The 230,686-nt window shown below is 60.7% G+C and carries 184 protein-coding genes, 2 tRNA genes and 13 pseudogenes (2 of these 199 cut by a window edge); 94 read left to right on the top strand and 105 right to left on the bottom strand.

Going from position 1 to position 230,686, the window contains the following annotated elements:
- Positions 1 to 85 carry the 5' end (the start) of an MAPEG family protein gene (locus K1X80_RS13085; protein ID WP_057959585.1) on the bottom strand. Its footprint begins 347 nt before the window's first position, so only the first 85 of its 432 coding nucleotides appear in the window; the start codon lies at positions 83 to 85; its stop codon lies beyond the left edge, outside the window.
- Complete coding sequence (locus K1X80_RS13080) at positions 82 to 393, bottom strand: DUF2834 domain-containing protein (protein WP_169960860.1); 312 nt, start codon at positions 391 to 393, stop codon at positions 82 to 84. The genes K1X80_RS13085 and K1X80_RS13080 overlap by 4 nt, the downstream gene beginning before the upstream one ends.
- Before the next feature lie 112 nt (positions 394 to 505).
- On the opposite strand from K1X80_RS13080, the gene K1X80_RS13075 reads away from it, so the two are divergent.
- Positions 506 to 1,315 (top strand): helix-turn-helix domain-containing protein, encoded by an 810-nt coding sequence (locus tag K1X80_RS13075; RefSeq protein WP_220172937.1) that lies wholly within the window; start codon positions 506 to 508, stop codon positions 1,313 to 1,315.
- A gap of 10 nt (positions 1,316 to 1,325) precedes the next feature.
- Here the strand turns inward: K1X80_RS13075 and K1X80_RS13070 are convergent, their stop codons facing one another.
- From K1X80_RS13070 to eutH, 6 genes are all read right to left on the bottom strand, one after another.
- Complete coding sequence (locus K1X80_RS13070; RefSeq protein ID WP_186626206.1) at positions 1,326 to 4,163, bottom strand: TonB-dependent receptor; 2,838 nt, start codon at positions 4,161 to 4,163, stop codon at positions 1,326 to 1,328.
- Positions 4,164 to 4,260: 97 nt separating this feature from the next.
- Positions 4,261 to 5,226, bottom strand: a complete 966-nt coding sequence (locus K1X80_RS13065) for a FecR domain-containing protein (RefSeq protein ID WP_057959581.1) — start codon at positions 5,224 to 5,226, stop codon at positions 4,261 to 4,263.
- Positions 5,223 to 5,729 carry a sigma-70 family RNA polymerase sigma factor gene (locus K1X80_RS13060; RefSeq protein ID WP_057959580.1) on the bottom strand — a complete coding sequence of 169 codons (507 nt, stop codon included), beginning with the start codon at positions 5,727 to 5,729 and terminating at the stop codon, positions 5,223 to 5,225. The genes K1X80_RS13065 and K1X80_RS13060 overlap by 4 nt, the downstream gene beginning before the upstream one ends.
- A gap of 275 nt (positions 5,730 to 6,004) precedes the next feature.
- Positions 6,005 to 6,850 carry a DUF1989 domain-containing protein gene (locus tag K1X80_RS13055; RefSeq protein ID WP_057959579.1) on the bottom strand — a complete coding sequence of 282 codons (846 nt, stop codon included), beginning with the start codon at positions 6,848 to 6,850 and terminating at the stop codon, positions 6,005 to 6,007.
- Positions 6,851 to 7,041: 191 nt separating this feature from the next.
- A complete protein-coding gene (locus K1X80_RS13050; protein WP_120732854.1) occupies positions 7,042 to 7,398 on the bottom strand; it encodes a DUF1937 family protein in 357 nt (118 codons plus the stop codon).
- A 56-nt stretch (positions 7,399 to 7,454) separates the two neighbouring features.
- Positions 7,455 to 8,699: an ethanolamine utilization protein EutH gene (gene eutH, locus K1X80_RS13045; protein WP_057440016.1), complete on the bottom strand. Its 1,245-nt coding sequence runs from the start codon at positions 8,697 to 8,699 to the stop codon at positions 7,455 to 7,457.
- A gap of 386 nt (positions 8,700 to 9,085) precedes the next feature.
- Between eutH and K1X80_RS13040 the strand changes: the two genes are divergently transcribed.
- A complete protein-coding gene (locus K1X80_RS13040) occupies positions 9,086 to 9,865 on the top strand; it encodes a DeoR/GlpR family DNA-binding transcription regulator (RefSeq protein ID WP_057959577.1) in 780 nt (259 codons plus the stop codon).
- A gap of 4 nt (positions 9,866 to 9,869) precedes the next feature.
- Here K1X80_RS13040 and K1X80_RS13035 read toward each other — a convergent pair whose 3' ends face one another.
- Genes K1X80_RS13035 through K1X80_RS13025 form a run of 4 tightly spaced genes read right to left on the bottom strand, consistent with a single transcriptional unit; the run spans position 9,870 to position 13,944 of the window.
- Positions 9,870 to 11,285, bottom strand: a complete 1,416-nt coding sequence (locus K1X80_RS13035) for an FGGY family carbohydrate kinase (protein WP_057959576.1) — start codon at positions 11,283 to 11,285, stop codon at positions 9,870 to 9,872.
- A gap of 25 nt (positions 11,286 to 11,310) precedes the next feature.
- A complete protein-coding gene (locus K1X80_RS28180; RefSeq protein ID WP_258571560.1) occupies positions 11,311 to 11,814 on the bottom strand; it encodes a hypothetical protein in 504 nt (167 codons plus the stop codon).
- Positions 11,766 to 12,548 carry an NAD(P)/FAD-dependent oxidoreductase gene (locus K1X80_RS28175; protein ID WP_258571559.1) on the bottom strand — a complete coding sequence of 261 codons (783 nt, stop codon included), beginning with the start codon at positions 12,546 to 12,548 and terminating at the stop codon, positions 11,766 to 11,768. The genes K1X80_RS28180 and K1X80_RS28175 overlap by 49 nt, the downstream gene beginning before the upstream one ends.
- A complete protein-coding gene (locus tag K1X80_RS13025) occupies positions 12,535 to 13,944 on the bottom strand; it encodes an NAD(P)/FAD-dependent oxidoreductase (protein ID WP_186626243.1) in 1,410 nt (469 codons plus the stop codon). Before K1X80_RS13025 ends, K1X80_RS28175 begins: the two co-directional genes overlap by 14 nt.
- Positions 13,945 to 14,755: 811 nt before the next feature.
- Here K1X80_RS13025 and K1X80_RS13020 point away from each other — a divergent pair.
- The gene (locus K1X80_RS13020) at positions 14,756 to 19,732 is read left to right on the top strand and encodes a glycosyltransferase family 32 protein (protein ID WP_198818318.1); all 4,977 of its coding nucleotides are present in this window, start codon (positions 14,756 to 14,758) and stop codon (positions 19,730 to 19,732) included.
- A 19-nt stretch (positions 19,733 to 19,751) separates the two neighbouring features.
- Here K1X80_RS13020 and K1X80_RS13015 read toward each other — a convergent pair.
- A pseudogene (locus K1X80_RS13015) lies at positions 19,752 to 21,073 on the bottom strand (PLP-dependent aminotransferase family protein).
- Positions 21,074 to 21,165: 92 nt separating this feature from the next.
- On the opposite strand from K1X80_RS13015, the gene K1X80_RS13010 reads away from it, so the two are divergent.
- The 3 genes from K1X80_RS13010 to yghX are packed head-to-tail and all read left to right on the top strand — an operon-like array spanning position 21,166 to position 23,536.
- Positions 21,166 to 22,056, top strand: coding sequence for a DMT family transporter (locus K1X80_RS13010; protein WP_120732846.1), 891 nt, complete (start codon positions 21,166 to 21,168; stop codon positions 22,054 to 22,056).
- Between the two features lie 51 nt (positions 22,057 to 22,107).
- Positions 22,108 to 22,602 (top strand): PaaI family thioesterase, encoded by a 495-nt coding sequence (locus K1X80_RS13005; RefSeq protein ID WP_220172936.1) that lies wholly within the window; start codon positions 22,108 to 22,110, stop codon positions 22,600 to 22,602.
- Between the two features lie 46 nt (positions 22,603 to 22,648).
- Positions 22,649 to 23,536 carry a YghX family hydrolase gene (gene yghX, locus K1X80_RS13000; RefSeq protein WP_220172935.1) on the top strand — a complete coding sequence of 296 codons (888 nt, stop codon included), beginning with the start codon at positions 22,649 to 22,651 and terminating at the stop codon, positions 23,534 to 23,536.
- Between the two features lie 291 nt (positions 23,537 to 23,827).
- Here the strand turns inward: yghX and K1X80_RS12995 are convergent, their stop codons facing one another.
- Entirely contained in the window at positions 23,828 to 24,706 is an 879-nt protein-coding gene (locus K1X80_RS12995; protein WP_057439722.1) for a LysR family transcriptional regulator, read from the bottom strand.
- Positions 24,707 to 24,838: 132 nt separating this feature from the next.
- Here K1X80_RS12995 and ampC point away from each other — a divergent pair, with 132 nt between their 5' ends.
- A complete protein-coding gene (ampC, locus tag K1X80_RS12990) occupies positions 24,839 to 25,981 on the top strand; it encodes a class C beta-lactamase (protein ID WP_169990238.1) in 1,143 nt (380 codons plus the stop codon).
- 227 nt (positions 25,982 to 26,208) lie between these two features.
- Here ampC and K1X80_RS12985 read toward each other — a convergent pair whose 3' ends face one another.
- The 7 genes from K1X80_RS12985 to norR form a co-directional block, all read right to left on the bottom strand.
- Complete coding sequence (locus K1X80_RS12985) at positions 26,209 to 26,676, bottom strand: SCP2 domain-containing protein (RefSeq protein WP_057439724.1); 468 nt, start codon at positions 26,674 to 26,676, stop codon at positions 26,209 to 26,211.
- The gene (locus tag K1X80_RS12980) at positions 26,670 to 27,560 is read right to left on the bottom strand and encodes a U32 family peptidase (RefSeq protein ID WP_120732840.1); all 891 of its coding nucleotides are present in this window, start codon (positions 27,558 to 27,560) and stop codon (positions 26,670 to 26,672) included. Before K1X80_RS12980 ends, K1X80_RS12985 begins: the two co-directional genes overlap by 7 nt.
- Before the next feature lie 10 nt (positions 27,561 to 27,570).
- Positions 27,571 to 28,566: a peptidase U32 family protein gene (locus K1X80_RS12975; protein WP_057959567.1), complete on the bottom strand. Its 996-nt coding sequence runs from the start codon at positions 28,564 to 28,566 to the stop codon at positions 27,571 to 27,573.
- Between the two features lie 64 nt (positions 28,567 to 28,630).
- A complete protein-coding gene (gene glp / locus K1X80_RS12970; protein WP_115128087.1) occupies positions 28,631 to 29,866 on the bottom strand; it encodes a gephyrin-like molybdotransferase Glp in 1,236 nt (411 codons plus the stop codon).
- Positions 29,863 to 30,417, bottom strand: coding sequence for a molybdenum cofactor biosynthesis protein B (gene moaB, locus K1X80_RS12965; RefSeq protein ID WP_057444821.1), 555 nt, complete (start codon positions 30,415 to 30,417; stop codon positions 29,863 to 29,865). The genes glp and moaB overlap by 4 nt, the downstream gene beginning before the upstream one ends.
- Positions 30,418 to 30,509: 92 nt before the next feature.
- Positions 30,510 to 31,157, bottom strand: coding sequence for a pyridoxamine 5'-phosphate oxidase (gene pdxH / locus K1X80_RS12960; protein ID WP_057439727.1), 648 nt, complete (start codon positions 31,155 to 31,157; stop codon positions 30,510 to 30,512).
- 99 nt (positions 31,158 to 31,256) lie between these two features.
- Positions 31,257 to 32,774 carry a nitric oxide reductase transcriptional regulator NorR gene (gene norR / locus K1X80_RS12955; RefSeq protein WP_186626247.1) on the bottom strand — a complete coding sequence of 506 codons (1,518 nt, stop codon included), beginning with the start codon at positions 32,772 to 32,774 and terminating at the stop codon, positions 31,257 to 31,259.
- A gap of 178 nt (positions 32,775 to 32,952) precedes the next feature.
- On the opposite strand from norR, the pseudogene K1X80_RS12950 reads away from it, so the two are divergent.
- A pseudogene (locus K1X80_RS12950) lies at positions 32,953 to 33,402 on the top strand (hemerythrin domain-containing protein); the annotation flags it as partial.
- A gap of 40 nt (positions 33,403 to 33,442) precedes the next feature.
- On the opposite strand, the gene K1X80_RS12945 reads toward K1X80_RS12950, so the two are convergent.
- Both K1X80_RS12945 and K1X80_RS12940 read right to left on the bottom strand, forming a co-directional pair.
- Positions 33,443 to 33,874, bottom strand: coding sequence for a hypothetical protein (locus K1X80_RS12945; protein ID WP_057959566.1), 432 nt, complete (start codon positions 33,872 to 33,874; stop codon positions 33,443 to 33,445).
- Between the two features lie 10 nt (positions 33,875 to 33,884).
- A complete protein-coding gene (locus K1X80_RS12940; protein ID WP_408980323.1) occupies positions 33,885 to 34,991 on the bottom strand; it encodes an NnrS family protein in 1,107 nt (368 codons plus the stop codon).
- 593 nt (positions 34,992 to 35,584) lie between these two features.
- Between K1X80_RS12940 and K1X80_RS12935 the strand changes: the two genes are divergently transcribed.
- Complete coding sequence (locus tag K1X80_RS12935; protein WP_120732832.1) at positions 35,585 to 36,304, top strand: Crp/Fnr family transcriptional regulator; 720 nt, start codon at positions 35,585 to 35,587, stop codon at positions 36,302 to 36,304.
- Positions 36,301 to 36,501 (top strand): hypothetical protein, encoded by a 201-nt coding sequence (locus K1X80_RS12930; RefSeq protein WP_057959563.1) that lies wholly within the window; start codon positions 36,301 to 36,303, stop codon positions 36,499 to 36,501. Before K1X80_RS12935 ends, K1X80_RS12930 begins: the two co-directional genes overlap by 4 nt.
- On the opposite strand, the gene K1X80_RS12925 is transcribed toward K1X80_RS12930, so the two are convergent.
- From K1X80_RS12925 to K1X80_RS12915, 3 genes are all read right to left on the bottom strand, one after another.
- Entirely contained in the window at positions 36,495 to 38,336 is a 1,842-nt protein-coding gene (locus K1X80_RS12925) for a nitric oxide reductase activation protein NorD (RefSeq protein WP_120732830.1), read from the bottom strand. The two genes, K1X80_RS12930 and K1X80_RS12925, sit on opposite strands and share 7 nt — an antisense overlap.
- 72 nt (positions 38,337 to 38,408) lie before the next feature.
- Positions 38,409 to 39,830 carry a cbb3-type cytochrome c oxidase subunit I gene (locus tag K1X80_RS12920; RefSeq protein WP_057959561.1) on the bottom strand — a complete coding sequence of 474 codons (1,422 nt, stop codon included), beginning with the start codon at positions 39,828 to 39,830 and terminating at the stop codon, positions 38,409 to 38,411.
- Between the two features lie 3 nt (positions 39,831 to 39,833).
- Entirely contained in the window at positions 39,834 to 40,274 is a 441-nt protein-coding gene (locus K1X80_RS12915; protein ID WP_057439734.1) for a cytochrome c, read from the bottom strand.
- A 216-nt stretch (positions 40,275 to 40,490) separates the two neighbouring features.
- Here K1X80_RS12915 and K1X80_RS12910 point away from each other — a divergent pair.
- Positions 40,491 to 41,853, top strand: a protein-coding gene (locus tag K1X80_RS12910) for an IS3 family transposase (protein ID WP_220172934.1) whose coding sequence is annotated in 2 segments (ribosomal slippage) — positions 40,491 to 41,003 and positions 41,005 to 41,853 — 1,362 coding nt in all. Because the reading frame shifts where the segments join, the coding sequence is not laid out codon by codon here.
- 880 nt (positions 41,854 to 42,733) lie between these two features.
- On the opposite strand, the gene K1X80_RS12905 is transcribed toward K1X80_RS12910, so the two are convergent.
- The gene (locus K1X80_RS12905; protein WP_057439736.1) at positions 42,734 to 43,201 is read right to left on the bottom strand and encodes a GNAT family N-acetyltransferase; all 468 of its coding nucleotides are present in this window, start codon (positions 43,199 to 43,201) and stop codon (positions 42,734 to 42,736) included.
- A gap of 224 nt (positions 43,202 to 43,425) precedes the next feature.
- Here K1X80_RS12905 and K1X80_RS12900 point away from each other — a divergent pair, with 224 nt between their 5' ends.
- A complete protein-coding gene (locus K1X80_RS12900; RefSeq protein ID WP_170045163.1) occupies positions 43,426 to 44,676 on the top strand; it encodes a ribonucleotide-diphosphate reductase subunit beta in 1,251 nt (416 codons plus the stop codon).
- Between the two features lie 52 nt (positions 44,677 to 44,728).
- On the opposite strand, the gene K1X80_RS12895 is transcribed toward K1X80_RS12900, so the two are convergent.
- Positions 44,729 to 45,028 (bottom strand): putative quinol monooxygenase, encoded by a 300-nt coding sequence (locus K1X80_RS12895; protein WP_057441906.1) that lies wholly within the window; start codon positions 45,026 to 45,028, stop codon positions 44,729 to 44,731.
- Positions 45,029 to 45,111: 83 nt separating this feature from the next.
- A complete protein-coding gene (locus tag K1X80_RS12890) occupies positions 45,112 to 46,122 on the bottom strand; it encodes a zinc-binding alcohol dehydrogenase family protein (RefSeq protein ID WP_186626175.1) in 1,011 nt (336 codons plus the stop codon).
- Between the two features lie 112 nt (positions 46,123 to 46,234).
- Between K1X80_RS12890 and K1X80_RS12885 the strand changes: the two genes are divergently transcribed.
- Together K1X80_RS12885 and K1X80_RS12880 are read left to right on the top strand one after the other, a co-directional pair.
- Positions 46,235 to 47,125, top strand: a complete 891-nt coding sequence (locus K1X80_RS12885) for a LysR substrate-binding domain-containing protein (protein ID WP_057959539.1) — start codon at positions 46,235 to 46,237, stop codon at positions 47,123 to 47,125.
- A 36-nt stretch (positions 47,126 to 47,161) separates the two neighbouring features.
- Complete coding sequence (locus K1X80_RS12880; RefSeq protein ID WP_057441896.1) at positions 47,162 to 47,650, top strand: DUF1289 domain-containing protein; 489 nt, start codon at positions 47,162 to 47,164, stop codon at positions 47,648 to 47,650.
- 67 nt (positions 47,651 to 47,717) lie between these two features.
- Here the strand turns inward: K1X80_RS12880 and mdeB are convergent, their stop codons facing one another.
- Positions 47,718 to 50,396, bottom strand: a complete 2,679-nt coding sequence (gene mdeB / locus K1X80_RS12875; RefSeq protein WP_057959538.1) for an alpha-ketoglutarate dehydrogenase — start codon at positions 50,394 to 50,396, stop codon at positions 47,718 to 47,720.
- A gap of 192 nt (positions 50,397 to 50,588) precedes the next feature.
- Between mdeB and K1X80_RS12870 the strand changes: the two genes are divergently transcribed.
- Together K1X80_RS12870 and pcsA are read left to right on the top strand one after the other, a co-directional pair.
- Positions 50,589 to 51,527, top strand: a complete 939-nt coding sequence (locus tag K1X80_RS12870) for a class I SAM-dependent methyltransferase (RefSeq protein ID WP_057959537.1) — start codon at positions 50,589 to 50,591, stop codon at positions 51,525 to 51,527.
- A 150-nt stretch (positions 51,528 to 51,677) separates the two neighbouring features.
- Positions 51,678 to 52,400, top strand: coding sequence for a phosphatidylcholine synthase (gene pcsA, locus K1X80_RS12865; RefSeq protein WP_057441892.1), 723 nt, complete (start codon positions 51,678 to 51,680; stop codon positions 52,398 to 52,400).
- A 58-nt stretch (positions 52,401 to 52,458) separates the two neighbouring features.
- Here pcsA and K1X80_RS12860 read toward each other — a convergent pair whose 3' ends face one another.
- A complete protein-coding gene (locus K1X80_RS12860) occupies positions 52,459 to 53,244 on the bottom strand; it encodes a sulfite exporter TauE/SafE family protein (RefSeq protein WP_057441891.1) in 786 nt (261 codons plus the stop codon).
- Positions 53,245 to 53,447: 203 nt separating this feature from the next.
- Here K1X80_RS12860 and K1X80_RS12855 point away from each other — a divergent pair, with 203 nt between their 5' ends.
- The 6 genes from K1X80_RS12855 (at position 53,448) to K1X80_RS12830 (ending at position 57,724) form a co-directional block, all read left to right on the top strand.
- Positions 53,448 to 53,969, top strand: coding sequence for a DUF3455 domain-containing protein (locus tag K1X80_RS12855; protein WP_057959536.1), 522 nt, complete (start codon positions 53,448 to 53,450; stop codon positions 53,967 to 53,969).
- Between the two features lie 91 nt (positions 53,970 to 54,060).
- On the top strand, positions 54,061 to 54,600 hold the full coding sequence (locus K1X80_RS12850) for a sigma-70 family RNA polymerase sigma factor (RefSeq protein ID WP_057959535.1): 540 nt from the start codon (positions 54,061 to 54,063) through the stop codon (positions 54,598 to 54,600).
- Positions 54,597 to 55,289, top strand: coding sequence for an anti-sigma factor domain-containing protein (locus K1X80_RS12845; RefSeq protein WP_057959534.1), 693 nt, complete (start codon positions 54,597 to 54,599; stop codon positions 55,287 to 55,289). Before K1X80_RS12850 ends, K1X80_RS12845 begins: the two co-directional genes overlap by 4 nt.
- Before the next feature lie 84 nt (positions 55,290 to 55,373).
- Complete coding sequence (locus K1X80_RS12840; protein WP_057441885.1) at positions 55,374 to 55,931, top strand: UPF0149 family protein; 558 nt, start codon at positions 55,374 to 55,376, stop codon at positions 55,929 to 55,931.
- 102 nt (positions 55,932 to 56,033) lie between these two features.
- Complete coding sequence (aroA, locus tag K1X80_RS12835) at positions 56,034 to 57,290, top strand: 3-phosphoshikimate 1-carboxyvinyltransferase (RefSeq protein ID WP_169990554.1); 1,257 nt, start codon at positions 56,034 to 56,036, stop codon at positions 57,288 to 57,290.
- A 32-nt stretch (positions 57,291 to 57,322) separates the two neighbouring features.
- Positions 57,323 to 57,724, top strand: coding sequence for a hypothetical protein (locus tag K1X80_RS12830; RefSeq protein WP_057959531.1), 402 nt, complete (start codon positions 57,323 to 57,325; stop codon positions 57,722 to 57,724).
- A gap of 41 nt (positions 57,725 to 57,765) precedes the next feature.
- On the opposite strand, the gene K1X80_RS12825 is transcribed toward K1X80_RS12830, so the two are convergent.
- Positions 57,766 to 58,446: a GNAT family N-acetyltransferase gene (locus K1X80_RS12825; protein WP_057959530.1), complete on the bottom strand. Its 681-nt coding sequence runs from the start codon at positions 58,444 to 58,446 to the stop codon at positions 57,766 to 57,768.
- A 27-nt stretch (positions 58,447 to 58,473) separates the two neighbouring features.
- On the bottom strand, positions 58,474 to 59,379 hold the full coding sequence (locus K1X80_RS12820; RefSeq protein ID WP_057441905.1) for a LysR family transcriptional regulator: 906 nt from the start codon (positions 59,377 to 59,379) through the stop codon (positions 58,474 to 58,476).
- A 119-nt stretch (positions 59,380 to 59,498) separates the two neighbouring features.
- Between K1X80_RS12820 and K1X80_RS12815 the strand changes: the two genes are divergently transcribed.
- The 6 genes from K1X80_RS12815 (at position 59,499) to K1X80_RS12790 (ending at position 67,434) form a co-directional block, all read left to right on the top strand.
- Positions 59,499 to 60,719 (top strand): MFS transporter, encoded by a 1,221-nt coding sequence (locus tag K1X80_RS12815; RefSeq protein ID WP_186626178.1) that lies wholly within the window; start codon positions 59,499 to 59,501, stop codon positions 60,717 to 60,719.
- A gap of 54 nt (positions 60,720 to 60,773) precedes the next feature.
- Positions 60,774 to 61,484 carry a FadR/GntR family transcriptional regulator gene (locus K1X80_RS12810; protein WP_057959528.1) on the top strand — a complete coding sequence of 237 codons (711 nt, stop codon included), beginning with the start codon at positions 60,774 to 60,776 and terminating at the stop codon, positions 61,482 to 61,484.
- Between the two features lie 109 nt (positions 61,485 to 61,593).
- Positions 61,594 to 62,787: an L-2-hydroxyglutarate oxidase gene (lhgO, locus tag K1X80_RS12805; RefSeq protein ID WP_057959527.1), complete on the top strand. Its 1,194-nt coding sequence runs from the start codon at positions 61,594 to 61,596 to the stop codon at positions 62,785 to 62,787.
- A gap of 172 nt (positions 62,788 to 62,959) precedes the next feature.
- Positions 62,960 to 64,288, top strand: a complete 1,329-nt coding sequence (locus K1X80_RS12800; RefSeq protein ID WP_057959526.1) for an MFS transporter — start codon at positions 62,960 to 62,962, stop codon at positions 64,286 to 64,288.
- Between the two features lie 80 nt (positions 64,289 to 64,368).
- Entirely contained in the window at positions 64,369 to 65,220 is an 852-nt protein-coding gene (locus K1X80_RS12795; protein WP_186626179.1) for a CAP domain-containing protein, read from the top strand.
- A 27-nt stretch (positions 65,221 to 65,247) separates the two neighbouring features.
- Complete coding sequence (locus K1X80_RS12790) at positions 65,248 to 67,434, top strand: response regulator (protein ID WP_220172933.1); 2,187 nt, start codon at positions 65,248 to 65,250, stop codon at positions 67,432 to 67,434.
- A 3-nt stretch (positions 67,435 to 67,437) separates the two neighbouring features.
- Here K1X80_RS12790 and K1X80_RS12785 read toward each other — a convergent pair whose 3' ends face one another.
- From K1X80_RS12785 to K1X80_RS12765, 5 genes are all read right to left on the bottom strand, one after another.
- Positions 67,438 to 68,565: a GGDEF domain-containing protein gene (locus K1X80_RS12785; protein ID WP_186626180.1), complete on the bottom strand. Its 1,128-nt coding sequence runs from the start codon at positions 68,563 to 68,565 to the stop codon at positions 67,438 to 67,440.
- A gap of 191 nt (positions 68,566 to 68,756) precedes the next feature.
- Positions 68,757 to 69,320, bottom strand: a complete 564-nt coding sequence (locus K1X80_RS12780) for a nucleotidyltransferase family protein (protein WP_186626181.1) — start codon at positions 69,318 to 69,320, stop codon at positions 68,757 to 68,759.
- 54 nt (positions 69,321 to 69,374) lie between these two features.
- Positions 69,375 to 69,854 (bottom strand): VOC family protein, encoded by a 480-nt coding sequence (locus K1X80_RS12775; protein ID WP_169990558.1) that lies wholly within the window; start codon positions 69,852 to 69,854, stop codon positions 69,375 to 69,377.
- A 71-nt stretch (positions 69,855 to 69,925) separates the two neighbouring features.
- Complete coding sequence (locus K1X80_RS12770; RefSeq protein WP_220172932.1) at positions 69,926 to 71,140, bottom strand: EAL domain-containing protein; 1,215 nt, start codon at positions 71,138 to 71,140, stop codon at positions 69,926 to 69,928.
- 168 nt (positions 71,141 to 71,308) lie between these two features.
- Entirely contained in the window at positions 71,309 to 73,363 is a 2,055-nt protein-coding gene (locus tag K1X80_RS12765; RefSeq protein ID WP_057959522.1) for a TonB-dependent receptor, read from the bottom strand.
- Positions 73,364 to 73,615: 252 nt separating this feature from the next.
- On the opposite strand from K1X80_RS12765, the gene K1X80_RS12760 reads away from it, so the two are divergent.
- The 3 genes from K1X80_RS12760 to K1X80_RS12750 all read left to right on the top strand — a co-directional run bounded on the left by K1X80_RS12760 (position 73,616) and on the right by K1X80_RS12750 (position 75,911).
- Positions 73,616 to 74,836 carry a multidrug effflux MFS transporter gene (locus tag K1X80_RS12760; protein WP_186626182.1) on the top strand — a complete coding sequence of 407 codons (1,221 nt, stop codon included), beginning with the start codon at positions 73,616 to 73,618 and terminating at the stop codon, positions 74,834 to 74,836.
- 15 nt (positions 74,837 to 74,851) lie between these two features.
- Positions 74,852 to 75,463, top strand: coding sequence for a TetR/AcrR family transcriptional regulator (locus K1X80_RS12755; protein ID WP_057959520.1), 612 nt, complete (start codon positions 74,852 to 74,854; stop codon positions 75,461 to 75,463).
- Between the two features lie 361 nt (positions 75,464 to 75,824).
- Positions 75,825 to 75,911, top strand: a tRNA-Leu gene (locus K1X80_RS12750).
- 180 nt (positions 75,912 to 76,091) lie between these two features.
- Here K1X80_RS12750 and K1X80_RS12745 read toward each other — a convergent pair.
- Positions 76,092 to 76,742 (bottom strand): NAD(P)H-dependent oxidoreductase, encoded by a 651-nt coding sequence (locus K1X80_RS12745; RefSeq protein ID WP_057959519.1) that lies wholly within the window; start codon positions 76,740 to 76,742, stop codon positions 76,092 to 76,094.
- A gap of 93 nt (positions 76,743 to 76,835) precedes the next feature.
- Between K1X80_RS12745 and K1X80_RS12740 the strand changes: the two genes are divergently transcribed.
- Complete coding sequence (locus K1X80_RS12740) at positions 76,836 to 77,465, top strand: TetR/AcrR family transcriptional regulator (RefSeq protein ID WP_057959518.1); 630 nt, start codon at positions 76,836 to 76,838, stop codon at positions 77,463 to 77,465.
- 175 nt (positions 77,466 to 77,640) lie between these two features.
- Here the strand turns inward: K1X80_RS12740 and K1X80_RS12735 are convergent.
- A pseudogene (locus tag K1X80_RS12735) lies at positions 77,641 to 77,787 on the bottom strand (phage holin family protein); the annotation flags it as partial.
- A 161-nt stretch (positions 77,788 to 77,948) separates the two neighbouring features.
- On the opposite strand from K1X80_RS12735, the gene K1X80_RS12730 reads away from it, so the two are divergent.
- On the top strand, positions 77,949 to 78,290 hold the full coding sequence (locus K1X80_RS12730; protein WP_057959517.1) for a hypothetical protein: 342 nt from the start codon (positions 77,949 to 77,951) through the stop codon (positions 78,288 to 78,290).
- Positions 78,291 to 78,413: 123 nt separating this feature from the next.
- On the opposite strand, the pseudogene K1X80_RS28400 reads toward K1X80_RS12730, so the two are convergent.
- Both K1X80_RS28400 and K1X80_RS12720 read right to left on the bottom strand, forming a co-directional pair.
- Positions 78,414 to 78,995, bottom strand: a pseudogene (locus tag K1X80_RS28400) (hypothetical protein).
- Positions 78,992 to 79,117 (bottom strand): annotated as a pseudogene (locus K1X80_RS12720) (recombination protein NinG); the annotation flags it as partial. The pseudogenes K1X80_RS12720 and K1X80_RS28400, both read right to left, overlap by 4 nt.
- 499 nt (positions 79,118 to 79,616) lie before the next feature.
- Between K1X80_RS12720 and K1X80_RS12715 the strand changes: the two are divergent.
- Complete coding sequence (locus tag K1X80_RS12715; protein ID WP_057959515.1) at positions 79,617 to 80,180, top strand: isochorismatase family protein; 564 nt, start codon at positions 79,617 to 79,619, stop codon at positions 80,178 to 80,180.
- A gap of 595 nt (positions 80,181 to 80,775) precedes the next feature.
- Here K1X80_RS12715 and K1X80_RS12710 read toward each other — a convergent pair.
- The 8 genes and pseudogenes from K1X80_RS12710 to K1X80_RS12675 form a co-directional block, all read right to left on the bottom strand.
- Entirely contained in the window at positions 80,776 to 82,605 is a 1,830-nt protein-coding gene (locus K1X80_RS12710) for a hybrid-cluster NAD(P)-dependent oxidoreductase (RefSeq protein ID WP_128593930.1), read from the bottom strand.
- A gap of 36 nt (positions 82,606 to 82,641) precedes the next feature.
- Positions 82,642 to 83,403, bottom strand: coding sequence for a chitin disaccharide deacetylase (gene chbG / locus K1X80_RS12705; protein WP_057959512.1), 762 nt, complete (start codon positions 83,401 to 83,403; stop codon positions 82,642 to 82,644).
- 200 nt (positions 83,404 to 83,603) lie between these two features.
- Entirely contained in the window at positions 83,604 to 85,310 is a 1,707-nt protein-coding gene (nagE, locus tag K1X80_RS12700; protein ID WP_198831139.1) for an N-acetylglucosamine-specific PTS transporter subunit IIBC, read from the bottom strand.
- A gap of 25 nt (positions 85,311 to 85,335) precedes the next feature.
- Positions 85,336 to 87,847 (bottom strand): annotated as a pseudogene (gene ptsP / locus K1X80_RS12695) (phosphoenolpyruvate--protein phosphotransferase).
- Between the two features lie 36 nt (positions 87,848 to 87,883).
- The gene (locus K1X80_RS12690) at positions 87,884 to 88,906 is read right to left on the bottom strand and encodes an SIS domain-containing protein (protein WP_220172931.1); all 1,023 of its coding nucleotides are present in this window, start codon (positions 88,904 to 88,906) and stop codon (positions 87,884 to 87,886) included.
- Positions 88,887 to 89,024 (bottom strand): annotated as a pseudogene (locus K1X80_RS28165) (hypothetical protein); the annotation flags it as partial. The pseudogene K1X80_RS28165 and the gene K1X80_RS12690, both read right to left, overlap by 20 nt.
- A gap of 140 nt (positions 89,025 to 89,164) precedes the next feature.
- Positions 89,165 to 89,287, bottom strand: a pseudogene (locus K1X80_RS12680) (type VI secretion system contractile sheath small subunit); the annotation flags it as partial.
- A gap of 396 nt (positions 89,288 to 89,683) precedes the next feature.
- Positions 89,684 to 89,896 (bottom strand): annotated as a pseudogene (locus K1X80_RS12675) (DUF4113 domain-containing protein); the annotation flags it as partial.
- A 176-nt stretch (positions 89,897 to 90,072) separates the two neighbouring features.
- Between K1X80_RS12675 and K1X80_RS12670 the strand changes: the two are divergent.
- Positions 90,073 to 90,684: a hypothetical protein gene (locus K1X80_RS12670; protein WP_128593602.1), complete on the top strand. Its 612-nt coding sequence runs from the start codon at positions 90,073 to 90,075 to the stop codon at positions 90,682 to 90,684.
- Between the two features lie 43 nt (positions 90,685 to 90,727).
- On the opposite strand, the gene K1X80_RS12665 is transcribed toward K1X80_RS12670, so the two are convergent.
- From K1X80_RS12665 to K1X80_RS12655, 3 genes are all read right to left on the bottom strand, one after another.
- Positions 90,728 to 90,874 carry a hypothetical protein gene (locus tag K1X80_RS12665; RefSeq protein ID WP_186625849.1) on the bottom strand — a complete coding sequence of 49 codons (147 nt, stop codon included), beginning with the start codon at positions 90,872 to 90,874 and terminating at the stop codon, positions 90,728 to 90,730.
- 117 nt (positions 90,875 to 90,991) lie between these two features.
- The gene (locus K1X80_RS12660) at positions 90,992 to 92,311 is read right to left on the bottom strand and encodes a HAMP domain-containing sensor histidine kinase (protein ID WP_057441967.1); all 1,320 of its coding nucleotides are present in this window, start codon (positions 92,309 to 92,311) and stop codon (positions 90,992 to 90,994) included.
- The gene (locus K1X80_RS12655; protein WP_057441969.1) at positions 92,304 to 92,978 is read right to left on the bottom strand and encodes a response regulator transcription factor; all 675 of its coding nucleotides are present in this window, start codon (positions 92,976 to 92,978) and stop codon (positions 92,304 to 92,306) included. Before K1X80_RS12655 ends, K1X80_RS12660 begins: the two co-directional genes overlap by 8 nt.
- A 171-nt stretch (positions 92,979 to 93,149) precedes the next feature.
- Between K1X80_RS12655 and K1X80_RS12650 the strand changes: the two genes are divergently transcribed.
- A complete protein-coding gene (locus K1X80_RS12650; protein WP_162947681.1) occupies positions 93,150 to 93,293 on the top strand; it encodes a hypothetical protein in 144 nt (47 codons plus the stop codon).
- Positions 93,280 to 93,879, top strand: a complete 600-nt coding sequence (locus tag K1X80_RS28160; protein WP_225923858.1) for a hypothetical protein — start codon at positions 93,280 to 93,282, stop codon at positions 93,877 to 93,879. The genes K1X80_RS12650 and K1X80_RS28160 overlap by 14 nt, the downstream gene beginning before the upstream one ends.
- A 27-nt stretch (positions 93,880 to 93,906) precedes the next feature.
- Here K1X80_RS28160 and K1X80_RS12640 read toward each other — a convergent pair whose 3' ends face one another.
- Positions 93,907 to 94,515 carry a LysE family translocator gene (locus K1X80_RS12640; RefSeq protein ID WP_057959778.1) on the bottom strand — a complete coding sequence of 203 codons (609 nt, stop codon included), beginning with the start codon at positions 94,513 to 94,515 and terminating at the stop codon, positions 93,907 to 93,909.
- Positions 94,516 to 94,717: 202 nt separating this feature from the next.
- Complete coding sequence (locus tag K1X80_RS12635) at positions 94,718 to 95,113, bottom strand: MerR family transcriptional regulator (RefSeq protein ID WP_057959779.1); 396 nt, start codon at positions 95,111 to 95,113, stop codon at positions 94,718 to 94,720.
- A 73-nt stretch (positions 95,114 to 95,186) separates the two neighbouring features.
- On the opposite strand from K1X80_RS12635, the gene K1X80_RS12630 reads away from it, so the two are divergent.
- Together K1X80_RS12630 and K1X80_RS12625 are read left to right on the top strand one after the other, a co-directional pair.
- Positions 95,187 to 96,251: an SDR family oxidoreductase gene (locus K1X80_RS12630; RefSeq protein ID WP_200657223.1), complete on the top strand. Its 1,065-nt coding sequence runs from the start codon at positions 95,187 to 95,189 to the stop codon at positions 96,249 to 96,251.
- 95 nt (positions 96,252 to 96,346) lie between these two features.
- On the top strand, positions 96,347 to 97,231 hold the full coding sequence (locus tag K1X80_RS12625) for a LysR family transcriptional regulator (RefSeq protein ID WP_220172930.1): 885 nt from the start codon (positions 96,347 to 96,349) through the stop codon (positions 97,229 to 97,231).
- A 46-nt stretch (positions 97,232 to 97,277) separates the two neighbouring features.
- Here K1X80_RS12625 and K1X80_RS12620 read toward each other — a convergent pair whose 3' ends face one another.
- The 3 genes from K1X80_RS12620 to K1X80_RS12610 all read right to left on the bottom strand — a co-directional run bounded on the left by K1X80_RS12620 (position 97,278) and on the right by K1X80_RS12610 (position 99,981).
- A complete protein-coding gene (locus tag K1X80_RS12620; RefSeq protein WP_057959782.1) occupies positions 97,278 to 98,372 on the bottom strand; it encodes an alkene reductase in 1,095 nt (364 codons plus the stop codon).
- A gap of 161 nt (positions 98,373 to 98,533) precedes the next feature.
- Positions 98,534 to 99,199 carry a TIGR02466 family protein gene (locus tag K1X80_RS12615; protein WP_128593615.1) on the bottom strand — a complete coding sequence of 222 codons (666 nt, stop codon included), beginning with the start codon at positions 99,197 to 99,199 and terminating at the stop codon, positions 98,534 to 98,536.
- A 164-nt stretch (positions 99,200 to 99,363) separates the two neighbouring features.
- Positions 99,364 to 99,981 carry a LysE family translocator gene (locus K1X80_RS12610; RefSeq protein ID WP_057445077.1) on the bottom strand — a complete coding sequence of 206 codons (618 nt, stop codon included), beginning with the start codon at positions 99,979 to 99,981 and terminating at the stop codon, positions 99,364 to 99,366.
- A 66-nt stretch (positions 99,982 to 100,047) separates the two neighbouring features.
- On the opposite strand from K1X80_RS12610, the gene K1X80_RS12605 reads away from it, so the two are divergent.
- Genes K1X80_RS12605 through K1X80_RS12595 form a run of 3 tightly spaced genes read left to right on the top strand, consistent with a single transcriptional unit; the run spans position 100,048 to position 102,201 of the window.
- On the top strand, positions 100,048 to 100,965 hold the full coding sequence (locus tag K1X80_RS12605; protein ID WP_169990569.1) for a LysR family transcriptional regulator: 918 nt from the start codon (positions 100,048 to 100,050) through the stop codon (positions 100,963 to 100,965).
- A 35-nt stretch (positions 100,966 to 101,000) separates the two neighbouring features.
- A complete protein-coding gene (locus K1X80_RS12600; protein WP_057959786.1) occupies positions 101,001 to 101,528 on the top strand; it encodes an AAA family ATPase in 528 nt (175 codons plus the stop codon).
- Between the two features lie 52 nt (positions 101,529 to 101,580).
- Positions 101,581 to 102,201 (top strand): LysE family translocator, encoded by a 621-nt coding sequence (locus K1X80_RS12595; RefSeq protein ID WP_057959787.1) that lies wholly within the window; start codon positions 101,581 to 101,583, stop codon positions 102,199 to 102,201.
- Positions 102,202 to 102,288: 87 nt separating this feature from the next.
- On the opposite strand, the gene K1X80_RS12590 is transcribed toward K1X80_RS12595, so the two are convergent.
- Positions 102,289 to 103,869 (bottom strand): sensor domain-containing diguanylate cyclase, encoded by a 1,581-nt coding sequence (locus tag K1X80_RS12590; RefSeq protein ID WP_220172929.1) that lies wholly within the window; start codon positions 103,867 to 103,869, stop codon positions 102,289 to 102,291.
- Positions 103,870 to 104,190: 321 nt separating this feature from the next.
- Positions 104,191 to 104,646, bottom strand: a complete 456-nt coding sequence (locus K1X80_RS12585) for a tautomerase family protein (RefSeq protein ID WP_057959789.1) — start codon at positions 104,644 to 104,646, stop codon at positions 104,191 to 104,193.
- Between the two features lie 96 nt (positions 104,647 to 104,742).
- Here K1X80_RS12585 and K1X80_RS12580 point away from each other — a divergent pair, with 96 nt between their 5' ends.
- From K1X80_RS12580 to K1X80_RS12560, 5 genes and pseudogenes are all read left to right on the top strand, one after another.
- A complete protein-coding gene (locus K1X80_RS12580; RefSeq protein WP_057959790.1) occupies positions 104,743 to 105,702 on the top strand; it encodes a GlxA family transcriptional regulator in 960 nt (319 codons plus the stop codon).
- 161 nt (positions 105,703 to 105,863) lie between these two features.
- Entirely contained in the window at positions 105,864 to 106,733 is an 870-nt protein-coding gene (locus tag K1X80_RS12575; protein WP_057959791.1) for a GyrI-like domain-containing protein, read from the top strand.
- Between the two features lie 128 nt (positions 106,734 to 106,861).
- Positions 106,862 to 107,947: an FAD-binding oxidoreductase gene (locus K1X80_RS12570; protein ID WP_198792811.1), complete on the top strand. Its 1,086-nt coding sequence runs from the start codon at positions 106,862 to 106,864 to the stop codon at positions 107,945 to 107,947.
- Positions 107,948 to 108,053: 106 nt separating this feature from the next.
- Positions 108,054 to 108,257, top strand: a pseudogene (locus K1X80_RS12565) (chlorhexidine efflux transporter); the annotation flags it as partial.
- 50 nt (positions 108,258 to 108,307) lie between these two features.
- Complete coding sequence (locus K1X80_RS12560; RefSeq protein WP_200661065.1) at positions 108,308 to 108,838, top strand: hypothetical protein; 531 nt, start codon at positions 108,308 to 108,310, stop codon at positions 108,836 to 108,838.
- On the opposite strand, the pseudogene K1X80_RS28155 reads toward K1X80_RS12560, so the two are convergent.
- A pseudogene (locus K1X80_RS28155) lies at positions 108,798 to 109,107 on the bottom strand (transposase); the annotation flags it as partial. The gene K1X80_RS12560 and the pseudogene K1X80_RS28155 overlap by 41 nt on opposite strands.
- A gap of 270 nt (positions 109,108 to 109,377) precedes the next feature.
- Complete coding sequence (locus K1X80_RS12555) at positions 109,378 to 109,848, bottom strand: hypothetical protein (RefSeq protein WP_189691268.1); 471 nt, start codon at positions 109,846 to 109,848, stop codon at positions 109,378 to 109,380.
- A gap of 406 nt (positions 109,849 to 110,254) precedes the next feature.
- On the opposite strand from K1X80_RS12555, the gene K1X80_RS12550 reads away from it, so the two are divergent.
- Complete coding sequence (locus K1X80_RS12550) at positions 110,255 to 112,249, top strand: methyl-accepting chemotaxis protein (RefSeq protein WP_057959795.1); 1,995 nt, start codon at positions 110,255 to 110,257, stop codon at positions 112,247 to 112,249.
- Between the two features lie 406 nt (positions 112,250 to 112,655).
- Here K1X80_RS12550 and K1X80_RS12545 read toward each other — a convergent pair whose 3' ends face one another.
- The 7 genes from K1X80_RS12545 to K1X80_RS12515 form a co-directional block, all read right to left on the bottom strand.
- The gene (locus tag K1X80_RS12545; protein ID WP_128593608.1) at positions 112,656 to 114,401 is read right to left on the bottom strand and encodes an ABC transporter ATP-binding protein; all 1,746 of its coding nucleotides are present in this window, start codon (positions 114,399 to 114,401) and stop codon (positions 112,656 to 112,658) included.
- Between the two features lie 55 nt (positions 114,402 to 114,456).
- Positions 114,457 to 115,404 (bottom strand): acetamidase/formamidase family protein, encoded by a 948-nt coding sequence (locus tag K1X80_RS12540; RefSeq protein ID WP_057959797.1) that lies wholly within the window; start codon positions 115,402 to 115,404, stop codon positions 114,457 to 114,459.
- Between the two features lie 75 nt (positions 115,405 to 115,479).
- The gene (locus K1X80_RS12535; protein ID WP_220172928.1) at positions 115,480 to 117,099 is read right to left on the bottom strand and encodes an ABC transporter substrate-binding protein; all 1,620 of its coding nucleotides are present in this window, start codon (positions 117,097 to 117,099) and stop codon (positions 115,480 to 115,482) included.
- 29 nt (positions 117,100 to 117,128) lie between these two features.
- Complete coding sequence (locus K1X80_RS12530; RefSeq protein WP_057959799.1) at positions 117,129 to 118,055, bottom strand: ABC transporter permease; 927 nt, start codon at positions 118,053 to 118,055, stop codon at positions 117,129 to 117,131.
- A complete protein-coding gene (locus tag K1X80_RS12525) occupies positions 118,056 to 118,904 on the bottom strand; it encodes an ABC transporter permease (RefSeq protein WP_120732765.1) in 849 nt (282 codons plus the stop codon).
- Positions 118,901 to 119,494, bottom strand: a complete 594-nt coding sequence (locus tag K1X80_RS12520) for an ANTAR domain-containing response regulator (protein WP_057959801.1) — start codon at positions 119,492 to 119,494, stop codon at positions 118,901 to 118,903. Before K1X80_RS12520 ends, K1X80_RS12525 begins: the two co-directional genes overlap by 4 nt.
- Positions 119,491 to 120,630 (bottom strand): transporter substrate-binding protein, encoded by a 1,140-nt coding sequence (locus tag K1X80_RS12515; RefSeq protein WP_057959802.1) that lies wholly within the window; start codon positions 120,628 to 120,630, stop codon positions 119,491 to 119,493. Before K1X80_RS12515 ends, K1X80_RS12520 begins: the two co-directional genes overlap by 4 nt.
- Before the next feature lie 1,142 nt (positions 120,631 to 121,772).
- Here K1X80_RS12515 and K1X80_RS12510 point away from each other — a divergent pair.
- The 5 genes from K1X80_RS12510 to K1X80_RS12490 all read left to right on the top strand — a co-directional run bounded on the left by K1X80_RS12510 (position 121,773) and on the right by K1X80_RS12490 (position 128,469).
- Complete coding sequence (locus K1X80_RS12510) at positions 121,773 to 122,237, top strand: hypothetical protein (protein ID WP_258571558.1); 465 nt, start codon at positions 121,773 to 121,775, stop codon at positions 122,235 to 122,237.
- Positions 122,238 to 122,514: 277 nt separating this feature from the next.
- A complete protein-coding gene (locus K1X80_RS12505) occupies positions 122,515 to 123,351 on the top strand; it encodes an MliC family protein (RefSeq protein WP_057959803.1) in 837 nt (278 codons plus the stop codon).
- Positions 123,352 to 124,419: 1,068 nt separating this feature from the next.
- The gene (locus K1X80_RS12500) at positions 124,420 to 124,905 is read left to right on the top strand and encodes a sigma-70 family RNA polymerase sigma factor (RefSeq protein ID WP_057959804.1); all 486 of its coding nucleotides are present in this window, start codon (positions 124,420 to 124,422) and stop codon (positions 124,903 to 124,905) included.
- Positions 124,902 to 125,843 (top strand): FecR domain-containing protein, encoded by a 942-nt coding sequence (locus K1X80_RS12495; RefSeq protein WP_057959805.1) that lies wholly within the window; start codon positions 124,902 to 124,904, stop codon positions 125,841 to 125,843. Before K1X80_RS12500 ends, K1X80_RS12495 begins: the two co-directional genes overlap by 4 nt.
- A gap of 100 nt (positions 125,844 to 125,943) precedes the next feature.
- Complete coding sequence (locus tag K1X80_RS12490) at positions 125,944 to 128,469, top strand: TonB-dependent receptor (RefSeq protein ID WP_216312478.1); 2,526 nt, start codon at positions 125,944 to 125,946, stop codon at positions 128,467 to 128,469.
- A 300-nt stretch (positions 128,470 to 128,769) separates the two neighbouring features.
- On the opposite strand, the gene K1X80_RS12485 is transcribed toward K1X80_RS12490, so the two are convergent.
- On the bottom strand, positions 128,770 to 129,039 hold the full coding sequence (locus tag K1X80_RS12485; RefSeq protein ID WP_220172926.1) for a hypothetical protein: 270 nt from the start codon (positions 129,037 to 129,039) through the stop codon (positions 128,770 to 128,772).
- Positions 129,040 to 129,341: 302 nt separating this feature from the next.
- On the opposite strand from K1X80_RS12485, the gene K1X80_RS12480 reads away from it, so the two are divergent.
- Both K1X80_RS12480 and K1X80_RS12475 read left to right on the top strand, forming a co-directional pair.
- Positions 129,342 to 129,782: a hypothetical protein gene (locus tag K1X80_RS12480; protein ID WP_120732757.1), complete on the top strand. Its 441-nt coding sequence runs from the start codon at positions 129,342 to 129,344 to the stop codon at positions 129,780 to 129,782.
- Positions 129,783 to 129,839: 57 nt separating this feature from the next.
- Positions 129,840 to 130,730 (top strand): tetratricopeptide repeat protein, encoded by an 891-nt coding sequence (locus tag K1X80_RS12475; protein ID WP_115128044.1) that lies wholly within the window; start codon positions 129,840 to 129,842, stop codon positions 130,728 to 130,730.
- Between the two features lie 191 nt (positions 130,731 to 130,921).
- Here the strand turns inward: K1X80_RS12475 and K1X80_RS12470 are convergent, their stop codons facing one another.
- The gene (locus K1X80_RS12470) at positions 130,922 to 131,434 is read right to left on the bottom strand and encodes a lysis system i-spanin subunit Rz (RefSeq protein ID WP_169990500.1); all 513 of its coding nucleotides are present in this window, start codon (positions 131,432 to 131,434) and stop codon (positions 130,922 to 130,924) included.
- Positions 131,434 to 131,562: pseudogene (locus tag K1X80_RS12465) on the bottom strand (cell wall hydrolase); the annotation flags it as partial. The pseudogene K1X80_RS12465 and the gene K1X80_RS12470, both read right to left, overlap by 1 nt.
- A 337-nt stretch (positions 131,563 to 131,899) precedes the next feature.
- Between K1X80_RS12465 and K1X80_RS12455 the strand changes: the two are divergent.
- Positions 131,900 to 132,160: pseudogene (locus tag K1X80_RS12455) on the top strand (integrase); the annotation flags it as partial.
- A gap of 100 nt (positions 132,161 to 132,260) precedes the next feature.
- On the opposite strand, the gene K1X80_RS12450 reads toward K1X80_RS12455, so the two are convergent.
- Together K1X80_RS12450 and ggt are read right to left on the bottom strand one after the other, a co-directional pair.
- Positions 132,261 to 132,334 (bottom strand) — tRNA-Cys (locus tag K1X80_RS12450).
- Between the two features lie 229 nt (positions 132,335 to 132,563).
- Positions 132,564 to 134,288 (bottom strand): gamma-glutamyltransferase, encoded by a 1,725-nt coding sequence (gene ggt / locus K1X80_RS12445; protein ID WP_057959811.1) that lies wholly within the window; start codon positions 134,286 to 134,288, stop codon positions 132,564 to 132,566.
- Positions 134,289 to 134,431: 143 nt separating this feature from the next.
- Between ggt and K1X80_RS12440 the strand changes: the two genes are divergently transcribed.
- The gene (locus tag K1X80_RS12440) at positions 134,432 to 135,718 is read left to right on the top strand and encodes an MFS transporter (protein ID WP_220172925.1); all 1,287 of its coding nucleotides are present in this window, start codon (positions 134,432 to 134,434) and stop codon (positions 135,716 to 135,718) included.
- A 206-nt stretch (positions 135,719 to 135,924) separates the two neighbouring features.
- On the opposite strand, the gene K1X80_RS12435 is transcribed toward K1X80_RS12440, so the two are convergent.
- The 6 genes from K1X80_RS12435 to nosR form a co-directional block, all read right to left on the bottom strand.
- A complete protein-coding gene (locus tag K1X80_RS12435; protein WP_258571557.1) occupies positions 135,925 to 136,458 on the bottom strand; it encodes a nitrous oxide reductase accessory protein NosL in 534 nt (177 codons plus the stop codon).
- The gene (locus tag K1X80_RS12430) at positions 136,455 to 137,285 is read right to left on the bottom strand and encodes an ABC transporter permease (RefSeq protein WP_120732632.1); all 831 of its coding nucleotides are present in this window, start codon (positions 137,283 to 137,285) and stop codon (positions 136,455 to 136,457) included. Before K1X80_RS12430 ends, K1X80_RS12435 begins: the two co-directional genes overlap by 4 nt.
- Positions 137,282 to 138,193 carry an ABC transporter ATP-binding protein gene (locus K1X80_RS12425; RefSeq protein ID WP_128593619.1) on the bottom strand — a complete coding sequence of 304 codons (912 nt, stop codon included), beginning with the start codon at positions 138,191 to 138,193 and terminating at the stop codon, positions 137,282 to 137,284. The genes K1X80_RS12430 and K1X80_RS12425 overlap by 4 nt, the downstream gene beginning before the upstream one ends.
- Positions 138,193 to 139,440 (bottom strand): nitrous oxide reductase family maturation protein NosD, encoded by a 1,248-nt coding sequence (locus tag K1X80_RS12420; protein ID WP_115128038.1) that lies wholly within the window; start codon positions 139,438 to 139,440, stop codon positions 138,193 to 138,195. Before K1X80_RS12420 ends, K1X80_RS12425 begins: the two co-directional genes overlap by 1 nt.
- Positions 139,441 to 139,630: 190 nt before the next feature.
- A complete protein-coding gene (nosZ, locus tag K1X80_RS12415; protein WP_057439642.1) occupies positions 139,631 to 141,553 on the bottom strand; it encodes a TAT-dependent nitrous-oxide reductase in 1,923 nt (640 codons plus the stop codon).
- Positions 141,554 to 141,591: 38 nt separating this feature from the next.
- Positions 141,592 to 143,772 carry a transcriptional regulator NosR gene (gene nosR, locus K1X80_RS12410; RefSeq protein ID WP_128593613.1) on the bottom strand — a complete coding sequence of 727 codons (2,181 nt, stop codon included), beginning with the start codon at positions 143,770 to 143,772 and terminating at the stop codon, positions 141,592 to 141,594.
- Positions 143,773 to 143,993: 221 nt separating this feature from the next.
- Here nosR and K1X80_RS12405 point away from each other — a divergent pair, with 221 nt between their 5' ends.
- Entirely contained in the window at positions 143,994 to 144,785 is a 792-nt protein-coding gene (locus tag K1X80_RS12405; protein ID WP_057959828.1) for a MipA/OmpV family protein, read from the top strand.
- 246 nt (positions 144,786 to 145,031) lie between these two features.
- Positions 145,032 to 146,156, top strand: coding sequence for an IS481 family transposase (locus K1X80_RS12400; RefSeq protein WP_057961168.1), 1,125 nt, complete (start codon positions 145,032 to 145,034; stop codon positions 146,154 to 146,156).
- A 470-nt stretch (positions 146,157 to 146,626) separates the two neighbouring features.
- Here the strand turns inward: K1X80_RS12400 and K1X80_RS12395 are convergent, their stop codons facing one another.
- Both K1X80_RS12395 and K1X80_RS12390 read right to left on the bottom strand, forming a co-directional pair.
- On the bottom strand, positions 146,627 to 147,907 hold the full coding sequence (locus K1X80_RS12395; protein ID WP_057439651.1) for an ATP-binding protein: 1,281 nt from the start codon (positions 147,905 to 147,907) through the stop codon (positions 146,627 to 146,629).
- A gap of 4 nt (positions 147,908 to 147,911) precedes the next feature.
- A complete protein-coding gene (locus K1X80_RS12390; RefSeq protein WP_057439652.1) occupies positions 147,912 to 148,619 on the bottom strand; it encodes a winged helix-turn-helix domain-containing protein in 708 nt (235 codons plus the stop codon).
- 157 nt (positions 148,620 to 148,776) lie between these two features.
- Between K1X80_RS12390 and K1X80_RS12385 the strand changes: the two genes are divergently transcribed.
- Complete coding sequence (locus K1X80_RS12385) at positions 148,777 to 149,976, top strand: MFS transporter (protein ID WP_057439653.1); 1,200 nt, start codon at positions 148,777 to 148,779, stop codon at positions 149,974 to 149,976.
- Here K1X80_RS12385 and K1X80_RS12380 read toward each other — a convergent pair.
- Positions 149,932 to 150,534 carry a tRNA-(ms[2]io[6]A)-hydroxylase gene (locus K1X80_RS12380; RefSeq protein ID WP_057439654.1) on the bottom strand — a complete coding sequence of 201 codons (603 nt, stop codon included), beginning with the start codon at positions 150,532 to 150,534 and terminating at the stop codon, positions 149,932 to 149,934. The two genes, K1X80_RS12385 and K1X80_RS12380, sit on opposite strands and share 45 nt — an antisense overlap.
- Positions 150,535 to 150,691: 157 nt before the next feature.
- Here K1X80_RS12380 and K1X80_RS12375 point away from each other — a divergent pair, with 157 nt between their 5' ends.
- The gene (locus K1X80_RS12375) at positions 150,692 to 151,558 is read left to right on the top strand and encodes a universal stress protein (protein WP_057439655.1); all 867 of its coding nucleotides are present in this window, start codon (positions 150,692 to 150,694) and stop codon (positions 151,556 to 151,558) included.
- 490 nt (positions 151,559 to 152,048) lie between these two features.
- Here K1X80_RS12375 and K1X80_RS12370 read toward each other — a convergent pair whose 3' ends face one another.
- Positions 152,049 to 152,519 carry a DUF1289 domain-containing protein gene (locus K1X80_RS12370; protein ID WP_057439656.1) on the bottom strand — a complete coding sequence of 157 codons (471 nt, stop codon included), beginning with the start codon at positions 152,517 to 152,519 and terminating at the stop codon, positions 152,049 to 152,051.
- 395 nt (positions 152,520 to 152,914) lie between these two features.
- Between K1X80_RS12370 and acnB the strand changes: the two genes are divergently transcribed.
- The 5 genes from acnB to K1X80_RS12345 all read left to right on the top strand — a co-directional run bounded on the left by acnB (position 152,915) and on the right by K1X80_RS12345 (position 159,481).
- On the top strand, positions 152,915 to 155,524 hold the full coding sequence (gene acnB, locus K1X80_RS12365) for a bifunctional aconitate hydratase 2/2-methylisocitrate dehydratase (protein ID WP_057439657.1): 2,610 nt from the start codon (positions 152,915 to 152,917) through the stop codon (positions 155,522 to 155,524).
- A gap of 315 nt (positions 155,525 to 155,839) precedes the next feature.
- Positions 155,840 to 156,733 carry an alpha/beta fold hydrolase gene (locus tag K1X80_RS12360; RefSeq protein ID WP_057439658.1) on the top strand — a complete coding sequence of 298 codons (894 nt, stop codon included), beginning with the start codon at positions 155,840 to 155,842 and terminating at the stop codon, positions 156,731 to 156,733.
- A gap of 25 nt (positions 156,734 to 156,758) precedes the next feature.
- Complete coding sequence (locus K1X80_RS12355) at positions 156,759 to 158,030, top strand: glycosyltransferase (RefSeq protein ID WP_057959819.1); 1,272 nt, start codon at positions 156,759 to 156,761, stop codon at positions 158,028 to 158,030.
- Positions 158,031 to 158,149: 119 nt separating this feature from the next.
- Positions 158,150 to 158,875 (top strand): autoinducer binding domain-containing protein, encoded by a 726-nt coding sequence (locus K1X80_RS12350; RefSeq protein ID WP_057959820.1) that lies wholly within the window; start codon positions 158,150 to 158,152, stop codon positions 158,873 to 158,875.
- Positions 158,876 to 158,902: 27 nt separating this feature from the next.
- Positions 158,903 to 159,481 carry an acyl-homoserine-lactone synthase gene (locus K1X80_RS12345; RefSeq protein WP_057439660.1) on the top strand — a complete coding sequence of 193 codons (579 nt, stop codon included), beginning with the start codon at positions 158,903 to 158,905 and terminating at the stop codon, positions 159,479 to 159,481.
- Positions 159,482 to 159,523: 42 nt separating this feature from the next.
- On the opposite strand, the gene K1X80_RS12340 is transcribed toward K1X80_RS12345, so the two are convergent.
- Positions 159,524 to 160,801 (bottom strand): HAAAP family serine/threonine permease, encoded by a 1,278-nt coding sequence (locus K1X80_RS12340; protein ID WP_057439661.1) that lies wholly within the window; start codon positions 160,799 to 160,801, stop codon positions 159,524 to 159,526.
- A 237-nt stretch (positions 160,802 to 161,038) separates the two neighbouring features.
- Here K1X80_RS12340 and K1X80_RS12335 point away from each other — a divergent pair, with 237 nt between their 5' ends.
- The 7 genes from K1X80_RS12335 to K1X80_RS12305 all read left to right on the top strand — a co-directional run bounded on the left by K1X80_RS12335 (position 161,039) and on the right by K1X80_RS12305 (position 167,246).
- A complete protein-coding gene (locus tag K1X80_RS12335; protein WP_057959821.1) occupies positions 161,039 to 161,233 on the top strand; it encodes a hypothetical protein in 195 nt (64 codons plus the stop codon).
- A 316-nt stretch (positions 161,234 to 161,549) separates the two neighbouring features.
- The gene (locus tag K1X80_RS12330; RefSeq protein WP_057959822.1) at positions 161,550 to 162,044 is read left to right on the top strand and encodes a DUF4822 domain-containing protein; all 495 of its coding nucleotides are present in this window, start codon (positions 161,550 to 161,552) and stop codon (positions 162,042 to 162,044) included.
- Between the two features lie 79 nt (positions 162,045 to 162,123).
- Positions 162,124 to 162,555: a hypothetical protein gene (locus tag K1X80_RS12325; RefSeq protein ID WP_057959823.1), complete on the top strand. Its 432-nt coding sequence runs from the start codon at positions 162,124 to 162,126 to the stop codon at positions 162,553 to 162,555.
- Positions 162,556 to 162,711: 156 nt separating this feature from the next.
- A complete protein-coding gene (locus tag K1X80_RS12320; RefSeq protein ID WP_057959824.1) occupies positions 162,712 to 163,665 on the top strand; it encodes a 2-hydroxyacid dehydrogenase in 954 nt (317 codons plus the stop codon).
- Between the two features lie 129 nt (positions 163,666 to 163,794).
- Entirely contained in the window at positions 163,795 to 164,862 is a 1,068-nt protein-coding gene (locus K1X80_RS12315; RefSeq protein WP_120732624.1) for a phosphotransferase family protein, read from the top strand.
- 17 nt (positions 164,863 to 164,879) lie between these two features.
- Positions 164,880 to 165,647: an SDR family oxidoreductase gene (locus K1X80_RS12310; protein ID WP_057439666.1), complete on the top strand. Its 768-nt coding sequence runs from the start codon at positions 164,880 to 164,882 to the stop codon at positions 165,645 to 165,647.
- Between the two features lie 165 nt (positions 165,648 to 165,812).
- Entirely contained in the window at positions 165,813 to 167,246 is a 1,434-nt protein-coding gene (locus tag K1X80_RS12305) for a PLP-dependent aminotransferase family protein (protein ID WP_057959825.1), read from the top strand.
- 29 nt (positions 167,247 to 167,275) lie between these two features.
- Here the strand turns inward: K1X80_RS12305 and K1X80_RS12300 are convergent, their stop codons facing one another.
- A complete protein-coding gene (locus K1X80_RS12300; RefSeq protein WP_057439667.1) occupies positions 167,276 to 167,905 on the bottom strand; it encodes a DNA-3-methyladenine glycosylase I in 630 nt (209 codons plus the stop codon).
- A 232-nt stretch (positions 167,906 to 168,137) separates the two neighbouring features.
- Here K1X80_RS12300 and K1X80_RS12295 point away from each other — a divergent pair, with 232 nt between their 5' ends.
- The 3 genes from K1X80_RS12295 to K1X80_RS12285 all read left to right on the top strand — a co-directional run bounded on the left by K1X80_RS12295 (position 168,138) and on the right by K1X80_RS12285 (position 170,933).
- Positions 168,138 to 169,448: a C4-dicarboxylate transporter DctA gene (locus K1X80_RS12295; protein WP_057439668.1), complete on the top strand. Its 1,311-nt coding sequence runs from the start codon at positions 168,138 to 168,140 to the stop codon at positions 169,446 to 169,448.
- A gap of 90 nt (positions 169,449 to 169,538) precedes the next feature.
- A complete protein-coding gene (locus K1X80_RS12290; protein ID WP_057439669.1) occupies positions 169,539 to 170,240 on the top strand; it encodes a FadR/GntR family transcriptional regulator in 702 nt (233 codons plus the stop codon).
- A gap of 15 nt (positions 170,241 to 170,255) precedes the next feature.
- Complete coding sequence (locus K1X80_RS12285) at positions 170,256 to 170,933, top strand: GntR family transcriptional regulator (protein WP_057959826.1); 678 nt, start codon at positions 170,256 to 170,258, stop codon at positions 170,931 to 170,933.
- Positions 170,934 to 172,238: 1,305 nt separating this feature from the next.
- Here K1X80_RS12285 and K1X80_RS12280 read toward each other — a convergent pair.
- Positions 172,239 to 177,098, bottom strand: a complete 4,860-nt coding sequence (locus tag K1X80_RS12280) for an NAD-glutamate dehydrogenase (protein ID WP_057439671.1) — start codon at positions 177,096 to 177,098, stop codon at positions 172,239 to 172,241.
- 527 nt (positions 177,099 to 177,625) lie between these two features.
- On the opposite strand from K1X80_RS12280, the gene K1X80_RS12275 reads away from it, so the two are divergent.
- The 11 genes from K1X80_RS12275 (at position 177,626) to K1X80_RS12225 (ending at position 192,902) form a co-directional block, all read left to right on the top strand.
- Positions 177,626 to 179,230 carry a dermonecrotic toxin domain-containing protein gene (locus K1X80_RS12275; protein ID WP_220172924.1) on the top strand — a complete coding sequence of 535 codons (1,605 nt, stop codon included), beginning with the start codon at positions 177,626 to 177,628 and terminating at the stop codon, positions 179,228 to 179,230.
- A gap of 94 nt (positions 179,231 to 179,324) precedes the next feature.
- Positions 179,325 to 179,678: a hypothetical protein gene (locus tag K1X80_RS12270; RefSeq protein WP_057959831.1), complete on the top strand. Its 354-nt coding sequence runs from the start codon at positions 179,325 to 179,327 to the stop codon at positions 179,676 to 179,678.
- A 247-nt stretch (positions 179,679 to 179,925) separates the two neighbouring features.
- Positions 179,926 to 180,885 carry a MoxR family ATPase gene (locus K1X80_RS12265; protein ID WP_057959832.1) on the top strand — a complete coding sequence of 320 codons (960 nt, stop codon included), beginning with the start codon at positions 179,926 to 179,928 and terminating at the stop codon, positions 180,883 to 180,885.
- A gap of 5 nt (positions 180,886 to 180,890) precedes the next feature.
- A complete protein-coding gene (locus tag K1X80_RS12260; protein WP_057438643.1) occupies positions 180,891 to 181,823 on the top strand; it encodes a DUF58 domain-containing protein in 933 nt (310 codons plus the stop codon).
- Positions 181,820 to 182,314 (top strand): DUF4381 domain-containing protein, encoded by a 495-nt coding sequence (locus tag K1X80_RS12255; RefSeq protein ID WP_057438644.1) that lies wholly within the window; start codon positions 181,820 to 181,822, stop codon positions 182,312 to 182,314. The genes K1X80_RS12260 and K1X80_RS12255 overlap by 4 nt, the downstream gene beginning before the upstream one ends.
- On the top strand, positions 182,307 to 183,395 hold the full coding sequence (locus tag K1X80_RS12250; protein WP_057959833.1) for a VWA domain-containing protein: 1,089 nt from the start codon (positions 182,307 to 182,309) through the stop codon (positions 183,393 to 183,395). The genes K1X80_RS12255 and K1X80_RS12250 overlap by 8 nt, the downstream gene beginning before the upstream one ends.
- Positions 183,392 to 185,128, top strand: a complete 1,737-nt coding sequence (locus K1X80_RS12245) for a tetratricopeptide repeat protein (RefSeq protein WP_057959834.1) — start codon at positions 183,392 to 183,394, stop codon at positions 185,126 to 185,128. Before K1X80_RS12250 ends, K1X80_RS12245 begins: the two co-directional genes overlap by 4 nt.
- The gene (locus K1X80_RS12240) at positions 185,125 to 186,765 is read left to right on the top strand and encodes a BatD family protein (RefSeq protein ID WP_220172923.1); all 1,641 of its coding nucleotides are present in this window, start codon (positions 185,125 to 185,127) and stop codon (positions 186,763 to 186,765) included. The genes K1X80_RS12245 and K1X80_RS12240 overlap by 4 nt, the downstream gene beginning before the upstream one ends.
- Positions 186,766 to 187,423: 658 nt before the next feature.
- Positions 187,424 to 188,665: an exonuclease SbcCD subunit D C-terminal domain-containing protein gene (locus K1X80_RS12235; RefSeq protein WP_057438646.1), complete on the top strand. Its 1,242-nt coding sequence runs from the start codon at positions 187,424 to 187,426 to the stop codon at positions 188,663 to 188,665.
- A complete protein-coding gene (locus tag K1X80_RS12230; RefSeq protein ID WP_169990653.1) occupies positions 188,662 to 192,300 on the top strand; it encodes an SbcC/MukB-like Walker B domain-containing protein in 3,639 nt (1,212 codons plus the stop codon). Before K1X80_RS12235 ends, K1X80_RS12230 begins: the two co-directional genes overlap by 4 nt.
- Positions 192,297 to 192,902 carry a glutathione S-transferase gene (locus K1X80_RS12225; RefSeq protein WP_076965179.1) on the top strand — a complete coding sequence of 202 codons (606 nt, stop codon included), beginning with the start codon at positions 192,297 to 192,299 and terminating at the stop codon, positions 192,900 to 192,902. Before K1X80_RS12230 ends, K1X80_RS12225 begins: the two co-directional genes overlap by 4 nt.
- A 13-nt stretch (positions 192,903 to 192,915) precedes the next feature.
- On the opposite strand, the gene K1X80_RS12220 is transcribed toward K1X80_RS12225, so the two are convergent.
- The 3 genes from K1X80_RS12220 to K1X80_RS12210 form a co-directional block, all read right to left on the bottom strand.
- Positions 192,916 to 193,095 carry a hypothetical protein gene (locus K1X80_RS12220; RefSeq protein WP_076965178.1) on the bottom strand — a complete coding sequence of 60 codons (180 nt, stop codon included), beginning with the start codon at positions 193,093 to 193,095 and terminating at the stop codon, positions 192,916 to 192,918.
- Positions 193,096 to 193,250: 155 nt separating this feature from the next.
- Complete coding sequence (locus K1X80_RS12215) at positions 193,251 to 194,426, bottom strand: lactonase family protein (RefSeq protein ID WP_057438650.1); 1,176 nt, start codon at positions 194,424 to 194,426, stop codon at positions 193,251 to 193,253.
- Positions 194,413 to 194,703, bottom strand: coding sequence for a DUF5629 family protein (locus K1X80_RS12210; RefSeq protein WP_057959839.1), 291 nt, complete (start codon positions 194,701 to 194,703; stop codon positions 194,413 to 194,415). Before K1X80_RS12210 ends, K1X80_RS12215 begins: the two co-directional genes overlap by 14 nt.
- Positions 194,704 to 194,844: 141 nt before the next feature.
- Between K1X80_RS12210 and K1X80_RS12205 the strand changes: the two genes are divergently transcribed.
- Genes K1X80_RS12205 through K1X80_RS12195 form a run of 3 tightly spaced genes read left to right on the top strand, consistent with a single transcriptional unit; the run spans position 194,845 to position 204,411 of the window.
- Positions 194,845 to 195,993 carry a hypothetical protein gene (locus tag K1X80_RS12205; RefSeq protein ID WP_220172922.1) on the top strand — a complete coding sequence of 383 codons (1,149 nt, stop codon included), beginning with the start codon at positions 194,845 to 194,847 and terminating at the stop codon, positions 195,991 to 195,993.
- Complete coding sequence (locus tag K1X80_RS12200) at positions 195,945 to 199,706, top strand: DUF6543 domain-containing protein (protein WP_220172921.1); 3,762 nt, start codon at positions 195,945 to 195,947, stop codon at positions 199,704 to 199,706. Before K1X80_RS12205 ends, K1X80_RS12200 begins: the two co-directional genes overlap by 49 nt.
- A gap of 43 nt (positions 199,707 to 199,749) precedes the next feature.
- The gene (locus K1X80_RS12195; protein ID WP_220172920.1) at positions 199,750 to 204,411 is read left to right on the top strand and encodes a hypothetical protein; all 4,662 of its coding nucleotides are present in this window, start codon (positions 199,750 to 199,752) and stop codon (positions 204,409 to 204,411) included.
- A 50-nt stretch (positions 204,412 to 204,461) separates the two neighbouring features.
- Here the strand turns inward: K1X80_RS12195 and K1X80_RS12190 are convergent, their stop codons facing one another.
- Positions 204,462 to 206,837 carry an RND family transporter gene (locus K1X80_RS12190; RefSeq protein ID WP_198800244.1) on the bottom strand — a complete coding sequence of 792 codons (2,376 nt, stop codon included), beginning with the start codon at positions 206,835 to 206,837 and terminating at the stop codon, positions 204,462 to 204,464.
- A 15-nt stretch (positions 206,838 to 206,852) separates the two neighbouring features.
- Positions 206,853 to 207,893: a YCF48-related protein gene (locus tag K1X80_RS12185; protein WP_057959843.1), complete on the bottom strand. Its 1,041-nt coding sequence runs from the start codon at positions 207,891 to 207,893 to the stop codon at positions 206,853 to 206,855.
- Positions 207,894 to 208,221: 328 nt separating this feature from the next.
- Here K1X80_RS12185 and K1X80_RS12180 point away from each other — a divergent pair, with 328 nt between their 5' ends.
- Entirely contained in the window at positions 208,222 to 209,337 is a 1,116-nt protein-coding gene (locus tag K1X80_RS12180; protein WP_057438653.1) for a Gfo/Idh/MocA family protein, read from the top strand.
- Between the two features lie 950 nt (positions 209,338 to 210,287).
- Here the strand turns inward: K1X80_RS12180 and K1X80_RS12175 are convergent.
- The 10 genes from K1X80_RS12175 to K1X80_RS12130 all read right to left on the bottom strand — a co-directional run bounded on the left by K1X80_RS12175 (position 210,288) and on the right by K1X80_RS12130 (position 223,983).
- Positions 210,288 to 211,991: an AMP-binding protein gene (locus tag K1X80_RS12175; protein WP_057438654.1), complete on the bottom strand. Its 1,704-nt coding sequence runs from the start codon at positions 211,989 to 211,991 to the stop codon at positions 210,288 to 210,290.
- Between the two features lie 27 nt (positions 211,992 to 212,018).
- Complete coding sequence (locus K1X80_RS12170; RefSeq protein WP_057959844.1) at positions 212,019 to 213,317, bottom strand: acetyl-CoA C-acetyltransferase; 1,299 nt, start codon at positions 213,315 to 213,317, stop codon at positions 212,019 to 212,021.
- Complete coding sequence (locus tag K1X80_RS12165) at positions 213,314 to 214,216, bottom strand: MaoC/PaaZ C-terminal domain-containing protein (RefSeq protein ID WP_057438655.1); 903 nt, start codon at positions 214,214 to 214,216, stop codon at positions 213,314 to 213,316. The genes K1X80_RS12170 and K1X80_RS12165 overlap by 4 nt, the downstream gene beginning before the upstream one ends.
- A 2-nt stretch (positions 214,217 to 214,218) precedes the next feature.
- Positions 214,219 to 215,562: a 3-oxoacyl-ACP reductase gene (locus K1X80_RS12160; RefSeq protein WP_186626300.1), complete on the bottom strand. Its 1,344-nt coding sequence runs from the start codon at positions 215,560 to 215,562 to the stop codon at positions 214,219 to 214,221.
- A gap of 143 nt (positions 215,563 to 215,705) precedes the next feature.
- Positions 215,706 to 218,231 carry an acyl-CoA dehydrogenase gene (locus tag K1X80_RS12155; protein ID WP_216312688.1) on the bottom strand — a complete coding sequence of 842 codons (2,526 nt, stop codon included), beginning with the start codon at positions 218,229 to 218,231 and terminating at the stop codon, positions 215,706 to 215,708.
- Between the two features lie 295 nt (positions 218,232 to 218,526).
- Entirely contained in the window at positions 218,527 to 219,969 is a 1,443-nt protein-coding gene (locus tag K1X80_RS12150; protein ID WP_076964899.1) for an outer membrane protein transport protein, read from the bottom strand.
- Positions 219,970 to 220,094: 125 nt separating this feature from the next.
- On the bottom strand, positions 220,095 to 220,610 hold the full coding sequence (gene praB / locus K1X80_RS12145; protein ID WP_076964898.1) for an alkane oxidation protein activator PraB: 516 nt from the start codon (positions 220,608 to 220,610) through the stop codon (positions 220,095 to 220,097).
- Positions 220,611 to 220,739: 129 nt separating this feature from the next.
- A complete protein-coding gene (gene praA / locus K1X80_RS12140; RefSeq protein ID WP_057438657.1) occupies positions 220,740 to 221,234 on the bottom strand; it encodes an alkane oxidation protein activator PraA in 495 nt (164 codons plus the stop codon).
- A gap of 146 nt (positions 221,235 to 221,380) precedes the next feature.
- A complete protein-coding gene (locus K1X80_RS12135) occupies positions 221,381 to 222,658 on the bottom strand; it encodes an alkane 1-monooxygenase (protein WP_057959850.1) in 1,278 nt (425 codons plus the stop codon).
- Between the two features lie 326 nt (positions 222,659 to 222,984).
- On the bottom strand, positions 222,985 to 223,983 hold the full coding sequence (locus K1X80_RS12130; RefSeq protein WP_253207685.1) for an alpha/beta fold hydrolase: 999 nt from the start codon (positions 223,981 to 223,983) through the stop codon (positions 222,985 to 222,987).
- Positions 223,984 to 224,282: 299 nt separating this feature from the next.
- Here K1X80_RS12130 and K1X80_RS12125 point away from each other — a divergent pair, with 299 nt between their 5' ends.
- Genes K1X80_RS12125 through K1X80_RS12115 form a run of 3 tightly spaced genes read left to right on the top strand, consistent with a single transcriptional unit; the run spans position 224,283 to position 227,577 of the window.
- Positions 224,283 to 225,839 (top strand): NAD(P)/FAD-dependent oxidoreductase, encoded by a 1,557-nt coding sequence (locus K1X80_RS12125; protein ID WP_169990650.1) that lies wholly within the window; start codon positions 224,283 to 224,285, stop codon positions 225,837 to 225,839.
- Positions 225,836 to 226,732 (top strand): SDR family oxidoreductase, encoded by an 897-nt coding sequence (locus K1X80_RS12120; protein ID WP_076964895.1) that lies wholly within the window; start codon positions 225,836 to 225,838, stop codon positions 226,730 to 226,732. The genes K1X80_RS12125 and K1X80_RS12120 overlap by 4 nt, the downstream gene beginning before the upstream one ends.
- Positions 226,732 to 227,577 (top strand): metal-dependent hydrolase, encoded by an 846-nt coding sequence (locus K1X80_RS12115; RefSeq protein WP_057959854.1) that lies wholly within the window; start codon positions 226,732 to 226,734, stop codon positions 227,575 to 227,577. Before K1X80_RS12120 ends, K1X80_RS12115 begins: the two co-directional genes overlap by 1 nt.
- Positions 227,578 to 227,641: 64 nt before the next feature.
- Here K1X80_RS12115 and hemN read toward each other — a convergent pair whose 3' ends face one another.
- The 3 genes from hemN to K1X80_RS12100 form a co-directional block, all read right to left on the bottom strand.
- A complete protein-coding gene (gene hemN / locus K1X80_RS12110; protein ID WP_225923855.1) occupies positions 227,642 to 229,027 on the bottom strand; it encodes an oxygen-independent coproporphyrinogen III oxidase in 1,386 nt (461 codons plus the stop codon).
- Positions 229,014 to 230,339, bottom strand: coding sequence for a coproporphyrinogen III oxidase (locus K1X80_RS12105; RefSeq protein WP_220172919.1), 1,326 nt, complete (start codon positions 230,337 to 230,339; stop codon positions 229,014 to 229,016). The genes hemN and K1X80_RS12105 overlap by 14 nt, the downstream gene beginning before the upstream one ends.
- A 93-nt stretch (positions 230,340 to 230,432) precedes the next feature.
- Positions 230,433 to 230,686: the 3' portion of a CopD family copper resistance protein gene (locus K1X80_RS12100; RefSeq protein WP_057959857.1), read on the bottom strand. 190 nt of this gene lie beyond the right edge of the window; only the last 254 of its 444 coding nucleotides appear in the window; its start codon lies off the right edge, out of view; its stop codon occupies positions 230,433 to 230,435.

Raw genomic sequence — 230,686 nt, 5'->3', positions numbered from 1 at the left:
AAAACCCCTGGTAACAGGAAATCGCCAGCATCTTGGCAAATAACACCAGCACGCACAGGGCAAACACATGCAGGCTGCTGCTCATTGCCGGTCCCTGGCAAAGCCGTTGACCACGATGTACAGCAGCGGGCCGACTGAGACAAAGACCGCCGTCAGCAGCCAATAAGGCAACACACTGGCCAGCGACCGACCCTTGGCCCGGGCGTCGCGGTACATCCACACACACGCCAGGGCCGCCATCAGGTACAGGTCGATCACCACCTGGGCGGTATCGGGCCGGGATAGCAGCTCAAGGCCGAACGCCAGCAGCGACTGCTCGGCCCAGAGCAGGGTGCCCAGGGTGTACAGGGAGAACGCCATTAGGCTGGCAAGGGCGATGTAGGGTCTGTGCATAGGGTCCACCACGCAGGATTGGGCAAGCCGCAGATTAGTGATAACGTCGCCGCCATCTCAATGACCTGCGAGGTCATGGACGCCCCCCGCCCCGCCCTCCCAGAGTCCATCCATGAACCGCCCACCCTTCCCCCGCGCCAACCCCGAGACCGACGCCGGCACCCAACTGAGGCTGTTGCGCCGTCAGGCGAAGTTGAGCCAATTGCAGCTGGCGCTGATCAGTGGCATTTCCCAGCGCCACTTGAGCTGTATCGAAACCGGCCGCGCCAAGGCTAGCCCGGGCACCTTGCATAACCTGCTCAGCGCCCTCGAGGTGCCCCTGGAGCAGTGCAACAGCCTGTTCCTGGCCGCCGGCTACGCCCCGCGCTACGAAGCCACGCCGCTCGCAGCACCGGCAATGGATGCCATTCGGGATGCCATCAGCCATGTACTGAAGGCCAACAATCCGGCGCCGGCGATCGTGCTGGGCAGTCACTGGGAAGTGCTCGCCGCCAATGCCAGCACCCAGGTCTTGTTCGACCTGGTGGGTTTGGCGCCAGACGCTGCACAAGGCCTGAACCTGCTGAGCACCCTGCTGCAACCGGGGGGCCTGGGCGACCATCTGCTCAATGCTGACGAGATCCGCAACCTCGCCTGGCAACGGGCTGCCCGTGAAGCACTGGGCAACCCGACCCTGGCCACGCTGCTGCAAAGCCTGCCCGTGCCGCACGGCTCGACACCCCTGGCCAATCAACTGCCGCCGCTGGTGCTGACCCGCGTGAATTCACGGCATGGCCAGCTGGATTTCATGTCCACCTTCACCACGTTCGGCATGCCCCAGGACATCACCGTCACCTCATTGCGCATCGAGCACCTGATCCCGGCCAATCCCCACACTTGGCAGGTCATGACCGCAGCCTACGAACACTTCCTGAACCGCTAGGCGTCGCTGATCAGAACTTGGTCACCACGCCCATGCGCAACGTGCGCCCCGGCGCCGGCATAAAGCTCTGGGCCAGCGGGTCCAGGTAGTAACGGTTCGTCAGGTTGTCCAGCGACACGTTGAACTGGGTGTGGTCTTGCCATTTGTAGTCGAGGAACAGGTCCACCAGCGCCACTTCGCGATAAACCAGCTGCGGCGTGGTGGCGCCGGTCTGCCAGGATTTGTCGGCGGTGACGGTCGGGCCCGAGGTGTAAGTCAGGCGCCCGCCCACGGTCAGGGTCTGGTCAAAGAAGCGCAGGCCCGAGGTCAGGTTACCGGCGACCCGTGGTGGGTTCTGGGTGTTGGTGTACGAGCCCATGAAGCTGCCCGCGGTGCAGTTGGGGGTGTCGTCAAGCTTCCGCCAAGGGTTGGAACTGGCCCGCAGGCGCGCGGCGAAGGCCGAGTCACAGGTTTCGGTCTTCAGGTAGTAGGTCGAGGACAGGTCGGCAAAGACCCAACCGGCATCGTATTTCGATTGCAGTTCCAGGCCGCTGGTCTTGAAGCTGTCGGTATTGCTGAAGTTCATCAGGCCCATCAGGCCAGGGCTTGGGTCGTAGTAGCGGGTCACGTAGTTCTTGATGGTGTTATTGAAGTACGCCAGCTTGATCGCCGCCGTGTCGTTGTCCGCCAGCAGACCTTTTTGCAGGGTGCTCGCGCCGATTTCCCAGTTGCTCGAACGCTCCGGTTTCAGGCCCTTGCCAGGCATGGTCTGCAGGGTGCCCTGGCTGGTTTCGAACAGCGAGGGCATGCGCAGGCCCTGGGTGTACGAGGCATAGATGAAAGTATCCGGAGCGATCTCGTAGTTGATGCCGATGGCCGGCGAAAAGGCGCCCTTGCTGTCGCTCTGCTTGCCCGAATAGGTGTAGCCGGTGACCACTTCGCCCACCTGCGACGGATAGACGAGTGTGCCAACGCCCCCATAGTCGTTGTAGCGCGGGCCATCAAACGGGTTGTTGGTGTCGCTGAACACAATCCCGTTATTCAGGCGCGGGTCGGTGGCGTCGGTGTATTGGCCGTTGGCGTCGGGGAACCACAGCATATTGCCGTAGCTGCCCGGCTTGATCACGTTCACGTAGCGCAACTCACGCTCCTCGCGCTGGGCGGTCGCGTGCGGTACATGGTCCTTGGTGCGGTAGTAGGTATAGCGCCCGCCGCCCCACACCGTCAGCTCATCCACCGGTTTGTACTCCAGCTTGCCGTTGAGGCTGAATTCCTTGCGCGAACCGTCACGCAGGCTGCGGTTGGCGTTGATATCGTTCTGTGTGGTGACCACGCTCTTTTGCGGCTGCAGTTCCTCGAGCTGGAACGAGCCGCCCAGGTCCAGCTTGAAATCGCCATAGTGCGTATCAAAACGCGAGGTATTGGCCAGTTCACCACCGATGCGTCGGTCATCCTGGCGCGTCCAGTTGCGGTCCGAACGATAGGCCTGGGATTTGGGCGCCAGCACCGAGGTCAACTGGCTGGTCTTGGCATCGGTCATCCACAGGCTGGTCGTCAGGTCCACCAGCATATTGCCCGTGGGCAGGTAGTGATAGCGGGCGGTGTAGGTGTCGATCTTGGTGCTGCCGCGCGGGTACTGGTAGATACCGCCGGTGCCGAAACGGAAGATGTCCGAGGGCATGATCTCGCCTATGCGCCCATCGTAACGGATGTAGCCGAAGTCGAAGGTGTGGTCATCGGCCGGGCGCAGGGTGGTCTTGAGCAGGATCGACTCGGTCTCTGCCGAGGAGTTGAGCACCTCTTCGCCGGCGTTGTAGGTAGTGGCCACCGTCATGTTTTCCTGGCCATAGCGGTCAAAGGTGCGGTAGCGGTCCTGGCCGTGCTTGCCGGAGAAGTAGTTGCCCTGGTTGCGATGGGCGTAGGCGGCCACCACATCAAACAGGTCATGGGTATAGGCAAACGCCGCGCTGCCCGATTCCGAGTCGGAACCGAACAGGCCGCCACGGTTCTGGTGCGGTTCGGAGTACAGGTCCTCGGTGGTCGAATGGCTGTTGCGCGAGGCCGGCTCGACGCCGTTGTTCCACAGATCGCCCTTCAAGCGCAGGCCCACGTTCTTGCCGTCGCGCAGGATGTCATCGACACCCAGGGTGCGGATTGCCACCGTGCCGCCGATGGCGCTGGAGGTCAGGCTGGGGCCTTTGTCGATGGACACGTCGCTGATCAGGTCGGGGTCGATGTAGCTGCGCTGTTGCGTGCCCGCATAGCCGCGATAGACATCCAGCGCCTGCTGCGAACCGTCAACCGTGACCGCGACCCGGCTTTGCCCCTGGATCCCGCGGATATTCACATCCAGGCCACCGCCATTACGGCTGTCACCCACCTGCACCCCCGGCTGGCCCTTGAGCAGGTCGCCGGCGGAGATCACGCCAAAGCGGCGCACTTCTTCGTTGGAGATATACACCAACGAACGTGGCTCGGTGTACACCGCTTTTTTCTCAAGGTCATCGCCAGTGACTTTCTGCGACGGCAGCACCACGGCACTGGTCGCCGGATGCAGCTCAAAGCTGCCATCGGCCTGGCGCTGAAAACTCAAGCCCGTGCCCGCCAATAACTTTGCCAGGCCGGCTTCGGTGCTGAAATCGCCGTGCAGGCCGTTGCTGCGCTTGCCCGCCGTCAGCGTCGAGCTGCCCGCCATGCTGATACCCGCCTGCACGCCGAAGCGCGAGAGTGCCTGGTCCAGCGGGCCAGCTTCGATGCTGTAGGGCTGGCGCTCGGCCTGGGCGAAAACCGCCGTGCTGTACAGCGGTTGCAGGCTGAGTAACAACAGACCCAATGTGCGGGTGCGCAAGACACTTGCGGGAGAAATCATGCAGGGCTCCTAGAGGTGAAGGCCCACCTGTTTCGGTGGGTTATTCCTAGAGGCCAAGCGAGTCTGGAAAAACTACGGGGGGAACGTAAAAAAATATTCAGACCGGCACCACAGTCACCCAATAGCGGGTCCGCCGCTCGATACGCACGGGTAATGCATGGGCGACCAACGCCAACGCCGCATCGGTATCGTCCAACTGGAAGCTGCCAGTCACGCGCAACGCCGCGACCTGCTCGCTGCATCGCAAGACGCCCGGCCGGTAACGGGACAGTTCGGCCAGCAGCACATCCAGGCGCATGCGCTCGGCAGGCAAAATCCCGCGCAGCCAGGCCTGAGCCAGAAACCCATCGGTTTGCCGTGGCGTGCCCACACCCTGGCGATCGACCTGGGTCTGCCAACCTGCCGCCACTGATACCGGTGCCGAGTGGCGCAGCGAACTCACCTCGACCAGCCCGCGCAATACGGTAATCCACGTGCCCTGCTGATCATGGCGCACCAGCAGATTGGCGTCCTGGCTACGCAGCAGCGCATCCGGTGTGAGCAGTTGCAGCGGGCGCGATTCAACCCGAGCATCCAGCGCCACTTCGCCCTCGATCAACTGCACGCGACGCAGCTGCGCGCTGAAGTCCAGGCTGACAGCGCTGGCAGTGTTCAACCACAGAGAGCTGCCATCGGCCAGGGTCCAGCGGCGGCGCTCGCCGGTGGCCGTGCGGTACGTGGCAAAGGCTGCGCGCACCAGGGTCGATTCCGCGCCCTGCCAGGACAAGCCACCGAGCAGGCCCAGGCCCAATAAGCACTTGAGCACCTGCCGGCGCCGTGCCGGATCGGCCCCGGCCGCCTCCAATGCCCGCCGCGCGGTGACATCGGCCAACAGGTTGGCCCCGGGCTGGAGCATCAGCGGCAGACTGGCGACGCGTTGCCAGGCGTATTCGTGCTCGGCGTTTGCCTGGCGCCAATGCTGCAACGCCTGCTGCTCGGCCGGGCTCATCATTCCGGACTGCACGCGGACGATCCAGTCGATGGCCGTCTCGCGGACTTTCGGTGCAACCGGCTTACCAGTCATTCAAAACGGCTCGCGTAGCACACGCTGAAAGCCTTGCCCATCGCCCGTTGCACCTGGGCCACGCTCAAGCTCAACTGCGTGGCGATCTGCGGGTACGTCAGGCCATCGAGCTGGGACAGGAAGAAGATCTTGCGCACCTGCATCGACAGGCCCACCAGCAGCGAGTCGAGCTGCAGCAGGGTTTCGATCATCAGGTAGCGGGTCTCGGGCGATGGCTCCTCACCTTCCGGGCGGGCGGCGAGTGCTTCCAGGTAAGCCCGCTCAATCGCCTGGCGGCGCCAGCGGTTGATCAGCAAGCCATTGGCAATCGCCGCCAGAAACGCCATGGGCTGGCGCAACTCCCGCACATCCTGCTGCGTGCGCAACACCCGGATAAACGTGTCGTGGGCCAAGTCTTCGGCATCGGCGCAGTGCCCCAGGCGCCGCTGCAACCAGCTGCGCAACCAGGGGTGATGACGGGTATAGAGTTGTTCGACGGGCGAGACGAGACTGTCGTCGTACATGTCAGGTCCAATGAGCAGCGAATGATAATATTTCTCATTTTAGTGTCTGGACCTGATGCTTGTACAGCCTCGACTGCTCCCATAGGGGATCTCTAACCTTACACACACCACACATCAACTGTGGGAGCTGGCTTGGCTGCGATGGCGGTGTGTCAGATACCAGAAGTAGCGCCTGAACCAACGCCATCGCGGGCAAGCCCGCTCCCACAGGGGGGGGGCGGCTGGGCACGCAATTTCCGCCACATAAAGCACTACCGCCGCCCTTCCCGGCTCCATTATTTTTCCCACGCTGCCTTGGGAATCAGCAAACCATGGTTGCCGTTGTACGCCGCGCGCGCAGGCGATTCCCAGCCGTGCAGCAGGGCCGCGTCGAGCCGATAGATCTCCACGCCCAGCGGGCGGCACACGGTCAGCGGATCCTGGGCATCCGGGCCCCACATCGGCAGCGACAGGTCGCCGCCCGGGCAAGTGGACAGTGCGCACAGCAAGTCGATCTCGGCAAAAAACTCCAGATAATCGCCCTGTTTGGCCGGGCATGCCTTCATGAAGTACATGTCGTCGTGGTTCAGGCCGGTGCACTGGAAGATGTTCAACACATCGTGCACATCGAACTCGGTCAGGCCGTGGGGCAAGATGGCGCGGGTCAGGTTGGAGTGGCAATGGTGGTGGAAGTCCTCGCCGGTGAGCATCTTGTTCACGTATGGGTCGCAGCGCGTGCCCAACAGGTCGTGCAGGCGCCCGCCGTGCTCGTCGATGCCGTAGCCGGCCAGGCTGTCATCGGTGATGGTGACCATCGGCCGCAGGAACGGCAGGTTCGACCACAAGCGGTCATAGGTGCTGACGTGGGCGCCTTGCAACTGGCGGGTGCGGGCCGCCCACATGCGCTCGCGCGGATCATTGGCATTCCACACATTGAAGTCGCCAACCTGCGGGCCGACCGGGGTGGTCACGCGGAACACGTGACCTGCCGGCACTTTCCAGGCGCGGCCGGTGCGGATCGGCACTTCAAACTGCTCGACCAGGGTGCGCTCGGCCTCGCGCACGCGATCATAAAATGCCTGGTCGACCTGCAAGGCAGCACCTTTGCTGACTTGGTAGGCGGCGGGATAGTCCTTGTACATGGGGGGGCTCCGTTGCAGGGTTTTGCAAGACCATACAACGTGGCATGTGGCGTGCGCCATGCACACAACCCGAAGTGGGAGGGCTTTTGTGGGAGCGGGCTTGCCCCCGATGGCGGTGTGTCAGTCAAGTAGTTTTAACCTGACACACTGCTATCGCGGGCAAGCCCGCTCCCACAAGGGGATCTGCGTTGTTAGCTGAACTCGCCAGAAACCTGCGACCACAGGCTGACCTTCTGCCCGCGATTCTTGAAGAATTCAATCTCACGCTTGATCCCCGAACTCAAGTCCCAGCCCGGCAGATCGAGGATGATCAATTCTTCCATCATGTCCATGAACAACGCATCCACCGGCGCCCACAGCTTGCCGATGGTTGCGTTGTCCTTGCCTTCGAACGCCAGGTTGATCGGGTGCGACATCGACACCTGACTGAACACCCCATGACCCGCCTCGATAATCGTGGCCGCCACCTTGTTGCACTGGATAAAGCGCTCGTGGGTGACGGACGCATCGGCATGGCTGTAGGGGCAGGCCAGAAAGATCTTTCTCATTGTTACCTCAGGGCAATGCAAGGGCTCGCACCCTTGCGATGGTTGAACAGTGGGCGTCAGACCGCCTGGGCAGCGGGCACACCGGGAGCATCGGCCTCTTCGCGCTCGCGTTCCTGCGCTTCATAACGCTGGGCGGCGGGCACCGAGATCTTGATCGCGATCGCCACGGCGAGCAGGCCGCCAAACAGCTTGGCGAGCAGGATCGGCATGATCAGCGTCGGCTGGAAGTTCGCGGTAAAGGCAAGGTGATCGCCAATGGTGGCCTGGGCACAGACACCCAGCGCCACACACAGGACCTTATCCCGGGCATTCATTTTCTTGAACAGGTGGTAAACCGCGATGATGTTGGCAAACACCATGACAAACGCCGCCGCACCATCGGCCGACAGCCCGATGTGCTTGCCCAGCACTTCCATGGGTTTCTTGCAGTAGCGGTTGAACAGGTAGCAGATCGGGAACGTACCGGCGAGCATGATGCCGATATAGCCAGCAATCTCGATGGCACGGAACAACTCCTTCTCGTCGGCGAACATCGGGTCAAAGCCCCACACACCGAAATTCTTCATGAAGAACCCGGTGAAGTGCTCAACGATGGCCAACGCCAGGACGATCTTGATAAAAGCGTCCATCAACTTACCGAACACCAGGAACCCGGCCACCATCCACGCCGCCCGGTAGCGCAGGCCGGCAGCCAGCAGGAAGCAGAACACAAACAATGGCGCGAGCAAGCGCACGCAGTCGACAAAACCCAGGCTCAGGTAATGCAACGCCGGCGACGTGGTGGACACAATGTCCCGCACCGGCAGGTTGAAGGCGGTGATCATCATCAGCGACGCAAGCACCGCGAACGGGATGCTGATCAAGCCCGCCATGGCCCCCAGCGCCAGGTACTTGTGGTCCTTGCGTTCGAGCATCATCAGGCCGACCGGGATCAGGTAGACAATGGTCGCGCCGGAGGTGTAGCCGACGATCATGGCGGTGATCCACATGTCGCGGTTCGCCGCCAGGGCATCGGCCAACTGGTAGCCGCCCATGTCCACGGCAATGATCGACAGCGCCGCAATCGACACATCAGACCCCATCGCACCAAAGTACGGCCCCAGGGCGACCTCGATGAATTTGGACAAGTACGGGATCGCCACCATGATGCCCGCCTGCGCCAGGAACACCGGGCCGATGGAGTGGATGCCGTTGACAAACTCCTTGCCCAGGCCGCTGTCCGGCTTGATCACGGATGCAAACGCGCCAACCACCGCGCCGATCATGATCAGGTAAATAACGTAGTTGCCAAATTCCGCCATTGCTTTCGCTCCATCTGTACTGAATCAATTATTTTTGTAGGAGTACGCCCCAGTTCGGTCGCTCCATTGGCCAAACGCGTTTACAGCTCCATTTGCGGTGTTTTCACACCCTATTACTAACCACTTCCCATGCCAATCGTGTGTTTTATGTGGTTTTGCGGGTTAAACACACTGGAATCGGTCAATTGTATTGCGTAATCTCTGGTCACACCTTTCAAGGCAGCGGACTTTACGGCCGTGAACGACAAACGCCAATACCACGTTCACCTCCCTGCCGCTGGCGCTCAAACGCCCCAGCGCTAGCGACTGCGGCATCATTTGAGTGCCTCGGTAACAGCGCCGCGCCCCTGTGGCGCATTCACGTAGCATCAAGAGGATGATTACCCATGCGCCCCAATGAAAGACGCCAACATATCCTTGAGTTACTACGCCAACGTGAACGCATTTCGGTCGACGAGTTGGCGCGCACCCTCGGCACTTCGCAAGAAACCATACGCCGCGACCTCACGGCCCTGGCCGAAGACGGCCAGGTCACCAAGTTCCATGGCGGTGCCTCACTGCCCCCCAGCGGAGAGCACGAGAACGCTTTCCAGACCCGAATGAATGAGTTCTCCCACGAGAAACGCGCAGTGGCGCGCTTCGCCGCCGGGCTCTACGCGCCGGGCGACAGTCTACTGATTGATACTGGCACCACTACCCTGTTCTTCGCCCGTGAACTGGCAAAACTCAACCGCATCACAGTGATCACCAACTCCTTGTTGATCGCCGCCGCCATTGGCGCCAGCGGCAATCGCGTGTTCATGATCGGCGGCGAATACCGCCCCGAATCGGAACAGAATATCGGCGCCCTGGCCATGGAGCAGATCGCCCGTTTCAACGCCGAACATGCCGTGGTCACCATTGGCGCCCTGAACACCGACGGCGCCTTCGATTTCTCCATCGAAGAGGCGGAAATCACCCGCGCGATGATCGCCCGCACACGCTACCTCACGGTGATTGCCGACTCTTCGAAGATGGGCAAGCGTGCGCTGTTCCAGGTGTTCCCCCTGGAGCGCATCGACCGACTGATCATCGACCGCGCGCCCCTGGGCGAACTGGCCAAGGCCCTGGCAGAAGCCCAGGTTGAAGTGCTGCAAGCCCCTGCCCTGACCCGCCCGGAGTGGTGACTGGTTAACGCCAGTCGCGGCACCGCGTCACCGCGTCACTGAACGTGGCACGCCACTGCTGGGCCTGGGCGGCACTGACTTTCGGGTGGAAGCTGGTGCTGGTATTGCGCGGCGGCTTGAGCGCCACGCCAAGCCCTTTGGCCGCCAGCGCGGCACAGCCGAACGCGGTCAACTCATCGAAACGCTGAGTGACGATGCAACGCTGCAAGGCATCGGCGAGGAACTGCGCAAAGTACGGGCTGCGCGCCAGGCCGCCATCAATCGACAGGTGATCGGTGACGCTGAGAAACCCGTCCATGGCCGTGATCACTTCAACACTGCGTAACGCCACGCCCTCCAGCACCGCCTGGCACATATCCTGGCGTGTGGTGCTGCCGTTCATACCGACCCATAGGGCGGTCGCGCTGCGGTCCCAATGGGGGCAAGCCAGCCCGGACAGCGCCGGCACAAACGCCAGTTGGCGGCCAATGGCCGGAGGCTCGTCAAACGCCGCCAGCTCCGAAAAATCCGTGAACAAGCCGAGCCGCCCGGCCCACTCCACCGCCGCGCTGGCATCGTAGACACCACCGTCCATGGCATAGGTGGGCTTGCCGTCGATCTGCCAGGCAATGGTTGCCAGCAGGCCCTTTTCCGGCGCGCGGATGATCTGCTCGCCGGTCAAGGTCAGGGCAAACGCGCCGGTACCGTAGGTGATCTTGGCGTCGCCTTCATTGCGGCAACCATGGCCATAGAGCGAGGCCTGCTGGTCGACAATCGACGCGGTGACCGGGGTGGCACCAATCTCGCCAAAGTGCCCAACGGTGTCGCGGATCTGCGGCAGGGTTTCCATCGGCACGCCAAACAGCTCGCAGAGCTGGCTGTCCCACTGCCCGGTCGCCAGGTTCATCAGCGAGGTGCGCGAAGCGGTGGTGACATCGGTGGCAAAGACCCCGGTCAGACGGTCGAGAAAGTACGCATCGGTGGTGCCCAGGCGCAGCCGCCCGGCGCGCAATGCGCTCTGCGCGGCCGGCAGGTTGCGCACGATCCAGGCCAGCTTGCTCGCCGAAAAATACGGGTCGAGCGGCAAACCGGCGCGCTCCAGGGTCAGGGCCTCGCCACCGTCGCCGCGCAACTGGGCGATCTCGGCCGAGGTGCGATTGTCCTGCCAGACGATCACCGGGGATAACGGCTCGCCGGTCTGGGCATCCCACGCCAGGCAACTCTCGCCCTGGTTGGCAAGGCCGATGGCGTCCACCTGGCCGGTGGCCTCCAGGCAACGCTGCAGGTTATTGAGCAATTCCAGTGGATCATGCTCCACCCAACCAGGATGGGGATGGTGTTGCTGATGGCGCAACGAGAGCTGGATATCAGCAGACCCATTGTCACTCACCACCAGCACACGGGTGCTGGTGGTACCTTGATCGAGCGCGGCAATGCGCATGTTAAAGACTCCTCGGCAGGTCTTGTTATGGGCCGACAAAGTCGACTTCGAGTTGCTGTACGCCCTGGGGCAGGTTCAGGCTGGCGATGGGTATCAAGATCCGCCGCTCGGGCAGCGAACTGTCGGCGCGCGACCAGATCTCCTTACCGTCGGCGCGAACCACCAGGCGCCCTTTCACCCCACGACGAACCCGCAGCTGCAGGTGCTGCAGCCCCGCCACGGCAGACGGGCTCAGGCGCTGCGGTACGCAGAGTTTCAAGTCGCCCCTGCAGGCAATTTCGATACTCGACGCAGCAGACGGTAATTGCCCCTGCAGGTCACGGGCGATCATCGTAGCGATCTTATGGCCTTCGCGAAACGACCAACCTGCCGTCTCGACGGGGCGCAGCAGGTTACCGGCGGCAAAGTACGCCGGGTCGGAACAGCGCCCGTACTGATCAATATGCGGGCCGCCGCTGTTGGGGTCCAGGCGCAACTCGCTCAAACGCACCAGGCTCGATTCGGGGGTGAACTGGCCGGTGAGCAGCACGCCGTCACAGTCAAACGTCTGGGTCTGCCCGTTGGCCAGGCGCACCGTCGCGCCCTCGACCCGCCCGGTGCCGTGGATTTGCAGGAGTTGCGCGCCAAAATGCATCGGCACCCCGCACAGCCGGGGAACAGCGACAACGGCCAGCGCGCCGTGGCCCGTGGGTTGACCTCGATCATGGCCACCGGCCGGATCCCGGCACGCCGGCAACTCATGACCGCCGACAGGCTGACCAGCTCGGTACCGACGATCAATGGGCGTTCAAAGGGCTTGAGGTGCTCCAGGTACAGATAGGATTGGAACGCACCGGTATTGATCACCCCCAGCGGGCGGTCGCCACCCACCAGGCGCGCCGAGCGCGGCGTTTCCCGGGCCCCGGTGGCGATCAGCACCCGACGCGCCTGGATCACCTTGGCGCCCTGCGGGCTGACCACCTCCAGGCGTCCGCCCTGGCCCATCTGCGTCACCGAGTGCTTGACGCGGATATCCACGCCCGCCTTCACCGCCTGCGTGACATTTTTGCGCGCATACGCCGGCCCCGTGTAGACCCGGCCATATTCACGCAGACCAAAGGGTGGATGCCCGCAATGGCGCGGAATACCGCCAGCCTCGGGCTCACGCTCGAGCACCACCACCGTGCCCACACCCAGCTTGCGCAGGGTGATCGCCGCCGACAGTCCCGACGGCCCGCCACCGATAATCGCGACATCAATGTTTTCGACTTCAATGGGCTGCATGACAAACACCTGTTGCAAGGGGAATGGCCAGATGGCCAGCGCTCAGCTCGGCCACCCGCGCCCCACAATAAAAACCCTGGCAGCGCCCCATGCAGGCCCGCGTGCGCCGCTTCAACCCGCCCAGGTCACCGGGCGGCAGCGCGCTGGCCAAGGCATTCTGGATTTCCCGCAGGGTCACCATTTCACAGTGGCAGACGATTTCGCCGTAGCCCGGCCGGTGGTAGTCGCGTGGCAAATGTTCGGCGAGGTTAGGCAGCGTCGGCCATTGCAGGATGGACGCGGGGACTGGCGTGTGCTCGCGCTGATATAGGCTGAACACGTGCCGGGCGATGCCCAGCGCCGCCGTCAGGCCGGTGGAACGGATGCCGCCGACGCTGATCCAGTTCTTACCTTCGACCCGCTGCACCCGATACTCTTTCTTTTCCGTGGCCGGGCGCAACGCAGCATAGGTGGCAGTGACCGGCATGCCATCGAGCGCGGGAATGCGCTCGACGGCAGCGTCCACCAGTTGGCGCAATACCTCGCTGTCGAGCCCCGCGTGCAGGCGGTCTTCCTGTTCTTCGGCGGTAGGCCCCACCAACAGGTTGCCGTAGACCGTGCGCGTCAGGACGATGCCCTTGGTGCGCTCATTGGGCACCGGCAGGATGATATTGCCCAGATAGCGCGCGGCCGCCTTGTCGAACACCACGAACTGGCCTTTGCGCGGGTGAATGGAAAAGCTCGATGCGCCCAGCAACTGTTGCTCCAGCACATCGCCGAACAACCCGGCGCAGTTGATGATCGTACGGCCGCGGATAAACCCGTTGGTGGTCTCCAGGGCCCAGAGATCGCCATCAAAATAGCCGCCGTTGACCTCGGTGTTGAGACGCACCTGCGCACCATGCATCATCGCCTGGAGCAGGTACCCCAAGGGCGCCGACCACGGGTCGATAAGGAATTCGCCAGGCACCTCGACCGCGCCCAGGGCATTGAGCGCCAGGTTCGGTTCCAGGCTGCGCAGCCGCTCGCGGCCGATCAGGCTGACATCGGCAATGCCATTGGCGTGTGCCTGCTCGACGATGCCTTGCAGCTTGCCCAGGTCGTCCTCGTTCCAGGCCACCACCATCGCGCCGCTCTTGAGCAGCGGCAGCGACATCTGCTGGTGGATCTCCAGGTATTCCTGGTAGCCATCCTTCATGCACTGCAGCTCCAGGCTGCCGGTGGGCGCATCGAAGCCGGTGTGCAAGATCGCGCTATTGCCTTTGCTCGCCCCAGACAGGATATCCGGGCTCTTTTCCAGCAACAGCACCCGCGCCCCCTCCAGGGTAAAGCGCCGAACCATCGCGCATCCCACCACGCCACCGCCCACAACGATGACGTCGTAGATACCGCTCTGATTCGGGAAGGGTTTCGTCATGATCAAGCCTATGGGTGAAGTGAACGCATGGAATGCCTTGAAGGGGTGCAGGGCATATGCCACTGACCGAACCGGGGTTGGAATGACCGATTGGCCATGGCGTTTCTCGCAGTGCCCAAGGGCTCTGCGCCAGGACAAGCAGTCACAGCCATGCCAGCGCCTAATGTTTATGGGGATCCGAGCTTTAAACACAACGTGGAAAAGGCTGACCGGATCGGTGCGCACAGAGCGGACTCTGTCAAAAAGACGTTACTGTGGATTCGGTCAATACGCGCAAAAGCGCTACCTAAATACACATAAATCTTAAGTATGGTTACTTTTCAACACCTACCAAGCATGACCCAGACCGCTTTCCCACGGCCATATCGCGCTCTACCAGCGCCGATCAGTCAATAAAACCAACAAAAAATGACTGATACCCAAAATTAACCACATGAAATCCGCGCATTAACGACGTGAAGCCATCTTTCTTCGAGTCCTTCTATTAAAGACGTTGAAAGGGGCTGCGCTGAGACCAAGGTGCCCCTCGCCCGAGCAGATTCTGTAGGCGGCACAGGTGCTCAAAGCGATTGACCGGGCGCGCCAACAGCCGAAGGCGACCGCAACAACCAACTGCTGGAGCCCTCCGAAGGCAAGAACCGTGATGCTGACTACCCGCTGGGATTTCTGATCCGTAGCTGATGGAAATAAGAGGTAAATCAACAACTGCAGACGCAAGGGAATCATCCGGCGTTAAACCGCTACACAAGGCTAATGCCACGGTCGCTGTTTAACCCCGGACCCATTTCCAAACCTTCAGGCAGTCGCCCTTATGCTCAGTATTCCCAAGCACGTGAACCCGCAACGTCAGCCAATTCTTGCCTCCAACATCCTCCCCGTACCGCCGCCCTCCCGGCAAAAACGTGAAGCCCCCGACCCCGAAGGCCCCAACGAAAACCCGCGTATCGCAGGTGATCGCGAGCTGGCGATGGAGTACCACTCGGCGCTGTTGCTGGCCGCCAATGGCCAGAGAAACGTCACGATCAACACCCTTGCTCCCGAGTCCACGTTCGGCCAGTGGTGGGCGCAGCTGTCAAATGCCTTCAAATCGCCCGACATCCGTCAATGGATGCAAGACAAAGGCATCAATCCCCGCTCGATCGAACTGCATCCGCAATCCGGCAAAATCTCCTTCAAGCTCCAGCAGCACCTTGATCCCGAGCAGAAGCGACACACCGTCGGGCAAGACGACGCCCGCTGGGCCGCCATCAGCGGGCCCGTGCTCAAGGCCGGCCAAGTCATCGCTGCGGGCGACAGCGATACGGCCTTCTCGCCGCCGGCAAGCGACCTTATCGAGCCCGTTCCCTACTGGTTGGTCGGGCGCTTTTACAATGAGCGGCTGGACCTCACCGCCCCCTCAATGCGCCAGCGTGCTGCGCAAATCGACCAGAACCAAGGCTTCACACCGCTCGATCCAGCCACCTCGGCCCCCTTGATCAAGTCGCGCAGCGAAGATGAACTGCAAAACCAGGAAGCGCATCTGGGCGACATTGACCACCGGCACCAGGCCATCGCCGAGCTTCGTCACCTGGCAACGTCGGTCGAGCACGACATCGACTATGCCGGGCAGATCAGGAACCAACTGCACAAAAGCATGATCGAGCTGTCCCCCAACAGCACCTACCAGGCCAACCACACCGAGCAATCGAACAAGGTCAGCCTCCTGCAATTCATCGAAGACCATGGCTGGGACGTGCCCACCACTCACGAGCAGTTGGCAAACCTTGCAACCGCCCTCGCTACGCCAGCCCCCAAGGCACCGGCCAATGGCAACCTGGGTGGAGCGCTGGCCTGGCCCGAACCCCTTGACCGCGCCAGCCAGGAACAACTGCACTCGGACCTACGCGCCGGCAAGTTCGGCGATACCACGCTGAGTCCGTTTAACCATGTGCTGGATTATTTGCTGAACGGTAGGCAAATCTCGGCCGAGGAACAAAAACACCCACGGCAGTTGATCGATACCTTGCTCCATTCGCCCCGGGGCAAGGCACTGGGTAGCGCCATCCAGGCCACTTTCGAGGCGCGCGGCGTCAAAGGCAGTGCCACGGACTGGCTGTTGGCGGCCTTGAACATCGAGAGCGGCAAGCACCTGCATAACCCGTCACCCGGACAGATCGAGGGCTATCGGCTGGTCTCGGAGAACAATACGGGCAAGCCCGCCTCGGCGATCATCAAGGAACTCGCCGCGCACTTGCTCGCCCAAGGCAGCGCTTCGTCCCCTGAGAGCGCGGCAGTCAAGGCCCATCTTTTGCTGGCCAGCCGGGCACCGGAGTTCCTGGTCAAGGGCATTCCGAATCAGGTGACGCCGGGCACCCATAGCTGGGTCAGCCTGGTCACGGCAACCGCGCGCCTCGAAGCAAAAGCGCCAGGCAGCACGGCGACGATGAGCTACGCGCAAATCATGCTCGACGCCGCAACCGCCCCCATCACTGACGAAGAACGTCGTATTGAGTACACGGCGCAGAGCGAGGCGATCAAAGACTGGGGAGCAGCCAACGGCATGGGTTACCCGGCAACACCCACGGCCATAAATACCGTGCGCGAGGAGTTCAGTGCGCAGATTCGCGAGCTGAAAGAGGCCTCCGAAACCCAACTTGCGCAAATGCCTACCACCAAGGCAATTGCCCTCGAGCAACTGAAGAAAGCCCTGCCGGACATGGACCCGGCACTGTTCGACAAGAAGTGCATTACCTCGCAACCCTCCAGCCGTTATTTCCCGGGCCCCTACTCGATCCTCGACCTGTATATCGATGGTCGCGCGCTCAGCGGGGCTCCCGACTCGGCCGACAATTGGGGGGAGCATGGCCGTGCTTTTGTAAAAGACCTGACGTTTGGGGCGATCACCCTCGAGCCTGATGGCAAACCTGCGGCATGGGTTTCCTCATCTGAGGCGATCAACATCAGTGCTGTCATACCAAAGCTTAAAAACCTGGCGCGCCCGGTGGAGGCCTTCAACGAGACATTTGCGGGCTACGCCAATACGGTCAAGAAAGCCACGGCCACCCAGATCAAGCTGCTTATTTCAAAACTGCCGCCGCAAGACCGGGAGAACCTCGAGTTTGGCAAAATATCCATCAGCAAGGAGGTTCGCTACACCCGGGCCGATCACCCCATTCTCGTTGAACCGGGTGTGCTGCTGGTCAAGACCGAGCGCAACGGTAAGGTCATGACCTATGCCATTGACCGATTGAAAGGCACGGTGACCAGGCGACCGAACCAGAGTTACCAGGAGTACGCCCCCACCAGCGGCTTTTTACACGCATCAGGCGGCAAGAGATTCGATGCAGTAAAACCGGCGGGCCCGCACCCGCCTGGCATAACCGATGAAAACAAGGGGGCACAAGGCGCGCCCAACAGCTTCAACAGTGCCCGGACCCGCTACATTGCTGACGCAGTGATCGAGGCCATGGACCTGCCTGCTGTAGAACGCTACGCCAAGGGCGCCACCACCTTTGACACTGAACTACCGTTCTATAAGGCGCTTGAAGAAATCGCCCTGAACCTCATTCCATTTCGCTCAGCCATAAAGAACTTTATAGACGGCAACGTTGGCGAGGGCATTACCGACCTGGCGTTTGATATCTTCGGTTTTGCAATTGGCCTGGGCACCGCAGCCAAAGGTGCCAAAGCCCTCGCAGCCGGAGCATCGGCCCTTTCAAAACTGGGGCGTGCCGGCAAGATCATCGGGCGCGCGGCGGTTGGCGCACTGAATCCCGTCGGGGGGCTTGATGACCTGGCGCGCTCGGTAGCGAAGCTGGGGCGTACCGCCTACAAGGGGGTCAAATCCTTGCGTGGCTCCTACCGCAGCGTGAACCTGCTGGAGTTGGCGAAAAAACCTGATATCGCCGAAGGCACCTACAAGGCAGCCAATAGCGCACTTGAAAACAAAGCCTTGGCCAAGTTCGATGAGGCGAGCCAAAAATGGTATGCCTTTGACCCGCACACCCAGCGGGCGTACGGCAAAGCCCTGGACAACTTTGTGGTTACCCCCGACAACCCGATTGCTCTCGGCGGCGACACAACCCAGATCGCCAGCCAGCGGCACGGCCTGGCAGCAACCGGCACGTTCAAGGTTGGCCAGGAGACGACCGAAGGTAACGTCGTCATGTTTCAAGGCAATTGGCATCAATACGACCCACTCAAGAAGCGAGCCTTTGGCCCCCCGATAAAGGAGTTCAAGCCGCACCGGGTAGCGGCCAATGGAGAGGTGAAATCCCTGAATGCCGATTTATCCGGGTATGAAGTCAAACATATCGCCCTGTCAGAACTAAAGATCAAGGGCCGACAGGGCAATGTGTATGTCGGGGGCAGCAATAAAGAGTATGTAAAGGTTGACGGAGCGCTGTATGAGTCACGCGTGAAAGATGGCCAGCGCGTGATCGTGCGCGCGGGAGGCGCAAGCCCCGATATCCCCGTCAAGGATCTGGGCGTTGCTGGCTGGGAACCCGTGTCCAGGGGTAACCGTCTGCTGGGCGGTGCCGGGAGCCCGCCCACGCCGTGGCGGCTCGACGAACATACTTATGTCGTGCCGATAGACGATGTCAAAACAACCGGGCGCCCACCCTCCCCCTACACGCTCAATTACATGGGCGTGGAACATAGCGTCACGTTCAATAGTTCACTCGGTGCCTGGAAGGCAACGAATACCTCTACCGGTGTTGAAGGGGTTACTGACCAGTATTTCTGGAGAACCGGCAAAGGCAAGTGGCAGCGGGGAACCCTACAACAACTCGGCAAAGCCAAGAAAATCGACGCCCATAGATTCCAGTTCGTGGATGTCAGCCCGCCGATCTCCATACATGTCCCGAGAGATGCGAGGCCATTACCCAAACAACTGCATTATTTCTGGGCAGGCCAGGACATCCCCACCAACCTGGTGGAAAACATGGCCAACAATGCCAAGAAAGCCCCAGGCTACCAATCTGTTCTCCACGTAGATGCCGACAACCCAGCCATTTTCCAACAGATAAAAAGCAAGCTGCAGAGCAAGGCTCCCGACCTGACGGTGGTGAATCTCAATGAGGACGAGGTTTTCAAACAGTTGAAAAATGGCGAAATGTACGACTACTTTCGCCAAGGCCAGGGGAAAAACCTGGCCGCCGCATCGGACGTCGCACGCTATCCGATCATGAATAAATACGGCGGCATCTATCTTGATACCGATGATGTGATTCAAGCCGATATCGGCAATGTAGTTTTAAAAGCCGGCGCCAATGACGTTCTTCTTAACAAGCCTGTTGCCCATAGCCTGACCGGCTACAACCCGTTCTATAACACCAGTAACTTTGCTACGCAGCCGGGCAATCCCGTGCTGACGGACATGATCACAGAAATGAACCGACGCTTTTCCGCCAACAAGTCGTACTTCGCCGCCAATCGACCCACGGTTTCCAGGGGCCCCAATGGACAGGTCCAATTCACCCCCGAGTTCAATGCCTATGAGCGCAAGATCTTTGAGACGGTAGGGCCCAACCTGTTCAATGACATACTTAAAGCGAAACGGCCCGACATGTACGACCTAGGGTTTGACGGCATTGCCAAAGAATCAAAAGTCGTCGGCAACAAAGTTGTTTCATCCGGACCGAGCGTCAATATCGAAGACGGTCTACGCGAGTTTTACGTGAGCAAGGGCATTGTTCCATCCAACCTGCTGGGTGTGAGGATCAAGGAAATGAAGGAACACTACCTCCCGCTGTTTCACAAATTCAACATCAAGGTGGGTGCTGAGCATTCCTGGATCGACGGCTGAGCCCTCACTCGGCGGATGGTCATTCGACCACCCGCCGCACCTTGAGCAATGCCGCGCGCAACGCCCCCTTATCCACCGAGCCCAGCGCCAGCCGGATCGCATGGGGCACCTGCCCCGACACCGAAAACGGCTCGGCAGTGGACACTGAAATCCCCTCCCGCGCCAGGGCCATGGTGACCTGGTCCGCGCGCACCTCCTCCCCCAGAGGCAACCAGAGAAAGTACGAGGCGGGATGGCTGATGTACGCCAGCCCGGCCAGCACCTCGGTCGCCAGCGCCTGGCGGGCCCGGGCGTCCTGGCGTTTTTGCGCCTCCAGCTGTACGACCGTGCCGTCCTCGATCCAGCCTACCGCGATGGCCGTCATCACCCCGGGGGCATTCCACACCGTGGCCATGAGCGTGCGCTCCAGCGCCGGCACCCATTCCAGGGGCGCTGCGACGAAGCCCACACGCAGGCCGGTGGCGACGCTCTTCGACAGCCCGCCCACATACACGGTGCGTTCCGGCGCCAGCTGCGCCAGCGGTGGCGGCGCGTGTTCGGCGAGGAAGGCATAGGCGGCGTCTTCGATGAGGATCAGCCCATGTTCGCGGGCGATGCGTACCAGTTCCTCACGCTGCTCGAGCCCCAGTACCCAGCCCAGGGGTTGTGCAGGGTCGGCATGCAGTACACCGCGCGCACCGGGCGCCGGCGACAGACCTGGCGCAGCGCGGCCAGATCCGGCCCGTGCGGCGTAACCGCGATGGCGACGATCTCCAGGTGCAGGGCCTCGGCCAGCACCTTGAAACCGGAATAGGTCAACGCATCCACCGCCACCACATCGCCCGGCTTGAGCAATGCCATCATGCTCACCGCCAAGCCATGCTGGGCCCCGCCGACCACCAGCACCTGCTCGGCCGCCACGCTCAGACCACGGTGCAGCAGATGCCGCGCCATGGCCGCCCGCTCGTGGGGGCGCCCGGCATGGGGCTGGTAACGCAGCAGTGCTTCGAGGTCGCCGGACAACGCCAACTGGCGCAAGGCGGTGCGCAGCAGGTCGGCCTGGCCCGGCAAGGACGGGTAGTTGAAGTTCAAATCGAGCATGCCCGCCGCCACCGCCATCTGACCAATGCCCTGCCCGGGCGCCAGGGCAATTTCCCGCACAAAGGTGCCGCGCCCGGTCTCGCCGCTGACCAGGCCCATGGCCTCCAGCTCGCTATACACCCGGCTGGCCGTGACCAGAGCCAGGCCATGGCTGGCCGCCAGTTGGCGGTGGGTGGGCAGGCGGGTGCCGGGCACCAGGGTTCCAGCGCGAATATCCCGGGCAAAGGCATCCACCAACGACTTGTAACGGGCACGGGGCATAGGTGATGTATCCATGACAATTTTTTGATTGTCCCAATCTTCAGCCCTAGGATGCGCCAAACACAACCCCGCCCCCTACGAGCACACCCTGCATGGAACAGACCTCTCGGATTATCACCCCCGCGCACAGTCGCAGCGGTTGGATCAATGGCTTGATTGGCGTGCTGATTTTCAGCGGTTCGCTGCCCGCCACCCGCGTGGCGGTGCTGGAGTTCGAGCCGGTATTTCTCACCGTGGCCCGGGCGAGCATCGCCGCCGTGCTGGGCCTGTGCCTGTTGTGGCTGTTCCGGGAACAACGCCCCGCGCGCCACCAGTGGCGGCCGTTGCTGATTGTTGCCCTCGGTGTGGTGATCGGTTTTCCGCTGCTGACCGCACTGGCCTTGCAGTACGTGACGTCGGCCCATTCCATCGTATTCATCGGCCTGCTGCCCCTGGCCACCGCAGTGTTTGGCGTACTGCGCGGCGGCGAGCGACCGCGCCCGGTATTCTGGCTGTTTTCGATCCTCGGCAGCCTGCTGGTGATGGGCTATGCCCTGACCCAGGGCCTGAGCGCCGCCCCCGCCGGCGACCTGCTGATGCTGTTGGCGGTGCTGGTGTGCGGGCTGGGTTATGCCGAAGGGGCCACGCTGTCACGCACCCTCGGCGGCTGGCAGGTGATCTGCTGGGCGCTGGTGGTGTCGCTGCCGGTGGTGGCGCCCCTGACCTTGCTCCTGGCCCCCGCCTCCTTCAGCGGGATCAGCCTGCCGGCGTGGCTGAGCCTGGGTTATGTGGCGCTGTTCAGCATGTTGATCGGCTTTGTATTCTGGTATCGCGGCTTGGCCCAGGGCGGTATCGCGGCGGTCGGTCAGTTGCAGTTGCTGCAACCTTTTTTCGGCCTGGCGCTGGCGGCCGGCCTGCTGCATGAACAGGTGAGCCTGGGCATGCTGGCGGTGACTGGCGCGGTGATTGCCTGTGTGGCCGGGGCGAAGAAGTTTGCGCGTTAGGGGGCTGCGCCATTAGGCTCATGGATTGGCCAAAAACAATAAGGATCCACGATGCACAGCCCTTCCCTGCAAGACACCACCGCGCCGGACGGCGTCTGTTACGGCTGCGGCCCACGCAATGCCCACGGGCTGCAGATCAAAAGCCGCTGGGATGAAGACGGCGTGCATATCGTCGCCGAGCACCTGCCCGCCGCCCAGTATTGCGGCTGGCCCGACCTGGTCTACGGTGGCCTGATTGCAATGCTGGTGGATTGCCATTCCAACTGGACCGCCATGGCCTATCACTACCGTGCCGAGCAGCGCGAACCTGGGGAGGCGCCGCGTATCAACTGCGTGACCGGCAACCTGGGCATCAAATTTATCAAGCCCACCCCCATGGGCGTGCCACTGACCCTGCGCGCCAGGGTCGAGGGCGAGGTCGGGCGCAAGAGCCGCGTGATCTGTGAGGTGTACGCAGGCGATGTGCTGACGGCGATTGGCGACTCGATCTTCGTACGCGTCGATACCGGGCAGCTGGCGGCGTCGGCCCATGGCCGGCCCGCCTGAGAATGGTCTACATTCAACGCCACGTGCCGAAAAAAGGAACCTGACGATGACGCGCCTGACCGCCAAAGACTTTGCCCCCGAACTGCTGGAACTCTACGACGGCTATGCCCACGGCAAGATCAACCGTCGCGAGTTTCTCGACCGCGCGGCCCTGTTCACCTTTGGCGGCCTGACCGCCTCGGCGCTGCTGGCCTCCCTGAGCCCCAACTACGCCCTGGCCGAACAGGTGAAGTTCACCGACCCGGACATCGTTGCCGAGTACGTCACCTACCCTTCGCCCAAGGGCAACGGCCAGGTGCGTGGTTACCTGGTGCGTCCGGCAAAGGCCAGCGGCAAGCTCCCGGCGGTGGTGGTGGTCCACGAAAACCGTGGGCTCAACCCCTATATCGAAGATGTCGCGCGGCGCCTGGGCAAGGCCGGGTTTATCGCCCTGGCACCCGATGGCCTGACCTCGGTGGGCGGCTATCCCGGCAATGATGAAAAAGGCGTGGCACTGCAACAGACCGTCGATCCGACCAAGCTGATGAATGACTTCTTTGCCGCCATTGAGTGGCTGATGAACCATGACGCCAGCACCGGCAAGGTGGGCATCACCGGCTTCTGCTATGGCGGAGGCGTGACCAATGCGGCGGCCGTGGCCTACCCGGAACTGGGCGCGGCGGTGTCGTTCTATGGACGCCAACCCGAGGCCAAGGATGTACCGAAGATCAAGGCACCGATCATGTTGCATTTCGGCGAGTTGGACACGCGGATCAACGAAGGCTGGCCGGCCTATGAGGCGGCGTTGAAGGCCGCTGGCACGACCTATGAAGCGTATATCTACAAAGGTGCCAACCACGGTTTCCACAACGACTCGACCCCGCGCTACGACGATGCTGCGGCGAACCTGGCCTGGGAGCGTACCTTGGGCTGGTTCCGTAAATACCTCGTGTAATTGCGGCGGTGGTTTCTCGGACGCCATCGCGGGCAAGCCCGCTCCCACAAGGGATCTTTGCCGGGCACACATTTGCGCCGCATCACAATTCAAATGTGGGAGCTGGCTTGCCTGCGATGGCGGTATACCAGCCACCAAAAATAGCGCCTGAACCATCGCCATCGCGGGCAAGCCCGCTCCCACAGGGGACTTTTGCCGGACACACATTTGCGCCGCATCACAATTCAAATGTGGGAGCTGGCTTGCCTGCGATGGCGTCCGAGAAGCCACCGACACCAGCAAGCCAGGCGCCTACAGGCCCTTCACCTGCTCCAACAGCCATTGCTTGAATGCCAGCATCGCCGGGGTTTCGGCGCGTGACTGCAGGCGCGTCAGCCAGTAGCTGCCGGTGCTGATGCCTACATCGAAGGGCTGGCGGATCACGTCCTGGGCCAATTGCCGCGAGAACATCATCGCCGGCGCCAGCGCCACGCCACTGCCCTGCAACGCCGCTTCCATCATCGCCAGGGACGAATCGAACACGATACTGCGCGGCACCAGGGTGTCGGCGGGCAAGCCTGCGGCCTGGAACCAGAGGTTCCATTCATCCGCCCGGTAAGAGCGCAGCAATGTGTGCTTCAACACATCGTCCGGGCCTTGCAACTGGCGGGCAATCGCCGGCACGCACAACACCGTCAGCGGCGCCTCCAGCAACTCACAGGCATGGGTGCCATGCCAGGCGCCAGCGCCGAAGCGGATCGCGTAATCCAGGCCCTCGGCCGCCACGTCCACGCGGTTGTTATGGGTCGACAACCGCAGATCGATAAACGGGCAGCGCGCCTGGAAATCCGCCAGGCGCGGTAGCAGCCAGCCCACCGCAAACGTGCCCACCGCCCCCACCGTGAGCACCTCACGGTAATGCCCGGCCTGGAACTGGCCGAGGGTCTGGGCGATACGGTCAAAGGACTCGCGCAGCACCGGCAGCAGCGTCTCGCCCTCGCGGGTGAGCATCAGGCCACGGGGCAGGCGCTTGAACAGGATGACGTTGAGTTGTACCTCCAGGCTCTTGACCTGATGGCTGACCGCCGCCTGGGTCACGCACAGCTCGATGGCCGCCCGGGTAAAGCTCAAATGCCGGGCGGAGGCTTCGAAAGCACGCAATGCATTAAGGGGTAAATGGGAACGCAGCATGGTCTAAGGCCAAATTTTTCTAATGACTGGGGCGAGATATCATCGGTTGTCCGGGGCCGGCAAACTGCCTATCTTGGCGGCGCCTGCGCAGGCAGTGATTAACCCGACCCTCCTCAAGGAAGCGACCACATCATGTACCAACATGTGCGCAACGTCACGATTCTCAGCCTATTGCTCGGTGCCGGCAACTGCATGGCCGCTGCCGACCTGCGTCAGGTGGTAGACGCCACCGTCAAGCCGCTGATGCAGCAGCAGGCAATTCCCGGCCTGGCGGTCGCCATCGTGCAAGATGGCAAGGCCCGATACTTTAACTACGGTATTGCCGCCAAAGACAACCAGCAACCCGTCAGCGAGAACACCCTGTTCGAGATCGGCTCGGTGAGCAAGACCTTCACCGCTACCCTGGCCGGCTATGCCCAGGCCACTGGCAAGCTGCAGCTCGCGGAGCCGGCCAGCCACTACCTGCCAGCCTTGCGCGGCAGCCTGTTCGATCACATCAGCGTGCTCAACCTGGGCACCTACACCGCTGGCGGGCTGCCGTTGCAGTTCCCCAGCAAGGCGGACAATGCACAGCAAATGATCGGCTACTTCCAGCACTGGAAAGCCACTTTTCCCCCTGGCACCCACCGCCAGTACTCCAACCCCAGCCTGGGCCTGTTCGGCTACCTGGCGGCGCAGAGCCTTCAGCAACCGTTCGATGTGGCCATGGAAAAGACCCTGTTGCCCAAGCTCGGCCTCCAGCACACCTATCTCACAGTGCCCAAGGCGCAAATGGGTCTGTATGCCCAGGGCTACGACAAGGCCGGCAAGCCGTTGCGTGTCAGCCCGGGGGCGCTGGACAGCGAAGCCTACGGGGTGAAGACCAGCCCGGCGGACCTGGCCCGCTACATGGCGCTGAACATGGACCCGACGCCGTTGGAACAACCGTTGCAACAGGCCATCGCCGCCACCCATACCGGCTATTACACCGTGGGCAACACCACCCAGGGCCTGGGATGGGAGATGTACCCTTACCCGCTGAGTGTTGACGAACTGCTCGCCGGTAATTCGACGCTCATGGCCACGGAGCCGCACCCGGTCACCTGGCTGAAACCCGCCCAGCCGCTGCGCGCCAACACCCTGGTAAACAAAACCGGCTCGACCGGTGGCTTTGGCGCCTATATCGCTTATGTGCCGAGCAGAGGCATCGGCGTAGTGATCCTGGCGAACAAGAACTACCCCAATGCCGAGCGGGTGAAAGCGGCCCATGCGATCCTGCAGGCCATGGAGCAATAGCCCAGCTTTTTTGAACCCGGCATGTTCCCAATGTGGGAGTGGGCTTGCCCTAAAGCCGGTCAGTTAAGCGAACGCAATGCTCAAAGCAGTGAAGATCAAATGTGGGAGCGGGCTTGTCGGATCGCCGCATCGCCGCGAAGACGTCGGCCCAGCCAACATTGATGTTGACTGACCCACCGCTTTCGCGAGCAAGCCCGCTCCCACAGGGGATCTGCGCCAGCGCTATCTCACGCCGCCAAGCCTTTACCGGCCCGCTCCAGATTGCGCCACAACCAGGGCGGCAGCACATCCGGGTCGAGGCTGTCGATCAGGTTCTTCAGGCCCAGCCCCAACTCCGTATCCCCTTCGATCACCAACCGCCGACGAAAGAACAAGGTGTCCGGATCTTCCTGACGGCTGGCCAATAACAGGAACTCGCGCCAGTTGCCGCTGATGGTCACCTGCGCCTCGGCCTTTTCGGCAATGCGCAGTCCGTCCCGGCCCAGGGTCAGGTACCAGCGCAAGCCCAGGTCGGGAATGCGCAGGCACATCCAGCGCCCACGCAGCAGTTCAAAACCGCCATCGCGCAAAGGTTCGGCCAGGCAGCGATTCAGCGCCTGTTGCAACGCCAGGCGCTGCACCACAAAGGGCACCTTGCGCATCAGCGGCAGTAAGCGGTCGGCGCCCTTGAGCAGCCATTGTTTGCGATTCAGCACAGTCCCACCTCCTCGACCCGCAACATCCCCGCCTGGCCGTGCCAGTAGCCATTGCAACCTTCGACAAACAACGGCGGCGTGGCCCCCTGGCGGACCCGGTCAAAGGCTTCGACGATGCCCACCATGCCCTGGGCCCGTGGGCTCAGGCGCAGCAGGTCGGCGCCGCAACTGACCAGCCCGGGATAGTCGGCCAACAGGTTGGTGACATCCGCCGACATGGTCTGGATGCCATTTAACGTAAACAGCGCCTGCCCTTCCTGGCTGGTCAAGGCCATGCCATCCGGGTAGTTGAGGCAGCAGAACTGGCAGTCATCCTTGGGCCGGTTTTCCGCCCGCGCCGTAAAGCAGCGCGCCGAATAGGCCAGGGGCAGATGCCCATAGGCGAACACTTCGACTTCAGGCAACGGCCGGCCCAGTTCACGCACCTGCTCCAGCACATCGCCAATCAGTGCGGCCGAACATTCCACCGGCGGCACCCAGCGCATCATCCCCGCATCCAGCAATTGCACGAGAGCGTGGCCGTTATACAGATTCAGCGCCGGGCCGCCGACAAAGGGCAGCTTGCGTTCGGCGAGCAGTTGCACGGCGCCCATGTCATTGGCTTCCACCAACACCTCGCCGTTGTCACATAGGCGACGCAGGCTCGACAGCTCCGACGCGGCCTCGATCAGAGTCAGGCTCGACAGCACGATTTGCGCGTTACCCGCCGAGCGCAATTCGCGGCCCAGGCCCAACCATTGATCGAGGTTGAACGCGCGGCGTTTGGAGCACACGGTTTCCCCCAGGTAGATCACATCCAGCGCCCGGCTGGCCATCTCGGAGTAGAACTGCCCCAGTTGTTGCTTATCCCAGTAAAACAGCACCGGTCCCAGGCTGAGTTTCATGTACGGCTCCTCATTGCCACGAACGATGGTAGGCGCCCAGGGTGGTCTGGCTGCCTTCGGATAGACCGGCCAGCACACTGCGCCACTGGTCCTTGACCACAAAGCGTTCCGGCGCGCTGCGGTGGGCGTCCAGCGCGGCGCGCCAGACCCCGGTGACTTGCTCGACATACGCCGGGCTGCGCTGGCGGCCTTCGATTTTTACCGCAGCGACGCCCATGGCGATCAACTCGGGGATCAGGTCCAGGGTGTCGAGGCTGGTGGGTTCTTCGAGGGCATGGAAGCGCTTGCCATCGACCATGAAGCGGCCCTTGCACAGGGTCGGGTAGCCTGCCGGTTCGTCAGGGGTGTAGCGGTCGATCAGCACTTCGCTCAGGCGCGCACTCAGGCCGTCGGCGTCTTCACTCCAGCGCACCGCCTTGGCCGGTGAGCACACGCCACACAGGTTCGGCGATTCGCCAGTGATGTACGAAGACAGGTGGCAACGGCCCTCGGCCATGATGCACAGGCTGCCAAAGCCAAACACCTCAATCGGCACCGAGCTGCTGGCGGCCACATGCTTGACCTGGGCCAGGGACAACACCCGGGGCAAAACCGCACGACGGATACCGTAGCGCTCGGCGTAGAACTGCAACGCTGCCGCATGGGTTGCCGAGCCCTGAACGGAAAGGTGCAAGGCCATTTGCGGATGGCGGCTGCTGGCGTACTGCAGCACCCCCGGATCACCTGCGATCAGGGCATCCACGCCATGGTCGGCAGCGCGGTCCACCGCCCGTTGCCAGCGCTCCCAGCCCTTGGGCTGCGGGTAGGTATTGACCGCCACATACAGCTTGCGCTGGTGCTGGCGGATATGGGCGACGGCACCGTCGAACTGCTTGTCGTCCATATTCAGCCCGGCAAAATGCCGGGCATTGGTGTCATCGCGAAACCCCACGTACACCGCATCGGCACCTTGGCGCACGGCGGCTTTAAGCGCAGGCAGATTGCCTGCCGGGCAGACCAGTTGCATGGTTGATCCTCATCAGAAAATTCATCACCAACACCGCCCCCACAGTGATTTCCATCAAAGGGGGTTACTGCATCAGTTCGGCAAAAGACACGAACCGCACCAGCCCGCCCTTCTCCACTAGCTGATCACGCTCCACAATCGCCAGGCCATCGGCCCAGCATGCGGCGCTGAGCATCGCCGAGCTTTGCCGGGGGTGCAGCGTGACCCGCGCCTGGCCGTCGAGACCCGGGGTCAGACGTGCGCGCAGGTATTGGCGACGGCGGTTGCGCTGGGCCCAGATAAAATCGGCCGGCACCAGCAGCGGCACTGACGTGACCTCGGTCACACCCTGGGCGCGCAACAGAAACGGACGCACCACCACCAACGCGGTAATCAGTGCGGCCGAAGGGTTGCCGGGCAAACCGATCCATGGTTTGCCGGCTACATCGCCAAACGCCAGGGGCTTGCCCGGCTGAATCGCCAGGCGCCAGAAATCAACGTGGCCCAGTTCCTTGATGGCTTGCTTGAGGTGATCTTCCTCGCCCACCGACACTCCGCCGGAGGTCAGCAGCAGGTCGCATTCCGAGGACGCCAGGCTCAATGCATCGCGGCTGACGGCCAATTCGTCGGCCATCACCCCATAGTCATGCACCTCCACGCCCCAGCCTTGCAGCAAGGCCGCCAGGCAGTGGCGATTGCTGTTGTAGATCTGCCCTGGAGCCAGGTGATCGCCCGGCTCGCGCAGTTCATCACCACTGCTCAACAGGCACACCCGCAACGGTCGATAGACTTTGACCTGGGCCAGCCCGGCAGCCGCCAGCAGGCCCAGTTCCTGGGCGCGCAGGCGCTTGCCGGCCGGCAGCAGCAAGGCGCCCTGGGTCACTTCTTCGCCTTGCTTGCGCACATGCTCACCCGTGCGCATCGGCGGGCACCAGATGCGTTGGCCATAGACCCGGCAACGCTCCTGGGGCACCACGGTGTCGGCCCCGGCCGGCAAGGGTGCGCCGGTAAAAATGCGCATGGTCTGCCCGCTGCCCAACGCCGTCGCGGCCTCCTCGCCAGCGGCAATCCGCCCGGCCAGGCGCAGGTAACCGCCCTCGGCCGGCAGGTCGGCAGCGCGCAAGGCGTAGCCGTCCATGGCGCTGTTGTCCCAGGCCGGCAGGTTTACCGGGGAAAAGATGTCGCCGGCCAACACCCGGCCCAGGGCCTGGGCGGTTTTCACCTGCTGCGTGGACGGCGGTGGCGGTGCCTGGGCCAACAGGCGTTCGATGGCCTCATCCACCGGGATCAGTTCGCCGCTTTCACACACCGATGTAGTCATGGCCGAGCCTCACAAGGTTCCAGCACTTGCGCGGCCTGGGGCTTGAGGTGCGGGGCGAAGTTACAGGGCCCGGTGCGGCTGTCCAGTTGCCCCAGGAGGATCTTGTCCCAACCGGTGCGGCAGGCGCCGGGCGAACCGGGCATGCAGCACACCAGCACGCCATTGCTCATGCCGGCCAGGGCGCGCGATTGCAGGGTCGACATGCCAATCTCTTGCAGGGACACCTGGCGGAACAGTTCGCCAAAGCCTTCGACATGCTTGTCCAGCAGTGGCAATACCGCTTGCGGGGTGTTGTCCCGCGCGGTAAAGCCGGTGCCGCCGGTGGTGAGGATCACTTGCACCTGGGGGTCGGCGATCCATTGCGAAATCTGTGCGCGGATCTGGTAGATATCGTCCACCACCAAGGCCCGGTCAATCAGCGCGTGACCAGCGGCTTGCACGCGGTCGCACAGGGTTTGCCCCGAGGTGTCGCTGTCAAAATTGCGCGTATCGCTGATGGTCAGTACGGCGATATTCAGTGAGACGAAATTGCGTTGAGTCAGATGTGCCATGGTGAAAATCCCGGAATAAATGAGCAATGGCGCCAGCCTGCACCGCAAAGGCCGGCGGGCCTATTCCTCCGAGGAGGTACCTCTAGGTGAATTCAGGGGGCCAGGCGGCTGCGCTGCCAGGTGCCGTCGTGCAGGCGGTAATCGAGGCGGTCGTGCAGGCGATCGGCGCGGCCCTGCCAGAACTCCACACGCTCGGGTTGCAGGCAGTAACCGCCCCACTCCGCCGGGCGCGGCGGTGGTTGCCCGGCAAAGCGTTGGGTGGCATCGCGCAGACGGCCTTCCAGCTCGGCGCGATGGGCCAGGGGCTGGCTTTGCGGCGACGCCCAGGCGCCGACCTGGCTGGCCAGGGGCCGTGAGTTGAAGTACTCATCGGACAGCTGCGGCGCCAAACGCACGACCGTGCCTTCGATGCGCACCTGGCGTTCCAGGCCCGGCCAGAAAAAGGTCATGGCCGCGCTGGGATTGCTCGCCAGCTCCTGGCCCTTGGCGCTCTGGTAGTGGCCGAAAAAGGTGAAGCCTTCAGCGCTGAAGCCCTTGAGCAAGAGGATCCGGCAATGGGCACGGCCCTGGGCATCGACGGTGGCCAGGGCCATGCTGTTGGCCTCCACCGGCGCCACTTCAGTCTTGCGCGCCTGCTCCAGCCACTGGCCGAACAATACGAGGGGATCGTCCTGTACCAGGTCATCCCGCAAACCGTACAGGGTGTAGTTGCGGCGCATCTGCGCCAGGGAAAGGGGCATGGGGCGAACCTCCGGTCAATTCGCCACAGTCTGATCAGCCGCCGCCCTGCGCACCTTGATCGCGATCAACTGCGCGCCGCGGCATGGCGTCGCAGGCCGTTACTTGAGCCCCAGGCGCCGCGCCAGTTTGTGCAGGTTGCTGGAGTCCAGGCCAAGCATGCGCGCAGCGCTGGCCCAGTTATCGCCGGACAGGCTCAACGCCTGGCGCACCTTCTGGCGCTGGCAGTCGTCCACCGCATCGCTCAAGCTCTGGAACGCCGGCGCCGGCACTTCAGGCACAGGGGCCTGGGCCAAGGTGGCGCTGTCGAGATCCAGCAGCTCGGCTTCCAGGGTCATGATCTGGTTGCGATTGCCACCCCGGCTCAACTGCTTCAGAGCGGCGCGGCTGATCACGTGTTCCAGCTCGCGGACATTGCCCGGCCAGGCATAACCGAGCAGGGTCTGCTCGGCCGCCGGAGACAGACGCAAACCGCGCAGGCCCAGGCGCGCCCGGTTGAGCTCCAGGAAATGCCCGGCCAGCAGCAGCACATCGTGGCCACGCTCGCGCAGCGCCGGGATCGGTACCGGGTACACCGACAGTCGGTGGTACAGATCGGCGCGAAACAATCCTTGGCGAATGCTCTCGGGCAGGTGGCGGTTGGTCGCGGCGATAATCCGCACATCCACATGCAACGGCTTGTCGGCGCCCAGACGCTGGATCTCGCCGTTCTGCAAGGTGCGCAGCAATTTGGCCTGCACACTCAACGGTAGCTCGCCCACTTCATCGAGGAACAGCGTGCCGCCGTTGGCCGCATCAAAACGCCCGGCGCGGTCGCTGGTGGCGCCGGAAAACGCACCTTTGACATGCCCGAACAACTCGCTCTCAGCCAACGACTCCGGCAACGCCGCGCAGTTGACCTGGATCAGCGGCTTTTTGCTGCGCCGCGACAGGCGATGCAAGCGGCGCGCAAACAACTCCTTGCCCACCCCGGTTTCGCCGAGCAGCAGCACCGGCAGGTCCGAATCGGCGAGCACATCCAGCTCGTTGAGCAGTTGATGCAGCACCGGGCTCTGGCCGAGGATTTCGCCATCTTCGACGCTGGGCAAACCCGCCAGTGGTTCATTGCGCGACAGGCGCAGGCTGCGGTTTTCCTGCTCCAGGCGTGTGACCCGCACCGCGGCTTCGATCTGCAAGGTGCAGCGCTTGAGTTGCTCGCGGGCATTGGCGTCGAAGGTCCCGGCATGCAGCGCGTCCAGGGTGATCGCGCCCCAGGGCCGGCCTTCGACGAACAGGCTCACGCCCATGCAGTCATGCACCGGCAGCGGTTCGCCGACCTGGGTATCGAGTAACCCGTCATACGGGTCCGGCAGGCGGCTGTCGGGTTCGAACCAGGTCGGCTCGCGGGACGCCATAATCGCCGCCAGCCGCGGGTGCTGGGCAATCACAAAGCGTCGGCCAAGGGCCTCATGCACCAGCCCCACCGTGGCCACCGGGCGCAGACTGTCGTCGCCGTCCAGGCGCAACAGGCCCACGGCGCCGCTATGGAAATACTCGCGCAGGGTCTGCACCAGGCGTTGCAGGCGCACAGCATTGGGCAGTTCGACAATCAGATCGGCCGACAGACTTTCACGCAACATGGTCATTACTACCCTTGTATGGTCGGTTCTACCGTGCAGCATCAGGGTGTTCCTGACCACTACAAAAAATTAATCGCTTTTTTTCAATGACTTGCCGGTGGCACAAGGCATGCAATCACCGGTTTATCTGTTCACTTGATGAGGAAACCCGATGAACGCCATCGCCCCGGACAGCCTGCCCCAGGCGCAATTGATCGAGCATTTGCTGCAGCGTTACCACGCCCGCCACCGCGAACAACTGCCGGAACTGATCCGCCTGGCCAGCCGCGTCGAGCAGGTCCACGGCCATCACCTGGCCTGCCCCAATGGCCTGGCCGACTTGTTGCGGGATATCGAGCAGGAACTGGAGGGCCATATGCTCAAGGAGGAACAGGTGCTGTTCCCGATGCTGCAAATGGGCATGGGCCCCCAGGCCGCGCCGCCGATCCAGGTCATGCGCTATGAGCATGAACAACACGGCCAGGCCCTGGAGCAGTTGCTGGCGCTGACCCATCGCATCCAGCCGCCGGCTGACGCGTGCAATACCTGGCGCACCCTGTATCAAGGGCTGGAAGCGTTTCATGCAGACTTGCTGGAGCATATTCATCTGGAAAATGACGTGTTGTTTGTTCGTGCGCTAACAGCCTGACCCCTCTCCGTAGGAGCGAGCTTGCTCGCGCCTACAGGACTCAGCGCAGCATCAGCTTGGCCAGGATCACGATCAGCACCATATGCCCAAGGATGCTGCGGCGAATCCATACCGCTCGCAACGGGCTCAGGCGCTTTTGCGTCAGCCAGTACGCGAGCAACAGGTAATGCCCGATGATGCTCAGCGCCAATACGATCTTCAGGCTCAACATCGCCGAAAAATGACTGGCCCAGGGCGCGCCCAGCACGCCGCGGTAATGCCAGGCCAGGCCGACGCCCGCGCCATACAACAGCACCACCACCCCATGCAGCACCTGCCGCGAACGCCGGGCAATGGCTTGCTCGCTGGTGAACTGCGCCGACCAGGCCAACTCTTCGCGGGCGCGGTGCCAGATGAAAACCTCGAAGAACAGCGTGCCGATAAAGGCGATGGCCGCCAGCAGATGCACAATCAATAACCACGAATAGAGCATTGCCGTTCTCCTAGCCCGGATGGCCGTCAACCCGCGCACGCCACAGCATTGGGGCATAGCGCCATAGATACAGGCCCAGGCCCAGGGTCCAGCACAGGCCCGCCAGCCACAGCGCGGCATACGGCCAGATCAGCACCAGCAGCACCCGGCTCAGGCAGGCCAGGTTCAACAGCGCGAAAGCCAGGGTCATGCCCTTGGGCGGCGTCAGAGGCCGGCCGGTATGACCGAGGCTGACCCGCGCGATCATCGCCAGGATCAACCCGCCCATTGCCCCGACCGTCAGCGCATGCACCGCCAGGCTCGGGCTCAGTGGCACGCCCACGTGCCACAGCGCCATACCCAGGCAGGCCACAGCCAGCCAGGCATAGGCCAGGTGCAGCGACCACAGCAGCGGCACGCGCCACAAGCCTGGGTCGTGCCAGCGCACCAGGCGCAGCAGATGACCGAGCCCCAGCAGGGCAAACAACAGGCCGACCCAAAGGCTGGGCATCAGCGCCACGCCGCTGGCATACAGCAGCGCCACCAGCGCCGAGCCTGCCAACAGCAGGTAATCCAGCCACGGCCAGGGCTTCACTGCTTCAGTGCGCCCCAGGCCTCGCTGGGTGAAGAACGGAATCACCCGCCCGCCGATCAAGCCCATCATCGCCGCCACCAGCCACAACCCGGTCAACACCGCCTGGCGCTGCCAGCCTTCGTCAGCGCGCAGCAGGCCATACAGGGACAGGCCATCGGCCAGGGCCAACAACAGCAGGACCAGCACAATCGGGTAGTTGCGTTGTTGCCGCACTTTCCACAGGGTCCAGCCCATCAGCCCGGCGACCGCCAGGGGAAAGCTCAGCTCCAGCACCGCCAGCAGCGGCCACGGCAGGTTGAACAGCCAGGCCAGGCGTGCGGCCAGCCATACCCCGGCCAGCACCGCCAGGGGCATGCCGCTGATGCCGGGGCGGCCGGTCCAGGTCTGCACCGCCGTCAGCAGGAACCCGCCGATGATTGCCAGGGCAAAACCGAACAGCAGCTCATGGCGATGCCACGCCAGCCAACCGCCCGCCGGCTGCCAGCCCGCATCGCCGGCCAGGGCCAGCAGCCACAGGGGATCGCCAGCAGCGCCAACAGGCAGCCACCGAGGAAAAATGGCCGGAAAGCCAGGCGAAACAACGGGGTAATCGACATAGCCTTGCGTCGATCCAGCACTTGCATACCACCACTCCTCAAGTCATTGCCGGCCCGATCATCCGGGATTGCCCGCCCCTGGCCCTTGTCGCAGATCAAGCGGGGTCCAGAGGCGGCGCACTATCCTTGGGGCCGTCGCGCAATCAGTGTTGCAAGGGCCGGGCCGAATTCCCCGGTGCGCCGCCCCACCCCTGTGGGAGCTGGCTTGCCTGGGATGCAAACACCTCGGTCTGGCGGTTACACCGCAGCGATGCCATCGCAGGCAAGCCAGCTCCCACAGGGGGGCGGTGTTGTATATGAGGGTTTAAATAACCATTAGAGGGTTAAAAAAACCCTTATAGGCCAGGTCATTTTGACCCTCAAGGCGCTACAGCCCAGGTTTTACAAGGCCCGTGCCTTGGCCCAGCTCTTGCTCTACTCGGTTATCCCTTATTACCGCCCCCACGGAGTCACCATGAAAAAAGTCATCCAGCCCCTCGCCTGGTTCGTGATCCTCGGTTCGATGATGGCGGCGGCCAGCGGCCTGTCGTTGTGGCTTGTATGATCCCGTCCCTGAGCTGTTCCAAGGATGCACCCCGGGTTTTGCACCGCGTGCATCATCAGATCCTGCGCAGCCATCACCTGTTCGAGCCGCTCAACGAAGAGCAGATGGATGAGTTGATGGCCAGCAGTCAACTGCTGAGTGTCGACAAGGGCGAGCCGTTGTTCCGCCAGGGCGAACCGGCCGATGCGTTTTACTTCGTGATTGCCGGCGCGGTGAAGATCTACCGCCTGACCCCGGACGGCCAGGAAAAAGTCTTTGAGGTGATCGGCGAACGACAGACCTTCGCCGAGGCGATGATGCTGATGGACACCCCCAACTACGTGGCCTGCGCCGAAGCGGTGTGCCCCACGCAGTTGTATCGCCTGTCCAACGCCACCTATATGCGCCTACTTCACAGCAACAGCCGCCTGACTTTCGCCCTGCTGGGCAAGTTGTGTGTGCGCCTGCACCAACGGGTCAACGAGATCGAGACCCTGTCGCTGAAAAACGCCACCCACCGGGTGGTGCGCTACCTGATGACGCAATTGGTGCGCCTGCACAGCGTCGACAGTTCGTTCGAACTGCCCATGGCCAAGCAGTTGATCGCCGGGCACCTGTCGATCCAACCGGAGACGTTTTCGCGGATCATTCGCCGCTTGATCGACGAAAAAATCATCACCCAGGACGGGCGCCAGATCGCCATTCTTGACCGCCTGCGCCTGGAGCAATTCGAATGAACGCCGTGCGGGTCTGCCTGTATTGCCAACATGCCAACCCGCCGGCGCAGACGGCCTGCGAACGCTGCGCCATGCCCCTGCCCGCCTCCACCGCACACCTTGAGGCGCGACGGCTCAAGCGCTTCCAATGGTTCTGCCTGGGGCTGGCCGTGTTCTGCATCGTGATGTTTTTCTGGCTGCCCCGGGACTTCTACTGATCTTCGGTCAACTGCCGGTAGAGCTGCGGCAAGCGTAACGGCAGTTGCTCCGGCTGACGGATCAGGGTGTAGCCGTGGGCGCCGAACATGTACGGCAGGTAATCCCCGGCCTGTTTGTCGATGGTGATGCAGAACGGCACCAGGCCCTGACGCCGCGCTTCCATCACGGCCTGGCGGGTATCCTCCACGCCATAGCGCCCCTCATACAAGTCCAGGTCGTTGGGCTTGCCATCGGTCACAATCAACAGCAGTTTGCGCCGTTGCTTGCAGGCCCCCAGGGTTTGGGTGGCGTGGCGGATGGCTGCGCCCATGCGCGTGTAATAACCCGGTTTCAGGCCCTGGATGCAGCCACGGGTATGGTCGTCGTAGGGTTGCTGGAATGACTTGAGCTGTTGCAGGCGCACCTGCTGGCGACGCAAAGACGAGAAGCCATACAAGGCAAACGCATCGCCCAGGCCCGCCAGGCTTTCGCCAAACAGCAACAGGCTGTCGCGGATCACGTCGATGACCTTTTGCGTATCGTTCAAATGGGCATCGGTGGACATCGACAAATCGGCCAGCAGCAAACAGGCCAGGTCCCGCCGGGTGCGGCGCTGCTCCTTGAACAGGCCACGTTCGGCGCACGCTCCGTGCTGGCGTTCGACATGGAAGTCCAACCACGCCTGCAGGTCCAGTTCTGCGCCCTGGGGCTGTTGGCGCAGCCATTGGCGGTCGGTGCGCAGTTGCTGGAACTGGCGGCGCAAGCGCGCGGCCTGGGGCAACAGGCGCGCCGGCAACGGCTGGGGCGCACTGTCCCGGGGTTGCATCAGTTGCAGGTTGACGAAATTCGCTTGCAGGCACTGTTGGCGGTAGTCCCACTCGGGCAGCTTGATGCCTTCGCCCAGGGGGATATCGTCGACGTCGGCCGGGGGCAGATCCAGGTGCAGCTTGAGCCCGCCGCTCTTGCGCACGCGCTGGCGCGACAGGCTCAACTGGTCGAGGTCTTCGGCGACCCGCGCGGCATCTTCGTCCTCGGAATCGTCGGCCCAGCGGTCCAGATCGACATGCTCGGTCCAACTGAACAGGTTTTCCAGGCGCACCACCAACAGGCCGCCGTCGCGGCTGTTGTCGTCGACCCGGTTGGCCTGTTTAGGCGCGCCCTGCTGTTCGCCGGGCCGGGTTGCCAGGTCGTCGCCCTCTTCGTCCTGATCTGCGGCCTGCGGGCTGTGCAGGTGCAAGGGTGGATACAGCCACAGCGGCAACGGCCAGGCGGCACGCTCGCTGCGGGGTAACTGGCGGATGCTGCCGGGTTCGCGCAGAGCCTTGCGCAAGGCTTTTTCTACGGCAGCTTCGGCGGGGTTGAGGGTGGCGGGATCGGGGCGCAATTGCAGGTGGGCGTCCACCAGGCGCTGATAACTGGGGAGCATGGCCGGGTAGCGCTGCAACAGCAGCCAGGTCCAGCGCTGATTGTCCCGGGCCCAGTGGGTCATCGGCCCGGCGTGCGCGGCCAGCAGCGCCAGCCAGCGGTACAGTTCCAGGTTCAGGGCGGCCGAGGGAAACACCGCCAGGCTTGCCGGCAGGCGCAAGCGATGACCATCGCACGAGGCCAGGGGCGCCTGCCGGCAGGTGCCGGCGATGCGCATCAACAGGTTGCGCCGCAGCAGCAGATCGCGCTCGCTGGCGGCTTCCACGGCTATCCCATGGGCGCCGCCCAGGGCGCGGAACAACAGGGCCAGGCTGCGCTGGCGGTCGACCAGATCGACCCGCGCCTCGGGGAAGTCGGCACTGGCGCGGCGGGTGATAAAGCGGTGCCAGACACTGCCGACCCACTCTTCCAACTCAAGGGTAAAGGCCATGTGAAGTGCTCCAGACGTAAAACGGCCCGCAGAACCTGCCGGGCCGCCCTCTTGGGGATTGACGTTTACCGGTTAAGCCGTCACGGGAGCGGCAGAGTTCAAGCCCTTGCCCCGCTGCCGGAAGCTCCACAGGTAGCAGAGCAGGCCGAGCAGGAACACCACGCCACTGGCCAGGCGTGCCCAGAACAGCACCGTCAGGTGGTCCATGGTGGCCATGAACGGCAGCGCCACACCGTCCACTTGCCAGCGTTGCAGCCAGACCTGCACGGCACCGGCAGCGGTGAGGAACAGGGTGATCATCACCATCGACAGGACCATCATCCAGAAGCCCCAGATCTCCAGGGTCTGCGAGCGTGCATCCGGTGCTTCACCAATACCGCGCAGGCGGGGCATGGCGTAGCTGATCAGGGTCATGACGATCATCGCGTAGGCACCGAAGAACGCCAGGTGGCCGTGGGCGGCGGTCAGTTGGGTGCCGTGGGTGTAGAAGTTGACCGGTGCCAGGGTGTGCAGGAATCCCCAGACCCCGGCGCCGAAGAACGCCGTGACCGTGGTGCCCTTGGCCCACAACGTGGCTGCCCGGTTCGGGTGCTGGCGGCGACGCTGTTTGACCATGGTGAAGGCAAACATCACCATCGCCAGGAAAGGCAGGGGCTCCAGGGCCGAGAAGATCGAGCCGACCCATAACCACACCTCAGGCGCGCCGATCCAGAAGAAGTGGTGACCGGTGCCGATGATCCCGGTGATCAGGGCCATGGCGATGATCACGTACAGCCATTTTTCCACGACCTCACGGTCGACGCCGGTGACCTTGATCAGCACAAAGGCAAGCATCGAGCCCATGATCAGCTCCCACACGCCTTCCACCCAAAGATGCACCACCCACCACCAGTAGAACTTGTCCCGCGCTAGGTTGCCCGGGTTGTAAAACGAGAACAGGAAGAACACCGCCAGGCCGATCAGCCCGGTCATCATCACCATGCTCACGGTGGTCTTGCGGCCCTTGAGCAGGGTCATGCCGATGTTGTAGAGAAAGCCCAGGCAGACAACCACGATGCCCATTTTGGTGATGGTCGGCTGTTCCAGGAACTCACGGCCCATGGTCGGCAGCAGTTCGTTATGGGTCAACTTGGCCAGGGCCGCATAGGGCACCAGCAAGTAACCGAGAATGGTCAACACGCCGGCGGCGGCAAACACCCAGAACAACAGGATCGCCAGCTTGGGACTGTGCAACTCGCGGTCGGCCTCTTCCGGCACCAGGTAGTAGGCGGCGCCCATAAACCCGAACAGCAGCCAGACAATCAGCAGGTTGGTGTGGACCATGCGGGCCACGTTGAACGGGATCAGCGGGAACAGGAAGTCGCCGATCACGTATTGCAGGCCCATGATCAAACCGAACAGCACCTGGCCCAGGAACAGGATCAGCGCGAATACAAAGTAGGGTTTGGCGACGGCCTGGGATTGGAATTTCAGATATGGATTGACGGTACGCATCCCTCAGCCCTCCTTGTTTGGCGGCCAGCCATTGGTGTTGATCTTCGAGCTCCATTTGAGGAACTCGGCCATATCGTCCACCTCCTGATCGCTGAGGTTGAATTGCGGCATCGCGCGCCGGCCCGGAACGCCCAAGGGTTGCATCTTCATCCAGGCGTGCAGGAATGGCTTGAACGCTTCATCGCCGCCACGGCGGTTGAACACATTGCCCAGTTCCGGCGCAAAGTACGCGCCCTCACCCAGCAAGGTGTGGCAGCCGACGCAGTTGTTGCGCTCCCAGACGCCCTTGCCGCGGACCACGGATTCGGTGAGTAGCTCCTGATTACTGCGAGAGGGAAAGGTTTGTTCGGTGTGGTAGGTCAGGGCCAGGAATATCAGGAAGAAGAACACGCTTCCTCCGAAGTAGATATTCCTGGCCATGCCCTTGGTGAAGGTCTCTGACATGGTCGCTTCCTCATTGCTTGGCAGGGACCATGATAGGAAGTGAGGGGGTAAAAGCTGCTTGATGGCGATCAAGAAATGCTGATGGTTTTGGTCGGGTATTGGGTGGGGTTGGGGTTGGGTACATATCCGTTGCTGCGGTAACGGCGGCTATTGGTTCCGCTCTTACATGAACTGCCCCCCGAATGTTGGACACCTGACCCCTCGGGAGGGTGTTCCATGACGAAATACAACCTAGCGCTCAAGCAATCACTGATTGAAGAGTGTCTGTCTGCCAGTAGCGTTCATGAGGTGGCCCTCAGGCATGGCTTGAGTCCATCGCTACTGCGGCGCTGGATCAAGGGTTTTGAAAAGCACGGTTCCTCTGGCTTGATTGCTAAGTACAGCCATTACGATGCCCAGTTTAAATTGAAGGTTTTGCAGTGCATCGAACAAGACGGACTGTCGGCCCAACAGGCCTGTATACAGTTTGATATCCGTGGCCCAAGCAGTATCAGGCAGTGGCAAAAGCTGTACGATGAGGGCGGCGTAGAAGCGCTACAACCGCATCGTCTTCAAGAGTCCAGCATGCCCCGCAAACCTTCCAGACAACCCAAAGCAAGTCCTGCTCTTCCTGCGGACGCAGAGCTGACCCCTGAACAAATGCTCGCAGAACTGGCCTATCTGCGCGCGGAGAATGCCTATTTAAAAAAGCTCGATGCCTTAATCCAAGCGGATCCCCGTACTGCGCAGCCAAAAAACGCAGGCCGTCCAAGGATTGAGGCATGAGCATCCACTTGCTCTGTTGCTACGTGCAGCGGGACTTGCACGCAGCACCTTCTATTACCAAAGCAAAACACTGCTAACCGACAAGCATGCCGACCTTAAAGATCGCATCCGCAGCGTCTTTCACGGGAATAAGGGGCGTTACGGCTACCGCCGTATCACTGCGACCCTTGGAAACAGTGGTGAGTTGATCAATCACAAAAAGGTGCATCGGCTGATGCAGATAATGGGCCTCAAGTCGCTGGTCAAAGTGAAGAAATATCGCTCTTACCGAGGTGCTGAAGGGCTTGTTGCGCCTGATCTACTAAAGCGCGAATTTAAGGCAGAAGCCCCTAACCAGAAATGGGTAACCGACGTGACGGAGTTCAAGGTGAAGGGGCAAAAGCTGTTTCTCTCGCCTCTCATGGATTTGTACAACGGCGAGATCCTGGCCTACCAGATCAACCGACGTCCCGAATTCAGGATGGTCTCGATGATGCTGGAAAAAGCCTTCGGGCGACTGAGTCGAGATGAAAAACCAATACTGCACTCTGACCAGGGTTGGCAGTACAGGCAGCCTACCTACCGACATATGCTGGCCGAAAAGAGCATCGAGCAGAGCATGTCGCGCAAGGGTAATTGCTTGGACAATGCCGCCATGGAAAGCTTTTTCGGCACACTCAAGAGCGAGTTTTTCTATCTGGAATCATTTGAGAGTGTGGAGCAGCTGGCATCAGGCATAGAGGATTACATTGCCTACTACAACCAAGACCGCATAAGCCTCAGACTGAATGGCTTGAGTCCGGTACAATTTCGTATCCAGACGCTGAATCAATAGCGTCCCTGTCCAACATTCGGGGGGCAGTTCAACAGCGGGTCACTTTTGGAAAAGAGCCCCAAAAGTAACCAAAAGGGCTCTTGCCCCACCACTCGGCACCTCGCCCAGGCTCGGTGTGCCCGTCATCCGACATTGATTTGGGGGGCCGCCGCGATGGGCCATCCATGGCCCAGCGCGGCTAAACCGGCGTCCTGCCGGTTTACCCCCCAAATCAATATCGGATGACGGCCAGCGTGGTTTAACGGGGCGCCTCAGATCAAAAGCAAAGCGAGGCGGCCTGACAGCCGACCTGATCGTCGAAGCGTGCGCGGACTCCTGTGGGAGCGGGCTTGCCTGCGATGGCGATGTATCAGTCGATAAATGTATTGGCTGATGAACCGCCATCGCAGGCAAGCCAGCTCCCACAGGGGAAGGCAGCTTCGCACCCCGGCTTTGCTGTTGCTCTGCTTTTGATCTGGCTTTTGATCTTAGGCGCCCCGTTAAACCACGATGGCCGCAGGCAGGTATTGCGCAGTGGGCACCCCGGCATGGATGCCGGGGTAGCCGCGACACGGCCATGGATGGCCGATCGCGGCGGGCCCACGGAGCAATGCCTGACTGCGGGCATGCCGAGCCTAGGCGAGGCACCGAGTGGTGGGGCAAGAGCCCTTTTGGTTACTTTTGGGGCTCTTTTCCAAAAGTGACCCGCTGTAAAAGCGGAACCCTAAGTGGCCGTGACCGCAGCAACGGATATGTACCCAACCCCACCCCTGAAGAACCCCACATTACTGATAGCGAACGTTGCACACACTGGCCTTTGCCTGGATCACAACTCCCGTCTTCCAGAGCAGACGCAGGCAGTCTTGCAGGACCAGCAAGAAGCAACTGGTAGAGCACCGAACTACAAAGCCCGCTCCATCTTGATGATCTCAATGGACACCGGGCTATTGCCCCGGCTGAATGTTCCCTCGCCAATCTTGCGGAAGCCATGCGAGGCATAGAATTTTTCGGCGGTCAGGGTCGCCTCCAGATAGGCCCTGTCATGCCCAGCTGCGGCGATGCGCTGCAAAGCTTCGGCCAGCAGACGCGCACCAAGCCCCTGCCCGGCTGCCTCCCCGCGAATAAACAACTTGCTGACTTCATGGCCGTCGATCTCCACGAAGCCCTGGAGCCTGTCGTTGCAAGCCAACCACAGGTTGCCCGCGTCGATGGCCGAGCGGTAGGTCTCAGGTGAGCGACCGTCGAGCCACATGGCGATCTGCTCGGGACCGTAGTCGGCATTGCACAGGTTTTCGACGGAGTTTTTATGCACCAGGAAGATGCTCTCGGCGTCTTCTGGGGTCGCTGGGCGGATCAGTAGATTTTTCATTCCCTTGAGATTCCGAGTGTGGCCAGTAAACCCAGGCGTTATAGCCGATCTTGCGCCGGGCAGCGACCGAAGACCGCACATGTTGTGCGTTGACCAACTTTCCGACACACCATATAGTGTGCCCACCCAGGCAGCCGACCACTACATAGTGTGCGAAGCCGGTAATCATCGAGTTTTCTGGACGGTTTCATACGCCGCCAGAACAGACCAGGAAGGAGTATTTCATGCTGAGTTGGGACGAAGTCGACAACGAAGACACCGGTGCAGCGGTCATCCGTGGCACCAACGCCGGCCACGCCACCGAAGCCAACATGGACCGCCTCGACGGTGCCGGCGCTGCCGCCGCCATCGAAGCCCGCGCCGTCACCGCCAACGACTCCGCCGCCATCGTGCGCGCCAAGGCTGCCCTGGACAAACTCGACGTCGCCGAAGGCCTCGCCGAACTCGAAGGCGCTTCCGCCCGTGTCGCCGTTGACGAAAAGCGCATGATCAACTGCCGCGCCGACCTCAACCAACTCGTACCCTTCAAGTACGACTGGGCCTGGCAAAAATACCTCGACGGCTGCGCCAACCACTGGATGCCGCAAGAGGTCAACATGACCGCCGACATCGCCCTGTGGAAAAACCCCGAAGGCCTGACCGACGACGAACGTCGCATCGTCATGCGCAACCTGGGCTTCTTCTCCACCGCCGATTCCCTGGTCGCGAACAACCTGGTGCTGGCCGTGTACCGCCTGATCACCAACCCGGAGTGCCGCCAGTACATCCTGCGCCAGGCCTTCGAAGAGGCGATCCACACCCACGCCTACCAGTACTGCATCGAATCGCTGGCCATGGATGAAGGCGAGATCTTCAACATGTACCACGAGATCCCATCGGTCGCCAAAAAGGCAGCCTGGGGCCTGAAGTACACCCGTTCGATCTCCGATCCGAAGTTCGAAACCGGCACCGTCGACACCGACAAAGAACTGCTGCGCAACCTGGTCGCTTACTACTGCGTGCTGGAAGGCATCTTCTTCTACTGCGGTTTCACCCAGATCCTGTCCATGGGCCGCCGCAACAAAATGACCGGCGTGGCCGAGCAGTTCCAGTACATCCTGCGCGATGAGTCGATGCACCTGAACTTCGGCATCGACGTGATCAACCAGATCAAAATCGAAAACCCACACCTGTGGGATGCCGACATGAAGGAAGAAGCGACCCAGATGATCCTGCAAGGGACCCAGCTGGAGATCGAATACGCACGCGACACCATGCCGCGCGGCGTGTTGGGCATGAACGCGGCGATGATGGAGGACTACCTCAAGTTCATCGCCAACCGTCGCCTGTCGCAGATCGGCTTGAAGGAAGAATACCCAGGGACCACTAACCCGTTCCCGTGGATGAGCGAGATCATGGACTTGAAGAAAGAGAAGAACTTCTTTGAGACCCGCGTGATCGAGTATCAGACTGGTGGGGCGTTGAGCTGGGATTGATCCAATGCTATCGCCGGTTTGCCGGCGATAGCGATCTATCAGGCGCCACGCATCAGTTCGAGACTTGCTCAAGAAAGATCAGTTTCAGGGGTTCCTGGAGCAAGTCATCCGCCGTGGCGGCAAAGCGCTGGAAGTACGGCATTGCGAAATGCGCATCGAGGGCCGCCTGGTTTTTGAACGCTTCACGCATATAGAACGTGCCCGGCTCATCACGCAGTTCGAACAACACGTAATCCAGGTTGCCAGGCTCGGTGCGGGTTGGCTCGACCAAGGCCAGCAGGCCTGCCTTGAGTGCTTGTTCCTGGCCTGGCTTGGCCTTGAGTACGGCGATGGATATCAAAGGTTTGGTCATGCTGGCGACTCCGTTGGTAGGTTGGCTGGCACATGCAGCGAGCATCATACACAGCGATAAGCCCATGGCTTTGATCAGGGTGTTCATTGGAAATCCTCAAGCACAATCTTGCCCCGCGCCTTGCCGCTTTCGACCAGGGCATGGGCGCTGCGCATATTGGCCGCGTTGATCGCACCGAAATGTGCGCCCAGGGTGGTGTGCAACACGCCCTGGTCGATCAGTTGTGCAACCCGGTTGAGCAGGTGGTGTTGCTGGATCATATCCACCGTTTCAAACAACGAGCGGGTGAACATCAGTTCCCAGTGCAAGGACAAGGATTTGAGCTTGAGCGGCATCACATCCAGGCTGGCGGGATCGTCGATCAACCCCAGCCGCCCTTGTGGGCGAAGCACTTCGACCAGTTGCGGCAGGTACTCCTCGGTATGCGTGAGGCTGGCGACATGGCTGACCGCGTCAATGCCCAACGCTTGGAGCTGGGCCAGCATCGGCCGGCGATGGTCGATCACATGATGGGCCCCCATGCGCTGGACCCACCCAATGGTTTCCGGGCGCGAAGCCGTGCCGATCACCGTCATGTTGGTGAGTTGACGGGCCAGTTGCACCAGGATCGAACCCACGCCGCCGCCAGCCCCCACCACCAGCAGCACATCGCCCTCGCCGCCGCCTTCGGTCACGCCCAGGCGGTCGAACAGCAGCTCCCAGGCGGTGATCGAGGTCAGCGGCAAGGCGGCGGCGTGCGCCGCATCCAGTGTGCGCGGACGATGGCCGACGATGCGCTCATCAACCACCTGGAACTCGCTGTAGCTGCCGGAGCGGATCAGGGAGCCGGCGTAGTACACCGCGTCGCCCGGTTTGAACAGGGTCACGTCGGCGCCCACCTGGCGCACGATGCCCGCCGCGTCCCAGCCGAGGATTCTCGGCTCCTTGGCAAAGGTGCCGGAACGCACCTTGGTATCGACCGGGTTGACCGCCACGGCCTGCACTTCCACCAGCAGGTCCCGAGGGCCCGGCTGGGGGGCTTCGATATTCACATCAATCAGCGAGCGCGGGTCGTCGATGGGCAGGCCATGCTCGGTAAAGGTAATTGCTTTCATGGGAACTCACGAGTGATGAGGGGCGATGGCCCTCGATGGCTTGCATCTTTACCGTTCCCAGGGAGAAGAAAAATCGACAAAATGCAGCAACACTTTCATTGCTGGAGTGAAAATGATCCGCATCGATGATCTCGGGCTGTTTCTGCGCAGCGCCGCCCTGGGCAGTTTCACCGCCGCGGCCGTGGAGGCCAACCTGTTGCCGGGCCAGGTCGCGGCGGCGATCAAGCGCCTGGAGCGGGAGCTGGAGGTGCGCCTGTTTACCCGCACCACCCGCAGCCTGCGCCTGAGCGCCGAGGGCGAACAGTACCTGCCCACCGCCCGTGGCGTGCTGGAGCAATTGGAGCTGGGCCGCGAACGCTTGCGCGGCGATGACGCGCCACTGCGTGGCACCTTGCAGATCGCCGCGCCGTCGGACCTGGGGCGCAATATCCTGCTGCCGATGCTCACCGAGTTTCGCCGCCAGCACCCTGAGTTGAGCTTGCGCTTTCTGGTGTCGGACCAGGTCACCAACCTGTTTCGCGACCCGGTGGACGTAGCCCTGCGTTATGGCTGGAACGAGGACGCCAATTACATCGCCCTGCCCCTGGCGCCCTGGAACCGCCGGGTGCTGGTGGCATCACCGGACTACGTGGCGCGCCACGGCACACCGACATCCGTCGACGACCTGAGCCGCCACCCGTGCCTGCTCTACCTGCAAAACGGCCGCCTGCATGACCGCTGGGAGCTAGGCGAACAGACCGTGCAAGTCACCGGCCCCCTGTTCAGTGACGACGCCGATGTGGTGCGGCGCTGGGCCGTCGCCGGTGAAGGCATCGCCTACAAGACCTGGCTGGATGTGTATGCCGATGTGCAGGCCCAGCGCCTGGTGGTGCTGTTGCCGGAGATTCCCGGGGATGTGTACCCCTTGAGCTTCGCCTGCCCCCATCGCGGGCAGATGTCGCGGGCGGTCACCCAGTTGTATCAGTGGTTGAACCAGCAGTTCAGCGCTCTGCAGCGCCTGTGAACCCTTTTGTAGTGGATTAGGAAAGACGCGGTTTTTATGCCCAATCAAACCATCAAGACGCCGTGCGTCGGCCTGTGTTCCACCGTGTATGGCGACCTGGTGTGCCGTGGCTGCAAGCGCTATCACCATGAAGTCATTCAGTGGAATGGCTACAGCGCCGAGGAAAAACAAGCGGTCTGGCTGCGCCTTGAGCAGTTGCTGGTGCAGGTCATGACCAGCAAGCTGGAGGTGTTTGACCCGGCGCGCCTGCGCCAGCAACTGGAAGAGCGCAAGATCCGTTTTATGCCGCACCAGTCGCCTTATTGCTGGGCCTATCAACTGATTGCCCGGGGCGCGCGGGTGATTTCCAGGCTGGATGCGTATGGCTTGGCGTTGCTACCGGAGTTTCGCGAGCGGCACCTGGCGGATTTGCGTGATGCGATTGATCGGGAGTTTTTCCTGTTGTCGCAGGCGCATTACCAGCGCTACATCGCGCCGGATTTTTTGCGCGAGGCGTTTGGGCCGGCGTTGATTGCTACCCTCTAAAGCACACCCAAAACCCCCTGTGGGAGCAAGCCCGCTCCCACATTTGGTCCTCATTTACCTTGAGGTGTCAGTGAGTCCACGACGCCGCACGCTCGGTGTGCAGGCCGTATCGCTCAATCGCCCGCTGACACACCTGCGCCTCCAGGCTGCCCTGTTCCACCAGGGCGGCCAGCGCGGCGAGCACGATGTGGTGGCGGTCCACCTCGAAGAAATCGCGCAACGCCGCACGGGTGTCGCTGCGCCCGAAGCCATCGGTGCCGAGCACGGTGTAGTGGGCCCCCAGGTAGGAACCGATCATCTGCGGCACCGCCCGCACGTAGTCCGAGACGGCAATCACCGGCGCGCCGTCGGGCAGGCAGGTCGCCAGGTGGCTGCGCTGCGGGATTTGCAGTGGATGCAGGCGGTTCCAGCGCTCCACCTCACGCGCATCGCGGGCCAGTTCGCTGAAGCTGGTCACGCTGAATACCTCGCTGTCGATCTGCCAATCGTCCGCCAGTAACTGCGCGGCGGCCTGGGCCTCGCGCACCAGGGTGCCGGAGCCGAGCAGGCGCACCTTGGCCCCGGCACTGCCCTCAAGGCGGTACATGCCCTTGATAATCGCCGCCTCGACGCCTTCGGGCAGGGTCGGTTGCGGGTAGTTTTCGTTCATCAGGGTCACGTAGTAGAACTCGTCCACATCGTGCTCAAGCATCTGGCGCATGCCGTGGTCGAGAATCACCGCAAATTCGCCGGCAAACGCCGGGTCGTAAGCACGGCAGTTGGGCACGGTCGCGGCCATCAGGTGGCTGCTGCCGTCCTGGTGCTGCAGGCCCTCGCCGCCCAAGGTGGTACGCCCCGCCGTGGCGCCGAGCAAAAAGCCCCGGGCGCGCTGGTCGGCGGCGGCCCAGATCAGGTCGCCCACGCGCTGGAAACCGAACATCGAGTAGTAGATGTAGAACGGCAGCATGCGCAAGCCATGCACCGAGTAGCTGGTGGCCGCCGCGACCCAGGAACTGATAGCGCTGGCTTCACTGATGCCTTCCTCAAGGATCTGCCCGTCGGTGGCTTCGCGATAGCTGAGGATCGAACCGATATCTTCCGGCTCGTAGCGCTGACCGACGCTGGAATAAATGCCGATCTGCTTGAACAGGTTGGCCATGCCGAAGGTGCGTGCCTCGTCGGCGACAATCGGCACGATGCGCGGGCCCAGGGCCTTGTCTTTGAGCAGGTTGCTGAGCATGCGCACAAAGGCCATGGTGGTGGACATTTCCTTGCCTTCGGCCTGGGTCGCAAAACCGCCGTAGCCACTCACTGGCGGCACAGGCACCGGTTCAGCGCTCTGGCTGCGGCTGGGCACATAACCGCCCAAGGCTGCGCGGCGCTGGTGCAGGTAGCGCATTTCGGCGCTGTCGGCGGCGGGTTTGTAGAAGCTCAGGGATTCGGTCTGCTCGTCGCTCAGGGGCAACTGGAAGCGGTTGCGAAAGCCGATCAGCGCGTCGCGATCGAGTTTTTTCTGCTGGTGGGTGGTCATCTTGCCCTGCCCGGCCTCGCCCATGCCAAAGCCTTTCTTGGTCTGGGCCAGGATTACCGTAGGGCGCCCCTTGACCCGCCGCGCGGCGTGATAGGCAGCATGGATTTTCAGCATGTCGTGGCCGCCGCGCTTGAGACGGTCGATCTGCTCATCGCTCAAGCCGGCCGCCAGCTTGGCCAGGGATTCATTTTGGCCAAAGAAGTGCTCGCGGTTATAGGCACCGTCCTTGGCGGCAAAGGTCTGGAACTGCCCGTCCACGGTCTGGGACAAGGTGCGCACCAACGCGCCGTCCTCATCCTTGGCCAGCAAGGCGTCCCAGTCCGACCCCCACACCAGCTTGATCACGTTCCAACCGGCACCGGCAAACAGTGCCTCCAGCTCGTCGATGATCCGCCCATTACCGCGCACCGGGCCATCGAGGCGTTGCAGGTTGCAGTTGACCACCCAGGTCAGGTTGTCCAGGCCTTCGCGGGCGGCCAGGGTCAGGGCTGACATGCTTTCCGGCTCGTCCATCTCGCCATCGCCGAACACACCCCAGACGTGCCGGTCGGTGGTGTCCTGCAAGCCGCGATGGTGCAGGTAACGCATAAAGCGCGCCTGGAAAATCGAGCTGATCGGGCCTATGCCCATGGAGCCGGTGGGGAACTGCCAGAAGTCCGGCATCAACCACGGGTGCGGATAGCTCGACAGGCCACGGGCGCCGGCCTTGACCGCGCCCAGCTCCTGGCGATAGTGGGCCAGGTCCTGCTCGCTCAGGCGCCCCTCAAGAAAGGCCCGCGCGTAAATACCGGGCGCGGAATGCGGCTGGTAGAACACCAGGTCGCCGCCGACGTTGTCGTGACGGGCACGGAAAAAATGGTTGAAACCCACCTCGAACAGGTCCGCCGCGCTGGCATAGCTGGCGATATGGCCGCCAAGTTCGCCATAGGCCTGGTTGGCACGCACCACCATGGCCAGGGCGTTCCAGCGCACCAGCGAGGCCAGGCGCTCTTCGGTCGCCAGGTCGCCGGGAAAGTGTGGCTGCTGGTCTACGGCGATGCTGTTGATGTAGGGCGTGCCGTGGCGCGGTTTCCAACCGATGGCTGGCGTATTGCCGGCATCGGCCAGCATATCGAGGATCTCCCGCGCGCGCTCCGAGCCGGCATGCCGTACCAGGGAGTCCAGGGCGTCGCGCCACTCGGTGAGCTCCTGCTGGTCAATGGCTGTTTGATTGACTGTCTTTACGAAACCGTTCATGGGCACCTCCGAGCTGTTTTTTCCAGTTTATGTCTGCCCAAAAGGATTTTTTGACTGTTCTGGGTAGGTCAAAGGGCGATTTGCAGCACAAAACGCTTAAACATGGCTGATTAAAAGCACGTTGTGCTTCCTTCACCTGAGTCAACGCAATTGTGTTTAAAATGCCGCCCGTTTAATGATCGACGCTGCCCGATGACCCCAGACGCCCTCGCCCTGCTCCACACTCACTTGCTGACCGCCCTGCGTGACGTGCCCGTGGAAACCCGTCGCCTGTTCCACGGCCGGGGTCGTTGCTGGCCGGGACTGGAGCAGTTGACCGTGGATTGGCTGCAAGGCGTGGTGCTGGTTTCGTTGTTCAAGGAGCCTGAGCCCGCGCAACTGCAAGCCTTGCAACACCAACTGCGCGAGCTCTGCGAAAGCCGCGAATGGCAACAGGCCGGCGCCCACACTCTGGCCCTGCAACATCGCTACTTGCCGCAAAGCACCACCGAATGGCTGTGGGGCGAGAGGGTCGAGGAATTGACCATCACCGAAGGCGGCCTGCGTTATCGCATCGACCTGGGCAAAAAGCAGAACAGTGGGCTGTTTCTGGATATGCGCTACGGCCGCAACTGGGTGCGCGAACACGCCCGTGGCTTGCGAGTGCTGAACCTGTTTGCCTATACCTGCGGGTTTTCCGTGGCCGCCATCGAGGGCGGGGCCGAGCATGTGGTCAACCTGGATATGGCCCGTGGCGCCCTGAGCCGGGGTCGCGACAATCACCGGCTCAATGGCCATGACCTGGGCAAGGTGAGCTTCCTGGGGCATGACTTGTTCAAGTCCTGGGCGAAAGTCACCAGCAGCGGCCCCTATGACCTGGTGATCATCGACCCGCCGTCGTTTCAGAAAGGCAGCTTCCTGCTGACCAAGGACTACCAGCGCGTGCTGCGTCGCCTGCCCGACCTGCTGACACCCCAAGGCACGGTCTTGGCCTGCATGAATGACCCGGCGCTGGGCGAAGACTTCCTGATCGAGGGCGTCACCCGCGAAGCGCCGGGGCTGCGTTTTGAGCAGCGCCTGGCAAACCCGCCGGAATTTCCCGACATTGATCCGCAAAGTGGTCTGAAGGCCCTGGTGTTCCGTCAGGGCTGATGCCGAATCCTTCTGCGCTTGCTACGCTCAACCTAAGGCCTTGGTGGTGAACCTTATCCCCTCCTTCCCGGTCGATACCTGCATCCCTTGGCCAGATTCGACGCTCAACCGCCGTCGGCTGCCCCGTTTCACCTTTTGGAGAACGCCCCTGTGATATCGACCCTGCATGTAGCCAGACTCAAAGCCTGGGGCGCCCATGGCTTTACCGCCACCGGCGTGGTGCTGGCCTTCCTTGCGACGCTGGCGCTGCTGGAGAACCAACCCAAGGCCTGCCTGCTGTGGCTGGGCCTGGCGTTGATTGTGGATGGCGTGGACGGGTCGCTGGCGCGGCGGGTCAATGTGCAGACCGTGCTGCCAAGCTTCGATGGCTCGGTACTGGACCTGGTGATTGACTACCTGACGTATGTGTTTATCCCGGCGCTGTTTATCTACCGCTATATCGACCTGCCGGACTTCACCCACCTGTTCACCGTCTCGGTGATCCTGGTGTCGTCGTTGTTCTGCTTCTGCAACGTCAATATGAAGAGCAAGGACAACTACTTCCAGGGCTTCCCCGCGGCCTGGAATGTGGTGGCGCTGTGTGTCTACATTATCGACCCGGACGCCTGGATAACCTTGGCCACGGTGATCGGCCTGGCGCTGCTGACGGTGACGCCGATGAAGTTCCTGCACCCGTTCCGGGTCAAGCGCTTTATGCCGATCAATATTGCGGTGACCACGGTGTGGCTGCTGTGCAGCCTGTTGCTGGTGATCGACCAGCCGTACACCAACAAGCTGACCATGGGCTTGTGGTTGTTGATGTCGGCGTATTTCCTGGGGATTTGTATCTGGCGTACGGCGATGGAGTGGTTGGATAAATCGCGCAAGGCATAACCCGTGAAGTGTTGTGGCGAGCCGCCCTCGCCACAGCAACCCAGCGCAAGACCGGCAGTCAGAACGCCAGCTTGAAACCAATCAACCCCAGCATCACCGCCAGGCACGGACGCAGCAGCTCATCCGGCACCCGGCCGGACATATGGCTGCCGAAGTAGATACCCGGCAGCGAGCCCATCAGCAAGAACCCCAGCAAATGCCAGTCCATATTACCCATGCTCGCATGCCCAAGGCCCGCGACCAGGGTCAGGGGGACTGCGTGGGCGATTTCGGTGCCCACCAGGCGCTTGGTGGCCAAAAACGGGTACAGGATAAACAGCGCCACGGTGCCCAGGGCGCCGGCACCGATGGAGGTCAGGGCAACCATGGTGCCGAGGATCGCCCCAGTGAATACCGTCAACCCATTCAGGTTGCGCGGGCTCATATGGTAGTTGTCGCCCGCATGGCGCTGGGCAAAAGCCAACAATCGCTTCTTGAACAGAATCGCCAGGGCCGTGAGCAACAGCACCACACCCAGGGCTTGCTTGATCACTTCGTTCATCGCGCTGGGATCGGTATGCAGGCTCTTGAGGAACCACAGCGTCAGCAACACCGCCGGCACACTGCCCAGGGTCAGCCAGCCGGTGATGGTCCAGTCGATGTTCTTGTTCTTGCCATGCACCAGCACCCCACCGGATTTGGTGATGGCGGCATACAGCAGGTCGGTACCCACGGCGGTCGCCGGGTTGATGCCGAACCACAGCAGGATCGGGGTCATCAACGACCCTCCACCGACGCCGGTCATGCCGACGATAAAACCAACAATCAGGCCCGCCACCACAAAACCAAAATTACCCACATCCATTACAGCTACCTGCGGCCTTATAAAATTCTGGCGGCAGCATAGCGATTTTTCTTATAACTACTTATATCAATACGATCTGACTTTATTCCTTTTGTGTTTTGCAGATTTATTTGCCGCACCGTGCATCCAATCGGCCACGCCGTGAGTAGTACAGGAAGCAGCCGCAGCGCTGCTCAGCTGTTCACCCTTACGGAGAGACACCGATGAACGCTAAACCCCTGCTCTGCCTGACCTGCCTGCTGATTGCCGCACCGGCGGCCTTTGCCCAGACCAGCCTGCCCGACAGCATCAAGGTGCCGGACGGGCACAAGCTGATCCTGGAAACCACCGGTGTCGGCGAAATCACCTACGAATGCCGCGACAAGGCCAACGCTGCCGGCCAGACCGAGTGGGTCTTTGTCGGCCCCAAGGCGGTGCTCAACGATCGTAGCGGTAAGCAAGTGGGTACCTACTTCGGCCCGCCTGCCACCTGGCAGGCCAAGGACGGTTCGAAAGTCACCGGCACCCAACTGGCCGTGGCGCCGTCCAGCGCCGGCAACCTGCCCTATCAGTTGGTCAAGGCCAATCCGGCTGAAGGCCAGGGTGCCATGACCGGCGTCAGCTATATCCAGCGCGTGGCGCTCAAGGGTGGCGTGGCGCCGAGTGCCGAATGCAGCACCGCCACCAAGGGCCAGCAGCAAGTGGTGAAGTACCAGGCGGACTACCTCTTCTGGGCGGCCAAATGATCCGCCCGGCCAGAAAACTCGTCTAAGCTGCTGCGATAGCACCCCGGCCACTCTGGGCCGGGGGTTGACCCTGAAATGGCGGCCCCAGTCCTTGCCCGAACTTCTCTTTGACTATGAAGCCTGCCTGTTGGCCTGCGCCCGTGGCGAACAGCAAGCCTTGCGTCAGTTGTATGAACACGATTGCGCCCGTCTGCTCGGCGTGGCCAAGCGCATCGCACGGAACACGGCCCTGGCAGAGGACATCGTGCATGAGGCATTTATCAACATCTGGAACGGCGCCAGCGGGTTCGACCCGCGCCGGGGTTCGGCCCGTGGCTGGGTGTACAGCGTGACCCGGCATATGGCGCTCAACGTTATGCGTAAAAGTCAGCGTGAGGTCGCGCTCAGTGATGAGCACGAACGCACACTGGTGGCTGAGCCCACGGCCGAGCACTTCGAGTACCGCGCCCGCAGCGGCAAGGTTTATCAGTGCCTGGAGCATCTGGAACCGTCGCGCCGCAGTTGCCTGTTGCATGCGTATGTCGATGGCCTGTCCCACAGTGAAATCGCACAGAAACTGGACACCCCGCTGGGGACTGTCAAAGCCTGGATCAAACGCAGCCTCGCGGCCTTGCGTGAGTGCATGGCATGACACCCGACGAATTGGACGAACTGGCCAGCGAATACGTGCTGGGGACCTTGGCAGCAGATCAACGTTTGCAGGTGCAGCAACGCCTGGAACACGACGCGCCCTTGCGCGCGGCGGTGGATGCCTGGGAACAGCGCCTGCTGCCCCTGACCGAACTGGCCGAGCCGCTGGCGCCGTCGCCCTACCTGTGGCGACGCATTGAACGCAGCCTGGGCCATCACACCCTGGGCGATGCGCGGTCAGTGCCGTGGTGGAACCTGCTCGCCCTGTGGCGTGGCCTGGCCGGTGCAGGCTTGTTGGCCAGTCTGGTGCTGGCCACACTGCTGCTGACCCGCCCCGCCGCCGTCAACCCGACCGCCTACGTGGTGGTGCTGATGGCGCCACAGAGCCAGGCGCCGGGCTGGGTGATCCAGGCCAGCAACGATCAGCAAATCCAGCTGATCCCCCTGGGCGTGGTGCAGATACCGGCAGACAAGGCGCTGGAGTTCTGGACCAAGGGTGATGACTGGCAAGGCCCGGTTTCGCTTGGGTTGGTCAAGCCGGGGCAAAGCCTGTCGATCCCCCTGGATAAACTGCCGCCGCTGGCGCCCAACCAACTGTTCGAGCTGACCCTGGAAGGCCCCAATGGCTCGCCGACCGGCAAGCCGACCGGGCCGATCCAGGCGATTGGCCGTGCGGTAAAGGTGATCTAGCACTGGATTAAAACGCTGACTCGCGCCATCCTCCGCGTTTTACGCCGCCTTATCTGCGGCGCTTGACGCTCAAAGGATATGTTCATGCACGACCACGCCCTCGCCCCTGCCGATTTCGAGTTCATCGAAGACATTCTGCTCAAATACGGCGACGACAACTCGGTGTTGAACCTGGCCGAGCTCGACGGCTACTTCACGGCCCTGGTGTCCGGCCCGGCGCCGGTGGACGTTGCCATCTGGTTCCCGGCCATCTGGGGTGGGCAGGTCCCGGCCTGGGAAAGCAAGGAAGAACTCGGGCAGTTTATCGACCTGTGCACGCGCCATCTCAACAGCCTTGCCCTGCAGTTGGCCAGCGATGCCCAGGGTTTTGAGGCACGCTTTGAACAAACCGAACACCAGGACCAGCCGCTGACCCTCGCCGAGGAATGGTGCTTTGGCTATATCCGTGGCGCCGCGATCAGCGAATGGCCGCCCCTGCCGAGCGAACAGGCGGCACAGTTGGAAGCCATCTCCTGGTGCGCCGAGCAGGACAACTTCGAATTGCCGGCCGACCTGGATGTCGCCGCCCATCAGCAGCAGGTGGCGCGCATCGAACCAGCCGCCAGGGCCTTGCATGCCTATTGGCTGAGCCAGCGCGGTTAAACCTGCGCCACGATTTGACCCTGCCGTGCCGGATGGTCGATTATTCGTCTCCGCCAGCCGGCCACTCCCAGCCACCGCGCCTTGAATCAGGAGCCTTGTACCTTGAGTTCGCAGAAAACCGTGACCGTGACACCGCCCAACTTTCCATTGCACGGCAAGGTAGCGCCTCCCGGCTCCAAATCCATTACCAACCGCGCTCTGTTGCTGGCGGCCCTGGCCAAGGGCACCAGCCGCCTGAGCGGCGCGCTGAAAAGCGACGACACCCGGCATATGTCCGTGGCCTTGCGCCAGATGGGCGTGACCATTGACGAGCCGGATGACGTGACCTTTGTCGTCACCGGCCACGGCAAGCTGCAACTGCCGGCGCAACCCCTGTTCCTGGGCAACGCCGGCACCGCAATGCGCTTTCTTACGGCCGCCGTGGCGACCGTGGAAGGCAGCGTGGTACTGGATGGCGACGCGTACATGCAAAAGCGCCCGATCGGCCCGCTGCTGGCGACCCTGAACCAGAACGGCATCCAGGTTGAAAGCCCCACCGGCTGCCCGCCCGTGACCGTGCATGGGCGCAGCAAGGTGCAGGCCAAGCGCTTCGAGATCGACGGCGGCCTGTCCAGCCAGTACGTGTCGGCGCTGTTGATGCTCGCGGCGTGCGGCGAGGCCCCTATCGAGGTGGCCCTGACCGGCAAGGACATCGGCGCCCGTGGCTATGTCGACCTGACCCTGGATTGCATGCGCGCGTTCGGCGCCCAGGTGGACGTGGTCGACGACAGCACCTGGCGCGTGGCCCCCACCGGCTACACCGCCAACGATTATCTGATCGAACCCGACGCTTCGGCGGCCACCTACCTGTGGGCGGCTGAAGTACTCACGGGCGGCAGCATCGACCTGGGCGTCGCGGCCCAGGACTTCACCCAGCCCGACGCCAAGGCCCAGGCCGTGATCGCGCAATTCCCGCAGATGCCGGCCACAGTGGTCGGCTCGCAGATGCAGGACGCCATCCCGACCCTCGCAGTGCTGGCGGCGTTCAACAACACCCCGGTGCGTTTCACCGAACTGGCCAACCTGCGGGTCAAGGAATGCGACCGCGTCCAGGCCCTGCATGACGGCCTCAACGAGATCCGCCCGGGGCTGGCGACCATCATCGGTGACGACTTGCTGGTGGCCAGCGATCCGGCGTTGGCGGGCACTGCGTGCACCGCACTGATCGACACCCACGCCGACCACCGCATCGCCATGTGCTTTGCGCTGGCGGGCCTGAAAGTCTCGGGCATCAAGATTCAGGACCCGGACTGCGTGGGCAAGACCTATCCTGAGTACTGGAACGCCCTGGGCAGCCTGGGCGTGCAACTGACCTACTAAGCCGTCAGCACCAGCGTGGGGAGGGAGTGATCATGACAATTCGCCAACCCTGCCCACCGGCTGTGTGTGACTGCGAGCGCGAGCAACTGCTCGAGGCCCCCGGTGCCGACCAGCGCATCCTGCAACTGACCCGCCAGGAAGAAAAAAAGCTGCTCGAACGCCTGGAAAACCTGCAAAGCCTGGCCGACCTGGAACGCATGCAACACCTGATGCACCAGCAACTGGGCATCCGCGTGCATATCGCCCCGGGGCATACCGAAGTCAAAAGCATGCGCGGGATCCAGATCGTCATCGACGACCTGCCGGGGCTGTGTCGCAAGACGCGGCAGTCGATTCCGGCAGCCATTCGCAAAGGGATGGAGAAACGGCCGGAGATTGCTTATCGGTTGCTGGATGCCCATGACCTGTTTCGCGACAGCCCGCCGTTGTTGTGAGCAACGGGCTTGATCAGACCCGTTGCCACAACAGCCGCCGGTCAGGCCAAGCGGTTTTGCACAAACACCTGGGCCTTGCGCGCCATCTGATCGAAATGCCGGTCCCGCTGTTTCTCGGCGTCGATCATCGCGCGCTTGCCGTGTTTGTTTAGCAAATAGGTGTGAATCTGCCGCACTTCCAGGGAGCTGTAGATCGACGCCACATCCAACACGCCCATCAGGCCATCGGTGCTGTAGTCACGGGTATTCATCAATACCTGAGTGCCACGCACGCCGCGCACCTGAAAGCCCATGGCTTCGAACGCCGGGACTTTTTCCACCGCGCAGGTCAGTTCGCCATGGGGGTAACGGCCGAGCATGTCGTCCATCATCGCCCGCGCCACGCCCTGGCGGCGGTGGCTGGCATGCACGGCCATATAGGTCACGCCGCAAGCCTCAGGATCGTCCTTGACCGGCAGGTACAGCAGGAAGCCAATGACCTTGACCGGATCCTGCTCATCCATCGCGACAATCAGCTCAACCGCAATGCCCTTGCCCCCGCCCAGCGCTTCCAGGTACAGGTGCACTTCGTAACCGATTGCATATTGGTAGATGTTGTACAGCAGGTTGCTCGGCGGGATGGCGACCATGCTGATATCGGTCAGGTAGTCGACCACCATCTGCAGAATCTGGCTGTTGACCGGCTCGGGGCATGGGCTTGCGTAGTGGGTAAGGGTGAACATCGAATTCCTGTTTCCTGGTATTTCGCATCAAGGCTGGCGGGATTGTACCCGTTCTGCGCCACACACCTCGCGCAAACAGCCACGCAGCCAACGATGCGCGAGGTCGGCATCCAGGCGTGGATGCCAGAGCATCGCCACGCTGAACTCCGGGACGTCGACCGGCAGGGCAAAGCTGAACAGGCCATCGCGCAGGCCATGGGTATAACGCTCTGGGACGCTGGCGATCAGGTCGGTCCTTTGCGCCAATGCCACGGCGGTGGAGAACCCGGTGACGATGGTCGCCACGTCACGCGTGAGGTGCAAGGCCTCAAGGGCATCGTCGATCTGCCCGCGCTCGCGCCCGCGCCGGGACACGTAGATATGCCGGCCGGCGGCGTAGCGTGCAGGGGTGATGGGCCCCTGGCTCAGTGGATGGCCGGCGCGGACCACGCCGATAAAGCGGTCGCGAAACAGTAACTGGGTCAGCACTTCGGGGTTGGCCGTGCTATCGACCACGCCGGTTTCCAGGTCCACGCCGCTGTCGCGCAGCGGTGTGCCGGGCTTATGCACAAAGTGCAGGCGTACGCCGGGCGCCTGCGCGGCGATATGGGCCAGCAGCGCCGGGCCAAAGCTCTCGACAAACCCTTCGCTGGTGCGCAGCACAAAGGTTCGCTGCAGGCTCTTGAGATCCAGGACCTGCAGCGGACGCAGCAGCGCTTCTGCATCCTGTACCAGTTGGCTGACCCGTTCGCGCAGTTCCAGGGCGCGTGGCGTCGGCACCAGGCCTCGGCCGGCGCGCACCAGCAACGGGTCACCGGTGGTTTCACGCAGCCGCGCCAACGCCCGGCTCATGGCCGAGGGGCTCAGGCCCAGGCGCTGGGCGGCACGGGCGACGCTGCCTTCGGCGAGCAGCACGTCCAGGGTGACCAGCAGATTGAAATCGGGAAGCGACACGGCGGCAATCCTCATCAGGCGTTTGACGCAGGTATAGAGTGCAACTGCTGCGTCTTCCGCCATGCTAGGCGAGACCATAGAGTGCGGGCAACGACTAGGTGCAGCACAAGGAAAATCCCATGACGTCCCCTACCCCACGCGGCGCGCTCGCCGGTTTATCGTTGTGCATGCTCCTGGCTACACTGGGCACCAGCATTGCCAATGTCGGCCTGCCGCAGATGGCCGAGGGCTTTACAGCAGCCTTTGCAGCGGTGCAATGGGTGGTGCTGAGTTATCTGCTGGCGATCACGGCCGTGCTGGTGGGTGTGGGCCGCCTGGGGGATCGGTTCGGCCATCGACGCCTGCTGCTGGCGGGTGTGGCGGTCTTCGCCGTGGCATGCGCCCTGTGCAGCGCCGCGCCCTCCCTCGGTGCCTTGGTCGCGGCGCGGGCGCTGCAAGGGCTCGGCGCAGCGACCATGATGGCAATGACCATGGCGCTGGTCACCGCCACCGTGCCCAAGGAGCAGACCGGGCGCGTCATGGGTTTGCTGGGAACGATGTCGGCGGTGGGTACCGGCTTGGGGCCGGCCATCGGTGGCGCACTGATTGCGGCGTCGGGCTGGCGCGCGCTGTTCCTGGTGATGCTGCCGTTGGCCGCCCTGGCGTTCGTGCTGGTGCAGCGCACACAGGCCGACAGAGATCCGCCACCACCCGCTGGCGGCCGCGTCAGTGTCTTCTCGGCACTCCATGACCGAGCCCTGGGCGCCGGGCTTGGCATGAGTACGCTGGTGGCGGCCGTGATGATGACCACCCTGGTCGCCGGGCCGTTTTACCTGAGCCATGGCCTAGGGCTGGATCCCACGCCAATGGGCCTGGCCATGGCTGTCGGCCCTTGCGTCGCGGCGCTCGCGGGCATACCGGCCGGGCGCCTGACCGACCGCTGGGGCAGCTATGCCACGACGCTTGGCGGCCTGTTGTGCATGCTCGCCGGCTGCTTGATGTTGGTGTTGCTGCCCTTGGGCGCTGCAGGTTATATCGGCGCGCTGGTGATCCTCACCCTGGGCTACGCGCACTTTCAGGCGGCCAACAACACAGCGGTGATGAGCAATCTGTCGGCGGACCGACGCGGCGTGATCGCGGGCTGGCTGAACCTGTCGCGCAATCTGGGCCTGATTATCGGCGCCTGGGCCCTGGGCGCGGTGTTTGCCTGGGGCACTGGCGATCTCCAGTCAGCCCTCCCCGCAGCAGTCGGCCAAGGCTTGCGCGTGACCTTTGCGGTGGCCGCAGGGCTGGTTGTGCTGGCGCTGCTGCTGGCCTTGGGGCGCCAGGTAAAAACGCTGCAAGCCACAGCGGCGCCTTGACAAGGGAAAATCGTAACAGCTATTGTCTGACAACCTGATCACCTAGGTTTTGCCATGCTTGAGCTTCAGCGTCCAGATTCCCTCGTTGTGCGTGTTGTCAGCGCCATACGGGCCGAGATTGACTCCGGACAACTGGCGCCCGAGTCGCGCCTGCCCACCGAGCAGCAATTGGCGGAACAGTTGAATGTCAGCCGTTCGGTGGTGCGCGAGGCGATTGCCCAGCTCAAGGCCGATGGCGTGCTGACCGCCCGCCGTGGCCTGGGCTCGTTTATTTCGCAGACCCCGGCCGGTACGGTGTTCCGCTTTCCGGAAAAAAATGGCCGACGCCCTGACCTCGCGCAAATGTTCGAAGTGCGCCTGTGGATCGAAACCCAGGCGGCCTCCATTGCCGCCCAACGCCGCGACGCCGACGACCTGCAACGCATGAAACGTGCCCTGCAGGAAATGCACGACAAGCGCGCCGACTTTGAGGCCGCTGCACTGGCCGACGTGGAGTTTCACCGGGCCATCGCCGACGCCAGCAAAAACGAGTATTTCGTCGCCTTCCACGACTTTCTGCGCAGCCAGTTGGCCAGCGCACGCAAGACCGCCTGGGAAAACTCGGCGTCGCGCTTTGCCAGCGGCTCGGCGGACGCCACCCAGGAACACCAGGCGCTGTACCAGGCCATCGTCGACGCCGACCCCCAGGGTGCCGCCGCCGCCGCCGAGGCGCATTTGCGTGCCGCCGCCAAACGCTTGCAACTGGAGCTGCCGGCCACCCATTGATCCATCGAACACCTATAAAGCGTGCCCGCGGGCACGCTGTTTTTTTAACAAAAACATTAGTCTGACAACCTGATAAGCAGACTGAAATGTACTGATTTAGGTAGCCCACATGATTTATGACTTTTGCATCATCGGTGGCGGCATTGTCGGCCTGGCCACCGCGATGGAGTTGCTCAAGCGCCAGCCCAACGCGTCCCTGGTGATCCTGGAAAAGGAACCAGTGCTGGCCAAGCACCAGACCGGCCATAACAGCGGCGTGATCCATGCCGGCATCTACTACGCACCCGGCAGCCTCAAGGCCGAGTTGTGCAAGCGTGGCGCCGAGGCCACCAAACAGTTCTGCAGCGAGCACGGGATCAAGTTCGAGGTGTGCGGCAAATTGCTGGTGGCCTCCACGGCCCTGGAAGTGCAGCGCATGGAAGCGCTGTATGCGCGCTCGCAGCTCAACGGGATGAAGGTCGAGCGCCTGGACGCCGAGCAACTGCGGGCCCGCGAGCCGAACATTGTCGGCCTGGGCGGGTTGTTCCTCGATGCCACCGGGATAGTCGACTACCGCCAGGTCTGCGAAACCATGGCTACAGTGATTCGCCGCAACGGGGGTGAGATCTGCCTGGAAAAAACCGTCACGGCGATTGCCGAAGACACCGACAAAGTCACCGTCAGCACCCACGACGGCGCCTGGCAAGCGCGGCACCTGGTGGTGTGCGCAGGCCTGCAATCGGACCGCCTGGCGACCCTGGCCGGGATTGATATCGACCACCAGATCATCCCCTTCCGTGGCGAGTATTTCCGCTTGCCCGCGTCGAAGAACAACATCGTCAACCACTTGATCTACCCGATCCCGGATCCGGAGCTGCCGTTTCTGGGGGTGCACCTGACCCGCATGATTGATGGCAGCGTCACCGTCGGCCCCAATGCGGTGCTGGGCCTGGGCCGGGAGAACTACAAGAAGTTTTCCGTCAACTGGAAGGATGTGGCCGAGTACGCGCGCTTCCCCGGCTTCTGGAAAACCATCTGGCAGAACCTCGGCTCCGGCAGCGTGGAAATGAAGAATTCGTTGTTCAAGTCCGGCTACCTGGAGCAATGCCGCAAGTATTGCCCATCCCTGGAACTCGACGACCTGCAGCCCTACGAAGCCGGGATCCGCGCCCAGGCGGTGATGCGCGACGGCAGCCTGGTGCACGATTTCCTGTTCGCCCAGACGCCGCGCATGTTGCACGTGTGTAACGCGCCGTCACCGGCGGCCACCTCGGCGATTCCGATTGGCGAAATGATCGCCGACCGCATGTTCACCCCCAACTAAACACCCCCTGTAGGAGCTGTCTCGCCCCGCGAGGCTGCGATGACGGCGGCGCAGGCAACCAATGTATCGCCTGACCCGGCGCTATCGCAGCCTCGCCAAGGCTCGACAGCTCCCACATTTGATCGCGTTCGCAACACCCTAATAAATATAATGACTGAGAAGGAAGTACAGCATGACGGCAAAAGCCCACACCCCGGCCACGGTGGAAACCCCGGCACAAACCAAGAAGCGCCTGCGCAAGGTGGCTGCTGCCACCATCTTCGGTTCGATGCTGGAGTGGTATGACTTCTACCTCTACGCAACCATGGCGGCGATTGTCTTTTCGAAGATCTTCTTTGATAACAGTGACCCGAAAACCGCGACCCTGATGGCGTTCTCCACCTTTGCCATCGGCTTTATCGCCCGCCCCTTCGGCGGCATCCTGTTCGGCTACCTGGGCGACAAGTTCGGCCGCAAACATGTGCTGGTGTTGACCTTCTGCATGATGGGCGTGTGCACCACGCTGATCGGCCTGATCCCCAGCTATGCCTCGATTGGCATCTGGGCGCCGATCATTCTGGTGTTTATCCGCATCATCCAGGGCCTGGGCGCCGGTGCCGAGCTGTCGGGCGCGGCGGTCACTTCCTACGAGCATGCTTCAGAAGGCAAGCGCGGCAGCCAGGGGGCCTGGCCGGCGCTGGGCTTGAACCTGGGCCTGCTGCTGTCGTCGCTGACCGTGTACCTGCTGACCATCAATGGCAATGAGTTCCTGTTGGCCGGCGGCTGGCGCATCCCGTTTATCTGCAGTATCGCCCTGGTGGGTGTGGGCCTGTGGGTGCGTAACAGCATCCCGGAAACCCCCGAGTTCAAAGAACTGAGCCAGGAGCCGGCCAAGGCCAAGGTCTCGCCGCTCAAGGCCCTGTTCAAGAATGACCTCAAGGGCCTGGCGGTGGTGTTCTTCGTGGCCATTGGCTACAACGCCCTGAGCTACATCTTCAAGACCTTCTCCCTGGCCTATCTGACGCAGTTCAAGGGCGTTGATGTGCACGTCACTTCGCTGTCGGTGACCATCGCCAGCCTGGTGGCGATTGTCGCCGTGCCATGCTTCGGTTGGCTGTGTGACAAGTGGAGCAGCAAGTCGGTGCTGGTGCTGGGCGGCGTGCTGTCGCTGCTGTTCGCCTACCCGTTCCTGGCGCTGTTGAACACCGGCGAAAGCCTGATGATCTACCTGGCCATCGGGATCGGCACCGGGATCCTCGCGCCGATGATGTTCGCGCCACAGGGCTCGTTCCTCAGCCGTCAGTTCCCGACCCAGACCCGTTCTTCGGGTTTCGGTACCGGCCGTGAAATCGGCACGGCCATCGCCGGTGGCCTGGCGCCTTTGGGGGCCTTGTCGATGGTGGCTGCCTCGACCACTCACTCGACAGACGGCGTGGTGATCATTCTGGCCATCGCGTCGGTGCTGGTGGTGGTGTTTGCCCTATGTGACCAGGGTCGCAAGCACTCGGCATTCAAGAACTAAGGGCAAAATATCGCCCAAGGGGTGCATCTGCGCCCCTTGATCGCGCATCATGGGCACTTTCATGCTCAAGGGAAACGTCCATGCGCGTTCTGTCATTGATGATGGGTGTTACCACGCTGGCCGCCAGTCTGGTGTTTTGCGCCACCGCGTCGGCGAGCGAAGAGAGTCAATTGATCGACTCGATCAACCAGTACCGCAGCCAGGTGCAGCGCTGTGGCGACCAGGGCTCCCAGGAGTTGCCGCCGCTGGCGGTCGACCCACGCCTGGTGTTGCCGGTCAATAATGTCGGCGATTTGCAGCAGGCCCTGGCCCAGGTGGCCTACCCGATGGTCAACGTGCAGGCGATCAGCCTGTCCGGGCCTCGCGACTCGCAATCGGCGATGAAAGCGGTGCGCGAGAGCTTCTGCCGGGTGGTGCTCGACCCGCAATTCGTCGATATTGGCGTCAGCAACAGTGGCCAGGACTGGCGCATTGTCCTCGCCCGCCCACTGTTGAGCCGTGGCTTGGCCAGCTCCCAGGACGCCGGCCCGCAGTTGCTGGAGATGGTCAACGCCGCCCGCAAACAACCGCGCCAGTGTGGCGAGCAAGCCTTCGCGGCCACCACGCCGCTGGCCTGGAACGCCCAGTTGGCGAGCGCCGCCGACAGTCATGCACGCAATATGGCCAACCACAACTTCTTCGACCACCTGGACCGCGACGGTCGGACCCCGGGCGACCGCGCGGAACTGGCCGGTTATGTGGCGCAACAGGTCGGCGAGAACATCGCGGCCGGCCTGGACACGCCGCGCAAGGTGGTTGACGGCTGGCTCGCCAGCCCCGGGCATTGCGCCAACCTGATGAACCCACAATTTCGCGAATTGGGCGCCGCCTATGGGCTGGATCCGAAAAGCGATGCGGGGATTTACTGGACGGCATTGTTGGGCACGCAATAGCGTCGAAACGAACAAGGTATTGAGTCGATGACAGACTGGCTGCAAGGCGGCGGTGAGATGGCCGAACGGGTTCGCCGCCATGACTGGGCCAACTCGCCCCTGGGGCCAATAGAGCAACGGCCGGACGTGCTCAAGACCACGGTGTCCCTGAGCCTTGCTTCCCGTTTCCCTCAGGCGGTGGTGTGGGGGCCCGAATTGATCACGCTGTATAACGACGCGTTCATTCCGGTGCTGGGCAACAAACCAGAGGCACTGGGCCAACCCTTCAGCACGATCTGGCAGGAAGCCTGGAGCCAGATCCGCCCGATCGCCGATGCTGCATTCGACGGCCAGGCAACGTTTATCGAAGACTTCCCACTGATCGTCGAGCGTGGCGCGGCGCCGGAACAGGCTTATTTCACGTTCTGCTATAGCCCGATCCGCGACTCCACAGGCAAGGTGGTGGGGATGCTCGACACCGTGACCGAGACCACCAATACGGTGTTTATGACGCGCCGCCTGGCCGTGCTGGATGCCATCAGCCTCGGTGTGGCCAACGCCACCGATCCGGCGGCGATCATGGCGGCCACCACGCGGGTGCTGGCGACCCACCTGAACCTGTCCAACTGCGCCTATGCCGACATGGAGGCCGACGAAGACGGTTTTACCATCCGCGGCAACTGGGCCGCAGAAGGCTCGCCCAGCATCGTCGGGCATTATCGCCTGACGGACTTCGGCCAATTGGCGGTCGAGCGCCTGCAGGCCGGCGAGCCGTTGATCATCAATGACAACCTGACGGAGCTGACGCCCGAGGAGGCCGCGACCTTCCAGGCCATTGGCGTGACGGCGACGATTTGCATGCCGCTGATCAAGTCCGGGCGTCTGACCGCGCTGATGGCCATTCACGACCGCGTCCCGCGGCGCTGGTCTTCCTACGACCTGGCGCTGCTGGGTGAGGTCACGGAGCGCTCCTGGGCCCATATCGAACGGGTGCGGGCCGATGCCATTGTGCGTGAGGGCCTGTCGGCGCTGGCCGATTTGAATGCGACCCTGGAGCAACGGGTCATGGAGCGCACCACCCTGCTCAACCAGACTGAAGCGGCGTTGCGCCAGTCGCAGAAGCTCGAAGCCATTGGCCAGTTGACCGGCGGCGTTGCCCACGACTTCAACAACCTGCTGACAATCATCCGCTCGTCGGTGGACTTCCTGCGCATGCCCAACCTGCCCGAAGAGCGCCGCGAGCGATACATGAGTGCGGTGACCGATACCGTAGAACGCGCCAGCAAGCTGACCAGCCAATTGCTCGCCTTCGCCCGGCGCCAGCCGCTCAACCCACAAGTGTTCAATGTGGGCCAGCGCGTGCAAAACATCGGCGACATGCTGGAGACGCTTACCGGTGCGCGGATTCACGTCCGCGTCCAATTGCCGGAACAGGCGTGTTACGTCTGCGCGGATTCCAGCCAGTTTGAAACCGCGCTGATCAACATCGCCCTCAACGCGCGGGATGCAATGAATGGCCAGGGTACGCTGGTGTTACGCCTGGACCGGGACCAGCCGTTGCCATGCATTCGCGGGCATGGCGGCTCCGGCAAACCCTTCGTCGCGATCTCCCTGGCGGACACCGGCAGCGGGATTGCCTCGAGTACCTTTGAACGCATCTTCGAACCGTTCTTCACCACCAAGGAAGTCGGCAAAGGCACCGGGCTTGGGCTGTCGCAGGTATTCGGGTTCGCCAAGCAGTCGGGAGGCAATGTCGATGTCGCCAGTGTGCTCGGCCAGGGCACCGTGTTTACCCTGTACCTGCCGCAAGTGGAGCCGGAGACGATCCTCGACAACGTGGTCGAGACGCCGCTTGAACTGGCCCCGGACGCCGGGCGACGGCGCATCTTGATCGTGGAGGACAACCTCGAAGTGGGCCGCTTCGCCAACCAGATTCTGCAGGACCTGGGCTACCAGACAGTGTGGGCCACCCATGCCGAAGAAGCCCTGGAAATGATCGGCCCGGATGCCCGGGCATTCGATGGGGTGTTCTCCGACGTGGTGATGCCCGGCATCGGTGGCGTGGCGCTGGCCCGGGAGTTGCGCCGGCGCCGGCCCGATCTGCCGGTGATCCTCACCTCCGGCTACAGCGAGGAACTGGCCAAGTCCGGTTATGACGGCTTTGAGTTTCTCGCCAAACCCTACTCCGCCGACCAGGTCTCACGGGTGCTGGCCAAGGCTATGGGCAAGGACTGAAGCCTAGGACGCGACCACCACCTGGTTGCGCCCCAAGGCCTTGGCGCGGTACAGGGCTTTGTCGGCCGTGTTCATCAAGTGCTGCAAGTCGTCGCCCACGGCAAGCGTCGAGGCCACCCCCAGGCTCGCACTCAACACCTGCACCGGGTCAATGGTCAAATCGGCAATGGCGCGGATCAGTTGTTCGCCGATGTCCCGTGCTACCTCAAGCGTGGTGTCGGGCAACAACACCGCAAACTCCTCGCCCCCCAGGCGGCCATAGATATCCGTCTGGCGAAAGGAGGCGCTGATCACCTGGCCAATCTGCTGCAACACCCGGTCACCCGTCTGGTGGCCGTAGGTGTCGTTGATGGCCTTGAAGTGATCCATGTCCAGCATCAGCGCACACAGGGGCTGGCGAGTGCGTTTGCATTGGTCATACAGCACCTGGGCCTTTTCGAAAAACGCCCGGCGGTTCATCAGCCCGGTGAGTTCGTCGGTCTCGGCAGCGCGCGTGGAAATACTGTGGGCCCGCTCTATTTCGCGGGTCAGGCGAAAGGCCTTCTGCAGGGCCTCGGACAATTTCCGCGAGGCGCCTACGACAAAGGATGAGAACACCAGCACTGCGATAGCCATGCCCATTTGCATCTTGGAAGGTTGAAACAGCAACCACAGGGTGCACGGCAACAGCACCAGGGCCATGGACACCATGGTCATGTAGCGGTAGGCCGAGTAACACGACACCGCACTGACGGACATCCCCACGGTAAAGAGGATGACCAGCGCCTGGGTCAAGCGGTCATCGGCGGGCATTATGGCAAGGGCACCCGCGCCCCAGATCCCCGCAGAAAGCACCAGCGTAAGCCAATAATGGAGCTCCCAGCGGCGCGGCGTGCGCTCACTTCTGGGGCTGCGAAAATACTGGAAAAACATCAAAAAGCGCAGGAGCGACGAGCCGGACAACAAGATCAGCCAGCCGATCATCAGGTCGCGATCAAGGCGGTCCCAACACAACCAGCACAACATGCCGGCGGCCAGATAGCTGCCGAAAACCGCAGAAAAGGATTGGCGAAACAACTGATGCAGGCAATCACTCCGCACCTGCGCTTCGATGAAAAAATCCTGGTCCTGCTCACGCCCAAGGCCATTCATTTGATTCGCCTGATCAGTAGTGCCGCGACAAAATGGCATTGTGGCACCCTGCCAGTATCCAGAACAGCGAAATCCGCTGTAGGTACCGCGTAAACGCCCATGTTAAAGACATCGCGCCTCTGTAGGAGCCAGCTTGCTGGCAATGGCGATATGACTGTGAGCTGCAACGCCACGTCGCCCGGCGTCGACAGCTACTGCGGGTTTTCAATCCTGAGCCACGACCAGCGGGCCTGATAGCTTCTGGCCTTCTGCTGAAACAGATCCGGCTGCGGGGTGATGGGGTTGAGCCGAAGTATTCCCTGCTCGATGTCGGCCAAACCGAAAGGCGCATAAATTTCGCCCGTGTCTACGGCCAAGGCGATGCAGGTGCCCGCCACCAAATAGCGATCCACCCCATCCATGGCCGAGTGCAACTGGGGATAAGGCATGCCGAACCGCTGCGGGTACCAGAGGTGCACACGCGCCTGATTCTTCACTTCAATGTTCGCATGCAGGTCGCGGAAAAGTTCGGCGGTGCGCTCAATCACCGCATTCTCGGCTTCCCAGGACAGATCGGGATCGAAGTAGAACACGTCGTAATCCTTCACGCCCCAATCGGCGCTCAAACCGGCCTGATGATTCCACACCGCCTGGAACAGGCAACCGGCCGTCAGCAGGCATTGATCCAGGCCAAGGGCTGGCAGGCGCGCGGTCATTTCAGCATTGATGGGGTTGGTCATCGCCAACTCAACCAGCCTCTGGGTCGTCAGTCTCATGTGCAGTCCGTTGCCATTGCTCGTGTTGAGGGCAAAGGTTATACCAGGGTTTCGTTACCCCTTGAGCGCCGCCTCGATGGCCGCGATGTCGATTTTCACCATGCCCATCATCGCCTCGAACGCACGCTTGGCTGCGGCCGGATCGGGGTCGGTGATCGCCGCCGTGAGCACCCGCGGGGTGATTTGCCAGGAAAGCCCCCACTTGTCCCGGCACCAACCGCACGCAACCTCCTCGCCACCATTGCCGACAATCGCCTGCCACAGGCGATCCGTCTCGGCTTGGTCGTCAGTGGCGACCTGGAATGAAAACGCCTGGTTGTGCTGGATACCCGCCCCGCCATTGAGGCCCAGGCACGGGATCCCCATGACGGTGAATTCCACGGTCAGGACATCGCCCTGCTTACCCGCCGGATAGTCACCCGGGGCTGTATGTACGGCCTCTAAGCTGCTGTCCGGGAATGTCGCGGCATAGAACCTGGCAGCGTCCAGGGCGGCGCCGTCGAACCAGAGGCAGATGGTGTTTTTGTGGGTCATCTGGATACTCCAAAAAAGGCCATTGACCGCTACAGTCTAGCCCTACCGTGAGCGGGCCCAGTGACGAGCAATCAAAGCGTACCGCACGACACCGACTTCATGCCCAGCCAGGCCAGCGCACGCGTGGCACTCATGGGCCGCGCGCAGAGGTAGCCCTGGCCCAGCTCGCAACCGAGCTTGAGCAAGCCCTGGCGCTGGCTTTCGTGCTCGACGCCCTCGACCACCACCGCCATATCCAGCGCTTGAGCCAATGCCAGGGTGCTGCTGATCACTGCACGGTTACGGCTGCTGGTTTCAAGGTCGCGGGCGAAACGGGCATCGAGTTTGATTTCGGTAAAAGGCAGTTGGCACAGGCGCTCCAACGACGAATAGCCGATACCAAAATCATCAATGGACAGGCCGGCGCCCATCATCCGCAAGCGAATCAAGGTTTGCAGCACCCCGGGCGAGACCTGCAGTAATCCGCTTTCAGTGATTTCGAAGGTCAGGCGCGAAGGATGGATGGCGTAGCGCTCCAGCGCTGCGCACAGACGCGGGAGCAAGGACTTACAAGCCAGTTGCCCGGCCTCCAGATTAAACGCCAGAGAGAGCACATGCCCCTGTTCCTGAGCCGTCTGCTGGAACGCCAACGCCTGTTCCAGCAGGCTGAAAAACAGTTCATCCATCAAACCGAAACGCCCTGCCGGGGCGAGGAAATCAGCCGGGGGTAACACGCCAAACTGAGGGTGTTCCCAGCGCGCCAGCACTTCAAGACTGTCGCTTTTACCGGTCATCAGATTGAACTTGGGCTGGAAAAAGGCCTTGAGCTCATCCCGTGCAATAGCGTGCTCCAAACGTGCTTTGCTCGCGCGGGTATGGCGCGCCTGCCGAGAGACGGGGTGCCTGGCAGCGACCGTGGTTTCCAGGTATCGGGTCAACAGCGCCGCAATCGCCACCGCTCGCACCGGAGCATCGACATACCCCAGGAAACTCACCCCCAGCAGGCCGAGCATCCGTTCGATGGCGTCATGCAGATCCTGGGCATGGCTACTGCAAATGATCATGGACCTGACCCACCGGGTGCGGCTGAGTGCTTCGAGGGTCGTCAGCCCTTGCAGTCCTTCCTCCTTAAGGGTGCACAGCACGATATCCACCGGCCCTGTGCGGTCGAGCAGTTCCAGGGCCGCGGCCACGTCGGCCACGCCCATCACCCACTCACACCCCGAGTCCTTGAAGACCTGAGTGGCAACGAGCTGCTTGAAGGGGTGCTCTTCGACGACCAGAACACGAATTGGTAGAAAGGACATGACAAATCACAGACGACAGGGAAGTACGGCCATTCTCGTCACGCTTCCTACCGGCGTATTTAGGAAAAGTCTTAAATGGAAAACGAAAACTCCATGGTTTGAATACGTCGCAAATCAACTGAGAGCGCTGGCTTACCTGCTCCCTCAGTTGATTTGCGCATCATTGCCCTACATCTCGTAACGCAACGCCAGGCCCACCGTGCGCGGTGCGCCTACATCGACGATATCGCCACTGCGGTTGTTGGTGATGTATTCCTTGTCAAAAGCGTTTTTCACGAAGCCGGAGACCGCGATATTTTTGCTGACTTTGTACTCGGTGTTGAAGTTCATCAGCCAGTAGTTGTCGCTCCGGCGCTCGCCCGTGACGTTGCCTGCGGTATCAAACCTGTATTCCGAGGGCGCGGTGCTTTGATACACCAGGTCGGTGTTCAGGGTCAGGCGATCATTCCAGCGGTAGGTACCGCCCAAGGACAGTTTGTACTTGGGCGAGTTGAGGAAGCTCTCGCCGCTCATATTGCGGCCGTCGCCGGTCACGAAGTCCTTGTACTTGCCCGCAGTGATCGAGCCGCCTGCCGTCAGGGTCAGTTGTTGGCCGAGGTCTTTCTCGACAAACACTTCCAAGCCCTTGATATCGCTGCTACCGGCGTTGAACACCTGGACGAAATCGGTGTGGCGCTCCAGCACACTGACCTGCTGGTCTTTCCAGTCGGTGTAGTACAGGTTGGCGCGGGTACGCAGAGTCTTGTCGAAGAACGAGCCACGGTAGGACAGCTCGTAATTGGTGGTGTATTCCGGGTCGTAGCCCTCGTGGCCGCCACCGGCGCGGACGTTGACGCCGCCACCGCGATAGCCCTTCTGCACCATCACGCCAAGGTATTGGTTGGCAGCCAACTCATAGTCGAGGCCCAGTTTCGGCAGGAGCGCATCAAACGATTTGCTGACTTTTCCAGGGCTGGAGAAATCGTCCTGCTTGATGTTGGTGTCGTTGGTTTCGTGGTCGTAGCGCAGCCCGGTGATCAAGGTCCACTGCGGGGCGAATGTCCAGTTGATTTCACCGAACACGGCCTTGCTTTCAACGGTGGTATCGCCCTTGGCGGTACCAAACAGGACGTTGTCGAACAACAGGCGGTCGTGGAAGTTGTTGGTGTTGTGGCCGTAGTAGGCGCCGACAAAACTCTTCAGCGTGTCGCCACTGTAGTTCAGGCGCAGTTCCTGGCTGAACAGGTCGCCGTCCTGGGTGCGCAACACTACCTCGTTGGCGTCGGCTGACTGGTCGAAATCCAGGCGTGCGTCGTAATCGGAGCGAGTATTGGCAGTCAGGCTGGTCAGCGACCAGTTGTCGTCCAGGCGATAGTCCACCTTGGCGCTGAGCGTGTCCTGCTCAAGCTTGTCGTAGGCCCTGGTGTTGGACGTGATCTTGTAATAACGGATCTTGTCGTTCTGGCGCATGGCAGCGTTGTCGCCCTTGCGGCTTTCGCCATGGGCGTAGGTCAGCAACACATCCAGATCGTCGTTGGGCAGGATCAGTAGCTTGCCCCGGGCATTGCCGGTACGGGTCGGGTTGGCGTCGTCATGCAGGGCAACGTTGTCGATGTAGCCGTCGCCGTCCTGGTAATCCACGGCGATACGCGCGGCGATCTTGTCATCGACCAACGCGCCCCCACCGGCCACCGCTGCACCGCGCTCGCCATAAGTGCCCATGTTGGTGCGCGCGGAAAAACTCGGCTCGAACGTTGGGTTGCGGGTCTGGATCACCACTGCGCCGGCCAGCGAGTTGCGGCCCTGGGTGGTGGATTGCGGGCCGAGGAACACTTCGACCTGGTCGACGTCCCACAGCGGCATCGGGCTGAGGGTCAGGGCACGATTCGGTTGCACGGCGCCATCGACGAAGACCGACACCGCACCGTTGAGCGTGGCAGGGCCCTGATCATCGAAACCGGATACGGGCACGCCGCGAATCCCCCAGTTTTCATTGCCGGACTGGTTGTACACACCTGGCGTACGCGCAAATACGTCCACCAGATCACGGTCCTGCTTTTCACGCAGTTGCTGGTCGGTCACCACCACCACGCTCGACTGGGTCTGTTCCAAGCTGCGGTTGATCTTTTCACCGGTGACGGTGATCGGCGCGATCTCCAGAGCGCTTGCCGGTTCCGCGGCCCACGCACCGTTGCACAGGCAGATAGCCGAACCCACCGCCATTGTCGTTTTCTTTAAATTCACGCCCTGCTCCCCTACGCCTGTTTTTTGTTTTTTCTCGTGCCCGGAACGCTGTTTGTGCCCAGCCGGCGGGAGTCTAATTCAATCTTGATGTTAAAGAAATACAATTGATAACACATCTCATTCGTGGAATTTAGTGTCATGTAACGATGCTGATATCCCCGAACGTTTGCCGTACGTTGACCATTTCTGGAGCAGTGGTTATTATTCGAAAACCTACCGACCGGTAGGCAGTTTTTTTACGTTGGAGGCTGTATGAATTCGCAACCCACCCACAGGGTTCCCCTGAGGCTGGCTATTGGTCTGGGACTGATCGGCGCCCTCGGCCCGTCGGCGGTCGATATGTACTTGTCGAGCCTCCCGCAGATTGCCCACGAGTATCAGAGCAGCTTCGCCAGCGTGCAGTTGACCTTGACGTTCTTCCTCCTGGCCATGGGTGCAGGCCAGTTGATCTTCGGGCCCATCGTCGATGCCTATGGCCGGCGCCGCCCCCTGCTGGCCGGCCTGCTGTTGTTTACCCTGTGCTCATTAGGCGCGGCGTGGGCACCGACCCTTGAGACATTGATCGCTCTGCGTTTCGTCCAGGGACTTGGCAGCGCACTGACGCTGGTGGTGATCATGAGCATGGTCCGGGATGTCAGCGAAGGCGTGGCCGCAACCAAGCTCTTTGCGTTGCTGATGACCATCGAAGGGGTTGCGCCCATCTTCGCCCCGGCACTGGGTGGGATTATCGACACCCATTACGGATGGCGCGCGGTGATGCTGGTCCTCGCCGGGTTTGGCCTGGCCGTGCTCGGCAACAGTTGGCTGTCGCTGCCGGAAACCCTGGCCCCCAGCCAACGGGAACCGCTGCGCCTGGGCGCGGCGTGCCGGACTTACCTGACCATCGCCAGGGACCCGCACTTCCTGCGCCCGACCCTCGCCGTGGCCGCGGTGTTCTTCTTTCTGTTTGCCTACATCGGCGGTGCAACCCTGGTGTATCAGCAAACCTATGGCCTGAGCCCGCAAGCGTTTGGCATGCTGTTCGGCGTCACGGGCGTGGCCATCCTGATCGGGGCCATGAGCGCCGGGAAACTGGTCAGCCGCCTTGGCTTGAACCGTCTTTCCTTGATTGGCGTGTCGTGCATGGCGGGTGGCTCGGCAATCGCCCTGGTTTCCAGCGTTACCCTCCTGAGCCTGCCCGGTATAGTGGCGGGCATGGCGGTTGCCCTGTTTGGCCTGGGCATCGCGGAGTCCACGCTGATGTCGCTGGTAATGTCCTCGCGAAAACGCGCGCTGGGCTCCACCGCCGCACTGTTGGGGGCATTTCAACTGTCGATCTCCGCCAGTGCGACGCCGATCTCGGCCTTGGCGCTGACCTATGGACCAGTAGCTTGGGCCGCGTTGCTGCTGGCCAGCGCGTTGCTGACTTGCCTGCTGACCACCACCAGCCTCCCCCGGGGTGCTGGGCAAACCTATGACCTGACCGGGCACTGATCAAGGAGCAGCACCATGACATCCACCATCCTGACCTCGGCCGCCGAACGCATCGCACAACTGGCCGTGGAGCAATTTGCCGAGCATGGTTACGACGCCGCCTCACTGAATGACATCGCCGTTCGCGCAGGCATCAAGAAGGCTTCGCTATACGCCCACTTTGCGAGCAAGGACGCGCTCTACGTGGTCGCACTCGAACTCGCCCTACGGGCCGAGCTCGATTACGTGCAAAGCCAATTTGCCAGGAACTCGCGGTCGATCAAGGCCCCCGGCGAGGTCTATATCAACAACCTGCAACGCCGCCACAGCGCCAATCAATCCCTGCGGTTCTTGTTACGGGCCGCGTTCTACCCGCCGACGCCGCTGAGGGACGTGGTCATGTCCGGGTTCAATGACTATATGGCGACGATCCGCGGCCATTTCCAACAGGCGCTGCTTAAGGCCTATCCGGACGTAGACGAACAGGCCATGCAAGTGTTGGCAGAGGCTTACCTGGTGATGATCGACAGCCTGCATGTAGAACTGACCTACGGTGATGCGCCGGCCTACGCACGCCGCCTGGAGGCGCTGCAACGGTTGTCGCGGGCGGTGGGTTACGATGAGATTATTCTTCGGCTACGGGGGTAAATACCTGAACGGCCTTGGCAGATTCAAGTTCCGTTTTGGTTCTCATCGGAATGACGCCCAGGCCACTTCCCGAATCGAATGTTCTAAACATAGGTGATCGCAATGCCATGTGTTAAACAGCGACTACAAGGCCGGTGGAGTGCCCGCCGTGGTGACGTGCCGCCGAGTCGCATGCCCGCCCAGGAAAATGTAGATCACTGATATGGCGGGCTTTTTTTCAAAGCTGGCGCACGCATTCCAGCAGAAAAAGAGCGCATGCAAACTTGCGCCAAGGTGCCTGGATCTATATATTCCCTAGCCTGCTGTACCGCTCAAGCGCGTTGTTCGACAACGCCCCCTTGAGCAGCTTCATCGCGCTGCCGCCCGAATGGCGAAACTGGTAGACGCATGGGACTTAAAATCCCCCGCTCGTAAGGGCGTCCCGGTTCGATTCCGGGTTCGGGCACCATAGATATCAAGGGCTTGCATGATGAACTTCATGCAGGCCTTTATCTTTTCTGCTCCGCAATTTTAGACTCTGCTCCGCAATTATCCCTCCCTCGGCGTCCTGCCGACCGAACACGAACTACCAAATTGCCCACGATTCGTGGTGCTTGTCGTATGGCCGCGTTCGGCCAGAAGCGGGAGTTCAGGTCATGGAAAATAAATCTGTCCCGTTATGACTGGTTCCGTTATTACTGCATCGCTTAGATACAGTGAAAAGTTCGCGACCGAGAGCTCGTGCAGTGTCCATATGAACCTTCGGATCCTGCATTTCTGACTCGAGTAGGAGTTCGGACGTCACTACGCATGCGCCGCAATAGTCGAAGATCCCATGGTCAATCTGCGTCTTCATGGCGTCGGCATAACCGTGCCGCTCATAGGTTCCCCCATCGGCACCGCCGACACCGACAAGATGAACGCGCAGGTGACGAAGCTTCTTCACCAGCTTGGCATCCGAACTGTAATCAAACGCCCAGCCATTGGCGAACACGCGATCGATCCACCCCTTGAGAAGCGCCGGCATCGACCACCAGTAGATGGGATAGACCAGCACAAGGGCATCGGCGCGATCGATCCGCGCCTGCTCGGCGGCAACATCAGCGGGAGGCGGTTCCTCCCTGTGATGGACAGCGAGATCAGCCGCAGTGAACCTTGGATCGAACGCTTGCGCCGAGAGGTCCGCGATTTCGAAGGAGTTGCCGGGATCTGCCAGGGATACGCCTTCGGCGATTTGCGAAGCGAGGCTATGGGTGAGGGACTGGGGATCGTGATGGGCAACAACGATAAGCGCGTGCATGTCGAAAACTCCTGCTACTGATTGAGGGCGAAAGGGCGAACCCTATATACTATTGGTAAGTTACGCACAGTAAGTTACTTTTGGTATATAGCCATGTCAAGCATCGAGACAAGAGAGCAGGGTTCCAGACCGCAGCCGCGTCGGCGCATGTCAAGGGAAGAAAGGCAACGACAGTTGCTGGACGTCGCCTGGCGGCTAGTCCGGGAGGAAGGCACGGAAGCCTTGACGCTTGGACGGCTCGCCGAACAAGCTGGCGTGACAAAACCCGTGGTTTACGATCATTTCAGCACGCGGCCCGGGTTGCTGGCGGCGCTCTATCAGGAGTTCGATGCTCGCCAGACCGCACTCATGGACGCCGCGCTTCAGACGAGCGAACCCACCTTGCAGGACACGGCGACGGTCATCGCATCGTCTTACGTCAACTGCGTGCTTCTTCAGGGCAACGAGATACCCGGTGTGATCGCGGCGTTGGCCAGCTCACCAGAGCTCGAAAAGATCAAGCGCGAATACGAAGCGATCTTCATGAACAAGTGCCGGATGGCCCTCTCCCCATTTACCAGAGAGGGTTCTATCGCGCCCGCGAGTCTTCGAGCGATGCTCGGTGCGGCCGAGGCCCTATCCCATGCCGCCGCAACCGGAGAAATCACACCCGAGCAGGCGCAGGGCGAACTCTTCGAAACGATCATCGCAATGGTCGACAGAAGCGCGCGCGGTGGCACGTAAAGTGTCGACGAGAGCGGTGAGCTGAGCGTTTAGTGAATCGGAGGGCCAAACACGAATCTATCGGACGTTGCACCGGACGTCCGAAAAGGGTCGATTGTAGCCGGTCGCGAAAGACCTGAACCGGCCAGAAGCGAACACTCAATATAACTCCTAGTCACCATGGTGCAGAATGCTCTTCCAAAGAGCGGCGGCCTCGATTACCGCCGTCATAGATGATCCTGATACCAGCCATCAAGGCAGATAGCCCGGCAGCATAAAGCGTTGGCGAATGCTGACTCAGCCATGCAAGCACGATGAGCCAGGTGTCTGGTTTGTCTGGCATGTTGGGCGTCGTAGCTGCGCTGATTAAAGGTAAGTCGCTGATAAAGTTCAGGCTCGGAGAAGAGCATATGGCCACGTGTTACGATCGGCTGCGTTAAACGGATATGTCCCCCAGGGGAACCTGGTACACGATCTAATGAGCTGCAAAATGAGAGGCGAAATATGCAATTTAGAAAACACTACCCAATACTGATCGCTATGAGCTGTCTTCTCTTAACAGCGTGTGACACGAGGAAAGATCAGATTTATCAGGTCGTCCGTTGCGTTATGGCAACAGAGACTGTGGCCGGCGGCGCCCCTGGTGAAGTGGGGATCAAAACCGGGCAGGCGGTTGCTCAATATCAGAAGGACCATGGCCTAGATATGAACTACGAAGAAATTAAAGATCTCGCAGAAAAAGCACGAATAGAAATAACAGGAAATCCGGAGTTGCCAATGCCTGCTCAGATTGATCGAGCAAAAAAAATCATGGCTTCGGATCAATGCAAAAATAGTTATCCCTGATTAATTTGCTTCGCAAAATAATTTCGCAAATAAAAAAACCGACTATGTGGTCGGGCCTCTATCAAACTCGCCGTAGGCAAAATATTAACTATGGGGAAATAATTTTCTCAGCCGTGCGGGAATTCAAGCGGCCTCATTCATCTTGTAAGTTATCCCACCAATTGGGCGTAATGCCTTGGCGTCAATGTCATAGCAGGCATCGAAGCAGAGCTGCACAAAAGGCTCCCAGTCCCTCCCCCAAGCTGCCGGTGGGAGCTTGATGCCGTACTCCCCTTCCAACCAGGCACGAAAGATCTCTGGCTTGATGAATGGATCAGGGTTCGAAGACTGCCCACCCTGGTGCATGTATCGATAGCGGCGAAATACACCCTTAGCGACGTACGCAGCACGATCACGCTTGCTGGCAGTCATGCGCTCTACTCGGGAGCAAGCCTGGTTGAAAACTGCCTCTTCCGCATCCTCCCGATCATCATCGGTCGGCTCTGCCGCGTACATAGCATTGCCAAAGGCGCGTAGCAGGTAGTGGAGACGCGCTATCGCCGACTAGATGTGACCAGCAAGCGCTCCGTGCACCGCGTGATTTGCAGTAGGTCCTCGCTGGGTACTCTGCACCACTACTCCAAGCTCTGCGGCATCTGAGGATTGGCCAGGCGCTGGGTTGTCGTTGCAGTCATGCCATGCCTGGCGCGCTGAATTAATCTTCATGCGACAGCCCTCTTCAGCTCTCTAGTCTTCGCTCGGTAGTCGGCGGTCATCGCCTTTAACTTTTCGACCGTGTACTTCTTGGCCTCATGAGGTCCCTCCAACCACTCAACTGCCTCAGCGCCTAGCGCTATTGATATGTGGCTGATCGAGAGCGAGACGCTCGAACCGTGCGAATGACCTGGCAAGCAATGCGCCCCGCGAATCCCAGCGGAAGAAGGGAGATTCAACTGAACAGAATTAGCGGTCCCGATAGCCTCGGCTGGGAACACCGGACCTCATGCACCCTGCCCCACTCAACCAGGGCATTCAGAGCTGTAGCGTGCATTTTGTAAGGGCCTTTTGCCCAGGGATTCACCTCGAAAGAGATCGCCCGGGAGGCAGGCATTGAGGGAGGCATGAGTGTTGACGAATACAGGTGAACATCCGGGACAACCGGCTGGCCGTCAAGCAGGGTAAAACCAGCAATCCTCAAGGGGCTTACGAACTGGGTTGAGCAGCAAGGCGGCACAGAAATAGCCGACAACGTTCGCGGCGCGTTGGATTCATGTTCGACCAGTTGCTGGGAGCAGATTGTTACAGCAAACTCAATCCGCTCGCCCCACCTAAAGGAACTGAAATCACATGAAGGATCAACCCAGCCCTATCCCCCTAGTTATCCTTGACGTTCAGGACGCCATTGATCGCCCGAACTGGGACGGAAAAAATAATCCTGGGTACGTGGCGGTAATCCAACGCCTTCTTGATCTATGGCGATCAAACGACTGGCCAGTTCTGCACGTGAAGCACGATGAACGAACTCCTACATCTAGTTATTACGTCCATGGCCCGTGGAATGGCATCAAGGAAGTCGTTGCCCCGATAAAGGGAGAAGTCGTCATCATCAAACATGAAAACTGCGCCTTCATTGGCACCGAGTTGGACGCCACTCTCAAAGGGATGAAAGCAAAGCAGTTGGTGCTAACGGGGGTCGTCATTCATAACAGCATGGACGCCACGGTCCGTGCGGGGAAAGCACTCGGATACAGCATCATTCTTCCCTCAGACGCCACAACTGCTGTGCCCGTCGTCGGGGCGAATGGAAAGACCTGGGACGCCAAAACTGTTTACGACCTGACCTTGGCAATACTTGGTGATGAATATGCCGATGTTATGTCATCGGACGAAGTGATCGCACAGTTCACGTAAGGCTAAGAGGCTTCCTCAACCGCCCTGCCTCAGTATGAAGGCACCTATTGATGCGATAACAGTCGCTAGCGCCAGATGCAAAAAGCCCAGCGCTGGTTGGGCGGTTGGCTACCACAGAGCAACTCGAAAGCTACTGATATCTCGAATGCTCGCACGCTGCCTTCAGTCGTTGCATCGCATCCGGCGCCATAGGCGCGGTCATCATTGACCTGTAGGTCATGCACTCTTGAGTTTCATGGGGCTTTGGAATATCAACGTGACTCGAAGCGCACCCCGCCAGCAGCACCACCGCTACCGCCGCTATAAAAATCCGCATGTCGTTCCCTCTGTGGTTTGGCGGGACTGTAGCACTTATAGGACTGCGCAAAAGCTCGGCCCCTAGTCGTGTTTTACCAATCACATGAATGTTCAGTAAGCGGCTCATCAAACTGGACAAGGACGACTCGCGTGTAGCTACGGGCATTCATCACCCCCAGCAAAAACAGCGTCCTTTCTGCTGAGCCGCACGGGGTGTTTCCCGGCAGTCGAACCTCGATGTGCGCAGAGAGCAGCATTTTTTCCATAAGCTGGAAGTTTGAAACCTCTATACCTCAAGTCACGCAGATTCCACTACCAAGTCTGTTAATGGAACCGCACAGCAGGTCAAGACATGATTGCTCATTTGCTCTTCTGCAGATACCGCTGATGCACTTTGTTGGTCAACGCACCCAGAAACGACTCTCACTTTACATTGACCACAAAACCCTGCACGACATCCATAAGGTAATTGCACACCCGCTTGCTCAGCCTGACGCAATAAAGGCTGCTGATTATCGCCTAAGAAGGCGACTCCATTGACTATCAGGTTAACAGGCCTAAACTCAGCCTGAGGGATAATAGCAACATTGAAGGTTTCTTGATGATAATGTGACTTAGGCACACCGAGCTTCAATAACTCACACCGAGCATATTTCATGAACTCATCAGGACCACAGGCAAATACCTGCCGTTCGCTTACCTTAGGAATCCCCTTGAGCAACTGAGTATCTAAGCGTCGCTTTGGCCCGCCCCATAATTCATCAGGCCGAGTTAATGCGACAATAACTTTCAGATTAGGGTTAACGCTCTTAAGATAATCAATCTCTGACTTAAAAGCTATGTCTTCCCGAGTGCGGCATTGATAGTAGAGATAAATATCAATATGCCTTTTATTATCATAGAGGTAACGCAGCATAGAAATCATTGGTGTGATACCGCTGCCCGCAGCAAGCAATAGAAGCTTATCAGCAGTAATATCGAGATAAAATTCACCGGCAGGTGATTCCATAGCTAACTTGTGCCCCACCTGCAAGCGATCATGTAACCAGTTCGAGACACGCCCACCGGGTGCTCGTTTTACCGATATTGCATATAGCCCCGCGCGCGAAGGCGTTGACGATAGCGTATAGCGACGCGTGAAATACTGACCGTCTATTTTAAGCGTTATAGGAAGATGTTGCCCTGGAAGGTATGAGGGAAGTAAATTGCCGTTTCCAGATTCAAACCAGAAAGTACAAATATCGTGAGAGACGTTCTCCCGCTTAGCACAAATCAGACTTAGGCGTTGAGTGGCACTGACGTTAAATACCTCCCGGGGCTTCTCTTCTAAAACCTCGATAAAATCCCCTACTCTAATCACTCCTTCGTTGAGGGCAACAAGATTATGCCCGAATTTAATATTTCCTTGTTCATCGCTTCTGAATTCAGACAGTGTTTTTAACGGCTCTTTTTTTGCATCGAAGATTGTGCTTTTCGGATCAATCGTTGTGAGAACACATCGCGTGCAGGGTTTAACTCCCTCAAAGATAACGTCACCAATACGAATTCGCTTCCAGCTATCCTCATCGAAAGCATTCGTTCCACTGACCACTAGATTAGGTCTAAAATGGGTCATTGAGACATTCTCGATGCTGCGCTCATTCAGCGCGGCCAGAGAGGCCTCACTGATAATAAGCAAAGGGTAACCGTCAGCGAAACTGATGTTAAATGGAATAGCCTCACGCGTTCTATTTGATTGTTCACCGGTATAAAGCAGTTGCACCGGGGCACTCAAAATAGCCGAAAACCATTGATTCGCCTCATCGGTGGTAGTAAAGGCAATAAAGTTATCCTTGAACACATTGGTACCAGCCTCAAGCATCATAAAATCCGAATACTTTAATACGAGACGTTTGCATTGCGCATAGGTTAAATATAATCCCTCCGCAAATAGCGCAGCGGTTATATTAAGTAACTGCGGGAACTCACGGGCCGTTATCATCTCGCCATCTTCACGCGCCACCATAAAGCGGCGATCGAACGCAATCCCCTGCTTCTCAACCCACACTTGTGACTGGCTGATTCCACCCGTCGATTTAACAGGATAAAATGTTATCTCAGTTAAATAAGGTTTATTCGTCAAGGTCACCTGATCCTCCGGATATTTTTAGACCGAATTGAATTATCAGATCGAAGAGTAGTTTTCCAAGCTATATCCGCGGGATATTATTTCGTTCCTGAGCGCCAGGGAGGTCAAAACATCAATCTCTTTAACCCGAGGGTAGCAATATGAACTCCTTAGAATGACATCATCTAAAAATGCGGGATGACACATTATCTCAAGACTCATACAACCTCGCTTATCGGCATTCTCTAGTATTTGCAGGATAAGCGCCTCTGAAACGGCCTCTCCATAAAAACTGGAATCGAAATAATTGGTGGCACGGGAAGTATTTACTTGAATATTAAATTTTTTAGCTTCAGTGCGGTCTATCCGCAAAGGCAATGATTTACTGCTTGCGAAGCTCTCAACCACGGGATAAATTTCTGGCAGCATATGCACAAAATGATGGCTGTCCAAATGTGTAGGGACCCTCCCAAAAACCTCTATAAACTTCTCAAATTGCGCATTTAATTCGACTGCTATCTCTGCGGGCTCCAGCATTCCCTTTTCTGCATATCCCCACAACCATTTACCTAGCTCCCCGGTTTCATTAACCAGACTTTTCATAGCCGTTAACGGACGTCCATAGGTCAAAACAAGGTGAAGCCCGACACCTAAACCTGGGTTTTTCTGACTCAGTTCAGCTGCGTGTAACGCATAAGGAGAGGTAACCATGGCGGTTGTCGACGTGACGATGCCGTTATTGTAGGACTCAACTATCCCGTAGTTCTGGCCTTTGCTCATGCCAAAGTCATCGGCATTAACAATTAAGATTTTTTTCATTTTGCTCCTCTCGTCATGTTCAATACTCCTCTGAATAGCGGGCTAAAGCAGAGAAGCGGAGCCTAGGGGAGATCTGAAGTAGCCAGCGTTTTTGATGCCGTCGTTGATTGGGGTCAAAAAAACGCTGCAACGCCATCCGGTCTCAAAACACGCATTTATAGGCCCGACGGAAATTTCGGCGGTTTGGGCATACCACCCCTTTAAGCGCCCGCCCCGGTCTGTTGAGCACCGACCAAGCACTCAAGCGCCTCACCCAAGCCTGTGGCCTTGTCACCAATCAACAAGTGCCAAACACCGCTTTCCAGCTGGCTGAGACCTTGGCAACCCAGCGCAGTGAGATCAGCTTCGGACAACCCCGACTCATCCCCCAACTCCACCCGCAACCGCGTCATCGCCACCGCTTCCAACTGCCGCACATTCCCCCTGCCACCCAACGCGCTCAGCCATTTCTCGGCTTCCTGCACATCCACCGCCATCGGCTTATCCAAGGGCGCACCCGTCACAGGTGCTCTGACAACAAACGAAGGCATGGCCAACCGAATTTCATCAGCAATGCAATCCGCCATCGGCCCGACCACCACCTGCAAACTCCCGCCGCTCCCTGGCCGCACAACAGCTATCGCGCCGAGTGCTTTCAGCTCCGCGTCCACCGCCTTGTTGCGGTCGACCATGTCCAGGCGCAGACGGGTGGTGCAGGCGCCGACACTGAGCAGGTTGTCGGCGCCGCCCAGGGCGCGGATATAGGCACTGGCCCGCTGGCTATCACTCATTGCTTGGGCCTGTACCACCTGGATATCTTCACGGCCAGGGGTCTTCAGGTTGAACCGACGAATGCAGTAGTTGAACACGCTGTAGTAGATCACCGCGTAAGCCAACCCCACAGGAAACACCAACCAACCATTGCTGGACTTGCCCCAACCCAGCACCATGTCGATAACCCCTGCGGCGAAGGTAAAGCCCAGGTGGATATCCAGCATATTGGTGACAGCCATCGACAGGCCAGTCAGCACCGCATGGATCAGATACAGGAATGGCGCGAGGAACATAAACGCGAATTCAACCGGCTCAGTCACTCCGGTCAAGAACGAGGTCAGCGCCATCGACAGGAAAATCCCGCCCATCACTTTGCGGCGTTCAGGCAGGGCGTTGCGGTACATCGCAAAGCACGCAGCGGGCAGGCCGAAGAGCATCACCGGGAACATGCCGGTCATGAATTGGCCGCCTTTGGGGTCGCCCGCGAAGTAGCGAGCGAGGTCGCCAGTGACCACGGCGCCGGTCACCGGATCGGTAAAGGTGCCGAACACAAACCACGCCATATTGTTGAGGATGTGGTGCAGGCCAGTGACGATCAGCAGGCGGTTGACCACCCCAAACACAAACGCGCCGAGGCTGCCGCTTTCCATCAGCAGCACGCCGAAGCTGTCGATACCGTGCTGGATCGGCGCCCAGATCAAACCAAAGATCACCCCCAGTCCAACCGCGCTGAACCCCGTGATAATCGGCACAAACCGCCGCCCGCCAAAGAACGCCAGGTACTCCGGCAACTTGATGTCCTTGAAGCGGTTATACAGCGCGCCTGCCATCAAGCCACTGGCGATACCCGCAAGCATGCCCATGTTGATAGAGGTGTCCATCCCCTTGAGCGTGGAGACCATCACCAGGTAACCAATCGCACCGGCCAAACCCGCCGTGCCGTTGTTGTCACGGGCGAACCCCACGGCGATGCCGATGGCGAAGATCAGCGCGAGGTTGGCGAAAATTGCCTGCCCGGCGTCGTGCATCACCGCGATGTTCAGCAGGTCGGTGTCGCCCAGGCGTAGCAGCAGGCCGGCGATCGGCAGGATAGCGATCGGCAGCATGAGTGCCCGGCCCAGGCGTTGCAGGCCTTCGATAAAATGTTGATACATGGCATGTCTCCTTTTGTTGTTGTTATCAGCTCAGCGGCCAGTGGTGTTGACAGGCTTGGCGGACGGCTTTGGCACTGCTCAGGTCGAGCAGGCCTTGGCTCAGTTGCCAGCATTGCGCCGCGTCCAGGTGGCGGACGCGGTCCTTGATTTCACCGATCTGCGGCGGGCTCACCGACAGCTCGCTGACGCCCAGACCGACCAGCACCGGCGTAGCCAGCGGGTCGGAAGCGAGGGCACCGCACACACCGACCCAACGCCCGTGTTTAGCCGCGCCGCTGCAGGTCTGGGCGATCAGGCGCAGCAGCGCCGGGTGCAACGCATCGACCCGCGCGGCGAGGCCGGCGTGGTCGCGGTCCATGGCCAGGGTGTACTGGGACAGGTCATTGGTGCCAATGGACAGGAAGTCCGCGTGCCTGGCCAGTTGCTCGGCCATCAACGCAGCGGCGGGTACTTCGATCATCACTCCCAGTTCGGGGCGCTGGGTCAGTTCCAGCTCTGCGCACAGCTCATCGAAGCGCTGGCGGATGTGCAGCAGCTCGTCGACTTCGCTGACCATCGGCAGCAGGATGCGGCAACGCGCCAGCGGGCTTACCTGCAGCAGGGCACGCAGTTGCTGGTCGAGCACCTCAGGGCGGACCTGAGCCAGGCGAATACCGCGCAAGCCCAGCACCGGGTTGGTTTCAATCGGCAGCGGCAGATAATCAAGCTGCTTATCGCCGCCCACATCGATGGTGCGGATAATCACGGACTTGTCGCCCATGGCATCCAGCACGGCTTGGTAGGCCTGGCGCTGTTCCTGCTCATCCGGCGCGGTGCGGCGGTCGACGAAGAGGAATTCGGTGCGCAGCAGGCCGACGCCATCGGCGCCGCTTTCAAAAGCAACCTGGGCTTCGACGCTGGAGGCGACGTTGGCGGCCACTTCGATGGTCGTGCCATCAATGGTGTTCGCCGGCTGTTGGGCCTGGGCCTGTTGCTGTTGGCGACGCAGCTTCTGTGCGTCGCGAATCTGGTGCACTTCGGCGCGGCGCGCTTCGGTGGGTTCCAGTTCCAGGCGACCGTTGACGGCGTCGAGTACCACCCATTGGCCTTGGGGAACATCGAGTACTTCGGCGCCCAGCGCTACCACACACGGCAAGCCTTTGCCACGAGCCAGAATCGCCACATGGGAAGTCGCACCGCCTTCGGCCATGCAGAGGCCGGCAGCCTGCTGGGCACTCAATTGCAGCAGGTCAGACGGCGTCAACTCGTGGGCGCTGACGATCGCGCCGGCAGGCAATCCGAAGTGCCAGGCTTCACCTTGCAAAGCTCGCAATACGCGTTGTTGCAGATCCCTTAGATCATTTGAACGCTCGGCGAACAGTGGCTTGCCCAAGGCCAGCAATACCCCGCATTGCGCCTGGATCGCATCGTGCCAGGCGTGGGTAGCGGCGCTGCCGTTTTCGATGGCGCCGGTAGCCGCCTCCAGCAGTGTTGGGTCCTCCAGCAAGGCGAGATGCGCCGCGAAGATATCCTCTTCCTGGACGCTCTTACGCTGGCGGGCATGCTTCAGTGTCGTGCGGATTTCGCTGCGCACTTGCTCCAACGCTGCGTCCAGGCGTTGCAGTTGTTCGTCGGCGGAATGGTTGCCGGTGTCGGCCGGCAGTTCGATACCGGTCAGGTGAAACAACGGCCCGTAGACCAGTCCCGGCGCAGCACACACACCTTGCAGCACACCGGCTTCACTGCTTGCCCGGCGTGGAGCGACGATGGCCGGGGCGTGGTGTTCTTCTTTAATGACGACGGATAAGGCCGCGACCAACGCCTGCAGCGCCGCGTCAGCATCCTTTCCGACACAGTTCACACGGACTTCATCACCTTCGCTAATGCCCAGGCTCATCAAGCCGATCAGGCTGGCGCACGACGCCGATTTACCGGCGAAATGCAGCTGCGACAGGCTGCTGAAACCCTGGGCGGTCTTGCGGATCAGCGCGGCGGGCCGCGCATGCAGGCCGCCGCGATGGGTGATGCGCACGCTGGCACTGGCACGCGCCTGGGCGGTGTCGGCCATCACGGGCTGCACGACGCCAGCCTGACGCGCAACGATGCGCAGCAGGGCTTCGCCGACCTTGACGGCGTTCACGGCCACGGGGCGCAGTTCGAACTGCTCACCGTTAGTGAGGATGATCAGGCTGACCAGGCTTTTGCACTGGCGGGCGATGCGATCCAGGTCAAAGCGCACCAGGGGCTGCCCATTGCTGACCCGTGCGCCTTGCTGGACCAGCAAGGCAAAGCCTTCGCCTTGCAGTTCGACGGTGTCGATGCCCACATGCAGCAGCACCTCGGCGCCATTGTCGGCGCGGATAGTCAGGGCGTGGCCGGTACGGGCAACGTGGATCACGACCCCGGCACACGGCGCATGCAGGCAATCGTTGAGGGGGTCGATGGCAATCCCGTCGCCCATGGCGCCACTGGCGAACACGTCGTCAGGCACATTGCCCAGGGTCAGCACTGGCCCGCTGAGGGGCGCTGAGGGTGAGGTCATTATTATTGTCGGGCATGGGCACGGTACTCATCAGGAAACGACAGAAATCAACTCAGTGGGTGCGAGTGACTTTGCTCAGGTGGCGGGGCTGGTCCGGGTCCATGCCCCGGGCCTGCGCCAGGCCGGCGGCCATCACGTAGAAGCTCTGGATTGCCAGGATCGGGTCCAGGGCCGGGTGTTCGGCGCGGCTGAGGGTCAGGTCGCGTTCGGCGATATCGTCGGGCGCGGCCAGCAGCACCCGAGCCCCGCGCTGGCGCATTTCCGTGGCCAGGCTCAGCAGGCCCGGCTGTTCGGCGCCGCGTGGGGCTAACACCAGCAACGGGTAGTTATCGTCGATCAAGGCCATCGGCCCGTGGCGCACTTCGGCGCTGCTGAAGGCTTCGGCCTGGATCGCCGAGGTTTCCTTGAGCTTGAGCGCGGCTTCCTGGGCGATGGCAAACCCGGCGCCACGGCCGATAACCATCAGGCGCTGGCAGTCGCGCAGGGCGTCGATGGCCAGGCTCCAATCCTGGGTCGCCGCTTCGCGCAGGCCGGCAGGCAGGGCGTGGCATGCTTCGAGCAGGCCGTCTTCCTGGTTCCAGTGCCCGACCAGCTGGGCGCTGGCGCTCAAGGTGGCGATAAAACTCTTGGTCGCGGCCACGCTACGCTCGGGGCCGGCGCACAGCGGCACATGGAATTCGCAGGCGGCTTCCAGGGGCGAGTCTTCAGCGTTGACCATCGACACACTCAAGGCCCCGCGCTTGCGCAGCAGGCGCAGGCTGTTGACCAGGTCCGGGCTCTGCCCCGACTGAGAGAAGCCGAAGGCCGCCTGGCCGCTGACTTTCAGCGGCGCCTGCGCCAGGGTCACCACCGACATCGGCAGCGACGCCACGGGAACGCCCACATGCTGCATGGTCAGGTAGGCGAAGTAACTGGCGGCGTGGTCCGAACTGCCACGGGCGACGGTCATCGCCACTTGCGGCGGCTGGCGGCGCAGGCGGCCGGCGACCTCGGCCAGCAGCGGGTCGAGGCATTGCAGTTGGGCCGCGACGGCCTCACAGGAGGACAGGGCCTCTTCAAGCATTTTTGAAGTCAATGGTTTCTCCTTCGACCATTACGTCGGTGAGGTGCAGGGAGCGGTCCAGGCGCACGCCGCCCAGGCATTTGGACACGGTGTGGCTGCCCAGCTTGTATTCGCCGTCGGGCATGCTGGCGGTGCCGGGAGCGAAGCCCACCAGCTTGGCGGACTCATCTGAGGCGTTGATTGCCTGGATGTGCTGCGGGGCACGCACCACGGAGGACGCTGTCAAAGTTGGTTTTGTGAGGATTAACTTTTCGCTATTCCTCACCATTAATCACCCATGACCATTAGTTTCAGTGGCAATTCGACTTTCTTCTGAGCACTACCGGTGTGCAGGTCTAGCGTTATATTGATCCGAGTCTTTGGCACTTCATTTTGGAAACTATTTGAAGCCATATCCCCTCCCCTCCAGGCTTTTTTGCAGCAGCAAGTGCTGAAGCGAAACCAATACTGAAACCAGCGCATATAGCCGACGCATCAAATAGCACACCCGCCATAACACATAAGTTCCATTCCTAAAGAGGGCATAAAGCGCTTAGACGCTGCTCGCTTTTGCCCGGCCAACACCATGGTGAATAATTTCAAATGGTGATTACTAGCCTTCACAGCGCGCCAGGGATCATTCAGAACAAAAATCAGGAATTATCCTACAAATAAACTGATTAACATTCGGGAACCCGCTCCGCACTTGTAGGAGGGGCATGACTCACCCACATGGGTTACAAATCAGTTCACGCACATAGGTAACAGTTACTGACTGGCAGGCAATTACTGATCATCGGATACCTTCAACTACCTGCAAGACACCGACCAAAGCTGATCAAGTCTTGTCGTATAGCTCTGACTCATAAGCTCCCGCCGCATCGCCCCGTCAGGATTCGCCGGCACTCTGGCTGAACGCAACGAGCCCCGGCCCCAACAACCATTAATCTGATCCAGCACGCTCATCACCCTGGACACGTTTACAGGTTGCGACACTGCAAACAAATCTTCGGTGTACTGGCCTCAGTCATTGAGGCAGGCTGTCCTCGTGCCGGCTCATTTGATTTTCTCGGTATCCGGCGCACGGGAAAGGCTAGACCCGGTCACGCTCAAGAAGCGTGCCGAGCAGAGGGTGTTGCGCCAGGGTAAGCAGGCCGTGGGCAACGTCAGGAACAAAGGGCCGACTCTGAAGCCCTGACATGCGCCTGGCACGCCCGCAGCGCGATCAATCCTTGGTCGTAGGCGTTGATATTGCCTACAATCGGCGACCTCAAGATAAAGACAAAGGAGCAAATTTGAACAAGAACTCGTATCGTTATCTGGTGCCTTTGATTTTTGGAACGCTGCTCTCTGCTTCCTTGCTTGTTACATGGCATAGCCATATTTACTCCAGAACCTTCTTCAAGCCAGATCTACAACAAAGCTACCTTATCGCCTCATCAGTACTAGCAATCATAACTTCGCTGGGCATGTTATTATTTAAATCAAACATCACACCAGGCAACACTCTCAAAAACATAAAAATCATTATCTGCACGCCAATAGCCGCACTTATAGTGTGCATGCTTATATTAGTCATTCCATTTTCACTTTCAATCTACCTTTCCACTGGAACTCAAAGCAGCTACACGACTGCCTATAAAAAAACCTCAGGCGGCAGAAGAAGCTGTAGTGGGATTGAATTCTTCGAGCCAGAACTGAATAAAGAAATAAAAATATGCCGATCAAACGTTATCGACAATACTGGACAGGTAAGCGTTTACAAAACCAGCACTCATAACGGCATAGTCATAATAGGCACAAAAATTTAATGGTGTTCTTAGGCAGGGGGTTAATATTTTAGGGAGCTGTAAACTATCCCCTCCCCCTATCCGACAGGGTGAACAACTGGCCCTGGGCCCAGTCAGTCATGCCCCGGTAGATCGCCGAGATGTCACGCAGCAGCGAGCAGGCATCAGCCTTGTTCTGCAGGTTCAGGTTGCAGATGAAACGCAGCTCCAAAGGCCGAGACTTTGACCGGCCTGCCATCACCCGCAATGACAGGAAAACTGCACGAAAAACCGAGCTTGGGTACAACAATCAGTTTGCGCAAAACGCCACCTGTCGACCCAATACTGTTCACCCTCTTCCCCCCGGCACCCCAACACCCTGCAAGCTGGTGAACTCCAGAGCGACGGTAAAACGCTGCTGCTCCAGAATTACATCAATCTGCCAGCCCAATTTTGCACATAACTGACGCATCAACTGCAGCCCCAGGCCGTAGCCGTAATCGCTGGACTCCTCCCTCGGCTTGGCCTCCCTGATGTGGTTGGCAATTACCAGGCGCGGGTAGTTGAAGCTGATTTCTACCTGGCCCTCTTCCGCGTATTGCAGGGCGTTGCGCAGGAAGTTACCGATCACGATGCGGCACGCGGTGGGGGGGAGTCGGCAGGGTTCGCTGTGGATGTCGACAAGCAGCTCGATATCCCGATTGCCGATCAGGTAGCGATGTTTGTCAATCAGCTCGCCGACCAACGCGCTCAGGTCTATATCTTCCTCAGGCAATGGTTCGGGGCGTTCGCGGCTCATCCACAGCAAGGTCTCGGCGATAAGTTGCATGTTCAACACCGAGCGCTCAATGCGCTGCAGGGAAGATGGCAAGACACCGCCGGCCTGCAGGGTCAACAGTTCTATATTGGCCTTGAGCACCGCCAATGGGGTTCGCAGTTCATGGCTGGTGTAGCGCAACAGGCGGCCTTCACGCTGGCTGGCAGCTTGTACTTGCTCAACACTCTGGGCCAGGGCATCGGCCAGGGTATTGAACTCCTTGAAGCTGAAATCCGGTCGCTCGCCGGCCCGGGCATCCGGGTTGTTCAGGGTACTGGACCATTGGGCCAGGCGTCCGAGCGGCCGCACCAGCCACCAGACCAACAGGGCGATGATAATCAGCGCCGGCACGAACACCGCCAGGCTGACAAACACGACGCCCTGCAGTACCTGGTCAAAGTAGGCATCGGACAGCGGCGTCTCGACCTCACCGCCCTCTTCGTGATCATGGTCAATGTCATACATATAAAGGGTCTTGCCGTCACCCAGGGGCTGGGTGAGGACTGCCCGGATCTCAGCATCGTCATCATCGGAGTCTGTATCACCGAAGACCTGAACGGCACCGAAGGACATGCTCGGCGGAGCCTCGAGCAGTTGGCGCACGCTCGCCGGCAAGGCTTCCTTGCCGATGACGGCCTCGAAGAAGTAGTTGCGCGGCGGTGGCGTGGTCGGATCCTTCTTGTAATGCCTGACGAAATACTGAGCCTCTTCTTCCATCATCGCGCTGGCGGTGTAGAGCAGGCCACGCACGGTGTATACCGGCAGCAGTTGGCTGTAGATCAGTAACACCACAGCAATCAGGAACAGGAAGCTGCCACTGATCACCCACTTCAGACTCAGGCGGTTACGCATGGGGCTTCACCTGAACACCGACCCCAGGCAGGGTGTGGATCAGCGGTCGGTCAAAGGGTTTGTCTACCGCCTTGCGCAGCCGGTGCATATGGACTTTAAGCGTGTTGCTGTCCGGTGGTTCATCGCCCCAGATCGTGGTTTCCAGGCGCTCCCGGGGCACGAGCTCAGGGCTGGCGCGCATCAGGTACTCCAGCAGGGTCCAGCAAATGGGTGACAAATGCAGCTCCTGCCCGGCGCGGCTGACTTTGCGGGTGGTCAGCTCCATGACCAGGTCGTCCACCTGCAGGCGGCTGGTCTGGCCACTGCGGCGCACGCTCAGGGCGCGAATCCTGGCGACCAGTTCGGCCAGCTCGAAGGGTTTGACCAGATAGTCGTCGGCCCCCGCCGCAAAGCTGGCGAGCTTGTCAGGGAGCGCGTCCAGTGAAGTGAGCATCAGGATCGGCGTCTGGCTGCCTTGCTGGCGTAGCCGTTCGCACACTTGCTGGCCGTCCAGGCGCGGCAACATGATGTCCAGGAGAATCACGTCGTAATGCTGGTCGAGTGCCAGGTTAAGGCCGGCCTGGCCGTTAGTGACGTGGTCGCAGACCATGCCGCTGATTTCCAGGTACTCGATGATGGTCGTGGCCAGGTCAAGGTTGTCCTCGACCAGCAGCAGGTGAATATGCACGGAAAAGTCCCCTCGGACAGGTGTTGCGCAGAGGGTTGAAGGATAACGGAAGTCGGGCGATTTCCCGTGGATGTTTACCTCGCGTTAACCCGGCACTCTCTAAGCTGGGGCTCTTCCTATCCTGAGCTCATCACCGTCATGAACCTTTACTCGATGGTTAAAAGAGTCCTGTTGGCTTTGATTCTATTCGGCCTGATGGCCAGCGTCCTGCCGTCTCGCGGGCAATTGGTCAACCTGGGAGGCGGCAGCCGGTTTCTGGTGGGCGAGCATCTCGAGCAGGCAGCTGCGTGCTGTGTCGCCAGTGCGTTCCGATAACGTAGGCGCCAGTTACAGCTGGCAGGTGCTGATATGCCTGGGGCTGATTGTGGGTGTGTCGATTGCGATGGGTAGCTACATCGTTCATTTGAATGCGCGCATTGATAAGCAGCGAGAACTGTCGCCGGTGTATCTGCACCAATGTGGCAACGGGCGCGGGGGGTTTATTGTGTACCCCGACGGCAGGCGCAGCAGTGATGACTGCTACCCCGCCGATGACCTTGAATCGACGAGCACTGATCAGCCACAGGACGTACCAGGCACACCCCGCGAGCAATGGCTCAAATACATCCTGCCTGCCGTTGAAGGCCTGCGCAGAATGACCTCCAACAGTCTGATCAGCACCTCCAGGCCCCGGCCGAAACCCCGGCACGCCAGCCTGCCAGGCACATCTGATATGCTTTTTTCTTTAACACCTGCATCTGTACCGAACAGTGCACAACCCGGACAATGGCTCATCGGCAGGAACTCCCCGGCCGCCCTTCTTCCTTTTGGAGGCCCCATGGCTAAGATGGCATTTTTTCTTTTAGGGTTTCTGGCACTGACCGTTGGCATTGGCCTGCTGGCCACGATCTCACCGGTTTGAGCCCCGGCCCGTAAAGGCCTGGACTCTTTAGCCGGCAAAAAACATCGGGTACAACGACAGCACCAACAGCCCCGCCATCGACCCGTTGAACAGCTTCAACCAGCGGGGCTCACGCAGGACATTGCGCAAGCCGGTGCCACACCCCGCCCACACGCACACACTCGGCAGGTTGACCACGGCAAACACCACGGCGATGACCAGCACGTTAGTGAAGTAGCCTTCAGCCGGCGTATAGGTGGTGATCGCGCCCAATGCCATGACCCAGGCCTTGGGGTTGACCCACTGGAACACCGCAGCGGCGAGAAAGGTCATGGGTTTGCGCTTGCCGTCGGTGTCGTCCGACATTGCGCTGGAGGTCGCTATCTTCCACGCCAGGTACAGCAAGTAAGCCGCCCCGATATAGCGCAACGCGGTGTACGCCCATGGCAACGCCTTGAACACCTCCCCCAGGCCCAGGCCGACCGAAATCACCAACAACATAAAGCCCACGCTGATCCCCAGGGCATGGGGAATCGAGCGGCGAAAACCGAAGTTCACCCCCGACGCCAACAGCATGGTGTTATTGGGGCCAGGGGTGATCGAAGACACGAAGGCAAACAGCGCGAAGGCCGATAGCAAGCTGGTGGACATGAACATGGTGCGTCATCCGGCGAATTATTGTCGCCTTGACAGTAGAGGGTTATGCCGCGCCTCGCCCCGTACAGCTAGGGGCAGATCGAGAGATACAATTCATCAAGGGTGGGAGCTGTCGAGCCCGGCGAGGCTGCGATGGCGGCACAGCCCCCAGCACGATGACAACTTCGCCAAAGCCTGACAGCAAATACGAAACAATTGACGCTTAAACCGGACTTGGCACTTGCCGATAGGTGACTGTTTGCCCCAGCGCGATGGCACTGGCCTCAAGCCGCAGACGCTCGGCGTCAAGAAAGCCATGCAACGTTTTGAGATGACCGATCTTGAGTTGAATCTCAGCCATTTTGTCGGCCACCAACGCAGCGCCCTGGGCACAGTCAATCGTACTTTGCCGCTTGGCTTCGAGGATTTCGCCGACTTCAGCCAGGGAAAACCCCATCTTCTGCGCCATCTGAATAAACGCCAGGTCCAGTGCCGTCTGCTCACTGTAAACGCGGTAGTTATTGGCTCCCCGCTGCACGGTGATCAGCCCCAGCGCCTCGTAATACCGCAAGGTATGGCGCCCAAGGCCGCTCCTACGCTCAAGCTCTGCGACTTTCACGGTAAATTTTCCTTGACTGTAGAGGTAGCTCCACAGTTTAGCCTGCGCACCTTATCCAACCAAGGAATGCGCCATGAGTACTCAATGTTTTGTCACCGGCGGCAGCGGATTTATCGGGCAGCATTTGCTGGCACACCTGAGCGCTACAGGGCACGAGGCCTGGGTGCTGATGCGCCACGCCGCAAACCTTGAAACGCTCAGGGAGCAGGTGCGCCTACTGGGGGGAGAACCCTCGCGCATTCAGGCCGTTCAAGGCGACCTCAATCACCCGAACCTGGGGCTGAACGCGACTGACCGCCAGCGTATTGCCTCAGCCCGCGTGGTATTCCACGTCGCCGCCCAGTTCGCCTGGGGCCTGTCTATGGAGCAAGCCCGTGCGGTCAACGTCAAAGGTGCTCTGGAGGTTGCCCGGTTATCGGCAAGCCAACACAGTCGGCTGCTGATGGTGGGAGGCTACATGCTGCAAAACACCGCGCACTTGACCAGCATTGGCATTGATCAGCAACGTCCAGAACACAGCGATTGGCCCGCCGTGTACAGGCGTGTGGGTGGGTACGAGGCAAGTAAGCTGGAAGCGCATTTTGCGGTCATTCGCTACATGCAGGCGCAACGGGCCGACTACACCATCGTGCACCCGGCAACGGTCTGCGGGCATAGCGAGAGCGGGCATATCCTGGCTGGTCAGCCGGTAGCAGAGCTGATTCGCAACCTGGCGACGGGCAAGTTGACGGCGATTCCTGGATCAACCCGCCACTGGCTGCCATTGGTCAGTGTCGATTACCTGGTGGCGTTGATGGTCGCGGCGGCATTCGACCCGGCAATGGCAAATCAGCAGGCCCTGGCACTGGACGAGCTCAGCCCCAATCTGCAAGGACTGGTCACACACATCGCCCACACCCTGGAAGTGCAGACTCCCCGCCGCCACCTACCACTGGGCCCACTCAGATGGCTGCTGAAAATACCGGGCGTGGCTAAGCACTTTGGCACTAGCCCGGAATCCCTGAACTTCATCCGCACCGAGCGATTCGACATGACTCATAGCCGCAAGCTGGAAAGCCGATATCAGCTCAAGCATGCTGATTTGGCATTAACGCTGGAGAAAACTGCGCGATTCGTCAGGCATGGACTTCTGAACTGAAGGAAGTTTTGCCCCCCAACAAATGACATGAGCACTGTTGAGTGCTGGCGTAGAATCCAGCCCAAAGCACAATCATATTCAGGAAAATCCGGATAATGCTCTTCGAGAACCTCGCGCTGTTTTTGTTGATTGTCGAGAAAGGCGGATTGTCGGCGGCAGGCCGCGAGGTCGGGCTTTCGCCCACGTCTGTGTCGGAGCGGCTCGGGGCCTTGGAAAGGCACTACGGCGCGACCCTACTGACCCGTACGACCCGCTCAATCAGCCTGACGGACGAAGGGCGGACGCTGATGGAGGGCGCCCGGCGCCTGCTCGCAGAAGCTGAAGACATCGAGAGCACTATCAAACTGGGCACCGAACGAATCTCGGGGCTGATACGCCTGAGCGCTCCCGTCGACCTGGGCCGCAACCGCATCGTGCCCATCCTCGATGATTTTCTGCAGAAGCATCCCAACGTCAGCCTCGACCTGAACCTGACCGATGGCTACCTGGATCTCGCGGGGCAAGGGGTTGATTTCGCCATTCGATATGGCGCCCTGTCCGACAGCACCCTGCGCGTCAGAAAACTCAGCGAGGGCCGTAGGGTCGTGTGTGCATCCCCCGCCTATCTCAAGGCCCATGGCACGCCCCAACACCCATCGGACCTGGCGCAGCAACAGTGCATCCTGATGCGCTTTGGCAGCAGCATCCACCGTGAATGGCAGTTCCGCGCCGCTGGCCGTACGTTCAAGGTGCTGGTGTCGGGCAGGCGTATTGCCAATGATGGCGATCAGGTGCGCCAGTGGTGCCTGGCCGACCACGGCATCTGTATCAAGTCCTACATCGATGTACGTGATGACTTGGACGCCGGCCGACTGGTCGAGGTGCTGGAGACCTACTCCCTGCCGGGCGTGGACTTGCAGATTGTCTACCCTTCCGGCCACGCAATGCCGCGCCGGGTCAAACTGCTGATGGACGAAATCTCCTTGAAGCTGGCGACCTGAGCGCGCCCCAAGGAGATTCTTTGGACCTGACCTACCGCTTTCAGCCCTACTGAGCCCAGGCGGCAAAGTCCGAGTAACCACGTTCGGTACCGCCAAACAACTCAGCGCCTTCCAGACCGGCTAACGGGTAACCCTTCTCCAGCCGCAGTGGCAGATCCGGGTTGGCCACAAACTTGCGTCCAAAGGCGATAAAGTCTGCGTAGCCTTTTTCCAGGACCCACTCAGCAAGTTCCAGGTCGTACTTACCGGCCACCACAATCGCATTACGAAAGCGCTCGCGCACGGCCTGGCGGAAGTCTTCGGGAAACTTGGGGGCATCATCCCAGTCCGCTTCGACCAGGTGCAGATACGCAATATTTTTGCCCTGCAAATAGCGGGTCGCTTCCAGCAACGTCGGCAGAATGTCCGGGCAAGCCATGCCACGCGCCGTAAGAAACGGCGCAACCCGGATGGCTGTGCGATCGGCCCCCACTTCATCAATTACCGCATCCATGACTTCCCTGAGAAAGCGCAGACGGTTCTCGCGCGATCCGCCGTACTCATCCGTACGCGTGTTCGACGTGGTGCGCAGGAACTGGTCGATCAGGTAGCCGTTGGCCCCATGCACTTCGACACCGTCGAAACCTGCCGTCATGGCATTACGCGCAGCCTTACGATAATCGTCGACGATGGCGTGGATTTCGGCGCGCTCCAGTGCCCGTGGTGTCGGGCACGGGGCCATACTGCCGACACCCGACGCAGAATCTACTTTCCAGATGCTGCCATCAAACGCAATTGCAGACGGCGCGACCGGTAATTCGCCATTGTGGAAGTCGGGGTGCGACATGCGCCCTACATGCCACAACTGCAGGAAAATTCGTCCGCCAGCGGCATGCACCGCATCGGTCACCAGGCGCCAGCCGGCGACCTGTTCGTCACTGTAAATCCCTGGGGTGAATGAATAACCCTTGCCCTGGGGCGAGATCTGCGTGGCTTCAGTCACAATGAACGCAGCCGACGCCCGCTGCGCGTAGTACACCGCGTTCATAGCGTTCGGCACATCGCCAGGCTGGGTGCTGCGCGAGCGAGTCATGGGCGCCATGACGACACGGTTGGGCGTGCTCAGTTGACCAACAACGCCTGGGGTAAAGAGTGTGGACATCGGTGTCTCCTCGTAGATAGTCGGTGGTGCCAATGACCACAGCGTATCTGCGAGGGGATTTCTTGATAATCGACTCAGTTCGGGAAACATATTCCGGTTAATCCGGATAATGCGATGGTAGGCAGACGCAAAGCCCGCATGATCAAAAGACGGTCGGCAACTCAGGCGCCAAAATTAAAGGCAATAGAAATGCGCGGACGCGCGCCTTCAAAACGTCTTACGGAATGCATCAGCCACGACGGAAACATAATGAACGTTCCACTGGTAGCGGCATAAGTCGTACTAAAGCCAGCAGTAACACAATCTTCCACCCTCATGCGCAGCGCAGGATTGTAGATCGATGCAACCATCCCGCGGGGGTCGATAAACTCAAGGTCACCGCCAACAGCCGGATCTTCCTCTCGCCCGCCGGCATCCACCCAATAAACCCCCGACCAGAATGCCCCCGGGTGGCCATGCAACGCATTGCTGTGCCCTGCCTGGTTAACGTTTGCCCAGGCATTGAGTTTCCATGCAAAACTCGGCTCAGTTAAGCCGTACTGCTCGCTATGCACCGCCGTCAGTTGAGTGGCGAACTCGGTGGCAAAGCCAACCAACGCATCGCAGGCCTGCCCGCCCCATTCCGGGAAGTCGCTCGCCGACTGCCAGCCGCCGTCATTACTGCGCTGCGTGCCGCCCAGATCGTCCGCCATGCGACAAGTGATCAGGGTTTTCAGCTCTGTATTGAGTTTTTCTGCATCGGGGTACTGGAGACTGGCCAGGGGAGTTGCAAACAGCCGTCTGATGTTTATCAGTTCAGGGTTTAGCGGGTTATTACTGGAGTGCATTGCGATGCTGACCAAGTTGCGCTAGTTGCAAAAACCTTACCGGACGAACTAAATAACAGCTGTAAACCTTTGTTAAAATTTACTGGGCATTAGTTAACCACACCCTATCAAGTTGCCGAAAAGTCGAATTCAACCTCAGTCCATATAAGCCCCCACCGACACACTCAAGCTGAATACTGAGTGATTACCAGCAGTATCCCGAAGCTCACCAGCAAGGCGCCAAAAGCCCGGTCAATCCATTGTCGTGCAGCCATCAGTTTTTCGCGCACCCTCCCAGCGGAAAAGCACAGCGCAATAAGGCTGAACCACAGCACATGCGCCCCCGCGATAAATAGCCCATAGGCCATTTGCACGGTCAACGCGGTGTCCGGTCGTACTACCCCCATAAACAGACTGACGATAAAAATCGATGTCTTGGGGTTCAACGCATTCGTGAGAAACCCGGTACGCAACGCTTCCAGGTCAGACATCGCGGCAGGTGGCGCGTCCAGCTGTTCAGTCGCAGGCCGGGAACGCAGCATCTTGATCCCCAAGTAGACCAGATATGCCGCTCCAGCCAGCTTCAACGCATTGAACAACCAAGGAGTCTGTTGCAGCACCAACCCTAATCCGAGCAGCGTGTAGCCCACATGAACCAGCACCCCCAGGCCGATTCCCACAGCGGTGAGCACACCTGCCCGCCGGGACAGGAGCAAGCCGTTACGAGACACCATGGCGAAGTCCGGCCCTGGACTGATGCATGCAAGGAGTGTGATGGTGATTACTGCTATCCATTCGCCCATGTTGTAGCCTTTGAATTATTGGTTGTGTAAGGCAATATTTGCAGATCCTCTGCTTGGGTAATAACGATGATTTCTGAAGAAAATAGTGACTACAACTCACTGATTTCTGAGACGCGCATGCCCTCCCTGCTTGCATTGCGCTGCTTCGAATCCGCCGCACGCCTGGAAAACTTCGCCCGTGCGGCTGACGAACTGCACCTGACACCCGGCGCCATTAGCCGCTCAGTGCGCCTGCTGGAAGAGGATTTGGGCGTTGACCTGTTCGAGCGACGCAGCCGAAGGGTGTTTTTAACGGAGCCCGGAAGACGCCTGGCAAAAGCCGTCAGTGAAGGGCTCGGGTTGATGAACCAGGCCGTGCGCGCGATACGCAGCGACGCCCGTCGAGCGCGCCGGCTTGTCTTATCCTGCGAGCCAACGCTGCTGATGCGTTGGTTGATCCCTCGCTGGAGCGACTTCCAAACACATCATCAAGGGCTGGACATTCACCTGGTTGCCGGCGGTGGCCCCTTCTCATTCAACCAGGGCATCGACCTGGCCATACGGCGGGACGATTTCCCACGGCCTCCCGGCTACCATGCCGAGACACTATTCCCAGAGAGGGTCGGCCCTGTATGCCGGCCAGACAAAGTAGCTGAGTGGTTTGGTAAAAACGGCAAATCCCTGCTCGCCTCGGCCCCGCGCCTACAGACGACTAGCCGGCCTACGGCTTGGCAAGAGTGGGCCAACGCAAAAGGCCTGCCCACTCCGACCATGGAAATGCAATCCTTTGAGCACTTTTACTTCAGCATCCAGGCAGCGGTTGCAGGCCTTGGAGTAGCCATTGGTCCGTGGCACCTGGTGCGCGACGATATCGAAAGCGGTGTATTAGCCGCGCCATTGGGGTTTGTTGAAGATGGCTCGCGGTACTGCCTGCTATCGCCGGCAGCCCCCAAGCCAGGCAGCATGGAAATGGCGTTACTTAACTGGTTGCAGGAGCGATCCTAAATGCCAGGCAACATTCACCCAGCGAAGGACAGACAGTGCTTATCGTATTCAGCGGCCTTCCCGGCACCGGAAAAACCACTCTCGCCAAGGACCTCGCCGCGACGACAGGCGCCGTCTACCTGCGCATCGATACCATTGAGCAAGCAATCCGAAACTCCGGAACGCTTGCCCAAGACGTGGGACGCAGTGGTTACGTGGTCGCTAATGAGCTTGCACTGAGCAATCTCCTGCTAGGCCGCACCGTCATCGCCGACTGTGTAAACCCGGTAAGCGAAAGTCGAGTAGCCTGGAGCGAAACCGCCTCAAAGGCCGGTGTTCGGCTAGTCAATATCCAAGTGATTTGCTCTGATAAAAATGAACATCAGCGACGGGTAGAAACACGGAGGGTGGATATTCCGGGGCTGACGCCACCCACCTGGCAGTCGGTACTCAATCATGAGTATGAAGCGTGGGACCCCGCCCCGTTTTGCATAGACACTGCCCTGGCTTCACCGGCGCAAGCGGTGTCGATGATCACGAACCAATTCCTGCCCAGGGGAGAAGGTGTGATTAGCGAGCAATGACATCGACAGGGCTGCAAATGTAGGATTTATGCAAAATGGTCTGGAGAGGCATATGGACGTTGCAACACTCGCATTATTCCTGCCCGCCTGCTTTGCACTGAATATGGCGCCGGGGCCCAACAACCTGCTGTCCATCAGCAATGCAACGCGCTACGGATATCGCACAGCCTGCATCGCAGGCGTGGGGCGCTTGCTGGCATTCGCCATCATGATCGCACTTGCTTCGGCGGGCCTGGCGGTGGTGTTGCAAACGTCAGAGCTGATCTTCTACGGGATCAAAATAGTCGGCGCGGCGTACCTTTTCTACCTGGCGTATCAGCTGTGGAACGCCGCACCGCAAGCAGCAGCCGAATCAGAAACCTCTGGGACGGGGTTGTGGGGGCTGGCCAGGCAGGAGTTCCTCGTCGCTGCCGGCAACCCCAAAGCCATCCTGATCTTTACCGCGTTCCTACCTCAATTCGTTGACCCAACGGCAGACGTTGGCGCTCAGTTCCTATTGCTCGGATTGCTGTTTCTGATACTGGAGTGGATCGCCATTGGCGCCTATGCCTATATCGGGCTGCATATGCGCCGCTGGTTTACGCAGCCTCGCGGCAAGAAATTTTTTAATCGTTGCTGTGCCGGTTTGTTGTCTGCGGCTGCCTCGGCTCTATTGATGGCGCGGCGTACCTGATCCTAAAAACAGGAGCGTTTTATTTTCGAAGCAGCTGCACCAGTGCCCCGGACGCATTGTGTGTCGCACACTCGGGCGAGGCCTGTGTCAGGACGCTGGCCCGGTGGCACTGGATTCTTGCTCTGCCACAACCTGGTTACGCCCCTGTTGCTTGGCGCGGTACAGCAATTGATCTGCCTTATGGAACACATCCTCCATCGAGTCGCCGGATCGCCAGAGCGCAACCCCCAGCGAGACAGTAATGTGACCAACAGTCTCCAGGGCGGTGGATGCGATCGAGAGTCGCAAACGCTCTGCGATGTCTACAGCGGCAGCGATTGAGCTATCGGGAAGCAGCAAAACGAACTCCTCCCCCCCTACACGGCAAAGCAGATCGCTCGGCCGAGAGTTCTGTTTCATCAGTCCTGCTACCGATCTGAGCGTCTCGTCACCTACGTCGTGGCCAAAGGTATCGTTCACTCGTTTGAAATGATCAATATCCACGGAAATCACAGCAATCGTCTTCTTCGACTCCAACCACACCGTGAGCGCGTCTTGCATTGCGCGACGGTTTGCCAGCCCGGTGAGTGGATCACTTTGAGCCTGGTGGTTGAGCCTGCCGATTTTTTCCTGCAGTAGGCTCACGCTAAGCAAAAGTGCCCGACGTAACTGCCAGCTTTCCAGGTAGTCCACAGGGATGGCGCTGATGCGCTCATAGCTTTCCGGCACGTCCAGGCGTCCGGCGCTGTCCGCCAAGCGGGACAACGGGTTGGAGATTCTCGACCCCGCCCACCATATTAGTAGCAAACCCAGCAGGCCCAGTGGCACGATCCCTTTAGCCACCTTCAGCGCGGTAACGCTCAAAGTTTCCTGAACAACGGCCATTGGCTGTTGCGAGACAATGCCCCAACGGCTGCTGGGTATGCCCGCGTAACCCGCAAGCATTTCATTCCCATCCCGGTCGACCGCCTGGAGTGAACCATTAGCCTGACTCAGTGCAGCATCTACAATCCGATCATGGTCAATGAGCCTGCCGATTTGTTGCGGGTCAGGGTGGTAGAGCACACGTCGCTGACTGTCTACGAGATAGACATATGCCCCATTTTGTCGACGGTTCAAATCCATCAGCGCTTGAAGCGTATTCTGCTGCTCCAACCTGAGAGTCCCGCCCACCAGCCCGAGGTACTGCCCACTTGCATCGAAGACCGGCTGGGATACGAAAACCACCAGATTGCCAGTGATAGAGTGAAATGCATTACTGACCATTGGCTTACGCCGCTCGAGCGGTTCACGGCGTTGAAGAGATTGGCCGTTTAGCTGCAACCGCTCTGGCGCAGATGCGACGATAGTGCCGTCGGCGTTGGCAATCAGCACTGAGTTGAAGCTGTTGTCTTGCTCAAGCAGCCGTCGAGCCTCGACAGCCAGCAGCTGGCGGTCAGAGAAGTTCTTTGAAAGGATGGCCGAGCCATATTCAAGGCGGTCTAGATCAGAACTCAACACCCCTTCTACCGCTGCTGCGATACGAGCAGCGTAAGCTCGGTTGCCTTCCAGCGCGTTTTCAATGAGCTCTCGCTTTTGGATCTTGAACATTACCCAGAATGTATTGGCAAGAGTGACTCCGGCACTGAACAGCGCAAAGGTGAGCAGTACGATGCGTAGGTTCAGTCTGGGTTTCGGCTGAGAAGGCATTCGGTGTTCCAAGGATATGCAGGTGTAATTTGCTGAAGTCTCAGCCATCGGGTAGAGAATGCACGTCCGAGTGCTTCTAGCTATTGGACAACACCTGCAGGATCTTAAATGGTGCAACGTCAATGGTTAGTGTCTCATGCAAAAGCCCCAGTCACCAACGGCCAGGCCCTGATGAACAGGCCTGGCCAGCAAATAGGCACCGTGGCTCACGCGATTGGGGCATCTGATGCAACTCGGCCTACACTGTTAACGAGAACAAAAAACAGGACAGATTTATTTTCGCAGAGCCCACTACGAGAAATAAATCTGCCCCCGTTAGGCTTACTGCTCCAACTGCCCCAGCAGATGCCGGTACCCAGCCGCTTGAATGAAATCGGCCAAATGCCAAATCGCTCCGTTGGCTGCCCAGAAGCCATCTGTGACTTCATCAAGGATGATCGAGGTCATGATGATTCGATGGTCGTCCGCTGCTTGCGACCGGGTGACGGCTTGATGCAAACGCTGCACATAGTCACTTCGCATGGCCGCATTCAGCACACCCCCGGGGACCCTGACCTGCACGATACAGGGGATGGCGTGAGCGCTGATATCCACTGAACCACATGTCCAGTAGCCAGAGGCCACTTCATCAATGAGCACCCAGCACAGACTTTGTTGACGGGGATCGTCGCCGACTTGCTCGACCTCGCTGGCCACTTTCGTCACCTCTTCGCACAGCAGTACTCGTTGTTCGCGAGAAAAAGAACCTTGAGGCACCTTGATCAGTATATTTGGCATAGGGGTTAGCACTCGATGAAATGGAGGCGTTATTAAGCCAACCCTCGAGCACCGCAACCAGCGACCGATTTGACATCTTTCGTGCATAATCGGCCAATGAACGACTTCACAATCCTGATAACTGCCGGCGCCTTTGCCTCCAGTGTCGCACTGACTCTGGATATCCTCTCAACGGCGGCCTTGCGCGCCCAGCGCTTGGGCACCGCTGTACCTCGCTGGCAAGTCTGTGGGCTGAACACAGATTGCGTGACGCTCGGCCACGGTATGCAGATTGCGGTTCAGCCCTTGGCGATCAGCCCGCACGACCGTTCTTGCTGGATCATCCCCGGCATCGGGGTGGCTGACGCCCTCATGATTGAGCATCGATTGCAACAGGCGGATATTGCGCTGCTGACGACGGCATTGCGCGCGCATGTGCAGGCCGGGGGGCATGTCGCCGCATCATGCTCTGCGGTGTTCGTGCTACAGGCTGCCAACCTGCTGGCAGGACACTGTGTGACCACCTCTTGGTGGTTGGCTCCCTTACTCCAGCAGCGGGCACCAGAGTGCCAGGTAGATGCCGAACGCATGGTGATCCACGACCCGCCGTTGATGACGGCGGGCGCCGCGCTAGGTCATACCGATCTGATGCTGCATCTTCTGCGCAGCCATTTCTCCCCTGCTTTGGCAGATGACGTTGCTCAGGTGCTACTTATTGATGGTCGGCAACTGCAGTCGCCGTTTATGGTTCCGGCAATGATGGCCCAGGGGAACGAATTGATCGCACAATTGACGGCTCATATTGAAGCTTCGCTACCGACAATTATCAGCGTCAGTACACTCGCATCCGACTTTGGATTGTCAGAGCGGACCCTGTCTCGGCATGTCCACAAGGCCACCGGATATAGCCCGTTACGGCTGATCCAGCGTGTCCAGGCTCATAAAGCACGGGAACTGCTGGCAAACAGTAAATACTCGATCGACACCATTGCCGAACACGTTGGATACAGAGATGCCACCTCCCTGCGACGACTGATGAAAAAAATGCTGAACGTAACACCACGGCAACTGCGTTAACTGCCAAGCCGGGACAGATCTATTCTCAGGGAGACTCAATAAATAAACCTTTCCCCTTTTCTCAAGCCTCTCAGGGCGTCGCCCTTGAGCAAACTCGGCTAGGCGCGTTCACGTCGGTATAGCGGACTCTACTGGCGACCGTACTTCCAGGAGCTTTTCCAGTGTCTGACATGCCGACCCATTTTGCTTACACACAACGCTTCAACGCCGTGCTCGCCTACATTGATGCCAATCTCGAAGGCGACCTGTCGGTGAAGACGTTAAGCGGTGTAGCAAACTTTTCGGCATTTCACTTCCACCGACAGTTCACCGCGTTCGTTGGCGTGCCGGTCTCACGATATGTGCAACTGATGCGCCTACGCCGTGCGGCACATCGCCTGGCGGCCGTCGCTGATCATTCGGTACTGGACGCCGCACTCGACGCCGGCTTTGAAAGTCCCGAGGCATTCTGCAGGGCGTTCAAGCGGGCGATCGGTATGACGCCGAGTGCGTTCAGCAAGGAACCGAACTGGCAAGTCTGGAATACGGTGTTCGCAATCCCTCACTTTTCCAGGACTATCATCATGCAAGTAAGGATCGTAGATTTCCCTGAGGTCAAGGTAGCAGCGCTTGAGCACCGCGGGCCAGCGGGGCTCGTCAGCGAGAGCGTGCGCAAGTTCATCGAGTGGCGTATGCACAGCGGACAGTCGCCGCAGGCATCGAGTCGCACCTTTGGCATTCCCTATAACAACCCCGATACGACACCTCCACAAGCGTTCCGCTTTGCGATCTGCGGCGAGATTCATGAGGCTGTGGCGCCAAATGAGTTTGGCGTGCACGCGCTCGTCATTCCTGGCGGCCGCTGCGTCGTGGTGCGCCATACGGGTTCACCGGATCATATTGGCGAAACGATCTATCCGATTTACCGCGACTGGCTTCCCACCAGTGGAGAGGAACTTCGTGACCAGCCGCTGTTCTTCAATTACCTGAGCGCCTACCCCCAGACACCGATGGATCAATGGCAAACAGATATTTATGTTCCACTGCAGTAGGGGAATAAGCTGCCTTCGACCTTGAGTTGGCGGTAGCGAGCGAAAATCGGGGCAGATGTATTTTTAAAGGTAAATCTGCCCCTTTTCACTCACATATCCCCCAACGCTCTCGCAATCAGATCGACAAAATGGAGGTTGATGTGGAGGATCGCAAGCAAAGCCGAGTCGTCGTCATAGGCGCGGGCATAGTGGGCGCGTCCCTGGCTTATCACCTGGCAGGCAAAGGTGCAGATGTTACGTTGGTAGACGCCGGAGATATTGCGTGCGGCGTGACGGGGACCTCATTTGCATGGATCAACGTTTCTCACAGCGGGTTCGACCCTATTGCGCAACTGCGCGGCTTGGTCATCAATGAGTTCCGTCGACTCGACATGGAATTACCCGACCTGAACGTTCGATGGACAGGTGCCCTAACTTACGGCACGAACCTGGATGAAACGCTGCAAAGGGCAGGCAATACAACTGCAGAACATTTAGTGTCCCGCCCCCAGATTGTCGATATTGAACCCAATCTCAAGCATCCCCCTGAACAGGCCTTATACGAAACCCAAGCAGGTGCCTTGGATGCGGTACGAGCAACGCACGCCTTGATTGCAGGCGCGAAAGAGCATGGGGCCAATGTATTAACCCATACACGGGTTCTCGGATTTAGAATGCTGAATACTCGAGTTACGGGACTCGAAACCACAGCGGGAATAATTGACGCTGATATCGTTGTAACCGCAGCGGGGATTGGCACCAGGAAACTCACCGACATGCTTAACGTTTCTCTTCCTATAGAAGAATCTCCAGCCATTTTTATTCGTTACAAGGCACCCGCCAACCTGGTGCAGACCATAATTTCCAGCCCCGCAATGGAAGTCAGACAAGAAGAGGATGGGACGTTGCTAGCCGCAGAGGATTATCTGGGTGATGCCCTGGACAACCAGGCAGAAGCGATTGCGCTACGAACAGCCCAGGCCATCCGGGACGAACTTCATGGGGCTGATTCCATTGAGCCGGAATTGGCATGTGTCGGGCTAAGACCATTTCCCGCTGATGGCATTCCCATTGTCGGTTACTTGCCCACAGTCAGCGGTGTATATGTTTGCACAATGCACCCTGGCGTTATCCTTGCCCCGATAGTAGGACGTCTGGCCAGCGAAGAGATAATGGACGCCACTCTGGCCCCTGCCCTCGGCCCTTGCCGCCCTGACAGGTTCATTCAACCTTAGTCCGTGCTGGTTGACACCACCATGGCCACTAACTTTCCATGCCTGAGGCTGTCGGCTACCAGTACATTGTTTGCCAGCAGCAGCCCGTGACCGGTGATCGCAGCGCTCACTGGGTTTTGAGGGTGGGCTAGTTCTACTGTGGGTGCCACTGGTGGCATGGTGGCTGGAAATTTCCTGGTGGGCTGCACTGGTCACCGATCTGGGGCTGTTCGTGTTCTTCTTCTTTTACGCGCTGGCGTTTCAGTGGGTCTTTGATAGGGTGTTTGATGTACCAGAGTCCGCGAAGGAGCAGGTTTCGGTTAACCCGTAATCCTCCCGGAATCCCGATTGGCCCACCTGTAGCAGCACTAGGATTTGTGCATGAAAAACGCCACCAAAGCGATTGAGAACTACATCTTCGGCAAGGACGGAAATCGGCCTGACTTGTTGCTGCATGCTTTCAGTCCAGACGCAACTCTTACCATGCTAGTACAGACAAGCACCATCCAATTTCCCCCCAACGTCCAGGGGCGCGAAGATATTGCTGAAGTACTGGTACGCAGCTTTAGCCTGCAATATGAGAACGTTTATACATTCTGCTTCGGTGCCCCTCCAAAGCCCGAAGCACATGCTCATAGGTGCAAATGGCTGGTTGGCATGTCAACAAAAGCAACTGGAGAGTTGCGCGTAGGCTGTGGGGAATATCATTGGGTCTTTTCACCGCAAAGCGGCCTGGCCATGCAACTGTCCATTACTATCGAACACATGTTGGAGTGCCCTTCCCAGCATATGCAGAAAATAATGGATTGGCTTCAAGGTCGCAGCTATCCATGGTGTGAACCTGCCGACATGCTCGATTCGGCACCGCCACTCACTTGCCTCCAGCCGGTTCTTGTCTACGTTGCTGCATGACCCCTATGGTTGTAAACGTTCGCGAGCGTACGCGTTCTTTCGTGTAGCCAAACTGGCGCTTGATCACACGAAAGGCATGTTCAACCTTGGCCCGCACCTACGCTTTGGCGTATTCAATCTTGCGTCGCATACAGCCCGATCAAGCTCTTTTTTCCGCGCCTTCTATAGCTGCTCGGACGCGCGGCGATCGCCCACATCATCGCGCGGTTCTGATGCTCGGCACGCTTCTCCTCACCGGTACAACCCGCATCGCCGCACACATACGTTTGCCGGCGTACTCGGCATCGGCGAAAGGCATCTGTTTCTCGGTGCAAGAGCGCCTCGCATAATGGACGTTATGGCTAAATTCAGCGCCGAGACTTCGCTATTATCCCAGCGCTAAATGCCTCGATTCCGACGGCATAGCGACCATAACGTCACAGACATTATGCTTAACTCCGATAGCGATCTGGAACACCGCGCGCCAGATTCAAAAGCAGCCACCGTAGTCCTCGGCTGACCGGCCTTCGTTTGGCCTTTGGGCCATCGGACTTTTACAGCTAGTCAGCGCACCGTTCACCAACACTATGGTGAACTCGATAACTTTGCCCGTCGTAACGCAGCACTGGAAAACACAAGCCCGGGCCACCGACCTCGACATCAGGCCAACCATTACTGCCTTTGCTAGCGAGAAACTCAGCGACACCGCTTTCTTTGAGCATGAGTTTCCAGTGGCCGTCAGGCTGCTGACTTACCAGATAAAATCCAGTACCTGCTTGCCCATAACAGTAAGTGCTGCCTTCGGTAATCAACGCATCCGGTCGGCCGTCACCGTTCAGGTCCTCAACCAACTCCATGGTTACCGGTCTGTAGCTACCAGTTTCCTGAATTTCACACTCCGACGTCTCTTGGTTAAATCCAGCAGCGTGGAATGCTTTTATCTGCTCGCTACGCGGTAGTTCATCTGCCTGCGCCGTAACACTGCTCACGAAACATGCCACCCATAGACCTAACGTAAAACTTCCCTTCATATCGACCGTCCCTTTATGATGCTCAACGTTATTAAGTATCGTGCATGTACCCACACAAGCATCTTGGATAAGTTGGCCGTTTCACATGGGTGCGCGTGCGGTACAGCATGCCTTCCGCAGTACCAGCGACGCTAACGACACCCTCAGGAAAAACAAGACCACGGACTGCATTTTTACAGGTGCCAATGATCATTTCGACCGCACCCAAGGTTCGGCCTTCACGGAGGTAAAACCGGCGATTAAGCCACCCTCCAATGGGTAACCTCGCAGCTGATGCGCGCAAGGTCACGGTCAAGCCGATTAACTTAGCACCGTCGTACCTAAAGCTCTTCCTTGCCAAGCCGATAGCCCGACGAAGCTCTAATAAAGCCGCGTCGATAATAAACGCTTCGTAAGGACGACCTCCATGCCCACACTGCGCTCCATCCAGACCCGCTACACCCTGTTCCTGGTGTTGTTCGTCCTGGTGTTATCGGTACTAACCGTCGTCGGCATCGGCCAGTTGGTCGCCCCCACGTTAAAACACACTGAAGAACAGGTGGTGCTCAACCGCATCGCCGAGGTAGCTGTGCAGATCCAGGGCGAACTCAACAAGGTTCAAGCCCAGCAACGCAGCATCACCCAAACCATCCCGCTGCTCGACAGTGACGCCATCGACAAGGTGCTGCCCGGCCTGGTGGATCAGTATGGCGAGCTGAAAGTCTTCGGCGGCGGTATCTGGCCGCTGCCCAACCAGCGCACGCCGGGGCGCAACAAGCACAGCACGTTCTGGCACCGCGATGCCTCGGGCAAGCTGGCGGTGAATACGTTCTGGAACAGCGACGCCGCACCCAATTATTACGACCAGAGCTGGTACAAAGGCGGCCTCGCCTCGCCCCGTGGCCAATGCGCCTGGGCCGCCGCCTACAAGGACGACGCCAGCCAGGAGCCGCGCACCAACTGCGCCATGGCCATCCAGCGGGACGGCGCGGCCTACGGCGTCGCCACCATCGACGTGACCCTGGGCTTTTTCAATGAGCTGGTGGCCAGCAAGGAAAAAGACATCGGCGGCCAGATGCTGATCGTCGAAGGCGACGGCAAGATCATCAGCAACAGCACGCGCATCAGTAGCCCGGTGGTGCTCAAGAACATCAGCGAACTGACCGGCACCTCGGCGTTTGCCGCCCAGGTCAGCAAGGCCCTTGCCCATCGCGACCAGGCCCTGCAGCGCGGTGAATTCGACAACCAGGGAGTGGCCAGCACCTTTTACATGCGCCCAATCGAGGGCACCCCCTGGTTCCTCGCCACTGCCCTGCCCACCTCGCTGATCACCGCCCAGCGTGACGATGTGCTCGGCAGCCTGGCGCTGCTGCAAATCCCGATGGTACTGCTGCTGGTGCTGCTGGCGTTCTATGCGATTCGCAATCTGGTGCAACGCATGAAGTCGCTGCGCACCAATATCGACTCGCTGTCTGCCGGAGATGCCGACCTGACCAAGCGCATCACCATCCGTGCTGAGGATGAAATGGGCGCCATCGGCCACTCGGTAAACCGCTTTATCATCTACCTGCAGAACATGATCGGCGAAGTGACCCAGGCCACGGGCGCCATGGCCTCGGGGCTTGAGCAATTGCAGCAGACCTCGGCGCAGACCAACCGGATTCTGGTGCGGCACGCCTCGGAAACCGATCAGACGGTCACGGCCATCACCGAAATGAGCTCCACCGCCGACACCGTCGCGCAAAACGCCGCTGAAACCGCCTCGTTCACCCAGCGCGCCAACGAACACGCCGACCGCTCCCGCGTGGTGGTGGGCGAAGCCTCGACCAGCGTCAGCGCTCTGATCGGCGAAGTGGCCAGCGCCACCCACACCGTGGAAAACATGCGCCAGGACGCCGCACGTATCACCGAAACCCTCGGCGTGATCGGCGCGATTGCCGGCCAGACCAACCTGTTGGCACTCAACGCGGCCATTGAAGCGGCGCGCGCTGGCGAACAAGGCCGTGGATTTGCGGTGGTCGCCGACGAAGTCCGGGCGTTGGCCGCACGCACCCAGGCCAGCACCTCGCAGATCAACGAGATGTTGGCGCGCCTGACCACTGGCGTGAGTTCGTCGGTGACGGCAATGGAAAACACCCAGGCCAGCTGCCAGTCAGCGGCGGATGCCACGGCACGCGTCAACACTGGGCTGGACGAAATGGCCGGCTCGGTCAGCCATATCAACAACCTCAGCACGCAGATCGCTACCGCCGCCGAGCAGCAAAGTGCGGTGACCGAAGAGATCAACCGCAGCATGGTGCAGATCCGACATATGGTCGAAGAGCTGGTGGAAAGTGGCCATGCCACTGAAACCAATACGCAAAGCCTGCTGGACGCCAATGGCCGGGTGATTACGTTGATGAGCCGCTTCAAGGTGCGCTGATAAATGAGTGAAACACTCCCGTGCAAACCACGGGAGTGGGACGATTCTGGCAGCTCCCAGTGCAGGATCTCGCCACATAGGCGGTGTGTCATGCATGCTGCTGGGCATTCTGTCCATGTGGAGCGGTCAGTCGACTAAAGCGATCAGAGAGCTTGAGCTTGGGCTCCCCAAGCTACACCGCGTAACGATGCAAGCCTCGTCATTGAACCTGGAAATCGAAGGGCTGATTTTTATTCCAGACCAGAATCCACTGAGGGGCCAGAACTGCCGGGGCGCAACAACCGCCCCCATCACAAAGCCGGAGGTGTGCGCCACAGCAGCGCGCGCCATTCCTGCCGATAACGCAAAGATCGTTTGCCTCTGCTCCGCTGTCAGGTCGTTATTGCTCACCTCTCCCTACAGCTGGTTAGCCTACCGCTACCCAATGCTCGTTCCCCAAGTCCTGAAACTTCTGCGCCGGCGCTTCAAAGCCTTTTGACTTGATCGGGCTTGGTTGCTCGAACTCATGCAAGAGCGCCTTGAAATCGCGCTTACGGTCAACGTCCGGCATTGGGACGGCGCTGAGCAGGCGCTTGGTGTAAGGATGTTGAGGGTTGCCCAGGACCTGATCGCGGCGGCCAATCTCGACGATCTGACCGCCGTACATGACGGCCACACGATGACAAATGCGCTCGACCACCGCCATGTCATGGGAAATGAACAAGTAACTGAGCCGATGCACCTCACGCAAATGCTCAAGCAATTCCAGCACCTGAGCCTGAACCGAAACATCAAGGGCCGAAACGGATTCGTCGGCGATGATGACTTTCGGGTTGAGCGCCAGCGCCCGTGCGATACAGATGCGCTGGCGCTGGCCACCGGAGAACTGGTGGGGGTAGCGATACATCGTGTCGACTGGCATGTCGACTTGGCGAAGCAGTTCAGCGACCCGTTCCTGGCGTTGCGCCAGGGGCAACTGGTGGTGAATCAACAAAGGCTCGCCCACCAGTTCCAGGATGTTCTTGCGTGGGTTCAAGGCCGCATAGGGGTCCTGAAACACCATCTGGATATCCCGCCGCACCGCATGAAGGTCGGCGCCTTGCAGGCCGTTGAGCTCTTTGCCGAACAACTTCACGCTGCCCTGGTAAGCCTGCATGTTCATCAGGGCCTTGCCCGTACTGGACTTGCCGCAACCGCTCTCCCCCACCAGCCCCAGCGTTTCGCCCTGGCGCAACTCGAAGTTGACGCCCTCGACCGCATGCACTTGCCGGTTCTCCTCAAACCAGCCGGTACGCACGGGAAAACGTACGGACAAATCGCGAACCTGCAAAATCACCGGCTGCTGGCTGATGTTCTCCGGTTGACCCACGGTGCCCAACACCGGAACGGCTGCGAGCAATTTACGCGTGTAGTCTGCCTGCGGCTCTGTAAACAGTTGACGCACCGGTGCCTGTTCTTCGGTACGGCCATGATTCATGACGACCACTTGGTCGGCCATTTCCGCGACCACGCCCATGTCGTGAGTGATCATCAGCAAGCTGGTGCCGTACACCTGCTGCAACTCGCGCATCAATTCCAGAATCTGCGCCTGAATAGTGACGTCGAGTGCTGTGGTCGGTTCATCAGCAATCAACACCTTGGGCCGGCAAAGCATGGCCATCGCGATCATCACACGCTGGCGCATGCCACCGGAGAGTTCATGGGGGTACTGCTGTAGACGTTTTTCGACCTGCGGCATGCGTACCGACGCCAGCATTTCCTTGACTCGCAGGCGTAGGGCCTGACGCCCCAGCGGTTCGTGGCGCAGCAGCGTTTCCTCCAACTGCTGACCAACGGTCATCAGCGGATTCAGCGAGGTCATCGGTTCCTGGAAAATCATGCCAATCTCTTTGCCACGCAACTGCTGAAGTTCGCGCTCAGGCATCCCGATCAGGTTGCGCTCGGCAAACCTGATAGCACCCTCCGCCACCCGCACGGCCTTAGGCAACAGCCCCATGATCGCCAACGACGACAGTGATTTTCCGCTACCGGACTCTCCGGCGATACACAGCGTCTGTCCCGGATACAGGTCGAAATTAAGGTTATCGACCACCCGCCGGGGCGTGGCCCCCAGGCCGACATCAATGGATAAATGCTGCACCGACAGAATCGGCTTGGAGATCCCGTTACTCATCAAAGCTCCTCGCGATTGAAGCGGCATACATCAAGCCGCTCGCAATGAAAACGCATCAGGCAAACACGACTTTCGGGAAGTAGAACGACACCACCCAGTTGGGCAGGTCGACAACTTCACTGATACGCAGATCGCCGCATACCGAACACAACATATAGGCCTGCTCTGCCGGCATAGCGTGTTCACGGCACAGCCAGTCGATGGTATTGCTCACGGCTTGACGCGCCGCTTGCATCAGGTCCGGGCCGATCCCGGTGAACGCTTCGTAGCCGGCAGAATCGAGGTGGCGTGTGACCGGGCCAGGTGTGCTGAAGCGCGGGGTTGCCAGCGGGGTATCCTTGATCAGGTCGATTTTCACCACCACGTCCATGGCGCTTTCAATCGCGGTGCCACACACCTCTCCATCACCTTGTGCCGCGTGGGTATCACCGATCGACAGCAATGCGCCACTGACCTCCACCGGCAAGTACAACGTGGTGCCAGCGGACAGGTCCCGAATGTCCAGATTGCCGCCGACCCGGCGTGGTGGAACCACCGAATGTAACCCTGCCTGCGCTGGGGCCAGGCCGATGGTGCCAGCGAAAGGTTTGAGCGGCACACGGGCAAAATCACTGAACGCCGCAGGGGCCAGGTTGACCTTGTCGTAATGCCACAGGGCCAGGGCCGGGTCCTTGAACTGGTCGGCCAGCAGGCCGAAGCCCGGAATATTCGCCGTCCAGCCAAAGCCGCTGGGCTTGAAACTGTCGAGGGTAATTTTGAGCACATCTCCTGGTTCAGCCCCTTCGACGAAAATAGGCCCGGTAACCGGGTTGATTTTGTCGAACGGTACCTTGCCCACGTCACTCACCACCGAGTTGGGCGTAAAGAACCCGTTGGACGAATCAAGGCAGCAGAATTCAAGCATAGAGCCCGGCGTTACCCGTGCGGTTGGTTCGAAGCGGTTGTCCCAGCCAAAATGGCTGTTGACACTATGAATGGTCTTGACCAGGCAGTTCTGGCACATAAGGGAAGGTCTCCGCGTTGAAGGCCACGCCTTTTGGCAGGCGTGGCAAAGGCTGATCGTCAGGTCGACCGCGCGTTACTTGAGGTAGATGTAGTCGTAGTTGACCGGCACGTGAACCGGGTCGACGTACAGCGAATCGGAGCCGCCCATGCGCGCAGAACGCGCGGTGAAGCGCTGCTCGTTGAAGATTGGCACCCACGGCGCGTCAGCCATCACGTCGATGAAGATTTTCTTCCACAGCGCGATGCGCTCGGCTTGTTGCTCCGGCTTGGCCATGCTGTCGGCTTTGGCCGCCAGTGCATCCAGCGTCTTGTTGCAATACAGTGCCCAGTTCCAGCCGCCGTCAATCGCACCGCCGCAGCCCAGGATCGGCCCGTAGAAGTTCGACGGGTCCGGGAAGTCGGCAATCCAGGCCATGCCACCTGACCACACCATCGGTGCCTGATCCTTGGAACTGCCGGCTGCAATCACGTTGGCTTGTGCCAGGGATTTGATCTGCGCCCGGATACCGACCTTGGCCAGGTCTTGCTGGATGGCTTGGGCGATACGCGGTTGCGGATCGGTGTTCATCACGTACAGTTCGGTGTCAAAGCCCTTGGCGAAACCGGCGTCTGCCAGCAGTTTTTTCGCCGCCTCGACGTCGTAGGCATAGCCTTTATAGTCCTTGTCGTAGCCCGGCATGGCCGGCGGCAGCGGCTGGTTGGCCGGGACCGCACGACCATTGATGATGCGCACGATACGATCCTTGCTGATCGCCATGTTCACTGCCTGGCGTACCTTGAGGTTGTCGAACGGCGGCATCGTGGTTTTCAGGGTCAGGTAGCCGGTTTGCAACTGGTCACCGGTCACCACCAGGTGCTTGAACTTTGGATCGTTCTTGAATTCCAGGAACTTGGCGGGCGGCACACCGTCACCGGCGATGTCGACTTCACCCTTTTGCAAGCGCAGCAGGGCGACCATCGGGTCCTGGCCCACTTCAAAGGTGATGCTGTCCAGGTGCGGCAGGCCAGCCTTGAAATAGTTGGGGTTTTTCTTGAAGACAATCTGTTGTCCAAGCTTCCACTGCTCCAGGCTGTAGGCACCCGTACCGACCGGATGCTTGCCGAAATCGGCGCCCCACTTCTCGACTTCTTCCTTGGGCACCACAGAGGAGAAGTTGATCGCCATCACATGCAGGAACGTCGCACTCGCCTCCTTGAGGGTGATCTTGACGGTGTAGTCGTCCACCACTTCAATGCCCGACAAGTGTTCGGCCTTTTGGGTGCTCATTTCGTCATAGCCCACGATCGGGCTGAAGAAGCCGGCGCCCGGGCTCTGGGTTTTCGGGTTGACGGTGCGCTCCAGGGAGTACTTGACGTCGCTGGCCTTGAGCTCGCGACCGTTCTGGAACTTCACGCCTTTACGCAAGGTGAAGGTGTAGACCGTGCCGTCATCGGAGATGGTGTAGTCCGATGCCAGGTCCTTGACCAGCTCCGTGGTTCCGGGCTTGTAGTCCATCAGGCTATCGAACAGGCTTTTGATCATCGACCAGTTCTGCCAGTCGTAGCCAATGGCGGGGTCAAGTGTGGCCACGTCGTTCTGATAGGTAATGACTGCGGCGCCACCGTCTTTTGCGTTTGGATCGAAGTCATCGGCCAGAAGATTCCCGGCGAACAATGCAGCCGCGATGGCCAAGGATAATGCTTTGCGATTCATGCTCCAGCCCCTTACCTATGATGTGTTTTTTAGTGTTTTTGGATGTCGATGCGCGGATCGACCCATGGGATCACCAGGTCTGCGACCAGATTGCCCAGCACGATGGCGACCGCTGAAACCGTGGTCACGCCGACAATCACCGGAATGTCCACCTGCTGAATGGCTTGCCACGTCAACTGGCCGATTCCCGGCCAGCCAAAGACCGACTCGACCACCACCAGCCCACCCATGAAGATGCCGATATCGATGCCGATCATCGGGATCACCGGCACAATGGCGTTGGGGAGTACATGCCGCAGAACCACGCGCACCCGGCTCAGGCCCTTGGCCCGGGCGGTGCGAATGAAGTCCTGATGCAACACCTCGATCATCGAGGAGCGCACCATGCGCGAATACCAGCCGCTGCCGAGAATCCCCAGGGTCAGCGCCGGCAGCAGCAGATGCTCGAACCCGCCATAGCCCCCTAGTGGAAACCAGCCCAGTTTTACGGCGAAGAAGTACAGGAAGAGCATCGCAGCGATGAATTGCGGGGCTGACACGCCGATGAACGAGAGCGCCATAAGCGCCTTGTCGGCCCAACTGTCGCGCCGCAACGCCGCGATCACACCCAGGCTGATGCCGATCAGCAATTCGAAACCAATACCGGCAGCCATCAACTCAAGCGATGGCCGCAGGCGCGAGCCGATCAACTCGGTCACCGGGCTGCGCTGGATATAGGAGCGCCCCAGATCACCTTGCACCAGGTTGCCCAGGTAGTTGGCGTACTGCCGATAGAACGGCAAATCCAGGCCCAACTGCGTACGAATCCCCGCCACCACTTCCGGTGTGGCACTGCGCCCGGCAATCTGGCGCGCAGGGTCGGCAGGCAGCATGAACAGCAACAGATAGGTGATGAAGGTCACGCCGAGCAAAATCAGCAACGAATAGCCGATGCGACGAGTGATGAAGGCGAACATTCAGCTTCTCCCTTGCAGGGTAGGATCGAGTTCATCGCGCAGGGCATCACCGACCAGGTTGAAAGCCAGCGACAGCAGGACAATCGCGATACCGGGGAAGAACACCAACCATGGCGCGGAGGTGAAATAGGTCTGGCTTTCAAAAATGATGTTGCCCCAACTTGGCGTTGGCGGCTGGACCCCCACTCCCAGGTACGACAGGGTGGCTTCGAGCAGCACCGTGGTCGAAATACCCAGGGTCGCCCATACCAGAATCGTCGGCAGCAAATGGGGCAGCAGGTGCGAAAACAGGATGCGCAGCGAGCTCGCGCCCAAGGTCCTCTCCACCGCCACGAAGTCACGGGCACTCAAGGCGATGGTCTCGGAGTAGATCACCCGGGCAATCTGCACCCAGTTGACCATGGCGATGACCAACGCAACGATCCACACGCTGGGTTGGAAAATCGCCGACAACGCAATCGCCAACAGCAGCGCCGGGAACGCCATCATCAAGTCGGTAAAGCGCATCAGCGTGCTGCCGATCCAGCCCCGCAGAAAACCTGCGCTCAAGCCCACCAAGGTGCCGATCAGCACGGCCAGGCCGTTGGCAAGCAGGCCGATGAACAGTGAGGTACGTGCGCCGTAGATCAGGCGCGACAGCAAGTCGCGACCCAGCAGGTCAGTGCCCAGCCAATACGGCATATCTGGCGGTAGCGGCGCGCCCTCCATTGACAGGCCTTCGACAAATTGTTCGGACGGATCGTGAGGGCTCATCCACGGTGCAAACAGCGCCAACAGCACCACGATGACGATGTACAACAACGACAACGCCACCGCGGGCCGGCGAATCAAGGCGCGCAACACTTTCATTGGCACGCCCCGCCTTGCTGAAGATAATCGGCGGCCATGTCCGCACACAGGTCATCCAGGCTGCGATTAAGGTGCATCGACAGGCTGCGCAGGCGCTCATAAGCCTCGCGCTCGTCAATCTTGTGCTCAACCATCAACCGCGCCAATGCCTGGGCCAGCAGAGGTCGCGCATCGAGGCGCTGGCGCAGCGCTTCGAGGGTTCGCGCATCACTGTCCAATCGCTCACGCAAACTGATCGCCATCATCAGCGTGGTGTAGACAGAGCCCTGGGTAATCGGTTTGTTCAACAAGGCGGTCGCCCCCAGTTCGATGGCGCGCTGGATCTGCGACAGGGTTTCGTGGGGCGTCAACGCCACGATTGGCACACCGGTGCTATTAAGCCGTTGCAGGGTGGCGGGACTGGCGAAGTGCTCCAGATCGACCACGGCGGCAAAGCAGCCTTCAAGCGAATCCAGCGCGTCTTCAAACAGCGCCTGCGGCGTGATGCCCAGGCGTTGCAGGCTTTTCTGCAGACTGGCCAACGTACGCGGTTCGCAGTCAACCAACAGCAACCGACCACTTTCGAAGTCCGGGCGTTTGAGCAGGCTCATTTGACGATCCTCAGGCGGGGCGCTGGCGCAATCGTGCGCAGGCGTTGGAATTCACTCAGGTCAGTGGCAGTCAGGTAAGGATCGGCTGGCAACGATTGCGCTTCACTGTGCAGTACGACAAAGCGCCCTTCGCGCAATTCGGCGATATGGCAAGGCTGGCTGCAGTGATTGTTGTGCGCAGAAATGTTTAACGTGCCGAGCACACTGTGCTGGGGGTGTTCGTAGAGGTAGTTGCAAATGAGCTCGGGATCGTCGCTGCCACACTGGTCCAAGGCCTTTGCAAACAAGTGCAAGGCGACGTACATCCCGGTGTAAAAATGCGACAACGGGTACAGTCCATGTTGGCGGCGTTGCTGCTGGCTGAAAGCCCGGTCTACATCCTCAAAAAATGGGCCGCACGACAACAGGCGCAGGCTCCGCATGACGCCGACTTCAGGCAGCTCGGCTTCCGTCAGGTTGCAGCTCAACACCGGTAGATTCAAGCCGACGGCAAGACACGCCGCGTCCAATTGCTGCAAGAAGACGTAGGAGGACTCACCGACTAGATTATTGAGCACAAACGCCGGTTTTTCAGTTATCAGGGTCTGGATAAGCTCACTGAAGCGAGTCGTGCCCAAATGCACGTACTTTTCCAGAAGCACAGTGCCGCCTGCGACATCGAGCACTTCCCGTGCGACGCGGTTACTTTCCCAACCCCAGATGTAATTCGAACCGATCAACGCAGCGCAAGAACCAAACGCCTGCAAGGCATACCTCAACAACGGGATCAACGTCTGATTCGGACACCCGCCCAGATAAAGGACGTTCTCACTGCTTTCAAAACCTTCATACGGACAGGCGTACCACAACAGGCTCCCGTTCTGCTCGAGGTCCGGAATGATTTCCTTGCGGCTGGCCGAGGTCGTCGCACCAAAAATATGCCGAACCCCGGCCTGCATCAATTGAACAGCGCCTTCGCTGTAACTGTGCAAGAAGCCCTGCGGATTGATATGGGTAACTTGTAAGGTAAATGGGTAATCGGGATTGGCATTGATTTCCTGCAGTGCGTGTGTGGCCCCTGCCAGAGCATTCCGGCCTATGCACTGGTAAGTCCCATCGATAGAGAGCAAGAGTCCGACATCGATTGTGTGGCGCATTTATTCACTCCAAAAAAAAACCTGATAGACCAGTGGACTGGTCGATCAGGCTTCATTACCTGGCGCTTGGGCGCATGATGTAGGCAAGACTTAAAGGCCGGGGCCTGGCTTACTCGTTTATTTCTCTATGGAAAAAGTGTGCCAAATTGGTTTTTTGCTGAAAATCGGCCTTATCCGCAATGCTCATGACAGCCAGCGCACCGGTCTGAGCCGTAGCACTGTATTTTGCACCTAAGAGGTGCACATCAAATGTGAGGTTTTTGACGGGAACACTGCCCGCTTTATGAATGGGTGTGTAACGTAAATTCCCAGGTCGCCGACCTTGGAAACTGACAAACCTCAATAGCCGGTGTGACGCAACGTAATAAAGGGCACGCTGATGTAGTACGCGCGGCGTAGCAGAAGCGAACCGCCCTTGTATCAATCGGGTGTGGGTTCCATCTAAGACGAAGAACACTAAAAATTAACGCTTCAAGCTAGGGTTAGCAAAGTCAGTTACGGAAGCGATCGTCAAATCTTAGGCAATAAAAAACCCGTGGACCGTTGATCTACAGGGCTTTCAAGATGCGAGCGCTGACGCCATCATCGATGTTCCTCCGGATGTCCTCAAAGCAGTGAATGTCGGTCTCGGTGATTCTTTGAGCATTGAGCGGGTCGACGAATCGATAGTGCTAAATCCAGTCAGTGAGGTTGACGCGAAGACCTAAGGCCGACGCTGTTGAACACGTCTGTTTTCCCAAATCACCAGAAAACCGCTAGCTAAAAGCACGTTTTTTGTACACGGTTATGTAAAGCCCAAGCCCAAATACCTGTGCGGCGACGCCGGGTTTAAATCTCATGCGCGTGCTTTTCTGCCGTGAAAACCACATCCGACTTTTTCAATAATATCGGCCAAAAGCAGGCTGCCATATAAAGTGCGCCTGTGCCTTCGCTGGCTCGAAGCTGATGGGCGATGAGTTTGCTAATCCGCTCAAGTACTTGCTGGCATTGCGATGCGCTATCCTAATCAACTCGTTAAACAAGGAAGAATAATGTGCTCGTCGTCATTTCTGTCGTATCTCAAACTCCCGGCTGTTCTGCTGATTACCTGTCTTACAACCGCTTGTTCCAACTACCACTACAAGGATTACCAAGGCGATTGGATGCCGGACTTGATGACGCCATATGACCTGTCCAATGACACGGCCAATGCGCCGGTGGTGTATTTCGCCACCACCCGCTTTCGCGGACTGGGAATAAAATTCCATCGACTGTTGCTGGCCACGCATGTGGACGACCAACTGCTAGAGGGCGCCGGGCGGCGCTCGATCCTCGACGTTTCCGGCAAGCAGGCACTGCGCTTGACCCCGGGCAAGCACTCGTTGAGCTGGTGTTGGGTCTCGATGAATGCCTTGGGTACCGGTGGCGCGAAGTGCGGCTTCGGTGCGCGCGATGTGGAGTTCCGTGCAGGCCAGCGATATGTCGTGGACTTCACCACTCGCGACGACATCAATGGGCCTCCTGGGCGTCAGGTCTCGACCATTACTATCGAATCCGAGATTCGAAATCTGGATACCCATGAAGTGATCTACCCGCTGAAAGGTATTGCAAAGCTGGAGAAGGAATAACGATTGCGACGATCACCGTCACAAACTGAGTTGGTCGGTGATCGGAAGCTACGTGGCAGAGAACAGCTTCCGACTGAATGTTGCCCTTAGCGAGAGACTGCAAACGGCCCAAAGCAGCTGCTCTACAAGGCCTGCTATCGACCCTTCACGGCAGGACATGCCGGCCAAGAACGGCCCTAGGACTTCAATTAAATCGGATATGATTACCCGAACGTTGGAGGCATGAATCAGGCTTAGGTCGGTGCCTGGCAACTGCTTAAATCAAAAGGGAGCCCGCATGAGCAAATATCTGGTTTTGTTGTTGGTTGGCGCCGCAGGCGTTGCTCAGGCTCAATCGGCGTGCACTTACCCATGGTATCAATCGATCGATAAGATACTGCATACAACTGACGGACAAGGGCATGGGCCGGATATAGGCTCCGATGAATGGAAATCGGTGATCGAATTCAAATTAGGGGTTCGCGATGGGGCAGATGTCCCTGAACGAAGTTCCGATCAGTGGTGCCAATACATTGATCAGCATATCAATGGGAAGCAGGCGACCGGGGGCAGTACGGGGAAATCGTCGATAGTCAATGTGACACTTGGCCCTTCTTACGATTGCGCCAAGGTGAAGCCTGGTGCTATCGAAGCGATGATATGTGAGGACAAGGTGTTATCCGCGCTCGATCGCAATCTGTCGGAAGTATATGCCAGCGCGAGAATCAAGGCCGGCAACGAGCACCCACCCCAGCTTAAAGCAGAACAACGTGGATGGATAAAGGGTCGCGACGACTGCTGGAAGAGTGATGACGTCCGTGCATGCGTGCGCATGGAGTACCAGCGCCGCATCGCCGAGTTGCAAGCACGGTACCGATTGGTACCGGGAACCGGGCATGTCTATTACGAATGCGAAGGCAACCCTGCCAGCGAGGTTGCTGTCATGTTCTTTAAAACCGATCCGCCGACATTAATCGCCGAGCGTGGCGACAGCGTATCGCTCATGTACCAGCAGCCAAGTGACAGTGGCGTAAAGTACCTTGGACGCAATGAAACGCTTTGGGAACATCAGGCCGAAACTATAATTACTTGGGGATACGGGGCGCCCGAATTACATTGCAAAAGAAAGCTTTGAGCAACGACCCAGTCAGCTGGGTAATTGCATTTTGGCGAAGGCTAGTAAGTGGCCGGAGGTGGCGTTCGTGAACGGATTCAAACGGTCCAGAGTGTGTAAAAACGCATATGGACTCGCGGTGACGGTTACGCACCGGTTCGAAGACTGAGCCGCCCCGGGCTTCGTAGACGCCCTTGGTGTCCGTTTTTGGCGGTTAGTGGATGTTTAGTCTCCTTAGTCTCGAGCACAACCCCATGTCCAATCGAGGAGAGGCATAGCGATAACGGCGTCTTAAATTTCTCGAAAGACGGCAGGGTTGCGAAAGCGATCCGAAAAATTGCGGAAGCGATGACCAAATGGCAGACAATAAAAAACCCCGTAGACGTTAATCTACGGGGCTTTCAAGAATGGAGACCGAGGTCGGAATCGAACCGGCGTAGGCCGATTTGCAATCCGATCTGGAAACGTAAGCGGGCTGTGACCTGTAGAGATATTTACTTCCGAAACCAGCACAAAAAATCCCCTCTGGAGACCGCGTAGAATGCGGTCTATCTTCTTTATTTGGGAACTGATTTGCCCCTCCCCTAGCGTCCTGCCGACCGAACACAACCCACCACCAAGCAACCCAACTGCTACGCTGTTCACTCCAAGGAGGAACACCGATGCCGAACTCAGACCTGCTCCCTTACTTGGTGCACCGTCGCCCAGATCGCCTGAAATAGAAGGAGGCGCAGACGGAGGATCACTGGACCCAGGTCGAAGAGCTTGGGTGAGCCTGACTGGCGGCCATGGTGCTGATCGGATTCATGAGACCACTACACACTCTTTCAGGCGTGGATGGCGTCACCCAGTACCTAACCGAGCCAGAGCAGAAACGATGCGGGCCCCCTTCCCTATGCAGGACGATGAAGCAATACCGAGGGCATGGCAGCGTCCCCCACCTATCCGCGTACTTAAATCGGCACCTTCTACTGCATTGCAAACCTTCCTCGCCTGCTTATAATTAAGATCAATTCTTATCCGCATCTTGTAACTAGGAAGATCTAGGTGTCCTACCCTCAGTCTCCCGAATCCTCCCCCCAGGATGATATGCATGCGCTCTATCGCGACCACAGCCAATGGCTTCAGGGCTGGATTCGTCGGCGCCTAGGTGATGCAGATCGTGCCGCGGATATCACCCAGGACACGTTCTTGCGCCTGATCAGCAGCGCACTGCGCCAGCCATTGAGAGAGCCGCGCAGCTTCCTGGCCACGGTGGCCCGAAGGGTGATGATCGACCAATTGCGCCGACGCAACCTGGAGCAGGCCTACCTTGAGTTTCTGGGCAGCCAGCCGCTCCTCGAGGAGTGCTCCCCCGAACAGCGCCTACTGATGCTGGAAACCCTGATGCAACTGGATGCCATGCTCGACGGCCTGGGCCAGAAAGTGCGAGATACCTTCCTGTACGTACAGCTCGATGGCCTGAGCTACCCTGAGGTCGCGCAGCGCCTCGGGGTGTCCGTCAGCTCGGTGACCAAGTACATGGCCAAGGCGACAGAGCGGTGCCTGCTGTTCGCTTTCGATGCGCAACTATGAATCCTTCCGATCAACGCAAAGCCCTGCGCGAGGCGGCGCAATGGCATGCGCGCCTCCACGCGGCGCGTGACTGTGCGGATAACCGCAGGCAGTGGCAGGTCTGGCTCGATCAGTCGCCGTTGCACAGTTGGGCGTGGGAGCGCCTTGAGCGGTTGCAAGCAGATCTTGCCGGTGTTCCCGGTCCGCTGGCACGGCACACCCTTGTCGCAGGCCATGGGGAACTGGGGCGGCGTACGCTACTCAAGGGCCTGGTGCTGGGTCTTGGCGTTTCAGGGGCTGTCTGGACGGGTTATCGCCACTCGCCGGTTTGGTTGGCCGACGTGCGCACCGTCAAGGGCGAACGCCGCAGCCTGACCTTGGAGGACGGTACGCGGCTGACGCTCAATACAGATTCTGCCGTCGATATCCGCTACAGCGCAGACCAGCGGCTGATAGAACTGGTCGAGGGAGAGATTGCCGTTTACACCGCTAGCGACCCACGCCCGTTGCGCGTGCACACGGTGCATGGCCGAATGCGCGCCCTCGGTACCCGCTTCAACGTGCGCCTGCATGCAGACCGCACAGAGCTGATCGTCATCGAACACGCTGTCGCGGTGCACAACGCCGCAAGCGAACACGAAGTGCGGGTCGATGCTGGCATGGCCCTGACCTTCAACAGCGGGCCGCTATCCGAGCCCCGTGCGGCTGACCTTGCTAGCACTGAGTGGCGCGAAGGTCAGTTGGTGTTGGACGGCTGGCCGCTGCGCCGCGCTCTGGCCGAACTCCAGCGTTACCGCCCGGGCGTGTTGAGCTGTAGTGACGATGTGGCGCAGCTGCGTCTCGCCGGGGTGTACCCGTTGGATGACACCGACCGCGCACTGGTGGCAATCGCCGGGGCGCTAAAGCTGAAGGTCAATACCTGGACGCGCTATTGGGTCAGGCTCACCCCGGCCGCTTAAACAAAACGAATGAAAAAAATTCTCAGTTGCATTGTTGGATTGGCCACTCTCGTACGAGCTCTTCTGAAAACCGCCCAAACAGGCATTTTAAGGAGCTGTCATGTCTAGAGCGACAATCTACCCACACGCGCGCCGAAAACACCTCACCCCCCTGCTGCTTGGCAGCGCCATAGCGCTGCAGGTCGGGATGCTGGCCCCGCTGCTGTCAACGGATGCCCAGGCCCATGCCGAACAGGTCAGCCGCGTTTACGACATTCCCCCGGGGCCGTTGGTAGCAACCTTGAACCGCTTCGCCCGCGAGGCCGGGGTGCTGCTGTCGTTTGATGCGACGCTGACCCAGGGACAACAGAGTCGCGGGCTAAAAGGTCGCTTCAGCACCGAGCAGGGGTTTGCCCAACTGCTGGCTGGTAGCGGGCTGGAAGCTCTGCTGGTGGGTAACAATTGGGTGCTTGCGCCTCAGGCGCAGGCCGGTTCAGCGCTGCAACTGGATGCAACCAGCATCACCGGCCAAAGCTTGAGCGTCACCACAGAAGGCAGTGGTTCCTACACCACCGGCGCAACTGCCGCCGCCACACGCCTGGACCTGAGCCTGCGCAAGACTCCACAGTCAATCAGCGTAGTGACACGCCAGCAGATGGACGACCAGAACCTGCAAAGTGTTTCCGATGTCCTGAAGCAAACCCCTGGCATCACCGTCAACCAGGAAAGCTCCGAGGCCTTCACTTTCTATTCGCGCGGTTTCAAGCTGGATAACTTCCAGTTCGATGGCGTGCCCAGCCTGTCCTCGGACGGCGGCTCATTGCGCGACAACTACAGTATCGGCAACAGCCTGATCTATGACCGAGTCGAAGTGCTCAAGGGTGCGACCGGCCTGGTCAACGGCTCCGGCAATCCTTCGGGGGTCATCAACCTGGTGCGCAAGCGCCCGACTGCCGAGGCGCAGGGCCATATCAGTGTCGGCGCAGGCTCCTGGGATAAATACCAGGCCGATTTTGACTTCGCCGGGCCGTTGACCGACAGCGGCAATATCCGTGGCCGCATGGTCGCGGGTACGCAGTCGCAGCGCAGTTATGTCGATTACCTGACCGGCGAACAAAATACCTTCTACGGTGTGCTGGAAGCCGACTTGAGCGAGAAAACCCTGCTCACACTCGGCCATGACGTACAGAAAAACTATGACAACGGCAGCACCACCGGTGCCCTGCCCGCGTTCTTTATGGATGGCCGCAGGGCCAAGTTCGATCGTGACACCAACGCTGCCGATCGCTGGACCTGGCGCAATCAGGAAACCCAGCGCACTTTCGTGGAGTTGGCCCACAGCTTCGACAACGACTGGGTCCTCAAGGGGGTCGCCAGCAGCCGCGACTACCGTTCGAGGGAGCTGATCTCGGGCATCAGCAGTGAGGCCATTCAGGCCGACGCAAGCATCTCCCACGGCTTCATCGCCGGCAACGTCGACCGCGCCAGCGGCTATGTGAACAACAGCGGCACCGCGAGCAAGTTCAACACTACCAGCAAGGAAAAAGGCCTGGACCTGTATGCCCGCGGCCCGTTTTCGCTGGGTGGTCGCATGCACGAAGCCGTATTCGGCTACAGCATCGCCCATACCGAATCCACGTCCAAGCGCCACGACGGGGTTACCAATGGCATCATCAACGATGTATTCCAATGGGATGGCTATGGCGATACACCGAGGGACTTCGAATGGTGGTCGACCTTCAATATCGAAGCACGGCAGAAAGTCGGGTTCGCGGCCACCATCCTTAAACCGACCGACGCGCTGGCAGTGATCCTGGGCGCCCGTATCGTCGACTACAAATGGGACATCGACACGATCAACGCCATCGGTCGCCGCCTTCCGGCCAGCGCCACCAACTCCAGCGAAGTCGTGCCTTATGCCGGTATCACCTACGATCTGGACGCCTACCACACGGCCTACGCCAGCTACACCGACATCTTCAAACCGCAGGCCTACAGCCTCGGCCCGGACGGTAAACCTATCGACCCACTCTCCGGCGAAAGTCATGAGGTCGGCATCAAGGGCGCCTACTTCGACAACCGCCTAAATGCCAGCATGGCGCTGTTCGAGCTCAAGCAGGACAACTTCGCCGTACCCACCGGCGGTAGCACACCGAGTGGTAGCAGTGCCTATCGAGCAGAGAAAAGCGTCACGACTCGCGGCGTCGAGCTGGAGGTGAACGGCGAACTGATGAATGACCTGCAGGTGATGGCAGGCTACACCTTTGCCGAGTCCCATAACGCGGATGACCGGCGCGTGGCCACCAACCAGCCGCAGCACCTGCTCAAGATGGCAACCAACTACCGCTTGCAGGGCGATTGGCACAAATTCACCGTGGGCGGCAATGCCTACTGGCAGAGTTCGACGTTCTTTAAGCCAAGCGACGAGGATTGGTACGAGATCAAAGACCCCACCGCCAAATTCGAGCAGAAGTCTTACGCACTGGTGGGGCTGGTTGGCGGCTATGATGTCACCCGCGACCTGAAGGCGACTCTCAACGTCAACAATCTGTTCGACAAGCACTACTACAGTGGTATTGGCAATTACGGCACAGTGTTCTGGGGGGCGCCGCGCAACGTGATGTTCAATGTGAAATACAGCTTCTAGGCGGTTTCTCGGTAGTACGCTTACCCCCTGGGCCAAGGCGCCGGGGGTACGACGAGTACGTTCAGGCCTGGGAAAATTTAGCTCAAGCGCTTGAGGCAACGCCGAAAACACTTTTGAATCGCCCCTTATTTCATCGACGCGTTCAATTGTCTGACTTTTGCCAATTAGCCTGTTCTGAATGACGGAAGCGGGTCATAAGCCGCCTGACCCGATCGGCGGCTTTTGGCCGAATGCGGCCCCTCATGACAGACAGCAATCAGCCAGAAGCGGTCATCTAAGTTGCGCGCTCTCCGGAATGACTTAGGCCTCGACGTTAAACCTGCTCAACAATGCGGCACCGTCAGTGACACCAAGAATCTGATCGATTGCAGCGATTTTAAAGCTTGCCTTGGCGATCTGAAAATCTGCGTTGTTGTATGCAGCCTCCGCCTCATTGTGGAGCGCATAGGCCATATGTGCCGCGACACGGACACTCATAGGAGCATCTACATCTCTGCCCAGGTAATCGGCAAGCAGTGTCCTGATCTCAAGCAGTGCGAGCACGAGTAGCTTGGTCTGGTCAGTCTGCATAAAGTGATCCCGGATTCTAAAAGCGAGAGTGCTAGTGGATTCGTGAGGTTACATAAAATCTTGGTCAGTCAAAAGCGGACGCTAATGAACGGAAATGCTTAACTATTAACCGATTAAAGACCTGATGCCCACAAATTCGTATCCTTAATGTAGAACTTGTCACTTTTCTCCTTTGCCCGTGTTGAGCTACTGGCACTCGGCTCAAGACTCGTGGATTACATACGACGAGGGACGGCCTGCGACAAAGGTGGCGTAAAAAATTTATCATTTGTATCGCCCACTTCTAGTTAGGTGTTGAGACTATGCGCATCCAAGATCATAAATTGGCGTGGCGCTGGACCGATCCAGCGTATGCCGTGTTGCCAAATAAAGTCCTCGCGCAAATGCACTCAGTGACCTCCGATGAGGCGAAGGCGTTGTATAAGCGGGCGCAAGGGTTCATGGGTAATCACGGCCTGAGCACCGAGCTACGTCCTGAAATGGTCAGCGCCGAAGAGGCCGCATCGGAGGCCGGTTCCAATTGGCTGAAGCAACATCAGCCACATTTAGAGCAGCCAGTATCGCTTTCTTGGGATTCAGAGACCGCGCTGCGTACAACCTGGGGAGTGTTCATTTCATACTGGCCGGAGTTCTGCTATCCGGCTTCAGACGATCTGGTCGTGTTTCCAGAGTCAGAGGCGTGGATGCTCTTGTACCATCATGAGCGTGAGTTTCACTTTGGTAGACGAGCCGCCAAAGCCTAACCAGTTGTTCCAACTGAGTACTCCGCCGCCGCTTTACTCCAACGCAGGATTCCACGCATGCATCACATGAAAAAGGCAATTGTTGTACTGGCAATCACGGGCCACATCGCAGGGTGCCAAACCTCCAGGCCGCCAAGCTCCTTTGAACAAACTCTGGCCAAAGTCCAATGCATACTTTTTGAGGGCGTAAAAAGCCCCACTGCAGAAGATGTTCAATACATTCGTAAAGCCAGCGATGACGGCAACGTGCGTTGTAAGATCGCGCTCGGCGGTTTGTACGAATCCGGCCGTGGCGGTCTGCCACAAGATTTTGGCAGGGCCAAATCGCTCTATGAATCCGTCGCTGCCGTAGATGGCGTCGGTAACGAGAGACTGGCGCGCATGGCCGAAGAGGGGCATGGGCAAGCACGCAACGACGTGGAAGCGCGACGGCTTTATCAGTTGGCGCTGACCAACAGCGACAGCGATAAAAGTAAACTCGCATTGGCCAGATTGATGGAGGAAGGCCGCGGTGGCCCGCAGGATTTGTTCGGGGCAATGATGTATTACGTGGAAGCCAGCCAACATTCCGGCGATGTAGCCTGGAAGGGCATTCAGCGGATCCGCTCTCAAGGGTTGGTGCTGACGGCTGCACAGACACAGCGCTACAACGACGTCTGGAGCGATACCAGCCGCAAGAGTCTAAACCGTACGACATTGGACATCGAGATTGCCTTGAACAAGCAATTCAAACGCGGCAGCGCCAGCAAACCGGTGACGCTGCAAGTGCAAGGCAAGCCGGGTTCAAATGTGCCGAAAATCGCATTGATAGAAAGCTCGGGCAACGCCGACGTAGACCAGGCCGTCGTCAAGGCATTCGGTAAATACCGCATTCCTGCCGAACCAACATTGCAAGCAGGCCAGGACTCCTGGTCTTCCGAGCGGTCCATCAAAGTCGGCTTGAATTGAAGCGCTAGCGCCGTTTGCCTAGACCGAAAAGGAGACGGATTTATTTGTTTCTTAAGTCCGCTGTCGCTTAAATGAACCCGCCTTCTTTTGCCTTTAGGTTGATGTCGCTCGCTTGTGTATGAAGCTGGAAAAGGCGTTCTGCGGGAAAGGGGCCGGGGTGGATGTTGACGCATAATGCCCGGCCGCTCCTTTTACTTCGCTGTAGAGACTTCTTTTGCGTAGGCCTGACAGGCTCGCCGCGCGATCAATCCTTGATCGCCGCTGTCGGTAATGGCAATAATTCGTTGAGCATGCGCTGGGTCAAGTTGGGCTCGACGGGCTGCATGAACCACGCCGACGCCGCCGGTGGTGGCAGGCACGTTGAAGCCACTGGCTGAATCCGTGGCCTCGAGAAGGACTGACAGCCGCACATCAGCAGTAGCAAGGCGGTCACGCAGGAGAGCCTGGCTGCGTTGAGCATCGGAAAGTTCTCGGGTGTGTTGTTGATCGGATGTGGCCAGCGTCTGCTCCAGGGCCATGCGCCTGCCCTGCTCGGCGCTCACCTGCTTGGCGGCGGCCGCGCTGACGGCAGCCAGCTCGCCCTGGCGCAGGCCGACCTGCTCGGACAACCTCTTGCCCGTGCGCCATTCCTGCACCTGCCAGGCGGAGCCGGCGGCGCTGGCCATCAGCACCATCAGCCCGGCCAGCTTCTGCACGGGCGTCATCACGGCACATCCTTGAAAAAAACGTGATGCCCGAAGCGCAACGTCTGCTTGGCCTTCGCCGCCCAGGCCGGAGCCTTGGGCATCGTGGTTGCGTAGTAGTGCGTGGCCCCGCCGGTTGGATCCGGTATTGATCAGCTCCGCTTCGCTCCGGACGCCATGGACGAAAAGATCAAGGCTGCCGAGGCAACGCCAAAACGCGAGGTTTGGCGAGTCTGTCGTGGCAGCGTATGCGTGGGCAACTACCCAGAGGATCAGTACGAAAAAGCAGCCGACCACCTGCTGCGCATCTTCAAACCGAAATTCATGGAAGAGGCAGCGGGCTACGTGAAGAAGCCCTACGGCACCGAGACGTTCCGCCGCGAACTGCCAAGCATCGAGATCAATGCGAGTTACCCAGTTCGAATACGATACCGAGTGGCTCCCCTCCAAATCCTAAACCACCTTCTGCTGCCCAGCGCAGCAAGAACGGGGATGCGCGTGTCTCAACAAATGCTGCGTAACAGGTGGGACGACGCCCGAGAAGCTGCTCGCTCCTTGGCCGCCAGTGAGGGACGAGTTGATGACGCGGAGAGGATCCAACAGTTTCAGTTCAAGGATATCCGACCGAAGGCGGCATCCGAAATTACTGATATCGCAGACGCCAACCTCCTGCTCGGGCACTCGGAGCAGGAGATCACCAAGCGCGTTTACCGGCGCATCGGTGCGGTCGCGCAGCCTTCAAAATGAGATAGTTTCGGAACTCCACCCTCTAAAGTTTCGGAACTCCAGCACTTTCCTACAGGCAATAAAAAACCCCGTAGACGTTAATCTACGGGGCTTTCAAGAGTGGAGGCCGAGGTCGGAATCGAACCGGCGTAGGCGGATTTGCAATCCGCTGCATAACCATTTTGCTACTCGGCCTCAAACGATCAATGCCCAAACCACTGACATTCACCGCATATAAACTTGAGTGGGCTATGTGAAGCTTGCCTCTACTCTATCTCATTGAAAACATTGAAGTTTTTTATGCTTCAGTGCGTTCGATGGCGGCAATTATGTACTGATTTGCCGGGGCTGGCAAGCCCTTGATTTCAAAAAATATTCTTCCGTGGAGCAGAACAGGGGCGGTTGGCCCCTGCTCTGCCTGGGCTTAGTAGCCCAGGGACAGTCCGGTATTGCGCCGTGGGTCGTTGGCGCCGTAGAAGCGGTTGTTGCCCACGGGCTTGCCGTCCAGGGACGGGGCGCCGACGAGGATGGCGGCCAGGTGGTTGGCGTCTTGGGGGCCGGCGAATTTATGGCCCCAGCTTTCGAGGATTTTCTGGGTGTCGGGGCTCAGGGCGAAGGTTTCGAGGTTGGTGGTGTCGGGCATCCATTGTTGGTGGAAACGTGGGGCGTTGACGGCTTCCTGGATGTTCATCTTGTAGTCGATGACGTTGAGGATGGTCAGCAAGGTGGCGGTGATGATGCGGCTGCCGCCGGGTGTGCCGATGACCATCACGGCCTTGCCGTCCTTGGTCACGATGGTCGGGCTCATGGACGACAGGGGCGCCTTGCCCGGGGCGATGGCGTTGGCTTCGCCCTGGACCAGCCCGTACATATTGGGCACGCCGACTTTGACGGTGAAGTCGTCCATTTCGTCGTTGAGGATGACCCCAGTCTTGCTGGCCATGACGCCGGCGCCGAACCAGTCGTTGAGGGTGTAGGTCACCGACACCGCGTTGCCCCATTTGTCGACGATGGAGTAATGGGTGGTGTTGCTGCCCTCATGGGGCGCAACGCCGGGTTTGATAGCCATGGAGTCGCCGGCTTTTTGCGGGTCGATGGCGGCGCGCAGTTTGGCCGCGTAGTCCTTGTCCAACAGGTGTTCCACCGGGTTCTGCACGAAGTCCGGGTCGCCCAAGTAACTGTTGCGGTCGACGTAGGCGTGGCGCATGGCTTCGATCTGGTAATGGGTGCCCTGGGCCGAGCCGTAGCCCAGTTCGGCCATGGGGTAACCTTCGAGGATGTTCATGATCTGGCAGATCACCAGGCCGCCCGAGCTCGGTGGTGGTGCCGAGACCACGTGGTAGCCACGGTAGTCGCACTCGATGGGTGCCAGCTCGCGGGTCTGGTATTTGTCCAGGTCGGCCTGGGCGATGATGCCCTTGCCGGCCTGGCTGGAGTCGACGATGGCCTTGGCCACCCAGCCTTTGTAGAAGCCATCGGTGCCCTTGGCGGAAATTTCCCGCAGGGTCCGGGCCAGGTCTTTTTGCACCAGCTTCTGCCCGACCTGCAGCGGCTCGCCTTTATTGAGAAAGATGCCACGCAGGTCCTGGTCTTTTTTGAACTCTTCGGTGGCGCTGTGCAGCATGTCGATATCGCCCTGGTCGAGGGCAAAGCCGTCTTCCGCGAGCTTGATCGCCGGTGCGATCACTTGGGCACGTTTGAGGGTGCCGTATTTGCTCAGGGCCAGTTCCATCCCGGAGACTGTGCCGGGCACGCCGACCGCCAGGTGGCCCTTGGCGCTGAGGCCGGGGACGACATTGCCGTCCTTGTCCAGGTACATGTCGGCAGTGGCCGCCAGCGGCGCTTTTTCACGGAAGTCGAGGAAGGTCTTGCGCCCGTCCGCCAGTTGCACGGTCATGAAACCACCGCCGCCGAGGTTGCCCGCAGCCGGGTAGACCACCGCCAGGGCGTACCCCACCGCCACTGCCGCGTCCACGGCGTTACCGCCAGCCTTCAGCACGTCCACCCCCACATGGGTGGCCAGATGCTGGGCCGTCACCACCATGCCGTTTTCGCCGGCCACCGGGGCCTGGGAGGCGGCCTGCACGCCACTGAATGTCAGGACCAGGGCCGTCGCTATCAAGGTTCGGGTAAGGGGTTGGTAGTTCATCCGTGGATACTCTGTTTATTAGAAGCATTAAACGTAGCTTCTTTCGCACGGCAACCCCAGTCAGGTGGCGCGTTTCAGACAGAGCGTGTCGGTGACGGAATGCTATATTCGCCCCGCCCTCCTCATTGCCCTGAGACACACCGATGCCCACGGTCGCCGACCCGATTCACGCGCTGTACCACAAGATCACCTGGAAGCTGATCCCGTTCCTGTGCTTCTGCTACCTGGCTGCCTACCTGGACCGCATCAACATCGGTTTTGCCAAGTTGCAGATGCAAGACCAGCTGCAGTTCAGCGAAACCGCGTTCGGCCTGGGCGCCGGCCTGTTTTTTGTCGGCTATATCCTGTTTGAAGTACCCAGCAACCTGATCCTGGAGCGCGTCGGCGCGCGGATCTGGATTGCGCGCATCATGATCACCTGGGGCCTGCTGTCGGCTTGCACGTTGCTGGTCACCTCCACCACGCAGTTCTATGTGCTGCGGTTTTTGCTGGGCGTCGCCGAAGCCGGGTTCCTGCCGGGGGTGTTGTATTACCTGACCACCTGGTTCCCCACCCATCGCCGGGGCCGGGTGATTGCGCTGTTCATGATCGGCCTGCCGCTGTCCAGTGTGATTGGCGGGCCGTTGTCCGGCTGGATCATGGGCCACTTCGACCAGATCGGTGGCCTGCGCGGCTGGCAGTGGCTGTTCCTGCTTGAAGCCCTGCCCAGCGTGCTGTTGGGGGCATTGGCGTTCTGGGCGTTGCCCAATACCTATCACCAGGCCAAATGGTTGTCAGCCGCCGAAAAGACCCTGCTGCAACAGCAGTTGCAGGCCGATGACAGCCAGGCCAGTCAAAGCCCACGGCGTTTTCGCGAAGGCTTCTTCAACCTCAAGGTGTGGATGCTTGGCGGGATCGACTTTTCGATCCTGCTCAGTGCCTACGCCATGGGTTTCTGGATGCCGACCCTGATCCGCAACGCGGGGATCAGCGACACCTTCCATATCGGCCTGCTCACCGCCCTGCCCAGTGTGGCCGCGCTGGCCGGCATGCTGCTGATCGGCGCCAGCTCCGACAAACACCGCGAGCGCCGTTGGCACATTATCGTGCCGTTTGTGGTGGGCGCCGTGGCCATGGCCGGCAGCACGTTCTTCACCCATAACGTGGTCGCCACCGTGGCCCTGTTTGCCGTGGCCTCGGCAGCAATCCTCGGCGCCGTACCGGTGTTTTTCAGCCTGCCGGCGACCTTCCTCACCGGCACCGCGGCGGCCACCGGCTTTGCCCTGGCCTGCTCCCTGGCGAATATCGCCGGGCTGGTCAGTAACTCGTTGATGGGCCTGGCGATAGATATCACCGGCAGCAGCGCCGGGGCCATGTGGTTCTTTGCCGCCAGCTTGCTGCTCAGTTGTTTGTTGGTGATTGCGTTGCCGGCGAAATTGGTCAACCGCTAGGAGCGAGCACGAAGCTATACACCCCTGTGGGAGCGGGCTTGCTCGCGAAAGCAGTGGGTCAGTCAACATCAATGCTTGCTGGGCCGACGTCTTCGCGGCGATGCGGCGATCCGACAAGCCCGCTCCCACATTTGATCTTCACTGCTTTGAGCATTGCGTTCGCTTAACTGATCGGCGTTAGGGCAAACCCGCTCCCACAGGGGGGCTCAATGACTGCTATGGCCCATGCCATTCGGCTGTTGCAACAGAGCCAGGTCAATCTCCTCGAAACGCAGCACCCGCCCGCCGGTATCGGCCGCGATTTTCTGCGCCACCGCCTGCTCGGCAAACGAGGCCAGCACCACGCCCATGGCGCCCTTGAGCCCGGTGCCGAGCACGTAGTAGGCGGTCTTGGCGTCGATCAGATGGGCATCGTCCGGGGTATCCCAATGGCTGCGCCCCATGTCATGCACATACAGCTTGGACTGGGCATGATGGTTTTCCGGCTGCAACCACCAGCCGAGCATTTCTGCCGTAGAGCAAAACTTCTGCGCCGCGCCCTGCTCCACCACCTCGCCCTTGGGCCCCGGGAACTCGCTGATCACCATGCCACACACATGGCACTCATCTGCAGGATGGAACGCCACCGGCCCGTCACCCGCCCCCGCCGCCACCGGTTTGTCACAACCGACCAACAGCAGGCTCAACAGTAAAACCAACCCCATCTTCATGCTTACGTGCTCCACCGATAAAAAATTCATGCCGCGCGCCGGCCGAACAGCCAATAGGCCCAGACCAATGGCCCGGCGACCCACGCCGCCAGGCACAGCCACAACGCCGCCTCCGGCACCGCCAGGTCTGCGCCCAGGGCCATTACGCCCATGGACGCGGGGCCGGCATCGAAACCCGACAGGTTGATCAGGCGGTACACATCCGCCGGGTTGAACAGCAACAGCCAGGGCAGCAGCGTCGGGCTGAACTGGCCTTCGCTGAGCACCAGCAGCGCCAGCAACGCCAGGTCGAAGACCAACACAAAAAAGAACCACACCCCCAGGGCCAAGCCGGCCGCCGTGGATTTCTCCGCCGAGACGCTGCTCAACACATACGCCAGCCCCAAAAAGCCCCAGCCAAGCAAGGTCGAGGTCAGCATGAACCGGCCAAAGGCCCAGAGCAGTAGGCTGAACTCGACGTCATCCACCAGCAGCGCAATGGCGAGCATGGCGCAGCCGAATCCGATAAAGGTCGCCAGCGCCAGGATCAACCCGTGCCCGACAAACTTGCCGAGCAGGATCTGCCCGCGCCCCAGGGGATAGGTGAGCAATAGCAGCAAGGTGCCGCTTTCGTCCTCGCCGACAATCGCGTCATAGGCCAGCAGCAGCGCAATCAACGGCATCAGGAAGGTCGCCAGGCTGGCCAGGCTGGCGATGGTTGCCGGGATAGAGGTAAAGCCCAGTTGCCCGGACGCCGCGGCCCCGAGCCAGGCAATGCCGATGGCCAGCACCGCAAACAGCAGGCTAATGGCCAATAACCAACGGTTGCGCAGGCCATCGCTGAATTCTTTGCGGGCCATGTTCCAGATTGGCGTCATTGGGCACGCTCCACAGGGCTGTCCATGTAATGGCGATACAGGTCTTCCAGGGACGGCACGACAATTTCCACATCGCTGGGGCTGTCCTGGTCGAGCAACTGGCGCAGCAGGTCCAATTTATTGCCATTCAACGCCGCCACTTGCAGCCCTTCCGCGCCCCAGCGCTGGGTCACGTGGCCAGCCTCGCTCCAGCGTTTTTGCAAGTGCGCCGCACGTTGCAGGCCGCTGCTGCGGATCAGGGTGGGCAGCCCGGCCTCTTCGCGCAACGCCGCCAGGGTGCCGAGGGCCAGCAGACGGCCCTGGGTCAAGATGGCGGCGCGGTTGATATGGGCCTCCACACCGGGCAACACATGGGAGCAGAGAATGATGCTGGTGCCCTGCCCGCGCAGACGGTCGAGCAAGCGATACAGGTCCTGGGTGGCAATCGGGTCGAGGCCCACGGTGGGCTCGTCGAGCAGCAGCAGGCGCGGCTCGCCAAGCAGTGCCTGGGCTAGGCCGAGGCGCTGGCGCATGCCCTTGGAATAGGTCTTGACCCGCCGCCGCGCCGCCGCCGTCAGGCCGACGTCTTCGAGCAGGGTCTGGACCTGGCTCATCGGCGCGCCCTTGAGCCGGGCGAAATGCTGCAAGGTTTCCAGGCCGCTGAGTTGCGGGTAGAACGTGACGTTTTCCGGCAAGTAGCCGAGCATCTGCCGCACATGAGGGTCGCTGGGCGCGCGACCGAACACCCGCACCTGACCACTGCTTGCCTGCAACAAGCCGAGGATCAGTTTCATGCTGGTGGTCTTGCCCGCGCCGTTATGGCCGAACAGGCCCAGCACTTCCCCGGGCGCCAGGCTCAGGCTCAAGTCGTGCAGCACAGTGGCGCGCCCATAACGCTGGGTCACGCCTTCGATTTCGACAACGGGCATCATGCAGGCTCCTTGAGCAGGGAAAGCGTGGGGTCTTGCATCAGCGGATGGCTGTCCATCACCCCCGGCGACTTGATCACCGGAAACGCCCGCTGCACCCAGCGCAGCAACTCGATGCCGGGGCTGTTCATCAACAGGCGCACCTGGGGATACAACCACAGCAGGCGGTCGACGTTATCGTTGGGCTCGTAGGCCACATCCCCGAGGCCGTCGTTATTGCGGTCCCAGCCCAGGTAGTCGCTCCAGTAATTGCCGCGGCCTTCTGCCGACCATTCCTGCAAGCGGGTGGCCACGTACTTGACCTGGCGCTGGTTGCCGACAAAGGCATTGTTGGCAATCCGGTTGTCCTCGGAACCAGCTGTGAGGTGAATGCCCACCGCGCTGCGCCCGAAGTGGTTGTGTTCGATGCTGTTGAACAGCGAGTTGTAGATAAACAACGCCTTGCCTTCGGCCCCGGTGATCATGGTGTCGCCGGTTGTGCCGTCGCGCACGTCGTTGACCACGTTGTCGCGCAAGGTGGAATAGGTGATGTAGTTCATCAGGATCCCGTAGTTCTGATCCTCCTCGGAGCGATTGCCGATCACCGTCAGCTTGCGGCTTTGCATCAGCGCATAGCCGGTGCGGGTGCGGCGAGTAATATTGCCGAGCACCTGGTTGTCGTTGGCGAACATGTAGTGGATGCCGTAGCGCAGGTCTTCCAGGGTGTTGCCTTGCAGCAGGTTGCCGTTGGAGGTGTCGATGTAGATGCCATCGCGGGCATCGCGCACCTGGTTGCCGATCACCCGCGCGCCTTTGACTGCGTACAGGTGGATGCCATTGCCCCGGTCCTGGGAGCGCATGGTCGGGTCGCCCTGGATCTGGTTGTCGATCACGCTCACATCCGCCGTGCCATCGACCCACACGCCAAAACCCTGGCCGCGCAGGCGGTTGTTCTTGATCAGGGCGCCGTGGGCCTTGGGCTGGATGAAGATGGCCGCGTTCATCGCGGTGAGGTCATGGCCCCAGTCGAGGAAGGTGCAGCCCTCGACGGTGACGTCGGCAGCGTTGATCAGCAAGCCATTGCCCAGGCCTTGGCTGTGGATCACCGCACCGGGTTCGCAAGTCAGTTGCAGGGGTTGGTCGATGCTGAAGGAGCCCTGGTAGTCACCGGCAGGCAGGCGCCAGTGCTGCGGGCCTGCGGCGATCAACGGCAGGTCGGTAATGGGCAGTACAGCAGCGCCGGCGGCGGCCGAAAATAGCAGCCACACACACCCGGTCCATAACGTGCGGGGTCGAGCCACGGAGTCTTCCTTTTGATCAAAGCCCAATCTGTGGAGCGACACAGATCTGGTGTGAGAGCTGGCTTGCCTGCGATGGCGGTGTACCAGCCACCAAAAACAGTGGCTGAACCGCCGCTATCGCGGGCAAGCCCGCTCCCACATTGGTTGGTGCTCGCCGTTAAGTGCGCTCGACCAACATCCGCCCCACCATCTCCATATGCAGCGCATGGCAGAACCAGCTGCAGTAGTACCAATGCAGCCCCGGTTTATCGGCAATGAAGGTGATGGAAGAGGTTTGCTGCGGGCTGATTTCCATGCTCACGCCATGGTTGGTCATGACAAAGCCGTGGGTCACGTCCTCGATCTGGTCGATGTTGGTGATGGTCACAGTGACCTCATCGCCATGCTTGACGGTGAACTCCGTCAGGCCATAGGTCGGCGCCATGGACGTCATGTACACCCGCACTTTCTTGCCGTCGCGGATCACCTTGTTATCGGTCTCCAGCTTGATCCCGTCCTTGGCCGCAATGGCCACGGTTTCGGCGAAGAAGGGGTCGTTGCGTTCCCAGATTTTCTTGGTCTTGATCTGGTCGCGCCGCGCCATCACACAGTCATGGGGTTCGGCGAAGGTCGGGCCGTCGTGGACCAGTTTCATTTCATCGCCCGAGATGTCGATCAACTGGTCGTTTTCCGGGTGCAGCGGGCCGGTCGGCAGGAAGCGGTCCTTGGAGAATTTGCTCAGGACCACCAGCCATTGGCCGTCGGCATCCCGGGTCTCGGTGAGCGAGGCATGGTTGTGGCCGGGTTGGTAGTGCACATCGAGCTTCTGCTTGATGTAGTTGACCTTCTCGCCGCCGTAGGCGCGGATGGCTTCGGCGATGTTCCACTTGACCACCTGGCTGTCGATAAACAGCGTGGTGTAGGCAAAGCCCCGGCCATCGTAAGTGGTGTGCAGCGGGCCCAGGCCCAGTTCCGGCTCGCCGACCACCACGCCGCGCGGGTCTTTGATCTTGTCGCTGAACAGGTCGTCGAGCTTGTCGATGGCAATGATGGTGCAGGTCGGCGACAGCTTGCCGTTGGCGATAAAGTACTTGCCGTCCGGCGAGGTGTTGCAGCCGTGGGGGTTCTTCGGCACCGGGATATAGCGGGTGAATTCGCTGTCCTTGCCATCATCGCCCTTGCGCCCGTCCACCACCGGCACCTTGACGCCGTCGAGGTTGATGAACTTGCCGGCCTTGATCGCCGCCTCGATGCGCGGGATGTTGAACACCACCACCCAGTCGCGCTCGTTGCGCATCATGCCGCCCAGGTCGGAGGCTTTCTCCGAGTTGTAGCAGGTGGCCGCCGCGTATTTACCGGTGTAGTCCATGTCGGCGTTGTCGAGGTTGCCGTCAACGATGACCTGGAAGGCCATTTCCATCTTCTCGGCGTCGATCGCGTTGAACATGGTGAAGCTGTTCTTGTCCTGCAGGTCGAAGGTATGGCCGTCATTGGGGTGCGGGATGATGAACTCGGCGTTGCAGAACACGTACTTGGTGTACGGCACCTTTTGCAGGCGCAGGCCGTGGATCGCCTGGGCGTTGGGCACGGTGACGATCTTGTCGCACTTCATGATGTCCAGGCGGATCCGCGCCACGCGGGTGTTGGCCTTGTCGTTGATGAACAGGTATTTGCCGTCGTAGCGGCCATCGGTGGTGGACAGGTGCGGGTGATGGCAATCGCCGTTCTGGTACTTGGCGCCCTCGCCCAGGATGCGCTTGCTCTCGTTGGTCAGGCCCCAGCCGGTGGCGGAATCGACGTTGAACACCGGGATACGCATCAATTCACGCATCGACGGCACACCGAGTACCCGCACCTCACCCTGGTGGCCGCCGCTCCAGAAACCGTAGTACTGATCCAGCTCCCCTGGGCCCACATGGATCTTCGACTTGGCTTCTTTGGCCGCCGCCGCAAAGGACTCGCGGGTAAACACCGTACCGCCGAGGGCCGAGGCCCCTGCCAGCACCGCGCCGGTGACTGCGCCGGTGCCCAGGAAGCCACGCCGGCTCATGCCTTCAGGTTCCGGGGTGGCCCCGGCTTTTTTCGATTCACTGTCGTTCATGATGTGCTCCAGATGGGAAAAGTGAGTGCCCAAGGCCGTCATTCAGGCACCGCCACCTGCACCACCGGGATCAATTGCCCAGTGGCGGGTGCGGCCTTGTTGCGTTTCTTGCGCTTGTTGATCAGTGGCGGGCATTTGTGGTCGTTGTGCCAAGTCATCTGGCAATCCAGGCAGTAGTGGCATTCATTGGCGTTGATATGGCCGTCAGGGTGAATCGCCTGGATTTCGCATTCCTTGGCGCACAACTGGCACGGATCGCCACACTCTTTGCGCCGTTTGAGCCAGTCGAACAGCCTGAACTTGCTGGGGATCGCCAGCGCGGCGCCCAGCGGGCAGATGTAGCGGCAGTAGACTTTGCGCGTGAACAGGTTGATCACCAGCAGCGCCACCGCGTACAGCACGAACCACCACTGGCGGTCGAAATGCAGGGTGATGGCGGTCTTGAACGGCTCCACTTCGGCAAACCGCTCGGCGGTGGCCATCGACTCCAGCGACAAGCCAAACAGCCCCAGCAGGATCAAATACTTGATCGCCCACAGCCGCTCATGCACGGCAAACGGCAGCTCGAACTGGCGCACTTTGAGCCTGCGCGCCGCCTCATTGATCAGCTCCTGCAGCGCCCCGAACGGGCACAACCAGCCGCAGAACACACCTCGGCCCCACAGCAGGATGCTGGCGGCGGTGAATACCCAGAGCATGAAGATCAGCGGGTCGGTGAGGAACAGCTCCCAGCGGAACTGCTGGAACAGCGCATGCACAAAGGTCAGCACATTGACCACCGACAGCTGCCCCAGGGCGTACCAGCCGATAAACACCACGGTAAACAGCAGGTAGCCACGGCGTACCCAATGCAACAGGCGCGGGCGCCGGGCCAGGCTGTCCTGCAAAAACAGAATCACCGTCAGCAGTACCAGGGCGGCGCCCAGGATCAGGATCTGCACGTGTTTCTGGTACCAGATCGTCAGCCACATCGGCCGATTCGCTTCGTCGATGGCAGCCTGCTCGGCGGCAGTCGGCAACGGGCGCTCCAGATACGCCTCGGGCATCTGGTAGGGCAATTCAAAACTGCTGAAGGTGCCGCTGACCGGGCCGGTCTGGCGCCGTACCAGCAGTTCCAGGGTCCAGGCCGAGCCAGGGTCGAACCCGGCCTGGGGGCGCACGATAAACACCGACATCTCGTCGAACTCGGGCATGCCCTCGGCGAACACGTCATACAGGCGCTGGTGGTCCATATCGCGGAAGCTGATGACATTGCCGAACTGGCGCAATTGCACCCGATCAAAAATCCCGCCGCGCACGTAGCCCGAGCCCTTGAACGAAAACAACCCACGCCCCAGCACCGCAATGGCCTGCTCGCCGGGCTTGAGGCCCTGCATCAGCACCCGGTATTGCGCGTCGCCCAACAGGTTGCGGCCGATGGTCGGCGCGTTGAGATCGGCCACATACAGGTCAATAAAGGTCTCGTCGACCTGCCCCGGCCCCGCCACTTCCACGCCTTCGGCCTCGGTGCCCTTGAAGGCCGCGTCTACTTGCCCGCGCGTCAGGTGCAGGCGGCGCACCGCGCCGTTGCCGGTCAACTGCGCCCAGTTGGCCGGTTCGAACAGGTCAGCGCGCACCAACGCGACTTTCTGCGCGGTACTGGCCTTGTCCTCGATCAGCTTGAGCGACACCGCCACTTCGTGGGCGGCGCGCATGATCACCTCATTGACCACCATGGCCGTGACAGTAGCGCCGGCCACCGCGTCCACGGTCACCGCCTGGCTGTCGCTGGAGTGCCCCACCACCACCCGTTGCTTGACGTTGATCCCGCTGTAGCGGGCGGTGAAGTCATGCAACTTGGCCTCGGGAATGCCGATCAACAGAATCGGCTCGTGGTGCTCCAGCACATAGGCATCACGGATCACCCCGGCCGGGTCGAGGATCACCTGGGTGTTGATCGGTTTGCCGGAATACGCCGGGATGTCCACCACGTCCAGGCTCTGGAACACATAGCCGATGACCGCGCCTTTGGCCGACAGCGTGCGCACCTTGAACTTGCCTTCGGCGGCGGAAATGGCGTCGGTCTGCGGGAAAATCTTGTCGATGCGCTGTTGTTCAATCGCGCCGTAGGACTTGGCCTGGGCCGGGCCGGCCAGACTGAACAGCAGCACCAGGACAACCAACCAGGTGACGGGACTTGCGGCCAGGGTAGCGAGGGCCGAGGGCTTGGTGCGGTTCATGGGCTCACTGACTTCAACGGCCGGAATATGAAGTCGATGGTAGGTGGCAGCTGGCCAGTGAGCCCTTGATTGAAATCAAGTCTGGGGGCGGTGCGGCGTTTGGGCGCTGGGCGTTGCGCCCCCACTTAACAGTCTTTGACAGTTTCCCGACAAAGCTGTCAAAGACCCCTGCCCACGCCGTCCCTAGGATTTGAGCCTTCCTTGGAATGACGAAGGCCATCATGCGTTCAAAAACGATTTACCTCGCTGCCACTTCTGTGTGCCTGATCACCTGCACCCAACTGTCAGCCGCCGCCGACTGGCAATACAGCCTGCAAGCCGGGGCGGCCAACCTGCCGCGTTACAGCGGCAGCAATGAGCGTATGACCGCGCCATTGCTGGGCGCAAACGTCGTCAGCCCGTGGGGGATTTTTCTCGATACCAACAAGGGGCTGGGCTGGGGTTATGAGGATGACAACCTCAGTTTCAGTGCCTATGTCGGCGCCAGCACTGCGCGCAAGGACCAGAAGAAAAGCACCAGCCTGGGCTCCGACCGGCTCAAGGGCATGGGCCAAATCAAGTCGCGACCGCAGTTCGGTGTGAGTGCCAGCTACACCTTGGGCACGGCCGTGCTGGGCGCGACCCTGGAACATGCGCTGGAGCAAGACGATAAAAAAGACAGCGGCAAGGCGTTTACCTCCCTGGAGCTGAGCATTGGCACCAACCTGTATGACGGTGACTACGGCACCGTGGACGCCAGCCTCAATAGCCTCTTTGGCGATGGCAACTATGTGCGCACCTGGTACGGCGTCACCCCCGGCCAGGCCCAGCACAGCCGCTTTCGCGCGTATGACGCCAAGGGTGGGATGGTCAGCCGGGGCTTGAACCTCGATTGGAGCGTGCCGCTGGGCGACCACACAACCTTCTCTACCTTGCTGGATGTGCAGTATTTGTCGGGGGATGCCGGCAAAAGCCCGATTGTGGAACGCCGGATGCAAACCTCCGTGATGGGTGTGCTGAACTACAGCTTTTGATTTGCAAACCCGATCAGACAGGGGGGGCTGGCTTGCCGGTCGCTCCATTACTGCGATGGTCATTCGCTCTTTTTGGGTTGTTGGGGGGGGGGGTGTACATATCCGTTGCTGCGGTCACGGCGGCTATTGGTTCCGCCCTTACGGCGGCTCACTTTGGAGAAGGGTGTACGGACCGGACACATGGTTGACGGGTGTGCGGGGACATGGTGGACACTTTTGGCGAGCCAACTTCGCCGGAAAGCCATCATGCCCTGGGACACGAGAGATACCATGAGCCTGAAAGAAGAGTTCATTGCCTTAGCACGGCAACCCGGCAGCAATAAACGAGAGCTGTGTCGACGGTTCGGCATCAGTCCGCAAACGGCCTATAAGTGGTTGAAACGCTATGAAATGCAGGGGCAGTCTGGACTGCAAGAGAAGTCCCGAAAACCTGCGACTAGCCCAAAGCTAACCGCGCCAGCTCTGGAAGCGGAAGTCATAGCGCTTAGGCGAGCACATCCCGCTTGGGGCGGACGTACAATCAGCAGCCTTTTGAAAAAGCAGATTGCTCCTAGCACTGTCACCAATGTTCTGCACCGATGCGGGCTGATTCAGCCTGTTCAGAAGGAACAAGAAGCAAAGCTGAGATTTGAACACGATGCACCTAACGATCTTTGGCAGATGGATTTCAAAGGGCACTTCCCGACGCAAGAAGGCCGATGCCATCCGCTGACGTTGCTGGACGATCACTCACGATTCAATTTGGCGATTCAAGCTTGTGATAACGAGCGTGGAATCACAGTGAAGGAAAAGATGATCGAGGTATTCCAGCGCTTTGGTTTACCGGCTCGCATCAACGTTGACAATGGGCCGCCATGGGGCTCGCCACGCAACCCTGGGGAAATCACAGAATTAAGTATCTGGTTGATTCGCTTGGGGATCAGGATCAGCTTCAGTCGTCCTTATCACCCTCAAACCAATGGAAAGATTGAGCGCTTCCATCGTTCACTCAAAGCCGAGGTGCTTGATGGGCGTCAATTCTCCACGATCAAGGATGCTCAAACAGCGTTTGATCAATGGCGTGAGGTCTATAACTTAAAACGCCCTCACCAAGCACTGGACTACAAGGTGCCTATGGACCGGTATCGAGCAAGCCCCTGGGCTTATCCGCAGCAGCTATCGGAGTTTGAATATGGGCCGGATGATGTGCTGGCCAAGGTTTATCACAGCCGATTTCGCTTTCAGAAACGTTACTTCAGCATTGCCAAGGGGCTGGTTGGGCAGCACATCGCAGTTCGGCCTAACCCTGAAAGTGACGGGCTCTTTGACGTCTACTTCTGCCACCATTTCCTACGAACGATCGACGTGAGCAAACCGGACTATGGTTCATAATGTGTCAACTATGTCCCCGCACATGTGTCCACTATGTGTCCGGTCCGTACAAGAAGCGCCAAAGTAAGCAAAACGCTTTTGCCCCACCACTCGGTGCCTCGCCTAGGCTCGGCATGCCCGCAGTCAGGCATTGCTCCGTGGGCCCGCCGCGATCGGCCATCCATGGCCGTGTCGCGGCTACCCGGCATCCATGCCGGGGTGCCCACTGCGCAATACCTGCCTGCGGCCATCGTGGTTTAACGGGGCGCCTGAGATCAAGATCAAAAGCAGAGCAACAGCAAAGCCAGAGCGCGAAGCTGCATTCCCCTGTGGGAGCTGGCTTGCCTGCGATGGCGGCCCAATAGATCGCCACAGAGTGTCAGGTACCCAACGTCATCGTTTACGACCATCGCAGCGAGGCGGCGACCCGACTAGCCAGCTTCCACACCCGCCAGCCCCCACATTTACAACCTTTATGAGTTTGCAAAAGGTTAGTCGGCGTACGCCCAAGTCATCCGGAACGACGCCCCGCCCCACTGCGAGTCCAGCACCTGCACCTGCCCTCCATGCCACTGGCTGACCCGCTGCACCAGCGCCAGGCCCAGGCCAAAGCCGCCGGTGCGGCGGTCGCGGCTGGCGTCCAGGCGCATAAAGGGTTGGAAGATTTTCTCCCGGCCGTCCTCGGGTACGCCGGGACCGTCGTCGCAGACGCGTACTTCATAACCACTGCCGAACTTGACCAGCGACACCTCGACCCGATGCTCGGCGTAACGAATGGCATTGCGCAGCAGGTTGATCACCGCGCGTGCCATAAACCGCGGTTCGATCTGGATGAAGTCGACTTCACAGGTACCCAGGGACAGTTGCACGCCTTCGGCCTCGGCTTCCAGGGCCACACTGCCGATCACACTGTCGAGCCAGCTGTGGGCCTCGATGTTCTCGCGGGTGACCTGTGTCGCGCCACGTTCAAGGCTGGCGTAGGTCAACAGTTCGGAAACCATGTCCTCCAGTTCGCCTAGGTCGGCGTACATATCGCCGATCAACGCGCGGCTCTGGCGCGGATCGGCCTCCTGTTTGAGTTGGTCGAGTTCAAACGACAAGCGCGCAATCGGCGTGCGCAGTTCATGGGACACCGCATTGGTCAGCTCACGCTGATTGGCGATCAAGTGTTCGATGCGCTCGGCCATCTGGTTGAAGTGCCCGGCCAACTCGCGCACGCTCGAGCGCCGTGGCAGGAGGATGCGCGAGCCCAGGTCATTGTCACCAAATCGCTGGGCCGCCAGGCGAATATGCTCCAGGTCGCGCCAGTGCGGGCGCACCCAGAAATACAGGACAATCGCCAGGCACAGGCCCAACAAGCTATAGGCCCACAGGTACAGCCAGCGCGGCTCCACCGGCAGCTTGATCTGAAGCAGCTGCGCGCCACCGTCGATTTCGGTGATGAACTCCATAAAGTCGCCGCGCACCACCAGCTTGCCGTCAGTCAGCAATTGTTGCTCGCGGGAGGTGAGTGCCGCAGCGTCCCGGGCAATCAAGGCCAGGCGCAGGCCATAGTGCTGCTGCAGCTCGGCCAGGCGTGCCTCGCGGGCCACGCCAGCCGGCAGCGGGCGCAACTGCTCCACCAGGCCGTAGGCCGGGCCGCGCATGGCTTCGCGGTTGTAGGTTTCGTTGGCTTCGGGCAGCAATTCGTCGAAGGTGTAGTTCACCAGCCAGATTGCCCCGGCCAGGCCCAGGGCCAGGATGATGTACAGACGCAGAAACAGGCGCAGCATCGGGCTAGGCCTCCCAGGCAAACGGGTTGAACAGGTAGCCCTTGCCCCAGATGGTCTTGATGCACACCGGCTCGCGGGGGTTGTCATTGAGCTTGTTGCGCAGCTTGCTGATATACACATCGACACTGCGGTTGAGCCCATCGAAGGCGATCCCGCGCATGCGGTTGAGGATATCGTCCCGCGAGAGGATCTTGCCCGCGCTGCTGGCCAGCAGCCACAGCAGCTCGAACTCCATGGTGGTCAGGTCGATCTTCTCGTCACCCAGGCTTACCCCCCGACAACTGCGGTCAATCGCCAGTTGGCCGAACGCCAGGGAACCACGCACCGTCGGCTCGGGCAGATGGCGGCGCTGCAAGGCGCGCAGGCGTGCCAGCAGCACCGGCGGCTTGATCGGTTTGATCACATAGTCATCGGCGCCGGATTCCAGGCCAAGGATATGGTCCAGGTCGTCTTCCTTGGCGGTGAGGATCACGATGGGGGTGTCGGACACATTGCGGATCTCGCGACACACATGCAGGCCGCTCTGGCCCGGCAGCATCAGGTCGAGCACGACAATCTTCGGTTTGAACGCCAGGAACACCGCCAACGCCTCATCGCCCCGGTGCACCACGCGCACTTCAAAGCCATGCTGTGACAGAAAATGCGCGATCAGCCCTGCCAGCTTCTCATCGTCCTCAACGAGTAGGACCTTGCCCAGACCCAGGTTTTCCATACGTTCTCAGTGTGCAAAAGCGGATTGAAGAGCGAGCATTATAGGTGGCAAGCTGTCCGGCAAAAGCGCCTGGCCAGCAGCGGCTGACGAAGCTTCATGTTTTTAAGAGTTTTTAACAATTAGCCTGCAATGTTTAACGCCACCCACAGGGAGTTGTATGCGCAAGGATTACCTGGCGTTCTTTGTTTCGCTGTTCCTGTCCCGGCTGGCGGACCAGATTCTGCTGTTTATCGTGCCGCTGATCGTATTTCAGACCACCAACAGCGTAGCGTGGGCCGGGCTGGCGTTCTTTATCGAGTCGCTGCCGCGATACCTGGCGTTCCCGGTGTGCGGGGCATTGTGCGACAAGTTTTCGCCCGTGCGCATCCTGCATATCAGCCAGGCCTACCGAGCGCTGGCGTGCCTAGTGGCCGTGGCGCTGTACGCGATGTTCGGCGGCATCCATTGGCTGGTGATCCTGTCGGCGCTGTGTGGAGTGCTGACGACCCAGGGCATCATGGCGCGAGAAGTCGTCATGCCGCATATTTTCAAGCATTACACCTACGCCAAGACCCTCTCCTACTCGCAAATCGCCGACCAGAGCGGCCTGGTGCTAGGGCCACTGATTGCTGCGCTGATGCTGGAGGTGTGGGCCTGGCATTGGGTGGTGCTGGGGATTGCCGGGCTGTTTGTGCTGGCAGACCTGGCAATGCTGGTTTGGCAGCGCACTACCACGGTGAATCTCGAAAACCACGCGCAACACCGGGATATCTGGCTGCAACCGCTACGCATCGCGCTCGGGCATATCCGTAACCTGGCGGAGCTCAAGCGCATTATCGCCCTGGCAGTCGGCGTGAATTTGATTATTGGCGTGACGCTGGCCACCTCCGCCGCCATGGTGACCGGCCTCTACGCGGCCGACAAGGATGCCTATGCACTGCTGCAGGCCGCCGGCGCGGTGGTGACCATCGTCATCCTGTTTTACCTGGCTCGCTCGAGCCTGGCGTTGAAAGTGCTGGGCGGGCTGTCGTATTCGGTGATTGCGCTTGGGGCATTGATCATGGCGATCAGTCCCAACCTCTGGCTGTACACCCTGGGCTTTCTGCTGGTCACCGGTTTCGACAAGATGTTCAACGTGTACATGCGCAGCACCCGTCAGCGGGTCATTCCCGTGCAGGATTTCGGCAAGACGGTGGGCGTGATCACCTTGTTCAATAACCTCGCGCAGCCATTGGCGGGCCTGGCAATTGCCGTGCTGGCGGCACCTTTTGGCACGCAAACGGTGATCCTGCTGCTGACCGGGATCACCGCGCTGATCGGAGTGGCCGTGGCCTCAGGCTGGCACGCCACTGTGAAAGCGGAACTCGATATCGGGTGATTCGATCAATTCCTGCTCGGCCGCCCTCACCCGCTCGATGACCTGGGCAACATCCTTGGCATCGCCGTATTGATAGGCCAGCTTCAGATAGCCCTGGAAATGCCGTGCCTCGCTTTTCAGCAGACCAAAGTAGAACTTGCCGAGTTCTTCGTCCAAATGCGGCACCAGTGCTTCGAAACGCTCGCAACTGCGCGCTTCGATAAACGCCCCGACCACCAGGGTGTCCACCAGTTTCACCGGTTCGTGGCTGCGTACCACCTTGCGCAAACCCGAGGCATAGCGGCTGGCATGCAGCTGGCGCAGCTCGATCTTGCGCTTTTTCATCAGGCGCATGACTTGCTCATGGTGCACCAGCTCTTCGCGGGCCAGGCGCGACATCATGTTGATCAGGTCGACATGGGAGTGGTACTTGGCAATCAGGCTCAAGGCCGTGCTGGCGGCCTTGAATTCGCAGTTTTTGTGGTCGATCAGCAGGGTTTCCTGGTCGGCCAGTGCGGCCTGGACCCAGGCATCGGGGGTGCGGCAACCGAGGAAGTCATGGATTTCGGGGAGGTTCATCGGGCTCACGAGCAAAGGGTCACAAAAGGCCGCCGATTATACCGACCCCGCCGCAGACCACCAGTCACGGGGCTTGATGTGCATCAACATGCTGTACGGCGGGCAACAACTATAGTTGTTCGAAGCCTTGCCCTTCCCACCCTTGGAGATCTCGCTCATGAACGAAATTGGCAAAATCCTGGTGATCATTGAGCCCGAACACTCGGAAAGCCTGGCCCTCAAGCGCGCCAAGCTGATCGCTGGGGTGACAGGCGCTCATTTGCATCTGCTGGTGTGCGACAAAAAGCATGAGCATTCGGCGCTATTGGCCTTGCTCAAAGAGCAATTGTCGGCCGATGGCTACAACGTCACAACCGAACTGGCCTGGAACAACAACCTGCACGAAACCATCATCGGTGTGCAGCAGGCCGAAGGTTGCGCACTGGTGATCAAGCAGCACTACCCCGACAGCCCGCTGAAAAAGGCCCTGCTGACGCCGGCGGACTGGAAACTGCTGCGCTTGTGCCCGGCCGCTGTGCTGTTGGTCAAGACCGCGACCCCATGGACCGACGGGGTGATCCTGGCGGCCATCGACGTGGGCAACCTGGATAACGAACATAAAGACCTGCACGCGGCCATCATCGACCATGGCTTTGACATCGCCAGCCTGGCCAAGGGCCAGTTGCATGTCATCAGCGCCCATCCCTCGCCCATGCTGTCGGCAGCCGATCCGGTGTTCCAGCTCAAGGAAACCATCGAGGCCCGCTATCGCGAGCAGTGCAAGGCGTTCCAGGCCGAATTCGACATTGACGACAGCCGCCTGCATATCGAAGAAGGCCCGGCGGATGTGCTGATCCCCCATACCGCCTATAAGTTGAGGGCGGCCGTCACGATCATTGGCACCGTGGCACGCACCGGGATTTCCGGGGCGCTGATCGGCAATACGGCGGAAGTGGTGCTGGATGCGCTGGAGAGCGATGTGCTGGTGCTCAAGCCCCAGAGCATCATCGACCACCTGGAGGAACTGGCCAGCAAGGCACAATGAAGATCAGACATGTGCGAGCGGGCTTGCTCGCGATAGCGGTGAGTCAGTTGATACATCCCTGACTGAACTGGCGCTATCGCGGGCAAGCCCGCTCCCACAAGGGATCTTGGCAGGGCAGAATATTTTGACCACACCCCAGCTCCCACAAGGGATCTTGGCAGGGCAGGATATTTTGGCCACACCCCAGCTCCCACAGGGGATCTTGGCAGGGCAGGATATTTTGGCCACACCCCAGCTCCCACAAGGGATCTTGGCAGGGCAGGATATTTTGACCACACCCCAGCTCCCAAAGGGGATCTTGGCAGGACAGGATATTTTGGCCACACCCCAGCTCCCACAGGGGATCTTGGCAAGGCAGGATATTTTGGCCACACCCCAGAACAAAAGTGGGAGCTGGCTTGCCTGCGATAGCGGTGGGTCAGTTGATAGGTGCCTGACTGACACGCCGCCATCGCGGGCAAGCCCGCTCCCACATGTTGATCGGCGACAGTCAGTGACCTAGTGCATCCTTGAGGAAGCCAGGGGCGATATAGCGCTGGTAATGCGCCTCGGACAGGATAAAAAACTCCCGATCAATGGCATCACGCAGTTCCGGCAGGTTCCAGTCGCGAAACTCCGGCATCAGCACCATGCCATAGGCTTCCAGGTTGTTGATCACCCGCGCGCCCCGGGCGATCAACTGGTAGGCCCAGCAGTATTCGGACTGGTGCGGCACAAAGCGGATTTTTCGCTGTTCGAGTTGCCAGCGCAGCCGTTTGGGGTCGAATACTTCCAGCTTGCCCGCCATGACCTGCACCAGCAGTTGCTCAAGCCGCAGCCAAACTGCGCGTTTTTCTTCCTCGCCATAGCCGTTCCACTGGATCACTTCGTGGTGGAAACGCTTGCAGCCGCGGCACACGAGATCGCCGTAAACCGTGGAGCACAGGCCGATGCAGGGGGTCTTGATGGTTTGGTTGGGCATGGGTGACAACGCACAAATCAGCGAAACAGTGGCCCATGTTAGCCCTTTGTCTAAGGTTCATCACCCTGCAAACTTGCTGCGGCAACTTACCTTTAGAAATTTTTTGCCGTAGAATCATCCGGCCTTGTAAGGCGCCAAATAATCCGTTGGAAGCTGTTTTCAAAGCGTCACGAGCACAGTCGTTCCTTCAGAACGGTGTTGGCGCTGGTTATTTACCCTCCAAATGACCAGCACCAACCCTCATCAGCTCCGTTCTGCAGGCGTAAAACTTTGAAAGCAGCTTCTGTGAGAAATGCCGGCAGCGCTGGCTCTACGGCCCAAAAAGCCCCCGAGCGCATGCGTGCCGTGCATGTCTGGATGAGCGTCCCGTGGGACCACTGATGAGGGTAATAACTGTGCTTGAAGCCTACCGCAAACATATCGAAGAGCGTGCAGCCCTGGGTATCGTTCCCCAGCCGCTAAACGCCGAACAAACCGCAGGCCTGGTCGAGCTGCTGAAAAATCCCCCGGCTGGCGAAGAAGAGTTTCTCGTTGACCTGATCACCAACCGCATTCCACCAGGCGTTGACGAAGCTGCCTACGTCAAGGCCGGTTTCCTGTCTGCCCTGGCCAAGGGCGAAGTGTCTTCCCCCCTGATCGACAAAAAGCGCGCGGTTGAACTGCTTGGCACCATGCAAGGCGGCTACAACATCGTGACCCTGGTCGAGCTGCTGGACGACGCTGAACTGGCCGCCGTTGCTGCTGCCCAGCTCAAGCACACCCTGCTGATGTTCGATGCATTCCACGACGTCGCGGAAAAAGCCAAGAACGGCAACACGCACGCCAAGGAAGTGATCCAGTCCTGGGCCGACGGCGAGTGGTTCAAGAACCGCCCGACCCTGGCCGACAAGATCAGCCTGCGCGTGTTCAAGGTCACCGGCGAAACCAACACCGACGACCTGTCCCCTGCTCCCGATGCCTGGTCCCGTCCTGACATCCCGCTGCACGCCCTGGCCATGCTGAAAATGGCCCGTGAAGGCATCGTGCCGGACGAGCAAGGCAAGACCGGCCCGATGAAGCAGATCGAAGAAATGCGCGGCCAGGGCTTCCCGATCGCTTACGTCGGTGACGTGGTCGGTACCGGTTCGTCCCGTAAGTCGGCAACCAACTCGGTGCTGTGGTTCTTCGGCGACGACGTCCCGTACGTGCCTAACAAGCGCGCTGGTGGCTTCTGCTTCGGCAGCAAGATCGCTCCCATCTTCTACAACACTATGGAAGATGCTGGCGCACTGCCAATCGAATTCGACGTCACCAACATGCACATGGGCGACGTGATCGACCTGTACCCGCATGCTGGCAAAGTCTGCAAACACGGCACCGACGAAGTCCTGACCACCTTCGAAATGAAGACCCCGGTCCTGTTAGACGAAGTCCGTGCCGGCGGCCGTATCCCGCTGATCATCGGCCGTGGCCTGACCGACAAGGCTCGCGCTGAGCTGGGTCTTGGCCCTACCGACCTGTTCAAGCTGCCTGAAGCACCGGTCGACACTGGCAAGGGTTTCACCCTGGCCCAGAAAATGGTCGGCAAGGCCTGCGGCCTGCCGGAAGGCAAAGGCGTTCGTCCAGGTACCTACTGCGAACCGAAGATGACCACCGTGGGTTCCCAGGACACCACCGGTCCAATGACCCGTGACGAACTGAAAGACCTGGCGTGCCTGGGCTTCTCCACCGATCTGGTGATGCAGTCCTTCTGCCACACCGCGGCCTATCCAAAGCCGATCGACGTGACCACCCACCACACCCTGCCTGACTTCATCATGACCCGTGGCGGTGTATCGCTGCGTCCAGGCGACGGCATCATCCACAGCTGGCTGAACCGCATGCTGCTGCCGGACACCGTGGGTACCGGTGGTGACTCCCACACCCGTTTCCCGATGGGCATTTCGTTCCCGGCCGGTTCTGGCCTGGTAGCGTTCGCCGCAGCCACTGGCGTAATGCCACTGGACATGCCTGAGTCGATCCTGGTGCGTTTCAAAGGCAAGATGAAACCTGGCATCACCCTGCGTGACCTGGTTCATGCCATTCCTTACTACGCAATCCAGTCCGGCCTGCTGACCGTTGAGAAGAAAGGCAAGAAAAACGCCTTCTCCGGCCGCATCCTGGAAATCGAAGGCCTGAACGACCTGACGCTGGAGCAGGCTTTCGAGCTGTCCGACGCCTCGGCCGAACGTTCGGCTGCCGGTTGCACCATCAAGCTGTCGAAAGACTCCGTCACCGAGTACCTGAACTCCAACATCACCCTGCTGCGCTGGATGATCGGTGAAGGCTACGGTGATGCGCGTACCCTGGAACGTCGTGCCCAAGCGATGGAAGCCTGGGTTGCCAACCCTGAGCTGATGGAAGCCGATGCCGACGCAGAATACGCCGAAGTCATCGAGATCGACCTGGCCGAAATCAACGAGCCAATCCTCTGCGCGCCAAACGACCCGGACGACGCCCGTCTGCTGTCCAGCGTCGCTGGCGAGAAGATCGACGAAGTGTTTATCGGTTCGTGCATGACCAACATCGGTCACTTCCGCGCTGCCGGCAAGTTGCTGGAACAGGTCAAGGGTCAGCTGCCAACCCGTCTGTGGCTGTCGCCGCCGACCAAGATGGACGCTCACCAACTGACCGAAGAAGGCTACTACGGCATCTACGGCAAGGCTGGCGCGCGCATGGAAATGCCGGGCTGCTCGCTGTGCATGGGTAACCAGGCACGTGTTGAGCCGAATTCGACCGTAGTGTCGACTTCGACCCGTAACTTCCCGAACCGTCTGGGTGATGGCGCGAACGTCTACCTGGCATCGGCCGAGCTGGCGGCAGTCGCCTCCACCCTGGGTCGCCTGCCGACCGTCGAAGAGTACATGGGCTACGCAGCGAAACTGGACACCATGGCCAGTGACGTCTACCGCTACCTGAACTTCGACCAGATCGCCGAGTTCCGTAAAATCGCAGCAAGCGCCAACATTCCGGTGGTTCAAGCCTAACGGTGTGTTGATGTGAAGAACGCCGCGTATCGCAAGATACGCGGCGTTTTTTTATGCCTGGGAAAATCTGCCGGGCACTGGCTGTCGACGGCCTTTCTCCAACGACCTACCAGATCAGGTAGTTGTCCCGCCGCGCCTTGAAGGCCGAAACTCTCTACACCCTGATGCCCGCGTCATGGGATCCGCCTGCTTTGGATGTACTCGCGCTGTATGCCGTACGACTTCTAATAAAAACAGCCAAGCCTCGTCGTCGATGCCCGTACCCGGTGGCAGGGGCGCTCTCACCCGTTTTTAAGTGCTTAATGGAGGTGTGTTATGTGGCGCAATCAATATGTGATCAAGAACGTCTTCAAGGACTATGCGGTGTCGGTGGAACAAATCGGCGATGCCCCCGATAAAAAGAATGTGCTGCTGGTCAATGGCGCCATGGCCACAACCTCGGCCTTTGCCCGTACCAGCAAGTGCCTGGCCGAACACTTCAACGTGGTGCTGTTTGACTTGCCATTCGCCGGAAACTCCCGGGCTCACAACCCGAATCGGTGCCTGGTGACCAAGGACGATGAAGTCCAGATCCTGCTGGCCTTGATCGAAGGCTTCAATATTCACCATCTGGTTTCCGCATCCTGGGGCGGCCTGTCGACCTTGCTGGCCCTCGCCCAGAAGCCGGACAACGTCGAAAGCTCGGTGGTGATGTCATTCGCTCCCGGCCTCAATGGCCCGATGCTCGACTACGTCAGCGGCGCCCAGGCACTCATGGCCCGGGATGACAACGCGGGTATCGGGCACTTGCTCAACCAGACGCTGGGCAAGCACCTGCCGCCCCGCCTCAAGAGTGCCAATCAACAGCACATGGCGCAGTTGATCAACGCCGAGCAGCATCAGGCGCGATTCCATATCGACCAGGCCCTCAAGCTCAATGAAGGGGCGTACCTGCCCCAGCTTTCGAACATCGACAGCCACGTGCACTTTTTGAACGGTGCCTGGGACGAATACACCAGCGCCATGGACGTGCAGCGCTTCAAGCAGTACATCCGCGACTGCAGCTTCTCCACGGCCGAGAGCAGCGGGCACTTTCTGGATCTGGAATCCAGGGCTGCGGCCAACGGCGTGCACCGCGCGTTGCTCGGCCATTTGCTGACGCATCGCGACGCCCGGCCAGAGGCGTTTTGCATGTCGCCTCCTCACCGAGCGCAGTTGAGCTTCGCCTGAGCACTTTTGAACAAGGATGTGGATGATGCGAGTAATCATGATTGCCATCGGTTCGGCCGGTGACGTTTTTCCCTTTATCGGCCTGGGCGCAGCACTGACCCTGCGCGGTCATCAGGTGACCTTGTGCAGCATGCCGGCGTTTCAACGCACCATCGAGGCCCGGGGCCTGGACTTCGTGCCGTTATGCGATGAGGCGACCTACAACGCTGCCATGGGCGATCCCCGCCTGTGGGATCCGAAGACTTCCTTCAGCGTGTTGTGGCAAGCCATCGCAGGCCTATTAGAGCCGGTCTACGATTATGTAACCGCGCATAACACTGACGATATAGTAGTGGTCGGCTCGCTGTGGGCCTTGGGTGCACGTATTGCCCATGAAAAATACGGTTTCCCTTACCTCTCGGTCCAAGTGTCCCCTTCAACCCTACTGTCGGCACATTTACCGCCTGTACACCCCACTTTCAACGTATCACGCCGCCTGCCCTTGACGGTGCGCAAATTGCTCTGGCGCGGGATCGAATACCTGAGCCTGGACCGGACCTGTGCCCCACAAATCAATGCACTGCGCCGCAAACACGGATTGCCGGGCACGGTGAAGAACATCTTCAGCCAATGGATGCATGCCCCCCAAGGCGTGATTTGCCTGTTCCCCGAATGGTTCGCCCCCGTCCAGCAAGACTGGCCGCAGCCCCTGCACATGGCCGGCTTCCCACTGTTCGACGGTGGCACCCTGGGGCTCGATGAACAGACTCGGGCCTTCCTCGATGCCGGACCGGCCCCCGTGGTTTTCACCCAAGGTTCCACTGAGCACTTTGACCAGCAGTTTTATCGCTTTGCCCTGGAAGCGCTGCACAGGGTCGGCGCACGCGGTATTTTTCTGACCAGTGATCGGCCGGTCACCAGCGATTTGCCGCCCACGGTGATGCAACGTCCGTTTTTGCCGATGAGTTCGCTGCTGCCCCGCGCAGCCGGGCTGGTCCACCCCGGCGGCATTGGCGCCATGAGCCTGGCGCTGGCTGCCGGCATTCCACAGATTGTCCTGCCGATCGCCCATGACCAGTTCGATAACGCCGAACGACTGGTGCGCATGGGGTGCGGAATACGTCTTGCCCTGCCCTTGGACAGACAAGACCTGCAAGGGGCGATCACAGCGCTGCTACACGACACCCGATTGCAACAGGCCTGTGCTCGGGCGAGCAGCCTGATGCCCGCCGATGCGGCGTCCTGTGAAACAGCAGTCAAGGCCATTGAACAGTGCCACGCGCACCATTCAATACCTCGCCTGCGCCAAGCGTCATAAACACCGGCCTCTTGGGCAAAAGTGCCGTGCCAGAGCCGTCGGCAAAGCACCGGAAAAGTTTGACAGAAAGATCACGTGGGCTAGATTGCCAAAGGTTCCAGGAATCGAGGCGACTGTCCATGGAGAAGGAAAACGACCTCATCCGCTGGTGGAATCGCTTGCGGATAGAGATGCTCAAGCAACAGGGAGGAGCACAAGTGTTCGCGCTGCTGGAGCGGGAAGTGTTGCAATTGGGGTTCGAGTATTACGCCTATGCCGTACGCCACCTGACCCCTTTTACCCGACCAAAAACCGAGATTCACGGCTCTTACCCCGAAAGGTGGCTGGAACATTACCAGGAGCAAAACTACGCGGCTGTCGATCCGTCGATCCTCAGTGGCTTGCGTTCCACCGAGATGGTGCTGTGGAACGACGCACTGTTTGAAAACAGTCGCAAGCTATGGCTGGAAGCTCGGGATTGGGGTCTGTGCATCGGCGCCACGCTGCCGATTCGCAGCCACGATCACTCGCTGCGGGTACTGTCCGTGGCCCGGCGCCAGGATCCTATTTCGCGGGCTGAAAGCGACGAGATTCAATTGCGCCTGCGCTGCATCCTCGAACAGGTGACGCTGCGCCTGACAGATCTGGGCCATAACGAACGCGCCCACCCGTCGGTCTGCCTCAGCCTGCGTGAGCGGGAAATTTTGCAATGGACCGCCGACGGCAAGAGTTCAGGCGAGATCGCGCTGATCCTGACCATCTCCATCAACACGGTGAACTTTCACCTCAAGACCATCCAGAAGAAATTCGGCGCAGCCAACAAGACACTGGCGGCTGCCTATGCCGCCGCACTGGGCCTGATCTAGGCCCGACGATCACGATAAGGACATCCAATGATCAGCATCATCACCCGCCATCACCATGAACTGTCTGCAGCCCTTGAGGACGACCTGGGCCGCTATCGACACGAAGTGTTCATCGAGCAACTGGGTTGGCAGCTGGACTCCACCCACGCCCGGCCCCAACGTGAATTCGATCAGTTCGACCAGGCCGACACGCGCCATATCCTCGCCCTGGACACAAAAGGCCAGGTCTGCGGTTGCGCACGGCTGTTGCCGACCACCCAACCTTATCTGCTGTCGGAAGTCTTCGGGTTTCTGTGCGACCAGCCAAGCCCGCGCAGCCGTGACACCTGGGAAGTGTCGCGCTTTGCCGCCCGCGCCCTGGAGAAAGGTACCCTACCGATGCGCGTCTGGTGGAACAGCCTGCACCATGCCTGGAGCCACGGCGCCAATCAGGTGGTGGCAGTGACCACTCCAGCGCTGGAGCGTTATTTCCTGAAAAATGGCGTGCAATTGAGTCGCCTCGGCGCCCCGCAACGCGTGAACAACGACCATGTGGTAGCACTGAGTTTTCCGGCCTGGCAGAAAAACGGCCGAATCGCGCTGCACGCTGATTCGGCCGTTGCCTAGCTAGAGATATGAGTAACGCCGAGGTCGCCGGCGCTGATCACATCAAGGGATCAGCGAGTAAATCAGCGAGGAGATGGCGACCAGGCCGACCAGGGTCACGAACACATTGGACATCTGCCCACGGTACTTGGCCATGGCCGGCACCTTGCGGATCGCGTACATCGGCATCAGGAACAGGATCGAAGCAATGATCGGCCCACCCAGGGTCTCGATCATCCCCAGGATGCTCGGGTTCAGGGTGGCGATGATCCAGCACACCACCAGCATAAAGCCAGCAGTCATGCGGTCCAGGGCCTTGGCGCCCGGGCGGCGGCCGCTCTTGACGATCAGGCCCTTGAGGCCTTCGCTGGCGCCGATGTAGTGGCCCAGGAAGGACTTGGCAATCGCCACAAACGCAATCAATGGCGCGGCAAAGGCGATGGTCGGGTTATCGAAGTGGTTGGCCAGGTAAGACAGGATCGACAGGTTCTGCGCCTTGGCTTCGGCCAGTTGGGCCGGTGACAGGGTCAGCACACAGCTGAACACGAAGAACATCACCATCGCCACCATCAACAAGTGGGCACGGGACAGGATCTGCGAGCTGCGCTCTTCGGCGTGGGCGCCGTACTGGCGTTTCTGGTCAACGGCGAAGGCCGAGATGATCGGCGAGTGGTTGAACGAGAACACCATCACCGGAATCGCCAGCCACAGGGTGTGCAGCAGCGCCGACGGTGCCGGAACGGTGCTGGCCGTGCTGAGGATGCCGCCATTCCAGTGCGGAACCAGGTACACCGCCAGAAACAGCAAGGCAACAATAAACGGATAGACCATCAGGCTCATGGCCTTGACGATCACCTGCTCGCCGCAACGCACCACGGCCAGCAGGCCCAGAATCAGCACAAACGACAGCAGCGCCCGTGGCGGTGGCTCGATGTGCAGTTGGTGCGACATAAAGCTTGCGACGGTATTGGTCAGCGCCACGCTGTAGATCAGCAGGATCGGGAAGATCGCAAAGAAGTACAGCAAGGTGATCAAAGCACCGGCCTTGATGCCGAAATGCTCTTCAACCACCTCAGTGATGTCCGAGCCCGCACGCCCCGACAGCACAAAGCGGGTCAGGCCACGGTGTGCGTAGTAGGTCATGGGGAACGCCAACAGCGCGAGGATCAGCAACGGCCAGAAGCCGCCCAGGCCTGCGTTGATGGGCAGAAACAAGGTGCCGGCGCCAATCGCCGTGCCGAACAGGCCAAGCATCCAGGTCGTGTCCTGGCGGCTCCAGCCCGTGAGGGTTACAGGTGTCGTTGCGTAGCGTTCATCGACGCTATTGGCCTGATCATTCATCCGCTCGGTTCTCCACTTTCATACGATCGCGGCGAGTCAGAAAAACCTGACAGGCAGCGCCACGACCGTAACAGGGGCGCGATTGTCCGGGATTCACTTGAATAAGCAAAGACTTAGCTGAGGAATGGTTGTACGGAGCAGAGCCAGTCGATTGACCACAAATTGTTGGAATCAGGAACGTTACGCCCCCATCGCCCACTCAGTGCAAGCTCTACTACAAAACCTGGAGATTCAAGCATGACGACTTCAAGCCTGAACATTTTCAACGCTGGCCAGTTGGTCGATAGCGTATCGACCCACATCGCCGATCAAATCGCTACCCAAGACAAGCCCAAGCAACAACAGTCTGACACCTTCACATTCAACGGCATTGAATACGCCGCCGCGCCCAAGCCTCGCAACACACTGATACCCACCCCGCGAATCGGCTAAAGATTGGCGAAACTGAGGAATGGGGGTGGCGCAAATGCGTTTAATCAGGCAACAACCCTATAGATAGCCGCCCCTTTAAACATAGAATTTATATACTTATCGCAATCTATATCTCACCAGCTTATTTGTAGGAATCCCCCTACTTCACAGCGAGCATTTGAATATTTTTTAAATGATTGCCCATGGATTTGTTACAAACATATACCCAGGCATTGATAGCACCTGCCAGCACATTTATATTCCGTCACTGCCGGGCCCAAGCAATACCCAACCAAATACAAGAATAAAAACCCACGCCCCATGTAGGAATTATCCAATGCGAAAATGCCATGCCGTTTTTACAGGTCTACTTCTCGCTGGACTGCTCGCTCCACTTTCCAGCCAGGCACAATCGACAAACTCCGACATCCGCGCACTCGCTTCTTCGCCCCAGTGGCTGACCACCAAAGTCTATATAGAAGGCGCCCCGCAAATTGACGTCAAGGACAAGTATCCGGGCGTGGTTGGCATCTCCATGTGGGACCCCGAGCGTAATCGCTATGAGTTTTTCTATGCCGACACCGGGCTGTCAAAGTATGACAATGGCGGTGGCGGTTACTTTCTGGTCACAGGCGACAAAACCACCCATATCCTGGTACCAGACAAGGGCCCTGCCAGAACAGTGGTCAGGCGGCTTGAGGTCCTCAACAACCAAGAGTTCACCTATTCGCGGGAAGTGCCCCGGGACATGGTCGAGACCAACGAGAAAGTTCGTATCTACGTGGTCCATGCGCCTTACAACGGGCCGATCAAAACCTCCACCTCCCACTGAGTATTCTTGACCTGCCAGATACCATCAGGCTTTGACTACTTACTTCAAAAATCCATAAAACAATAAAAAGACGCCTCTTATGAAAACTCAACTCAAGTCGTTATTAATATCCACCGTATGGTTGTCCGCCCTTCTTTCCAGCGGCGCCAATGCGCAACCCTCAGCCCCCGCGACAGCAAAAATACCGCACGCCACACCCGAAAATGCAATTATGTTGACGGTATTTCTCAAACATGATCAATCCCGCCCATTAAGCGAACTAAGGGCGCAACTCGCCAAGCAGGATTTCTACAAAGTATTTCCACCGGAGGGAGTAGAAGTCGTCAGTTGGAACATCACCATGGGAATCGGCCAAGTCATCGTCCTGCGCCTACCCGCCTCTCGGTTGTCAGCGGTCAATCTGGCACTGGAAAATGCTGCATGGGGCACCTACCGGACCGAGTTTTTCCCCACCTATGATTTCCGGGAAATCGCCCAGGCAGAACAGAACAAGGTAAGACAAACCCAGTAACGCCCCCCACGAATGCCCAGCGTCTGCAGCCTGCGCCGACGCTGGCATCCCCATGCCAAGGCCTCCCATCGAGGAAGCATCTTTCATCTGCGGGCATTCGTACTACAAAAAATACCGCATACTCCAGAGATCAAACCCCACAACAAGAGCTGCCCCATGCCCGCCACTGTTCTGGTCCTGGTTGAAACCATCAATGAATACCTGCCCATCATCGAGAGCAACGACTTTCATGTGATTCTGGCGCCAACCCCCGCAGAACGCGCCCAGGCGATCAAGACCCATGGCGGGCAGATCCGTGCCGTGCTGACCCGTGGTCCACTGGGGTTGTATGCCGAGGAGATCGCCGCCCTGCCACTGCTGGAAATCATCTGCGTGATCGGTGCCGGCTATGAGCATGTCGACCTGCAGGCGGCGAGCAATCGCAAGATTGTGGTCACCAACGGTGCCGGGGTAAACGCGCCCTCAGTGGCCGACCACGCCATGGCCTTGTTGCTGGCGCTGGTACGCGGCATTCCCCAGACAGACGCGGCCGTGCGACGTGGCGAATGGCCCAAGGTGATGCGCCCGTCCCTCGCCGGCAAACAGCTGGGCATCCTCGGCCTCGGCGCGGTAGGCCTGGAGATCGCCAGGCGCGCCGCCCTCGGGTTTGGCATGGAAGTCAGTTATCACAACCGCCAGCCCCGCGATGACGTGGACTACACCTACTGCGCCAGCGCCGTGGAACTGGCGCGTAACTCGGACTTCCTGGTGCTGGCCACCCCCGGCGGCGTCGGCACGTACCACCTGATCGACCGCCAGGCCCTGGACGCCTTGGGACCCCACGGCTACCTGGTGAACATCGGCCGCGGCAGCGTGGTGGTGACCGCCGACCTGGTGGCCGCCCTTGAGCAACGCCGTATCGGCGGCGCGGCCCTGGATGTGTTCGACGACGAGCCCCAGGTGCCCGACGCCCTCAAGCGCCTGGGCAATACGGTGCTCACCTCCCATGTCGCCGGCCTGTCGCCCGAAGCGGCCCATGACACCGTGCAAAGGGTCGCCGAAAACCTCGTGGAACACTTCGCCGGGCGCCCGGTACTCACACCGGTTGCCTTGCCCCCGCCCGAAAAATGACCGATCAGGCACGCTGATTGTCGTCCAACACGCTAGCCTATTAAGCCACCACAGCCTTGTGGCAGGTTGGCTGTGCGCATTAGATTAGCCAATAGTCCAAGGCCTCAAGAATAAGCAAAAGGGATAAGCATGGCGCTCAATGACCAATCCACCCAGATTCGCCCAGGCGAAGAACTGGATGCCAGCCTCATCGACCCCTACCTCAAGGCCCATATCCCAGGCCTGAGTGGCAGCGCCAGAATCAGCCAGTTTCCAGGCGGCGCCTCCAACCTGACCTACCTGCTGGAATACCCCGAACAGGAATTCGTCCTGCGCCGCCCGCCGTTTGGCCACAAGGCCAAGTCGGCCCATGACATGGGCCGTGAGTTCCGCATCCTCAACCAGCTCAAGGATGGCTTCCCCTATTGCCCCAAAGCCTACGTGCACTGCACCGACGAATCGGTGATCGGCGCCGAGTTTTACGTGATGGAACGGGTCAAGGGCATCATCCTGCGCTCGGACCTGCCGCCGGAGCTGGGCCTGGACGCGGCGCGCACCGAAGCCTTGTGCAAGAGCTTTATCGACAAGTTCGTCGAACTGCACCAGGTCGACTACAGCGCGTGCGGCCTGGCCGACCTGGGCAAGCCTGAAGGTTATGTGCAACGCCAGATTCGCGGCTGGAGCGAGCGCTACGAAAAAGCCCTGACCCCCGACGCCCCGAAATGGGAAGCCGTGCGTGCCTGGCTCAACGACAAGATGCCCGCCGATCATCCGACCTCGAGCATCGTGCACAACGACTATCGCTTCGACAATGTGATCCTCGACCCCAACAACCCGATGCAAATCATTGGCGTGCTGGATTGGGAGCTGACCACCCTGGGCGACCCGCTGATGGACCTGGGCAACAGCCTCGCCTACTGGATCGAAGCCGCCGACCCGGCGCCCGTGCAACTGATGCGCCGCCAACCGAGCAACGCCCCCGGCATGCTGACCCGCCGCCAGTTTGTCGATTACTACGCCGAGCGCTCCGGCATCCAGATCGACAATTTCGACTTCTACTACACCTACGGCCTGTTCCGTCTGGCCGGCATCGTGCAGCAGATCTACTACCGCTTCTTCCATGGCCAGACCCAGGACAAACGTTTCGCGCAGTTCATCCGCATGAACACGCTGCTGGAACAGATGAGTCTGAACGTCATCCACAAATCCACCCTCTGACCCGACAAGGAACCACCATGTCCAAGACTCATCTGTTCGACCTCGATGGCAAGATCGCGTTTGTTTCCGGGGCCAGCCGTGGCATTGGTGAGGCCATCGCCAAGCTGCTGGCCCAGCAAGGTGCCCACGTGATTGTCTCGAGCCGCAAGATCGACGGCTGCCAGCACGTGGCCGATGCAATCATCGCCGCCGGCGGCAAGGCCACGGCCATTGCCTGCCATATCGGCGAGATGGAGCAGATCAGCGAGGTGTTTGCCGGCATTCGCCAGCAGTTCGGGCGCCTGGACATCCTGGTCAACAACGCCGCGACCAACCCCCAGTTCTGCAACGTGCTGGACACCGACCTCGGCGCGTTCCAGAAAACCGTCGACGTGAACATCCGTGGCTACTTCTTCATGTCAGTGGAAGCCGGCAAGCTGATGCGTGACAACGGTGGCGGCAGCATCATCAACGTGGCCTCGATCAACGGCATTTCCCCGGGGCACTTCCAGGGCATCTACTCGGTGACCAAGGCCGCCGTGATCAATATGACCAAGGTGTTTGCCAAGGAATGCGCGCCGTTCGGCATCCGCTGCAACGCCCTGCTGCCGGGCCTGACCGACACCAAGTTTGCCTCGGCCCTGGTGAAAAACGAGTCGATCCTGAACATGGCCCTGGCCCAGATCCCGCTCAAGCGCGTGGCCGACCCCAGTGAAATGGCCGGCGCGGTGCTGTACCTGGCCAGCGATGCCTCGACCTACACCACGGGTGTTTCGCTGAATGTGGACGGTGGCTTCCTCTCCTGACCCACGCTTGTGTGGGAGCGGGCTTGCTCGCGAAGACGTCGGCCCAGCAAACATTGATGTTGACTGACCCACTGCTTTCGCGAGCAAGCCCGCTCCCACATTTTTGATCGGCGTGGCCGGTACATACGAGTAACCTTGGCAGAATTGACCGCCTCGGAATGAAACATGGAACTGCACGTCGTCATCCAGGGCCGCAAGGACCTGGCCGAACAGCTTTACCAGCAACTGCGCGACGCGATTGAATCAGGACGCCTGGCCGCTGGCGCGCAGTTGCCCCCCAGCCGCTTGCTGGCCGAGCAGTTGGGGGTGTCGCGCAAGACCGTGTCCGACACCTACACCACCCTGACCTACGAAGGCCTGCTGATCGGCAAGATCGGCCGTGGCACCTTCGTCACCCCCCATGCGCTGCGGCCAAAGGGCCTGCAAAGTGCAGCCGACCTGGCCTGCGCCGCCAACCTGGCCAAGTGGCAGGCCCTGCCCTCGCCCATGCGCCATCCGACACGCGAAAGCACGTTGCGCTGCGAGTTCATCGGTGGCGCCACCACCCGCAGCCTGTTCCCCCAGGACGAATGGCGACGTTGCACCCAGGACGCTCTGCGCCGCATTGCCAAAAACAGTGGTTTCTACGGCCAGCCCGAGGGCTTGCCGGCCTTGCGCAATGCGATTGCCGGGCATATCGCCTTTTCCCGTGGGGTCAACTGCTGCGACGACGACATTGTGGTGTGCAACGGTGCCCAGCAGGCACTGGACCTGATCGCCCGCGTGGTGCTGGAACCGGGCAGCATCGTCGCCATGGAAGACCCCGGCTACGCCCCGGCGCGCCTGCTTTTCGAAGCCATGGGCGCCACGGTGGCCGGCGTGCCGCTGGACGCGCAAGGGATCCAGGTCGAGTTGATTCCCGAAGGCACCCGACTGATCTACGTCACCCCGTCCCACCAGTTTCCATTGGGTATCCCCATGAGCCTGCCGCGCCGCGAAGCGCTGCTGAAACGGGCGCTGGCGCTGGGCGCAATTGTCATCGAGGACGACTACGACAGTGAGTTCCGCTACGAAGGCCGCCCCACTGACGCCCTGCAAAGCATGGATACACGAGGCATCGTCGCCTATGTCGGAACCTTCTCCAAGACCCTGCTCCCAGAGCTGCGCCTGGGCTACACGGTGTTGCCACCGGCCATCCGCGGCGCGGTACTCAAGGCCAAGCAACTGAGCGACCAGCACAGCTCGACACTGCCGCAATGGGCCCTGGCCAAGTTCATCAGCGAAGGCTATTTGCTCAAGCACATTCGGCGTTGTCATGCGGTCTACACCACCCGCCGCGAACGCATCCTCAGCCGCCTGGCCGGCGACCTGTCGCCCTGGTTCGAAGCCGTGCCCAGCGTGGCCGGGTTCCACTTGGCCGCACTGTGCAAAGTGCCCGTGAACATCCCCCTGCTGATCGAACGGGCGCGCCAGGTGGAAGTCGGCCTGTATCCACTGGACGTGTTTTTCCATCAGGCGCCGGTGCGTAGTGGCTTGATCTTCGGCTTCGGCGCCATCGAGACCCTGGATATCGACCCATCCCTGGACAAGGTGCGCGATATCCTGTTGCAGATTGGCTGAGGAGTAAGGAGGCCCTGCCAGTTCAGGACTCAGGGGCGCCTGAACTGGCGGCGCAGGTCTTCAATTGGCTGCCGACAGGCGCAGCCTTCCAGGTGGTCATTGACCATCCCCATCGCCTGCATGAATGCATACATCGTCGTCGGCCCGACGAATGTCCAGCCGCGCTTCTTCAAGGCCTTGGACAAGCGTACCGACGCCGGCGACGTCGGGTTGCCCGTCCAATAGGCCATGTCCACCACCGCCGGGCGCTCGTCGGCCGCCGGCTCGAATGCCCACAACCAGGCCGCCAGCGAGCCGTATTCATCCACCAGCTCGCAGGCCCTGCGCGCATTGTTGAGGGTCGAGAGGATTTTCGCCCGGTTGCGCACAATGCCAGGGTCGGCCATCAAGCGCTGGATATCCTGCTCGGTGTACTGCGCCACCCGGCGAAAATCAAAACCCTCGAACGCCCGGCGAAAATGCTCGCGCTTGCGCAGAATGGTGATCCACGCCATGCCGGCCTGGAAGCCTTCCAGGCAGATTTTCTCGTACAGCGCCCTATCATCGGCAACCGGTACACCCCATTCGTGATCGTGGTAATCGGGGTACTCGGCAGCGGCCGTTCGCCATGTACAACGGGTCAGTCCCGTTTCATCGGTTGTCAGTCCAGGCTTGTCCATGCATCACCTCAGCAGCCAAGCCGGGGATGATAAGCGAAAAATTTTCCAGACCGCCAACCGCTCAAGCATCACGGTTACCGAGCAACTGGTAAGACCGGACAACCTAAACAGCCCCTCCCCCCCTTGTAGTTTGCAAAAAACCGAGCGTAGACTGGCCGCGCACTGGACTTACCGGTAAGACCACAACAATTAAGCCCTGGACCCACCAGGGCACCGAATAGAGATCCTTCCCATGCTCAGATGGTGCTCGCGTTCGATTTTCCTGCAAGTCGTCATAGGCCTGATGCTCGGCATCGCGTGCGGCTTGGCCCTTCCCGAATTCTCCTCACAACTCAAACCCCTGGGTGACGGCTTTATCAAGCTGATCAAGATGCTGATCGGCCTGATCGTGTTCTGCGTGGTGGTCAGCGGCATTTCCGGTGCTGGCGACCTGAAAAAAGTCGGGCGCATCGGCCTCAAGTCGGTGATCTATTTCGAAATCCTCACCACCATCGCCCTAGTACTGGGCCTGGTGCTGGCCTTCAGTACCGGGATCGGTAGCGGGGCCAATATCCATCTGGAACAGCTGTCTTCCGCCGGCCTCAATGAATTGGCGGATCGTGGCCAACATATCAAGGGCACTAGTCAGTTCCTGATGGACCTGATCCCCAACTCGGTGATCGGCGCCTTTGCCGACAACAACGTACTGCAAGTGCTGTTGTTCTCAGTGCTGTTCGGCAGTGCGCTGAACCTGGTAGGGGAAGCGGCGTCGGGCATTTCACGACTGATCAACGAACTGAGCCATGTGATCTTCCGCATCATGGGCATGATCGTGCGCCTGGCGCCCATCGGCGTATTCGGTGCCATCGCCTTTACCACCAGCACCTATGGCCTGGATTCGCTACAGCACCTGGGCAGCCTGGTGGGTCTGTTCTACCTGACCTGCATCGCGTTTGTCGCGCTGATCCTGGGCGCGGTGATGCGCCTGTCGGGCCTGCGCATGCTGCCGCTGCTCAAATACCTGCGCGAAGAGCTGCTGATCGTGATGGGCACCGCGTCATCCGATGCAGTGTTGCCACAGATCATGCGTAAACTGGAGCACCTGGGCATCGGCAGTTCCACCGTCGGCCTGGTGATCCCCACCGGTTACTCGTTCAACCTCGATGGTTTCTCGATCTACCTGACCCTGGCCATTGTGTTTATCGCCAACGCCACCGGTACGCCGTTGTCGATGACCGATCTGCTGACCATCCTGCTGGTGTCGCTGATCACCTCCAAGGGTGCCCACGGCATACCGGGCTCGGCCCTGGTGATTCTGGCCGCGACCCTCACCGCCATTCCCGCCATCCCGGTGGTGGGCCTGGTGCTGGTGTTGGCCGTGGACTGGTTTATGGGGATTGGCCGTGCACTGACCAACCTGATCGGCAACTGCGTGGCCACCGTGGCCATTGCCCGCTGGGAAAAGGACATTGATCTGCAACGGGCCAACAAGGTGCTGGAGGGGCAGCAAGGGTATGCGTTCCAGGCCAAGAAGCCGGTGTTGCCGGCTCACCAGGAGTTCTAGCGCAGATCGAGTGTGGGAGCGGGCTTGCTCGCTCCCACCGTTAATCGTCGCCATTTTTACCGTTTGTGTTTGCAACATAAGGAGCCCGGCGTGATCAGCACCTCAACCGTCGTCAATTCAGTCGTAGAAAAACTACGCGCCGCCCTGGCCCGAGGCCAATGGCGGCGTGGCGAAATGCTCCCCGGCCAGCGCGAACTGGCCGAACAATTGGGCATCAGCCGCCCGAGCCTGCGCGAAGCCGTGATCGTCCTGGAAACCCTCGGCCTGGTGCGCTCGATGCCCGGCAAAGGTGTGGTCGTGCTGGAAACCAGCGTCAACGAGCCCCAAGCCCATGATGCCGTGGCCGACGCCAGCCTCGCCGACATCCTGCAACTGCGCTACACCCTGGAGCCGTTTATCGTCGGCCTGGTGGCCCAGTCCATCACCAGCAAGGAAATCGGGCAACTGCGCCTGACCCTGATGGACATGCGCGAAGCCCTGGACGCCAACGACAGTGAAGCGGGGATGAACGCCTACATCGCCTTCCACGAAGAACTGTTCGCCCTGACCTCCAACCCGATCTTCCAGAACGTGGTGCAGCAGACTAGCAACGCCCTCAAGCAAAGCGCCCAGGTGTTGCGCAACTCCCCCGAACACCTGGCCGAGCGCCTGCAGGAAAACGAAGCGGTGGTGCGCGCGATCCGCAGCAAGAACAGCGCCCAGGCCAGCGCCGAAATGCGCCGCCATATCCTCAACGAAGGCCAGCGCATGGGGACCGCCCTGAACATTCCCGACGACCATCTCGGCAACTGACTCTGGAGGCTGGCCATGAGCGCTCATGCCCTGCAACGCACTAACGTTGTCACCGCCCCGCCCCCCATGCGCCTGGTGCCCGGTAAACGGCCCTCGGTGGATGACCTCTACCCACGGCTGTTCGATGCCATCCTCGAACAGCGCATCGTGCCCACCAGCCGCTTTACCGAAGAAGGCCTGGCCGAACAATTTGGCGTCAGCCGCAGCGTACTGCGCCGGGTCCTGGCGCGCCTGGCCGAGCAGCAAGTGATCATCCTGCGCCCCAACCTGCGTGCCCAGGTGGCGGCGCCCGATGCGCAGCAGGTGCAACACATTCTCGAGGCGCGGCGCTTGATGGAAGTGACCGTGGTGCAATTGGCATGCGCACAGGCCAGCCCCGGCCAGGTGCGGCGCTTGCGCGAACTGGTGGCGCGCCAACGGGCGTGCGTCGAACAGGGCCAGCAAGGCCCGGCCATCCGCCTATGTGGCGAGTTTCACCTATTGCTGGCGAGCATTGCGGGGAATCGGCCACTGGCGCAGTTTCTCAATAGCCTGGTGCCGTTGACCTCACTGGTCATTGCGCAACAGGGAGCGTTCGCCGGGACCTGGCGTGAGCAGTCGGCGATGATCGAGGCACTGGAGCGCAGGGATGGGGGCACGGCCGTAAGCCTGATGACCCAACATCTGGATCATCTGCAAGCACAACTCTCGTAAGCCAATGGAGATTCAACTGTGGGAGCTGGCTTGCTTGCGATGGCGGTGGGTCAGCTGCCAGCAACAGTGACTGGACTGCCTCTATCGCGGGCAAGCCCGCTCCCACAGGGGATCTGCGCGGCGCAGAGAATGTTGGTACCACCACAAATCAAATGTGGGAGCTGGCTTGCCTGCGATGGCGGTAGATCAGTTGCCAGAAACAGTGACTGGACTGCCGCTTTCGCGAGCAAGCCCGCTCCCACAGGGGATCTGCGCGGGGCAGAGAATTTTGGTACCACCACAAATCAAATGTGGGAGCTGGCTTGCCTGCGATGGCGGTGTATCAGCCGCCAGAAACAGTGACTGGACTGCCGCTTTCGCGAGCAAGCCCGCTCCCACAGGGGATCTGCGCGGGGCAGAGAATGTTGGTACCACCACAAATCAAATGTAGTAGCTGGCTTGCCTGCGATGGCGGTGAGTCAGCCGCCAGCAACAGTGACTGGACTGTCGCTATCGCGGGCAAGCCCGCTCCCACAGGGGATCTGCGCGAGGCAGAGAATTTTGGTACCACCACAAATCAAATGTGGGAACTGGCTTGCCTACGATGGCGGTAGATCAGTTGCCAGAAGTAGTGACTGGACTGCCGCTTTCGCGAGCAAGCCCGCTCCCACAGGGGATCTGCGCGGGGCAGAGAATGTTGGTACCACCACAAATCAAATGTGGGAACTGGCTTGCTTACGATGGCGGTAGATCAGTTGCCAGAAGTAGTGACTGGACTGCCGCTTTCGCGAGCAAGCCCGCTCCCACAGGGGATCTGCGCGAGGCAGAGAATTTTGGTACCACCACAAATCAAATGTGGGAGCTGGCTTGCCTGCGATGGCGGTGGGTCAGCCGCCAGAAACAGTGACTGGACTGTCGCTATCGCGAGCAAGCCCGCTCCCACAGGGGATCTGCGCGGGTCAGAGAATGTTGGTACCACCACAAATCAAATGTGGGAGCTGGCTTGCCTGCGATGGCGGTGGGTCAGCCGCCAGAAACAGTGACTGGACTGCCGCTTTCGCGAGCAAGCCCGCTCCCACAGGGGATCTTCGTGTGGCAGAGAATGTTGGTACCACCCCAAATCAAATGTGGGAGCTGGCTTGCCTGCGATGGCGGTGGGTCAGCCGCCAGCGACAGTGACTGGACTGCCGCTATCGCGGGCAAGCCCGCTCCCACAAGGGGCACCAGGGGCAGCAAATTTTGCATACACCCTACATTGAATCGAGTGAAAACAAAAAGCCCCGTCTCTCGCGAGACGGGGCTTTGTTTTAACGCGCTAGCAGCCGATTACAGCACCGCTTGACCACTCATGGCCAGGTCCAGCAGTTCCCGGTTGGCCACCGCGTACATGGCGTAGTCCGTGCCGACCGCAGCCCGGATTTCCACCATCATCGCGCGCCAGCGTTCGACCATGCTCGCGTTCTGCTCAAGCCACAGGGCCACGCGGGCTTCCATGTCTTCTGGCGCATCGGCCATTTGCAGAACCTTGATGGTGATCGCCCGTTGCTGCCAGTCCACGTCATCGCGGAAGGCTTCGCGGGCCTGGGCCTGCCAGTTGTTGCCCACCGGCAGATCGCTGATCTGCTGCAGGTACCACGGCAAGTCCAGGGCGCTGCCCACGGCGAAGTAGGCCTTGGCCACATCGGCAGCGCTCTGACCGGTAACGTCAGCAGCCTCGATGATCGGCAACAAGGTGTACAGGTGCGTGGTGCCAGCAACCATGCGCGCCAACAGCTCAGGCACACCGGCTTCGACATAGGCCTGGTAACGGTTCTGCCAGCCTTCGCGGGTCGGGCCTTCCAGCAGTTCGTCGAGCTTGAGGCCCAACGCCGCCAGGTGCGGACCGAAGTGCGCCACATCACGCGCGGCATCCTGCTCGTTGCGACGGCTGCGCAGGAACCAACGGGTAGCCCGACGGCCCAGGCGCATCAGTTCGTCCATCAGCGCCAGTTGCACTTCAGCCGAGACCTGGTGATCCAGGGCTTCGATCTGACGGAACCAGTGCGGGAGGTGGAAGATGTCGCGCACGATCACATAGGCGCCCGCCACGTTCGCCGGGCTCATGCCGGTCGACTCTTTGAGGCGTTGCACGAAGGTGATGCCCATGTGGTTGACCAGGTCGTTGGCGATCTGGGTGCTGACGATCTCGCGCTTGAGGCGGTGGCGACGCATGGCCTCGCCGAACTTGGCCACCAGGCTCGGCGGGAACGCGGTCTCCATGTCGCGGGTCAGGTAGTCGTCATCCGGTACCAGGGACTTGAGCAGCGCTTCCTTGAGGTCGATCTTACTGTAGGAAATCAGCACCGACAGTTCCGGACGGGTCAGGCCCTTGCCGGTCGCGGCGCGCTCGACGAGCTGCTCCTCGGTCGGCAGGTACTCGATGGCGCGGTCCAGCTTGCCGCGGCCTTCCAGGTCGCTCATCAGACGCTTGTACTCGGCCGCACGCTCGTAGGCTTTGCGCGCCGCCAGGGACAGGGCCTGGGTCTGCTTGTAGTTGTTGCCCAACACCAGGCTGCCGACTTCGTCGGTCATGCTCGCCAGCAACTGGTTGCGTTGCTTGTCGGTCATGTCGCCAGCCTGCACCACTTCGTTGAGCAGGATCTTGATGTTCACTTCGTGGTCGGAGCAGTCCACACCACCGGCGTTGTCGATAAAGTCGGTGTTGGAACCGCCGCCATTGAGGCCGAATTCCACGCGACCCAGCTGGGTCATGCCCAGGTTACCGCCCTCGCCCACTACTTTGCAGCGCAGCTCGTTGCCGTTGACGCGCAGCGCGTCGTTGGCCTTGTCGCCGACATCGGCGTGGCTTTCGGTGCTGGCCTTGACGTAGGTGCCGATACCGCCGTTCCACAACAGGTCCACCGGCGCCTTGAGCAAGGCGTTCAGCAGCTCGGTCGGGGTCAGCTTGTCGGCCTGGATGTCGAAGCGTTCTTTCATCTGGGGCGAGATGGCAATGCTTTTGGCGCTGCGCGAGAAGATCCCGCCGCCTTCGGACATGATGCTGGTGTCGTAGTCCGACCAGGCCGAACGCGGCAGCTCAAACATACGCTGGCGCTCGATGAAGCTGGTTTCCGGGTTCGGGTTTGGATCAATAAAGATATGCAGGTGGTTGAAGGCCGCGACCAGTTGCAGCTTGTCGGACATCAACAAGCCGTTGCCGAACACGTCACCGGCCATGTCGCCGACGCCGACCACGGTAATGCTGTCTTTCTGCACATTGATGCCGCGCTCACGGAAGTGACGCTGCACACCGACCCACGCGCCCTTGGCGGTGATGCCCATTTTCTTGTGGTCGTAACCGGCCGAACCACCAGAGGCAAACGCATCGCCCAGCCAGAAGCCGTAGTCGATGGCGATGCCGTTGGCGATATCGGAGAAGGTCGCGGTGCCTTTGTCGGCCGCCACTACCAGGTACGGGTCGTCGTTGTCGTGGCGGACCACGTTCAACGGCGGCACCAGGGCACCGTCTTTCAGGTTGTCGGTAATGTCCAACAGACCGGAAATGAAGATGCGGTAGCAGGCGATGCCCTCGGCCGCGATCTCGTCCCGGCTGCCGCCCAATGGCAGGCGACGCGGCAGGAAGCCGCCCTTGGCGCCGACCGGCACGATCACCGAGTTCTTCACCTGCTGGGCTTTTACCAGGCCCAGCACTTCGGTGCGGAAGTCTTCTTCACGGTCGGACCAGCGCAGGCCGCCACGGGCAACGTTACCGAAGCGCAGGTGCACGCCTTCGACCCGCGGCGAGTAGACGAAGATTTCAAACTTCGGCACTGGCTTGGGCAACTCGGGAATAGCGTGGGGGTTGAACTTGAAGCTGAAGTACGACTTGTTCTGGCCGTTGGCATCCGCCTGGTAGAAGTTGGTGCGCAGGGTGGCCTTGATCAGGTCCAGGTAGCGCCGCAGGATCCGGTCTTCATTAAGCACCTGCACATCGTCCAGGGCGTTGAGGATCGCTTGCTCCAGGCGCTGCTGCTTGTCTTCCAGGTCGTCGGCAGTCAGCTTGCGCGCCAGGTAGAAGCGCGTCTTGAACAACCGGGTCAACTCGCGGGCGATGTCGGTGTGGTTGTTCAGGGTGCTGGCGATGTAACCCAGGTCGAAGCCCAGGCGGATCTGCTTCAGGTAACGGGCATAAGCACGCAGCAGCGCCACGTCACGCCATGGCAAGCCGGCAGTCAGTACCAGGCGGTTGAATGCATCGTTCTCGGCATCGCCATTGACGATGTGCACGAACGCATCCTGCAGGGTGTCGTTGAGCTGCTGGATATCGAGGTTCAGGCCTTCGGCGGCGGTGAACGCAAAGTCATGGATCCAGAACTCGCGGCCATTGGCGTGGCGCAGGCGGTACGGGAACTCACCGAGCACGCGCAGGCCGAGGTTCTCGAGGATCGGCAGCACATCCGACAACGCCAGCGGAGTGTCAGCGTGGTACAGCTTGCAATGCAATTCCTGCTGGCCGGTCACGTGGCCCAAAGGCTGATAGAAGCTCATCACCAGTGGCTTGGCTTCGGTCAGGTTCAACAGGTGCTGCATGTCGACCACGGCCGAGTGCGCGGCAAAGCGCTCGCGGTAGCCTGCCGGGAAGCCTTTCGGGAAATCCGCCAGCACATTGGTGCCGTGGGCTTCGCCGAAGCTTTCGACCACCAGGCTCGCGTAGTCGTCCTGCCAGCTGCGGCAGGCCTGCACCACTTCTTTTTCCAGGAGCAGCGGGTCGATATCCAGGCGGTTCTTCGGATCGACCCGCAGAATCAGCTGGACACGGGCCAGTACGGACTCGGAGAAGAACGTCCAGAATTCGCAATCCGAGGCTTTCAGGCGATCCATCAGCACTTGCTGGATCTTCTGGCGCACTTCGGTGGAGTAGATATCGCGCGGCACGTAGGCCAGGCAGTAGCAGAAACGGCCGTACGGGTCTTTGCGCAGGAACACGCGGATCTTGTTGCGCTCCTGGATCTGCACGATCGACATCACGGTGCTGAACAGCTCGTCCACCGGGGTCTGGAACAGGTCGTCGCGGGGCAGCACTTCAACCACCTGGGCCAGCTCCTTGCCCAGGTGCGCCTTGGCCTGGAAGCCCGAGCGGCGCTCGATTTCCGCGACCTTGCGGCGGATATAAGGAATCACCCGCACGCTTTCGCCGTACACCGAGGAGGTGTAGAGGCCCATGAAGCGGCATTCCTTGACGACCTTGCCGTCAGCATCGATCTGGCGGATCGACACGTAGTCAGGGTAAGCCGGACGGTGTACACGGCTTGGGTGCGCGGCCTTGGCGAACGACAACACGGTCGGCTCGCGCAGGTAGGCCACGGCGTAATCTTCGATGCGCAGGTCTTCAGCGGTGAGGCCGGCGCGCAGCAGTTTGGTCAGGCCGAGGAAGGAGTTGGCGTCATATTCCAGATGACCGCCGTCCTTCTCGTCACGTACCACAAATTCTTCGTAGCCGAGGAAGGTGAAGTGGTTGCCCACCAGCCATTCCAGGAAACTTTTGATCTCGGCCTTTTCTTCACCGTCGATGGTCAACGGGCTGTTATCGATGCTGTCCAGCAACTCCTGGACCTTGGCTTTCATCGGCTCGAAATCAGCCACGGCCACCCGCACTTCGCCCAGTACCTGCTCAAGTTCCTTGCTCAGGACGTTCAGCTCGGCGGCGTTGGCGCAGCGGTCGATCTCCAGGTACATCAGGGATTCTTGCAGGACGTCTTCGCCCTGGGTGCCCTTGGGCAGGATTTCCAGCAACTCGCCCTTCTTGCCACGGCGCACGCTGAGTACGGTGGTTTGCAGGGTATGGATGCTGTAGCCGCGACGGTTCAGCTCAGTGCGCACCGAATCCACGAGGAACGGCAGGTCATGGTGCAAGACCTCGACCGCAGTGTGGGTCGACTGCCAGCCGTGGCGTTCGTAGTCGGGGTTGTAGACCCGCACTTGCGGCTGGGTGTGATCAAAGCGCTCAAGCAGGCGCCAGGCAGACAGGGTGCAACCGGCCAGGTCGGACATGCGACGCTGGGTCAGCTCGTCCAGGGAAATGATGCCGAAGAATTGTTCAGCGAACAGCGCCACTTGTGGCAGTGCCTGTTCACTGATGTGCTGCGCCAGTGCCGCTTGCAGTTGATGCTGGAAGTCGGCTTTGCTGGCTGCGGTGAAGAACGCCATCTGTGGTACTCCGCTTGGGCTTGTTATTGATGGAAGCGTCGCGTGTTGTCCCCTGATGGGGAGGCCGTCATGTCTGTTCGCAGGTGCTGATGATAAGCACCATAGACGAATCAGGGTGACAGGTGGGTGAAGCTGGACAAGACCCTGAGGTCACATTCGACGTCCACTGGATGCACCACCGGCGGATGACGACACGACGGGCAGGCCAGAGTCACGCAGAAGGTACACCCGTTGCGCAGCTTAACGAGTGCGGCGAGCAGGCTGCTTACTGCACTGCGACATATTCGGTCAACACCCGGCAATGGGCGGTTGCACCAAGAGCAACCCCTCCCGCCAGTAAAGGGGTGGCTAGCGATTGAAAGTGGGTGGCCATGCAGGCACGGCGAGAGTGCTGACAGGTAAATATTCATACACTCGTACAATCTAATTCCCAGCTCCACGCAGGAACCGTATTTCAAAATTCAGTCACTTAGTGTGCGTAGGCAGTCATACCCATAAAGGCCCTATTACCACTCAACGAGGCTCAATTGAACGTACACTCTTCCGCCCTTAACGTCCCACCCGGTGGGAACCGTGGCTCTTTCTTCCAGCCCACTGCACGATCAAGTTCGGACAATGCCCCCGCTGCCTCCACGCCGCACTTTCCGGTGCCCTATTTCAAAGCGCCCCTATCCAGCAACAAGGCCGTCGAACAACTCATCAGCCAGTACAAGCAGCCCAAGACGGCAGATGAAATTACATCCATGGAAGTAAAGCGTCAGATAAAGGAAAAGTTCGGTAAAGATATTGACCCCGATAACACCTACTTAGTGAGCATTCAGTATGATCACCGCACCAATACCCCACCTTACAGCGGGGTCATTGTTCAAAAAATATCCCTGACCCAGGCAGCGAGGCTCAACCAGCAGGAAGAGCCTGACTTCCACGGGGCGATACGTTCAAAAGAGGACGGCCCTTTTGAAATAAGGAAAAGTTCAAAACATACAGATAAGCCTGACGCCTTTGGTAGGTTCCCGCGCCCAAATGAGACAGGGTTCACCAGCCACTTTCAAGGGATTTACACGGAGCCGCAGCAGGGGTCTGCGAATACCTATGATGCGAGCAACAGGGTCGATATCCCGGCAACTGAGTTCAAACAGATGGTATGGGATAACAGTTATAAATCCCCTTATGACCAGTACCTTAACAATTACTGGAACGGCAACTCCCGCCATGCCTACTCCGAAGCGGCGAGAGGCGCGTTTTTGAAAGCGTCACACGTTCAACACCATGACAAGTCTCTTACCGAAAACGATCGCCAGATTGCCATGGGTGTCGCGGGCATGCCGGCCGACAAAAGTTACCTATCCCTTAATCAAAATGACCTGACACAGCCCTACAAGGCTGACCCGAATCTGGAAACCAAATTCCTCACATTCAAAGGTTTCCCCATGCGCGCTTTTTACACCCAGGATAAGACCACGGGCAGGGTCTTGTTGTATCTACCTGGCCAGGCGTCTCCGTTGAAAGGCTTCGACTCCAAGAAAGAAATGAATAAATGGCTGGCCGAGCAAATGAAAGATCCGCAATTCGTCGAGAGTTTCAAACTTTACTTCCGCCCCGAAGACCTCGGTAATGAATTCCTGTCCAAAGGCATTGATGCACTCGTAGACAACACCCGCAATGTACTTAACGGTGACCTTCCTGCCTCCACGCAAGAAAAGCTCGGTTATTTTGACGAGGGTGGCCTATTCGATGGCCAGGTTGTCCAGGGAAGTCCATTCGAGGAACTCCAGCATCGCACCGAGGTAGACCTGAAAAGCGCCACTCGTTTTCAATTCGTCCTCAATCGCGACGTCAACGCAAAGACTGCGTTCAAGTACTTGAACTGGGCAAAATATGGGCTACTTCTTTTAGCCCCACTCGGAATCGCTTTCCCGCCGCTGGGCATTGCCCTGACGGCCACAAGCACAGCGGTGGGCACCGCGCAACTCGGCATTGGCATAGACAGCTATATCCACAGGCGCCCTGGGGCAGACAAGCTCATTGGCGAAGGTTCCGTGAAAACCCTTCTTCCTGTGTTCACCAGTGGTTTGGGGAATGCCTTTAAACCGTTAAGCAGCGCAATCAGTGCCTGGGCCTCCAAAACCTGATGCCCGCTTGATACAAAAGCCGACACAAAGCCCGATGCAATGGCAGAATCAAGGCCTGCCGGCCTTGAAGCCGCCTTTCCAGACAGGACTCTACATGCAACTGACCACCACCCACCTGCTCGCCACCCCCTGCGACGACGAAGAAGACAACATGGCCATGCTCTGCTGCCACGGTACCCATGGCGAGATGTTCATGCTGTCGCGTTATCCAGATGAGGACGAGGTTGAACTGACCTGGGACTACGAGCCTTCGACCCTGGAAGGCTTGAAGATCACCCTGAGCGCGACCACCCTCCTGGTGGAAATCGGTGCGGCGGACAAGGACGCATTGGGCGGCAGCGACCACCTGCAGATCAATCACGGTACCGCTGAGGCGGACCTGGCCGAGGTAGAAGAAACCCTGCAGAACATTCTCAAGGGCACTGGCACTTATATCCGCACGCCTTGATGGGCACCTGCTAAATCGCCATCGCGGCGATGCGGCGACCCGACAAGCCCGCCCCCACCTGTGGGAGGCCGGGCTTGCCCGCGATGAGACCCTTATAAACGCCAAAAACCTCAGACCTTTCCTACAGATCGCAAAAAAATACCCCCTGGTTCATTAGTCGCCAGCCCCTCCAATGCATTAAAGTAGGCCCCCCAGGCCTTGGCATTTTTCCCAATCCCCAGGCTCATCTTTCCAGGAACCGTCCTTGATGGAACATCGTGAAGCGCTGCTCGCGCTGCGAACCTTTCTTTCTACGCAGATTCTCGGCCAGGAAAAACTCATCGAGCGTTTGCTCATTGCCCTGCTCGCCGACGGCCATATGCTGGTAGAGGGCGCTCCCGGCCTGGCCAAGACCAAGGCCATCAAGGAGCTTGCCGAAGGGATCGAAGCACAGTTCCATCGTATCCAGTTCACCCCCGACCTGTTGCCCGCCGACATCACCGGCACCGAGATCTATCGTCCGGAAACCGGCAGTTTCGTGTTCCAGCAAGGGCCGATCTTCCACAACCTGGTGCTGGCGGACGAGATCAATCGTGCTCCGGCCAAGGTCCAGTCGGCCCTGCTCGAAGCCATGGCCGAGCGCCAGGTCAGCGTCGGGCGCAGCACCTACGAGCTGTCGCCGCTGTTTTTGGTAATGGCCACGCAGAACCCCATCGAGCAGGAAGGCACCTATCCCCTGCCCGAAGCCCAGCTCGACCGCTTCCTGATGCACGTCAAGATCGGCTTCCCCGATGCCGCCGTGGAGCGGCGCATCCTGCAACAGGCCCGTGGCGAAGCGCTGAATGGCGAGACAAAGCCCGAGCGGCGGGTCAGCCAGCAGGCGATTTTTGCCGCGCGCAAGGAAATCCTCGGCCTGTACATGGCCGACGCCGTGGAGGAATACCTGGTGCAACTGGTCATGGCCACGCGCACCCCGGCCAAGTTCGACGCGGAAATGGCCGAGTGGATTGCCTATGGCGCCAGCCCCCGGGGCTCGATTGCCCTTGATCGCTGCGCCCGCGCCCACGCCTGGCTGGCCGGGCGTGACTTTGTCAGCCCGGAAGATATCCAGGCGGTGCTGTTCGATGTACTGCGCCACCGCATCATTCTGTCGTTCGAGGCCGAAGCGGCCGGCATCGACCAGGACCGCGTGGTGCAGCGTATTCTCGACGTCGTAGCCGTCGCTTGATCTCCATGAATGCCGGCGACGGGATCCATGTCAGCCTCAGCGAATTGATCGAGATGCGCCATCGCGTGCGCGAAGTACAGCTGTTTTCCACGCCCAGCCAGCGCAGCCCGTTGATCGGCCTGCACCACTCCAAACTGCGCGGGCGCGGTGTGGACTTCGATCAGGTGCGGGTGTACCAGGCCGGCGACGATGTGCGCACCATCGACTGGCGCGTCACCGCCCGCACCCAGGAGCCCCACACCAAGCTGTTCCACGAAGAGCGCGAACGGCCGATCTTTATCATGGTGGAGCAAAGCTGCCGGCTGTTTTTCGGCTCCGGGCTGATGTTCAAGTCGGTCCTCGCCGCCCAGGCCGCCAGCCTCATCGGCTGGGCCGCGCTGGGCCACAACGACCGGGTCGGCGGCCTGGTGTTCGGCGATAACGAGCACTACGAAATCAAGCCCCGGCGCAGCAAGCAAAGCCTGCTGCAACTGCTCAACCGCCTGGTACGGGTCAACCAGAGCCTCAACACCGAGAGCCGCCCCGAAGCCGACGCCCTGGGCATGGCCCTGCGCCGTGGTCGCGAAGTGCTGCGCCCCGGCAGCCTGGTGATTGTGATTTGCGACGAGCGCGCCCTGACCGAGGGCGCGGAGCAGCAACTGAGCCTGTTGTCGCGCCATTGCGACCTGTTGCTGCTGCCGGTCTCAGACCCGCTGGACCACGCACTGCCCGCCGCCGGGCTGCTGCGTTTCGCCGAGCGCGGCGCGCAATTGGAAATCGACACCTTGAACTTCGAGCTGCGCCAGGCCTACAAGGCCCAGGCCGAAGCACGCATCGCCCGCTGGGAATTGCTCGCGCAAAAACTGCGGGTACTGCTGATGCCATTGAGCACCCAGAGCGAAATGGTCGAGCAACTGCGCGAATACCTCAACCCGCAACGCCCGGTGAAAAAGCCATGAGCAGCCTGGACCAGTTGCAACCGCTGATCGCCCCACCGGCCATTGGTTTCTGGCCGCCGGCGCCGGGCTGGTGGCTGTTGCTGGCGCTGATCCCCCTGGCGGGCTGGGGCTTGTGGCGGCTGCGGCGCTTCCTGCCGAGCAAACGCCCCCTGGCCCGGGCCGAACAGCCCCTGGACCCGCTGCGTATTGCCGCCCTCGCGGAACTGGCGCTGATGCCCAAGCCCTACGACGGCGCACCGGCCGGCGCCTGGCTGCAGCAGCTCAACGGCCTGCTCAAGCGCCTGTGCCGCAACGACTACCCCTACAGCCAGAGCCACACCCTCAACGGGCGCAAATGGCTGGCCTTTCTCGACAACCGCTGCCCCGCCGCCGGCCTCACGCGCTGGATGGTCCTCGTCGAGGGCGCCTACAAACCCGAGTGCAAGCTCGACGACAAGGCCATCGCCGGCCTGACGCAAGCGGTCGACACCTGGATTCGCAAACATGTTTGAGTTCGCCTGGCCGTGGGTCTTTGCCCTGCTGCCCCTGCCCTGGCTGATGCGGCTGATCCTGCCGGTGGCCGACAGCGGCGAGCCGGCCTTGAAAGTCAGCTTTCTGGGCGACCTCGAAGGCCTGGCCCGGCGCCGCGCGCGCATCAACCTGCCGGGCTGGCGCCAACAAGCGCCGTTCGTGGTGCTGTGGTTGTTGCTGCTGACCGCCGCCGCCCGCCCGGAATGGCTCGGCGAACCGTTGCCGATTGCCGCCAGCGGCCGCGACCTGTTGGTGGCGGTGGACGTGTCCGGCTCCATGGACTTCCCCGATATGCAATGGCAGGACGAAGACGTCAGCCGCCTGAACCTGGTCAAGCACCTGCTTGGCGACTTTCTCGAAAGCCGCGAGGGCGACCGCGTTGGCCTGATCCTGTTTGGCAGCCAGGCCTACCTGCAGGCACCGCTGACCTTCGACCGGCGCACCGTGCGCACTTGGCTGGATGAGGCACGCATCGGCATCGCCGGGAAAAACACCGCGATTGGCGACGCCATTGGCCTGGCCCTCAAACGCCTGCGGCAACGCCCGGCACAAAGCCGGGTGCTGATCCTGGTCACCGACGGGGCCAACAATGGCGGCGAAATCGACCCATTGACCGCCGCCCGCCTGGCCGCCGAAGAAGGCGTGAAAATCTACCCCATCGGCATTGGCGCCAGCCCCGAACAGACCGGCAGCCTGGGCATGCTCGGCCTCAACCCCAGCCTGGACCTCGACGAGCCGGCGCTCAAGGCCATCGCCCAGACCACCGGCGGGCAGTATTTCCGCGCCCATGACGGCGCCGAGTTGCAAGCGATCAAACAAACCCTCGACCAGCTGGAGCCGGTGGCGCAACAACCAACCCAGGCCCGCCCGACCCAGGCGCTGTATAGCGGGCCGCTGGCCCTGGCGCTGTTTCTCAGCCTGCTGCTGGTGATCCAGGAACGCTGGCCGGACAACGCCCTGCAACGGCTGCTCAATAAACTCTCGACCAAGGGCCATTTCCTGCAACAGCACCCGCAATGGCGGCAACGCCTTAAACGCCTGCGCTTGCGGAGGCGTCGATGATCGCTTTATGGCCGCACTGGTTCCGCCCCTGGTGGCTGTTGCTGCTGCCCGTCCTCGGCTGGTTGCTGTGGCAACTGTGGCATCGGCAAAAACGCGCCGGGCGCTGGCAGATGATCCTGCCGCCGGCCTTCCACGCCGCCCTGCTCAGTGGCGGCAATGGCCGGGAAAGCAAGTCACCATGGCTGTTGCTGGGCCTGGCCTGGCTGCTGGCGGTGCTGGCCTTGCTCGGCCCCGGCTGGCAGCGGGTCGAGCAGATCAGCCAGAAGCCCGCCGACCCGCTGGTGGTGCTGCTGGAGCTGACCCCAGAGATGCTTGCCACCGACAGCCCGCCCAATCGCCTGGAGCAGGCGCGGCGCAAGCTGGTGGATCTGCTGCAGGCGCGCAGCGATGCGCAGACCGCCATCGTCGTGTATGCCGGCAGCGCCCACACGCTGGTGCCACTGTCCGACGACCTGGCCACCAGCCGCAACCTGCTGGAAGCCCTGCGCCCGTCGATCATGCCCGAGGCCGGCCATCGTGCCGACCTGGCAGTGGAAAAAGCCCTGGGCCTGCTCAAGCACGGCGGCCTGGGCCAGGGTCGCCTGTTGTTGATTGGCTCGTCGCTGTCCAAGCAGGAACGCCAGGGCATTCGCCTGCTGCTGCAAGGCCAGGCGCCGAGCCTGTCGATCCTCGGCATCGGCAGCCGCGAAGGCACGCCAGTGACCCAGGAAAGTGGCGAGTTCCTCAAGGACGAACAAGGCGCGATCCTGATCCCGCGCCTGGACAGCCCGACGCTCAAGGCCTTTGCCAGCGAAATGGGCGGCCGCTATCGCCAGGCCCGCCTGGACGACAAGGACCTGCGCGGCCTGGGCCTGCTGGACGGCCCGCAAAACCTGCGCGACGACGGTCAGCGCCTGCAACTGGACACCTGGGCCGACCAGGGTTACTGGCTATTGCTGCCCTTGCTGCTGCTTGCCGCCTGCGCCGGGCGCCGTGGCTGGCTGTTCTGCCTGCCGTTGCTGCTCCTGGCCGCGCCGCAGCCGAGCTACGCGTTCAGCTTTGACGACCTGTGGCTGCGCCCCGATCAACAGGGCCAGTACCTGCTCAAGCACAAACGCCCGGCCGAAGCCGCCGAACACTTTGAAAACCCGCAATGGCAGGGTGTCGCCCTGTACGAGGCGGGCAACTATGCCGAGGCGGCCCGGCGTTTTGCCGAAGGCAGTGATGCCTATTCCCACTACAATCGTGGCAATGCCCTGGCCCGCACCGGTGAGCTGGAAGCCGCGATAGACGCCTATGAGCAAGCCCTGGAAGCCCAGCCCGACTTGCAGCCCGCCCTGAAAAACAAAGCCCTTGTCGAGAGCCTGCTGCTGGAAGAGCCAGAACCTGAGCCGCCCGCACCGGAAAAAAACGAGGATGACGAATCCACCCAACCCGGCCAAACTGCACAACCGGGCGACAGCGGCCAACAGGCCAACGGCGGCGAGCAATCGCCCCAGGGCGCGGGCCAGGCAGGCACGGCTGACACACAAACCGGCACCCCGCCCGTTGCCGGCAACAACGAAGTACCCGGCAGCGAACTGGGCGACGAACAAACCACGACGCCGCCCTTGCGCCCCACCGAGAGCAACCTCGACGAGGAGCACCGCCAGGCCCTGGAACAGTGGCTGCGACAGATCCCGGACAACCCCGGCGAGTTGTTGCGACGCAAATTCTGGTACGAACAGCAACAACATCAGGACAAGACTCGATGAGCCGCTGCACCCCCTTTGTCTTATTGCTAGCGCTGTGGGCCGGTCACGCCCAGGCGGCCGACCTGGCCGCCAGTATCGACCGCAGCCGCGTCAATTCCGGGGAAACGGTGGAGCTGACAATCGAGTTCAACGACGTCACCCAGTTCGGCAAGCCGGACCTGGCGCCCCTGGACCCGCTGTTCGACGTGCGTGGCACCCGCCAGATCAACCAACTCACCACCCTTGACGGCAGCAACCACGCCACCACTCGCTGGATCATCACCTTGCAGCCCAAGACCACCGGCACCGTGGTGATCCCGCCGCTGCAACTGGGCGAACTCAAGACCCAGGCGATCAGCCTGCAAGTGGACGAAACCCTGGGCCAGGACAGTGACAATCAACTGGAACCGGTATTCATCGAAGCCAGCCTCGATGAGGGCAGCGTCTATGTACAGGCCCAGGCCCTGCTGACGGTGCGCATCTACCACTCGGTGGCGCTGTATGACGACAGCAGCCTGACGCCGTTGCAGTTGTCTGACGCGCGGGTCGAGCAGGTGGGCGATTCGCGCACCTATGAAAAAGTCATCAACGGCGTGCGCCACGGCGTGATCGAAATGCGCTATGGGATCTACCCGCAACACAGCGGGCAACTGCTGATCCCGGCGCAAATATTCAGTGCCACCCAAGTCGAACCGCGCCCGGCCCAGGGCACCACGCCCCAGGCACCCAGGCCCGGCAAGCTGTTGCATGTCAATTCCACCGAAATCCCCCTGACGATCAAGCCCAAGCCGGCCCTGTACCCCGCAGACGCCCCCTGGCTGCCGGCGCGCAGTCTGAGCCTGGGTGAAAGCTGGAACCCGGAACCTACGAACGTGCAGGTCGGCGACTCCCTGACCCGCATCCTCACCCTCAAGGCCGAAGGCTTGGCCAGTGCCCAGTTACCGGCGCTGCCGAGCACCGAAATCGCCGGCCTGCGGCGTTACCCCGACCAGCCGGTGTTGAGCAACCAGAGCAGCGAGCGCGGGGTGATCGGCAGCCGCGAAGACCGCGAGGCCCTGGTGCCCAACCGCGCCGGCGCCCTGGAGCTGCCGGCGGTGGAGGTGGTGTGGTGGAACACTCATGAAGACCATCTGGAACGCACCAGCCTGCCGGCCCGCACCCTGCAAGTGGCGGTCAACCCGAGCCTGGTGGTCGACACCCCGGCCACCCCCACCGTAATCACCGCACCGGACGATGGTCGCCTGTGGATCTGGCAACTTACCAGCCTGCTCCTCGCCGGCACCACCCTGCTCGGCTTCGGCCTGTGGTGGCGGGCCCGCTCCCGCCCGGCAATCCAGCGCGCCGCCCAGACCGGGCCCAGCCCCCGCACCTTGCTCGACGACCTCAAGCGCGCGAGCCAGGCCAATGACCCCCAGGCCACACGCCAGGCGCTGGATGCCTGGGCACGCCAACAACCGGAAACCCTGGCGGACATGGCGGCGCGGTTTGTGCCCTTGTCCGATGCCCTGGATGGGCTGAACGGCGCGCTCTACAGCGAAACCGGCCAGTATTGGCAGGGTGAGGAGCTGTGGCGGGCGATCAAGGCCATTCCCATGGCCGAGCGCGAACAGGCGCCGGTGGCCGACAGCACCAGCTTGCCGCCGCTGTATCCCAAGTAACTGCCCATGCTGTAGCGACATTGGGCTCGGCGCAGGCATATTCGTTGGGGCATGCGTGGACTGCTGTGGGAGCTGGCTTGTTGGGTCGCGGCATGGGTATCTACACAACTCTTTGGTGATTCTTGGGGGGTGTGTACATATCCGTTGCTGCGGTCACGGCGGCTATTGGTTCCGCCCTTACGGCGGCTCACTTTGGAAGAGCGCCAAAGTAAGCAAAGCGCTCTTGCCCCACCACTCGGCACCTCGCCTAGGCTCGGTGTGCCCGTCATCCGACATTGATTTGGGGGGCCGCCGCGATGGGCCATCCATGGCCCAGCGCGGCTAAACCGGCGTCCTGCCGGTTTACCCCCCAAATCAATATCGGATGACGGCCAGCGTGGTTTAACGGGGCGCCTAAGATCAAAATCACAAGCAAAGCGAGGCGGCCTGACAGCCGACCTGATCGTCGAGGCGTACGCATATACCTGTGGGAGCTGGCTTGCCTGCGATGGCGGTGTATCAGTCGATAAATGTATTGGCTGATGAACCGCCATCGCAGGCAAGCCAGCTCCCACAGGGGAATGCAGCTTCGCGCTCTGGCTTTGCTGTTGATCTTGGGCGCCCCATTACCATTTACAGGTAAACTCCCCTCCTTTCCCTATTCCCCACGGAGTTCGCCTTGCGTCTGTTTCACACCTCCGACTGGCACCTGGGCCAAAACCTCCACGGCCAGGAACGCGACTTCGAGCACGCCTGTTTTCTCGAGTGGCTGCTGGGCCAGATCAAGCTGCACTGCCCCGATGTGCTGTTGATTGCCGGCGATATCTTCGACACGGTCAACCCGCCGCTCAAGGCCCAGGAGCGTCTGTATGACTTCATCATCAACGCCCATGAACAAAACCCCGACCTGACGATTGTGATGATCGCCGGCAACCACGACTCCGGCTCGCGCATTGAGCTGCCGGCGCCGTTGATGCGGCGTTTGCGTACCCATGCCCTGGGCCGGGTGCTGTGGCTGGATGACGGGCAACTGGATGTGGAGCGCTTGCTGATTGCTCTACCGGACAAAACCGGGGCTGTGGCCGGCTGGTGCCTGGCGCTGCCGTTCCTGCGCCCGGCCGAGGTCACTGGCGCACTGCTGGGCGACGATTACCTCAAGGGTATCGGCCAGGTGCATGAGCGCCTGATCGCGGCGGCCAACGCCAAGCGCCAGCCGGGCCAGGCGCTGGTTGCCATCAGCCACGCGCATATGGCCGGCGGCTCGGTGTCGGAAGACTCCGAGCGCAGCCTGATCATCGGCAACGCCGAAGCGCTGCCGGCCAGTCTGTTCGATGCCAGTGTCAGCTATGTCGCCCTCGGCCATTTGCACAAGCCGCAGCGGGTCAATGGTGAGGAGCGCATCCGTTATTGCGGCTCGCCGATCCCGCTGTCGTTCTCCGAAATCGGCTATCAACACCAGATTCTCGACGTGCAACTGGACGGCGACACCCTGGTCAGCGTCGAATCGCGCCTGATCCCCCGCGCCGTGCATCTGCAACGCCTGGAAGCCGCCCCCCTGGCCGAGATCCTCAAGCAACTGGCGGAGCTGCCCGATGTCGACCTGCTGGCCGAAACCCAGCGCCAGCCGTGGCTGGAAGTGCGGGTGCGCCTCGACGAACCCCAGCCCGACCTGCGCCAGCAAGTGGAAAACGCCCTGCTGGGCAAGGCCGTGCGCCTGGTGCGCATCGCCGCCGAGTACGCCGGCAGCGGCGCACGCCAGGACCATGGCCAAGAGCAGTTGATCGAACTCGACCAGCTCACGCCCCAGGAATTGTTCAGCCGTGCCTGGCAGGAAAGCTACGGCAATGACGTGGACGAACAGACCCTCAAGGATTTCGCCGTGCTGCTCCAGGAAGTACAACAGGAGGAGCAACTGCCATGAAGATCCTCGCCATCCGCCTGAAAAACCTCGCGTCCCTGGCCGGGCCATTCGAGATCGACTTTACCGCCGAGCCCTTGGCCAGTGCCGGCCTGTTTGCGATCACCGGGCCCACCGGCGCCGGCAAAAGTACCTTGCTTGACGCCCTGTGCCTGGCGCTGTTTGGCGCCGTGCCACGCCTGGGCGATACCGGCCAGGCGAAAATGCCCGATGCCGATACCGATATCTCCATCGGCGACCCGCGCACCCTGATCCGCCGCGGTACCGGCGGCGGGTATGCCGAGGTGGACTTTATCGGCGTCAGCGGCCGGCGCTACCGCGCGCGCTGGGAAGCCAACCGTGCCCGCGACAAGGCCAGCGGCAAGCTGCAGAACAGCCGGCAAAGCCTGATCGACCTGGACAGCGAGCAACTGCTGGCCAGCCAGAAAACCGAATACAAGACCCAGCTGGAACTGGCCCTGGGCCTGAACTTCGAACAGTTCACCCGCGCCGTGCTGCTGGCGCAAAGTGAGTTCAGCGCCTTTCTCAAGGCCAACGACAACGAGCGCAGCGAACTGCTGGAAAAGCTCACCGACACCGCGCTCTACACCCAGTTGGGCCAGCGTGCGTTCGTCAAGGCACGGGAGGCCAAGGAAGCCCACAAGCTGCTGCAAGACCAGGCGACCGGCGTCACGCCGTTGCCGGCCGAGGCCCGCGCCGAGCTGGATCAACAGTTGAGCGCAGCCCAGCACCAGCTCAAGACCCAGCAGGCCCAGCTCAAGCAACTGGAACTGCAGCACACCTGGCTCAAGGAACTGCGCGAGTGGCAAGAGCGCCAGCACAGTGCAGCCGAACAGTTGCAGCAAGCCCAACAGCAATGGGACAGCCAAGGCCAGCAGCGCCAGGACCTGAACTACTTGGAGCAACTGGCACCGCAGCGTCATCATTTCGCGCGGCACAGCGAATTGACCGGCCAACTGGAACCCCTGGCCGCGCAGATCCGCCAGCACCTTGAACAACAAAGCGCCCTGCACACGCGCCAGGAGCAGCTGCAACAGCAGCAAGCCAGCGCACACAGCGCCTTGGCCGCAGCCCTGCAACAACAGACCGACGCGGTGCCGCTGCTGCGCCAGGCCTTCGAGGAACAAAGCAGCCTCGCCCGCCTGACCCGCGAGCTGGCCCAGAGCAACGAACAACTACAACTGGGGCAAACCGCCTGCACCGAGGGCCAGGCCGCGCTCGATGCCTTGCACGCCCAGCAACAGCAGGTCGCCAGCCGCCTGCAACAACTGGCGGCACAGCTTGAGCGCAGCGCCGGGCTGGCGCCCTTGAGCGACGCCTGGAACGCCTACCGTGACCGCCTGCAACAGCTGATGCTGATCGGCAATCGCCTGAACAAGGGCCAGGCCGAACTGCCGCAACTGGAAGAACGCGCCAACCGCGTCAGCGAGCAATGGACTCAGCAGCGCGCGGCCCTGGACCTGCTGTATCAGGAAGCCGGCGCCGAACCCCATGCCGTGGCCGAGCAGATCCAGTTGCTCGACAGCCTGCTCAAGGACAATCGCAAGCAGCAACGGGCCTTCGAAGACCTGACGCGGCTCTGGGACAGCCAGCAGCAGCTGGACCAGCAACAACAGGAGTTGGCCCTCAAGCAGGCCACCGCCCAGCAACAGCGCGAGCAGTTGAACCAGACCGGCCTGCAAGCCAAGGCCGAGCTGACAGTGGCCGAGCAGACCCTGAGCGTGACCAAGCAGTTATTGGAGCGTCAGCGGCTGGCACGCAGTGCCAGTGTCGAGGAGTTGCGCGGGCAATTGCAGGATGATCAGCCCTGCCCGGTGTGCGGCAGCGTCGAGCATCCTTACCATCAGCCCGAAGCCTTGTTGCACAGCCTCACGCGCCACGATGAAAACGAAGAGGCCACTGCACAGCTCGCCGTCGAGACCCTCAAGGAAAAGCTCACCGACCTGCGCGGCGAAGTTGGCGGCTTGATCGCCCAGCAGAAGGAGTTCCTGCAACAGCAGGAGCAGTTGGCGACCCAGCGCCAGGCCCTGGCGCCGAGCCTCGAGGCCCATCCGTTAAGCGCCACCCTGTTCAACCAGGACAGCGACAAACGCAGCGCCTGGCTGGCGCAGCAACTGGGCCAGCTCAGCCAGAGCATCACCCAGGACGAACAGCGCCAGGGCGCCCTGCTCAACCTGCAACAAAATGCCGGGCGCCTGCAGCAACAGTTGCAAGCCGCCCAGGATGCCAGCCAACAGGCCCGCCAGCAGTTGATCGACCAGCAACGGGAGCTGGCCAGCGACCGCGAGCGCCTGGACGAAGAGCTCAATGCTTTCGCCAGCCTGCTACCGGCCGAGACCCTCGAAGGCCTGCGCACGGAGCCCGCGACCACGTTCATGCTGTTGGACCAACAGATCAGCCAGCGCCTGGAGCAGCTCGGCTACCAGAAGGATGAACTGGCCGAGCAGCAACAGCGCCAGCAAACCCTCGAAAAAGAACAGGACCGCCAGCAACATCGCCAACAACAGCTGGCCGTGTTGCAGCAACAATTGGCTGAGCTGAGCGCCCAACAGCAGGCCGCCCAGGCACAACTCAGCGCCCTGGTGGGTGAGCACAGCAGTGCCGAGCACTGGCAGCAGCACCTTGAGCAGGCGGTGGAACAGGCGCGCCAGAGTGAGACCCAGGCCAATCAGCAGTTGCAGGACACCCGCAGCGAACTGATCCAATTGGCCGCCGACCTCAAGGCCCGCCAGGAGCGCCAGCAAGCCCTGGACAGCGAACTCCAGGCGTTGCACAGCCGTATCAGCGAGTGGCGCGCCCAGCATCCGCAGCTCGACGACGCCGGCCTGGCGCACCTGCTGGCCTTCGACGAGGCGGCTGTCAGCGCGCTGCGCCAGCAGGTGCAGCACAGCGAAAAAGCCATTGAGCAAGCTAAAGTCCTGCTGCAAGAGCGCGAGCAACGCCTCAAGGACCACCAGGCCCTGCACAACGGCAACCTCGACGCCGAACAGCTGGACGCGGCCCTGGCCGACCTTAATCAGCAATTGCACAACGCCGAGAAACACTGCGCCGAACTGCGCGCCCAACAAGCCGAAGACCAGCGACGCCAGGACGCCAACCAGAGCCTGGCACTCACCACCGCCAAGGCCTATGAAGAGTGGCAGCGCTGGGCGCGGCTGGATGCGCTGATCGGCTCGGCCACCGGCGACAAGTTCCGCAAGTTCGCCCAGGCCTACAACCTCGACCTGCTGGTGCACCACGCCAACGTGCAACTGCGCCAACTGGTACGCCGTTATCGCCTCAAGCGCGGCGGCAGCATGCTCGGCCTGCTGGTGCTGGACACGGAAATGGGCGATGAACTGCGCTCGGTGCACTCGCTGTCCGGCGGCGAGACGTTCCTGGTCTCCCTGGCGCTGGCCCTGGGGCTGGCGTCGATGGCCTCCAGCACCTTGAAGATCGAGTCGCTGTTTATCGACGAAGGCTTCGGCAGCCTGGACCCCGAATCCCTGCAATTGGCGATGGATGCCCTCGACGGCCTGCAGGCCCAGGGGCGCAAGGTGGCGGTGATTTCCCATGTGCAGGAAATGCACGAGCGGATACCGGTGCAGATCCAGGTCAAGCGCCAGGGCAATGGCCTGAGCACCCTGGAGGTCAAGTGAGCGAGACGCTGCTGTTTTCGTTCCGCCGTTGCCCCTACGCCATGCGCGCACGTATGGCCCTGCGGTATTCAGGGGTGGCGCTGCGAATTGTCGAGGTCAGCCTCAAGGCCAAGCCGGCCGAGATGTTGGCGCTGTCACCCAAGGGCACGGTGCCGGTGTTGTGTGTGGGTGGCCAGGTGATCGACGAGAGCCTGGCGATCATGCACTGGGCGTTGGCACAGAACGACCCCGAGGACTGGCTGCTCGAGGCTGATCCGGCGGCGCAGAGGTTGATGGCGCAATTGATTGGCGAGAATGACCAGGCCTTCAAGGTGTATTTGAATCGCTACAAATACGCCGAGCGCTACCCGGAGCAGCCGATGGAACACTATCGCGCCGAGGGCGAGGTGTTTTTGCGCCAGCTGGAGGGATTGCTGGCGCAACGTGATTACCTACTGGCCGATCACCTGAGCCTGGCGGACGTGGCGCTGATGCCGTTCATTCGCCAGTTTGCCCATGTGGATCGGGAGTGGTTTGCAACAACGCCGTATCCGCGTTTGCAGCAGTGGCTGCAGCGTTTTCTGGCGGCGCCGTTGTTTACCGCAGTGATGGCAAAAACCTGAAGCCGAGTGCTGCTCACTGCGGGGTCTTGTGATCCAGGGCGGCGTAGAAGTTGGCGCTCTGTTGCAGGTATTTCTGGGTGTAGGCGCTGGTGCTGGATTTTTTGCTGCTGATCTCCACGCTGGCGCTGGCTGGCAAGGCGACGGTGGCGGAAACAGCGGAAGCGGCAATGATCGAGAAGAGATTGAAGTTCATGGCGGTAACCCTTGTGTTCAGTTGGCTGGATGGCTTGTGAAGGCCTTGGAGCAAACTTACGCCTGGGTTCCGGCTCGCTGAAATGCTTTGAAACAGTAGCCGTTATCACTGGGATTAATACAAGGAGTCAGGCCCCGTACACCGGGGCCTGTGGCTTATTGACGCACCAGAAACTTGAGATCGCTGGGAGCATCAATCGGCAGTTTTTGTACCGTTTTGCCCAGTTGGCCGGTCTGGCTATCGCGCTCGATCACCACGATCTGGTTGCTCTTCTGGTTGGCAATCAACAGGAACCTGCCGCTCGGATCCAGGCTGAACTCACGGGGATGATCGCCGTCCACGGCGCGGCGCTGGATCTCTTTCAGCTGTGCGTTGGCCGGATCAATGGCGAACACCACGATCTGATTGGCGGTGCCACGGTTACTGACGTAGAGGAACCTGCCGTCGCTGGAGGCGTGCAATGCCGCGCCGGCCTTGTCCGACAGCGGTTGCCCGGCGGCAAAGTCCACCCGTTGGCGTTCGCTCAGTTTGCCGTCCTGGTAGTCGTACACCGCGACCTGCGCGCTCATCTCGGTGGTCAGCCAGGCATGCTTGCCATCGGCACTGAACAGCAGGTGACGCGGGCCACTGCCCGGCGGCAACTGCACGGAATCCGGATCGGCGGGGGTCAGCGGCCGCTCAGGGTTGGCCTTGGGGTCGTAGCGGTAGGCAAAAATCCGGTCCGCCCCCAGGTCCTGTACAAACACGTACTTGCCATCCGGCGACGACACCACCGAATGCACATGGTTGGACGCCTGGCGCTCGGGGTTGACGCCGCTGGCCGGGTGCCCGCTCAGTTGCACCGGTGGCGCCAGCCTGCCCTCGGCATCGACCGGCAGGGCCGCCAGGCTGCCGCCCGGATCTTGCAGCACCGAGTAGTTGGCAACAAACAGGTAACGCCCATCGGCGGCCAGGCTTGAGTGGGTGGGTTCGTTGCCCAGGCTCTGCACCTGGTTGATCAGGGTCAGTTGGTGGTTGGCCGGGTCAATGCGATAGCTGCTGACACGCCCGACTTCGTCCTGCTGGCCCGGGCCGTTTTCATTGACCACGAACAGGCGTTTCTGGTCCGGGGACAAGGTCAGCCAGGACGGGTTCTGCGCCTTGGCCGCCAGCACCGGCGGGCCGCTGAACTGGCCGGTACGGCTGTCGAACTGCAGGCGATAGATGCCTTCGCTGGTGCCGGCGGTGTAGCTGCCCACCAGCAGATCAAAGGTATCGGCCGTGGCGGCCTGGACCGACATCGCACCGACACTGCCGGCCATCAGCAGGGGCCAGAATTTACGCATCAGCATGTTCGTCGTCCTCGTCTTCGTTGCTGCCGGTGATGGCGCTCAGGCACACCAGGCGGTGCTCGCCCGAGTCACCGGTGAGCGTCCAGCTTTGCAAGGCTTCATCAAACGTCGCGGCCTGCACCTGGGCGATGCTGAACGTCCAACGTTTCTCGGCCCGACCGTCCATGCTCTTGATCAGCAACTGCCGGTCATCGAAGGTGAAATCAAAAGCATGCAGGCCATCGATTTCGAGCATGTCGCTGGTGTGGAGTGCAGTAGGCAGAGTGGCAGCAGTCATCAGGATCATTCATCAGTGGAAAAACGTTGATGATAGGCCAAACCGTGTTCGCCGTCGTGTCGCGATAACCGGCTACCACACTGCGGCCCCAGCGGCTTGCCATTCTGCGGAGGAACCCCATCGCGCAGAACGGAATCTTTTATGCCGGACACTTTACCCGCCCCACCCCCTGGCCCATCGCTGTTCACTCACCGCAGCAACACCCCGGCCCTGGCCGTCGCCCGCCAATTCGCCGATCGCCCGGGCTTGCGCCAGGTGCTTGAGCAACACCTGCAGGAACGCCTGCTGGAACACTTCCCGGTGCTGCGCCTGGATGTGTCTACGGTCAGGCTGGCCACCCCCAACCAACGGCGCGGCTGGGATCTCAAGCGCCTGATCGACGTCGTCCTCGATCACCTGGGCAAGGGCACGGCCCTGAACCTGACCCTGGTCATCGACGAACGCCGCTGCTTCCTGTCCCAACGACCGCCGTCGCGCCTGACCTATGAGGCCAATGGCCCCCGCGAGCCGGATATGACCGTCATTGAACGGGTGATTCTGGACCTCGCCTTTACCCTGCCTATCGCTTTGCAACACGCCCTGACGAGCTACTGGAACCTCGACGCAGAAACCGGCGTCAGCCGCTGGCAATGGCTTGGCGACCTGCTGTGCGACACCCTGAAAAACACCGCAAGCCTGCTGCCGAGCGGCCCCGCCCGGAACATGCTCGATAGCGTGACCGGCGAGCCCGATCGCCGCGAGCGCCAGGCCGCGCCCGCAGGTTTCGTGCATGCCTACTGCCTGCAAGCCTGCGTGAGCAACCAGGACCGCGAAGCGCGCCTGCTAAGCACCGACCTGCTGTTGGTGCAGGGCACCCAGATCCTGCTGTGCCAGGCGTCGGGCAATGTCGAGCCCTTTGCCTCAATCGAGGCCTTCACCCACACCTGGGGCCAACGCCTGGTCAGCCGCTTGCAAGCGGACACGCTGGTGGTCAAGCGTTACGAGCCCGATGGCAATCTCTTCGATACCCAGGCCGCCTTACTGCTCAACCAGCAACTGGACGACCTTCAAGCCATCCGTTTGCCGGCTACCGAAGGGGTACGCGCCCTGGAGCAGCAGGTCGCCGACGCCAGCGACCCTGTGCCCTTGTTTATCGCCGCCCCCGCGCCGGACCCGACGCTGCAGCCTGTCCTGCAGGCGGCGCTGCCCCCTGGCTGCTGGCAGCCGATGCCGAGCAGCGCTTTGCCTATCGCCAAGGGCTGTTGGACCAGGCGCGCCTGCAACGGCAAACCGGCGGTGCATCCTTTCTGAGCGGCGTCGAAAACCTGCAAGCCTTCACCACCCGCACCCTGCGCGAGCAGATGCGCCGCGACCACCCCGAGTCCAGCGTGGAGCCGGACAACCTGGCGCTGACCTTCCATGTCCCAGTGGGAGACCTGCGTAGCGGCTATCTGGCACAGCAGACCATGAGCCTGAGCGAACTGGCGATCAACAACCTCGCCGCCGCGCCCCAGGGTCGCCTGACCCTGCGCGACACCTCGGGGGCGGACGTTCCGCAGTGGCTGACCGAAGACTACGTCCTGGGGGAAAAGGGCCTGCTCCATAGCACCCCAGGGCTGATCCGCCAGGTGGACGTCGGCCGGCACTACCCGCAGACAATCCGCGAACAGCTGTTGGGGGACACCGCCCAAGCCCGTCGGCGTGAAGCGCTGTTCGGCCAGGAGCTGGCGGTACAGTTGCCGCGCCAAGCCCTGGAGTTGGCGATTCGCGGGCAACAGGGGTTTACCTTCCTGGGTTATCGCTACGTCAAGGCGGTACTGCACAGCAACCTGTCGGGGCGGGTGGTGGATGCCCAGGACATCGTGATCCGCCCTCTGGCCTTCGCCCATAAGCCCGGTGCCGTGCCGGATATCGTCAGCAACATGTTTATCATCGAACCGCGCGCTAGCGACGCCGGGCCGCCGATTCTCTACCGCCCGTTGTACCAGGACGCGCTGCAGCAATTCAGCAGCCGTGCGGCCCTGTTCGACGCCATCGCACAACCCGGCGCGCTACAAGACAGCGTATTGTCCTGGATGACGGACAAGGCCCGGCCGATCTACAGCCATAATGGCTTTCATAGCCCACATATCCTGCGCTTCGGCCAGGGTGACGACAGCGTGCAATGGCCTGCCCCACCGCCCGCCCAGTTGGCGCAGGACAGCCATGGCGGCGAAATCCCCGGCTCCCTGGCGCAGGCACTGGCCACGGGCAACCTGACCCAATACCTGTACGGCAGCAATGCCCGGGCACTGGTGGACCTGGCAGACCGGGACTCGGTGTCCAATGCCGAAAGCCGCTGGAAAGTACTGCTGGAAGGTGGCTGGCTGCTGTTCAACGCTCTGCTGCTGCCGCTTCTGCGCGGGCCGGCAATGGCGGCGGGCTGGATGGCACAACTGGCAGTCAGCCTGCGCCACGATATTCTCGCCCTGCAAGGCAATGACGCCGCTGCGCGGGAACTGGCCTGGGTCGATGTGCTGCTCAACATCGGCCTGATTCTGTTGCACGTGGCCTCCCGGCCCACCCCCACCCTTGAGCAGGCGGCGCACACCACCGAGCCGGCCTTGGCGCTGACCCTCGCGGCACTGCGCCGCCCGGCGACGACGGCCCACCCGCCGACAGTGATCGAACAAGGCACGGTGGGCCTGCCCGCCGAGCCACCGGCCGGCGACCAGACCCTGGTGGACTTTATCCACTCCAACGCGCGGGACAGCAGTCGCCGACGCCTGCTGGAGGCCCTGCACGAACTGCATGTACCCTGGCCGGTGCCGCCGCCCTTACCGGTGAGCATCGGCGCCTTCAAGGGCCTGTACCGCATTGATCAGCAGTGGCATGCCTCGGTGGCCGGCCTGCTGTTTCGCGTGAATGTCCTGCCGGACCTGGGCCAAGTGTTCCTGGTTCATCCGCACAAACCGCAGCACCCCGGCTTCCAGCTGACACGCAATGCCCAGGGTCGCTGGAGCCTGGACCTGGGCCTGAAACTGCGCGGTGGCGGGCCGAAGAACCGGCTCAAGGCCAAGCTGGCGCAAATCGATCAGCAACGCAGCCAGGTGTCGGAGGAAATTAATCGCATCGGTGATCAGATCAGCGTCCTGATCAAGCGCCTGCAACCGATCGACCAGGTGCTGGATGCCGCCCGCTTGAAGTTCGAGCAAGCGCATAACGCCTTGGGCAAAACGCGCCTAAGCTTGCGCAGCAAACCGGACGACCCGGCGCTGATAGCCGAGCACCGCGACAAAGTCGCCCAACGCTCCCGGACCAGGACCGCCTTCCAGCTTTTTCAGGAGCGCTTCGATCAGGCCGCCGCCGAATTGCTGCAACAGCGGCGCGAGCTGATCACGGCCTATGGCCAAATGAAAGAAGTGGACAGTCGCTTCGACTACGAAGGGCAGTGCGTCGAGCAATATCAGTCGATTCTGGCCACCGATGAAATCCGCGTCAGCCAGTTGTCATCCCTCTACCTGGCAACATTCATTTCCGAACAGGGCGAGTCGCTGATCGAACTGCAAGGCGCAGCCCACGATGTCGGGGCGATGCGCTATGTCAAGGATCTGCTGGAGACCAACTTTGCGGTTTCCGAGCGCCACGCCCAGGCGATGACTGCCATTGAGAACACCCTGGAGGAAATGGCCGCACGCTTGAAGACCGGCCCCGCGCAACGCCTCAAGTACCTCAATGGTCACCCCAAGCGCCGGTTCTACAACCGCCTCAACGCCACCCTCGAATCCCTGGATGTGCTGACCGAGTTGAGCATCGACCAGACGATCCCGGCCACCACGCCCCAGGAACACTACTTCCTGGCGCGCCATGAACACCTGCAATCCTCGCTGTCGCCTCTGGAAGACTCACACCTGGAGTTACTGACCACCGAAGGCTTCACCCCAGCCGAGCGCAAGGCCGTGCTGAGCAACCTGATCAAGCATTACCGCCGCCGACTGCAGATTTACCAGAGCCTGCTGGAACTGGACTCACCTCTGGCACACCCACGGTATATGCCGCTGCTGATCGAGCGCCTGCACACCGCCCGTGACAGCGCCGAGACGGATCTGGCGGCCCTGTTGCGCGAGGATGAATTCCTGCCGCCACAACCGACGCCGTTTAAACCGGTACGCACGACGTCGCGAACCAAACGCGTATTCAAATCACGGGACAAGGGTGCCCTGGTCGGCGAGTTGGAACCCGCGCAAAGCGACATCCCCTTCCCCACCATCGTGACCCGCAACCCGATTACCCAGCAGGTCAGCGGGCGCTTTATGGAGCATCCCAATGAGGGCTGGGTAGAGATTGTCGACGCCCAGCCCACCGCGCCGGTCGAGCCATCTCCGGCGCCGTCCCTGGCGACCTTGCGCACCCAGGCACAACGGCTGCTGGAAGAAGTGCCCGGTATCGAGCGCTCTATCGAGTTCCAGAAAAAGAAGCTCAGCGACCCGACACGCCGCGATGAACTCAACCCGCAAGACTGGCGCGACATGCTCGCGCACCAGGCCGAGCGCCTCGAAGCGGTCGCGACCGAGTTGACCAACCACCATGGGGACAAGCCGGACATGCCGCAGACCGTGGAACGCTTGCGCCGGCGCGCCAGCGACTTGCGCAGCCAAGGCACGCAGCAGTGCATCGAGGGCTACAAGGCCCAGCGCCCGCGCCAGGAACACATCGAGTTCCTGCGTAGCCACGGCGCGATTGATATCGGCCTGGTCCACGGCGCCCAACGTACCGCGTCCAGGGACTACGTGTCGGAGTTCGCCGTGCGCGAGAAAAACAGCCTCACGGTGCTGTGGTACGCCCACTTCCACTACAGCCAGGCCGACAGTTTGCCCAGTGCCTACACCGCCGCCCATCTCAAGCGCCCCGAACAGCGCTTTGTGACCCTGCGGGACTTGATCGCCCAGGCCGGTGCAGACAGCCAGGCCATCGTGCGAGACCTGTACCACCCGATCACCGCGCCGTTTGACCAACGCCTGTTCCTCAGCCTGTTGCCCGCCTAGAACCCCGCCATGAAGGCATCTACTGCCAATAAAAAGGATGTTTATGCAAAACCTCACCCCCTCCTCCATCGCCCATGCCGTGAGCGCTCGATTTGCTGATCGCCCCGCGCTGGAAACGGTGATCCGCCAACAACTCGCCGCGGCCATCGGCGCCCGATACCCAACGCTGACGATAGACCTGAGTCGCACGCGCCTGGCCCGGCCGCAACGCCGCAGCTGGCTGTTACAGCCATTTATGCCAGTGGTACAGGATGCGCTGGCCAGTGGCATAGCGCTGGACTTCAGCGATGTGGACAACGTGCCCTGGTACCTCTCCGACGAGCCGCCAAAACGTCTGAAACTGCCCGGTTTGACCGGGGAACAACTCAATATGCAGGTCATCGCACGCCTGGTTGGCGAACTGCCCCAGACCCTGCCCATCGCCCTGCAAAATGCCTTGGCCGAGTATTGGGACGCCGGGCATTGGCGCTGGCTTGCGCACGTGCTGATGGACACCTTGCGCGTATCCGCCCTTCGCCACACAGGCCTGGATGCCCAGGCGCAGGAGGCGATCGACCAACTGGTGGCCATCCCCGACCGTGAAGCGCGAATCGCCCGCCATGGCCAGGGTGTGGTGTTCGCCTATGGCCTGGAAGTCACCCTCAAGAGCGGGGAACAGAGCAGCCACCTGCTGAGTCCGGAACTGGTGCTGGTCCGCGCCGTGAACGGCAAGATGCCGGTGCTGCTGTGCAGCCCCGGCGGCGGCATTGAAGTGTTCGCCTCCATGGATGGGTTGGTCCAGGCCTACGGCCAGCGCCTGGGCAGCCAATATCAGGTCGACGATATCCTCATCCAGCGCTACGAGCCCGACGGCGATATCTTCGAACACCAGGCGGCGATGATCCTCAATCGCCAGTTGGCAGACCTGGGCAACCTGCGCCTGCCCACGGCCCAGCCCTTCAGCGCCTGGCAGGCGCTGTATGCTGAACTCACCGATCCCGGCCGGTTTTTCCGCGACTCGCCGGCCGCCCCACCCCAGGCCCTGGACACCCTGCGCCCACACCTGCCGAGCTGGCTGCAACAGGCCAGCGCCGACGACCGCGCGACTTACCGGCGTTATGCCCTGGCGCTGGCCAGCGCCAAACAGCGCGGCGGCGGGCGCCACTTCCTCAGTGATCTGGACGATATCCGCACCTACACCGTCAAGACCCTGCTGCAAACGCTGCAACACGACGCCGTGAACTTCGATTCCCTGTTGCCGACGCCGCCGTCTGTCGCCGCGCTGCACCCCGACGACCTGCAACTGACCTTCGCCGTCACCGCTGGCTATCCGGGCACCGTCGGAATTATCCGCCACGAGCGCATGAGCCTCACGGACATGGCCATCGACAACCTGGCCAGCCGCCCCAGCGGCACCGTGACCCTGACCCATCGCCATGGCCTGGCGCTGCCGTCGTGGCTGACCGCCGACTATTTGATGGGCGCCGGTGGCCTCATTGAAAAGGTCGATATCGGCCAGCACTACCCCCGCCTGCTGGAGCAGCACCTGCTGGGCGACAGTCCCGAGGCGCAGCAGCGTGAAACGTTGTTTGCCGATCAGCAGGCCGCGCAACTGCCGTTGCTGGCGCTGGAGTTGTGCCTCAAACAACAGGCCGGCGTAAGCCGCCAGGGCACGCGCCTGGTGGCCGCGCTGATGCAGGGTAATGTTGCCGAGCAGCAGGTTGATAACCGTCAGGTGGTGATCCGTCATCTGGCGTTGGTGCGGGCCCCTGGCGCCTCTCCCGACAGCGTCAGCAACATGTACTTGATCGAAACGCGGGACGCCGAGGTCGGCCCTCATCTGCTGTACCGCCCGTTGTATGCCCAAGCGCTTCTGGAATTCGCCAGCCGCGAGGCGCTGTTCGAGGCCATCGCCCAGCCCGGCGAGCTACAAGACAGTGTGCTGACCTGGCTGAGCGACAGCGCCCGGCCGATCTATGCCCACGGTGGCTTGCGCGAACCACATTACCTGCGCTTCGGCCAGGGCGATGAATTTGCCCCCCTGAATAAGCCGGTGCCGGCGCGCCTGTCCAGCGATGGCATCAACGATGAATTACAACAATGCCTGGTGACCGGGCGCCTGATGAGCTACCTGTTCAGCGACCACGCCCGTGCCTTGGTGCAACAGGCCAACCGCGAGTCGGTGTCCAACAGCGAGAGCCGCTGGCGGGTACTGCTGGAAGGCAGCAGCCTGTTGTTCGGCAACCTGCTGCTGCCGTTGCTGCGTGGTCGGGCGATGCTCACCGGCTGGTTGATGGCCCTGATGGCCAGCCTGGACCAGGACATACCGGCGCTGGATGCGCCCGACCGCCAGACCCGGGAACTGGCTGCCGTCGATCTGCTGCTCAACCTCGGCCTGCTGCTGTTCGAAGCGACGCCCGAGGTGACCGCGTCTTACCCGCCCCTGACTGCCGGGTTCAAGGCGCGTGCACTGCCTTCGGCCCTCGCGCCGCGTATTGCCGAACAATGGCCGGTGCCCGCGGCGCCGACAGTTCGCGAGGGAGCCGTGGCCCTGCCAGGTGTGTTGCCGGACACCCGCCGCAATGTGCTGGACTTCAGCTTTGCCCAGACACGTCAACGTCTGACGCCTGCCCAGCGCGTGCGGCTGAGCAGCTTCAAGGCCATCCGGCCGACGCCCCTGCCCCGCCCCGTGCTGAATGGGCCACGCAGGGGGCTGTATCTGGTTGAAAACATTTGGCACGCCGAGGCGAACGGCGAGTGGTTGCAAGTGAGCCTGGAGCCGGAGGGCGACATCAGGGTCGTCGCCCCTGGCGACCCCAGCCGCAGCGGCCCTTACCTGCGCAGCGATGCCAACGGCGTGTGGTCGGTAGACACCCGCCTGCGCCTGCGCGGTGGCATGCCCCCCAGGCGGATCGCCGCCGAACGCCAGCGACGGGCTGAACGGGTCAGCCAACTGAAGCGTTCTTACGAACAGTTCATCCAGGGTCAGGTGGCCCGGCAAAACCGGATCGAGATTATCCTGGGGGTGATGACCAGGACCGCCGAAGACCCACGCTTCAGCGAAGCGCAACAGGCTGACAGTCGCCAGCGCTTCGATACGGCCCTGCAGGAACAGACATTGGAATACCAGCAGCAGTTGGACAGCCTGAAAGAACGCAGCGAGCTGGGGATTGCCTTGCCACCCGAATCGGTGGCGAGCTTGCTGGAAAACATCGTCAACAATACGCGCAAGCATGTGGTGGTGGCCGAGAAAGATCGCGGTGCGCTGTACCGCAACAACAGTCACTTCACGTCCCGAAGCACACGCCTGGCCGAGGCTGTGCTCAGTGACTTTGCGGCTTACCAGCGGTTCATCCGCGAAATGATTGCCATCAATGAGCGTTCGATCCACTGGCTGGAGCTGCGCGACCGCTACCTGGACCAACTGTTCAACCTGGGCACCGCCGGCAGCGAATACTACAACCGTCTGACCTGGGACCGTCCGCAGGAAATCAGCGCCCTGGCCGTCAAGGATCTGCTGATGCGCAACTACGAACTGATGACCCACAAGTACCCGGATCATCCACTGGTCGATGTACTGATCGACATCCTTGAGCCCCTGCAGGAACACTTGCGTACCCACAGTGAGCTGAACGACCTGGAACTGACGGCCGAGGACCGCGTGAGCGTGCTGGAAAGCCTGGTGGAACACTATGGCCGGGGCCTGGATTCGTTGCAGGGGCTGGGTATCGTCAATGCCGATGAGCTGGACAGCGAATATTTTGCCAAGCTGGTCACGCTGGTAGAGGGACTGTACCAGGACGCCGCCAAGCAACTGGCCGGCGAAATCAAGCCCGTCGCCCAGCCCCCCAGGCGCCCGAGCCGACGCAGCCCGGCAATGATCGGCAAGCCTCTGAAAAAAGTGATCCGTACCCCGAAAAAGGGCACCTTTATCGGTGAGGTCAAGCCAGTGGGCTCGGTGGAAACGGTGGAGGTTCGCTCCCAGGTCAGTGACCAACTGCTGGCCATGTATTCACAACGGGGGGACCAGTGGATCGAATACAAGGAGTCGCGACCACCGGCCTCTGCGCCAGCACCGCGCAGTCTGAGCCTGGTCAAGGGTGAAGCCCGCAAGCTGCTGGCCATGCTCGAAGAACACCTGCGCCGTGGCGAGCAATACCGGAGAATCTCCCGGCACCCGCAAGAAGTGCAGGAAGTGCTGCAATTTGAAGCGGTGCGTTACGACAGACTGGCCAACGAACTGCATCTGGCGATTCAGGCCCAACCCGCCGAGGCGCGTACGTCAGCGGATCAAACCCTGGTTAACAACATGCGCCAGGCGGCGGTGCGCTTGAGTGAGCAAGGCCTGGCGCTGCGTACCCAGCTGTGCCTGGACCTGCCCCCGACCCACGGCAACCTCGAGTACCTGATCGAACAGAAGCGCGCCAACATAGGGTTGCTGGGGGAGCGTATCCAACTGAGTGGCGAGCGTCGGGATTTTGTCCAGGAGTATGCGGTGAACGACCAGGGCGGCTATCCGTTGTGGTATGCGCACTTGCACTACCCGGCGGCCGATACGCCCAAGGAACTGTATACCGCCGCCCACCTGAAAACCCGGGAGCAGCGCAAGCAGAGTTACTACTCGCAACTGGCCAGGGCGCAAAGCCCCCAGGCAGTCGTGGATGTCCATCGCGGGTTGATCGGCAAGGCGTTGGTGCAGCGCTGGTTCCTGCCGCTGGCCCCCTGACCGGCTGTGGCGAGCGGAATTGCCCGCTCGCCACAGGGGGGCCTCTTGGGTCAGTGGGCGAACAAGGAGTTGCCCTTCTGCCCCGCCAGTTTCTCCGGTTTGATCAGGAACCGCGCCAGTGCCGGCAGCAGCCACAGTGCACCGAACATGTTCCACAGCAGCATGAAGGTCAGCATCAGGCCCATATCGGCCTGGAACTTGATGGCCGAGAAGATCCAGGTGCACACGCCGATCGCCAGGCACAGGCCGGTGAACAGTACTGCTTTACCGGTGGATTTGAGGGTCTGGTAATAGGCTTCCTGCAACGGCAGACCGGCGCGCAGGAAGCTTTCCAGGCGGCTGTAGATGTAGATGCCGTAGTCCACGCCAATCCCCACCCCCAGCGCCACCACCGGCAGGGTCGCGACCTTGACGCCGATGCCCATGAACGCCATCAGCGCGTTGCCCAGCACCGAGGTCAGTACCAGCGGCAGCACGATGCACAGGGTCGCCGCCCAGGAGCGGAAGGTGATCATGCACATGGTCGCCACGCACAGGTAGACCAGGATCAGGATGGTCAGCTCGGCTTCCTTGATCACTTCGTTGGTGGCCGCTTCGATCCCGGCGTTGCCGGCGGCGAGGATGAACTCCAGGCCTTCCTTGTTGTTTTCCTTGGCGAAGTCCTGCACCGCATGCACCGCACGGTCGAGGGTCTCGGCCTTGTGGTCGTTGAGGAACACCAGCACCGGCGCCAGGGAGCAATTGTTGTTGTACAGGCCATCGGCACGGGCGATGGAGTTGTTCAACACATCCGGGTTACGCGACAGGGTTTCCCATTTCAGGTTGCCCTCGTTCATACCCTTGATCATCTGCTTGGACACGGTCACCAGGGAGATCGCCGACTGCACCCCCTCGGTGTTCTGCATCTTCCACATCAACTGGTCGATGGGTGCCATGGCTTCGTAGCGCGAGCAGCCTTCTGCCTTGGTCTTGACCATCACCACCAGCACATCGGAGCTGGTGGAGTAGTTGCTGATGATGAAGTTGTTGTCTTTGTTGTAGCGCGAATCCGGGCGCAGTTCCGGGGCGCCCTGGTCGAGGTCGCCGATCTTCAGGTTCTGGCTGTACCACAGACCGCCACCAAAGGCGATCACGGCCAGGGCGACGGAGATCGGCGCGACTTTCGGGCTGGCGAAGTTCGACAACAGGCGCCAGAACGGATGGTCGCGGTTGGCGTCCTTTTTGCTCTTGGCAATCGCGCGTTTGCTGATGCCCACATAGGAGATCGCGACCGGCAGCAGGATCAGGTTGGTGAACACGATCACCGCCACACCGATGGAAGCGCCGAAGGCCAGTTCACGGATCACGCCGATGTCGATGATCAGCAGGGTGATAAAGCCGACCGCATCCGCGAGGATCGCGATCATCCCCGGCAGGAACAGTTGCCGGAACGTGCGGCGGGCTGCCGTCAGGGCGTTGTCGGCCTCACTGGATTGCAGGGCGATGCCGTTGATCTTCTGCACGCCGTGGGAAATGCCGATGGCGAAGATCAGGAACGGCACCAGCATCGAGTACGGATCCAGGCCGAACCCGAAAAAGTGCATCAAGCCCAGTTGCCAGACCACTGCCACCAGCGTGGTAATCAACACTGCGATGGTGCTGCGTACGCAGTTGGTGAACCACAGCAGCAGCACCAGGGTGATCACGAACGCGACACCGAAGAACAGCACCACCATGATCAAGCCGTCGATCAGGTCGCCGACCTTCTTGGCGAACCCGACGATATGGATCTGGACGTTGGGGTTCTGCTCCTGGAACTTGGTGCGGATCTTGTCTTCCAGTTCGTGGGAAAACTTCTGGTAGTCCAGGGCCAGCAACTTGCCCTGGTCCTGCGGGTCCGGGTAGGACTCCAGCAGCGGGATATCGACGATGCTCGACTTGAAGTCGTTGGCCACCAGGCGCCCGACCTGGCCGGACTTGAGCACGTTGTTGCGCAACTGGTCGAGGCTTTCCGGCGAGCCGTTGTAGCTCTGCGGGATCACTTCGCCGCCGGCAAAGCCCTCCTCGGTCACTTCGGTCCAGCGTACGCTGGGGCTCCACAGGGACTTGAGGCCGGAGCGGTCGACACCGGAGATATAGAACACTTCGTCGTTGATCTGGCGCAGGGTCTCCATGTACTCCTTGGAGAAGATGTCACCGTCCTTGGCCTCCACCGAGATGCGCACGGTGTTGCCCAGGTTCGCCAGGTCGTTGCGGTGCTCCATCATCTTTTCGATGAAGGGGTGTTGCAGGGGGATCATTTTTTCGAAGCTGGTGGACGGGCGAATCAACGTCGCCTGCCAGAACAGGAAAATGCTCACCAGCAGGCAGATGACGATCACTGCCGGGCGGTTATTGAAGATCAGGCGCTCAAGAAAGGTCGCTTTATCGTTGTGATGACTGCTCATTCTGTCCCCGCCTTCTTATTGTTTTTTGCGTTCGGCGCCGGTTGGCTCGGCGACGCGCACGCCACCCTGCCCCACCAGAATCAAGTCGCCATTGCCCGCCGCCGTCACTGCCGAGAGTGAAATGCGGTCCGGGCGATTGAATACGCTGAACGTCAGGCCATCGTCGTGGCTGACCACCACGCTGCCGCCGTTACCCACCACCACCAGGGTGCCGTCGTCGAGCAAGGTCGCGCCCGACAGGCCGAACTCCAGGGCGCCACGGGCGGCCTTGAGCGCCACCGGCTCCCAGGTGTCGCCAAAATCGGTGGAACGGAACAGATTGCCGCGCAAACCGTAGGCCAGCAGGGTCTTGGGCTGGGCGGTGCCGATCACGCCAAACAGCGAGCCCTCGTAAGGGCCTTCGAGTTTTTCCCAGGTCTGCCCCTCGTCGCTGGAGCGGAACATGCTGCCCTGCTCGCCGACGATAAACAGGCCGGCGTCCTTGACCCGGGCAATGGCGTTGAGGTGGTACTGGTCTTCGTTGTCGAGGCGGTCGCTGACATCCTCCCAGGTCTTGCCCGCGTCGGTGGTCTCGATCAGCGCACCGTAGGCGCCCACGGCAAAGCCGTGGTTGGGGTCGTTGAACAGCACGTCCAGCAGCGGAGCTTCGCGGCTGAGGTCCTTGAACTGCTCGCTCCAGGTGGCCCCGGCATCGCTGCTGGCGAGGATCTTGGCGTCATGCCCGACCGCCCAGCCATGCTGGTCGTCGATAAAAAACACCGCCGTGAGCAATTGCTGGGTCGGCACCTTGGCCTGCACCCAGGTGGCGCCCTGATCATCGGAATAGAGGATATGCCCGCGATCACCGACCGCCACCAGGCGCTTGCCGGCCTGCACGACGTCGATCATCAGGCCTTTTTCGGCCCTTGGCGATTCAATGGCAAATGCCGCAGGTTCTGCGGCGCTGGTTGCAGCCTGGGCAGCCGTCGACAACGCGACAACCCCCAGCAGCGAGAGCGCTGTGGCCAGCACCGCGACCTTGCGCGACGCGAGCGGGCGGCAAAAACCCACACCCATGACAGGCTCACTCATAGACCTTTCTCCCATTTATTATTGTTAGGTCGTAACACCTTCCAGGGTGTTCGCAGTGCGCAAACCTGCAATCTAGAGCCCCTTGAGGAAGCAGGGGCCATCCTATCGGGCTTTCGAATCGTCTGACAATCGGCGCTACGTTATCTTTTGTTAACTAAAGACCTTTTGCCCTCGCGCTGAATATAGCTGCATTCGCTGAAATGATGAGTTGCCCGCATTCGCGAGGCGATATTTTTATTCCATATATTGATCATTGGGAATTTTTATTCTATTAATTGCGTTCCTGAAACAATAATTCAAAAGGACCACCGCCATGCGCTCACTCGGAATCGGCCTCATCGGTACAGGCTTCATGGGCCGTGCCCACGCACTGGCGTTCAATAACGCCCGTGCGGTGTTTGAGCTTCCCTTCAACCTGACGCTGGCGGCCCTGGCCGATGCCGATACCAAGCGCGCGCAACGTTGCGCCAGCGCCTGGGGCTTTGCCCAGGCCCATGGCGACTGGCAACAATTGATTGATAACCCGCACGTGGACCTGGTCGCTATCACCACCCCCAACCACCTGCACTACCCCATGGCCATGGCCGCACTGGCGGCGGGCAAGGCGGTGTATTGCGAAAAACCCCTGGCGACCAGCCTGCAGCAAGCCGACGCCATGCGCCTCGCCGCCTACGAGGCTGGAGTGGTGACTCGGGTCGGCTACAACTACCAGCACAACCCGATGATCGCCCTGGCGCGACAGATGATCGACGCGGGCGAGTTGGGGCAGATCATCAGTTTCCAGGGCGAGTTCAGTGAAGACTTTATGGCCGACCCGGCGTCGCCCTGGTCCTGGCGCTGTGAGGTGGAGCATGCCGGCGGCGCCCTGGCGGACCTGGGCAGTCATCTGCTGGCGATGGCGCGTTATCTGGTGGGCGATGTGAGCAAGGTGTGCGCCGACAGCCAGACCGTCCACGCCCAACGCCCGGCCAGCCCTGGCAGTACCGAGTGGCGTTCGATTGCGGTGGATGATCAGGTACATGCCTTGCTGCGTTTTGCCAATGGCGCACGCGGCACCGTCAGCAGCAGTTGGCTCAAGCACGGCTACAAGAATCACTTGAGCTTCGAGATCAGCGGCACACACGGCACCCTGGCGTTCGATCAGGAGCGATTGAATGAGTTGCGCCTGTTTCGCGCCGGTGAACAGGGGTTCCAGCGTTTACTGGCGGGCCCCGCCCTGCCCGGCTATGCCGCGTTCAGCCCGGCGGCGGGGCATCAGTTGGGGTACAACGAACTGAAAACCCTGGAAGTGCAGGAGTTGATCATGGCCCTGGCCGGGCAAGGTGCCGCGGGTACTGATTTTGAAGCGGCGTGGGAGGTGGAGCGGTTGGCGACAGCGCTTCGGCTGGCGGCGCGGGAGGAGCGGTGGGTCAACGTGAGCGAAATTTAAAGACCTGCACCGATTGATGTGGGCTTGTTCGCGATGGGCATAGGTAGCTATACAACTCTCTTCTGGGGTTGTGTACATATCCGTTGCTGCGGTTACGGCGGCTATTGGTTCCGCCCTTACGGCGGCTCACTTTGGAAAAGAGCGCCAAAGTAAGCAAAGCGCTCTTGCCCCACCACTCGGCACCTCGCCCAGGCTCGGTGTGCCCGTCATCCGACATTGATTTGGGGGGCCGCCGCGATGGGCCATCCATGGCCCAGCGCGGCTAACCCGGCGTCCTGCCGGGTTACCCCCCAAATCAATATCGGATGACGGCCAGCGTGGTTTAACGGGGCGCCTAAGATCAAAATCACAAGCAAAGCGAGGCGGCCTGACAGCCGACCTGATCGTCGAGGCGTGCGCGTGTACCTGTGGGAGCTGGCTTGCCTGCGATGGCGGTGTACCAGCCAATAGATTTATCGACTGATACACCGCCATCGCGGGCAAGCCCGCTCCCACAGGGGAAGGCAGCTTCGCGCTCTGGCATTGCTGTTGCTCTGCTTTTGATCTGGCTTTTGATCTTGATCTCAGGCGCCCCGTTAAACCACGATGGCCGCAGGCAGGTATTGCGCAGTGGGCACCCCGGCATGGATGCCGGGGTAGCCGCGACACGGCCAGGGATGGCCGATCGCGGCGGGCCCACGGAGCAATGCCTGACTGCGGGCATGCCGAGCCTAGGCGAGGCACCGAGTGGTGGGGCAAGAGCGCTTTGCTTACTTTGGCGCTCTTCCAAAGTGAGCCGCCGTAAGGGCGGAACCCTAAGTGGCCGTAACCGCAGCAACGGATATGTACACATACCGAAAAGAGAGTTGTGTAGCTAATCATGCCGCAATGGCAGGCTGTCAGTCAGCAAATGTATTGACTAGCACTCCGTCATCGCGGGCAAGCCCGCTCCCCCATTAGACCGCATCAAGTCAGCGCAATGCGCGGCGCAGGACCTTGCCCACCGTAGTCTTGGGCAATTCCTCGACGCGAAACTCGACAAACTTCGGCACTTTGTACCCCGTCAGGTATTCCCGGCAATGCGCCAACAGCTGCTCCTGGGTCAGGCTGGGGTCGCGACGCACCACGACAATCTTCACCTTCTCTCCGGTCACCCCATCCTCCACGCCAATCGCCGCCACTTCCGCAACGCCCGGGTGCAACGCCACCACGTCTTCGATTTCATTGGGGTACACGTTGAAACCCGACACCAGGATCATGTCCTTCTTGCGATCCACCAGGCGGATGAAGCCCTGTTCATTCATCACCCCGATATCCCCGGTGGACAGCCAGCCCTCGGCATCCAGCACTTCGGCGGTTTCCTTGGGGCGCTGCCAGTAGCCCTGCATCACCTGCGGGCCGCGCACCTGCAGTTCACCCGGTTCACCGATGTCGGCGAGTTCACCGTCCTCGCGAATAAAGCGCACCCAGGTCGACGGCAGTGGCACGCCGATGCTGCCGGTAAATTCCATCTCGCGCATGCGCGAGATGTCGATAGGGCTGATGCTCACCACCGGCGAGCACTCCGTCAGGCCGTAACCCTCGATGATCGGCAGCCCGGTGACTTCCTTCCAGCGCTTGGCCACCGCGGTGTGCGTGGCCATGCCGCCGGCGATGACCAGGCGCAGGTCGGAAAAGTCCCGGGCACGGAACTCTGCGTTCTCCAGCAAGCCGTTGAACAACGTGTTGACCCCGGCAATGCCGTTGAAACGCTCCTTGCGCAGGATCATCTGCACCCGCTTCACGTCCCGTGGGTTGGCGATCAGGATATTGCGCCCGCCCAGGCACATGAACATCAGGCAATTCACGGTCAGGGAAAAGATGTGGTACAGCGGCAACAAGGTGACGTTGGTTTCCTGCTGGTTCTGGTCCAGTTGATCACCCACCCACGCCTTGGCCTGCAACAGGTTGGCGATGATATTGCGGTGGCTGAGCATCACGCCCTTGGCATCGCCGGTGGTGCCGCCGGTGTATTGCAGGAACGCCAGTTCTTCACGCGCCAGCGGCACCGGCGTATGGGTCAGGCCCCGGCCCTGCTTGAGCGTCTGGTTGAAACGCAGTGCACCCGGCAGGTTGTAGGCCGGCACCTGCTTCTGCACCCGGCGCAGGATGAAGTTCATCGCCGCGCCCTTGAAGGTGCCGAGCAGGTCGCCGATGGCCGCAATGACCACGCGCTTGACCGTGCTGCCGGCCACGACTTTTTCCAGGGTATGCGCGAAGTTCTCGAAGATCACCACGGTCTCGGCGCCGCTGTCCTTGAGCAGGTGCTTGAGTTCGTGGGAGGTGTACAACGGGTTGACGTTGACCACCACCGCTCCGGCAAGGATGGTGCCCAACAGGCAGATCGGATACTGCAAGCAGTTGGGCATCATCAACGCCACGCGATCGCCCTTGCGCACGCCCTGGGCCTGCAGCCAGGCGGCAAAGGCGATGCCCTGGGCCTGCCAGGTGGCGTAGGTCATTTCGGTGCCGATGCTGACGTAGGCCACGCGGTCGCGGTATTTGTGCAAATGTTCGAGAAACACCTCGCGCAACGACGGGTAGTCCTCGATGCCGGCGTCGATGTCGCTGGGCACCCCAGGCAGATAAGCGTTCAGCCAGATACGTTCGGTTTGGTCCAGGCTTACAGCGTTCATCGCAGTCTCCTTATTGTTGTTGTACGGCTACTTTTCAACGATGGCGGTAATGCCCAGGCCGCCGGCGGCACAGATAGAAATCAAACCGCGCCCGCCACCGCGCAGGTGAATGGCCTTGGCCAGCGCCGCCAACTGGCGGCCACCGGTGGCGGCAAAGGGATGACCGCAACCGAGCGAGCCGCCATTGACGTTCATCCTGGCGCGGTCGATGGCCCCCAGTGGCGCCTCCAGCCCCAAGCGCTCACGGCAGTAATCGGCATCTTCCCAGGCCTTGAGGGTGCACAGCACCTGGGCGGCGAAGGCTTCGTGGATCTCGAAGAAATCGAAATCGGCAAAACTCAGGTTTTCGCGTGCGAGCATGCGGGGCACGGCATAGGCCGGGGCCATCAGCAAGCCTTCGCTGCCGTCGACGAAGTTCACCGCGGCGGTTTCGCCGGTACGCAGGTAGGCCAGCACCGGCAGGCCACGAGCCGCGGCCCACTCCTCGCTGGCCAGCAGCACCACCGAGGCGCCATCGGTCAGCGGCGTGGAGTTACCGGCCGTGAGGGTGCCGTTCTGCCGATCGTAGGCCGGAGACAGGCTGGCGAGCTTCTCCAGGCTGGCATCGGCGCGCAGGTTGTTGTCGCGGGACAGGCCGCGATAAGGGCTGATCAGGTCGTCGAAGAAGCCATTTTTATAGGCCGCGTCGAGGCGCTGGTGGCTGGTCAGGGTCAGTTCGTCCTGGGCCAGGCGCTTGATCTGCCAGCGCTTGGCCATTTCTTCGCAGTGCTCGCCCATGGACAAGCCGGTACGCGGCTCGCCATTGCGCGGCAGCAGCGGCTTGAAAAACATCGAGGGGCGCACCTGCAACAGGCTGCGCAACTTGTTGCCGCTGCCCTTGGCGCGGTTGGCCGCCAGCAGCGTGCGGCGCAGGGATTCGTTGATGCCGATGGGCGCGTCGGAGGTGGTATCGGCGCCCCCGGCAACCCCCACGTCAATCTGGCCGAGGGCGATTTTATTGGCCACCAGCAACGCCGCCTCCAAGCCGGTGCCGCACGCTTGCTGCAGGTCGTAGGCCGGGGTCTCGGCGGACAGGGTGGTGGACAGCAGCGACTCGCGGGCCAGGTTGAAGTCCCGCGAGTGTTTGATCACCGCGCCGGCGGCGAACTCGCCCAGGCGCAGGCCGTGGAGGTTGTAGCGGTCCACCAGGCCTTGCAGCGCAGCCACCAGCAAATCCTGGTTGCTGTCGTGGGCGTACACCGTGTTGGAGCGGGCAAACGGAATGCGGTTGCCGCCGACAATCGCCACGCGGCGCGTCGGGGCGGGGCTGAAGCTGTAGTCACTCATGAACGACTCTCATCAAAACGCGAGGTCCAGATAAACAGGCCACGCATGTGGGGTTTGTCCCCGGCCGGATTGCGCACCTCGAATGCACGGCGCGGGCCGTCTGCCGGGGCATTCCACAGGGCGACCTGGCCGGGCAGGAAGATCGGCAACTTGAAATCGCAATGGGCCTCGGCCACGTCCAGCCCGCCTGGGGGTTGCTGGGCGGCCAGGGCGCGGCCCAGGGTCCACATGCCATGGGCGATGGCCCGGCGAAAACCGAACAGCCGCGCGCCGATCAACGAGGTATGGATCGGGTTGAAATCCCCCGACACCTTGGCAAAACGCCGCCCCAGGTCCGCTGGCAACACCCAACGCTGAGTGCGCCGCACGCCCTCTTCGGGCAATGCCAGGCTGTCGCCCCATGGCTCGCCCACCGGGTTGGCGACATCGCGACGCAGGTACAGGCTTTCGCTTTGCCACACCAACTCGCCCGCGCTGTAAGCGTGGGTGGCAATACTCAAGGCCTGGCCCTTGGCATGGGCCACCCAGCGCTCGGCAAACACTTCCAGGCGCAGGGCCTGACCTTCCTGCAGGCGTCGATGTTGGCGAATGCGATTGGCCAGATGCACCATGCCGCTGGCCGGGTACGGAAAGCTCGGGCGCGTCAGCAACATCAAGTGCAAGGGGAACGCCAGCACATGGGGGTAGGACAGCGGCACCCCTTGCTCGCGCCGAAAGCCACAGGCCCGGCCATAAGCCGCAATAGCATGGGCGCTCAACTCCACCGCCGAGCGCACCAGGCGCTCCCGGGGCAACGTGGGGGCGCCTTCCAGCCTGGGTTTGCGCATCGCCAACAGGCCGTCCAGCAGCAGGCGATTGCGCGACGGTGGCGGGTCGATAATCTGCGTCACGTCGTCCATGCTCAGGCTCCCAACAGGCTTTGGCCACATACGCGCACCACCTGGCCGTTGACCCCGCCCGAAGCCGGGTGCGCCAGCCAGGCGATGGTTTCGGCGACGTCGATGGGTTGCCCGCCCTGGGACAGGGAGTTCATGCGCCGCCCCGCTTCGCGAATCATCAGCGGGATTTTCGCGGTCATCTGGGTCTCGATAAACCCCGGCGCCACGCCGTTGACCGTGACCTGCTGCGCCGCCGCCACTGGCGCCAGGCCCTGCACCAGGCCAATCACCCCGGCCTTGGAGGTGGCGTAGTTGCTTTGCCCCAGGTTGCCGGCGATCCCGGAGATCGACGACACGCACACAATCCGCCCACCGGCCTTGAGCCCCTGCCCTTGCAACAAGGCTTCACTCAACTGCAACGGCGCTTCGAGGTTGACTGCCAGCACACTGCGCCAGGCGGTTTCGGTCATCTTGGCGATGGTCTTGTCGCGGGTGATCCCGGCGTTGTGCACCACCACATCAAACGCGCCATGCTCGGCCACATAGGCCTGCAACTGCTGCTGCGCATCGGCGCCGGTGATGTCCAGCGCCCAGGCCTGGCCGCCGACGCTGCTGGCCGCCTGCTCCAGGGAGGGCAGCGCTTGCGGCACATCCACGCACACCACGTGCGCGCCGTCACGGGCCAGCACCTGGGCGATGGCCAGGCCGATGCCACGGGAGGCCCCAGTGACCAGGGCGCGGCGGCCGCTGAAGGGTTTGTCCCAGTTGATGGCGGGGGCGGCATCGACCGGTTTTTCCAGGCGCACCACCTGCCCCGAGACATAGGCCGAACGCCGCGACAGGAAGAAGCGCAAGCTGCTGTCCAGGGCCTGCTCGGCACCCGGCGCGACATAGATCAACTGCACGGTGATCGCCCGCCGCAGCTCCTTGGCCAAGGATCGCACCAAGCCCTCCAGAGCTCGCTGGGCGATGGCCTGGGGCAAGTCCTGGCAGTGTTCGGGCGCGGTGCCCAGCAGCACCACCCGCGCGTGCGGCCCCAGGCGCCGGGCGTTGGCATGGAAAAATTCGTAGAGTTCGTCCAGTTGCTTGAGGTCGACCACGGCGCTGGCATCGAACACCGCGCCCTGGACCTTGACCGTGGACGGCGCCTTGAGCGTGGCGGCCTGGGCCGGCACGGTGTCGGTGGCCTTGAAGAGGCGCCGCACTTCGTCCGCCAGGCGCCCTGCCCCAGCGATAATCACCGGGTTGGCCAGGCCCTGCTGGCCGCTGCGGTGACGTTGCAGGGCCAAGGGTTGCGGCAAGCCGATAGCCTGGGCCAGACGACGGCCCCAGGCAGAATTAACAAAAGAAAGGTAGCTGTCGCTCATAAATCAATCCGTTTTCCTGACCTGCAAATCCAACCCCTTGTGGGAGCTGGCTTGCCTGCGATGGCGGTGGGTCCGATTGCATCTGTGGCGCAGATACACCGCTATCACAGGCAAGCCCGCTCCCCCATTGAGCGCGCTCGTTTCTAGTTCACCGGGGCGTTTTCACGTTTTTTGCTGCTGGGTTTGGCCGCTTGCTCCAACGTTTGCTGGCGCTTTTGCAAGGCCTCCAGCAACCCGAAGTCCTGTGGGAAGTCGTCCACCTGGATGCCGTGATCGGCGTATTCCACATAGCGCGCCAGCAAGGCGTCTTCGTCGGCGCTGATCAAATCCAGGGCGCGGGCCTTGATGCGCCAGGCGGTAAAGGCCGTGCTGCTGATCGGCATCGGGCCGAGGGTGCCTTGCTTGACCGCCGCCTTGAGCCGCCCTTCGATCAACTCCACCTGGGGTAGCAGGCGGAACGCCAGTTCGCCATAGGCCAGCTTGTCGACTTCCGGACGCGGGATGTAGGAATTGGCCAGCAAACGGTCGCGGCTTTCGCCCGGGGTCTGCACCAGCTCGGCCACTTGGGCCAGCAGGCGGTCGGAGGGTTTGCGCCGGGGAATGCCGAACGGGAAGCTCAAGCCACGCATCACTGCCGCAGCCGGCGTCGAAGGATAATTGTCGAGCACCTCGGCCAGGGCTTCATGGGCCCGCAACAAGGCATCCTGGGCCGACCAATGCACCAACGGCAGGTCGGCCTGGGGCCGGCCATCGTCCTCAAAGCGTTTGAGCACGCAGGACAGGATGTAGAGCTGGGACAGAATATCGCCCAGGCGCCCGGTGATGCTTTCCTTGCGCTTGAGCGCGCCGCCCAGCACGCCCATGGAAATATCGGAAATCAACGCCAGCACCACCGACAGCCGATTGGCCTGGCGGTAGTAGGACGCCAGCGCCGGATCCGTCTTGGCCGGTACGCCAATCAGCCGTCCGCCTGTCAGGGAATGCACTGCCGCACGTACGGTGTTGGCCAGCACAAAACTCAGGTGACCGAACATGGCGCTGTCGAACTCGAGCAACGCCTGGCGATTATCAGTGTTGCGCGCCGCTTCCATTTCTCGGAATACGTAGGGGTGGCAACGGATCAGGCCCTGACCGTAGATGATCAGGCAGCGGGTCATGATATTCGCGCCTTCCACCGTGATCGCGATGGGGCTTTGTTGATAGGCACGGGCCAGGAAGTTGTTGGGCCCCATGCAGATGCCCTTGCCGGCGACGATGTCCATGCCATCGTTGACGATGATCCGCGCACGCTCGGTGACGTGGTATTTGGCAATTGCCGAGATAACCGAGGGTTTCTCGCCGGCATCCAACGACGCCACCGACACTTTACGTACCGCATCGCAGGCATACAGGTGCCCGGCCATACGTGCCAGGGGCGCCTGCACCCCTTCAAACTTGCCAATCGGCAGGCCGAACTGCTTGCGCATCGCCGCGTAGGCCGTGGTACCGCGTACCGCCACCTTGCCCAGGCCGACGTTAGCCGACGGCAGGGAAATCGCGCGCCCGGCGGCCAGGCATTCCATCAGCATGCGCCAACCGTTGCCCACTTGCTCGCGGCCGCCGATCACCCACTCCAGGGGGATAAACACGTCCTTGCCGGTGGTCGGGCCGTTCTGGAACACCGCATTGAGGGGCCAATGGCGGCGACCACTGTTCACCCCGGGATGGGAAGTGGGGATCAACGCGCAGGTGATGCCCAGCGAACCGGGCTGGCCCAGCAGGCCGTCAGGGTCTTCGGCGCGAAAGGCCAGGCCGAGCACCGTGGCGATGGGGCCGAGGGTGATATAGCGCTTGTCCCAGGTCACGCTGAAGCCCAGCACTTCCTGGCCTTCATGCATGCCCTTGCAGACGATGCCCAGGTCGGGAATCGCCCCGGCGTCGGAGCCGGCATAGGGGCTGGTCAGGGCAAAGCACGGGATGTCTTCGCCACGGGCCAGGCGCGGCAGGTAGTAATTGCGCTGGACGTCGGTGCCGTAATGCAGCAACAGTTCGGCGGGGCCCAGGGAGTTGGGGACCATCACCGAAATCGCTGCCGCCGAGCAACGGGTCGACAGCTTCATCACCACTTGCGAATGGGCATAGTGGGAGAAGCCTTTGCCGCCATATTGCTTGGGAATGATCATGCCGAGGAAGCCGGCGTCCTTGGTGTACTGCCAGCCTTCGGGCGACAGGTCCTGCCAGACCTGGGTGGTTTCCCAGTCGTTGGCCATGTCGCAGAGGGTTTCTACTTCGTTGTCGAGAAAGGCCTGTTCTTCGGCGCTCAAGCGTGCCGGCGCGGCTTGCAGCAGGCGCGGCCAATTGGGTTTGCCGCTGAACAACTCGGCGTCCCACCACACGGTGCCGGACTCGATAGCCGCGCGTTCAGTGTCGGACATGGCCGGCATGATCGTGCGAAACAGACCCAGGGCCCTGCTGGTCAACAGCGTGCGACGCAGGGGCTTGATGCTCATCAGCAGCGCCGGTACCACCACCAGCAACGCCGCAACGCTCAGGCCCAGCCCTGCAACCACATTGAACAGATAGCCGCCCGCCAACCAGGCCAGGCCAGCACCCAGCCACAGGGTGGCTGCCGCTTGTCGATACGCCAGGGCAGTCGCCACAGCGAGTCCCGCCAATAACCAGATAACCATGGAGATACCTCTACTTATTATTCAGGGCACGGCACGCACAGCAGCAGGTCGGTACGGCCTGCGACTGATCACCACACTACAAACTTGAAAAGCCAAATTCAAATTTTGTTTTGAAATTTTTATTTAATGTCTTTGCGAAATAATTCTCGGCCGAACGCGTCAGCCGAAGTGTTAAAGGGAGAAGGAAATCACCAGGGGTCGCTTGGGCGCCCCACAGGTGGAGCACCGGGTAAACGCAGTAGAAAGATGCGCTGACTACGCGTTTACCCAGGCACTACGCAGATACAACCCCAGGTCAGAAGGCGTAGGTAGCCGACAGGCTGACCACTTCGCCCTTGGCCTCGGATTTGCCATCCAGCGACGCTGCGCCAAGACGGTCAACGTTCTTGGTCTTGAGCTTGACGGTCTCCACAAACTGGCGGGAATACGCGCCGTCGATGCTCAGGCCCGGAATGGCGCGGATGTTGTAGCCAAAGCCCAGGGAAGCGAAGGTGCGATCCCCATCCGGGATACGCGGGTCACGGGTGGAGTTGCGGGTTGGGGTCTGGTCGAAGGCCACACCGGCACGCACGGTAAAGTCATCCGTGAGTTTGTAGTCACCGCCGAACGAATACATCCAGGTGTTCTTGTACTTGTACGGGATCGACACGATGGTGCTGCCATTGGACTTCAAGGTCAGCGCCTCGAAGGAGGACCATTGGGTCCAGGTCACACTGGCGCCCAGGGCCAGGCGGTCAGAGAAGTCGTGTACCCAGTCCAGGGACGCGTTGGCAGGGATATCCAGTTGCGTGGAGGCATTGGCACCGCCCGGATACAGTTTCAGCCCAGGGTAAGCCAACTCGACCAGGGTTTTACCGTCGACCACCGGGGTGGTCATCAGCCCTTCCGAGCCTGGATCGGCGTACATGTTGTACTTTCCCTCCAGCTTGTTCTTGATCTTGGCGTGATAGTTCAAGCCCAGGGTGTCCTGCGCCGTGGGTTTCCAGGTCATCCCCGCAAACCAACCCAGGGAGTTATTGTCGACTTTGACCCGCATCAAGGCGAAGCCCTGGCCGGCCGGGAACGGAATCATCCCGAAGTCCGGCGACTGCGCAGCAGCGGCATACAGATCGACGTTCTGGCTCACAAAGCCTTTGGTGTGCTGGAGAATCGCACCACCACCGATGGAAAACTCATCATTGACCTTGAACGACAGGGAGCCGGTCAGGCCCACGGTTTCGATGCGGGTGTCCACCGCGAAGTCGCGACCTTTCCAATCCTCATCCCAGGTTGTGCGCGCGCCCATCGGCACCACTTGGCTCAAACCAAAGGCAAAACGATCGTTGATCGGGATCACCATGAAGCCAGTGGGTACCCACGCTTCGAAGCCGCCTTGACCGCCATTACCGGTGCGAGGTGTCGATGTTAACTCGCCAGTATTGGGATCATAGACCGTGTTGGACGTCGGATTGCCAGCGTAGTCATACGCCGACCCTTTGTATTTGATGTCGATGTTTGCGTAGTTGATGGTGAACTGCGAAATGGTCTTGTCAATGAAAGCCATGGCAGCAGGGTTGTTGTACGCCGATGACGGGTCGTTCTTGAACATCGACCCCCCACCAAACGCCCGGCCCCAACCAGCAGTGTTTGCGGTTGGCGTCATGAAACCACCCGCCTGAACGGTTCCCGCTGAGGCGATCAGCCCGCCCAACAATGCCAGGCCTAACAACGCCTGGGCCTGCTGCTTCATATTATTCATGCGTCACTCCTTATTGTTTTTATTTGTCACAGCCGGTTGGACCGAACGGCTTTACCTCAACAGATGCCTCTGACGAGGCACCTGTTTTTCACCGGGTGATCAAGCCTATTTCCGAAGTGCCGGCATCAAGGAACAATGGTGACGCCGGTAGCGCCTACGTTCAGTGTCACCACCGTGCAACTGCCGCTAAGCGGCTGGTTGGTCGCAGCAAGAGTGATACTTGGAGACGGAGCTGGGGTTGAGGCCAGCGCTACATCGATAGCCGTAGGGCCGCAGTTGGTTGGAGGGAACGAAGTGATCGTGTAACCAACGTTGTAAGCTTTACCGGCACTTGTGCTGGTGGCTTCCAGCAACCAAGGCAAACCAGTGATATTGGGTAGGTTGCACAGCACGCTTGATCCTGGAGAGATAGTTACTTTGGTGATATCTGCCTTACCATCAGGGCGCACCTTGCCTTCGAATACAGCCTTACATGTTACGGGCTGCTGAAACGACGAAGGTGATTTAACAACAATGCTCCCAGTCGCCCCTGTAGTAAACGTCGCTCCAATTGGACTAAAAGACGCCGCACTGGCCATCGAAGCCGCGCCAAAGCACAGAGCAAACGAACTTACACAAACGAGGGTTTTCAAACTTTTCATTATTTTTCCTCACATGTATGGCGAGTCATTTCGCCGGGGTAATGGCCATGATCGAGAGGTCACGGAGAAACAGCAGAACTTCCCTTTCCAGCCAAATTTCAATTCATTTACCGCTACAAATTCGGGGGTTTACTCGACGACTTTGAACGTCGGCGGCATCTTGATCGACACGGTTTTGATCTTGCAGTCTTCGCCAATCGGCACATTGACCGCTTCCAACTTGCCGGTGGCGTTATCCCAGGTGCCTTCGGCAGTGGACGGGCCACACTTGCCGCCCAGGCCAAAGGCGTGCACATCGACGCTGATCTTCGACATGGAGCCGCTCCTGGCATCCCTGGCCACTAATATCCACGGCAGGTTGATGGCTTCGACGCGGCTGCACTTGAGGCCACCGTCAAACTCGACCTTGTCGACATTGACTTGCGAACCATCGGCCGCGACCTTGCCGGCCACCTTGATGGTGCAGTCGGCGCTGATCAGCGCGCCCTTGGAAAAGCTGATGGGGCCCTGGGCAGTGAAGGCGCTGCCGGCGGGTTCGATACGGGCGGCCTGGGCCTGGTGATAGGCAATAAGCCCCAGTGCAGCGAGCACGATATGCGCAGTGAACTTGGCAGGTGTTTGCATGGTGTACGTCCTTCCCTTGATTTTATTTTTGTTAGGGTCAAACAACTTTCTTGCAACTAAGCAGCACTCGAAACCGGCAAACCGTGGGCGATGAAAACCTGCGCGATACACAGATCCCGAGTGCGCCCTACAACAGTTAATTCACATTAGAAGGTGCTGGTCTTGCCGTACTTCTCCAGTATCTTCAAGCGTTTGGATGGCTGGATATTGGCCAGGGTGACATCCCCCGAATAATGCCGTAGTACCCGGTGATCCATACGCCGGCGCCATAAGTAAGGGATATAGGCCCAGACAATCATGCTGGCGTAGCCATACGGCAGTTGCGGCGATTCATCAAAGTGGCGCAACGACTGATAACTGCGAGTCGGGTTGGCGTGATGATCAGAGTGGCGCTGCAACTGGAACAGAAAGATATTGGTGACAATACGGTTACTGTTCCACGAGTGGCGCGGCGAACACCGTTCATAACGGCCGTTAGGCAACTTCTGGCGTTTAAGCCCGTAGTGCTCGACATAGTTCACCACTTCCAGCAACGAAAAGCCGTAGATGCCCTGGATCAACAGGAAGGGAATCACCGCCATGCCCAGCCAGGCGATCATCGCGCCCCACAACACCACGCTGTACATCCAGGCGCTGAGTACGCCGTTCTTCCAGTGCCACGCCGGCAGGCCGAGCTTGCGCAGGCGTTCGCGTTCCAGGTTCCAGGCCGAGCGCGCACTGAACCACACCGAGCGCGGCAGGAAGGCCCAGAAGCTCTCCCCCAGTCGCGAGCTGGCCGGATCTTCCGGGGTGGCAACGCGTACGTGATGGCCACGGTTGTGTTCGGTGTAGAAGTGCCCGTAGAAGGTCGGCGCCAGGGTGATCTTCGCCAGCACAATCTCCAGCAGGCGCGGCTTGTGCCCCAGTTCATGGGCGGTGTTGATCGCGATGCCGGTGGCAGCGCCGGTGGACATGGCCATGCCCAGGTAGGTAAACCCACTGACCTCACCGTGCAACTGCACCCGGGCCGTCAGGAAGCTGGCGGTTTGCGCCATCCAGCTCGAAGGATCGAGGGAGGCGGTAAGTTGCAGCAGCCCGCCGCTGATCATCCAGTCGATGCCGCTGACGGCCAGCCAACCGGTGATCACCACCGAGGAAATAACGAACAACACCCCGGTGTAGACGATCCAGCGGTAGTACTTCTGCGATTCAAGGCCGCTGACAGCGGATTCCGGCGGGTTGCTGACATCTTCGCCGAGCAGGCCGTCAATCAGCGGGATCAAGCCGAAAATCACCAGTACACCGACCCACCACAGTTGTTGTACGCCGGTAGTGATGGCCAGGGCGCCGGACAGCAGCGGGGTCGCCAGAGGCATGATGCCGAGCCACCACAGGTGGCGCTTGCCGTCGGTCCAGACGTGCGGGGCGGCCAGGGTCTGATTCATGGCAACCTCCGGGCGCACTGCGCGGCAGAGAGTGAGAGCGAAGCAAAAGAGGCAGAAAAGCGGTTCAGGCGGCACTGAAGGCCACTTGAAACAAACCATGCGATAAAAGGCGTTTTTTTCATTATTTTATTCGCTCTTAGGCATTTCAAAAATCATTTCAAAATAAATATTGAAATATTTTTTTAAATAAATAGCGCGGAATCGATAGGTCGTCAACTACTTTTTCGGGGCCTTTTTTACGTGACCGGCCAGTCTCTTTTTCATCCGTTCGGTCAGGTGTCTAGGGCAAGCGTCAGCGACTTTCGACCACGCCGTGGGGTTCACGATTATTTACTCGCCAGCGCAAACGGCGGGTGCAACACCGTGGCGCTTGCCACCGGCTTGCTGCGCTTGGCCACCTGCTCGACGAGTGCCGCCACGCGCTCGGTGGCGGTGATTGGCAGCATATGGCCACGGCCTTCGACCAGCTGCAGCTTCAGCCCTGGCACCTTGTCTGCCAGGGCCTGGCCGTGCTTGCGAAAGTCCAGCACCTTGTCCCGCGAGCCATAGATCAGGCCGATGGGCAGGCGCAGTTGCGGGTAGCGCTTGACCATCTCGGGCAGGTAATCGTTGACCAGACTGATTTCGGTGGAAGCGGCATAGAAGTTATCGGGGCGCATCCCCAGCAGGCCGCCGCCACGGGTGGCGAAGTCGGCCGGCGCCGGGTCGGGAGCGAACACGCCCTTGACCACCGCACCACTGCTGAGCATGCCGATGGGCACCGTCAGCGTGCGCGACACCCAGCGCCGCAGCCAGGCAGGGCGCACCGCCAACGACAGAAACACCAGCGGAAGCATGCGCTGGGGATGGGTCAGGGGTGCCACCAGCACCAACCCGGACACCGCATGGGGATGGTCCAGGGCCAGGGCCAGGGAGATCGCCCCGCCCAGGGAATGCCCCAGCACCAGGGGCTGGCCCAGGTCCAGGGTCTGGATAAAGGTCGCCACTTGCCGGGCCTGGCTTGGCAGGTCGGCACCGGTGCCTTTGCGGCGGGTGGAATAGCCTGAGCCGGGTCGGTCCAGGGTGATCACCCGAAAGTGCTCGCGCAATTGTGCGGCCAAGGCATAGGTCAGGTTACGACTGCTGCCCATCAGGCCGTGGATCATCACCAGCGGCGGGCCCTTACCCTCGTCTACATAATGAAAGCGCTCGCCATCCACCTCCAGAAAGCGCCCGTTGCTTGGAACAGCCACTTCGATACGGCGCGTCATCCAGGCACTCAAGCCCCATAACGCCGCACTGGCAGCCATAAACACACCCGCAGCGACAACCCATTCGACAGCCATAGCTCGGTCCTCTGCTTCCCTGCTGCTGGCGATCTGACCGGTATTGGTCAAGACCTCAGCCATCGTCCACACCCTGGACTTCAACTGCGCGCGTCAAGCGTTCGTCCGTCGGACAAATCGCACATAAAGGACAAGGGTCTAGCGTAGACGACATTTTCAGGTAGATTATTTAAAATCTTTTTTAAAATAATAAATACAATTTTTCTTTGCAATGGTGTTCTATCTAAAAGCCAAAACAAAAAAGGAGCACATCCGATGTCAACACCCGTAAGGCGCCCACAGCCCACGAGGGACACCCTATGAATGCCTCTACCCAGCCAAGCGGCCCGGCAGATTGCGTCGATATCGCAATCATTGGCTCAGGCTTCGCCGGCCTGTGCATGGCGATCAAACTCAAGCAAGCCGGGCTCGACGACTTCTTTATTGCCGAACAGGCCGACTCCCTGGGCGGCACCTGGCGCGACAACCACTACCCGGGCTGCGCCTGTGATGTGCAATCCCACGTCTATTCGTTTTCCTTTGCGCCCAACCCCGACTGGACCCGCCAGTTCGCCCCCCAGGCGGAAATCCGTGCCTACCTGGAACATTGCGCACAGCGCTTTGAGTTGGCGCCGTACCTGCGTTTTGGCATGGGCCTGCAACAGGCGGTGTTCGACGAGCAACTGCAACGCTGGCAATTGCAGTTCAGCAATGGCCGCCGCGTCAGTGCACGGGTACTGGTGTCGGGGATGGGGGGACTGTCCCGCCCGGCACTGCCGGAAATTCCGGGGTTGGACAGTTTCAAGGGCAAGCGCTTTCACTCCCAGCACTGGGACCACGACTATTCACTCAAGGGCAAGCGTGTGGCGGTGATTGGCACCGGCGCCAGTGCGATCCAGTTCGTGCCGCGTATCGCCCCCCAAGTGGCGCACCTGGACCTGTTCCAGCGCACCCCGCCGTGGATCATGCCCAAGCCGGACCGCCCCATTTCAAGTTTTGAGCGCTGGGTGTTCAAGCATCTGCCGTTCACCCAGCGCCTGGTGCGCGGGGCTTTCTACTGGGCTCTGGAAGGTCGGGTGGTGGGCTTTGCGCTGCACCCGCGCCTGATGAAAGTGGTGCAGAAAATCGCCGTGCGCCATCTGCACAAACAAGTGGCGCGCCCTTCCCTGCGCAAAGTCCTGCGGCCGGACTACACCATCGGCTGCAAGCGCGTACTGATCTCCAACGACTACTACCCAGCGCTCTCACGCAGCAATGTTGAAGTGGTCACCGACGCTGTACTGCGAATCGAGGCCGACGGGGTCGTCACCGCCGATGGCATCAAGCACCCGGCTGATTGCCTGATCTTCGGCACCGGGTTCCAGGCTACCGATCCCCTGCCCCGCGACTGCATCATCGGGCGCGGCGGCATTGACCTGATGGAGGCCTGGAGCGATGGCGCCCATGCGTACAAGGGCACCACCGTACCGGGCTATCCGAACCTGTTCCTGATCGTCGGGCCCAACACCGGGCTGGGCCACAACTCGATGATTCTGATGATCGAGGCGCAGGTCACCTACATCCTCGATGCCCTGCAACAGATGCGCCGCCAGCAAATCGCCACGGTCGAGGTCAAGCCAGCCGTGGAAAGCGCCTACAACCAGCAAATCCAGGCAAAACTTCAGCGCACCATCTGGAACACCGGCGGCTGCCGCAGTTGGTACCTTGACCCGCGCACCGGCAAAAATACGACGTTGTGGCCCGGCTCGACCTGGCGCTTCAAACAGGTCACCCGCCAGTTCGCCCTGCGCGATTATCAGGTCACGCCACTATTGACCGGCGCCACACCGCGTCCCGTCGCGCCACCCCATGCCACCGCAGAAGGAAGCCTGTCATGAAGTCATTCAATGGCCGCGTGGCGGCCATCACCGGTGCCGCGTCCGGCATGGGCCGCGCCTTGGCCCTGGCCCTGGCGCGCGAGGGTTGTCACCTGGCCCTGGCGGACAAGAACCAGGCCGGCCTGCAACAAACCGTGGAGCTGATCCAGCGCAGCAGCCTGGCGCCGATCCGCGTGACGTCAAGGGAGGTGGATGTTGCCGACCGCCAGGCCATGGAGGATTGGGCCGCCAGTTGCGCGGCAGAACACGGCCAGGTGAATTTGATTTTCAACAATGCCGGGGTGGCCCTGTCGAGCACCGTGGAAGGTGTGGACTACGCCGACCTGGAGTGGATCGTCGGCATCAACTTCTGGGGCGTGGTGTACGGCACCAAAGCCTTTCTGCCCTACCTCAAGGCCAGCGGCGAGGGGCATGTGGTCAACACCTCCAGCGTATTCGGCCTGTTCGCCCAGCCCGGCATGAGCGGCTACAACGCCACCAAGTTCGCGGTGCGCGGCTTTACCGAGTCCCTGCGCCAGGAGCTGGATTTGCAACGCAGCGGCGTCTCGGCCACCTGCGTGCATCCCGGCGGGATCCGCACCGACATCTGCCGCAGCAGCCGGATCGACGCGAACATGACCGGGTTCCTGATCCACAGCGAACAACAGGCCCGCGCCGACTTCGAAAAACTGTTTATCACCGACGCCGACCAGGCCGCCAAGGTCATCCTGCAGGGCGTGCGCAAGAACAAGCGCCGCGTGCTGATCGGCCGCGACGCCTACGCCCTGGATCTGCTCGCGCGCTGGCTGCCGGCGGCCTATCAAGGGCTGGTGGTGTTCGCCAGCCGGCGCATGGCACCGAAACAGCGCAAGGCCCTGCCACCCTCCCCCCTCTCTGAACAGGAATCGCCATAATGCTGCCCATTCGCCGCGACCTGCGTTTTACCCTGCCTGCCGAACGCATCAAGGACTGGCACGAGCAAGGCCCGTTCATCACGCACTTTTTCAATGCCCTGTCGTTGCTGTTTCCCCAGGGCGAATTGTTCTTCATGGACAGCGTGCGCCACTATCGCCAGCGCATCGACGACCCGGCGTTGAAAAAGGAGATCCAGGGTTTTATCGGCCAGGAGGCCATGCACAGCCGCGAGCACGTGGCCTACAACGAGCTGCTTCAAGCCGCCGGGCTGCCGGCCCACCTGCTGGACCGCCGCTTGAAATTTATGCTCGACCTGCAAAAGAAGCACTTGCCGCCGTCCTTCAACCTGGCGGTGACCATCGCCCTGGAACACTACACGGCGATGCTCGCGGAAATCCTGCTCAGCGACCCCACGCGTTTTGGTGATTCGCTCAAAGGCTACCAACAGATGTGGTACTGGCACGCCCTCGAAGAAACCGAGCACAAGGCCGTGGCCTTTGATGTGTGGAACAGCGTGATCAAACCAGGGCCCAAGCGCTATCTGCTGCGCACCGGGACCATGCTGTTCACCACGGTGTTTTTCTGGCTGGTGGTGTTTGATTTCCACCTGCGCCTGCTGATCGCCGATCGCCGCGCGGGCGGGCATCTGAAGGGCTTCTGGCGGATGCTGAAGTTTCTCTACGGGCCCAAGGGCGTGTTCCCGCGCATGGCGCGGCCGTGGCTGCATTATTTCAAGCCGGGGTTTCATCCTTGGGATCACGACAACCGGGCACGGTTGGAGGGGATTGATAAGCTGGTGGAAGAGATTGAGCGCACCAACGGCGCGGCAGGCGCCTATACCTGAGCCGTGGTGAGGGGGGGCTGTGGCGAGGGGGCTTGTCCCCTCGCCACATGGGTGGATTCGGTGGTCAGACCGTGCGGGAAAACTGCCCCTTCTGCTGCCCACCCAGGTACGCATCAAACGCCATCGCCACGCTGCGCACCATCAGTTGCCCCTGGGGCAGCAACTGCACCCCATCGTCCTCGACATGCAGCAAACCATCCGCCACTTGCTCATCCAACTGTGACAACGCCTGGGCAAAGTATTCGGTAAAGCGGATCGCATGCCCCGCCTCGACCCCGGCAAAGTCAATGCGCCCATGGCACATCAGGCCGTTGATCACGTCCCGGCGCAACACGTCATCGGCGTTCAGGCGGTAGCCGCGCTGCACCGGCAACAACCCGGCGTCGATCCGCGCGTAGTACTGGGACAACTCCTTGACGCTCTGGCTGTAGCTGTCGCCCACCTTGCCGATGGCCGACACGCCCAGCCCGATCAGGTCGCAATCGGCATGGGTCGAGTAGCCCTGGAAATTGCGCTGCAAGGTGCCATTGGCCCGGGCCAGGGCCAGTTCGTCGTCGGGCAAGGCAAAGTGGTCCATGCCGATGTACACATAACCCGCTTCGGTCAGCCGGCGAATGGTCAACTCCAGCAGCTCCAGCTTGCGCTCCGGCGGTGGCATGTCTTCGGGGCGGATCATGCGCTGGGCGCGGATTTGCGTGGGCAAATGCGCGTAGCTGTAGGCCGCCACACGGTCCGGGCGCAGGGCAATCAGCTTGCCCAGGGTCACGTCGAAACTGGCCACGGTCTGCAATGGCAGGCCGTAGATCAGGTCCACGCTGATGGACTTGAAGCGTGCCTGCCGGGCGGCCGCGACCAACTGCACAATCTGCTCTTCGCTCTGCACGCGATTGACCGCCGCCTGCACATCGGCATCAAAGTCCTGCACGCCAAAACTCAGGCGATTGAAGCCCAGCCCGCGCAGGTTATGGATGCGTTCCACGCTGATGGTGCGCGGGTCGACCTCAATGGAAAACTCATGGTTGTCGCTGGTATCCAGGCTGAAGCCCTGCGCCAGGCTTGCCATCAACTCGGCCAGTTGTGCATCGTCCAGGTAGGTCGGCGTACCGCCCCCCAGGTGCAACTGGGTCAGGGGCCGCGTGCGATCGAACAGCGCGGCCTGCATCTGGATTTCGCGCTTGAGGTAGCTCAGGTACTCCACGGCGCGATGGGTCTTGCGCGTGATGATCTTGTGGCAACCGCAGTAGTAACAAAGGCTCTGGCAGAAAGGTATGTGGATGTACACCGACAACGCCTTGGGGGCCGCCCCCTGGTTGCTGGCCGCTACTGCCTGCCGGTAGTCATCCAGGGCAAACGCCGAATGAAACTGCGGCGCCGTCGGGTACGAGGTGTAGCGCGGCCCCGGGCGGTCGTATTTCTGCACCAGGGCCCGGTTGAACTCAAACGCTTTCATGGTCGATGGTCTCATCGTTGGAGCAAGGGGGAACCGCGCTGCCTGCCCGGTCAAACAGCGCGCAGAGGGCTTCGACCCGCTGCCGGCCCGCAGGCAGCACACAGAGGAAGCGCTCGGACAAGTCGATCAGGCCGTCCTGGTGCAGATGCTCCAGCAACGGCCAGATCGCCGAAAAGTAGCGGGAAAAAATCACACCATAACGGCGCTCCAGCGCCTGGATATCCAACTCCAGGTCACAGGCCAGGCGCTCCATGACATGCTGACGGATCTGATCGCCCGCCTCGCAGCGCCAGCCGCGGGCGGTGGGCAACAGGTCGCTGTCCAACTGCTGACGATAGCGCGCCAGGTCGTCGGTGTTTTGCGCATACAGGTTGTCGAGCTGGCTGATGGCGCCCAGGCCAAAGCCGATATGGTCGCAGTAACCATGACGGGTAAAGCCCTGGCAATTGCGGCTCAGGCGTCCGTGTTCCTGGGCCAGCGCCAGGTCATCGTCAGGGCGTACGAACTGGCCCAGGCCAATGTAGTGATAACCGGCAGCTTCCAGGTGCTGGAAGGCGATCGCGCGCATCGCGCACTTGTCGGCATTCGACGACAGCGCCCGCGCCCGTTGCTGCTGGTAGCGCCGGGGGGCCTGGGCATAGTCGAACACTTGCAGGCGGTCCGGCTCGAGGGCGATCAGGCTGGCCAGCTTGGCTGCAAAGCTGTTGCAGGTCTGCCAGGCGTGGCCATACCCGAGGTCGACATTCACCGAGCTAAAACCCAGGGTGCGCGCCGCGTCGATCAGCGACTGGATGGGCGCCGGGTCTTGATAGCCGGCCACCGAAGGTATGACGTCGCTACTGGCATCCGACACGCCGATATAGATGTGATTGAAGCCCAGTTCACGCAGGCGGCCCATGGTCGCCCAGTCGGTGTGCAGCGGGTCGAGGTCGAGGCTGTAGTCACCCTGGTCATGCTCGAGAAAATGCAGGCGACTGCGCAGGTGCGCCATCAACCGCTGCAGGTCGGCCATTGCCGGGGTAGCGCCGCCCAGATGGAATTGATCCACCGGCTGGCGCCCACCCACGTGGCAACCGACCAGGTGGATTTCCTGCTCCAGCGCGTCCAGGTAGTCATCGGCCACCAGGCCCGCCGGCCATTGCAGGTTCAGCGCCAGGGGGCGTTGGCGTTGGCGACTGCTGCGCATGGCGCGCAACAGGTCGAGGGAGCCGATCCCCGTATGAAATTTGCCGATGTCGACCTGGCCCTGGTCCAGCACGCTTTGGTCACGGCGCAGGCGCCACTCGCGGGCGGGATGAATGACAGTGAGCATGACGGCCTCCGGGTCTGGCTACGGTGGGTCATTGTGCGGTGCGACCGGACAGCGCACCTTGATATGCATCAAGGCCAGGGAATACGAGGGGGGTTACCAGGTGATGTAGAACATGCTTTTGGCCAGCAACACAATGGCGACCATATGGCAGAACAGGCTCAGATGAACGAAGCGCAAATAGGCCGCGCTGACCCGCCCACGCCGCATCAGCCACACCGTCAGCAAAAAATGCATCAGCACACTGGCGGCGAGGATCAACTTGAGGGTCAGCAAGGCGCCGAATGCCGAACTCGATGGCGCCGCCAGCACCGGCAGATAGCGCAACCAGACCATGCCGATACCCGCGC

Source organism: Pseudomonas sp. So3.2b (assembly GCF_019464415.1).
GTDB lineage: Bacteria > Pseudomonadota > Gammaproteobacteria > Pseudomonadales > Pseudomonadaceae > Aquipseudomonas > Aquipseudomonas shahriarae.
The sequence above is the reverse complement of the archived record's forward strand: the minus strand, read 5'-3'. Positions and strand labels throughout refer to the sequence as shown.

Bases quoted from the DNA above. Each gene is read 5' to 3' on its own strand.
- K1X80_RS13080 (WP_169960860.1), bottom strand. From the start codon at position 393: ATGCACAGACCCTACATCGCCCTTGCCAGCCTAATGGCGTTCTCCCTG.
- K1X80_RS13075 (WP_220172937.1), top strand. From the start codon at position 506: ATGAACCGCCCACCCTTCCCCCGCGCCAACCCCGAGACCGACGCCGGC.
- K1X80_RS13070 (WP_186626206.1), bottom strand. From the start codon at position 4,163: ATGATTTCTCCCGCAAGTGTCTTGCGCACCCGCACATTGGGTCTGTTG.
- K1X80_RS13065 (WP_057959581.1), bottom strand. From the start codon at position 5,226: ATGACTGGTAAGCCGGTTGCACCGAAAGTCCGCGAGACGGCCATCGAC.
- K1X80_RS13060 (WP_057959580.1), bottom strand. From the start codon at position 5,729: ATGTACGACGACAGTCTCGTCTCGCCCGTCGAACAACTCTATACCCGT.
- K1X80_RS13055 (WP_057959579.1), bottom strand. From the start codon at position 6,850: ATGTACAAGGACTATCCCGCCGCCTACCAAGTCAGCAAAGGTGCTGCC.
- K1X80_RS13050 (WP_120732854.1), bottom strand. From the start codon at position 7,398: ATGAGAAAGATCTTTCTGGCCTGCCCCTACAGCCATGCCGATGCGTCC.
- eutH (WP_057440016.1), bottom strand. From the start codon at position 8,699: ATGGCGGAATTTGGCAACTACGTTATTTACCTGATCATGATCGGCGCG.
- K1X80_RS13040 (WP_057959577.1), top strand. From the start codon at position 9,086: ATGCGCCCCAATGAAAGACGCCAACATATCCTTGAGTTACTACGCCAA.
- K1X80_RS13035 (WP_057959576.1), bottom strand. From the start codon at position 11,285: ATGCGCATTGCCGCGCTCGATCAAGGTACCACCAGCACCCGTGTGCTG.
- K1X80_RS28175 (WP_258571559.1), bottom strand. From the start codon at position 12,548: ATGCAGCCCATTGAAGTCGAAAACATTGATGTCGCGATTATCGGTGGC.
- K1X80_RS13025 (WP_186626243.1), bottom strand. From the start codon at position 13,944: ATGACGAAACCCTTCCCGAATCAGAGCGGTATCTACGACGTCATCGTT.
- K1X80_RS13020 (WP_198818318.1), top strand. From the start codon at position 14,756: ATGCTCAGTATTCCCAAGCACGTGAACCCGCAACGTCAGCCAATTCTT.
- K1X80_RS13010 (WP_120732846.1), top strand. From the start codon at position 21,166: ATGGAACAGACCTCTCGGATTATCACCCCCGCGCACAGTCGCAGCGGT.
- K1X80_RS13005 (WP_220172936.1), top strand. From the start codon at position 22,108: ATGCACAGCCCTTCCCTGCAAGACACCACCGCGCCGGACGGCGTCTGT.
- yghX (WP_220172935.1), top strand. From the start codon at position 22,649: ATGACGCGCCTGACCGCCAAAGACTTTGCCCCCGAACTGCTGGAACTC.
- K1X80_RS12995 (WP_057439722.1), bottom strand. From the start codon at position 24,706: ATGCTGCGTTCCCATTTACCCCTTAATGCATTGCGTGCTTTCGAAGCC.
- ampC (WP_169990238.1), top strand. From the start codon at position 24,839: ATGTACCAACATGTGCGCAACGTCACGATTCTCAGCCTATTGCTCGGT.
- K1X80_RS12980 (WP_120732840.1), bottom strand. From the start codon at position 27,560: ATGAAACTCAGCCTGGGACCGGTGCTGTTTTACTGGGATAAGCAACAA.
- K1X80_RS12975 (WP_057959567.1), bottom strand. From the start codon at position 28,566: ATGCAACTGGTCTGCCCGGCAGGCAATCTGCCTGCGCTTAAAGCCGCC.
- glp (WP_115128087.1), bottom strand. From the start codon at position 29,866: ATGACTACATCGGTGTGTGAAAGCGGCGAACTGATCCCGGTGGATGAG.
- moaB (WP_057444821.1), bottom strand. From the start codon at position 30,417: ATGGCACATCTGACTCAACGCAATTTCGTCTCACTGAATATCGCCGTA.
- pdxH (WP_057439727.1), bottom strand. From the start codon at position 31,157: ATGCCCCTTTCCCTGGCGCAGATGCGCCGCAACTACACCCTGTACGGT.
- norR (WP_186626247.1), bottom strand. From the start codon at position 32,774: ATGTTGCGTGAAAGTCTGTCGGCCGATCTGATTGTCGAACTGCCCAAT.
- K1X80_RS12945 (WP_057959566.1), bottom strand. From the start codon at position 33,874: ATGCTCTATTCGTGGTTATTGATTGTGCATCTGCTGGCGGCCATCGCC.
- K1X80_RS12935 (WP_120732832.1), top strand. From the start codon at position 35,585: ATGATCCCGTCCCTGAGCTGTTCCAAGGATGCACCCCGGGTTTTGCAC.
- K1X80_RS12930 (WP_057959563.1), top strand. From the start codon at position 36,301: ATGAACGCCGTGCGGGTCTGCCTGTATTGCCAACATGCCAACCCGCCG.
- K1X80_RS12925 (WP_120732830.1), bottom strand. From the start codon at position 38,336: ATGGCCTTTACCCTTGAGTTGGAAGAGTGGGTCGGCAGTGTCTGGCAC.
- K1X80_RS12920 (WP_057959561.1), bottom strand. From the start codon at position 39,830: ATGCGTACCGTCAATCCATATCTGAAATTCCAATCCCAGGCCGTCGCC.
- K1X80_RS12915 (WP_057439734.1), bottom strand. From the start codon at position 40,274: ATGTCAGAGACCTTCACCAAGGGCATGGCCAGGAATATCTACTTCGGA.
- K1X80_RS12905 (WP_057439736.1), bottom strand. From the start codon at position 43,201: ATGAAAAATCTACTGATCCGCCCAGCGACCCCAGAAGACGCCGAGAGC.
- K1X80_RS12900 (WP_170045163.1), top strand. From the start codon at position 43,426: ATGCTGAGTTGGGACGAAGTCGACAACGAAGACACCGGTGCAGCGGTC.
- K1X80_RS12895 (WP_057441906.1), bottom strand. From the start codon at position 45,028: ATGACCAAACCTTTGATATCCATCGCCGTACTCAAGGCCAAGCCAGGC.
- K1X80_RS12890 (WP_186626175.1), bottom strand. From the start codon at position 46,122: ATGAAAGCAATTACCTTTACCGAGCATGGCCTGCCCATCGACGACCCG.
- K1X80_RS12885 (WP_057959539.1), top strand. From the start codon at position 46,235: ATGATCCGCATCGATGATCTCGGGCTGTTTCTGCGCAGCGCCGCCCTG.
- K1X80_RS12880 (WP_057441896.1), top strand. From the start codon at position 47,162: ATGCCCAATCAAACCATCAAGACGCCGTGCGTCGGCCTGTGTTCCACC.
- mdeB (WP_057959538.1), bottom strand. From the start codon at position 50,396: ATGAACGGTTTCGTAAAGACAGTCAATCAAACAGCCATTGACCAGCAG.
- K1X80_RS12870 (WP_057959537.1), top strand. From the start codon at position 50,589: ATGACCCCAGACGCCCTCGCCCTGCTCCACACTCACTTGCTGACCGCC.
- K1X80_RS12860 (WP_057441891.1), bottom strand. From the start codon at position 53,244: ATGGATGTGGGTAATTTTGGTTTTGTGGTGGCGGGCCTGATTGTTGGT.
- K1X80_RS12855 (WP_057959536.1), top strand. From the start codon at position 53,448: ATGAACGCTAAACCCCTGCTCTGCCTGACCTGCCTGCTGATTGCCGCA.
- K1X80_RS12845 (WP_057959534.1), top strand. From the start codon at position 54,597: ATGACACCCGACGAATTGGACGAACTGGCCAGCGAATACGTGCTGGGG.
- K1X80_RS12840 (WP_057441885.1), top strand. From the start codon at position 55,374: ATGCACGACCACGCCCTCGCCCCTGCCGATTTCGAGTTCATCGAAGAC.
- K1X80_RS12830 (WP_057959531.1), top strand. From the start codon at position 57,323: ATGACAATTCGCCAACCCTGCCCACCGGCTGTGTGTGACTGCGAGCGC.
- K1X80_RS12825 (WP_057959530.1), bottom strand. From the start codon at position 58,446: ATGTTCACCCTTACCCACTACGCAAGCCCATGCCCCGAGCCGGTCAAC.
- K1X80_RS12815 (WP_186626178.1), top strand. From the start codon at position 59,499: ATGACGTCCCCTACCCCACGCGGCGCGCTCGCCGGTTTATCGTTGTGC.
- K1X80_RS12810 (WP_057959528.1), top strand. From the start codon at position 60,774: ATGCTTGAGCTTCAGCGTCCAGATTCCCTCGTTGTGCGTGTTGTCAGC.
- lhgO (WP_057959527.1), top strand. From the start codon at position 61,594: ATGATTTATGACTTTTGCATCATCGGTGGCGGCATTGTCGGCCTGGCC.
- K1X80_RS12800 (WP_057959526.1), top strand. From the start codon at position 62,960: ATGACGGCAAAAGCCCACACCCCGGCCACGGTGGAAACCCCGGCACAA.
- K1X80_RS12795 (WP_186626179.1), top strand. From the start codon at position 64,369: ATGCGCGTTCTGTCATTGATGATGGGTGTTACCACGCTGGCCGCCAGT.
- K1X80_RS12790 (WP_220172933.1), top strand. From the start codon at position 65,248: ATGACAGACTGGCTGCAAGGCGGCGGTGAGATGGCCGAACGGGTTCGC.
- K1X80_RS12785 (WP_186626180.1), bottom strand. From the start codon at position 68,565: ATGAATGGCCTTGGGCGTGAGCAGGACCAGGATTTTTTCATCGAAGCG.
- K1X80_RS12780 (WP_186626181.1), bottom strand. From the start codon at position 69,320: ATGAGACTGACGACCCAGAGGCTGGTTGAGTTGGCGATGACCAACCCC.
- K1X80_RS12775 (WP_169990558.1), bottom strand. From the start codon at position 69,854: ATGACCCACAAAAACACCATCTGCCTCTGGTTCGACGGCGCCGCCCTG.
- K1X80_RS12770 (WP_220172932.1), bottom strand. From the start codon at position 71,140: ATGTCCTTTCTACCAATTCGTGTTCTGGTCGTCGAAGAGCACCCCTTC.
- K1X80_RS12760 (WP_186626182.1), top strand. From the start codon at position 73,616: ATGAATTCGCAACCCACCCACAGGGTTCCCCTGAGGCTGGCTATTGGT.
- K1X80_RS12755 (WP_057959520.1), top strand. From the start codon at position 74,852: ATGACATCCACCATCCTGACCTCGGCCGCCGAACGCATCGCACAACTG.
- K1X80_RS12745 (WP_057959519.1), bottom strand. From the start codon at position 76,742: ATGCACGCGCTTATCGTTGTTGCCCATCACGATCCCCAGTCCCTCACC.
- K1X80_RS12740 (WP_057959518.1), top strand. From the start codon at position 76,836: ATGTCAAGCATCGAGACAAGAGAGCAGGGTTCCAGACCGCAGCCGCGT.
- K1X80_RS12730 (WP_057959517.1), top strand. From the start codon at position 77,949: ATGCAATTTAGAAAACACTACCCAATACTGATCGCTATGAGCTGTCTT.
- K1X80_RS12715 (WP_057959515.1), top strand. From the start codon at position 79,617: ATGAAGGATCAACCCAGCCCTATCCCCCTAGTTATCCTTGACGTTCAG.
- chbG (WP_057959512.1), bottom strand. From the start codon at position 83,403: ATGAAAAAAATCTTAATTGTTAATGCCGATGACTTTGGCATGAGCAAA.
- nagE (WP_198831139.1), bottom strand. From the start codon at position 85,310: ATGTATCAACATTTTATCGAAGGCCTGCAACGCCTGGGCCGGGCACTC.
- K1X80_RS12670 (WP_128593602.1), top strand. From the start codon at position 90,073: ATGCGCCTGGCACGCCCGCAGCGCGATCAATCCTTGGTCGTAGGCGTT.
- K1X80_RS12660 (WP_057441967.1), bottom strand. From the start codon at position 92,311: ATGCGTAACCGCCTGAGTCTGAAGTGGGTGATCAGTGGCAGCTTCCTG.
- K1X80_RS12640 (WP_057959778.1), bottom strand. From the start codon at position 94,515: ATGTTCATGTCCACCAGCTTGCTATCGGCCTTCGCGCTGTTTGCCTTC.
- K1X80_RS12630 (WP_200657223.1), top strand. From the start codon at position 95,187: ATGAGTACTCAATGTTTTGTCACCGGCGGCAGCGGATTTATCGGGCAG.
- K1X80_RS12625 (WP_220172930.1), top strand. From the start codon at position 96,347: ATGCTCTTCGAGAACCTCGCGCTGTTTTTGTTGATTGTCGAGAAAGGC.
- K1X80_RS12620 (WP_057959782.1), bottom strand. From the start codon at position 98,372: ATGTCCACACTCTTTACCCCAGGCGTTGTTGGTCAACTGAGCACGCCC.
- K1X80_RS12615 (WP_128593615.1), bottom strand. From the start codon at position 99,199: ATGCACTCCAGTAATAACCCGCTAAACCCTGAACTGATAAACATCAGA.
- K1X80_RS12610 (WP_057445077.1), bottom strand. From the start codon at position 99,981: ATGGGCGAATGGATAGCAGTAATCACCATCACACTCCTTGCATGCATC.
- K1X80_RS12605 (WP_169990569.1), top strand. From the start codon at position 100,048: ATGATTTCTGAAGAAAATAGTGACTACAACTCACTGATTTCTGAGACG.
- K1X80_RS12595 (WP_057959787.1), top strand. From the start codon at position 101,581: ATGGACGTTGCAACACTCGCATTATTCCTGCCCGCCTGCTTTGCACTG.
- K1X80_RS12590 (WP_220172929.1), bottom strand. From the start codon at position 103,869: ATGCCTTCTCAGCCGAAACCCAGACTGAACCTACGCATCGTACTGCTC.
- K1X80_RS12585 (WP_057959789.1), bottom strand. From the start codon at position 104,646: ATGCCAAATATACTGATCAAGGTGCCTCAAGGTTCTTTTTCTCGCGAA.
- K1X80_RS12580 (WP_057959790.1), top strand. From the start codon at position 104,743: ATGAACGACTTCACAATCCTGATAACTGCCGGCGCCTTTGCCTCCAGT.
- K1X80_RS12570 (WP_198792811.1), top strand. From the start codon at position 106,862: ATGGAGGTTGATGTGGAGGATCGCAAGCAAAGCCGAGTCGTCGTCATA.
- K1X80_RS12560 (WP_200661065.1), top strand. From the start codon at position 108,308: ATGAAAAACGCCACCAAAGCGATTGAGAACTACATCTTCGGCAAGGAC.
- K1X80_RS12555 (WP_189691268.1), bottom strand. From the start codon at position 109,848: ATGAAGGGAAGTTTTACGTTAGGTCTATGGGTGGCATGTTTCGTGAGC.
- K1X80_RS12550 (WP_057959795.1), top strand. From the start codon at position 110,255: ATGCCCACACTGCGCTCCATCCAGACCCGCTACACCCTGTTCCTGGTG.
- K1X80_RS12545 (WP_128593608.1), bottom strand. From the start codon at position 114,401: ATGAGTAACGGGATCTCCAAGCCGATTCTGTCGGTGCAGCATTTATCC.
- K1X80_RS12540 (WP_057959797.1), bottom strand. From the start codon at position 115,404: ATGTGCCAGAACTGCCTGGTCAAGACCATTCATAGTGTCAACAGCCAT.
- K1X80_RS12535 (WP_220172928.1), bottom strand. From the start codon at position 117,099: ATGAATCGCAAAGCATTATCCTTGGCCATCGCGGCTGCATTGTTCGCC.
- K1X80_RS12530 (WP_057959799.1), bottom strand. From the start codon at position 118,055: ATGTTCGCCTTCATCACTCGTCGCATCGGCTATTCGTTGCTGATTTTG.
- K1X80_RS12525 (WP_120732765.1), bottom strand. From the start codon at position 118,904: ATGAAAGTGTTGCGCGCCTTGATTCGCCGGCCCGCGGTGGCGTTGTCG.
- K1X80_RS12520 (WP_057959801.1), bottom strand. From the start codon at position 119,494: ATGAGCCTGCTCAAACGCCCGGACTTCGAAAGTGGTCGGTTGCTGTTG.
- K1X80_RS12515 (WP_057959802.1), bottom strand. From the start codon at position 120,630: ATGCGCCACACAATCGATGTCGGACTCTTGCTCTCTATCGATGGGACT.
- K1X80_RS12510 (WP_258571558.1), top strand. From the start codon at position 121,773: ATGCCGGACTTGATGACGCCATATGACCTGTCCAATGACACGGCCAAT.
- K1X80_RS12505 (WP_057959803.1), top strand. From the start codon at position 122,515: ATGAGCAAATATCTGGTTTTGTTGTTGGTTGGCGCCGCAGGCGTTGCT.
- K1X80_RS12500 (WP_057959804.1), top strand. From the start codon at position 124,420: ATGCATGCGCTCTATCGCGACCACAGCCAATGGCTTCAGGGCTGGATT.
- K1X80_RS12495 (WP_057959805.1), top strand. From the start codon at position 124,902: ATGAATCCTTCCGATCAACGCAAAGCCCTGCGCGAGGCGGCGCAATGG.
- K1X80_RS12490 (WP_216312478.1), top strand. From the start codon at position 125,944: ATGTCTAGAGCGACAATCTACCCACACGCGCGCCGAAAACACCTCACC.
- K1X80_RS12485 (WP_220172926.1), bottom strand. From the start codon at position 129,039: ATGCAGACTGACCAGACCAAGCTACTCGTGCTCGCACTGCTTGAGATC.
- K1X80_RS12480 (WP_120732757.1), top strand. From the start codon at position 129,342: ATGCGCATCCAAGATCATAAATTGGCGTGGCGCTGGACCGATCCAGCG.
- K1X80_RS12475 (WP_115128044.1), top strand. From the start codon at position 129,840: ATGCATCACATGAAAAAGGCAATTGTTGTACTGGCAATCACGGGCCAC.
- K1X80_RS12470 (WP_169990500.1), bottom strand. From the start codon at position 131,434: ATGACGCCCGTGCAGAAGCTGGCCGGGCTGATGGTGCTGATGGCCAGC.
- ggt (WP_057959811.1), bottom strand. From the start codon at position 134,288: ATGAACTACCAACCCCTTACCCGAACCTTGATAGCGACGGCCCTGGTC.
- K1X80_RS12440 (WP_220172925.1), top strand. From the start codon at position 134,432: ATGCCCACGGTCGCCGACCCGATTCACGCGCTGTACCACAAGATCACC.
- K1X80_RS12435 (WP_258571557.1), bottom strand. From the start codon at position 136,458: ATGAATTTTTTATCGGTGGAGCACGTAAGCATGAAGATGGGGTTGGTT.
- K1X80_RS12430 (WP_120732632.1), bottom strand. From the start codon at position 137,285: ATGACGCCAATCTGGAACATGGCCCGCAAAGAATTCAGCGATGGCCTG.
- K1X80_RS12425 (WP_128593619.1), bottom strand. From the start codon at position 138,193: ATGCCCGTTGTCGAAATCGAAGGCGTGACCCAGCGTTATGGGCGCGCC.
- nosZ (WP_057439642.1), bottom strand. From the start codon at position 141,553: ATGAACGACAGTGAATCGAAAAAAGCCGGGGCCACCCCGGAACCTGAA.
- nosR (WP_128593613.1), bottom strand. From the start codon at position 143,772: ATGAACCGCACCAAGCCCTCGGCCCTCGCTACCCTGGCCGCAAGTCCC.
- K1X80_RS12405 (WP_057959828.1), top strand. From the start codon at position 143,994: ATGCGTTCAAAAACGATTTACCTCGCTGCCACTTCTGTGTGCCTGATC.
- K1X80_RS12400 (WP_057961168.1), top strand. From the start codon at position 145,032: ATGCCCTGGGACACGAGAGATACCATGAGCCTGAAAGAAGAGTTCATT.
- K1X80_RS12395 (WP_057439651.1), bottom strand. From the start codon at position 147,907: ATGCTGCGCCTGTTTCTGCGTCTGTACATCATCCTGGCCCTGGGCCTG.
- K1X80_RS12390 (WP_057439652.1), bottom strand. From the start codon at position 148,619: ATGGAAAACCTGGGTCTGGGCAAGGTCCTACTCGTTGAGGACGATGAG.
- K1X80_RS12385 (WP_057439653.1), top strand. From the start codon at position 148,777: ATGCGCAAGGATTACCTGGCGTTCTTTGTTTCGCTGTTCCTGTCCCGG.
- K1X80_RS12380 (WP_057439654.1), bottom strand. From the start codon at position 150,534: ATGAACCTCCCCGAAATCCATGACTTCCTCGGTTGCCGCACCCCCGAT.
- K1X80_RS12375 (WP_057439655.1), top strand. From the start codon at position 150,692: ATGAACGAAATTGGCAAAATCCTGGTGATCATTGAGCCCGAACACTCG.
- K1X80_RS12370 (WP_057439656.1), bottom strand. From the start codon at position 152,519: ATGCCCAACCAAACCATCAAGACCCCCTGCATCGGCCTGTGCTCCACG.
- K1X80_RS12360 (WP_057439658.1), top strand. From the start codon at position 155,840: ATGTGGCGCAATCAATATGTGATCAAGAACGTCTTCAAGGACTATGCG.
- K1X80_RS12355 (WP_057959819.1), top strand. From the start codon at position 156,759: ATGCGAGTAATCATGATTGCCATCGGTTCGGCCGGTGACGTTTTTCCC.
- K1X80_RS12350 (WP_057959820.1), top strand. From the start codon at position 158,150: ATGGAGAAGGAAAACGACCTCATCCGCTGGTGGAATCGCTTGCGGATA.
- K1X80_RS12345 (WP_057439660.1), top strand. From the start codon at position 158,903: ATGATCAGCATCATCACCCGCCATCACCATGAACTGTCTGCAGCCCTT.
- K1X80_RS12340 (WP_057439661.1), bottom strand. From the start codon at position 160,801: ATGAATGATCAGGCCAATAGCGTCGATGAACGCTACGCAACGACACCT.
- K1X80_RS12335 (WP_057959821.1), top strand. From the start codon at position 161,039: ATGACGACTTCAAGCCTGAACATTTTCAACGCTGGCCAGTTGGTCGAT.
- K1X80_RS12330 (WP_057959822.1), top strand. From the start codon at position 161,550: ATGCGAAAATGCCATGCCGTTTTTACAGGTCTACTTCTCGCTGGACTG.
- K1X80_RS12325 (WP_057959823.1), top strand. From the start codon at position 162,124: ATGAAAACTCAACTCAAGTCGTTATTAATATCCACCGTATGGTTGTCC.
- K1X80_RS12320 (WP_057959824.1), top strand. From the start codon at position 162,712: ATGCCCGCCACTGTTCTGGTCCTGGTTGAAACCATCAATGAATACCTG.
- K1X80_RS12315 (WP_120732624.1), top strand. From the start codon at position 163,795: ATGGCGCTCAATGACCAATCCACCCAGATTCGCCCAGGCGAAGAACTG.
- K1X80_RS12310 (WP_057439666.1), top strand. From the start codon at position 164,880: ATGTCCAAGACTCATCTGTTCGACCTCGATGGCAAGATCGCGTTTGTT.
- K1X80_RS12305 (WP_057959825.1), top strand. From the start codon at position 165,813: ATGGAACTGCACGTCGTCATCCAGGGCCGCAAGGACCTGGCCGAACAG.
- K1X80_RS12300 (WP_057439667.1), bottom strand. From the start codon at position 167,905: ATGGACAAGCCTGGACTGACAACCGATGAAACGGGACTGACCCGTTGT.
- K1X80_RS12295 (WP_057439668.1), top strand. From the start codon at position 168,138: ATGCTCAGATGGTGCTCGCGTTCGATTTTCCTGCAAGTCGTCATAGGC.
- K1X80_RS12285 (WP_057959826.1), top strand. From the start codon at position 170,256: ATGAGCGCTCATGCCCTGCAACGCACTAACGTTGTCACCGCCCCGCCC.
- K1X80_RS12280 (WP_057439671.1), bottom strand. From the start codon at position 177,098: ATGGCGTTCTTCACCGCAGCCAGCAAAGCCGACTTCCAGCATCAACTG.
- K1X80_RS12270 (WP_057959831.1), top strand. From the start codon at position 179,325: ATGCAACTGACCACCACCCACCTGCTCGCCACCCCCTGCGACGACGAA.
- K1X80_RS12265 (WP_057959832.1), top strand. From the start codon at position 179,926: ATGGAACATCGTGAAGCGCTGCTCGCGCTGCGAACCTTTCTTTCTACG.
- K1X80_RS12260 (WP_057438643.1), top strand. From the start codon at position 180,891: ATGAATGCCGGCGACGGGATCCATGTCAGCCTCAGCGAATTGATCGAG.
- K1X80_RS12255 (WP_057438644.1), top strand. From the start codon at position 181,820: ATGAGCAGCCTGGACCAGTTGCAACCGCTGATCGCCCCACCGGCCATT.
- K1X80_RS12250 (WP_057959833.1), top strand. From the start codon at position 182,307: ATGTTTGAGTTCGCCTGGCCGTGGGTCTTTGCCCTGCTGCCCCTGCCC.
- K1X80_RS12245 (WP_057959834.1), top strand. From the start codon at position 183,392: ATGATCGCTTTATGGCCGCACTGGTTCCGCCCCTGGTGGCTGTTGCTG.
- K1X80_RS12240 (WP_220172923.1), top strand. From the start codon at position 185,125: ATGAGCCGCTGCACCCCCTTTGTCTTATTGCTAGCGCTGTGGGCCGGT.
- K1X80_RS12230 (WP_169990653.1), top strand. From the start codon at position 188,662: ATGAAGATCCTCGCCATCCGCCTGAAAAACCTCGCGTCCCTGGCCGGG.
- K1X80_RS12220 (WP_076965178.1), bottom strand. From the start codon at position 193,095: ATGAACTTCAATCTCTTCTCGATCATTGCCGCTTCCGCTGTTTCCGCC.
- K1X80_RS12215 (WP_057438650.1), bottom strand. From the start codon at position 194,426: ATGCTGATGCGTAAATTCTGGCCCCTGCTGATGGCCGGCAGTGTCGGT.
- K1X80_RS12210 (WP_057959839.1), bottom strand. From the start codon at position 194,703: ATGACTGCTGCCACTCTGCCTACTGCACTCCACACCAGCGACATGCTC.
- K1X80_RS12205 (WP_220172922.1), top strand. From the start codon at position 194,845: ATGCCGGACACTTTACCCGCCCCACCCCCTGGCCCATCGCTGTTCACT.
- K1X80_RS12195 (WP_220172920.1), top strand. From the start codon at position 199,750: ATGCAAAACCTCACCCCCTCCTCCATCGCCCATGCCGTGAGCGCTCGA.
- K1X80_RS12190 (WP_198800244.1), bottom strand. From the start codon at position 206,837: ATGAGCAGTCATCACAACGATAAAGCGACCTTTCTTGAGCGCCTGATC.
- K1X80_RS12185 (WP_057959843.1), bottom strand. From the start codon at position 207,893: ATGGGTGTGGGTTTTTGCCGCCCGCTCGCGTCGCGCAAGGTCGCGGTG.
- K1X80_RS12180 (WP_057438653.1), top strand. From the start codon at position 208,222: ATGCGCTCACTCGGAATCGGCCTCATCGGTACAGGCTTCATGGGCCGT.
- K1X80_RS12175 (WP_057438654.1), bottom strand. From the start codon at position 211,991: ATGAACGCTGTAAGCCTGGACCAAACCGAACGTATCTGGCTGAACGCT.
- K1X80_RS12170 (WP_057959844.1), bottom strand. From the start codon at position 213,317: ATGAGTGACTACAGCTTCAGCCCCGCCCCGACGCGCCGCGTGGCGATT.
- K1X80_RS12165 (WP_057438655.1), bottom strand. From the start codon at position 214,216: ATGGACGACGTGACGCAGATTATCGACCCGCCACCGTCGCGCAATCGC.
- K1X80_RS12160 (WP_186626300.1), bottom strand. From the start codon at position 215,562: ATGAGCGACAGCTACCTTTCTTTTGTTAATTCTGCCTGGGGCCGTCGT.
- K1X80_RS12155 (WP_216312688.1), bottom strand. From the start codon at position 218,231: ATGGTTATCTGGTTATTGGCGGGACTCGCTGTGGCGACTGCCCTGGCG.
- K1X80_RS12150 (WP_076964899.1), bottom strand. From the start codon at position 219,969: ATGAATAATATGAAGCAGCAGGCCCAGGCGTTGTTAGGCCTGGCATTG.
- praB (WP_076964898.1), bottom strand. From the start codon at position 220,610: ATGAAAAGTTTGAAAACCCTCGTTTGTGTAAGTTCGTTTGCTCTGTGC.
- praA (WP_057438657.1), bottom strand. From the start codon at position 221,234: ATGCAAACACCTGCCAAGTTCACTGCGCATATCGTGCTCGCTGCACTG.
- K1X80_RS12135 (WP_057959850.1), bottom strand. From the start codon at position 222,658: ATGAATCAGACCCTGGCCGCCCCGCACGTCTGGACCGACGGCAAGCGC.
- K1X80_RS12130 (WP_253207685.1), bottom strand. From the start codon at position 223,983: ATGGCTGTCGAATGGGTTGTCGCTGCGGGTGTGTTTATGGCTGCCAGT.
- K1X80_RS12125 (WP_169990650.1), top strand. From the start codon at position 224,283: ATGAATGCCTCTACCCAGCCAAGCGGCCCGGCAGATTGCGTCGATATC.
- K1X80_RS12120 (WP_076964895.1), top strand. From the start codon at position 225,836: ATGAAGTCATTCAATGGCCGCGTGGCGGCCATCACCGGTGCCGCGTCC.
- K1X80_RS12115 (WP_057959854.1), top strand. From the start codon at position 226,732: ATGCTGCCCATTCGCCGCGACCTGCGTTTTACCCTGCCTGCCGAACGC.
- hemN (WP_225923855.1), bottom strand. From the start codon at position 229,027: ATGAAAGCGTTTGAGTTCAACCGGGCCCTGGTGCAGAAATACGACCGC.
- K1X80_RS12105 (WP_220172919.1), bottom strand. From the start codon at position 230,339: ATGCTCACTGTCATTCATCCCGCCCGCGAGTGGCGCCTGCGCCGTGAC.